This is a genomic window from Aequorivita sp. Q41 (genome assembly GCF_039831855.1).
Lineage (GTDB): Bacteria > Bacteroidota > Bacteroidia > Flavobacteriales > Flavobacteriaceae > Aequorivita.
On the sequence record NZ_JBDPMS010000001.1, the window covers coordinates 1266872 to 1497557 of the forward strand.

Below are 230686 nucleotides of genomic sequence, written 5' to 3' on the forward strand. Positions count from 1 at the left end.
AGCGTATGCTAATGAAGCAGAAAAAAATGGTTGGCTATTTTGTGGCAGATCAACAGAGTGCTTTTTACCAAAGCGCAACATTTACCAAAGTGTTACAATATGTACAAAGCAATCCTCAGAAAATTAAGATGAAAGAAAAGCAAACGCGTAACGGATTGCGTTTATTACTAACTTTCGAAGGCATAACTACAGTCGAAAACGCACTTCTGGCTTTAGAGCGATTTTCGGGAGAAAGCCTTTAAAATTAGCAAATGTCGTGTAAATGTCGGGTGAAATTCCCACGAAATTATTGCAGTATATTTACCACCATCGTACTATTGTTTTATGAAATTTAAAACAATGAAACATCCACTAGCTTTTCCTAAAAACAGCAACATGACTAACAGGATGTTTCTAGGCTTTTTATAAAATAATAGTAGAGACAGATGAAACAACCCGAACTCGGCCGTAAAATTTTAGCACTCAGAAAAGAAAAAGGCCTTACACAAGAAGAACTTGTGGACCAATGCAATATAAATGTACGAACCATTCAGCGTATAGAAGCTGGAGAGGTTACCCCACGAAGCTTTACTTTGAAAACCATTTTAAATGTTTTGGGCGAGGATTTAGAGCATCTGCAAAAATCTGAAGCTTCCCATTTTGAAAATTTCAATTTAAAGGAAATTAATTTTTCATCCTATTATCTAAAATTTGCATGGATTTGTGGGTTGATTTATTTTCTCTCGGGCTTTGTAGAATTCGCCGTTGACTATGCGCGGTTTTATGAAGATAAATTGATACTTTCCAAAAGCGCCTATATAAGCATGAAATTTATTGTGATGGTAGCTTTCATTTATTTTTTATGGGGCTTTGTTTTAAGCGGTAAAATCTTCAATAATTATTTGCTAAAAATCGGAGCTTTCTTTTTAATTGGCACTACCATTTTATTTTATGGGTATGATATGGTATCGCTTTATTTTGAACCATTTTACATTGAATATGTAATACTTATTCAATCCATTTTCTGTGGTATTGGCAGTGTTATTTTTGGTTTAGCAGTGATGCGATTAAAAAAACCTATGGGAAAACTTCCAGAAATAGCAGGTGGATTAGAAGTAGTAAGCGGAATTTTGTTTTCACTTGTTTTTATGGCGTGGTTGGGACTTTTCTTTTTAATTCCAACTATAATTTTACAAATTATTCTACTCTATAAAATTGAAGAATTTGTAAAAAAGGAAAGAGATTCACGGCATCATGAAAATTAAAAATGATAAAATGCATTCTCAAAATGTTCTAATTTTTCGATTTTTTCATTTTTCAAAATTGCGATGATATCGAAACGCACTTCAGCGTCAAGTTCGTTTGAAACAATATATTCATTCGCTGCTTTTACTAAATGCTTAATTTTTGAAGCTGTAACAAAACTTTGTGGATCGCCAAAAAAAGCACTGTTACGCGTTTTTACTTCAACCATCACAATTGTTTTTTCTTCTTTTTGAGCAATAATGTCAATCTCAGCTTTGTCGAAAAAAAAGTTACGCCGTAGAATTTTATAGCCTTTTTTCAATAGATATTGTGCAGCAATTTCTTCGCCTAATTCTCCAAGTTCGTTGTGTGAGGCCATTTTGATTACCGATTTAAGATTTTTTTGAAGTTTAAAATTGAACATTGATTGTTGAAGAGTGAACATTTATTTCAATCTTTCTTCCCATAATTAACGCTCGATTATCAACAATATGCCCAGCTGGAAAATTTAAAATTACAGGATAATTGTATTCTTTTACCAAATCGATTATTATTTCTTCAGCCGTTTTTCCGAAGGACACTTTATTGTCCTTCATTTGCGTCATACCCCCAATTATAAGTGCTTTCAAGTTTTTTAAATACCCGCTTCGCTTCAAATTTACCATCATTCGGTCAATATGATATAACATTTCATCAAGATCTTCAATAAAAAGAATTTTTCCATCAGTTTTCATCTCTGAAGTACTTCCAATAAGGGAATACAATACCGAAAGATTTCCGCCGATAATTTCACCAGAAATTACAACCTCAGCATTCTTTTTTTCGGTGGAATTATAGGTGATTGAATGGTTAGTTCCGAACAAAATACTTTTTAGAGAACTTGCGGTTTCAGGGGTTTTATTTTCAATTTCCAAACACATTTGCGCGTGTAAAGTTTCAATGCCGAAATTGTGAATGTGTGAATGCAAAACCGTTACATCACTATAACCGATAATCCATTTTGGAGCTTTTTTGAAGGTCGAAAAATCAAGTTTATCAATAATCCGAACGGTTCCGTAGCCGCCGCGAGCACACCAAATTGCTTTTACACCTTGGTCGTTCATCATGTGTTGAAAATCTGCCGCACGTAATGCATCGCTTCCCGCAAATTGGCTTTCTTCAGCGCCAATCGTTTTCCCTAAAATTGCTTTTAAATCCCAACTTTCGAGTAATTGGAGTGCAGGTTTTAATTCTTCTCTAGAAATTTTCCGCGCGGTAGAAACGATGGCAACCGTATCGCCTTTTTGAAGTCTTTTTGGAGTAATCATGAATCTATTTAAAACCACAAATTACTACATTTATGTGTACTTTTGTGTTTTCAAAAAAAATTATGGACCAGAACCCAAACAGATATACAATTACAGCTGCCTTGCCTTATACAAATGGCCCCGTTCACATCGGGCATTTGGCGGGTGTTTACGTGCCAGCAGATATTTATGCGCGCTACCAAAGACTTCAAAATAAAGATGTTGCTTTTATTTGCGGAAGTGATGAGCACGGAGTTGCCATTACTTTAAAAGCGAAGAAAGAAGGTATTACACCACAGGAAGTAGTAGATAAATACCATGCTATTATTAAAAAAAGTTTTGAAGATTTCGGAATTTCTTTTGATAATTATTCACGCACATCGGCGGAAATTCATCACAATACAGCTTCAGAGTTTTTTAAGAAAATGTATGAAGACGGAAAATTTATTGAAGAAGTAACCGAGCAATTGTATGATGCGGAAGCCAACCAGTTTTTGGCAGACCGCTTTGTTCTTGGAACTTGCCCAAAATGTGGCTTCGAAGATAGTTATGGAGATCAATGTGAACAGTGTGGCACCAGCCACAACGCAACCGATTTAATAAATCCACGTAGCGCCATTTCTGGGAGTAAACCTGTTTTGAAAGAAACAAAACACTGGTTTTTACCTTTGAACGATTATGAAAATTTCTTAAAAGATTGGATTCTTGTAGCCCATAAAAAAGACTGGAAAACCAATGTGCTTGGCCAATGTAAAAGCTGGATTGATGACGGGTTGCGCCCACGTGCGGTAACCCGCGATTTGGATTGGGGGATTCCTGTGCCGGTAAAAGGTGCCGAGGGCAAAGTGCTTTACGTTTGGTTTGATGCGCCAGTTGGGTATATTTCTTCCACAAAAGAATGGGCAGCCCGTGAAGGTAAAAATTGGGAAGATTATTGGAAAGACGAAAACACCAAACTTCTTCATTTTATTGGGAAAGACAACATTGTATTTCACTGCATTATTTTCCCAGCAATGTTAAAAGCCGAAGGGAGTTATATTTTGCCAAACAACGTGCCTGCAAATGAATTTTTAAACTTGGAAGGCAATAAAATTTCAACCAGTAAAAACTGGGCGGTTTGGCTGCATGAGTATTTGGAAGATTTTCCAAACCAGCAAGATGTTTTGCGTTACGCATTAACGGCAAACGCTCCAGAAACAAAGGATAACGATTTTACGTGGGCAGATTTTCAAGCACGTAACAATAATGAATTAGTTGCTATTTTCGGAAATTTTATAAACCGCGTACTCGTTTTAACTAATAAGTATTACGATGGCGTTGTGCCACAGCCAGCCGCTTTTTTAGAAATTGACGAGCAAACATTAACTGAATTAAAAGCCTATCCCGCGGTAATTGCAAGTTCGTTAGAGCGGTACCGTTTCCGTGAAGCACAATCAGAATTAATGAATGTTGCCCGCCTCGGAAACAAATATTTGGCAGACGAAGAGCCATGGAAAACCATAAAAACTGATGAAGAACGCACAAAAACCGTACTATATATTGCGTTGCAAATTGCTTCCGCTTTGGCAGTTTTAAGCGAACCATTTTTGCCGTTTACTTCAAACAAATTAAAAAACATGCTGAGTGTCACCCTGAGCGCTGTCGAAGGGTCTCTTCAATGGAACGACATTTCCACAAAAACAGAATTCCTAAAACCCGGCCATAAAATTGGTACAGCCGAACTTCTCTTTAGCAAGATAGAAGATGAACAAATTCAAATACAGTTAGATAAATTACAAGCCAGTAAAAGGATGAATGAGATTGCAAATAAAAAAGTAGAACCCCAGAAAGAAACCATTCAATTTGATGATTTTACAAAGCTAGACATGCGTGTTGGAACCATTATTGAAGCCGAAAAAATGCCAAAGGCAAATAAACTTTTGGTTTTAAAGGTTGATACGGGTATTGATGTACGTACCATAGTTTCAGGTATTGCAGAAAGTTTTAAACCCGAAGATATTGTTGGTAAAAAAGTAACCGTTTTAGTAAACCTTGCACCACGTGCGCTTCGTGGTGTGGAAAGCCAAGGAATGATTTTAATGACCGAAAATGCGGAAGGAAAACTGGTGTTTGTAAATCCAGGTGAAGATGGGGTTGAAAATGGGGCAATGATTAGTTAATTTTTTTAAATAAATAATGAATCCTTCGAATAGGCGACAGTTTATGCCCGCTCGAAGGATTTAATTTTTCTGGCAATGATAAAGCTTCTAAATTTTATTACCTCCCAAACCCAACTACCACAAAAGAGTGTAGAAAACACAGTAACACTTTTAAATGAAGATTGCACAATCCCATTTATTTCTCGCTATCGTAAAGAATTAACAGGCAATCTGGATGAGGTTCAAGTTGGCGATATTGTAAAATATAAAGAGCAATTTGAAGCTTTGGAAAAACGCAAAGCGACCATCATAAAAGCGTTGGAAGAGCAAGAAGTTTTAACAACTGAGCTTCAAAAGAAAATTGAAGAAACTACAGATCTTATCGCTTTAGAAGATTTGTATTTACCCTACAAAAAGAAACGAAAAACCAAAGCAGATACCGCAAGAGAAAACGGTTTGGAGCCCTTGGCGAAAATTATAATGAGCCAATCGCGTGGGATGAACGCTACTGAAATTTCATCCATAGCGAAAAAATATATAAAAGGGGAAGTGCATTCAGAAGAAGAAGCCTTGGAAAGCGCGCGCCACATTATTGCGGAATGGATTAATGAACGTACCGATATTCGGAATATGTTGCGAAACCAATTGGAACGCTTTGCAACAATTTCAACCAAAGTAGTTAAGAAATTTGAGGCTGATGAAAAAGCACAGAAATTCCGTGATTATTTTGACTGGAACGAATCGTTAAATAGGATTCCTTCCCATAGATTACTGGCAATTCTTCGTGCTACTTCCGAAGGGTTTATTCGTAATAAAATAGAAATTGACGATGAAAAAGCCCTGTGGAAAATTGAAGACCGCATCGTAAAATCGAACGATGCTGCTTCAAAGCAAATAAAACTTGCTATTGAAGATAGTTACAAACGGTTGTTGCTTCCGACGCTTTCTAATGAAGCACTTTCTGCAGCAAAGGAAAAAGCAGATGAAACTGCGATTGCTGTTTTTGTAAAAAATTTAAAACAATTGTTGCTCGGTTCTCCCTTGGGTGAAAAGCGCGTTTTAGCAATAGATCCAGGATTTAGAACAGGTTGCAAAGTAGTTTGCCTTGATGCTCAAGGCGGTTTGCAACACAATGAAACCATCTATCCGCATGCTCCAAAAAATGACACAAAAGGAGCAATGAAAAAAATAAGTTCGCTGGCAGATGCTCATAAAATTGAAGCCATTGCAATTGGAAACGGAACCGCTTCTCGTGAAACGGAGCAATTTATAAAGCGAATTCAGTTTAAAAACGAGGTTCAGGTTTTTGTGGTTAGCGAGGCTGGAGCGTCTATTTATTCGGCTTCAAAAATTGCACGAGATGAATTCCCAAATTATGATGTAACCGTGCGTGGCGCAGTTTCTATCGGTCGCCGTTTGCAAGATCCATTGGCAGAATTGGTGAAAATTGATGCTAAATCTATTGGTGTTGGGCAATATCAACACGATGTGGACCAAAGCAAGCTTAAAAATTCGTTAGATACTTCGGTGGAATTGTGTGTGAATTCCGTTGGTGTAAATATAAATACCGCCAGTGTTCCACTCTTGAGTTATGTTTCTGGAATTGGTCCGAAATTAGCAGAAAATGTAGTGAATTATCGCAATGGAAATGGTGCTTTTTCTTCAAGAGAAGAAATAAAAAAAGTGCCGCGTTTGGGCGGAAAAGCCTTTGAGCAGGCAGCAGGATTTTTAAGAATTAAAAATGGTAAAAACCCCTTAGACGATTCTTCTGTGCATCCAGAAAGTTATACGGTTGTTTCAAAAATGGCAAAAGATGCAGGTGTAAAAGTTATAGAATTGATTGGCAATAAAGCACTTCTTCAGAAAATAAATCTGGAAAAATACATTTCTGAAAAAATTGGGCTTCCAACTTTAAAAGATATTTTAAGCGAACTCGAAAAACCTGGTTTAGACATTCGCGAAGCTGCAAAAGTGTTTACTTTCAACCAGAACATAAAAACGATTACCGATTTACAAGCAGGGCAATTATTGCCAGGAATTGTAAATAATATTACCAATTTCGGCTGTTTTGTAGATATTGGGATAAAAGAAAGTGGGTTGATACACGTTTCAAACCTTGCGGATGCCTTTGTTTCAGATGTGAGTGAATATGTGCATTTGCATCAACAAATCATCGTAAAAGTGCTGGATGTAGACGTGGAGCGGAAACGGATTCAGTTGAAACTTCATACCAAGCATGATTAACTACCGAGATATAACCCAAGCCTTATCTTCCAATATGGTAGTTTCTCTTCGAAATATTCAAAATAGGGTTTTAGCGCATCGGGGTTTTCTAGTGTTTCTTTTGCCACTTTTATTTGCTGAATTTCTTCTGTAGAAATAAATTGTTTTATATCAAAATCAGTTCCTAATTCATACATTTTTAAAAAGTGCCCGTAAACGGAATCCACAGTAAGCCCACGTACTTTTGCAATTTTTTGAGGCGAAAGATTTTCTTCAGTAAACATTTTATAGCTACGCTCGTGGGAAGGTAATTTGGTTTCCAAACCATCTAAATGCCGGTTGATGACTTTTATAAAATCGGCCCCATATTTTTCAAGCTTAGCTTTTCCAACTCCAGAGATCTCCGCAAATTCTTCTAGGTTTTGTGGTTTTTTATGTTCCATATCTTCCAAAGCCGCATCGCTAAAAACTATGTATGCAGGCATATTTGCGGCTTGGGCTAATTTTGAACGAAGGGTTTTTAGTTTTTCAAATAAATCGGCTCGTTTGTGTGAAATTTTTTCAACTTTTAGTTTTTCAGTTTCCTGAACAATGTTGGCTAATCTTACTTTTTTACCTTCAAAAAGTACTTTTTTTGCCAAATTTGTGAGCAATAAGCGCCCGTTTTCGTGAAAATGGATTTGTAAAATTCCTTGATTTAAAAGTTGAATGGCATATTGTTGTAGATCGCGCCAAGCAATATCTTTTGCGGCTCCAAAAGTTTTAATATTTTGATAGCCTTTATCAAAAACCTGTGTGTTTTGCGCACCACGAAGTACGTCTAATACCATTCCTAAGGCTTCTTGTTCTTTTAATCGTGCTACTACAGAACATACTTTTTGGGCAATGAGTGTGCCATCAAAATAGGTAGGGGGCGATTTGCAGATATCACAGTTGCCACAATCTTCAAGAAGGTGCTCGCCAAAATAGCCGAGTAATACTTTTCTTCTACAGCTTAATGCTTCCGAAAATTGCTGCATACGTTCCAATTTTGCTAATTGAAATTCTTTTGTTTCAGAATCTTCAGCAAATTTTCGAAGCATTATTACATCGGCAAAACTGTAAAAAAGTAGGGTGTTTGCAGCTAAACGATCCCTTCCGCTACGGCCTATTTCCTGATAATATCCTTCAATATTTTTGGGCATATTGTAGTGGATAACCCAGCGTACATTACTTTTATCTATCCCCATACCAAAGGCAATGGTTGCAACGATAATTGGGGTGGTATCATTCACAAAATCATCTTGAATAGCACTTCTCTTTTCAGCGCTAAGTCCTGCGTGATAGGCTTCGGCTTTATACCCTTTTGAGGAAAGTGTAGCCGCGAGTTTTTCAGTACTTTTTCGACTTAAACAATAAATGATACCACTTTCTTTGGAATGTTTTTTAAGAAAATCAAGAATCTGTTTGTTTCGATTTTGCCCTGGACGCACATCCAAATACAAATTGGGTCTGTCAAAAGAGGCAATAAAGGTTTTTGCGTTTGGAATTGCAAGTTGCGTAGCAATATCTTCACGTGTAGCACGATCTGCAGTGGCAGTTAGTGCGATTAATGGAATATCAGGAAATTGCTCTCTTACACTTTTAAGTTGGGTATATGCTGGTCGGAAATCGTGGCCCCAACTAGAAATGCAGTGAGCTTCATCTATTGCAAAAAGACTGATTTTAATTGTGTTTAAAATAAAATGTAATTGCGGAAGGCTTTCTGGTGCCACGTAAAGCAATTTTAAATTCCCATTTTGTAAATCTTGTAAAACCTGTTGTTGTATTTCTTGTGGCTGGGAGCTATTATAAAAATTTGCTGAAATTCCATTTGCTTGTAGGGCATCCACTTGATCTTTCATTAAAGCAATAAGCGGCGATAGTACGATAGCAGTGCCTTCCATAGCCAATGCTGGTAATTGGAAACACAATGATTTTCCTCCACCAGTTGGCATAATAGCGATTGTATCATTTTTATTTAAGAGGTTCTGGATTATTTCTTCTTGATTTGGAAGAAATTTTTCATAACCGAAATGCGTTTTGAGTAGGGTTAATAGGTGTTGCTGGGGGTTTGTTTCCATTTCGGTAAAAATAACGATTCAAACTTTAAAAAATAGGTCCCCACAGAAGTAAGGACCTATTTTACTAGTTTTTTTTATTTGCTCCCCAGCATGACTAGTTCATTGCAAACAACCTCCGTAATATATTTTTTATTTCCTTCTTTATCGTCATAGGATCTTGAGGTAAGTTTTCCTTCAATAGCAATCTCCTTGCCTTTCGTAACATAGTTTTCAACTATTTCTGCTGTTTTCCCCCAGGCTATAATATTATGCCATTGTGTGTCTGTAACCTTTTCTCCTTTTTGGTTTTTATAGGTTTCGTTCGTAGCAAGATTAAATTTTGCTAGTTTTTTTCCCCCGTCAAGGGTGATGATTTCTGGGTCGTTTCCCAAGTTTCCAATCAACTGTACTTTGTTTCTAAGCGTGCTCATGTTTTCTAATTTTTTTATGTTAAACAATTGATACTATCGCATTTCATTTAATCCGACAGGGCAAACTTATGGCCACTCTAAAGCTTTAGGCGGTAGTTACTTGTTTACTTTCGTTTATAGTCGTTTGTAAACGTTTGCAAATGATTATTAAAATACAAATGGCATCTATATACAAAGTGGGACAACACTAAATATATGGGCTACGATAATCCAGCAAGATTTTTTTTGGAAAGTAAAGTTTTTTCAGCTTCAAAGGAGTTAGTATCCTTTATCCCTTATCGGGAAACGTTGGTTAAAGCCTATTAACCTTTTGGCGGATTGCCTATTTATTAAAGAACTGCTTTACATCTTGTAGAAATGCGAACTACAATTAAGGGCTTTCCCAAATGCAATACTATTTAGGTTTCTTATCCTTTGGTTTGGGAACGGAAACTTTTAAAACATCGTCAAGAGAAGTATTAATGTGAAGCTTGTCTTCGTACTTCTCGGAGCGTTCCTTTTCAGGTTTTTTGTCTTTATTCATTGCTGTAAAGATAATTCATTTTTACCAAATTAGTTTTTTGTTAAAAATTTATTAAATTCGCATTTCTCCATGTAATTTAATGTTTAAATATGAAAGACTTATTGTTTGCTTACATAGGTAGTATTATTGCAGGGGTGGCTTCATCGGCACTGTTTTTGTTTGCATTAAGCAGATTAAAGCCAAAAATAAAGATATGTGAAAAAATTTCTATTGAAGAAAGGGAGAATGAGGATGACGAAATGGAAACTCATTTTGGTTTTAAAGTAGTTAACAAATCTTGGTTTTTTAAGGTTTATGATATAAAAGTAAGGTTATATTCTATAGAGTTAGTGCCTTCTGAAAATAATGAAGATTTTCATTGTGAAGAAATAACGCTAAGAAAGAACGAAACATGGATATTAAACAGATTCAATATCAGACATTGCTTCCAAGATTTAATATTTAATGAAAGACGATTGAAGAAAAGAACTGACTATGCCGTACAGTTTTTTTCAAAAGAAAAGCTAAATGATTTGGTTGGATCAAATAAAAGACTTAGGTTTGAAGTACTCGCAAAGCATTCATTAAGCGGTTTTTCAGTGGTAAAAATATACACTTTTAGACATAAAAACGATTTAATTAATGGTTCTTTTTTAAGTGGAAACACAAGTAAAATTAAAGAATAAAAACGAAATCTTATGAAAACAAACGATATTATAGCAATTTAGCTACAGAAAAAAACCTCTTATAAAGAGGTTTTTTATTTTGTTAACTCTTTATAAGATAAATAACTCTCACTTTGTAAAAGGAAGCTTTCAAAACGCTCCTGTGAACTAAGGTTTCGAGTATTAAAACGACCTGCATACTCGTCCAAATAACGTTCCAAATGCTTGTCGCTTACTTGGTGGTAAATTCCATTCAAACCACGCTTTAAAACACTCCAAAAGTTTTCAATAGTATTCGTGTGAACGTTACCCACTACATACTGACGAGCAGAATGTACTACCGTTTCGTGTGTGTAGGATAAATTCAGATTACGATAAATATGGCTTTCGTCCGTGTGGATTTCCGCACCGTGTTTTACGTGAACATCAATAATAGGTTGAATCTCATAATTAACCGCTCTTTGTACGTGTCTTAATACAACTTTACCATCACGCTCGATAAGCCCTACTACCATATTTTTAGGCTTGTAAGGTGTGCCATCATTGTTCAAGTGCGGGTAAATATCAGAACGTCTTTTACCTGTGTGCTTGTTTCCTTGTTTACCACCAATATAAGATTCGTCAATTTCTACCATATTTTTTTCTCCCAACATTTGCGGTGCTTTATCTTTCAGCATTTCACGGATGCGGTGCAATACAAACCAAGCGGTTTTTTGAGTTATACCTAAGTCCAAAGCAAGTTGAACACTACTAATACCTTTCTTGTGTGATGTAGCCAAATAAATTGCGCCGAACCAAATACGGAAAGATATTTTAGAGTTTTCAAAGATCGTACCCACTTTAACTGTGAATTTTTTATAACAATCTTTATCCGAACACTTATAACCTCTTGTGGTTTTATATGGATTCAAGCTACCACAATGAGGACACGCAGGGTTATTTCCCCAACGAAGTTGCTCGTAATATGCAATACAAGTTTTTTCGTCCTTAAAGTAGTCTAAAAGCTGTTGTAGAGATTTGAAATTCATAGTCTTATTGTTTTATTGTATAAATATAATCGAATATATTGACATAAAGCAAATAATAATACAGTTATTTTCGATTATAATTGTATTTAATTATATATTTGCCCTATGACTACATACAAGGAACAACAAAAAGACCGCACAAACTTTGTGCTACTAGAGGACGGTAATGTTTTGGGAACTTTTGGAAATCTGAAAAAGGTTTGTGATTATCTGCAAAATAAAGACTTTTATTCTTACAATACTATAATTCGGAAAAAAGAATATCCCGTGATATATAAAGATTATTCTGTTTGGAAGGTTAAGCATTTTTAGACTTTCTTTTTTGTGGTTTATATGATGGATTAGTATACAAGTATATTTCATAAACCTTTCCTTTAGGACTTACAAAACAATAAAACCCATAGTCGTCTAATTTTACGGTTAAGGTTTGTCTCGTGATAAAATTTGGCTCTAAACCCTTCATTCCATCAACGAACCTAGCGACTGTTTTTTCAGCAAAAACAACCTCATGATTTTGAATTGCGACAATTAAATGTTGGGTTCTTGCGTCCATATATGCGCACAAATGTATGAATAGTTAACAGATGTGCGCACATTGTTGATAAGTTAATATGGCATTTGCCTTGTTTTTACTAAATTCACAACGTATATTTACCCAATAAAAAAACGCCTTTACCGTTAAGTATAGACGTTTTAAGTTCTAAGAAGTAAAATTTTGGAGTGCTAAAGGAAAACCTTATGAGGGAAATCTTTACATAACTTTCAGGCAATTATATGTTTGATTGTTCTTTCTTTTACTAATTTAATGTTCTAGGCTCACTAAGCTGAGCGACACTTATAGGATACTGAGGTCGTACCCTCAATACCGATTACCTACGCACAATGCGTCGAGTAATGCGAATTGTCCGAGTGATCCTTACCGTCCTTGACGGAATAGTGATCGTTGTTCTGACTACTTTCATTAGGTCTGATCGATTTAATTAAACAATGTCGGAAATGGACTTTCCAAATCCCAAGGAACACTACTAAGGATAGTGCTCCAGAAAAAATAGTTTTAGTTTGGAGTAGACCTGTAATGAGGTCCTACTTTTTTACCATTCCTTGTATGTGGGGCTACATACACTTTTTTCTTGCCCCCGCCTGTTTTGGCCATAATCTTGGAATTTAAAAAATTAATACTATTTTCTTAACACAAAGCCGTAAGAAATTCGGCTTATTAAAAAGCGACACTCGGCAAAGTGTCGCTTTTATTTTTAGCAATATTTTCTAGTCTCATTTATCAATATGGTTTCAACCATATTGTTCCAAGTTCTGTTCTGTTCTTCTGCCATTTTTTCTACTTTTTGTATCAAATCAGGCTTTAGCCTAACTGACTTCTGTTTAGTTTCGTGAGTGTTTTCCATAATGACTGAGTTATCTGATTAATAAAAGGTTATTCAAATTTAAAATAAAAACAACCTGTTACCATTTAAATAACAAAAGTGTTTTCAACATACTTTTCAACAATTAATTGATTTAGTAGTAATTAGCTTATCTTAGTATTAGCTGAAATTTGTCCCTTGTTGTATATAGATGCCATACAAATCATTAATTATCAATATATTGTGTTTTTTAATTTTTGTCTAATTTTGCGTAATTTAATCTGTCAGAAATAAACGTTTTGTCATTCACTTAAAAATAAATAGATGAACAGTAGTAGATTGGAAGCTTTTAGTGATGGCGTACTTGCCATTATAATTACAATAATGGTTTTAGAAATGAAAGTTCCTCACGGAACCGATATGGAAGCATTAATGCCTTTAGTACCTGTGTTTTTAAGTTATATATTAAGTTTTATATATATAGGTATTTACTGGAATAACCACCACCACATGATGCATACCGTTCAAAAAGTGAATGGAGGCATTTTATGGGCAAATCTTCATTTGTTATTTTGGCTTTCCATGATTCCTTTTGCAACGGGATGGATGGGTGAAAATAATTTTGCAGAACTACCAATGGCACTTTATGGCGGTGTTCTCTTAATGGCAGCCATTGCCTATTTTATTTTACAAAATAGAATTTTAGCTGAACAAGGGAAAGACTCTCTATTGTCCAAAGCCGTAGGAAAAGATTATAAAGGCAAGGCGTCTCCCATCTTGTATATTTTAGGAATTATTTTAGCCTTTTTTATACCCTGGGTAGCTGCTGTTTTATATGTCTTGGTTGCCTTTATGTGGTTGATTCCTGATAAAAGAATTGAAATTATTTTTAACGAAAAAGAATAATTACCAAGTTTGCCCTTTTAATTCCATTGCAGCGCGCAATACATCACTCTGGCTTATTTGCCCTACGAGCTTTCCATTTTCCAATATGGGAAAACGTCTGTGTTTTGATTCCAAAAACTTAGTGGTTGCATCAAGCACATTCATGTTGCCATCAATAGTATCCACATTCTTTATCATGTGTTCTTCTACTTTTATGTCTTCCATTGGGTGATTGTGATACCGAGAATCGCTTAGCTGTTTCATACAATCTCCTTCAGAAATAATCCCCACTAATTCATTATTTTCATTAACTACTGGCCCACCAGAAATCCGTTTTTTTAAAAGCACCTCCATTACTTCCAAAATGGATTGTTCCGGTCGGAATGTAACTAGATTTCGCGTCATATAATCTGACACTTTAATTTTTTCAGAAACCCCTTTTTTAGGCTTTACCCTTCTGCCAATAAAACTTTTAATTCCCATAGTTTTAGTTTTTTGCGAACTTCTAAGATAATCAATTTTATGATATGGTTGAAATACCTCGTTCAAGAACAAATTATACTTACGATTAATATTGTATTTTTAACATTCTAAACTTCTCATCCATGAAAAAAATTGGCACCATTTTATCCCTGCTCATTATCGTTGCTTTGGTTTTTTATAGTTTTTATGGATTAATGCCGCATTATGAAGAAGGAGAAGCAGTTGCCAACACTGAATTTTCAGTTGCTAAAGCACTACAGCCGCTACAGGAAATTTCGAAAAAACCGCATTATTTAGGCTCTAAAGGACATACAGAGGTTCGTGATTATTTAATTTCAGAATTAAATAAATTAGGTCTTGAATCGCAAACACAAGAGGGGTTTAGTCTTAATAAAGAATCCAAAACGCTTAATAAACCCGTAAATATTATAGCGCGTATTAAAGGTTCAGAAAGGGGAAAAGCATTGTTGTTACTTTCACATTATGACAGCGCACTTGTGCCATCATTTGGAGCCAGTGACGCAGGGAGTGGTTTGGTTACTATTTTGGAAAGTGTACGTGCATATTTGGCATCAGGAGAAAAACCTAAAAACGATATCATCATTTTATTTTCTGATGCTGAAGAAATTGGACTAGACGGAGCAAAGCTTTTTGTAAAGAAGCATCCGTGGGCAAAAGACGTGGGTTTGGTGCTCAATTTTGAGGCGCGTGGAAGCAGTGGTCCAAGCAATATGATCTTAGAAACCAACGGTGGAAATACCAAGCTAGTAAAAGAATTTATTAAAGCAAACCCAGAATTTCCAGTTGCTTCCTCACTGATGTATAGTGTTTATAAAATGCTTCCAAACGATACCGATTCTACTATTTTTAGAACTGATGGCGATATCGATAGCTTCTTCTTTGCTTTTATTGATAGTCATTTTAATTACCATACCGCGAATGATACTTTTGAAAATTTAAATAGAAATAGCCTTGCGCACCAAGGAAGTTATCTACTTCCACTTATCCATTATTTTGCAGATGCCGATCTTTCAAAATTAAAAGCAGAAACGGACGATGTTTATGTAAACCTACCAGTAGTAAAAATGTTAAGTTATCCCTTTTCATGGATTCTACCAATGCTTATTCTTGCAACTATCCTTTTATTAATTTTACTTTTTTACGGTTATAACAAGCAGAAACTTAAACGAAAGGCACTGATTATGGGCTTCGTTCCGTTTCTACTTTCCCTTCTTATTTGTGGAATAATTGGGTTGTTCGGGTGGAAATTGATTTTAGTTTTATACCCACAATATGCTGAAATTCAACAAGGATTTACCTATAATGGGCATTGGTATATTGTGTTTTTTGTCTTCATTTCGTTGGCAATTACCTTTGCGATTTATAAAAGATTTACCAAAAAAGATTGCGAAGCTTCATTTTATGTTGCGCCATTACTCTTTTGGATTTTAATAAACGTAGGTGTTTATATCGTTTTAAAAGGCGCGGCATTTTTTATTATTCCAGTGTTTTTCGGGCTTTTATCTTTTTGGATTATGCTGCGGCAAGAACGACCAAATTTGCTAGCAATGTCATTTTTGGCAGCTCCGGCAATATTTATATTTGCACCCCTTATTCAATTTTTCCCTGTTGGTTTGGGCTTGAAAATGCTCGTAATAAGTTGTGTGTTTACCGTGTTACTTTTTGGGTTGTTTTGGCCTATTTTCGCTTTTTATAAAATGAAAAAATTCCTTTCAGTAGGGTTTTTATTAGGAGCTATTTTCTTTTTTATAAAAGCACATTCTAAAAGCGATTTTTCCGAAGAACGTAAAAAGCCAAATAGCTTGGTTTATTATAAAGATGCTGATACAAACAAAACATATTGGTTAACCTACGACAAAGAAATTGATGAATGGACGCAGCTTTATTTAGGTGACACCCCTAAAAATGCCTCCGAAGTTTTAAGCGACGCCTCCTATAATAAATACGGAACTCCTTATAGTTTTGCAGCTGAAGCTCCTGAAAAAAACATTCCTAATTTTGAAGTTGTTTTAGAAAAAGACACTCTTATTGAGAATTTGAGAAACGTTAACTTTAGTATAGTCCCAAAACGAAACGTAAATAAAATAGACTTGTATAGCAGTGAGTTTTATTTGTTTAAAGCATTGGCATTCAATGGTCAAGAAGCTTCGCTTTATAAAAAAGGAAAAATGTATCGAGGCACTAAAAATGATGCAATTATCAATTATTATGTATCTGGAAATGATTCCTTAAAGGTGAGTTTTTCAATTGAAAAAGACATTCCTGTTTCTTTTAAAGTAATGGAATACACATTCAATTTAATGACAGATACTCAATTTAATGTTGAAGAACGTCCTGACTTTACTATGCCGAAGCCCTTTGTAATTACTGATGCCGTTGCAGTAAAACGAACTTTTTCAATAGATAGTTTAAAAATTAAAGCGGTTGATTCACTAAAAAACAATTCTTTTATAAATTTAAATAATGAATAAAACCGTAGCTATTGCTGGTCTTGGATGGCTAGGACAGCCTTTGGCATACCATTTGGCAACTTTAGGATATATTGTAAAAGGCTCCGTTACAAGTGTAGAAAAGGCAACTTTATTGCAAAAAAATGGCTTTGAAGCATATCGTGTTGAATTTTCAGAAATGGGAATTGATGGCGAAATAAATGCGCTACTGGATAATTTAGAGTATTTAATTATAATGATTCCTCCGGGTTTACGGAAAAACACAGGAGCCGATTATGTACTAAAAATGACTCATTTTCTTGAAGCGATAAAAAAAGCTTCAGTAACTAAAATTATTTTGGTAAGCAGCACTTCGGTTTATGATGATGCCCAAGGTAAAGTAACCGAAAAAGATACGCCAGCACCAAACACGATTGCCGGAAAACAGCTGCGACAAGTAGAACAACTTTTTAGTAATTCGGATGCGTTTCAAACCACGATTGTCCGCTTTGGGGGGTTGCTTGGCGGGAGTCGTCAACCTGTAAAATATTTGGCAGGACGTAAGGATTTGGCAGATGGCAATGCCCCAGTTAATTTAATAGATAGGAAAGATTGTATCAATATTCTTGTTGCGGTTTTAAAAAAAGATGCCTTCGGAACTATTTTTAATGCCGTAAACCCAAGCCACCCTAAAAAGGCGGATTATTATATTGAGAAAGCGAAAGCACTTGGTTTAGACCCCCCCACTTTTGCAGTAACTTCCGAAGAAGAATTCAAACAAGTAGATTCAGAAAATTTACCGGCTATTTTGAATTATACTTTTCAGTATTCTATATAAAAAAAGGAGCTTTTTACAGCTCCTTTTTTTATATAAATATTTTAAAATTACCAGATACGAACTCTGTCTTCAGGAGCAACGTACATTGGGTCTCCTTCTTTAATATCGAAAGCCTCAAAGAAAGCATCAACATTTACTAAAGGTTGAGTAGCACGAACTTTACCTGGAGAGTGTGGATCAGTTTTTACTTGGTTCGTAATGTATTCATCGCGAGATTTAGTACGCCAAACTGTTGCCCAGCTCATAAAGAAACGCTGTTCTGGTGTAAACCCATCAATATTATCTGGTCTTCCGTTTTCTTTATAGAACCGCTGTAAACCATCATAAGCACCAAGAACACCACCAAGATCACCAATATTTTCCCCTAAAGTGAATTTTCCATTTATAAAAACACTGTCTAAAACTTCAACACTGCTGTATTGTTCAGCAAGTTTATTACCGCGTTCTGTGAAGTTTGCTAAGTCTGTTTCTGTCCACCAGTTTACTAGGTTTCCATTAGCATCAAAACGAGAGCCACTATCGTCAAAAGCATGCGAAATTTCATGACCGATTACTGCACCCATTCCACCATAATTAACAGCCTCATCCGCCTTATAATCATAAAATGGGGGTTGTAGAATTGCCGCTGGAAAAACGATTTCATTATTAAAAGGATTGAAATATGCATTTACAGTTTGTGGGCTCATTCCCCATTCTGTACGGTCTACCGGCTCATCAATTTTAGCAAGATTATCAATAAAATTGTATGTTTGAACGGCAATCATATTGTCATAAAAAGTATTCCCTGGTTTTACATCCATTGAAGAATAGTCTTTCCATTTGTCTGGGTAACCAACTTTTACGGTGAATTTATTTAGTTTTTCAATAGCTTTTATTTTAGTGCTATCACTCATCCAATCTAATGCGTTGATACGGTCTTTGTATGCTGCAATTACGTTAGCAATCATTGCTTCAGCCTTTGTTTTTGCTTCTGGAGGGAACATTTCATCAACATAAAGTTTACCCAAAGCTTCACCTACGCTTCCGTTTACCGTTGCAAGCGCACGTTCATTAGCTGGTTTTTGCTTTTTAGAACCTTTAAGTGTGTTTTCATAAAAATCCCAGTTTGCTTTATCAATAGCGGTAGTTAACATTCCTGTTGCGTTGTTTAATGTAGACCAACGCATTACGGTTTTCCATGTTTCTAAGTCAGGATTAGCAAACATTTGGTTTAATGTTTCCATGTAAGCAGGTTGCATAACGATAACGGTATCCATTTTTTTGGTTACTCCCATATCTTTAAAAACCTGTTCCCACTTAATCTGTGGTAGCATATTTTGAAGTTCTGCAACCGAACGTGGATTGTTGAAGTTTCTAAAATCACGGCTTGCAACTTTATCTAATCTAGGTGTAGCAAGTTTTGTTTCGAACGCTAAAATAGTAGTAGCTTGTTCGCGTGCAGCTTCTTCAGTATCTCCTAAAAACTGAAGCATTCTAGTGATATGAGCCACATATTGCTGGCGAATTTTTACAGAAGCAGGGTCTGTATTTGTGTAAAAATCACGATCAGGAAGCCCTAAACCACCTGGCGTAATATATGCCGAGTTCATCGAACTGTTGCTTGGGTTTGAAAATGCAGCAAGCCCTAAAAAAGGTTGCGAAACTGCAACTGCTTCTTGAGCCATTAATTTTTGAAAATCTGCAATACTATTAATAGCAGCAATTTTATCAAGAATTGGTTTTATGGGTTCAATGCCGGCTTTATCACGAGCAATGGTATCCAATTTAGATTCAAAAATCATCAATGCTTTTGCCTGGTCTGTTTCTGGAGCATATTTTCCTCCTTCTTTTGCTTTAGCTAAAATGTTTAATACGTCTGCATCTGTTTTTTTTCTTAAAATAGTAAACCCACCCCAATTAGTTTGGTCGTCTGGAATTTCATTGTTTTTCATCCAATTTCCATTCACATAATTGTAGAAATCAACTTTTGGGCTTACGGTTGTATCCATATTCTCCAAAATAATTCCATGAGGTTCATTATCTGTTTGGGCCACGTCCGTTTTCTCTTTACAAGCGGTAACAGCAGCTGCTACGAATGCAAAAGCCAAAACAGGTTTTAAAAATCTAGTTTTCATTTTATAATTTGTTTTTAAGGTGATTAAAATTTGGTATAGTATAAGGTATAAGTTGCTTGTTGTATGTGTTTGTTACACTTTTTTATTTTGTTGATCCTGTAACTCTAAATTTAATATAGAGTCTTTAAAGCGCTTTTGCTTTTTTAATTCATTTTCTTCATCTTCTTTTCTTTGGAAATCAATAAAATCTTTTTGAAATTTTTCATTCAAATGAATTATCAAATTTGTGAATGCACTATTTAATTCTTCAACTGAATTTTGAATACGTGTTGAATCTATATATGATTGATGCGATGCTTGAAACAATAATTCGGTGCGAGTTTTTAACACTAACAATCTACTATAAATGGGTTTGGTGTTTAAGGTATCAGGAATATTTTTAAAGAGAGAGTCAGTGTATCCCTTTAAAAGTTCAGATTCATTTCGGATACTTTGATAATTACTCCCATTTATTTTTTTGGCAGTTGATAAAAAATCTTCTAATACGCCCCAATGTAATGCTTGCTCTTTTGCAGGTGCAGAAAGTTGTGGAAAAGTAAACGCTGGAGTGCCAAAAACAATCGAAGTATCGTTAGTAGGAGTTTGACTTTGATGCGCTTCGGAATTTCCACAAGAAATAACGAAGCAGATACAGATAAAAACAGGAATTAAAAACTTCATAAAAAACTTAAGTAGGACAAATATACTGGTAATTAACCAAATGGCGAATAAATATTTTACGTGTTCAAAAATGCGAATATCCGTATCTTTACCGTTCATTTTTTAAAATCAAAACATGAAAAAGCGAATACTGATTATTGGAGCTTGTGGACAAATAGGAACAGAGTTAACAATGTATCTTCGAGATAAATTTGGAAACCATAAAGTAATAGCAAGCGATATTCGAGAAGGCGATGATGAACTTATGGAAAGTGGTCCTTTTGAAATTTTAGATGCAATGGACTACAATGCAATTGAAGAAATAGTAATTCGCCATGAAATTTCAGATGTTTATTTAATGGCGGCGATGCTTTCTGCTACTGCTGAAAAATTTCCAATGAAAGGTTGGAACCTTAATATGGACTCTCTTTTTCATGTTTTGAACTTAGCAAAGGAAAAAAAGATTAAAAAAATATTTTGGCCCTCTAGCATTGCGGTATTTGGACCTTCTACACCCAAGCAAAACACTCCACAACATACTATTATGGAGCCAAGCACGGTTTATGGTATTAGCAAACAAACCGGTGAACGCTGGTGTGAATATTATTTTAACCGCTACGGGGTAGATGTTCGTAGCATTCGTTATCCAGGTTTAATTAGCTATAAAACCTTACCTGGAGGAGGAACAACAGATTATGCTATCGACATTTATCATAAAGCGATAAAACATAAAAAGTATACTTGCTTTTTAAATGCTGAAACCACTTTACCGATGATGTTTATGGACGATGCCATTAAGGCAACAGTAAATATTATGGAAGCTGATAGTGAAAAAATTAAAATACGAAGTGCGTATAATTTGGCCGCAATGAGCTTTAATCCTGAAGAAATGACGGCGAGTATTCAAAAACATATTCCAAAATTCAAGATTAATTATGAGCCAGATTTTAGACAAAAAATTGCGGATAGCTGGCCACAAAGTATTGATGACACTCATGCAAGAAAGGATTGGGGTTGGGAAAGCAAAATTGCTTTAGATGAAATGACTGAAATTATGCTTCGTAATTTAATAGAAAAATACTAGCTAGCTTTTTATAAAAACGATTCTTATTCAAATTCGACCTCAAGAATATTGGCAGTTCCTTTTTTTCCCTCGTTGGAAATATAAATAGTCCCGTCTGGTGCAAATGTGATTCCTTCGGGTTGGGAAAAAGACTTTTTATGCAATTTGTGTAGTTTTATTGGCTTGCCAATGCTATCTAAAATAAGTAATTGTGGGTTTTTTGCTTCCAAAACGTAATAAGTTCCATTTTTAGGATTTATACCAAGCTCTGAAGGATAAAAATTACTGGATGTATCTGCATCGTCATCTGGATCTTTTGATTGAAACACCCCTTCATTCAAGGAAATTTTAATAATCGGTAAGGCTTTTGTGGTTTTAGTTTCAATATTAAAAGCATAAATCCCTTTAAATGAATTACTATTTGGGTCTTTGTCTTTTACAGTAAATAAAAGTCTTTGGTTAAGTGAATCGACCACTAAAGATTCCATATTATTTTTACCTGAAAAAGGCGTTTGGTACGCTGTAGTCTTAAAATTAGGACTTAAATAATTACTTACTTCAAAGATTTTTCCGCTACTTTCCATTAGATATGCAGTACTATCAAGGACTGTAAGGCCTTCGTAATCACCGGATTCCCCGAAATTTATTTTTTTCTCAACGAGTTCAGTATCTAAATTATAGATAAAAATAATGCCTTCTTCATCTTGGACGCAAGCAATTTTGTTATTAGAAATCCAGCTAATTCCAGAGATTTCATTTAATTCAACAGGCATATCCCACTTCCGAATAATGGTGTAAGATTCTGCATCAAGCCTTGGATTAATGGCAGGATTTTCAAAAGCGTACCACAAAATTCCTACAAATGCTAGGACTCCAGTTATTATAAAAAAGGCGATTCTATTCTCGTTCATAAAATTGGTAATAAATGAATCCATAATTTAAGGGAATTAATAGTTCTTCCTACTTAAAAAAAACATAAAATATCGTGTTGTCGTACTATGTATTTAGAAGATTAAACTAGAAGGCGAAAAAATTTTCATAAAAACACGAAAGCCACTCAATTTCTTGAATGGCTTTGTCTAACTGTGCTCCTCCTCTTGGGCTCGAACCAATCCCGATAGCTATCGGGACTCTGCTTAACAGAATTTTTGAAGTAGTTTTATTGAGATTTCAGGATATTTTTTGAGGTTTTGGATGTATGTTTTGCTTTTCATTTTTTTGATGTGACTTTCAATTGCAATTGCTTGTTTTTGGGATTGACACTTAATTTTATAAAATATTTCCCAGTCATCGGCTCTATAGGTAAATTTTCGGGATTCTGGATTTTGATGAAATGTGAATCTTACATCCAAATTGGATGTATATCCTGTATAAAACTTAGAAAGTTTTTTAGAATGTAATATGTAAACCCAATAAGCCATCAAATGCCACATAAAAACACGAAAGCCACTCAATTTCTTGAATGGCTTTGTCTAACTGTGCTCCTCCTCTTGGGCTCGAACCAAGGACCCTCTGATTAACAGTCAGATGCTCTAACCAACTGAGCTAAGGAGGAATTTTGCGTTAGCGGTTGCAAATATACCTATTTTTTGATTCCGTCAAAATAAAAAATTAAACTTTATTTGTTTTGTTTTCATTTTAACTAAAAATAGTGAAACCTTTAAGTGTTTTAAGGGGCTTATTTTGTTGCTTAATGAATTCTAAATTAGAAGGATATCCTTGTAAAAGCAAGTGTGAGTATGGTTTCCTTAAGTTTTATATTCTTTCAAAAGAAATTTACCTTTTAAAACACCTCAAAAAAAATACTCCAGAAATTACCTGGAGTATTTTTAATAATCATTCTTTTAGAAAGTGTTTTATTCAAACAACCAGCGGTAAATATCGTTTCCGTTGGCAAATAATACTAAAGCTATTAATATAAAAAAGCCTACCATTTGGGCGTATTCCATAAATTTATCGTTTGGTTTTCTACCAGTTACCATTTCATATAATAGAAACATAACGTGACCACCATCAAGTGCTGGTATAGGTAGGATATTCATAAATGCTAAAATAATAGAGATTAAAGCAGTAGTAGCCCAAAAGCTTTGCCAGTCCCATGCGTCAGGGAAAAGATTTCCAATGGCTCCAAAGCCCCCAACTTTAGTTGCTCCTTCTTTTGTAAATACGTATTTAAACTGTGAAATATAATCGCTCAAAGTCCAATAGGTATAGCTAAAACCAGATGTTATGCTTTCACCTATTGAATATTTTTTCGTCTTAATAGTAACGTTAGATTCTGGAGAAACGCCAATAATTCCATTTTCATCTGGAACAACAGTAACTTGTTTAAGGATTCCATTATTCTCAATTTCAATAATTAATTGATCGGTGTCACCATCGACCATATAATTTTTAAAATCTTGCCAAGAATTTATCTCACTATTGTTTACCGATAAAAATTTATCACCTTTTACAATGCCAGCTGTAGCGGCAGGTGTATTTGGTGCAACGGTATCGATTACTGCTTTGCTTCGAAATGAAAAAGGGCGCATTATACCTTCTTTAAACAACTGTGTGCCTATTCCATCAGGAATAGTAAGGGTCTCCGTAGTTTTGTCTTGATGTTGAACTGTAACTGTTTTTACACCTCGAAGCATCAAACTTGTATTTATTTTTAAGTGATTGTTATAAGAAAGAATGTTGTCTATTTGCTCGCCATCAATCTTAATTATATGGTCGCCTTCTTTAAAGCCGTACTGCTCCATGGTTTTTGATACCGAAAGCCCTTCTGGAATATCCGTATTAGTGATTTCCGGACTGCCCCAAACAAATAAAACCATCATATATATTGCGAACCCTACAATAATATTTACGGTTACACCTCCAAGCATAATAATTAGCCGTTGCCAAGCGGGCTTGCTTCGGAATTCCCACGGTTGTGGTGGTTGTGCCATTTGCTCTTTGTCCATACTTTCGTCTATCATTCCAGAAATTTTCACATAACCACCCAAGGGCAACCAGCCAATTCCGTAAACGGTTTCACCAATTTTCTTTTTGAAAAGTGAAAATTTTACATCAAAGAATAAGTAGAACTTTTCAACTCTAGTTTTAAAAAGTTTTGCGGGAATAAAATGTCCCAATTCGTGAAGAACAATTAGTAAGGATAAACTTAAAAGAAGCTGAATAGCTTTAACAATAAATGGACTCATAGTGTGTCTTAAATATATTTTTTAAATAGTCTCAATTTTTAATCACTCGTTACTAAAATCGAGCCTAAAAAGATTGTTTGCCATAGTGTCTGTTTAGGCAAAAAAATCGCACAAAAGTAACCTTTTAGAACGTGCAAAAAAAATAAGGCGCTATGGATAGCATATATTATTTTTTTTAATAATTGAATTATAGGAATAATGACGACTTTACTCTTTATTTTTGTACGTTGAATATAGTATAATAAAATCCCAAAAAATGATTTCCTTTTTTAGAAAGTATAAATTTTTCGCCATTGTCCTATTCATTCTTTCGGTGCTCATAATTTCTATCATCTATCAAATAATGAAACCAAAAGTTGTGTTGAAAATATACCAACCTGCAGATGTAGCAACAGAACTGGTAGATACCACACTCCAATACGTAAAGAAATATCACACCATTGCAGATTTTAGTTTAACCAATCAAAACGGAAAAACAATTACGCAACGAGATTATAGTGGAAAAATTTATGTTGCAGATTTTTTCTTTACAACTTGCCAAACTATTTGCCCTATTATGACTGATAATATGGTAAAAATTCAAGAAAAATTGAAGAATGATGATGCCGTAATGTTGCTTTCCCATAGCGTAACGCCCAAAATAGATAGTGTTGCACAGCTAAAGAAATATGCGTTGGAAAAAGGCGTAAATGATGCCAAGTGGAATTTGCTAACGGGCGATAAAAAAGAGATTTATGACCTTGCTCGAAAATCATATCTTGTTGCCAAAGACGTTCCTTTTCAGGAATACGATTTGGTGCACACAGAGAATTTTGTACTTGTAGACAAGAAAAAGCGTATACGCGGGTTTTATGACGGTACCGATTCTGAATCTATGGAAAAATTATTGGCAGACATTGCTATTTTAAAAGCAGAAGATTGATTTCGCTTTACTATACTTATTTCCTGGTCAAAAAAGTTTAAAAGGTCTTTCCCCAAGTCCTTTTTTTCCGTTACTTTTGCCTTGTTTAAAATCAATCTAAATAAAAATGCGCTTAACAATAGCTTCATTAAAAAAAGGACAACGTGGCATTATCAAGGATTTTTCTGTAGATATTGTTCCTCTAAAACTTTTAGAGATGGGCTGTCTACCCGGAAATGAAGTTACTTTGGTTCAAATAGCTCCATTCAATGACCCTTTATACCTCAACATTAATGGCAGTCATCTTGCTATTAGAAAGGAAACAGCGAGTAAGATTGAAATTGAACTTATATAATTTTAATAAAAAATTCGCTGGTAGTTAGGCGCAGCCGAATTGCGGTTATTGAGCGAAGTGGAACTATGGCAAAACACATAAACGTCTCCCTTATTGGAAATCCAAACACTGGAAAAACATCTGTTTTTAATCGGTTAACCGGATTGAACCAAAAAGTAGGCAACTATCCTGGAATTACTGTAGAAAAAAAGCAAGGCACCAGTAAATTTGGTCGTGCTTGCAAAGTTCACATACTAGATTTACCCGGAACATACAGTTTAAATGCTTCTTCGGTTGATGAAAATGTGGTTATTGAATTACTTTTGAATAAAAAAGATAAAGATTTTCCTGATGTTGCTGTGGTGGTTGCTGATGTGGAAAATTTAAAGAGAAACCTACTTCTTTTCACGCAAATAAAAGATTTAGGCATTCCTGCTATTCTTGCCATAAATATGACGGATAGGATGAAACGTAAGGCAATTACGCTGGATGTTGCATTGCTTGAAGAAAAATTAAATACTAAAATTGCCTTAATCAGTTCTCGGAAAAATTTAGGGTTTGATTATTTAAAAGAATTAATTCAAAATTACAACCAACTTTCAGTAAAACCGAGTTTAAATGCTTCCAGTATTGCCCCAGCGTATTTTGATCGATTACGAAAAGCTTTCCCAAATCAAGATCTTTACAAACTTTGGCTCGTTATAACGCAGGATGTAAATTTTGGAACCTTAAATAGAAATGAATTAAAAGGTGTAGCTACCTTTCAAACGGAATCTATTAGCAATCTAAAGCGGCTACAGCAAAAAGAAACCGTGGCGCGCTACCAATTTATTAATGAAACTTTAAAGGAAACACTGCATATAGATACTGCAAATGCAAAAGATTTAAGAAGCCGTTTAGACCGAGTTTTAACACATAAAGTTTGGGGTTATGTAATTTTCTTTTCCATTCTCTTGCTTATTTTTCAGGCTATATTCGATTGGAGTTCCTACCCTATGGATTTTATAGATAGTACGTTTGCTTCTTTTAGCGAATGGGCGAAAACCACTTTGCCTGCTGGAGATTTTACTAATTTAATTGCTGAAGGAATTATTCCTGGCTTGGGTGGAATTGTAATTTTTATACCGCAAATTGCCTTTCTTTTTCTCTTTATTTCAATTCTAGAAGAAACGGGTTATATGAGTCGCGTTGTTTTTTTAATGGACAAATTAATGCGTCGTTTTGGTCTAAGCGGAAAAAGCGTTGTGCCGCTCGTTGCAGGTACTGCTTGTGCTATTCCAGCAATTATGGCAACCCGAAATATTGAAAACTGGAAGGAACGATTGATTACTATTTTAGTTACTCCTTTTACAACTTGTTCGGCACGTTTGCCTGTTTATCTTATTATAATTTCTTTAGTTATACCCGATGATAGGGTTTTAGGAATCTTTAGCTTACAAGGACTTACCTTGATGTTTATGTATATTTTAGGCTTTGGAGCAGCAATTTTTTCGGCCTATATTTTAGATAAAATTTTAAAAATTCGCACTAAAAGTTTTTTTGTAGTCGAAATGCCAAACTACAAACTTCCGCTTCCAAAGAATGTGATAATTACCGTAATTGAAAAAACCAAAGCGTTTGTATTTGGTGCGGGTAAAATTATTCTTGCAATTTCAGTTATTCTATGGGTTTTGGCTTCTTATGGCCCTGGAGATTTCAATAATGCGGAAGAAATAATTCAGGAACAATACGCATCAGAAAATTTGTCAGAAGAAGATTTTGCAATGCATGTAGATTCTTATAAATTAGAAAACTCATACATTGGGCATGTGGGGCATGCCATAGAGCCGGCAGTGAGGCCATTGGGTTACGATTGGAAAATAGGAATTGCTATTGTGAGTTCTTTTGCCGCACGTGAGGTATTTGTAGGAACACTAGCAACTATTTATAGTGTAGGAAGTGAACAAGAAGAAACCATAAAAAATAGAATGGCTGCCGAAATAAATCCAGTTTTAGGCGGACCATTGTTTAATTTTGCAAGCGGGGTTTCGTTGCTTTTATTTTATGCATTTGCAATGCAATGCATGAGTACGTTGGCCATCGTAAAAAGAGAAACAAATAGTTGGAAATGGCCGATGTGGCAATTGGTTGTGATGACTGTTATTGCCTATGTAGTAGCCTTAGCAGCGTATCAAACTTTGAAATAAAATAAGTATCTTTGTAAGATGCAGCAAATATTAGTATTAATAACGTTTTCAATTGCAGCAGGCTTTTTGCTTAAAAAGTTTGTGTGGAATCCTATTTTTGAAGCACGCCAAAACTCCGGTGGAACACTGGATGGCGGAAAAACGAAATGTGGCAAGAAAGATTGTGGCTGTAACTAATTAGCTATTCTTTTCTTTACAAATCAATAAAACATAATTTTTATCCTTGCCAATGCTTTCTGAAGTAGCGGGGTAGGGATTTAATTTTAATCCGTTGATTGCAAACTCTGGAGAACTAAAGAGATTTGTGTTTTTTTCTTCTTCAGGTCTAACTTCACCGAATATCAAGATTTTCTCTTCAGTTTTTCCATTTGAAGTCACTTCAACTTTTACCTTTGCCCGTCCCGCCCAAATACAGTTAACATTAGTAGGACAACGAGAATCTTCTAAAACTTCTGCAAATTTTATTTTTATACCGTCCAGATTAATCGTTTCGCCTTTTGTTACTTTTATAGCAATTTTAGGCGCTTGCGTAGGATTATCTTGCCCGAATGCAATTGTTGAAAAAAGGATAAGTATAGCTAAAAGTGAATTTTTCATTTGTAATATTTAGTTGTTAATACTGAATATGAAATGTCTTATATTGCCAGCTTCAATTAATTTTGAAACTTGTTTGAAGCATTTTAGTGTAATAATAATTGATTTCAACTTTAAAGATACTATAAAAAATAATGCCAAAAAATTGACTTGCTATAAATGCTAGCTGTTATTGCTTTTTAGTGAGAGTTCTTCAGCTTTTATACTTACCCTCTAAAGAGAAAGAAATCTTCTTTCATAGGCTCAATTTTTTCGTCTTTGTTATTAATGATGTATTCCAAAGACTTTTCAGTAAAAGTAAGCCCTTTTTTAGTGAGACAAACCACATCGTTTTTTATTTCAATAAGGTTGTTTTTTTCGGCTAAATCTAAAACTGTTCGCGCCCTTACTTTATGCCAGTTTATATGTTCTTGTAAATGGTTTACATGTCTTTCACTTTCTTCTTCATGTCGGTTTAAATGTAAGAGAAAAGTAATTAATGAAACCTCTATTTTTTGTTGCTTTTGGCGGTACATCACAGAGATAAGTCCTTTTTTTGGAGCAAAGAGATACACTGTTAAAAACAGCACACCCAAAGTAGTAGCTATAGAACCAGAGATAGAAGCATCAAGTAAATTTGCTACCCAATAGCCAGAAATTGCCGAAAAAACACCGAAAAACATAGCTAAGCCTATCATTTTTTTAAGGTTGGTAGTTAGCAAATAGGCCGTTGCAGCAGGAGCAATCATTAAGGCCACTACTAGTATTGCACCTACAGCATCAAAAGCGCCAACAACGGTTATAGATGAAATAGACATTAAGCCATAATGCATAATTACGGGCGAAATACCCATAGCTGAAGCAATTCCAGCATCAAAAGTGCTTACTTTTAATTCTTTATAAAACAAGATTAATAAGCATATAGTAAGTGCTAAAATACTGCCCATAACCCAAAGCGATTTTGGACCCCAATCTGCCCCGCCTAACATAAACCTATTAAAAGGAGCAAAGGCAAGCTCTCCTAGTAATACAGCATCTACATCTAAGTGAACATCATTTGCGTTTTTCGAAATTAATATCACTCCTATACTAAACAAAGCTGGAAACACTAAGCCAATAGCCGTGTCTTCTTTTACCAAGCCCGTTTTTTGAATGAATTCAACCATAACAACGGTAATAACCCCCATTAAAGCGGCTAAAAGAATAAGTAAAGGCGAGTTTAAATCCTGTGTGATAAAAAAACCAATGACCACTCCTGGAAGAATAGAATGACTTATAGCATCGCTTATTAATGCCATTTTACGAAGCACCAAAAACACTCCCGGTATAGCACAAGCAACTGCCACTACTGCGGCAATAAGTTGAATTTCTATTTGTGGATTACTCATATCGCTTTTTGATTATACATTTGCTGTGCTTGGGTATACCCCTTTGGTGTCATTGCCCACTGTTGTCCGTTAATTTCTATCCAGCCTTCGTTTTCTAATTTTTTAAGTGAATTCTTTGTAAACCCTTGGAAGTTGTTTAATATACGAATAGCGTGCGGATGCGAAATGTTTTCGTGCTCTTGGGCTATATTATACATAAACTGAAGGGTTTTCATCAGCTGCAAATCTGAACGGTTTTTATGAAAGCGTATCTCCCGAAACAACAAGCCTCTTTTGGGTGAAAAAATAAAGGAGAAAAGCACAAATACTCCAGCTACAAGAACGATAACAGGACCTGTAGAAAGGTTATTCTGACTAGCGCTAATGGCAGTACCGAAAACACCGGAAAAAGCACCAAATAAAGCTGCAAGAATAACCATAGTGCCAAGGCTATTAGTCCATTGCCTTGCCGCGGCTGCAGGCGCTAATAAAATAGCGCTCATCAATACAACACCCACGGTTTGAAGCCCCAATACAATTGCTAATACTATTAAAAAGGTTATTAGAACATCTATAAACTTAGTGTTAAAGCCAATGGTTTTAGTGTAATCTGCATCAAAGAGTAGAATCTTAAATTCTTTCCAAAAAAGCAACATAACAAAAAGTGAAATTCCAGTTACGATAACCATTAACCGCACATCGCTTTCCATGAGTGTTGCTGCTTGCCCAAAGAGGTATTTGTCTAAGCCCGCTTGATTGGCATTGGGTTGTTTTTGAATAAAAGTTAATAGCAACATGCCAAACCCAAAAAATATGGAGAGTATCAACCCTAGGGCGGTATCGCTTTTTAAATGTGTTTTTGTGGTAATTCCACGTATCCAAAAGGTGCCTATTAATCCACTTACCAAAGCACCCAACAAGAGTGTTCCAGAATCCTTAGCACCTGTAATTAAGAACGCCAAAGCAATACCCGGTAAGGCGGCATGCGAAATGGCATCGCCCAACAAACTCTGCTTCCTAAGTACAGCAAAGCTTCCCAACATGCCACATATAGCACCTAGCACCGCAGTTCCTAATGTAATGGTACGCAGGGTGTAATCTGTCCAGAGTAAATTAAAATATTCGGTTATTGACATAGTTTAAGACGGTAGGTAGTCTTTAGTTTGTTGCCTGTGATTTAATGTTTTGTTTTTCTTTCAATATATTTAAAATGAACTTATTAACTTCGTTGAAAACCTACTTATTGACCGCAACCTTATAATTAATTCCATAGGTTTCAGTTAAGTTGTCATCATTAAAAATTTCTTTTACTGGACCAGTTGCTATTTTCTTCACATTTAAAAAGGTAACCCAATCAAAGTATTCTGGGACGGTTTGTAAGTCGTGATGTACTACTACAACCGTTTTTCCAGCTTTGCGCAATTCCTTTAAAATATTAATAATAGCAATTTCGGTAGTAGCGTCAACTCCTTGAAAAGGTTCGTCCATAAAGTAAATAGACGCGTCTTGTGCGAGTGCTCTCGCTAAAAATACACGCTGTTGCTGTCCACCACTCAATTGGCTTATTTGTCTGTTTTTATAGGTGAGCATACCTACTTTTTCCATTGCCTCTAGTGCCATTTTCTTTTCCTTTTGTCCGGGTCGTTTTATCCAACCCAAGCTACCGTAAGTACCCATCATAACCACATCTAAAGCGGTAGTAGGAAAATCCCAATCTACGCTTCCTTTTTGAGGTACATAGGCTACCATTTTTCGTTGTTTAGAATAAGGTTTTCCGTAAATGCTCACACTACCAGCTATGGGTTTTATGATACCCAAGATTGTTTTTATAAGTGTAGATTTACCAGCGCCGTTTGGCCCCACGATAGCCATTAAAACGCCTTCGGGTATAGCGAGGTCTATATCCCATAACACGGGTTTGTAATTGTAAGCAACGGTAAGGTCGTCTATTTGTACTGCCAATTTCTGATTGTCCATTTGCTTTTGGTTTGCGCCTTATTTAAGGGCATTAATAATGGTATTTACGTTGTATTTAAACATGCCAATATAAGTGCCTTCATCGGTGCCAGGATTGCCTAGCGCATCGCTGTATAAAGAACCTCCAATCGCTACATTGTGGTGTTTAGAGAGTACCGCTTGTTGTAATGCTTCTATGGTTCGCCTTGGAACTGAGCTTTCAACGAATACAGCTTTAATATTATTCTGAATTATAAATTCTGAAAGATTCTGTACGTCTTTTACGCCTGCTTCTGTAGCGGTAGAAATTCCCTGTAGTCCTACAACTTGAAACCCATATGCCTTTCCAAAATAATTAAAAGCATCGTGAGCAGTAACTAAAATACGCTTTTCTTCAGGAAGGCTTGCAATAACAGCTTTTATTTCAGCTTCAAGAGCGTCGAGTTTTTTTTGATAGACACTGTTGTTTTCAGAATAAAATTCGGCGTTCTTAGCATCAGCCTTAGAAAGTTCGTCGGTTACTATTTGAGCAAACTGCTTAAAAAATTGAATGTTAAACCAAACATGAGGATCGTAATTTGAAGCAAAGTATTCAGAAGGAATCAATTCATTTTTAGGCAATCTATCCCCTAGAGAAACGGTGTTTTTTTTGCCTTCCATTTTTTCAAATATATCTACCAGTTTTCCCTCTAAATGAAGTCCGCCATAAATAATGATATCGGCTTCATAGAGTTTAGTAACATCGCCTTCACTAGCTTTGTACAAATGCGGATCTACGCCTGCACCCATAAGCCCTTGTAGTGAAACCTTGTCGCCACCAATTTCCGAAACTAAATCGGTTAGCATAGTTGTTGTGGTTACAACCCTAATCTTTCCCGAAGTATCTGTAGTGTTTTTACACCCTAAAAAGAACGTTATTACACTTAATAGTATAAGTTTTTTCATTGTTTTATATGAAGTAAAAAAGGTGTTTAATCTTTTTAAATACTTAAGTTGTTTGAACATATAGGTTTTCAGAGATTTTATGTGAAATGAAAAAACGATCTTCTTCCACTTGAATTATCATTGAACCATCAAAAAATTCCTTTCCTATAACTGAAATTTTGGTGCCTATACTTATGTTTTTCTTGTCTAAATATTGAAGAAATTCTGCGCTGGATTCTTTAACGCCCACACAAATCCCTTGTTGATTTTTTTCAAGCTCTGCAAGAAGTTTTTTCTCAGTAGCTTTTAAAACTCCATGTTTATCTGGAATTGGATCGCCATGTGGGTCAAAATCAGGACTGCCTAAAAATATGTCGAGACGCGTTATTAGTTCTTCTGACTGTATATGCTCTAATTGCTCTGCAATTTCATGAACCTCATCCCAATGAAAATTTAATTTTTCTACTAAAAACACTTCCCAAAGACGGTGTTTTCTAATAACATTAGCAGCGACTTTTCTACCTGTTGCAGTAAGCTGTGCGCCTTTGTATCTTTTGTAGATCAACATCTTTTTTTCGGCGAGCTTTTGCACCATATCTGTTACAGAAGACGGCTTGGTGTCCATGCTCTCTGCTATTGCATTCGTGCTTATTTCACCTTCGGTTTCAAGCTCTAAATGAAATATGGCTTTTAAATAATTTTCTTCGGCTAGGGTCATAGTAACTTTTTAATCTATGCAAATATATATTTTTTTATTCAAAAATATAATTTTAGTTTTGTCTAAAATAATAATTACTTTAAACTAATATATTATGAAAATCGTATGTTTTTTTTTATTAATGGCCTCTTTTGTTTCGGCACAGCAGCAAAAAACAACTATTACAGGGACAGTTTTATCAAATAATAAGGCTGTTGCTTTTGCCAGTGTATATGTTAAAGATAATTCCATGGGGACTAGTACCGATATCGATGGAGATTATACGCTTACAGTTACTCCAGGCACCCTAACTTTAGCGGTACAAATGCAAGGATATCAAACTAAAGAGCTCACTTTAAATATAACTGAAGGCCAAACAAAGCTTGTGAATTTTACTATTGTGGAGCGCGATGAAGAGTTAGATCAAGTTGTAGTAACAGCTACAAGAACCGAAAAGCGACGCACCGATTCGCCAGTAATTGTAAACCTCATAAACAGTAAAACGCTGGAACAAGTAGTAGCAACAGATCTTTCTGAAGGGCTGAGATTTCAACCAGGCCTTAGAGTAGAAACAGATTGTCAAACCTGTAATTACACTCAAATACGAATGAATGGATTGCAGGGGGGGTATTCACAAATCTTGATTAATGGGCGTTCTGTTTTTAGTCCGTTGACGGGTCTTTATGGCCTTCAACAAATTCCTGTAAATATGATTGAGCGAATTGAAGTAGTTCGCGGGGGCGTTTCAGCCTTATACGGCTCTAGTGCTATTGGTGGAACTGTGAATGTAATTACTAAAATTCCGAAACAAAACAATTACAGTTTAAGTTATACCTACGAAAATATTGGCGGTAGTTCCGATCAAAATTTGATTAATGGTAATGCCACAGTTGTAAGTAAGGATTATAATGCTGGCGCAAATTTTTTCGTCAGCAATAGACGAAAGTCTGCGCATGATGAAAATGGCGATAATTACTCTGAATTACCTGAATTAAAGGGGAATTCTTTTGGGGTAAATGCTTTTTACCTTCCTACAGAAAACTCAAAACTAGAAATGAGTATTAGTAGTTTATACGAATATCGTTATGGTGGCGAAATAGTTGATAAACCTGCACATTTAGCAAAACAATCTGAAGAACGAACCCATAATGTTTTAATGGGAAGCTTGGATTATCAGCTTAATTTTAATGAAGATAAAAGTTCGCTAATAATGTATTACGGCGGTCAAATTACAGATCGCGATCATTATACAGGTATAATTCCAGATGATGCGCAAGAAATGCAAAGCTTCTTTGCTGCACCGCCTTATGGGGTTTCAGAAGTTATAACACATCAAGGGGGTTCACAATTTAACCATAAATTTAATGCATTTTTGGGAGGGTCAACCGTATTTACTGGAGGGGTAGAATTTATTTATGACGATGTCTTCGACGAAATTAAATCGTATAATTATCTAACCGATCAGACAACGCAAAACATAGGTGTTTTTGTTCAGAATGATTGGGATATCACCCCAAGTTTAAATTTTCTTTCTGGTTTTCGTATCGATAAGCACAACTTGGTAGATAAGGCTATTTTTAGTCCACGTCTTTCACTTCTATACAAACTAAAAGAAACTACACAATTCCGTTTAGGATGGGGAACAGGATTTAGAGCTCCACAAGCTTTTGATACCGATTTGCATATTGCATTTGCAGGAGGCGGAATTTCTAGAATATCACTTGCTGAAGATCTATTTGAAGAAAAATCTAACAGTTTTACAGCCTCTGTAAATCACGATAAAGCTACCGAGCATTTTATTGCTGGTTTTACTGTTGAAGGCTTTTACACACATTTAAACGATGCCTTTTATCTATTCCCATTAGGCGAAGATGATTTTGGCGAACGCTTTGAAAAACGAAACGGTAGCGGAGCATCAGTAAAAGGGGTTACGGTAGAAGCACGTGCAAATTTTGATTATGTGGTAGAAATTGATGCCGGTTTTACCTTCCAATCTAGCAAGTTTGATGATGCCGTAGAAAATATTGAAGGATTGCCTGCAACGCGTGAGTTTCTGCGCACACCCAATAATTATGGATACGCCACCTTAACCTATACCCCTACTAAAAATTTAAGTGCGAGTGCAAACTTAGTTTATACAGGAAAAATGAATATAACCCACTTTGCTGGTGAAGGTACGGGACAAGATGTAGATGAGTATTTTAAAACTTCACCGTTCACAGAGTTAAGCTTTCGCCTTGGGTATACCTTGAATATCCCAAAAGTGAGTACTGCGCTGGAAATTTACGGCGGAGTAAAAAACCTAACAAATAGCTATCAAGACGATTTTGACACTGGTAAAAATCGCGATAGTAATTACATATTTGGTCCTAGCGCCCCAAGGTCTGTATTTGTAGGTTTAAAAATTAATTCACTTTAAAATGTTGAAGAATTATTTTGTCTTTCATATTTGTTTGGTAGTATTAGTCAGTCCCACTTTTTCTCAGGAAAAGGCGGTTCACTGGCTTAGTTTTGAGCAATTGGAAGATTCGCTTCAAAAAAATCCAAAGAAAGTATTTATACACTTTTATGCAGATTGGTGTACTCCCTGCTTAAAAATGCAACGCGAGGTTTTTACAGACGATAGAATAATTGAAATGTTAAACAACAATTATTACGCGCTAAAGATGAATGTAGAAAGTAAAGACACGATTTACTTCGGAAATGAGGTGTTTATTAATAAAAGAGCTAGGCGAAGAAATCCTGTACATCAAATTCCGTTGTTGATGGCGAGCCAGAAAGGGAAGCCGTTTACACTACCAGCTTTGATTTTTCTAGATGAAAAGTTTCAAGCTAAGGCGCGCTATTTTCAATATTTGAATGTAGCGCAACTAACAAAAATTTTAAATTAAAATCCGCGTTCTTTCTGAAGCTGTTCGTAAGCTTCTTGTACTTTTTTAAACTTTTCTTCACCTCCTTTTTGGTGGGCTTCATCCATATGTTGCAGTTTATCTGGATGGTATTTTTTAACCATAGTACGGTAAGCAGTTTTTATTTCGGCATTGGTTGCCGTTTTTTCTATTTCTAAAATTTTATAGGCACTGTCCGGGTTTTTAAAGAACATCGCTTTTATACTTTCAAAATCGCGGGCGTAAATTCCTAAAAAACCAGAAATTCGATTAATTTCATTTACTTCAGAAGTTGAAACATTTCCATCGGCATTTGCTATGCTAAAGAGAAAATGAAGTATTTGTAATCTGCTTTCATAGCGCGTTCTTTGGCGTAAAAGGGTACAGATGTTTTGTGCCGAAATTTCTTGCTTTTTAATAACTTCATTAAAAACCTTAAACGTGGCATTTGCGCGCGCTCTACCATAGGCTTGCACAAAATATTGACGTACATAATCTAATTCTGTTTGGCTTACATTTCCGTCAGCTTTTATAACCAAAGAAGCCAGTGATAATAAATTTAATTCAAAATCTGCAGGAGTAACTTGTTGCTGTGACGTGCCAAATGAAGTTTGAAAAACTTTGCCCTTTACACTAAAATTATCAATAAGGCTTCCTACTAAAAACCCAACAATGGCTCCAGGAAAACGATACAAAGCATATCCAAGAACGGCTAATAACCAACGAAGCATAAAAGTGTAATTTTTCTTTTTTTGAGCCGACAAAGATAACCATTAAAAGAAACAATCAACAAACCTCAAAATACCTAAAAAGAATAATTGCGAATTTGTTCTTTCTATAGCGTTTGAAACTTGTTAATTGGAACTTTAATAGTAACGAAATGCTTAACTTTGCACTTTAATTATAATGCACAATAAATTTAAATGATATGTACCCACCTGAATTAGTAAAACCAATGCGTGAAGACCTGACAAGAGTAGGTTTTTCTGAATTACATACCGCAAATGATGTGGAAGATGCTTTAAAAAAAGAAGGAACAACTTTAGTAGTTGTAAATTCTGTTTGTGGTTGTGCTGCAGCAAATGCACGCCCAGGAGCTACTATGTCTCTTGAAAACGACAAAAGACCAGACCATTTGGTAACTGTTTTTGCTGGCGTTGACAGAGAAGCTGTTGATGCTGCAAGAGCGAATATGGTGCCATTTCCTCCAAGTTCGCCTTCTATGGCGTTGTTTAAAAACGGCGAATTAGTGCATATGCTTGAACGTCATCATATAGAAGGGCGTCCAGCAGCGATGATTGCCGAAAATTTAAAAGGCGCTTATAACGAATTTTGCTAATATTTAGGGCTTTTTTATGAAGTTGAGCAAGCCTTTAGTGATAGTTGTGGGCATCTTAGCATTAGGAGCTTTGGGGTATAATTTCTATGAAAACCCAAGCGTTTCTTATCTTTTTGGAAAAGAAATAAATGACTGGCTTTACAGAGCCTTCTGGTTATTAATTGTTGGACTTTGTGTTTACAATTACATACAAATAGACAGAAATACCTTGAAAAATAAATCGAAATCTAAGCGTTGATTTTTTAAGAATGAATTTTTAAACAAGGATAAAGGAAAACCGTTTTTTTAAAGCGGTTTTCTTATTTTTGAACGCAAATGAAAGTACTAGCAAAATTTATTAGTTATCCTTTTTCAGTCTTGTTCTACCTGTTTTTTGGGATTACAATTCTTGTTTTTCATCCCCTACAATGGATTTGTTTCAATTGGTTTGGGTATAAAGCACATAAAAAATGTGTCGATTATTTTAACTGGACACTATTGCGGTGTTTGCATGTTTTAGGCACTACTTTTAAGGTGAAAATTGATGCAAATATCCCCACAGATGTGCCGCTTATTATGGTTTCTAACCACCAGAGTATGTGGGATATTTCACCTATAAGCTGGTATTTGCGTAAATATCACCCTAAATTTATTTCGAAAGTAGAACTAGGGAAAGGTATTCCGTCTGTTTCCTATAATTTACGACACGGAGGTTCTATTTTAATAGATCGGAAAAACCCGCGTCAGGCTTTGGTTGAAATGGTGAAATTCTCCAAATACCTTCAGAAAAACAACAGAAGCGGAGTGATTTTCCCCGAAGGTACACGTAGTAAAACAGGGGTTCCAAAACCCTTTAGAAGAACAGGGCTGCAAACACTCTTTAAAAAAGTACCCGAAGGCTATGTGGTACCCGTTTCTATTAATAATTCATGGAAACTGCAACGCTGGGGGATGTTTCCCGTGCAAATGGGTGTTTGTTTAGAACTTACTGCACATCCTGCTATTAAAATTTCAGACTTTGAAGTGGAAGCCTTAATAGATAAAGTAGAAGCCACAATCACTTCAAATATCCATAAATAATGAGCGATTTATCCTCACGTGGCAATACTCAAGTTTCAGAAGTAATAGAGAACACTATTGCTTTTGTAAAAGAAGAATTGCATAATGCCGAAGGCGGTCACGATTGGTTTCATATAGAGCGGGTTTATAAAAATGCCTTGCTAATAGCTAAGAATGAAAAAGTAAATACTACCGTTGTTGCCCTTGGCGCATTGCTTCACGATATAGCCGATTCAAAATTTCACGATGGCGACGAAACTGTTGGCCCAACAAAGGCGAGAGCGTTTTTAGAAACTCAAAACATTTCAGAAGAACACATAGTTCATATTGTAAAAATTATAGAAAACATTTCGTTTAAGGGCGGCAACAAAACACAAGACTTTAGTTCGCACGAGCTAGACGTTGTACAAGATGCCGACAGGTTAGACGCCTTGGGAGCCATTGGCATTGCTCGCACCTTTAATTACGGGGGTTTTAAAAACAGAAAACTCTACGATCCAGCAATAAAACCTGTGTTGCACATGACGCCTTCAGAATACAAGGCTTCTACTGCACCAACGATTAATCATTTTTACGAAAAATTACTGCTTTTAAAAGACAAAATGAATACCCAAACTGGACGGAGTATCGCTGAAGAAAGACATGTTTTTATGGAGAATTTTCTGCAACAGTTTTATGCAGAATGGGAAGGAAAAAAATAAAAAACCTATCAAGTTTAAATTCTTGATAGGTTTTATAGTTAAAGGATTTTTTTAAGTCTTAGCTCTTAGGTCCTTTAATGTATTTGTTTTATGACTATTTAAGGTGTTCTGCAAAAAAGCCCATCATCGCTTTATATAAAGTCAATCTGTTTTCTTCTTTACCAAAACCATGACCTTCGTCGTATTTTACCATATAAGGCACCTCAACGCCTCTTTTGCGTAAGCTCTCAACAATTTGGTCTGCTTCATCAATATTCACTCTTGGATCGTTAGCGCCTTGTACCACAAATAAAGGTTTTGCGATTTTAGCTACATGCAATGCAGGAGAAACTTCATCCATAATGGCTTTTTCTTCAGGAATTGATGGGTTGTACCAAATTTTGTACAACAACTCACGGTATTTTTCCCAATATGGAGGAATAGTTCCCATAAAGGTATGCAAGTTACTTACTCCCACATAATCTACACCACAGGCATATTTTTCTGGAGTTTTTGTCATTCCGCGTAAAACGGCATAACCCCCGTGACTTCCGCCGTAAATAGCAACCTTGTCTTTATCTGCCCAGCCTTGTGCTATTGCGTAATCTACTCCGTCTTCAACATCGTCCATTGCTTTTCGGCCTATTTGCCCAAAGCCAGCTTTTAAAAATGCTTTACCATAACCGCCCGAAATTCGGAAGTTAACGTGTAGTGTAGCATAGCCACGGCTTGCGAACAACTGTGCTTCTGGGTTAAAACCCCAATTATCTCGTACACCTTGCGGGCCGCCGTGTGGATTTACAATCATTGCAACGCGATCTCCTTCTTTATAGTTATTTGGTAATGTAATGTAACCGTATAGCATAAGGCCGTCGCGACTCTTAAATTTAATAGGCTTCATAGTAGCCATGTCTTCAGCTTTTAAATGAGGTAAAAGCTTGTAAAGTAGTGTTACTGTATCTTTTTTAACATCGTATAAATAGTATTCTCCTACTATCTTATCGCTGGTAACAACTACCATATACTGAGACTCATCGTCTGTTTTTCCAACTGTAAAAAATTGCTTTTCGCCAAATTCCTTCTCTAAACGAGAATAAATTTTCTTGTAAGTTTCACTAACAGGAACAACAACGGTTTTCTCGCCAGTATAGCTGAAATAGTCTATTTCGTAATCTCTTTTTCTAGAAAGCGACACGCCAGAAACATCAAAAGTATCATTGCTAAAAAGTGTTTTTATCTTTTTATTTTCTTTTAAATCAAACAGTTGAATTTCAATTTTATCGCCTTCTAAATTTGAAATAACATAGGCGTCATCTGGGTTTTTTGTCGCTGGATTAAAAGATGAAATAGAAAATGTATCTCCAAACTCGGTAAGTTTTACACGGGTAAACTCGCCATCAATTTTATACAGCAATTCCATGTTTATACCATCTACAATTCTGTCTATAGCACGTAGGTTACCTTTTCTATCAAAATGGTAGCCACTTATTGGTGGATCACCCGCTTTAACTGTGTATAATTTTGTAGCCTCACCCGTATTAATATTAAGACGGTATGGTTCTTCTTGTTGCAGATCGTCTTTATTCATCTGTATAATTACATTGTTAGTATCTTCTTTTAAAGATTCAATAATGTTTACACGAACACCATCATAAGGCGTTAAATCTTTCTTGTTCTGCCCCGTAATATCTACCCCGTACACGTGATAGTTTTCGTCTCCTCCTTTGTCTTGCATATAGAGAATTCGGGTGTCATTAGCCCAATAAAAACCACGTATTAAATCTTCTTCTTGTTTAATAAGCAAGGTTTCTTTTTGGGTTGCCGTTTCCTTTAAGTATAAGTCGCGTTCGCCACTTTCTCTACGTTTTAAATAGCTTATATACTTACCGTCTGGTGAAAGCTGGAAAGAATAAGCATCTGGAGTTTTAAAATAATCTTCAACAGAATATTTATAGCTGCCAGATTCCATTGCAGCTAGTTTTTCTAGTGCTGCATCGGTAGATGGAAGTGCGGTATTTCCTGGTTTTGTTTTTACTGTTTTTTTCAATGTAAGTGGATATTTTTGCCCCATTTGTTCGTAGGTTCCTTCAATGCTATCACCCGATAATGAACCGGTATAGGTCATTTTCATTTTAGCAGAAGTGATAGTTACTTGATCGTCCTGCAATATTACAGAATCGAGTTCAATTCCAGTAGCGCCTTGGGCAGGAACATCAAGGGTTGCTTTTAATCCGTCTTCAGAAGTAGAAATATTATAGATTAACTCCATTTGCATGCCCTGAACATCGAGCGTTCCACTATAGGAACCCTTAAGCTCTTGAGCATTTACTGACCCTGCTAAAAGCAGGAGTGTTATTGCGATTGAATATTTTATAAGTGTTACCATGGCTTGAGTTTAAAAAATTAGTTTTACGATTAGATAGATTACAACTCCTATAACAAGGCCAATTGCAAATTTTATAAGTTGAATTCGAGTGGATTTAGCACTCTTTTTGTTTTTTTCTTTTGAAGTGATTTCTTGTGTTTCCATATTTTAGGTTTTTAATTTTAGTGATGTTGTAGGTGTATATATTGGGTTACAAATACGTAAGCTATAAGTGCGAATGATATAAACCATAATATTGTTTGTTTTTTTGAAGTTTTCATAAAAGTTAGTTTTAGTTATAATAAAATGTTGCATTTATTTCTGAAACAAACTTCTTAAACAAAACACTATAATAAAAAAGAAGCATCCCCATATTTAGGAAATTCGGGAGATAAAAAAATCACGCTACACACTTAAAACAGTAGGCTTACAAAATATTTACGCGCTTTTAAGATGAAGAGAAAACAGCAACCCTATATTTATAAATTTAGGGTGTAAAGTGAGTTTTTAGGTGATATTCTTGATTTCCTTGATGTAAAAAGACGGATTTAAACCCGTGTCTTTTTTGAAGTATTTGGTAAAGGAATCTGCCGATTTATACCCCACTTCTTCGGCAATAGATTGTATGGAATACGACCTGAAAAGCACATCGTTTTTAAGACGCATTATGGTGTAGTTTATTCGAAGATCGTTAATATAGGTATTGAAATTTTTACCGTAATGCGAGTTGATTACTTTTGATAGATAGGAAGTATTTGTATTTATCTTTTTGGCAACATTGTATGAGTTGCATTCTAGTTTTAAAAAATACTCTTGTTTTTCTAGCTTTTTAAGTCCGTCTAAAATTTGTGACTTTACTTCTTCAGAAACATCGCTGGTATTTGTTTCTTCTAAAATTTCGTCTTTAGTATTTATAATATCTGTGGGAGATTTAGCCGTTTCAATTTTTGAAAGTAATTCCTGGAACTTTACTTCATTCTTCTTTTTAATTTGATAAAATCGAAGGAGTAAAAATAGAAGCGCCAAAATTATTAAGGTTGCGCCTAATAATATATAATTGAGGTAGTTTTGCTTTTCATCTTTTTCAGCTTCAAGAATTTTGAGTTCGTTTTTAAACGTTTCAATTTCTTGTGCTTTGGTTGATGCTTTTACCTCACTTTTAATTTTATCAAATTCAGAAGTTGTATTTATAAACTTCTCAAAGTAATAATTTGCTTTTTCAAAATCGCCCGTTTCCTTATAACTATCTGCTAAAAGTTTATAAAAATCAGACATAAAGCCTTCTTCGCTAGGCTTTACATTGTATTCGTCTAAGGCTTGTTGTAAGGTTGTTTTTGCAGCTTCAAATTTGCCCGCACCGTGTTCAGATTTCCCGATGGCATATTTATTTCGCAATTTTAATACTGGAATACCTTGATCACAAAGTTTTGATGCTGTTTTAAAATTTTCTTTGGCTTGGGTATATTTTTTTTCGAAGTAATCAATCTCGCCAAGGGTTTCATGTAAAGTACGCTTATTGCAGCTGTCTGTAGGAGTTATTAATTCTGAAATAAATTTAGCGTACTGCTTAGCCGAATCTGCTTGCTTCAATTTTAAAAATGAATTTGCTTGACTAGCATAGATATTGGTTAAATATGCTGTTTTCATCTCAGCATTAAAAACAGAATCTATTGATTTGTTCTTATAAATTAATATACTTTTTTTACGAATATCTATCGCTTTTTGATGATCTCCAGATATTTGTAATATATATGAAGTTAACTGTAAAACATTTTCCTTTAAGAGATTGTCGCCTATTTCTTCAGCTAGCAAAAGCGCTTTGTCTGCAAGATCAAGTGCTTTTGAAGCATTCGAAAGCCCTAATTGAATACTTGCCCCTAAAACATAAGTTTTAGTAAGCTCTACTTTTAGATTGTTTTTCGTGGCAAAGTTTAAAGCCTTTTCATAGTGTGTTTGCGCTTTATCGTATTCTATATACGAAGTATAAATATATGCTATATTGAAAATTCCCTGCCACTCTTCTTTTTTGTTCTGTTCATTTTGTGCTTTTAAAATATAGGCTTCAGATGCCTCTATAGCTATAGGAAGATTACTGTAAATATATTTATTAATAGAGTCGTTAATTGATTGATACGTCAATTGTGAAAGCGCTTCTTTCTGCTGCCCAAAAAAGAAGGTGCAGTTTAAGATGAAGCTGTAAAGAAGCACTTTTTTAATAAATCCCATAGATTTAATCAGTCGAATTTTCGAACAACATAAGGGCGGTAAAGTTACTAATTAAAATAATTTTAGCTGCGGGTTTTTAAGCTGAAGAAAATGTGAAGTATTCAACGGTTCAATTTTCAAACCCTTTAAATATTTCTTTTTCGCAATTGCCATAGTGTTTTTTACTTGCTCACTTATCGTTCCTTCGCCTTTTATGCGTCTTCCCCAGTTGCTGTCGTTGAGGTTTCCACCGTGACATTCTGCTATTTGATTTAAAATGCGATCTGCTTTATCTGGGATCGTTTTATACGCCCAGTCTTTAAAAATTTCTGCAACCTGCCCGTTTAGCCTCACAATAGTGTAACTTACATCTACCGCTCCAAGCGCTGCTACCTTTTTTACTAAGGGAAGAATTTCGTGACTGTTTAAAGATGGGATTATTGGCGCCATCATTACGCGCACGGGAATACCGTGTTTTGAAAGTTCCTCAACTGTTTTTAATCGTTGTTTAATACTCGCTGTCCTTGGCTCTAGTAGCCTTCGTGTATCTTCAGAAAGTGAAGTGATAGAGATATTTACCGAAATGGTGTTTAATAGTGCCATTTCTTTTAATATATCGAGGTCGCGAAGTATTAATGAGTTCTTGGTGATGATGCCTGTTGGGTGTTTCCACTTTAGCATTACTTCTAGACATTTTCTTGTTAGCTCTAGCTTGCGTTCTAAGGGTTGGTAACAATCTGTATTTCCTGAAAAAACAATAGTGTTTCCCTGCCAGTTTTTTGAACTTATCTTTTCTTCTAAGAGTTGCGGTGCATTTTTTTTAAAAAGTATGTTTCGTTCAAAGTCTAAACCTGCGCCATAACCCCAGTATTCGTGCGAATTCCTTGCATAGCAATACACACAACCGTGCTCGCAACCCTGATACGGATTTGCCGAAAAACCCATTCCAACATCTGGACTATTCACTTTGTTTACAAAGGTCTTTGGGAAAACTTCTATGTATTTGGTTTTATTTTTGTCGGCTTCCTCTCCTTCCGCTTCACAGAAATTAAGGTATTCATCCAATACTTCATGACTGTTTTCAAAGAAACGGTTGTGTACATTTTTCTGGGCGCCACGGCCTTTTAGAAAATCAGCGGACATAAAAAAACTTTGAAGATTGGGTTTCTTCAAAGTTAATTATAATTTGGAATAAATCCTTTATTATTCGGAAATAATCCTATTTGCTTATTGCCTTATTAAATGCTTCCTTACCGCCAACGATTGGAATTTCAATACTAGTTCCATCAAGATCAATAGTGAGTGTCGTTCCCGGTGCTGGCAAAAGTGTGAATTTGTTATCGCTAGAAAAAATCATCAACCCAATTTGCTGTCCAGCTGGAATTATTTGATCGTCTGGAATAAGGTCAAAAGACATTTCATAAAACTTACCTGGAATTAAAGGTTCACTTTCTGTAATTGACTTGTAATTTTGTGGGTCTGCCCAACCTCTCGTTATAATATTGTCGGTTATTTTTGTGTTTTTGCCTTTATTCCAAGGCAAGGAAACCATCCAAACAGAAAGATTTGCCGCTGGTTTGCTGCTTGCCAACTTTATATTCAACTTAGAAAGCCCTGAAAGATGAAGGTCTTCTTTTAAAATAGGGGTTACAAATAATAATCTGTGAATAGAATTTTCAAGTTGCGCGAGTGAGTCTCCCGAAAAATGATAATCATCAACCAAAGTTAGTGTGCCTTGTTTTTTAATTTTTTCAACCGTCAGCATTCCTTCATTTTCTGAATTCGCTTTAAGCTTAAATGTAACCATTTCAGCATCCGGATTTGGATAATTGGCATAGGAGGTAGGATTGTTATTGTCATCATTTTCGCGAACTATCCACGCTTTTGGCCCATTTTCTCCCGAAGTTTCGGGACCGTTTTCTATTCCGAAAAGATATTTTGTAAACCATTTATTCATCATTGCTAGTGGTGGAGGGCCACCGTGTCCCTTTTGATGGTAATAGATTTTTACGGGCAGTCCCATATCTTCCGCAGCCTTGTAAATTCTATAACTGTGCTCTGGCATTACGTTCCAATCATTAAAGCCGTGAGCCATAAATAATGCGGCTTTCATTGGTTTCATATCATTCAAATAATCTCTGCCAGCCCAAAATTCGTTGTAATCGCCTGTTTTACGGTCTATTCCGTTTGCAATTTCAGTATCGCGATACACTTTATTGTTGTGGGCGCGTTTAGACTCGTCGCCACTGTGAATAAAATCGTAGAGTACATCTACATCTTCACCTAAATAACCGCCAGGTGAACGCACTAGACCATTACTTCTGTAATAATGGTAATAGGAAGTATTTGGCGCAATAGGAATAATAGCTTCAAGACCTTCAACACCTGTAGTTGCAGCTGCTAACGGAATGGTACCGTTATACGATGTTCCCGTCATCCCCACTTTTCCGGTGGCCCAATATGCTTTTACTTCTTCGTTTCCATCTGGACTTGTATAGCCTTTTGCACGACCGTTTAACCAATCTATAACCGCTTTTGGCGCTAAGGATTCATTATCGCCACCAACGGTTGGAGACCCTTGTGAAAGCCCCGTTCCAGGCGATGAAGAATGAACAACTATATAGCCTCGCGGCACCCAAGTTTTAATTTGTGTATTCGATATTATGGGCCGCTCGCCACGTCTGGTTACAGAGGGATGCACTATTTCTTTGCTTTCTTCGCCTAATTCCTGATACACATCGTAAAATGCACCTTCAGTTTCTGGGGCGACACCTGCAAAATAAGGGCTTGACTCATAAATTACCGGAAGTTTTAAGCCGTCGGTTTCGGTTTGTTTGGGTCTTGTAACGTCTACGTGCATTCTATCTGGTTTGCCGTCGCCGTCAGTATCGAAAGTGGTTTCTACCCATAAATCTGTTCTAATCCAATCGTTTGAATTTTCAAAAGCTGGAACTATTTGTGCCTCGCCGTCTTTAAACCACGGTTCGGCTTTTTCTTGGGCGGTAAAAGAGAATGTCAATAAAAAGACAGCAAATAATAGGATGTATTGTTTCATAATTTTTTAAAATAGAATTTCTAAAGTTAAGAATCTTATAAAAAGTTTAAGTTTTAAACGAAACAATTTGAAAATTAAAAAGCCAATTTCACCAGCATTGGTTTTTTGTTGCTTTCTGCTTGCACCAAAATATCCGATTCGTTTAATAGCACCCCAAATCGCAGCCCGAGATGTGCGTTGTAAATATCGGGAAACAAAATCTTATCGTACCTAAATGCACCTGTTTCGTATATTTTTAAAAGGTATAACCGCGGCCCTTCCTTAAACTCAACTTCATTGTTTTTCAAAACTTTTAAATCTGAAGCCGCGTTTACAAAATAATAGGAAATATTGTTTTTAGTGGTAGAAGCATACGATAGAAAAGGAATATTATGCAGCGACCAAGCGTTTTGCTTTTTGTTGATGTTTTTCGCCCAAACTAATTCGCCATTGCTATTTATCCTGCAACTAATAATGTCTTTATAAATTCGATTTGCGCCTGCATTTTTATCTGCAATATATATTTCAAATTCTTCAGCATTAATAATTACATCGTCATTTTCTAGCATAAAAGTGCTTCTGTATGAAAGGAAAGTTTTTAATTTTTCTTTCACCTTTCCATATTTTTCTATCATAAATTTTTCGGAAAAGGGTTGAAAGGATTCTGAGAATGTTGTTAGAGATTTTGAATCTAAATTCAATCGCATAACCCCACTATACCCCATAAAGTTGCTAAAAAAACCTGTGGTTGAAGGGTTGGTATAAAGTCCTACTGCGGCGAGTTTTTCTGCATTATTCACCAATTGAAGCGAACGAATAATATTGTTGCTTTCTATTGAAATTAGTTGTTGTTTTTTTGAGACTGGATCTGCTGAAAAAAGAATAAAATAATAATTTGGAGCATCTTTCTTTTCTAAAACTATATCGCCGTTATTAAAAACTCTCCCCAAAAAATAGACCCTGCCTTCGTTGTCCATTATCATATTTAGGTATTCTAACTGCAGATTTTTATTAGCAGATTCTTTTAGAGATATTATGCTTTCGAATTCGTATTCGTAAATTTTTTCAAATTTTTTATTGAACGCAATAACTAGCAGCGCCATACCTTCTTTTGTTTTGGTGAAAAGATTTAACGCAAGAAAGTCCCCGTTTTCAGATTCTACAATATCACCCATAGTATTGTTATGGTGAAGATTGTATTCTGGCTCGCTGCGAATCCCAAAATGATCGTATTTGTTAAGGCGGGTTCTGTCTAAGGCGTAGATTTCTTTTTCATTAAAATTGAAATCTTCTTTTGAAGAAGTTAAGGTAGCAAAGGCGTATTTTTTCGCTTTATAATTATATTGAAACTGTAACAAAATCACCGAATCTTCTGTTAAAAACAAACCTTTAATTTCGTTGCGGTTTACTTCGACGGTTGTTCTTTTTAGCAATTTTAAATCTTTGTTGTAATGCTCAATATAATAGCCCTTTGGGTTTGAAAGGCTGGAGTAGTAATTTCTAACTGTGAAAATGTCTCCGTTCGTATCTTCTTTCGCAAATAGAAGTGTGGTCTTGTATTTTTCATCTTTAAAAATTTCACTTGCCGAAATTTTCAGCGAGTCTAGTTGCGCATAACTCATTGCGCCAAATAAAACGAAAAACAAAAAAATAATATTCCTCATAACTTTTAAATCATTTATAAACTGAATTTAGCTCTCCAAAAAAAATAGCCTTTCGTCTTAGGGAAAGGCTATTTTTAATAAAGTTGAAATATGTAAAGTATTTTTCAAATTTTAGAAAAACGAAATACATTGTTTTAGCCTACATAATATTTAATTTCAGAAATTGTTTTTTAGTTTTTTTTCTTCCTATAAAAACCATTTCCGTTCCATCGTTTGAGGTATGAATTCCTTGACTTACAAAATAAGGAACCTCCGTATCTTTATCATCTACGATGCTTTTGAAAGTGTAGTTTCCTTCTTTATCAATTTTAATGGCATAAAGATTTGATTTTTTAAGGTTTCCTTGTTTAAATTCTATTCGGTCGTTGCTGATTTTTCTAATCTTGTCTGAGCAATTAATAAAAATGTAGGTGTCATCACCCACTAAGGTAGATGAGAATGATAGATATTCGTTGAAAGTTCCTGCTGTGGCTTGTTTCTTATTTATATTTCTAGCCCACAAAAGCTTTCCATCTTTGTTTATTTTAACCGATACAACATCGTTATAATGGTATATAGGAGTGGAATTCAACCCTCCATTCATACTTGTGCGGGTGGAATGGGTAATATAAAATTCCTCTGCGTTAAGAACAATCTCTTCTTCTTGGTTTATAAAAGCACTTCTGAAACTTAAGTTTTTAAGTTCTTTATCTTTTACTTTTCCATATTTATCGTTGATAAATTCTTCTGAAAAAGGCATGTAACTCTCCTTGGTAATCGCAAGGGTTTCCGGATCTAAATTAAAACGGCAAACCCCTTTGTAACGGTAATCATTTTTTTCAGAATAAAAACCTGCACAGCTAATGCTGTTTTTGCCACGGACGGTAAATAGCGAGCCAATAAAGTTTTCATCGGGTGAAAAACTTACGCTTTTTTCAGTTGTAGCCGTAATTTTGTGAAGCTCGTAATTGTAGTTTGCTTTGCCTTTCTTTTTAGTTCGGGTAGAATTATTCTCAAAGACTTTTCCGAGCAAATAAATTTTTCCTGTTTCATCGTCAACATCAATGTTTTCGTACTGAAACAGTCTGTCTTTTATATCTCTTTTAAACTCTCTTTCAAAAACAGGTTTGAAATCTTTGTCGAAAACATACAGTCGCTGAGTTTGCGATTCTTTGTCTTTTATGTCAAAATTCACACAAAAGAAATTCTTTTTAGCTGAAAAAGTAACTTCCCCAAAAGGATTTGAATCCATTTGGTCGAAACCATTAGTCATAAAAAACGGCCCAAAGCCTATTCCGAAATATTTTTTCACTTCATCTTCATTAAGTGAAAAAAGTGTTCTTTTTTTAAAATCTAAACTGCTCAGCGAACTTTCAAGAATGTTGAAATTAAAAGTATCTGCTTTTTTATCGAGCGCAGTTTCTAAAATAAATACGGTCCCATTATTAATCATGAGACCTTTTACTTGGCTTTTGTCTATGTCAATTTCGGCTTCATTAACTTGTTTTAGATTCGCGTCATAATGGTCAATGTAGTACCCTTTTGGCATTTGGATCATTCCGCCTCTATATTCGCGAACGGTAATAAAACCGCCATTTCCATCGCTTTCGGAAAATAGCAGGGTGGTGTTTTTCTTGTTGTCTTTAAATACTTCGCTGGTTTTAGATTTTACTGAAATATCTTGGGCATAGGTACTATATGAACCTATAAAAAATAATAAAATTAGTAACTTTCTCATTGGTTAGGATTAAGGTTTTTACGTTATGCAAAATACAAAATCAAAACTATTAAAAAGAATATTTTATTTTCCTGGAAATACCGCTTTTCGCTTTTGTAGAAATGCTTGCGTCCCTTCTTTAAAGTCTTCAGTGCCAAAACAATTGCCAAATTCTTCTATCTCTACTTCGAAACCATTTTCACCATCTTGGTAGTTCGCATTTATAGCATTTATTGCAGAAGCAATTGCGACTGAGGAGTTTCGCATAATTTTTCCGGCAATTTTTTCGGTAAATTCTAATAACTCTTCGGGAGTTGTTACGTGGTTTACCAAGCCGTACTCAAGTGCCTGGGTAGCATCAATCATTCCGGCGGTCATAATCATTTCCATCGCGCGACCTTTGCCTACTAATTGTGGCAATCGCTGGGTGCCGCCATAACCGGGAATTACGCCAAGGGAAACTTCCGGCAGTCCCATTTTTGCATTATTTGAAGCAACACGAAAATGCGCTGCCATTGCTAATTCCAGTCCGCCACCCAAGGCAAAACCATTAACGGCAGCAATAACAGGTTTAGAAAGATTTGCTACAAAGTCAAAAAGTAATTCTTGACCTTTTGCAGCTAGTTTTCCTCCTTCTTCAACAGAAAAATCTGCAAACTCACTAATATCTGCCCCAGCTACAAAAGCTTTTTCACCACTTCCGGTAATAATAATCACCTTGGTTTTGGATGAATTTTCAGCTGCTTCAAAAGCCTTATGCAGTTCTTGAATTGTATCACGATTAAGGGCATTTAGCTTTGAAGGGCGGTTAATTGTAATCGTAGTAATACCATTATTAGTTTCTGAAAGTATGTTTTGAAATTTCATGTTTTGTGTATTCTGGGTTGTTTTCACAAAGCTACTAAAAAGCTTAAAGCATTGCAGGAAACGAAACTTTAAAAGTTGTTTTTTCTTCGGAAGAATTCAAAGTTATTGACCCGCCATAGGTTTCAATAATGTTTTTCACCATTCCCAAACCAAGGCCCATACCACTAGTTTTGGTGGTAAATTGAGGCTCAAAAATACACGCTTTATTTTCTTCAGGAACGCCAATACCGTTGTCGGTGACCATAATGATAACATAGGTTTCTTCTGTTTTAACTGCTACTTCAATTCTAGGTTCTAACGGATTTTTTTGTGCAACAGATTGAATGCTGTTTTTCACCAAATTTGTAACCACGCGGATTAGTTGGGTTCTATCAAAACGTGCACGAACTTCTTTTTCTTCTGAAAAGAAATAGATATAATCCTCATTAAAAATATCGAGCGCTAACTTACTTATTTTTACAACATTTAGTGTTTCATCTTGCTGGGCAGGCATTTTAGCATAGGTTGAAAAGGCAGACGAAATAGAGCTTAATGTGTCTATTTGCTGAAGTAAAGTGTTAGTATACTCTGCCATTTTTTTATCAATATCGGGCTCATTACAATCAAATTTACGCTGAAAACTTTGTACGGTAAGCCGCATAGGTGTCAATGGGTTTTTAATTTCATGAGCTACTTGTTTTGCCATTTCGCGCCATGCCGTTTCGCGTTCGCTTGCAGCTAGTTGGGCGGCACTGTTTTCAAGCTCATCAATCATACCGTTGTAGGCATTTACAAGTGTTGATATTTCTTGAGGGGTATCGCTTATATGAATTTTCTGGTTTCGAGTATCGAAGCGAGTTTCGGAAAGTTTTTCACTAATTTCTTTTAAAGAACGCGTTATATATTTTGATAAGAAATAAGCCATGATAATGGCAACAATTAGCATAAAGAAATAGGCAACACTCAGCCTGTACAGATAATCTGTAAGTTGTTTTGTTATAAAACCATCGTCTTCAATGTATGGTAAATTTAGAATTGCGAGGGGCTTAAAATAATTGTCAGTAATGTAGGTATAGGAAGATTGATATTTTTGCCCGTCTTCCTCAAATTCTTTTATATAACTTTTTATGGGTGAATTTTGAAGCGCCTCCAACTCATGATTTGGCATTTTTGGAGAAGCAGTAACTTTAAAAAATGACGGTTTTGAAGATTTTAAAAGGTTTCCTTGAAGATCATAAAGATAAATTTCTAATCCGTGTATGTCTTTGATTTCGTATATTTTATCTTTAAATATTAAAGGAATCTGGTCAGTTTCAACAGGGTAGGTTGTGGTTTTTAAAATGTAATTAATATTTTCCCGAATGGCAGCTTCTTTTCGTAAAAGACGATCGCGATGATAATCCTGGGCTTCATTTTTATATTGAAAAACAGTTACAATAGCAATAAGCACGGAAGCCCCTAAAACTAGGAGAAGCATTGAAAGAAAGATGCGTGTGCGTAGCGATTTTTTGTAAAAGTACATTTACATTTTTTTGAGAAAGAAAGATAACAATAATTAAACCAATATTTCAGCTTCAATTCAACGACCAGTTGTTAAGCATTGCTAAAGCGAGTTTAATTTTCCCTAATTCGTTTATAAATTTTATACCCCATCATTAATAAAATTGCAAAAACGATGATGCCAACGGTGCCATAAACCCAGTTAGTGCCATCTTTTAGAATTACCAAAAAAACCACCGAAAACAGAATAATTGTAGGTGCTTCATTAAAAAGACGCATAAAATTGGAGCTGTGTTTTACTATGCCGTTTTGCAATTGTTTAAAAATTTGATGGCACTTAAAGTGATAAATAACTAAAAGCACCACGAAAGCTAATTTTACTTGCATCCATGCATCCCCTAAAAAAAACATACGCATGGATATGAGCCAAATTCCAAAGAAAAGGGCTAAAATCATGGAGGGCCAGGTAATAATATTCCAAAGGCGTGAAGCCATAATTTTAAGCTGTTCGCCTAAAATTTCTTTGTCTGGAGAAGGTTTTTGCGAAGCTTCAATTTGGTATACAAACAAGCGAACAATATAAAAAAGCCCTGCAAACCAAGTGATAATAAAGATGAGGTGTAGCGATTTTATGTAAGGGTAATATTGTTCCATTAATGCTTTAGAATTTTTTATAAAATTATGGTTTTATAATTTATTTTTCAGTGTTTTACGAATTTCTCGATTTAAAAAATAGCCCGTAACTATGGTTGAAAGTATATCTGCCGCCGGAAAAGAAATCCAAACGCCCAATTCCCCAAAATAATAAGGCAAGATAAAAATCAAGGGGATAAAGAAAAACCCTTGCCGTGTTAATGTTAGAAGCAAGGCAGGAACAGCTTTTCCAATAGCTTGAAAATACGCCGAACCAATAAGTTGAATTGCAATAATTGGGGTTGCTGCAAAAACCCATCGCATATAGTGTGGGGTTTCTGAAAGTATGGCTTCATCTGTAGTAAAAACCGAAACGATGGCTTCTGGGAAAATCATAATTACCACAAATATTAATAAGCCCAAGCCACCCGCATAGAGTATTGCTTTGTTAATACTTTCACGAACCCTTGCAAATTTATGCGCACCATAATTGAAGCCTGCAATAGGTAAAAACCCTTGTGTAACACCCAAAACTGGAAAGAGTGCAAACATTAGCATACGCGCAATAATACCATATGCTGCTACGGAAGCTTCACCGCCAATATTGTAAAGTATGTTGTTCATTAAAAGATAGGTAACACTTACCACGGCTTGTCTTGCAAGAGTAACAAAACCCAATGCCGACATTTCTTTAATAATAGAAGCGCTTAGCCCAAAATGCGACAAACTAATTTTAAGTTCAGACTTTCCACTTAAAAAGAACCAAAGCACATATAGAAAACACAATCCATACGAAATAGTGGTTGCCCAAGCAGCTCCCGCCATTCCCATATCCAATAAGTTGATAAGCATATAATCTAAAACAAGGTTTCCTACGGAAGGAATAATCATTGCAACCATTGCAAATTTTGGCTTTCCTTCGGCACGAATTACATTGTTTCCCATCATACAAAGCGCCAGTAATGGAATTCCATACAGCACAATGCGGTAATAAATTTTTGCAGGTTCAAAGATGGCACCCTTTCCCCCAAAAGCAGGAATAATCTCGTTAATATATGCTAAACCAAAAACCACCATTAAGGTGGATAGTAATAGGGTAAGTGTTATTTGGTTTCCAAAAGTTTTTAGTGCTCGCTCTTTATTTTCTGCTCCCAAAGCACGCGAAATTATTGAAGATCCGCCAATCCCGATAGCCATCCCAAGGGCAGCGATAAAAAAAGAAACAGGTAAGACTACATTAATTGCAGCAATAGCAATGGAGCCAATCCAGTTTCCTACAAAAATGGTGTCTACCAATATATTTAAAGACATAACCAAAATCCCGATAGATGCCGGTACAGCTTGCTTTATCAATAATCTACCAATGGATTCGGTGCCTAGCGCAGCGGATTTATTGTTCATTATTTAGTGTTGTTTTAAACTTTTAGGAATATTAAGCGATTGCAGTTTTTACATCCACAATGCGCCACGTATCAATCCAGCCTGTTAAAACTTCTACCCAATCATCACGATCATTCAAACAAGGAATTACGGTTAATTCTTTTCCGCCTGCTTCATGAAAAATTTCTTCACCTTCCATGGCTATTTCTTCAAGAGTTTCAAGACAATCACTTACAAATGCTGGAGTGACTATAGCCATCTTTTTAACACCCTTTAGCCCCATTCTCTCAATAGTCCTATCGGTATAGGGTTGTAACCAAGGGTCAAAACCTAGACGCGATTGGAAGGATGTTGAAAATGTACCGGGAGCAAGTTTGAGTTTTGCCGCTACCAGAGCCGTTGTTTTTAAACACTGATGGCGGTAGCAAAATTGATGCGCTTTGGAGTCTGTTACACAACAACTACCGTCTATTTTACAATGGCTTTTTGTGATATCGCTTTTGCGAATATGTCGCTCAGGAACACCGTGATAACTAAATAAAAGGTGTTCGTAATCTAAGTTTTCTAATTTTTCTGAAATGCTTTTTGAAAGTACTTCAATGTATTCTGGTTTGTTATAAAATGCTTCAAACGAAGTAATCTTTAAATGTGGAAAAAATTCGCTTTTCAGCTCCTCTACCTTTACGTCAATTGTTTCTGTGGTTGCCATGGCAAATTGTGGGTAGAGGGGAATGGTTAAAATTTCATCAACCCCTAGATCTACTAATTCCTGAAGCCCTTTTTTTAAAGTCATACTGCCGTAGCGCATTGCCAAAGCAATAGGAACAGTGGTTTTTTGTTGAACTTTTTTCTGAAGGCGTTCGGAAATTACAATTAAGGGTGAGCCTTCATCCCACCAAATACGTTGGTAGGCTTCCGCAGATTTTTTGGGACGAGTATTCAAAATAATGCCTCGCACCAAAAAGGAACGAAACCAAAAAGGGACATCAATAACCCGCGGATCCATTAAAAATTCGTCGAGATATCTTTTTACATCTTTAGGGTCGGTACTGTCCGGCGAACCGAGGTTTACGAGGAGAACTCCTTTCATTTGAAGAAAATTTAAGCAAAATTAGTCTTTTAAAAGGGAAAGCTCAAAGGAAGAAGAGATAATTAAATTATGAGCTTATAAAGCTTCTCGATGACAGTAGTTTTCTTTACTGAAATTTATCTGGCTGCTTGTTTTAAAATTGGCTTTGAGATTTTTTTACTTTGCAACTTTAAGTAATGGTTAAGTCTACTTAATGATATCCACATGCTTTGCGCTTCACTAAAAAACATAACTATCTTCGCCCAAAAAAAATAATCTATTAATTATTTATAAGAAATGAAACAATTCAACTCTTTACTTATTTTTTTAATGTTTTGCATTTTTTCGAATGTAATGATTGCACAAACTGCAATTGGCCTTGAAGATTTTGATGGAAATGAAATTAATTTAACTAGCACGGCAAATGTTGCTGATTACGGTATGGCTGGCGGTACTGGCGGGGATGTTTTTGGTCGAGTAGATGGGCAGCTTGGAGGAGTAGGTATGCCATTTGATGTTGCAGACGACACTCAGTTTGATGTTGGTGGCGGTGGTGCTGGGGCTAGTTTTCCAGGAGATCAATTAGGAATTGCTGGAAAAAACTCCACAGCTTTTTTTGCCTTAAACGACATGGATGGTGTTGGGGTTAATAATGCTGTTTGGACGTTTTCTGGTTGGGGCTCCGCAGTTATTAGTTCTATAACAGTAGATATTGCTGCAATGGGCGATTTTGAAGCTGCTTCTAGCGACGGCTTTATTATTGAAGCAGCAATAGATGGAGGAACATTTCAAGAAATATTTAAAGCTTCAACAAATGAGGCTGCTTTAAAAACATATCGCCCCTTAGACGGTGGTTTTGTTTTTATAGACGATGATCCATTAGAATTATTTATTGATGGAAGCACTACTGCTGTTGGTTTTCTTGATAAATCTGATGTAGCAACAGGTAATTTTGACACCTATACGTCTTCACTTTTAAACGGGCAAACGGCTACAGAAGTTCAGATTAGAATACGATGGGAAGGTACTCCTAGTGGTTCAGAACCTATGGGAATCGATAATATTACCGTTAATGGTAGCCTAAGTGGTGGAACACCACAATTAGTAATTTCAGAAATTATGTATAATCCAGCAAGTTCTGAAGATAATTGGGAATGGATAGAAGTTTATAACGCTGGGGCTGCCGCTGTAGACCTTACAGGCTTTGTAATAGACGATAACAATGGCGTAGCTCATAGTGTAGCAAATATTGCTGGCGGAACAATTGCCGCTGGATCTTCTGCTGTTTTATATAATGTAGATGATGTAACTGCTACAGATTTTACAGACGCTTGGGGAGATGTTGTTCTTATTCCTGTTACTAATTGGGGAGCAATGTCACTAAATAATGGTGGCGATACTATTGGGATATGGGAAGACTTCACAGCTTATTCTGGCGATAATGTTGCTCAACTTAATACAATTGAAAACGTAACTTACGACGATGCTAATGGCTGGCCAAGTGATGACAACTCGGGGTCAATATTTTTAAATGACCTAACGGCCGATAATAATCTAGGTGCTAATTGGACTCTTAGTACAGATGGAGCTACAACGCCTCTTTTTAACGCATATACAAGTAATGCTGAAGCTGGAAATTCGGGTTCAGATATTGGCTCACCGGGTGTGAATGCAGCTGGTGTTCAACAATTACTAATTAGTGAAATAGTAGTGACTCCAACCGCAGCAGAGTTTATAGAAATCTTTAATCCAAATGCAACTGCAATGGATTTAAGTGATGTGTATATTACAGACGCTACTTTTGCTGGAAGCTCAACCTACTACTACAATATTGTTACTGGCGCTAATGCAGGTGGTGGTAGTTTTGGCGATTTTTTTGCCCGTTTTCCTGATGGGGCAACTATTGCAGCTGGTGCATACCAAACAATAGCAATTGCTGGTTCAGATGGGTATTTTGCTGCCTATGGGTCTAATCCAGATTACGAGCTTTTTGAAGATAATGCTACTGCAGATGGCATAGCCGATATGCGTGAGGCCCTTCCAGGTTCTATAAATAATCAAGGTGGTTTTACAAACAGCGGTGAAGTTGCAATTCTTTTTTATTGGGATGGAACTACAGATTTAGTTACAGACTTAGATTATGTAGTTTGGGGAGATACTGCCGAAGCTGTAGATAAAACAGGAGTTGCTATCGATGGTCCAGATACAGATACTACAACATCTACTTACAACAATGATACAGCATTAAGTTCACAACAAATTGTAAGTGCTTCTGCTCATGCGAGTGAGCAATCTTTCCAAAGACAAGATTTTTCTGAAGGCAGTGAGCTTGCTACTGGCGGGAACGGCGCAAATGGTCACGATGAGACTTCAGAAGATTTAATGAATACTTGGTGTTCTTCAGCAGTTACTCCAGGGGCTGAGAACTCTTGCGGTGTTGTTCCTCCAACGGTTGTGTTTGTTCACGAAGTACAAGGGAATGGACCAACAACTCCATTGGCAGGGCAAACGGTGAAAGTGTCTGCTATTGTTACTGCAAATTATCAGAATAGCGATCAGTTAAGCGGCTTCTTTATTCAAGAAGAAGACACTCAAGTAGATGCCGATCCAAATACTTCAGAAGGTGTTTTTGTGTATTGCAACAGCTGTCCCGATGCAGTAAACGTTGGTGATTTAGTTGAAGTTACTGGTTTGGCGGTAGAATTCTTCGGAATGACCCAAATTGATGTTACAGTGACTGGAGGTTTAGTTTCAATATTAAGCAGTGGAAACACACTTCCTACAGAAGCTTCAATAACATTACCTGCAACATCAAGCACAGAAGCAGAAACTACTTTCGAAAACGTGGAAGGAATGCTTGTAAATATAACGACCAATCTTGTGGTAAGTGAGTATTTTGAATTGGCGCGTTACGGAACATTAATGCTTTCAGCAAATGAAAGAGCACATCAGTTTACACACGATAATGAACCAGATGCTGCAGCCTATTCACTTTTCTTAGACGAGTTAAATAAAACTAGAATTATATTAGACGACGATACTAATATTCAAAATGCTCCAACAGCGGGAGCTTCAGATAAAGCTTATTTTTGGCCAAGACCTGGTTTAAGTAATTCAAGCTTAATTCGTGGTGGCGATCAAATTAGCAATCTGAAAGGAATTATGCATTGGTCTTTTTCTGGGCAAAGTGGTACAGATGCTTGGAGAATACGTCCAGTATTAGATGTTTATAATTACGATTTTACTGCTGTAAACCCAAGAGTAAACACGCCACCTGTTGTGGGAGGAAACTTTAAAGTAGCAAGTTTTAATGTGCTTAATTACTTTACCACTATTGATGCTCGTGGAGCAGATTCGCCAGCCGAATTAGGTCGTCAACGTGAAAAAATAGCTTCTGCTATTTGTGCGTTAAACGCAGATGTTGTTGGGCTTATAGAAATTGAAAATAATGGTGCGGCAGCAATAAATGATCTTTTAAACGGAACAGGAGGTATAAACGAAAGTTGTGGCGCTACGTATGCCGCAGTAAACGCAGGTATTATTGGAAGTGATGAAATTGCAGTCGCTTTTATTTACAATACGGCTACAGTTACTTTAGAAGGAGCGCATGCTATTTTGGATAGCTCGGTAGATCCACGTTTCTTAGACGATAAAAACCGTCCAGCTTTAGCACAGACCTTTAAAGAAACTGCTTCAGGAGCAAAATTAACGGTTGTTGTAAACCACTTTAAATCGAAAGGTTCTTCTTGTGACGATGTGGGGGATCCAGATTTAAATGACGGTTCAGGAAACTGTAATCTTACACGTACTAATGCAGCCGCTGCTCTTGTAGATTGGCTTGCAACAGATCCTACAAATAGTAACGATCCAGATTTCTTGATTATTGGTGATTTAAATTCGTATAAAAATGAAACTCCAATTGATGCAATTAAAGCAGGAGCAGATGATACTGAAGGTACTTCAGACGATTTTACCGATTTATTAGAGAGTTTAGTAGGGCCAGACGCCTATAGTTATGTGTTTGATGGCCAGTTGGGTTATTTAGATTACGGGATGGCAAGTGCTAATCTTGTAAGTCAGCTTACTGGTACTTCTGCTTGGAATATTAATGCCGATGAGGTTAATGTTTTTGATTATAACGATGCTATCCAAGATGCTGGTGAATCTTCTTTTGAACGCGAATCGGGTGTGCTTCCTGTGTATGAACCTAATATGTTTAGAGCTTCAGACCACGATCCTATTTTAGTGGGAATGAATCTTGATCCTGCAAATAACGCACCTGTAATTCAATGTCCATCAAATATAACTACTCCCGTAGACGCTGGTGTTTGTGGTGCTGTAGTTACTTTCTTAGATGCTACTGCAACAGATGTTGATGGCGATTTAGATACCGTTATTCAAACTGGAGGTCTTAGCTCTGGTAGCGAGTTTCCGGTAGGTGTTTCAACCATTGAATACACTGCTACAGACCTAAATGGAAATGCTGTTATTTGTGCCTTTACAATTACTGTTGAAGATACAGTAGCTCCAGCATTAGTATGTGAAAATATTACTGTTGAATTAGGCGCAGATGGTACTGCTGCTATTCTACCTGAAGATGTTCTTTCTAGCAGTTTTGACGCTTGCGGAATAGCTGCTTTAGCAGTAGACGTTACTGAAGTTTCTTGTACAGATATAGGAACACCAGTTAATGTAGTGGTTTTTGCTGAAGATGTAAACGGAAATATTTCACAGTGCTCTGCAACCGTTACTGTTGTAGATACTTTAGCTCCTGTTGTAAACTGCCCAAGTGATATAACTGTTGATCCAGGTGCTGGTAATTTATATTTTGAAGTGCCAGATTACTTCGCTAATGGCGAAGCTTCTGCAACAGATAATTGTACAGATCCGCTTACAATTTTTACTCAAGCTCCCGCTGTAGGCTCATTGCTTGCAGATGGTGTTTATGAAGTTACACTTACTGCTGAAGATGAATATGGAAATATAGGCGAATGTACTTTTAATATAACTGTAGAAAGTGTTTTAGGAGCTCAAGACAATACTTTTGATACCTCAGTAAGCATTTTCCCAAACCCAGCTTCAAATAAAGTTACTATCCTAAAAAATCAGGCAATTACTTTAAATAGTGTAGTTGTTTATGATGTAACAGGAAGATTGGTAAACTCATTCGATTTAAGTAAAATGGGTCAAGAAGAAACCCTAGACATTTCTTCATTAGAAGCTGGAATTTACCTTTTCCAGATTAAAGGAGATGAAAGTGCAATTGTAAAACAATTGATTATTGAATAGTGTTAGTTTAAAGTTGATTGAGACCGTCTACTTTTTAGTAGACGGTTTTATTATTTAAACACCTTTTGAAATTTAAAAAAATAAAAACCCCCAACATTTCCGTTAGTATGGAAAAGTGGGGGTTTTTCAAAGGAACAATTTAATAACTCTAAATATTCTATTTTATTTCTGTGATAAATTCCTCTTTTGGGGTACGTACTTTTTTCATATTTACGAGCCAATCTCCAGCCTCATCACGGTATCCTAAGGTTAATATCAAGTTGCTTTTTAAGCCTTGTTCTTTTAATCCTAAAAGTTCATCTACAGCTTCAGGAATAAATCCTTCCATTGGAGTAGCATCTACTTTTTGCTCGGCTGCAGCTGCTATTGCCATACCAAATGAAATATATGCTTGTTTTGCTGCGTGGTTTGCATGCCATTCTGTGCTAAGAGGCTCATACATCCCCCAAAGCTTTTCTTTATAGGCATCCATAGTTTCAGGAGGTAATCCACGTTCCTGTACTGTATAGTTGAAAACAGACTCTATTCTATCTAAACTATACCCATCCCAAGCCGCAAAAACCAATACATGCGAAGCATCTGTAATCTGGCTTTGATCCCAAGCTACAGGCTTTATTTTTTGCAACAATACTTCATTTGTAATCACAAATATTTTATAAGGTTGCAAACCCGAAGAAGATGGAGCCAAACGTGCCGCTTCTAATATATAATCCAGTTTTTCCTGCGGAATGGTCTTCCCATTCATTTTTTTAGTGGCATAACGCCATTGTAAGTTTTCTACTAAATTCATCTTTTATGCTATTTATTTTTCATACTTCCAAAGTACATTTATAACCTACTATTAAATAGTTGGTTTAATAAAATGAAATAAAATTTATGGAAGGTTTCCCAATAAGCGGGAAAATTTTTGACAAAATTACTTCTTTAAAATAAAGCTTTCAAAAAGGAGTGACTTTAAAAAACAATACAACTATTAGGATTATTTATACATTCAACCCCATCAAAAACTTTTTTGGTGTTGTACCAAATTTCTTTTTAAAAGCAGCTATAAAATGGCTAGCGGTACTATAACCAACTTTTAAGCCCACTTCGTTTACATTATGCGAACCTGTTGCCAAAAGTTGACGCGCTACTTCCATTTTATAATCAAATAGAAAACTAAAAACAGAATCGCCATAAATTTGTTTAAAACCTTCTTTTAAGCGGTTTATAGGTAGGTTTATTTCGTCTGCCAATTCTTTTAAAGTGGGTGGTTCCGCCATGCGGGAAATCATTATTTGCTTGGCTTTTTTAATTTTTGAAACATTGTCTTCATCAGCCAAAAATGGACATTGCTCAATATCTGCGTCCGCGGGGCGATTAAAATAAAGACTAATCAGCTCGTAGGCTTTTCCTTTAAAATAAAGTGGCTTTATGGTTGGATGAAGGTTGTAATTCATCAATTGGTTTAGTACAATGGCCATAGAAGGCGAAATATGTGCGTCTTTATAGTATTTGCGGTCTTTATTTTCTTCACTTAAAAAGGTTATGTAATTCGCTTCTGTTGAAAAAAGACTGTGAAATTTATTTATAGGAAGCAATACCGAAAGCAGCCATGAATTTTTATTAAGGATTAGGTTTATAGGCAAGTCACGTTGTGGATTGTATAGCAATAATGAATTCTCTTCAGAAATGGGAAGAGTGTAACTCCCTTCATTAAAAATAAACGAAGCAGCGCCTTTTATACAAAAGTGAAACTGAATGAAATTAGCACTTACTTCACGTTTAAAAGTTTGGTTTTCACTGGTTTCATTGTTGAATTTTAAAATGAAGAAACCGGCTTCAATAGTTGTTTCTTCATAAAAACTTTGAGCGACATTTTTTTGAAAATCCATAGCGCTTTTGAAATGATTTTATTTAGAACTGTTCTAAATAATTTTATGGTTTAATTATCTTAATACCGCGAATTTAGGGCATTATAATATGAAAAATCACATATTTAGTCCAATTTTAACAGACAACGACACAAAAGATGCCGCTAGCGTTATTTTTTAAAAAACAATGCCCTTACATTTGCCTTGTTTTTATATGGAAAATAGTCCCAAAACATATCTTGAGAGTTCACCCGAAGGAAATTTTTACGCCATTGGGCTCAATTATAAAAAAGCAGATGCTGAGGTTCGTGGGCGTTTTAGCATTAACGAATCAGCAAAAGAACGTATCTTACTTCAGTCTAGTGAAGAGAAAATTCCAGCACTTAGCGTAATATCTACCTGCAATCGTACAGAGCTTTACGGTTTTGCTAAACACCCTTTTCAACTTATAAAATTACTTTGTGAACACACCAACGGCACCGTTGAAGACTTTGAAAAAGTAGCTTACATTTATAAAAATAGAGAAGCAGTTTCGCATCTTTTTAAAGTAGGTACCGGTTTGGACAGTCAAATTCTAGGAGATTTTGAAATAATAAGTCAGCTTAGAAAGAGCTTTCGCGAATCTAAAAAGCATGGTGTTATAAATCCATTTATGGAACGTCTTGTAAACGCTGTAATTCAAGCAAGCAAGCGGATTAAGAATGAAACTGGAATTTCCTCTGGCGCCACTTCGGTAAGTTTTGCAGCAGTTCAATATATTATGGCACGTGTGCCCTATGTTTCAGAAAAAAACCTGTTACTTTTCGGAACAGGTAAAATTGGGCGAAATACCTGTGAGAACCTCATAAAACACACTAAAAATAAACACATAACCCTTATAAACCGAACAAAAGATAAAGCTGAAAAGGTTGCTGGAAAGTTCAATTTAGTGGTAAAAGATTATGCCGATATACAAAGCGAAATCGCCCAGGCAGATGTGCTAATAGTTGCCACTGGCGCACAACAACCTACGATTTCAAAAGAACTTCTTTATTTAAAAAAGCCATTGCTTATCTTAGATCTTTCCATTCCAAAAAACGTTTCAGAAAATGTTTTGGAAAATGAAATGGTTACCCTTGTTCACTTAGATGATCTTTCTGCGGTAACCGATCAAACGCTTGAAAAACGTGCAAAACAAATTCCGCTTGCAGAGGAAATTAATTATGAAATTGAAGCTGAATTCAATAAATGGGCAGAAAACAGAAAGTTTGCGCCTACCATTAAAGCGTTAAAAGTTAAGCTTGCAGAAATAAAAGCTGGCGAAATAGATTTCCAAAGAAAAAAAATAAATGGCTTCAACGAAGAACAAGCTGAGATAATCAGCGACCGCTTGATTCATAAAATTACAACCCATTTTGCCAATCATTTAAAAGGCGAAGAAGGCTCACACGAAAGTATCGAACTCATAAAAAGAGTTTTTCAACTTGAAACTACTACAAATTGAAAACAATACGCATTGGAACCCGAGACAGCGAACTTGCACTCTGGCAAGCCAATACTGTAAAAAATCAGCTTGAAAATTTAGGTTATGCTACACAACTTGTACCCGTAAAATCTGAAGGGGATTTGGTTTTAGACAAACCACTTTATGAAATGGGCATCACCGGGATTTTTACAAAAACCTTGGACGTAGCAATGCTAAGCGGAAACGTAGATATTGCCGTACATAGCATGAAAGATGTGCCAACACAATTACCAAACGGGATTGTTCAGACTGCAGTTTTAGAACGCGCCTCTTCAGAGGATATTTTAGTAATCAACGAAGCGGTAGATTTTGATAAACCAAGCACAATTGCCACAGGAAGCTTGCGTAGAAAAGCACAGTGGCTTAATCGGTACCCTAATCATACCGTTGTAGATTTACGCGGCAATGTAAACACGCGGCTCCAAAAATTAAAGGATAATAATTGGGAAGGCGCCATTTTTGCAAAAGCTGGCTTGCAGCGAATTAACCTATTACCCAAAAAAATTATAGATTTAAATTGGATGCTTCCTGCGCCATCACAAGGAGCAATGGTTATTGTGGCTTTGCAAAATGATGCTTTTTCTGTTGAAGCAACTGCAAAATTAAACCATAGCGCTTCCGAGATTTGCACACATATTGAACGTGAATTTTTACGAACTTTAGAAGGCGGTTGTACCGCACCAATTGGTGCGTTTGCAGAAATTATTAAGGATGAAATTTTGTTTAAAGGCTGTCTTTTTTCATTAGATGGAAAAACAAAATTAGAGCTTGAAAAAACGATTTCTAAAAACGATTACCTCCATTTTGGAAATGAATGCGCCTCACAACTACTAAAAAACGGGGGACAGGAATTGATGCTAAAGATTAAAGAGCAGATCAATAACTAAATTTTTAAAAATTGTTTTAATGAAAAGCGTGCTTTCAACTAAAAAACTGAGTACTTCTCAAAGAGAGTTGCTGATAAATGCAAATACTTCGTTAGTTGATTACAATGCCATTACTATTAATTTTAAGGCTTTTAAAGCACCTACGTTTATTGAAAACGCAATTTTTACAAGTCAGAATGCTTTTTTAGCAATTCAAGATTCAAAATTTATTATTCAGAATTGTTTTTGTGTAGGCGAAAAAACAAAATTGCTTTTAGATAAAAATAATCAAAAAGTGGTTAAAAAGACTGAATATGCCTCCGAATTAGCCGATTATCTAGTGAAAAACCATAAAAACGATTCTTTTTACTTTTTTTGTGGAAACATTCGAAGCGATGAAATTCCTTCAAAATTAAAAGACAATACTATTGCTTTTGAAGAAATTCAGGTGTACACAACAAGTCTAAATCCAAAGCATTTTGAAAAGCAATTTGATGCTGTTTTATTTTTCAGTCCAAGTGGCGTGAGAAGCTTTTTTTTAGAAAATAATAGTATTCAAAATAATGCCATTTGTATTGGAAATACAACAGCTTCCGAAGCAAAAAAATATACCAAAAATGTAGTAATATCAAATACTACAACCGTGGAAAGTGTGCTTGCTAAAACGGTAGAAATATTCAAAAAACATGATTAAGAACGACCTATTTTTAAAAGCCCTTCGTGGGGAAACTGTGGAAAGACCACCGGTGTGGATGATGCGCCAAGCTGGACGCTATTTGCCTGAATTTCAAGAAATAAAAGCGAAATACGATTTTTTTACACGCTGCCAAACTCCTGAGTTGGCAAGTGAAATTACTGTACAACCCATACGCAGATACGGGATGGATGCTGCCATTCTGTTTAGCGATATTTTGGTTATTCCACAAGCAATGAACATTCATGTGGAAATGAAACCTGGAATTGGTCCCTGGTTGCCAACTCCAATTCGTTCGGCTAAAGATATTGAAAGTGTTATTGTTCCAGATATTCAGGAAACACTTGGCTATGTTATGGATGCCATAAAAATGACCAAGGAAAAACTAAATAACGAGATTCCATTAATTGGTTTTGCGGGTAGCCCGTGGACAATTTTATGTTATTGTGTGCAAGGGCAGGGCAGTAAAAACTTTGACCTTGCTAAAGAATTTTGCTTCACCCAACCTTTAGCAGCGCATCAATTACTTCAAAAAATAACAGATACCACCATACTATATCTAAAAGAAAAAGTAAAAGCGGGCGTAAATGCAGTACAAATTTTCGATAGTTGGGGTGGGATGCTTTCACCAACCGATTATCAAGAGTTTAGTTGGAACTATATACAACAAATTATTGATGCTTTAAAGGAGGAAACTCCTGTAATTGCTTTTGGAAAAGGGTGTTGGTTTGCACTAGATACCATGGCAAAAAGTGGTGCTTCGGCTTTGGGTGTAGATTGGACGTGTTCGCCAAAAAATGCACGTTATTTAACAGGAGGAAAAATTACCCTTCAAGGAAATTTTGATCCAACGCGCCTATTTAGCCCTCCTTCTGAAATTAAAAAGATGGTAAAGCAGATGATTGATGAATTTGGAAAAGACAGCTATATTGTAAATTTAGGCCATGGTATTTTACCAAATATTCCTTTGGAAAATGCAGCTGCTTTTATTGAAGCGGTTAAAGAATACAAGCAAAATTAAATGTTCTGGCGGATATTTAAAAAGTTAGATTTTAAACAATTATTTGGACTTTTTTGGATGTTTCTAAAAAATCCAATGGTTGCTTTTCCAACTGTTTTGGCAACAAAAAAGTGTATGAATATTGCATACAAAGAATACGGAAGCAAGCACCATTTAAGCAATAAAGCAAATGCGTTTCGGCATGCGCTCTGGGTGGTTTTAATAATTCAGAAGAGTTTAAAATGGCGTAAAAATGAAGAAAAAATAAAAGCATGGGCATTGAAATTTACCAGCTGGCATGAAGATTTTTCTCCAAACAAACCTTTAGAACGTGCAATGGATTTGCATAATAATAAAGTAGGAATTACTTTTTTTGATGAAGTAAAAGGTGAAAATGAAGCAGCTAGTATTACTTTTTTAAAAGAAAAAGCTTCCGAAGCAAAACAAATTAAAGCTGTTGAAGAAACAAACAATCATAAAAAATCACTTGTTTTTATAACTGAATAAATGATTAAAAACATCTTAAAAGGCATACATGCATACACTGGAACTTTCAAGCTCATCAATAAACTTGGGCTTTGGAAATATTTTGGGGTTCCTATGGCAATTAGTTTTTTTACAGCGGTTTTAATAGGCTTTACAGCGTGGGGATTGGGGGATAATCTAGGCGCATATATTTCAAAAATATGGTTTTGGGAATGGGGTTCAGAAACATTTAGAACCCTTGGCAACTTTATTGGCGCATTATTAATTATTGCTTTGGGCCTTATTTTATACCGTCATATTGTAATGGCATTGAGCGCGCCATTTATGAGTCCTGTTTCAGAAAAAATTGAAAAACATCTTTTTGCAACAACTCATTTGCATAGAAACACAACAAATGCCGAACAACTTTGGCGTGGAATACGCATTAATGTTCGGAATTTGTTGATGGAGCTTTTGCTTACGATTCCCATAATATTGATTGGTTTTATTCCTATAATTGGGATTGTTTCTCCAGTTTTATTATTCCTTGTTCAAAGCTATTACGCAGGTTTCGGGAATATGGATTACACGCTAGAAAGGCATTATAAATATTCAGAAAGCATTCAATTTGTAAAGAAAAATCGTGGTTTGGCCATTGGCAACGGCATGATTTTTATGCTTATGCTTTTAATTCCAGTTGTTGGGATAATTTTGGTATTACCACTTTCGGTAACTGCGGCGAGTACTGAAACCTTAAAGGTTTTGGAGACCGCGAAATCAATTCAGAAATAATGAAAGAACAATTTGTAGCATATATAAAAAACTTACAGAACCAAATTACTTCTGCTTTGGAAGAAATTGACGGGAAAGCAAAGTTTAAAGAAGATATTTGGGTGCGTCCGGAAGGGGGTGGTGGACAAACCCGTGTGATTGAAAACGGTTATGTTTTTGAAAAAGGTGGGGTGAATATTAGTGAAGTTCACGGTAAATTACCCGAAAGTATGCAGCAGTATTTTGGTGTAAAAGACGCTGATTTTTTTGCCTGCGGCCTTAGTTTGGTGCTGCATCCTAAAAACCCTTTTGTCCCTACAGTACATGCCAATTGGCGTTATTTTGAAATGTATGACCAAGCAGGTAATCTTGTAGATAGTTGGTTTGGTGGCGGCCAAGATTTAACGCCTTACTATCTCTTTGAAGAAGATGCCATTCATTTTCACCAAGTTTGTAAAAATGCCTGCGATAAACACTCCCAAAATTTTGAGACTGATTTTTACAAAACATACAAAAAACGTTGCGATGAGTACTTTTGGAATGCACATCGGGAGGAGGCTCGTGGAATTGGCGGTTTATTTTTCGATTATCTAAAAGAAAGCGCCACGATGAAGATGGAAGACTGGTATGATTTTGTAACTGAAGTAGGAAATAGTTTTTTAGATAGCTACCTTCCTATCGTTGCAAAAAGAAAAGATAGTTCTTATTCAGAAGCAAACCGAAATTGGCAAGAAATACGTCGTGGACGTTATGTAGAATTTAACTTAGTGCATGACAAAGGCACGCTTTTTGGCCTAAAAACCAATGGACGGATTGAAAGTATTTTGATGAGCCTTCCGCCAGCTGTGCAATGGAGATATGATTTCCATCCAGAGGCTGGAAGCGAGGAGGAGAATTTGGTTGAGGTTTTAAGAAACCCAAAAAGTTGGGTATAGCTAAATGTCTTCTCGAGCGCAGTCGAGAGGTTATTTAAAAATATAGAATGATAAGAAGGTCTCGACTGCGCTCGACCTGACAAATTTTAAAATTATGTACCCACTTAGAAGAAACCGAAGATTACGAACCACTGAAAGTATGCGCAGTTTGGTTCGTGAAACAATTATAAGTCCAAATGACTTTATCGTGCCACTTTTTGTGGTTGAAGGAAAAGGTATAAAAGAAGAAATTGCTTCGATGCCGAATTACTATCGATTGAGTTTAGATTTGCTTCAAAATGAAGTGAAAGAACTTTGGAAATTAGGCTTAAAATCGGTTTTACTATTTGTGAAAGTAGCTGATAAACTAAAAGATAATACTGGAAAAGAAGCTTTAAATGCTGATGGATTGATGCAACAAGCCATCAAAACAGTGAAAAATGCGGTCCCAGAGATGATTGTAATGACCGATGTAGCCCTAGATCCATTTTCAATTTTTGGCCACGACGGAATTATTTTCGAAGGAAAAGTTTTAAACGACGATACAAATTCTGTTTTAGCTGCAATGGCATTAAGTCACGCCCAAGCTGGAGCAGATGTTGTTGCGCCAAGCGATATGATGGATGGCCGCATTTTTGAAATCAGAAGCTTGTTAGAAGACGAAGGCTTTGTCGATACCGCAATAATGGCTTACAGTGCAAAATACGCTTCTGCTTTTTATGGCCCCTTTCGTGATGCCTTAGATTCTGCTCCTGTGGATGTAAAAGATATTCCGAAGGACAAAAAAACCTATCAAATGGATTTTGCAAATCGTGAAGAAGCCATTCGCGAAACCTTGATGGACATTGATGAAGGCGCCGATATCGTTATGGTAAAACCGGGACTTTGCTATTTGGATATTGTTCGGGAAATTAAAGAGGCTGTAAATGTGCCAGTTGCCGTTTATCAAGTAAGTGGTGAATATGCTATGCTAAAAGCTGCTGCTGAAAAAGGGTGGTTAGATCATGATGCGGTAATGCTAGAACAGATTACTGCCATAAAAAGAGCAGGTGCTTCAATGATTGCAAGCTATTTTGCGAAAGATGTAGTAAAACTTATTTCCTAATTTTAGATATGAAAAATTTAGTAATAATTTTATTTGGTCTTTTTTCTTCCTTAACTTTTTCACAACAAGATACCGCAAGAGATGCTTTTCTTGAAAAATGGGAAAATTCAAAAAACTACCTTTTAGCAATTGCTGAGTCTATGCCAGAAGCAGATTTTGACTATAAACCTACCGAACGAGAAATGAGTTTTAAAGCACAATTACTTCATATAGAAGATAATATGTTGTGGTTGAAAAATAGTTATTTGCTTAATAAAGAAGTAGAAAAAGTAAATCCAGACCTCGAAAATATTTCAAAAGAAGAAGTTATTAAAAGCTTAACGAATAGTTTCGATTCAGTTTTTAAAGCGGTTTCAGAATTACCTGATTCAGCGTTAAAAGAAACCGTTGCTTTCTTTGCAGGTCCAAAAAGCAAACTTCAAATTTTAAATCTTTTGCAAGATCATGTAAGTCATCATCGGGGTCAGTTAATTGTTTACTTAAATCTTAAAAATGTAAAACCTCCTAAATATGTGGGGTGGTAGTTTTAAGAGTTAAATAAATAGTAAAAATCAGTATTGCAAAAACAAATTTGACATACATTTGCAGGGTGAAACATGTTGAAAAACATATAAGTAGATTTTTGGTTTCAATTGCCATATTGTTGGCCTTTGGAAATGTTGCCTTTGCTGCCGAAAAAATAACTATTAATAAAGAAACTGCTAAAATTGCAGTTTTACAGGTGGATAAGCATGAAAAACCACCTGTTTTAAATGAAATTTCTGTTGGGGAATCTTCTCAAGTAATTTCACAAAATGAATATTTGGGGCTTGGATTTATTGGAATATTTAATTCCAGTCAGCACTTTTCATATTCTACCGAAGTTTCCAAATACAATGCTTCTTATTCTTTAAAAGACAAACGGAAACTCATTTTCCGTCATTTATTTCCTTTCCACTTTTTTTGGTGATTTTTTTGATGATTTTTTAGCGCGTCTGAATTGAGTTTTAGACCTATTTAGTATTCAAAAGTATTCATCTTAAAAATTATTCAATATGGAATTAAATGCAGCCCTAGTTGGGGCAATTATTATGTTATTAATATGTGTGCCAGTCGCTTTTTTAATATTAAGCGCTTCTAGCAAAGACAAAAAAGTACGAAAAACGATTGTTCAACTTTCAGAAAAAAATGGAATAACCCTCAATAACATAGATTTTATTGGCAATTGTGTTATTGCTGTAGACCCTGTTGCAAACAAACTTGTCTACACCTCTAAAAGAAATCCTACAGTCGATTTTAACATTGTGAATTTACAGGATGTAAAGGATTGCCGTGCAAAAAGCATCAAACAAACCGAAAAAACTTTGGATTGGGTTGGCTTAGAACTTGTTGAAAAAAATGGGCGTAAAGAAATTGTTTTCTATAACGAGCACGATGAGTTTGAACTCAGTAAAGACCCTTTTGTTTGCCTTCAAGATGCAAAGCGTTGGGAAGGAACAGTAAGGCCATTATTGAAAGCCTCTTAAAGTTAGTCTTTTAAAAAACCGCCTATTTTGGCGGTTTTTTTTATCTAATTAACAAAGCCTTACGGAAAATCAGTTTTTAAATATATATTTTTATACTAAATTATCAACACCTATCTATGACCTTACTGATTATTTATGCAGTTTTTTCCATTCTCTTCTCCTTTTTATGCTCTATTTTGGAAGCTGCACTATTAAGTTTTACGCCTACTTTTTTACGAATGAAAGCGCAAGCAGGAAAACAATACGCAATTACACTTACCAATTTTAAGAAAGATATTGATAAGCCACTTATTGCAATTTTAACTTTTAATACCATTGCGCACACTGTGGGAGCTATATTAGTTGGCGTTCAAGCAGAAAAATTACCCTATAAAGTAGAGCTCTGGGGAATGAATATTGTTGGAATTGTTTCCGCAATTATGACCATGCTAATTTTAGTAGTTTCTGAAATAATCCCAAAAACAATTGGCGCTACTTACTGGAAAAAATTAGGTTCATTTACCGCAATGTTTTTAAATATCATCATTTTCCCGCTGAAGTATACGGGCTTGCTTTGGCTCTTAATGCTCATTACGCGTTTGGTGGGCAAATCTGCACACGTAAGCACGATGAGTCGCGAAGAATTTATGGCGATAACTGATGCTGCTGAAGAAGAAGGTGTGTTTGAAGAAAGTGAAACTACGGTCATCAAGAATTTATTGGTTTTTAAAAGTGTACATGCAAAAGATGTTATGACGCCTTTTACGGTGGTTACTCTAGAAGATGAAACTAAAAGCCTTGATGAATTTCATCAAACTCATAAAAGTTTACGCTTTTCAAGAATTCCACTTTATAAAAATAAAACGCATAATATTACGGGCTTTGTACTTCGAGACGATGTTTTGGAAGAAATTGTAGAAGATCGAGGCGACAAATTGTTGAGCGATTTAAAACGTGAAATTTTTGTAGTTTCCGCCGAAAAACCGATTCCAGAATTATTCGAAATATTTATTAAAAACCGAATGCATATTGCTTCTGTGGTAGATGATTTTGGAAATACCATTGGTGTTGTAACTATGGAAGATATAATTGAAACATTGCTAGGTCTTGAAATTATGGATGAAAGCGATAGTATTGAAGACATGCAACTACAAGCAAGAAAAAATTGGGAAAGACGTGCAAAAAGAATGGGCATTCAGCTTAACGAAGCTATTGAAGCTAGAAAAAAAGAAGAATAATGCAAACCGCTTTTATAGACACTCCAACTGGAATTATAGAAATTAAAGGCTCTAAAAACGGTTTAGCATCTATTTATTTTTGTGATGCCGAAAATGTGAAGGTTTCTAAAGAAATTCCTGACGAATTGAAAGCTGCAGTTACTCAACTTCAAGAATATTTTGAAGGGAAACGAAAAGAATTTACTTTAAAACTGTTGCCTGAAGGCACCGATTTTCAGAAAAAAGTTTGGCGTCAATTAGAAACAATACCCTTTGGTAAAACAACTACCTACCAACAAATGGCAAACCAATTGGGCGATCCAAAAGTAATTCGTGCCGCAGCTTCAGCCAATGGAAAAAATCCTATTTCTATCATTATTCCTTGCCATCGTGTTATTGGTAGCGATGGTTCGTTAACAGGATATGCAGGCGGTTTGCATCGCAAAAAATGGTTGTTAGAGCACGAAAGTCCCTCCATGCAACAATCTCTTTTTTAAATAGTTGAAAGATATCAATATATTTTCCGTAGCTTTAAAGTGCTTCTCCCTAGTTGAAAATCTTTATATATGATTAAGCGAATAAATTTAGAACATATTTTGTTTTTAGATATTGAAACCGTTCCGCAACACGAAAATTTTGAAACTTTGGACGCTACTTCAAAAATGCTTTGGGAGTTGAAAAGTCAATACCAACGAAAAGAAACAGTTTCTGCGGAAGAATTTTACGATCGGGCTGGAATTTGGGCTGAGTTCGGGAAGATTATATGTATTTCCGTAGGGTATTTTATTTTGAAAGGGGATGTTCGAAATTTTCGTGTTACAAGTTTTCATGGAGATGAGGTTAAAATTCTTAAGGATTTTAAAAACCTTTTAGAAACTCATTTTAATAAACCACAACACCTGCTCTGTGGGCATAATGGTAAGGAATTTGACTTTCCCTACATTGCCAGGAGGATGATAATTAACAGCATTGACATCCCTTTTAAGTTGGATCTCTTCGGAAAAAAACCATGGGAAGTACCACATCTAGATACCCTAGAGCTCTGGAAATTTGGGGATTATAAAACCTTTACTTCCTTAAAATTAATGGCGCACGTTTTGGGCATACCCTCGCCAAAAGACGATATTGATGGCAGTCAAGTGCGAAGTGTCTTTTACGAAGAAAAAGACATCGATAGAATTATTATTTACTGTGAAAAAGATACTATAACTGTTGCCCAAATATTTTTAAGACTTCGGAATGAAGCGATTCTAAGTGAAGACGAAATACTTTCGGTATAACGTATTTTTCAGCTAAGAATACCAATGTGCATATTTACTTTAAATTTAGTAGCTTTATCAACTATAAATAAATAGCTATTTCTATGAAAATTTCACAATTGAGTTTAAAATTATTTTTAATAAGCCTACTGGTTTCAGCGACATTTTTTGTTTCCTGTAAGGACAATAAAGAAACAACAAGCGAAACAACACCTCAAACTACGCAAGAAGCCACTTTAGAACAAAAAAAGCAAGCACTTCAAAATGTAGCCCCTACGTCCAATAATACGAATGCTAGTGGCGCTGTAGCGTTGAATCCAGCACACGGTCAGCCTGGCCATAGATGTGATATTAAAGTGGGAGCGCCTTTGAATAATACATCTGGAAGCACTACAACAACACCAATTAATTTGAATAATTCAAACTCAACTCCTGCAGCTACTTCTGGCAGCGGCGGAATAAATCCACCACACGGTCAACCCGGCCATAGATGTGATGTTAAAGTAGGAGATCCTTTATAAAAACAATAGATTTTTAGGATAAGGAGCCCGTTTCAACTAATGAAACGGGCTTCTTTGAAAATAAAATACTTTTACACACAGCTTGCGTTTAAATTTAGTTTTATAAATTATTCTAACCTTAAAAATGAAAAATTCTCCTTTAATATCGATTAAAGAGCTTGCTGTTTCTTTTGGAAAAAAGAATCGAAAATTGGAGATTCTGCATACCCTTTCGTTTGATATTTTTAAAAATGAAATTGTAGGAATGGTAGGAGAATCTGGTTCTGGAAAATCGGTGACTTCATTAGCTATAATGGGGCTGTTGCCGCCAAAAGAAACAGCGTTTTCTGGAAGTATATTATTTGAAGAGAAAGATTTGCTTAAAACCGAAGAAAAGGCATTTCGAAAGATTCGTGGAAAAGAAATTGCAATGATTTTCCAAGAACCAATGAGCGCTTTAAATCCATCATTAAAGTGCGGGTTTCAGGTTTCTGAAATACTTCAGCTTCATTTAAATATGAATGCTTCTCAAGCGAAGAAAGAAACCATTTCCCTTTTTGAAAAAGTAAAATTACCACGTCCTAATGAAATTTATAATAGTTATCCGCACCAAATAAGTGGGGGACAGATGCAGCGCGTTATGATTGCAATGGCTATAGCCTGTAAACCTAAGTTATTAATTGCAGATGAACCCACAACTGCGCTAGATGTAACGGTTCAAAAAGAAATTATTACACTTTTGAAGGCAATTCAGCAGGAAACAAAAATGGCAATGCTGTTTATATCGCACGACTTAAGTTTAGTTTCTGAGATAGCAGACCGGGTTTTGGTAATGTATAAAGGCGATATCGTTGAAAACGCCCCTGCTATTGAAATATTTAAAAATCCAAAAGCTGAATACACCAAAGCGCTGTTGCAGTCGCGCCCTTCCCTAAAAGTTCGGTTGGCAAAACTACCTACAATTACTTCTATAGCCGATAGTAGTTTTTTGCCCAAGGAAGTTAAACCCGTAGAAAGGGTACAAAGACATAAAGCTATTTATACCCAAAAACCAATTTTGGAAATTTCCAATTTGGAAAAATATTATTTTAACAAGCTGGGAATATTTTCAAAAAAAGAGATAATAAAAGCGGTAAATAATGTAAGTTTTTCGGTTTTTGAAGGAGAAACATTAGGATTGGTGGGAGAATCTGGTTGTGGTAAATCTACGCTGGGGCGTACAATTCTTCAATTAGAAAAGGCTACGTTAGGAAGTATTAAATATCGTGGCAAAGAGCTCACTAAAATTTCAAAAAAGGAGCTTCGGAATCTTCGAAAAGAAATACAGATTATTTTTCAAGATCCGTATTCTTCATTAAATCCACGTTTAATGATTGGTGAAGCATTGATGGAGCCAATGGAAGTACATAACTTAGGGAAAAACAAAAACGATAGGAAGGCGCGTGTGCTTTCACTACTCGAAAAAGTAGGCCTAGATGAAAGCTATTTTTATCGGTATCCGCATGCGCTTTCTGGTGGTCAGCGGCAGCGTGTTGGTATTGCAAGAACCATAGCTGTAGCACCTAAATTGGTTATTTGCGATGAATCTGTTTCTGCATTAGATATTTCTGTACAGGCGCAAGTTTTAAATTTGCTCAATGAATTAAAGTATGACTTTGGCTTTACATATATTTTTATATCGCATGATTTGGCGGTGGTTAAATATATGGCAGACCAGCTAATGGTTATGAATCAAGGGAAAATTGAAGAATTGGGGGATGCAGATGAAATCTATGAAAACCCTAAAACTGAATACACTAGAAAACTTATTGAAGCTATTCCGAAAGGAATTTAAAAAAAATTAAAAACCCGTTCTAACCTCACGAAGGAACGGGTTTAATGATATCTGTGGTTTATGACAGATTCGGGGTAAATTCTTAATGTTGTTTAAGACAATAAAAACACTTTTTTAAAAATGAAAATTACATCTTGTAATAGTTCTCTAGTACTTTTAATAGATCTTATGGTTTTTTCCATATAAGGTTAAGTTGGTAAGATTTGGGATAGCTAATATGTGAAATATCCTTTAATAAAACGATAAAACACATTAAAATTCGTTGAACTGCATAAATATTTAACATTTCATCAGGTATTTAATAAAAAAAGCCATGAACTTCATGGCTTTATAGAGTGATAAGTTGGGTGTTTTTTAGAATTTCATTTCAGGAATAACTCCATTAATAATTAAATCTCCTTCAGTAGCTTTTTGTATGTCTTCCACAGAAACTCCCGGGGCACGTTCAAGTAGATGAAATTTTCCAGCTACTATTTCTAGAACGGCAAGATTGGTTACTATCTTTTTTACACACTTTACACCTGTTAAAGGCAGGCTACATTCTACTAATAATTTAGATTCCCCTTCACGGTTGGTATGCATCATTGCAACGATAATATTTTCAGCTGAAGCAACCAGGTCCATTGCTCCCCCCATACCTTTTACCATTTTCCCTGGAATTTTCCAATTGGCGATATCACCATTTTGTGAAACTTCCATGGCGCCCAGTATGGTAAGGTCTACATGTTGCCCACGAATCATCCCAAAACTCATTGCGGAATCAAAATAAGATGCGCCAGCTAAGGCTGTAATGGTTTGTTTTCCTGCATTAATTAGGTCTGGATCTTCTTCACCTTCAAATGGAAAAGGGCCCATACCGAGAATTCCATTTTCACTCTGAAACTCCACACTAATATCATCACGGACAAAGTTTGCGACCAAGGTTGGGATTCCTATTCCTAAATTAACGTAATATCCGTCTTTAACTTCTTTTGCTATACGTTGTGCTATTTGTTCTTTTGAAAGTGCCATTAGTTTCTTTTTCTAACCGTTAATTGCTCAATTCTCTTTTCATAATTTTTTCCTTGAAATATTCTTTGAATAAATATTCCTGGAATATGAATTTGGTTTGGGTCTAGTTCACCAGCAGGCACAAGTTCCTCTACTTCGGCCACAGTTATTTTTCCTGCGCCACACATAGCGGGGTTAAAATTTCTCGCAGTTCCTTTAAAAATTAAGTTGCCAGCTTCATCACCTTTCCAGGCTTTTACGAATGAAAAGTCTGCTTCAAAAGCTTTTTCCATTACATACATTTTTCCGTTGAATTCACGTGTTTCTTTTCCTGCTGCTACTTCGGTTCCATAGCCTGCAGGCGTATAAAAAGCTGGAATTCCGCTTCTAGCAGCTTCGCAACGTTGTGCTAAAGTACCTTGTGGGACTAATTCTACTTCCATTTCGCCGCTGAGCATTTGGCGTTCAAACTCTGCATTTTCCCCAACGTATGACGATATCATTTTCTTTATTTGATGCTTTTTTAGCAATAAACCAAGACCAAAATCATCAACCCCAGCATTGTTAGAAATACAGGTTACGTTTTGAATATTTTTTTGCACTAATTCAGCAATAATATTTTCGGGAATGCCACAGAGGCCAAAGCCGCCGAGCATAAATGTCATCCCATCCTTTATCCCTTCGCACGCTTCTTGGACGTTTGCAACTGTCTTTTTTATCATTTTTTAATTTTTCTGAAAATTACGAAATTCCAATCTATTAAAAAACCTCAAGTTTCTTTCTTTTCTTCGCATTGCACTAAGAATCACTATGAAAGAAACTTGAGGTTTTAAGTAATGTGTGTATTATTTTTAAAAATCAAATTCGTCAGGAATTTCCTCTACATCGGTATTTGCCTCACGCCATTTTGTGCAATCGGTTTCAATAGAGAGGTTTTCTGGACGTTTAAAGTTTTCTTTCGAAACATTTAAAGATTCATCTGCATAGCAACTTTTCATATACATACCCCAAATAGGTAATGCCATTGTAGCACCTTGCCCATAAGCGGTGGATCCAAAATGCGTTGCTCGGTCATCACCACCTACCCAAACACCGGTTACTAAATTTGGAACCATACCCATAAACCAACCATCGCTATTATTTTGTGTTGTGCCTGTTTTTCCAGCTATTGGGTTTTTAAAGTCGTATGGATATCCAGTTACTGCATTTTTATAAACGGGCGAATTTACAGCCCAGGTTCCTCTTAAACGCGCACCTGAACCAGACTGTGTTACGCCTTCCATTAAGCTAACAGTAACATAAGCTGTTTCGTTACTGATAACATCTTTCGTTTTCGGAACATTTTGGTAAAGCACAGTGCCGTTTTTATCTTCTATACGTTGTATTAAAATGGGTTCTACGTAAACCCCTTCATTTGCAAATGTGCTATAGGCTCCAACCATTTCATATACAGAAACATCTGGTGTTCCCAGTGCAATTGAAGGTACAGCGGGCATTTTTTCGGTATCAACCCCCATTTTTTTAACCAAATCTATTACGGGTTCTGGCCCTACACGGTCAATTAATCGGGCAGTTATAGTGTTAATGGAATTTGCCAAAGCATATTTTAGGGTTACCATACCGCCATAGCTATTGCCAGAATTTTTAGGAGACCAAGGTTTTAATAGGTGGTGTCTACCTTCAGGAATGGTGTACATAGTGTCTGGGAGTGTATCACACGGAGACATATGCATTTGGTCTATTGCGGTAGCATAAACGAAAGGTTTAAAAGTAGAACCAATTTGGCGTCTTCCTTTTTTAACCATATCGTATTTATAGTGTTTGTAATCGATGCCGCCAACCCATGCTTTTACTTCTCCAGTTTGTGGCACCATCGACATCATTGCAGCTTGTAAAAACGATTTGTGATAACGGATCGAATCTAAAGGGGTCATGATGGTATCGATGTCTCCTTTCCATGAAAAAACACGCATGGCAACTTTCTTTTTGAAGCTTGCTATAATTTCTTCTTCCGTTTTTTCCTGTCTTTTCATCTGGCGCCAGCGGTCACTTTTTCGCATTGCAGAATTTAAAATCCCTTCCGTTTCCTTTTCGGTAATATCGCGAAATGGAGCTGTTTTATTTTTCTTGTTCTGGTCGTCAAAAGCTTCTTGCAAATGCGCCATATGCTTTTTTACAGCGGTTTCTGCATATTCCTGCATTTTGCTATCTATGGTAACAAAAACTTTTAACCCATCTTGATAAATATTGTATTTAGTACCATCGGGTTTTTCGTTTTCTTTGATCCAATCTTCCATAAAGTTACGAGCATATTCTCGAAAATAGGTTGCGCTTCCTTCATCGTGACCTTGTGGTGTAAATTTTAGGTTTAATGGAAGTGCTTGTAGCGAATCCATTACTTTTTCAGAAATATAATCGTATTTCTCCATTTGCGATAAAACCACATTTCTTCTATCAAGAACCATTTCTGGTCTTCTATTCGGATTAAAAAGAGAAGAATTTTTAAACATTCCAACAAGCATTGCAGATTCTACAGTGGTTAATTGTGCAGGCGATTTATCGAAATAAATATTTGCAGCGCTTTCAATACCAACCGCTTGGTTTAGAAAATCATATTCATTAAAATACATGGTTATAATTTCTTCTTTGGTATAGCGTCTTTCCAAACGTGTGGCAATAATCCACTCTTTTACTTTTTGAAGTACTCTTTCTATTTTGCTTGAAGCCCTTTCGCCTGTAAAAAATAATTTTGATAATTGCTGGCTGATGGTACTAGCGCCTCCTCGTGAGCCTAAAAATGCAATGGCTCTTACCGTTCCTTTACCATCAATCCCTGAATGATCGTAAAAACGAGCATCTTCGGTAGCGATTAGCGCATTTACTAAATGGTCTGGAAGGGAATCGAAAGGAACCGGAGTTCGGTTTTCTTTGTAAAATTTTCCAATTGTTTTTCCGTCGGAAGAAATAATTTCAGTAGCAAGATTTTTTTCTGGATTTTCAAGACTGGTTTCATCAGGTAGGCTTCCAAAAACGCCCCAAGATGCCAAAAGAAAAATTAAGATAATTAGAAGAATAAAACTTGCGAAAATTTTCCAAAAAGTTTTGATATGACGCCTTACATCATTCGCTTTTTTCTTATTCGGTGTTGTCTTTTTAGTAGCCATATTATGTTTTACTGTTTGGTGGCCTCTTCAATGCTGAAACCAACATCTGTAATGCCTTCGAGTTTTGTAACGCCTTCCACAGCGCCATTATTGCGCATTAGCTGTGCAATGTCTACGGTGTATTCTCCTTCTTCAAAAAACTGAACGTGTTCTTTAAACCAGAGTTTATTTTCTTTCACATTTCCAATACCCTGCCCTAACCAAGAACCGTCTGGATTTGCCATTCGGTATTCAAGCGTATCCGTTATTGTCTTGCCATGTGGAAAATTTACAGAAACACTTAAAAACAGGTTGTTAAATTTGTATTCGTTTGTATTTCTGATGTTTAAAAATAGGTTGTATTTTTTAAGTGAATCCAATTGGGGTAATTTAAATTCAACTACTTCATCAGCACCCCAATGGCCGTCCATTGCCTTAGATTCGCTAAAAACCGTATCGGAATCACAGGCTATGAACATTGTAGCAAACAAAAAAAGTACTGCTAATTTATTCATTCTTTTTAGGCTTGGGATTTCTGTTTTTGTGTGCAGGATTGTTTCCACCCTTTTTTGCAGGTTTTCTTGCAGGTTTGTTTTTAGCGGGATTATTGGGGGTGCTTTCAAGCTTATTTCTGTTTTTATTGCGGCTCTTATTCCTGCGTTTTTTGTCTTTTTGCTTAGGCTTATCAAAACGTGTTAAACTATCTTGCCCCACAACATTGCTAAACGGTTCCTTTTCTGCTTTTGGTATATCAACAATAAATTCTTCTAGAGCCATTGGTTTTTGCCCTTTTTTATTCATTGCAATAATCTCGTTGGCTTTTTCCGCAGTTAATTCATGCCAATTCATAAACTCCTTTTCATAGGCATACCAAAGCAAGCCTTTAAAAATATCTATTTTTTGACAGGTTGCGTTGCCTTTTTCTGTTTGAAGCTTTACCTCTGTGCTTGGAAAAGAATCTAAGGCTTCTAAATAGGTGTCCAATTCATAATTTAAGCAACATTTAAGTTTTCCGCATTGCCCTGCCAGCTTTTGTGGATTTAATGAAAGCTGCTGGTAGCGCGCTGCGGAAGTATTAACCGATCTAAAATCTGTTAACCACGTAGAACAACAAAGCTCGCGACCACAACTACCAATACCTCCTAAACGAGCGGCTTCTTGGCGGAAACCAATTTGTTTCATTTCAATACGGGTATTGAATGTTCGTGCAAATTCCTTTATCAATTCACGGAAATCTACCCGCTCTTCAGCTGTATAATAAAAAATTACTTTGGAAGCATCACCTTGAAATTCAACATCGCTAATTTTCATCTGCAACCCGAGGCGAATGGCTATTTCACGAGATCTTTTTTGAACATCGGCTTCTTTATCACGAACACCTTGCCAAATATCAATGTCTTTTTGGGTTGCTTTTCTGTAAATTTTTGGTAGTGCTTCAACCTTTAAAGGTTCTTTTTTCTTTTTCATCTGTACCCGAACCAATTCACCAGTAAGAGTAACAATACCAATATCATGACCAGGAGCGGCTTCAGTGGCAATTACATCGCCAATGCTAAGAGTAATTTTTTCGGGATTTTGAAAGAATTCTTTCCTTCCATTTTTAAAGCGCACTTCCACGGCATTGAAAGGTTCCATGTTGGCAGGAAGTTGCATATTTGAAAGCCAATCGAACACCGTCAGTTTGTTACAGCCATCGGTTCCGCAAGTACCATTGTTCTTGCATCCCTTTGGCTGTCCATTGGCGCCTGTGGCACAGCTGGTACAGCCCATATTTTTTTATATAAAGCCCTTTTCTACTTGAAGAGGGACGAAAATTAAACAACTAATTTAATCAGTAAAGATACCAATAAAATTTACGATTTTGGATTTACGTTTTCGGATTTTTGAAGTCTCCTCTCTAACCCTTCCTAAGGGGGCGGCAACTAGGAAGATATTCCTCCCTTTCATTAATGGGGATCGAGGGAGGGCTATTTTTTAAATTTCAACTTTTCGGATCTTCCTTTTTTAAATATTTTATTGCTATTTGGAATACCTTGGCGCAATCTTTTTTGTTCCTCATAAGGCAATTGGATTATGGCAACGCATTCATCAGAGCAACAATTTTCCATTGTTTTAGCACAATTTTCACATTGAATAAAAAGCAGATGGCAAGCTTCGTTTGCACAATTGGTATGTGTGTCACAGGCTGCACCGCATTGGTGGCAATGGCTAATAACATCATCTGAAATTCGTTCCCCACGGCGATGATCAAAAACGAAATTTTTCCCGATGAATTTATTTTCCAAACCTTGATTGTCAACTTGTCGTGCATATTCAATAATGCCGCCTTCAAGCTGAAATACATTTTTAAAACCTTTGTGTTTGTAGTAAGCACTGGCTTTTTCGCAGCGGATACCACCTGTACAATACATCACTAATTTTTTATCTTCTTTGTGATCTTTTAAATTAGCTTCAATAATATCTAATGAGTCACGAAAGGTGTCCACATCTGGAGTAATAGCGTTTTTGAAATGCCCAATCTCACTTTCATAATGGTTGCGCATATCTACCAAAACAACGTTTGGATCTTCAATAAGTTCATTGAATTTTGAGGCATCCACATGAATTCCCTTGTTGGTAACATCAAAAGATTCGTCGTTCAATCCATCTGCAACAATTTTGTCGCGCACTTTTACTTTTAGCTTTAAAAAAGATTTTAAATCTTGTTCAATAGCAATGTTCAAGCGAACATCTTTCAGAAAATTAATTCCGTCCAAAAACTCCTTGAATTCGTTAAAACGTTTTGCAGGCACAGAAAGCTGTGCGTTGATGCCTTCATGGGCAACATAAATTCGTCCAAGCACATCTTGTTCATGCCAAGTAATAAATAAATGATTGCGGAAAAGCTGGGGATTGCCAATTTTGGCATATTGATAAAAAGAAAGGGTAAGCCGTTCTTCTCCGGCTTGTTCCAAAAGTGTTTCCCTTTCTTTGGCACTTAGTTTATTGTACAGTTGCATGCTATACTTTTTTTAGGTGAAAAAGAATTGATTTTAATAGATTCAGCAAAATTAATCATTATATTTATTGTTGACAAAAATCCTTTCTCCCCTTGTTTTACTTTTGTCCTAAGTACAAAGAAATAGTATCTTAGCTAATTAAAATTCCATCATAAAATAGACTGAAAATGAGCACTGAAAAAGACGCAAAATTAAAAGCTTTAAAGCTAACTCTCGATAAATTAGATAAGACTTACGGGAAAGGAACTGTAATGAAAATGGGCGATAGAGCCGTAGAAGACGTGGAAGTAATCCCAACAGGATCTTTGGGTCTTGATGTTGCCCTTGGCGTGGGTGGATATCCACGAGGCAGAGTTATTGAAATATATGGGCCAGAATCTTCAGGTAAAACAACCCTTACACTTCATGCAATGGCTGAAGCACAGAAAAAAGGAGGAATAGCAGCTTTTATTGATGCGGAACACGCCTTTGACCGTGGTTATGCAGAAAAACTTGGGGTTGATGTTGAAAATCTTATTATTTCACAACCAGATAATGGGGAGCAAGCATTAGAAATTGCAGACAACCTAATACGAAGTGGCGCTATAGATATTGTAGTGATTGATTCGGTTGCAGCTTTAACGCCAAAAAGTGAAATTGAAGGCGAAATGGGCGACAGTAAAATGGGGCTTCACGCACGATTAATGAGTCAAGCATTGCGAAAACTTACGGGATCAATCAGCAAAACAAAATGTACGGTAATCTTTATAAACCAGTTGCGTGAAAAGATTGGGGTAATGTTTGGAAACCCAGAGACTACAACAGGTGGAAACGCTTTAAAATTTTACGCCTCTGTTCGTTTAGACATTCGTCGTTCTACACAAATTAAAGATACGGATAGCAATGCCATGGGGAATAAAACCCGTGTGAAAGTTGTAAAAAATAAAGTAGCACCGCCTTTCAAACAAGTAGAGTTTGATATTATGTATGGCGAAGGGATTTCAAAAGTTGGTGAGATAATAGATCTAGGGGTTGATTTTGAGATCGTTAAGAAAGCAGGCTCCTGGTTTAGCTATGATGACACCAAGCTTGGGCAAGGTCGCGACGCTGTAAAAACACTCCTTTTGGACAATCCAGATTTAATGGAAGAGCTAGAAAAGAAAATAAAAGACGCTATTGCTACTCTAAATCAATAATTTTTTTCAGAGCACAACGCAACCCTTTTAGGATAATGGTATCTACAAGTTGTAGGAACCTTGATTATTACGGTTGCCCTCTACAATAAGGAGGTATTTACACTGAACAATAATTCACGGTACCGCATTTGATTTTAAACGAGCTCATAATACAATGCAAAAAGCAGGATGCAAAAGCACAGGGCGAATTGTACAACAGGTACAATGGGGTTCTTTTTGCAATATGTCTCCGCTATTCGCCAAATTATACCGAAGCAGAGGATAATTTGCAGGATGCATTTATTACTATTTTTAAAAAAATAGAGCAGTATAAAGGCAAAGGTTCTTTTGAAGGTTGGATTAAACGGATTACTGTAAATACAGTGCTTCAAAAGTACAGAAAGCAACGCACCTTTGAAATTGTTGACGAAAGCCAGATTGAAGATGAAGTGGAAGTTGAAATTGAAAGCGAAGAAATACCGCTGGATTTTTTACTTAAAATAGTACAGGAACTTCCAGATAGATATAGATTGGTGTTTAGTATGTATGTAATGGACGGCTATCAGCATAAAGAGATAGCAGAAATGTTAGGAATCAGCGATGGAACGTCTAAATCAAATCTAGCACGTGCTAGAGTAATTTTGAAAAATAAAATTGAAGAGTATAATGCTAAAATACATAACACTTAAAGCATTATGAATTGTTTAGATTAAATAGAAAAACCCCCTGTTTTGAGGGCAGGGGTTTTTTAAAAGAGTGTCGCTCAATTTAAAAAAGAGCGAAGCCCAAAAGGCATAAATTACGAATGAAAGAAAAGAAAAACATAGACAACATTTTTAACGAAGGTTTCAAGAATCTTGAAGCCACTCCTTCGCCGCGTGTTTGGAAAAAGATCCAAACAGAGTTTGCTAATGAGAAGAAAAACCGAAAAGTTATCCCGCTGTGGATAAAACTTGGCGGTGTTGCTGCGTTGGTTGCTTTGTTGGTAACAGTAGGAAATACATATTACAATCCACTAAATAATGACTCTCCTTCTATTACAGACGAAAACATCATTAATTTAGAAAAAAAGTTACAAAATAATGATTTTGAGGTATTAAAAACCACAACAGAATCTACTGTAGCTTCAGAGGAGAAAACACGTCACATACCAACCGATGAAAATAATGAGGATTCTGACGCTTCTTTAACAAAGAGCAAAGTTAAACCAAAAGCTTCGAATAAAATACGTAAGAATACTTCCGAAAAAACTTCAAATGCTATAATTGCTTCAAGTGATTCTAAAAAGAGGGAGTCCAAACATAAAGAAAACCCTCAGCAAGATTTATTTGAAAAAAACATTTCAAAAGATAAATTGAAAGAAAACATTGCATTTGCTAAAAATTCTTCCGAAAACACCACCACAGTGAAAAGTGGAAAAGAAACGAATGAAACTATAATTAATAAGGATAAAAACCCTTTTGAAGCTAACAAAGAACATATTCTTGCTGTTGAAAATTCTAAAAAAAATACTTTAGTAAAAACGGAAGCTGAACAAGCAGAAGATTCCAAAAACACAAAATCAATTTTTGATGCCATTGCTGAAACAAACCAGGATGTGCTTATTGAAAAGAAAAAGAAAGAAAAGCTGGAAAATCGTTGGAATGTAGCGCCAAGCGTAGCTCCAGTATATTATAGTAGCCTAGAAAACGGATCGTCAATAGATCCAAGTTTTTCAGACAATCCTCAAAAAGGAGAGGTGAATATGAGTTATGGTGTGCAAGTGAGCTATGCGTTAAGCAAACGCTTAAGTGTACGTACAGGGGTTAATAACTTAGACTTGAGTTATAGTACTTCAGGGATTGAGGTAGGCACAGGCCCAGTTTCAGTTGCTTTGCGTTCCGTAGACTATGGCGGTAGTAGTGTTGTTTTAACAGCGGTTGACAGGGGTTCATTTGCAGCTGCAAGTCCTTCTGGTGAATATGGAGCTATAAGACCAAAATCTACACAAGGTAATGCAAGTCTTATTCAAAATATAAATTATTACGAAGTTCCAGTAGAGCTAAAATATGCGGTTATAGATAGTAAGTTTGGCGTGAATATTATTGGAGGTTTAAGTACTTTGTTTTTGGGAAATAATGAAATTTCGGTTAAAGCAGATAATTTTAATACCGTGCTTGGAGATGCTAATAACCTTTCAACGGTAAGCTTTTCAACTAACATAGGGCTGGGATTGGACTATAAATTGTCCAAAAAATTTACGTTTAATATTGAGCCAATGTTTAAATACCAGCTCAACCCTTATACCGATTCGTCTGTAAATTTTAAACCCTACTATATGGGTGTTTACAGTGGGTTAAGTTTTAGGTTTTAGGTTAGTTTTTAGTTGAACTTGTTTGACATACTTCAAACAAATGATTGAGGGAAAACCGTTCTTCGCCATAGGACGGTTTTTTTATTTAGTTTATTTTTTAAACAGTAGGTTGTAGTAATTCATCCAAAATGACTACTCTTGTTTTCGCTTTAAGCGCTTTGCGATTTTCTAAAGTCAAAGCTTCAGTTGGAATAAGCTTATGTACTCTAACCCTCATTTTGCCTGGTTTTCCAAGAAAAAAGGAATATGGAAATCGTTTTTTGTTGTCGTGAAAAGTCATTGGTGCAATTGGTATTTGATGTTCAATTGCGAGTCTAAAAGCACCATCTTTAAATTCGTCAAGTAAAATAGAAAGATCATCAGGCACCCCCCCTTCAGGGAAAATACAAACACTTAAACCTTCCTTCAAGCGCATTTCCGCTCTTTTAAAGACTTCCGCACGACTTTTGTTGTTTCCACGATCTACTAAAATACAGGTGCGTTTATAAATGTATCCAAAAAGAGGAATTTTTGCCAATTCTTTTTTTCCCACAAAAACAAAAGGATTTTTTGTTGCGTAAAACATCAACATGATATCTGTCATCGAAGTATGGTTGGCAACAAATAGATAGCTTTCACCTTTTTTGTAATGTATATCACGCTTAATGCTAGGATAGCAGCCCATTCCATAGATTATAATTACAGACCATAGGCGTGCAACTTTAAAGAAAAACGGGTACCAGGAATGTTTAAGAATGCTTATTAGTAAAAAAGGAAAAAGTATAATAGTGGCAAGAGCGACTATTAAATAGAACCAAATTCGGTATACTGTTGCAAAAATATATTTAAATAGTTTCATCGAATGTCAAAAGTAACAATTTGAACGATGCCAATTAATCAAAAAAAGTACCTTTGCTGAAAATTTTTTATAACAATGTCCAGAATACTCACAGGAATACAAAGCACCGGTACACCACACCTCGGAAATCTTTTAGGAGCACTTGTTCCGGCAATTGAAATGGCCAACGATCCAAAAAATGAATCTTTCCTTTTTATTGCAGATATGCATTCATTAACACAGATTAAAGATGCCAAAACATTGCGCGCAAACACCTATAGCGTTGCTGCAACCTGGTTAGCGTTTGGGTTAGATATTAATCGGGTGGTATTTTATCGCCAAAGTGATGTGCCTCAAACTACAGAGCTTTCTTGGTATTTAAGTTGTTTCTTCCCATTTCAAAGATTGACACTGGCGCATTCTTTTAAGGACAAAGCAGGCCGTTTGGAAGATGTAAATGCTGGGCTTTTTACATACCCAATGCTGATGGCGGCAGACATACTTTTGTATGATGCCGAAATTGTTCCTGTAGGAAAAGATCAGATGCAACATATTGAAATTACTAGAGATGTTGCTTCTCGTTTTCATACTCAAATGGGCGAAACCTTTGTTTTACCAGTTGGAAAAGTGCAAGAAGAAACTATGTATATTCCTGGAACAGATGGCTCAAAAATGAGTAAATCTAAAGGAAATATTATCAATATATTTTTGGAAGACAAACCGCTTCGAAAGCAGATAATGAGCATTGAAACGGATAGCACACCTATGGAAGAACCTAAAAATCCGGATACTTGTAATGTTTTTGGGCTATATAAATTATTGGGTTCTAAAGAAGAAGTATTGCAAATGCGTCAAAATTATGAAGCTGGAAATTATGGTTATGGACACGCCAAACAAGCTTTATTTGAATTGATAGTAGAAAAATTTTCAGAAGAACGGGCACGTTACACCTATTTTATGGAAAATTTACCAGAAATTGACGCAGCTCTAGCAGCTGGAGCAGAAAAGGCGAGAAAAGTAGCAGATGAAGTTCTAAAAAGAGTGCGGGCAAAAGTGGGGTATTAAACCAGCTGAAATAATTTGCCCGGCAACGGCCGTACCACACCTTTAAGCTCCATATTCATTAAAATACTGGCGGTTTTATAGGCAGGAATATTACAGGCTAAAGCAATGGCGTCTAAAAGTTCTTTTTCTTTGTCCTTTAAAAAAAGATAAATAACTTCCTCTTCCTCATCTAATGCAACGAAAAGCTGTGTTTGTTGTGGTTTTGAGGATTCTTTTAGTTTCCAGCCTAACATATATATTAAGTCTGCAGCGCTCGTAAGCATTTGTGCTTTTTGTTGTTTTATTAAATTGTTACAGCCTCTACTTTGATTATCTGTAGCTCTGCCAGGGACCGCAAAAACTTCACGATCGTAAGAGTTTGCTATATCTGCGGTGACTAAACTACCCCCTTTTTCAGCAGATTCTATAACAATAGTTGCTTCGGAAAGCCCTGCAATTATTCTATTTCGTTTTAAGAAGTTGTTTCTGTCAAATGAATCACTGCTCCAAAATTCAGAAATAAAACCCCCATTTTCTTCAATCTTTTGAGCATACCTTTTATGATCTTTTGGATACATTTGATTGAATCCATGTGCCAAACACGCCACATTCTGTAAATTGTTTTCTATTGCTGCTTTATGAGCACATATATCTACACCATACGCTAAACCAGATATAATTACAGGGTTTAGAGGCGCAAGCTCTTCTATTAAATTTTGACAAAAAGCATTGCCGTAGCTTGTAATTTTTCGTGTGCCAACGATGCTTATTATTTTTTTATTCACCAAATCAATATTTCCGCGTTGAAAAAAAAGGATGGGGCCATCTAAGCATTGTTTTAATCTTTCTGGATAAGTTTTGTCTTTAAAATAGCTGCATTCTATGGCATTGGCATTAATAAACTTTATTTCGGCATCTGCTTCTTCCAATTGTTGTGTTAAATTGAATTCTTTTAAACGAAAAACTCCGATGCCATTAATTTTTGCGAGATTACTTTTTTTCTCTTTAAAGATTGCTTCCGCAGAACCAAACTTTCGCAGTAATTTTTTAGCCGAAATATCTCCCAAGTTTGGAACACGCTGCAAAGCAAGCGTATAGCGCAATTCGTTTTTAGAAAGCATAAGCAGAGTGTTAGAAGCGGGGAGCTTTTTTAAAAATACAACTTTTTAAGTTGTTGATAAATTACCAAAACAAAAATTGGATTGCTTTCAAAAAAGGGTAATTTTGTTAGTATGCAACTTACAACTTATATCTCTGACTTACTATACCGCTACGAATGCGTAATAATTCCAGGTTTTGGTGCATTTTTGACTCGCTATAAATCTGCTTTTATTGATGAGACTTCAAATACATTTAACCCGCCAGCTAAAATTGTTTCATTCAACAAACAATTGCAGGCGAATGATGGTTTGTTTGCCAATTATATTGCTTCGGTTGAAAAATGTAGTTATGAAACTGCATTGCAAAAAATAAGAAATTTTACTGCTAAAATTTCCGAAGAGCTTTCAGAAGGAAAAATAGTTTCTTTTAAAAATATTGGTACATTTTCGCTAAATGAAGAAGAATCACTTCAGTTTGAACCCCTGCAGCAACAAAACTATAGCACCGCTTCATTTGGACTTTCCACTTTTGTTTCTCCTAAAATAAAACGTGAAGTTTATAAAGAGACCGTGGAGGCTTTAGAAGAAAAAACGCCCATTCTTTTTACACCCGAAAAAAGAGCTGCAAATTCATATTTAAAATATGCTGCTATAGCTGTTATAGCAATTTCGGCAATAGGTTTTGGAAGCTTGAAGTTTTATGAGAATCAAGTTCAAGAGTTTAATTATGCTGAAAGACAAAAAGCAAACTCATTGGTTGAGAATCAAATACAAGAAGCAACTTTTGTAATTGAAAACCCACTCCCAGCACTTAGTTTACAGCTTCCGAAACATACTGGCTTGTATCATATTGTAGCTGGAGCGTACCGAATGGAAGAAAATGCCGCAAAAAAAGTTGAACAACTACGTGAAAAAGGTTTTTCGCCATTAAAAATGGAAGTTTCACGCTATGGTTTACATCAGGTTTTGTATGCAAGTTTTGAAAATAGAAATGAAGCAGAGCGAAAGCTTCAAGACATTAAGCAAACCGAAAATCCAGATGCATGGCTTTTAGTGCAGGATATTAAATAATCAACTTTACCACAGTAATTAGTAAGGTAATTTTTTTGTTTTTAAGCTATTGCCTAGTGAAACTCATATTGTTTTAATAGATTAGACCTGTTGGTTTAATTCTATTTTCTTTATTCAATTTCCCTTCTCATATTTCTTTTGTTAGGTATCTTTGTAAAAAAAATACCTCATGCAACCAAAAACCCCTAACGACTCAAAAACCATTTATACAGATATGGTTTTACCCAGTGAAACAAATCCAATTGGAAATATGTTTGGAGGCGAATTATTGGCAAGAATGGATCGTGCTGCGAGTATTGCCGCACGTCGCCATAGTAGAAGGATTGTTGTAACCGCTTCTGTAAACCACGTAGCATTTAACAAGATGATTCCACTAGGAAGTGTAGTTACTGTTGAAGCAAAAGTAAGCCGTGCATTTACTAGCTCTATGGAAGTATATATGGATGTTTTTATTGAGGATCGTGAAAGCGGAGAAAAAAGCCTCTCCAATGAAGCTATTTATACTTTTGTTGCGGTTGATGAATCTGGGAACCCTGTTCGTGTTCCCGAATTGGTGCCAGAAACCGAATTGGAAAAAAAACGTTATGAAGCTGCGCTTAGAAGAAAACAATTAAGTTTAGTTCTTGCAGGCAAAATGAAGCCAAGTCAAGCTAGTGAGCTGAAGGCTTTATTTGAATAAGCTTGTTAAAGTGTTTTCGTAACCTGTTGATAGTCTGTTTTTTCTGGTTTTATTTTTTATGTTAAATTTTTTGTTTTTTTATTTGGGATTGCTTGATTATTGATTCAAATGAATATATTTGATAGCGAATCGGCAATTTTTGCCGTTTTTTTTAATTTAATCCCTATAAAATATGGCGAAATTTATTTACTCAAAACTTAAGTGTTTTACTTTTTTCTTGCTATTATTAGTTTTTACGACTGGTATTGCACAGAATTCAAATGAAATTCATTTTCAAGGAGACACCTTTGAAATGCCCGAAAACATTGCGAGCTTCCAATGGGACCAAATGCCAGATTCTGCTAAAATGGATAATGGTTATGTGGGGTGGGTTCAATTTTACGAAACTCCTTCACAACAAGTTCAAGATTTATTCAAACAGAATAATCTACAATTATTAGAATACATTCCTCACAGAACGTATCTTTTCTTTTTTCCATCTAATACTTCAATTTCACTATTAAAAAATAATGGTGTTAGAACAATTGTGCCTGTTGATGGGAGAGCAAAACTTTCTTCAAAACTTAAAAGTGGAGAATACGATTATTGGGCGATGGAGAATGACAATATATTGGTTACGCTTCATTACCACAAAAATGTAACTGACTCGTACGTGATTAATGAATTAGGGCGTCAACAAATAGCTGTAAAAGAAAATTATAAAAACCATAATATACTTGATCTTTCTATTCCAAATAATTGCTTGGAAACATTATCGAATCTTCCTTTCGTTAAGTGGGTAGATCTTGTTGTTGCGCCATCTGTACCGGATGACAAAAGAGGGAGGAGCCTTCATAGAGCAAACTCATTAGATACTCAAACGGGAGCTGGTAGAAACTATAATGGCGAAGGGATTGGTGTAATGGTTCGTGATGATGGTCGTGTTGGTCCTCATATTGATTTTCAGGGAAGATTGACTAACTTGACTAATGTGGCCAATCAATCACATGGAGATGGAGTTGGGGGGATTATGGCAGGTGCTGGCAATTTGCTTCCTTCCAATCGAGGTATGGCTGCAGCGAGTGATGTCTATGTTGTAAATTATGCCTCTAGTTTTTTGGACACCCCAACATTAAACTTAATTAATGATGGAAGTGTACAAATAACAAATTCTTCCTATAGCAATGGTTGTAATGATGGTTATACAAGTATTACTAGAACTGTAGATCAGCAAATGCTAGATATACCAACATTACTGCATGTTTTTTCTGCAGGAAATTCAAATAATACTAATTGTGGTTATGGAGCAGGAGACCAATGGGGAAATATTACAGGAGGTCATAAACAAGGAAAAAATGTAATCGCTACAGCAAATGTATACTTTGATGGTTCATTGGTAAGTTCAAGTAGCCGAGGACCAGCTCATGATGGAAGAATAAAGCCAGATATAACTGCAAACGGTCAAAATCAAGTTTCTACTAATGAAAACAATACCTATCAAACATTTGGGGGTACTTCTGGTGCTGCACCAGGAATTGCTGGAATTGCCGCACAACTTTATCAAGCTTATGGAAATATGAATGGCGGCGATTTTCCACCTTCAGCATTAATAAAAGCTGCAATGTTAAATACGTGTAATGAAGCAGGAAATATAGGACCCGACTATAAATTTGGATGGGGAATAGTGAATGCACTACAAGCGGTAAAACTTCTTGAAGACGAACGTCACCTTTCTGATGAAGTTTCTCAAGGAAACACAAATACACATACCATAAGTGTTCCTGCCGGTACTACACAAGTTCGTTTTATGGTTTATTGGAGTGATGTTGCTGCTACTAATGGCGCTGATCCTGCCTTGGTAAATGACTTAGATTTGATAGTTACCGATCCTTCAAGTACCGATTTGGAACCTTGGATTCTTGATCCAACACCAAATGCTGTAACACTTGACAACCCTGCAACTACCGGTCCTGACCACCTAAATAACGTAGAGCAAGTTTTAATAAATAATCCTGCAGCGGGTAACTATGATGTTAAAATTACAGGATTCAATGTGCCAATGGGACCGCAAGAATACTATGTTGTTTACGAAATAATTTCAGACAATGTCGTGATGACTTATCCTAATGGAGGAGAACATTTTAACCCAAATACGAGTGAGACTATTCATTGGGATGAAACTAACACTACCGATGATTTCGTGTTAGAATATTCTACGGATAATGGTGGCTCTTGGAATAACATAGCTACCGTACCAAACGATACGCATTTTTATAACTGGGTAGTAGCAAATGAAATTGGTGGGGAAGCACTTATTCGAGTAACTAGTGGAGCTTTTCAAGATGTAAGTGATGAAACATTTAATATTGCCAGAACTCCAACAGTATTTAATGTTGTTAAGGTTTGTGATGATACTGCTACTTTTGAATGGAGTGCAATTGACGGTGCAGAATCTTACGACTTCTACGTATTAGGAGAAAAGTATATGGATGTTGTAGCTACTTCAAACACTACTTCTGTAACGATCCCTATTACAGACCCTGATGCAGAAATGTGGTATGCAATTAGTGCCAAAAACACTACAGATGGATGGGAGAGTGAAAGAGCAAGAGCCAAAATTTATGCTGGCGGTTTACTAGATTGTGATACTGCTGGACTTTCTGACAACCAGTTAAGCAATGCAGTGTTATTATATCCAAATCCAACTAATAACGAGGTTTATATCAGTATTTCTGATAAATCTTTTACTAATTTTGATGTTTCAGTAGCAAATAGTTTAGGTCAAGTTTTAGATCGCCAAACAAATATTGATGCTAAGGCAACAGTAAATGTTTCGGGTTATGCTTCAGGAATATACTTTGTAACAATTAAAGCGGGTGAAAGTGTTTCTACTAAAAAATTGGTAGTACAGTAATTCACTTTCAAATATGTTTTTTAAAAAGGGAGCCAATTAGGTTCCCTTTTTTTACATTCTATAAATCCAATCTGCAGGATTAATTTTGGTTTTATTTTGGTAGATGTAGAACTTTAATAGGGTTTTGCCTTCCGTCGGGCTCATAGCTACAGTGCCAATGGTTTGTTTGGTAGAAACCTTATCGCCCTTTTTAACGGAAACAGTAGCTAAATTACTGTATACAGAAATATAATCTCCATGCTGAATAAAAACAACTTTATTGGCCCCTTTAATAACCTGAATAGACAATACCTGCCCTTCAAAAATAGAACGTACAGTCGCATTATCACTGGTTGCTATTTCCACACCACTATTGTTGGTAGTAACATTTGGAAATTGTGGATGCTGGTGTGTCCCAAAACTTTTTACAACCATACCTTTTTCTACTGGCCAAGGAAGTTTTCCTTTATTGTTTGTAAAACTAGCCGCAAGGGCTCTGTCTTCCGCCGTAAGTGCAAATTCTTCCGTTTTAGCTGGAGTGGTTATCACATTTTTAGTAGATGCTGTTGTACTTGTGTTATTTGCTTTGGCTTCAGCAGCTGCTTTTTCTCTTGCTAATCGATTTGCTTCTTCAATAGCAGCTTTTATCAAGGCATCTATTTGCCTGTCTATTGCGTCCGCTTCTTTTTGTTTGCTTCTTATCTGCGATGCAAATTTGCCTTCATCTTTCTTTAAAGTAGCTACCAATGCCTCTTGGTCTTTACGCTCCTGAGTTAATTTGCTTTTCGCTAACTCATTTTCCGTAATTAATTTTTGTTTTGTTTTTTTCTGACTTATTAAATCTAAATTTAGCTGTTGAAGTTCTTCTGTTTTTATTTTTATACCCTCTCCTTGCTTTTTGCGAAATTTGGCATACTGTTTCATATATTGAACACGTTTATATGCTTGCAAAAAATTTTCTGAAGAGAGTAAAAACATAATTCTGCTCTGTTGATTTTTACTTTTATAGGATTTTTGAATCATAGCTCCGTAATCTGCCTTCATTACTTTCAGTTCTTCCCGGAGTTTAGTGATTTTAGAAATATTATCATTAATATTTCGAGAAAGCAAATTTGCTTGTTGGTTGGTAATGCGAATCAAGTTTTCGCTAGCAGCAATACGCTGATTTAGATCTTCAACTTGAGAAAGCACAGATTTTTCTTCTTTTTTAGTCTTGAAAAGAAGCGAATTTATCTGTTTAATTTCTTCCAAAATAGCCTGTCTTTTTTCTTCAAGCTCTTTTTGTTTGTCAACTTGAGCGAAAACAGATGAACCCGCCATCAAGCAGATTATAAAAAAAACAAATCTTCGGATTTTTTTCATTTAGTTAAGTTCAATTTTTTCATAACCCTGTGGAATATCAAAAGGAAAACTCACAGCTACGTTTAAATCTATTTTTTTATAATTGATTTCTATTTTTGTTTTTGAGCTTTTATCAGTAGTATCAATTAATATGGAAGTTGGAAAAAACTGACCGTCCACGTTTTGATACGCACCATACCGAATGCTTAGCAAACGGTCGTCTTTAGGCTGGGAAAGAGTTTCAGAAGCTATTTTGAAATTTTCTGGATGTAAAAAAAGCGAATGTATAAAGTTTTGTGGTTGCTGTTTCGGTTGAATTTTAAATTTATTTTGAAAAACAGCTGATGTATACTCTGAAGCATTAAGTGTAAAAATGGATTGTCCTAAAAGCATGTTCTGTGCTTGTTGAAAGTTGATTGGGGTGCCTATCCATTCTCCCAAAATTGCAAAATCCCCTTCAAAATAGGTATTCCCTATTGTTTCATAATAACTTACACTTGTGGGAGTAATTAAAACTTTTGCAATGGTAATCCCTAAAATAGATGCTTTTACCCAAATGTTTTTATCTTTTTCCATCCGAAGACTCACAGTTATACTCTGTAACTTTTCATCAGTTTCATATACCAATTGAACGCGACCAGCTAGGGTATTAAAATTCGGGTTGGCGGCTTGGTGTGCAGCAACCACTTCTTTTGCAGAAGTATTTTCAATGTTTGTAATATTTTTTGTGCCACCACAAGAAGCAAGGACTAATAAAACTAGAAAATAAAGTGGGTTAAATTTCATAAAATCCTCAATTCGTAATTTTTGTTTTACTTGCTTTATCAGCGTATAATTTTGCCTTTTTAGAATCTCCTTTTGTAGAAAAAGCAAGACTTAATTGGGTGTAAAAATCGCTTTCCATTTTTGGGTCTTCAAAAATAAAATCCAATCCAGTCTCTAAACTTTCAATTGCGGCATCGCTTTTTTGAAGTCCGTTGTTTGCAACACCATTCAATAAATATAAAAGTGCTTGCGCAGGAAAAACCTCCAACCCTTGTGAGCTTAATTTTTCTGCAGCATCATATTTTTGAAAACCAATTTGAAGCAACAATGTGTTTTTTAAAAGATTGTAATTATCAGGGTCTTGTGAAATTCCTTTTTCGTAAAACCTAAGGGCATCTTCTTTCCTATTTTTGGCAACATAATACTCCCCAAGTTTCTCATAAACGCGTCCGTTTTCTACCGAAAACTGAGTTACTATTTCGGCCAATTCACTTTCATATTCAGGGTTTTCATTAACAAATTGAATAAAATCTCCTAATACTTTATATTTGGTTTCTTTATCAAAGGCTTCCGAAGAAAACACAATTTTCATAGATTTTATTGCCTCTGCTGAATTGTCTTCATCCAAATAAAACTTATAAAGTGCCAAATGTACCAATTGCGATTTTGGTTTTTGTTTTAAAAGTTCTTTGGCAGCTTCAAAAGCTTTTTCTTTATTGCCTTGATCGCTGTATAGAAAAATTAAGTTTAGATATTCTTTTTCGTTTTTTGGGTTTTCTTCAATTTTTTGCTCTAAATTTTCAATTGCTCCTTTTGTGTTTCCAGTAACACGATAAATTTGGGCTCTAAGCGCATTGCGGATATCGCTTTCGCCCCAAAGCTCCTCTAGCTCATCTAATGCTGTCAATGCTTTGTCATACTGCTTTGTGAGTGTATAAAGATTAGCGAGGTCTTCTTTGTAATCGTCATCAAAAACAATTAATTTTTGCACTAAAGGAATCGATTTTTCGTACTCTTTTTGTTGATAGAAGAGTTCGTATAGCTGTTCCAAAACATCAGGTTTATCGCCTTCACTTTTTAAAACCTTATTGAAACTTTCCTCAGCGAGCGCATAGTGCTTTAAGTAACTGTGATTCTTACCCATTTCAAAAAAAACTACGGCCTTATTTTCTTGAGATTTAGCTGCTTTTTCGGCTTTGTTTAGCGCTGTTAATGCCAATTCATAATTTTCAATTGCTTTTTGTTTTAGTGCTTCAAAAAAGTTTTCCTGAAAATCATCAGTTACTTCACCCAATAAATCCATAGGATTTTCAATAGAATCATTTTTAATTTTTTGGGCATAGAATTGCTTCGGAAGCAAAATTCCGATGCAAATAAGTGCTATGTAACCAAATTTTAACCTCAAATTATACGGGTTCCCACCTATAGGAATTAATTATTTTAATTCGGAATAATCGCCAATACTTACATTGGTAAACTTCCCATCAAAAGTAGCATAATTGCCAATCATGGCATTGTCCAAATTCGCGTTTTTGATTGTTGAATTTGTTTGAATAATGCTATTTTTCACAATGCTATCTTCAACTATCGTGCCTTCGCCAATAGATGCAAATGGTCCTACAGTGCTATTTTTTAAATGTACGTTTTCACCAATAAAACAAGGTTCAATTATTTTTGAATTTGTATTTGTAATACTTTCTGCCAACAACGGTTTTTTTGCTTCTGAAAGAAAACCAAGCATTCTCAGGTTCGTTTCAACGGTTACCTCTTTATTTCCGCAATCCATCCATTCGTCAACAGTGCCGGTTTTAAATATTTTTCCGCTTGCCATCATTCTTTTTATTCCATCATTAATTTGGTATTCACCCCCGTTAATAATGTTATTGTCTAATACATATTGCAATTCGTTTTTAAGTTGCGCAACGTCTTTAAAATAATAAATACCTATAACGGCTTGGTCGCTTACATATTCTTCAGGCTTCTCAACGAGTTCAATAATTTCATTTTTTTCGTTGAGATTTACCACGCCATAAGCTTCAGGGTTTTTTACTTTTTTGGTCCAAATTACAGCATCTGCTTCTTTGTCTAAATCAAAATCTGCACGAATTAGCGTATCTGCATAGGCGATAACCGCAGGGCCAGAAAGTGATTCTTGCGCACACATAATGGCGTGGCCGGTTCCTTTTGGGTCTAATTGTCTGTAAATGGTTGGTTTGGCACCCAAACTTATTGCGAGGTCTTTTAGACTTTTTATAACGTCGTCTCCAAAAAATGCAGGATCGCCAAGGATAAAAGCAATTTCATCTATTTCTTCATTGAGAACTTCCGCAATATCTGCAACTAAGCGATGCACAATTGGTTTTCCGGCAACGGGAATTAAAGGTTTTGGGATTGTTAAGGTATGTGGGCGAAGGCGACTGCCACGGCCAGCCATTGGGACTATAATTTTCATATACAATTGTTGATTTATAAATATTTATTAAAGCGCTTTTTTTCTTTGTAAGAATATTTTATAGCGCAATTTAATCATCTGTGCTACGGTTTCTGTAATTATAATTTTATTTCACTCCTGTACTTCCAAAACCACCTGCTCCACGAGAAGTTTCTCCAAGTGCTTCCACTTCTTCCCAAACGGCACGTTCGTGTTTGGCAATTACTAATTGTGCAATACGCTCGCCGTGCTCGATAGTAAAATCTTCATTTGATAGATTTATTAAGATCACCCCAATTTCACCGCGATAATCTGCATCGATGGTTCCAGGAGAATTTAATACTGTTATTCCTTTTTTTGCTGCTAACCCACTTCGTGGGCGTACCTGTGCTTCATAACCGATTGGCAATTCAATAAAAAGTCCGGTTTTTACAATTGCACGTTGCAAAGGTTTTAGAGTTGAAGGACCATCAACACACGCACGAAGATCCATGCCTGCGGAAGCAATGGTTTCGTAGGATGGTACTGGATGATTGGATTTGTTGATTATTTTTATTTTCAAAGCAGAGGTCTTATTTTAATTCGTGTTAATTAGATTCGTTACATTTAGTGAAATGAGATGTTAATTTTCAGTAGTAAAATCGACGCCATAAATGGTTTTTGGTATTTCGAAGAGTTTTAAATCATTGGCAGTAAACGATCGGATTTCTCCTTTTTCAATTTTGTATTTAACAAGCAATTTATTGTCTTTTAATAGTGTTTCCGTAATAATTATTTCTTGTTTTACGTCGCTTGGCTCTGTAATAATTGCTACAACTTTATTTTTTTCAAAGTCTATAGGAGTTACTTTATTATACATTGTTTGTGCAATTCCGAAATACGAATCAAATTTTTCTCTATTCGAAATTACCATTGCTTTTACCGGAGTGGTAAACTCAATGTCGTTTCTTGGAAAATAATTTTCAAGATACACAACTGAAAAATCTGAATTTGTATTCGTTGTTTCTTTTTGAGTACTCTCTTTATTATTACAAGAGATCATGGAAAATACTAATAGAAAGGATATTATAGTTTTCATATTTATTTAAATATTATTAAATGATACTAGTTTATTTTTTTAAAATTTTTAAAAATTCATTTTTTTCGAAATAAATCATAAGACCTGCAAATACTACTAAAAATGTAGTTCCTATCCACATATTTCCGTTAAAAACATAAAAGGAAACCGCCGAAAAGCCGATGGCTAACAACAAATACCCGCTTATTTTATTTACCTCATAAGGCACCTTGTAATACTTGCGTCCGTAAAGGTACGAAAGCACCACCATACTGCCATACGCAGCAAGTGTAGCAATAGCGGAACCAAGATAACCGATAATTGGGATTAAAACAAAGTTAAGCACCAGCGTTATAATTGCAGCAAAAACTGAAATATAAGCCCCGTACTTTGTGCGATCCGTAACCTTATACCAAACAGAAAGATTGTGATATATTCCTAAAAAAAGATTTGCCAAAAGTATTAGTGGGACAATTTTTAGAGCTTCCCAATATTGACTGTTTGGAATTAATATTTGTTTAAAAATATCAATATATACCACTACTCCCAAAAGAATTAAGCATCCAAAAAGTGTAAAATATTTGGTAATAGTCGCATATGTTTTTTTTGCGTTGCTATGGCCTGCATGGTTAAAAAAGAACGGTTCAATTCCCAAACGGAAAGCCATTACAAACAGCGTCATAAACATCCCTAGTTTGTAGCAGGCAGAATAGAGTCCTACTTCTATTTCAGCACTATTTTCTGGTAAAAGATATTTTAACAAAATACGATCAAAAGCTTCATTTATACTAAATGCGATACCTGCAATAAGCACAGGAAAAGCATATTTAATCATCTGTTTCCAGATTGTTTTATTGAAACCAAAACCAATTTTTATATAAAGTGGAAGTAAAATTAAAAGGGTAACTCCACTTGCAATTAAATTTGCAATAAAAACATAGGCAACTTTATTTTCTGGAAACCAAAGAGAACTCCAAAAACTACTGTTTTCAGCCAGTTTTGGAAGTAATAAAAGAAAAAATAAATTGAAAGCCAGGTTTATTACTACATTAAAAATTTTAACGAAAGCATATTTTATAGGCCTTTCGTTTGCCCGAAACCACACAAAAGGCAAAACCACTAAGGCGTCTAAAGCAAGAATTAGCAATCCATAGCTGACATATTCGGGTTTGAAATCTAAAACTTCAGCAATGGTGTTTTTAAAAAAAAGTGTTATTCCCAAGAAAAAAAGTGTTGAAACAGTAAGCGAAGTAAGCGTGGTAGCTTGGACCATTTTTTGGTTTGAAGCATCTTTGGTTACAAATCTAAAAAACGCTGTTTCCATTCCGTAGGAAAGCAGAACATTCCCCAAAATAAGGTACGCCATCAAGCTGGCGTAAATTCCGTACTCCTCTGGCAGCATAACCGTGGTATAAAGCGGCACTAATATTACGGCCATAATACGAGGTAAAACCGTTGCCAGTCCGTAAATAAAAGTCTGTTTAAAAAGTTTTTTGAATATACTCACGTCAACAATTTATCTAAAAAAGGTACAAGTTTTTTAAAACTTGTAGGGCAACAAAAGTATTGAAAATATCGGGGATTGAATTGATTATCCCACGGGAAGTCATTGAAAAAGTTCGCCAATTTCTTTAGGTATTTTTGCTGGGCGAAATGTTTTTCCGTCTAAAAAACACCATAGTGTTTTGGCCTCAACAATCGTTTTTCCATCAACTGGGCGGACTATTTTATAGTGTCGTTCACTTTTTACGCCTTCATGGCTATCAATCCAAGTTTGTACTTCAAGCTCTTCACCTAAAAATGAAGGGTTTTTATACAAAATAAAATGGTTTAAAACCACCCAAACAAATTCTGAACGCTGCTTTTCAGTAGTTTTTGAAATCCAATGTGTTTCTGCTACTTCAAGACACCATTGCAAATAGGTTACATTATTTACATGGTTTAATCCATCGATTGCCGAAGGTGGAACGATAATACGTTTCTTAAAAATTGAAGGCTTCAAAATCCGAGAATAATTTTAGCAATTGTAAAATAAATTAGAATTCCGAAAATATCATTGCTTGTGGTAATAAATGGCCCCGTTGCCATTGCGGGATCAATTCCTTTTTTATCTAAAATGATAGGAATAAAAGTTCCTAAAAGAGAAGCGGTTATGATTACGGAAATAAGTGATATTGCAATGGTTAGTCCAAAAAGAAAGTCGAGACCCAAAACAAACATACCACCTACAACCAGGATGGTAGCAAGAATGAAACCATTTAGTAAGCTGAGTAAAATTTCTTTAATTAATCTTTTCCAAACGGATCCTTTTAGGCTATTATTTGCAAGACCTTGAAGCACAATTGCAGACGATTGTACGCCTACATTCCCTGCCATTGCTGCAATCAGGGGTACAAAAAAGAATAATTTAGCATGTTCAGCCATTGCGCCAGAAAAGGTTCCTAAAACAGAAACACTTACAAACCCACCAATCAGTGCCAAAATTAACCAAGGAAGCCGTGCGCGGGTAAGTTGCCAAATGCTATCATCCGCCTCCACGTCTTCAGAAATACCAGCTGCCATCTGGTAATCTTTTTCGGCTTCTTCTTTTATAAAATCTACAATATCATCAATCGTTACACGCCCTACTAAAATACCGTTATCATCAACCACAGGAATGGCTTCCAAGTCGTATTTCTGCATGATTCGAGCTACCTCTTCCCCTTCGGTGTGCACTGTTACATAATCTACTTTAGGGATATAAATATCACTAATCTTAGATTTTTCCGGAGCGGTTAATAAGTCTTTTAAGGAAAGTCGTCCTTTTAATTTTCCATGCTTATCGGTAACGTAGATGGAGTGTACGCGGGTTACGTTTTCAGCTTGTCTGCGCATTTCGCGAACACAACCTGCAACAGTCCAAGTTTCTTTTACACGCACCAATTCCTTCGCCATTAATCCACCAGCGGTGTCTTCATCATACCGTAAAAGATCAACAATATCTGCGGCGTGGCCAATATCTTCAATATGCCCAATTACTTCTTTTTGAATATCATCGTCGAGTTCTGCAATAATATCGGCAGCATCATCGGTATCCATTTCATCCAGCTCATCGGCAATTTCAGAGGGGGAAAGATTATCGAGAATGCGTTCTCGAAAATCATCATCTAGCTCCATTAATGCTTCGCTGGTAACTTCGCTGTCAAGAAGTTTAACAAGATAGGTGGCTTCTTCGTGGTTTAGTTCTTCGAGAAGTTCGGCAACATCTGCAAAGTGAAAATCATGCAGCAATCCCTTTAGTGCATCGCCGTCATTGTTGGCGATGTACTGTTCAACCTGTTCAATAAACTCTTCAGTGAGCTGAAATTGCATCGTTTTGCAGTTTTTGCGTGAGCGCTATAAATTGTGAAACCGAAAGTTGCTCCGGGCGTAGGTCAAAGATAGTGTCTTCTTTTATTTTATCAGAAAGATTGAAGGATTTTAAACTATTTCGAAGTGTTTTTCTTCGTTGCTGAAAAGCAGTTTTTACTACTCTATACAGCATTTTTTCGCTGCATGGAATTGAAAAATCTTCTTTTCGTTTCAATCGAAGCACCCCACTGTCCACTTTTGGCGGGGGATTAAAAACAGATGGTGGAACTGTAAAAAGATACTCCGCATCGTAAAATGCTTGCGCCAAAACGGACAATATTCCATACGCTTTACTTCCTTCTTTTTCACAAATGCGTTGAGCTACTTCTTTTTGAAACATTCCCGTAAATTCTGGCACTTGTTCTTTCCACTCCAGCATTTTAAAAACTATTTGTGTGGAAATATTATAGGGAAAGTTACCCGTTATGGCAAATTGTTCTTTTCCAAAAAGCATTGATAAATCATACTTTAAAAAATCTGCTTCAAGGATTTTAAGATTTTTATTAGGATACTTTTCTTTTAAATAGGCAATGGATTCTGTGTCTAAATCCATTGCAATTATTGCGGCGTCTTTTTCTATTAGATACTTAGTGAGTACGCCCATTCCAGGTCCTATTTCCAAAACATTTTTATAGGTTTCCATTGTTAGAGTGTCACCTATTTTTTCGGCTATGGTTTCGTCTTTTAGAAAATGCTGCCCTAAGTGTTTTTTTGCACGTACTTCTTTTCCCATTAGTGTTCGCTTACTATTTCAAGTTCGGTGCGGAAGGCTACAAAACTACCTTCAAAAGGTTTGCTTTGTGCGCGTAATTGCGGCGCATCTTCTGCGTAATATTTCTGAAGTGTTTCTTTGCTGTCTGTTGTATACTGAACCGAATACGTAATTCCGCCCATTTCCTCTTCAACCAAAACACGCGCCATTAAAGCTTTGCTGAATTTTCCCGTTGCGAGCATTGCAGGAATGTGTTCGGTTTGCATCCAATCTAACCAACGGTCATGGATGGTTTCTTCTATGTTTATGGTAACGTTATAGATGTACATTTTTCTGAAATTTTCAGTTGAAAAAATTAAAGTTGCAAGGTTGTGAAAATCTTGCAGAATACGAATTAATTTATGGCATCTCCTCTTAAAGTTCTGTATTTTTTTCGAGCTTCTACGAAAAAAATACTATCGGCAAAGTGAAAAATTATTTCTTCGTATTGCTTTTTGGCTTTTTCAGGTTGATTGAGCTTTTCTTCGTATAGTTTTGCCAAGCGATAGTGTGCGTCATCGGCCAAAATATCTTCATTATAAAACTCGATGATTTTTAGGTAATTGGCTTCAGCTTTTAAGTATTTTTCTAATTTCTCGTAGATCTCACCCTGTTTTAAGAGTGCTTCATCTTCTATTCTCTCTCCTTTATTGTTTGTTAGAAGGTCTTCCAAGACAGCAATTGATTCCAGATTTTTATCTTGAAATTCTAAAAGGTCTGCGCGGGCATATTTTTTGAGTGCGGTTTGCGTAGAATCTTCCAAGGAATTATCGCGAATTAATAAACTGAGTTGCATGGCATCATTTGCAATAAGTTGGGAGGTGGATTTTTTTAATACATCTAATTGAACTTGTGCCCATTCAAAATCACCTTTAAAATAGCTTGTGCGTGCCACTTTAAAGCGAGCTTCTTGTGCTAAAACATCACTTTGCACTTTTTTTTGAATTTGAGAATAATAGATTAAAGCTTCATTGAATTTTTCATTTAAAACCAAAATATCAGCAAGTTCCATTTTTACTCTTGCTTCTTGGTAGGCTGTTAATTTTTCTTGAAGTAGTTTTTTTAAATTTTGAATGGCAGGTTCTTTTTTGTTGTATTGAAACGCCAAAAAATGGTTGTAGTCTATTTGTAACATATAGGTTTCACGACTATTTCCAAATTCCTCTAGTAGTGTTTCAAATTGTTTTTCTACTTCAGCAAATTGTTTTGGAGTGGCAGTTTTAACCTCCATTTTCATTAAAATTTGATTGCCTTGAAGTCGGTTTTGTGGGGTAAATGAATTAGCAATAATGTAATTTACAATTGCTCTACCACTTTCATAATCTTCATCAGCAATGGCAATGTATGCCAAATCAGTAATTCCGCTTAGGTCTTCGCCAATTCTTTTATAAATAGCTTTTTCTTGTATAAAGGCTTTTTTGTATTCTTTTTGCTGAATAAATAGCCAGCTAAGCAGCTCATTATAAAGTATGTCTGGGTTTTGTTGGGAGCGTTGTAGCAGTATTTTTTTTAGCAATAGATTTGCTTCATTCGTTGGGTCTTCGGTAGTAAAAAGGCTAAAATAACGTTGTGCAGTACTCTTAAAACTCAAATTTTTCTCGATAATATTAAGGTAGCTTTCAAACATTTTTTCAAGCTTGCCTTGCTCTCCATAAATTTGTGCGAGTTGTGAATTAAAGTCCATTTTATCACTTATAGACATGGCTTTTTCATACGCTAATATGGCTTCATCCAGCAAACTGTATTTTATAAAAGTATTGCCAATATTGTATGCGAAACTTGGACTAGCTGCAATAACTTCAATTGCTTTATTGTAATTTGAAGTTGCAAGTTCGGGCTTGTTTTTAAGAGAATAATTAAAGCCTAATTCTACAAAAAGCTGTGGAAACCTTCTGCCATCTTCAAGTTTTGATAGCAGTAGTTTTTCGGCTGCGTCAAAATTTTCAAGTTGTTGCTGGCTGGTAACCATCCCCATAAAATAATCCAGGCGGTAGGGATTTTCTGCGCTTAGTTTTTCATAAATGCGTAATGATTTTTCAAATTGCCCTTGTTCAAAATAATTTTTAGCCAAAGCATCGCTCTGCGAAAAACTTGCAGTAGCAGTGAAGAAGAATAAAATAATAAGAAAATTCCGCATGTTGTAAATATAATGAAATGACCCGATAGGTATTGGGTTCTCGAAATATTTATTAAATGAGGGTTAAAATTTTTATGACGAAATTTTACGTGCTATTTTATTAGCCTAGCTTTTTCATATTTATTTCCTCAATTGCATCCCAAGTTTCATCAACATCCATGTTTTTACCATTTGCTTCTAGGTAAAAACGATTGCGTTCCATTAGCTGAATTTTAGTATTATTATTTCTGGAACGATATTCTTCAATTGCTTTTGTGCCATTTTTTGTTAGGGTTCTTCGCGTGCCGTTTTCATCTTCTTCTTCAAAATCTTGAGACATTAACATTCTAATTCCAGCAGTTGCAGTTGCTCCAACTTGCCCAGCGCCATCTAAGATACTGATAGCGAATTTTTTTGTTTTGTCATCATTAGCATAAACAGCTTCGATGGAAGAAATATTCATCATCCCAGCTTGTCCCGCTTTGAAACTAATACGCTTCATGCCATTTACAGTTTCTGGAAGCCAGGATTTTAGCTCGGCATTTGTTAAAGGAGTTAATTCTTGTAGTTCTTTTATATCGTCTTGCATTTTTGTCATTTCCTGTACAGCATTGGTGGTATTTGAAACTGCTTCTTTAGTTTCTTTGATTTTTTTGCTAACAGGATTGTCTTTACAGCCTATAATTGCTGAAGAAAGAAAAAGGACTAGTATAAGTTTTTTCATAATTGAAAATATTAAGGGGTTATTAATTGTGTTGAAATAAAACACTAATATAGTCAATATCAGAATAATAAATTAATAAATTGTGAGGTTGTAGGTTACATTTTGGCGGCTATCTTTTCCAATTCTGAATACCAATTTTCACCAAATTTGCGGATTAGGGCGACTTTTACAAATTTATAGACAGGGACTTTTAATTCTTTTCCAAGGGTACAGGCATCATCGCAAATAGGCCAGCGGTGATAGTTAACGGCAGCAAACTCACTGTAATCTTGAACCCGAACAGGATATAAATGACACGAAATAGGTTTTCTAAAATCAATTTCTCCAGCGTTATACGCGTCTTCAATACCACAGCTAGCGATGCCTGTATCTGTAAAAGTTACGTAGGCACATTCTTTACCATCAACCAAAGGGGTTTCAAGTTCGTCAAGGTCCGTTTTAATATAGGTACCTTGTTTCTCAATTGAAGCAATACCTTCTGGACGAAGAAAAGGCTTTACTTTAGGGTATATAGCATTCAATATTTGGATTTCCTCTTCAGTTACGGGTGCTCCCGCCTCACCTTCAATACAACAGGCGCCTTTGCAGGCATTGAGGTTGCACACAAAATCCTTTTCAATTAAATCTTCAGATACTATTGTTTTACCAAGTTGAAACATCCGGCAAATATAAATTGTTTCCTTATTTTATTATGATTTTTTTACAATTATTAAACCGTGTTTCATTTAGTACAACGAATATTATTGTCTAATTTTGCGGACCTAAATTAAAAAGTATGGTTTTAAATTTTAAGGAAATAATCACTGCAACGATGGTGCTTTTTGCTGTAATTGATATCATTGGGAATATTCCAATTGTTATTGGTCTTCGTGAAAAAACAGGGCATATTAATTCTGGGAAAGCATCTATAATTGCGGCCGTAGTTATGATTGTTTTTCTTTTTTTAGGAGAAAGTATTTTGAAGCTTATTGGGGTTAATGTCAATGAATTTGCGGTTGCTGGAGCTTTAATACTTTTCTTTATCGCTTTGGAAATGATTCTGGGGGTAACTTTATTTAAAGAACAGGATACCAGTCCAGATTTAGCTTCTATATTTCCTTTGGCGTTTCCTTTGCTCGCCGGACCAGGAAGCTTAACAACCTTACTTTCCCTTCGTGCGGAATATGAAATTCAGAATATTATTATCGCAATAATTGTAAACATAATAATAATTTATGTTGTTTTGAGAACTTCAGGTAGGTTGCAACGCTTTTTGGGAAAAAACGGAATTGCTGTTATCCAAAAAATATTTGGTGTAATTTTGTTAGCAATTGCCGTGAAGCTTTTTACCTCAAACATCCAAGAACTTTTTAATTAAGGAACAATGAAAACTTTTATCTACATATTAATAGCAATTGCAGCAGGGTTGGTTATATATAATTTTACCCAATTGGATTTCAATAATCTTTTTGAAGGAGACAGCTCTATTGCTGCAGTAAGTGTTCTTGCAGGATTGTGTGCTATTTTGGCACTAAGCATCTTGTTGGTTTCGAAGAAAATAGCCGCTAAAGCAAAAAAATAATTTTTACTGTTTATCCAAGTGATTTTCTGCTTCCAGTTCCAAAACTTTTAAGAGCATAGGGTCGCTTTCGTTAAGGATTATCTCGTATTCGTTTGGACCAAACAATTGCTGGGCGATGTTTGCTTTTAAGGTTCTTTTTAGTTCTTCCGTGTATTTTGATAGATCTATTTGTGCCTCGTTGAATTTGGCGTATTCAATAAAATCTTTTGAAAGTTTTTCGTCCGCTTGAAAGTTTTTTCTAAAATCGTCAAACTTCATACCTTTAAAGAAGGTTCTGTTTTTTTCGAGATATTCAAAAATAAAATAGCTCATAAAACCGCTTCGCGAAACATATTGAAGGGTTTCATTTTCTACACTTGTATCTTTTGGCACAAAAACATCGGGAATAATGCCGCCGCCGCCATAAACTACTTTTCCTTTTGGGGTAACATATTTTAAGGAATCGGCAACTTTAATACTATCTGCATGGATTAACTCTCCGTTTCGGTACCGTTTTTCATAATCGCTATAATAAGTGTCATTTCCATTGCCGTAGGGACGTTGAATAGAGCGACCGGTTGGGGTGTAATAGCGCGCAATAGTCAACCGAACAGCACTGCCGTCCCCTAAAGACATTTCGCGTTGCACGAGTCCTTTTCCGAACGAACGACGACCAATTATGGTTCCTTTATCGTTATCTTGAAGTGCGCCAGCAACAATTTCACTTGCAGATGCTGAGTTTTCATTAATTAAAACATAGAGTTTTCCATGTTCAAAATCGCCACGGCGTGAAGCATAGGTTTTATTGATTTCGCCGCTCTTATTTTTAGTGATAAGTACTAATTTTTCGTCTTCCAAAAATTCATCAACCACTCTTTCAGCAGTCGAAATATACCCACCAGGGTTGTTGCGAAGGTCTAAAATTAATTTTTTAACCCCTTGATTTTTTAGCTTATCCAGCGCGCTTTCAAATTCTTTATAAGTGGTTTCAGAAAAGCGATTTAGCTTTATATAGCCTAAATCGTCTGTTAATTTATACGAAGCATCAACACTTACCAAAGGCACTTGCTTTCTTCTAACTTTTATTTCTAATGTTTTGTTTTCACTTGGGCGATACACATCTAAGGCTACTTTACTATTTATTTCGCCTTTTAAATAATTTGAAATACTATCGCGTTGAACCAGTTCGCCGAAAAGTTTTTTTCCATCGGCATATAGAATTCGGTCGCCGCCTTTAATTCCAGCTTTTTCTGCAGGACCGCCTTCAATAGCACGGATAACGGCAATGGAATCTTTGTAAACATAAAAACTAACGCCAATTCCTATAAAAGCACCGCGCATATCGTCTGCATTGTGTGCGTATTCACTTTTTGGAATATAAACCGAATGTGGGTCAAGGTTTTCGAGAATTCCGTTTACGGTAACGTCTACAATACTGTCAGTATTTACGTTGTCCACATATTCGTAATCGATATAATCTATAAGCCTGTTTAGCTTGTCTTTTTTTGAATTTGTCGCGAATATTTTTTCGGTAGTATCGTTAAAATTGAGTTTAGACCCAATAAAAACACCTGCGGCCAGCGCTAATCCTATCCAAAGTGGCAAGTATTTTTTATAGTTTCCCATTATTCTATATCCAAATCTGAAATGTGTTGTATGCTTACTCCCGCTTTTTCTAAAAAGGTGATGCCAGAGCTATCTTTATATTCGTTGTGATAAACGATTCGTTTAATTCCTGCTTGATGAATTAGCTTACTACATTCTTTACATGGCGACATGGTGATGTAGAGTGTTGCACCTTTGCAGGCTTGCGTAGTTGATGCTACTTTTAAAATTGCATTTGCCTCTGCATGAAGCACATACCATTTTGTATACCCATCGTCATCTTCGCAAATATTTTCAAAACCAGTGGGCGTGCCGTTGTAGCCATCACTAATAATCATTTTATCTTTTACAATAAGTGCGCCAACCTGTCTTCTTTCGCAATAAGAGAGTTTGCTCCACTCTTTTGCCATCCTTAGGTAGGCGATGTCATACTTACGTTGTTTACTGTCTTTCATTTGTATAAAATATTCAAGAAAATAGAAGATGGAATGCCCAATTTAATTATTTCGATTGGATTGCAACTAGTTAGCAGCCATTTCATGCTTTTTAATATGACAACGAAATTACTGGGAAGTTACGCCACTGCCAAAAAAAATGTTGTTAAGTTATTGCCAAAGTGGACGGAAGCTCTTTTGTGAAAAGGAAATACCCGATTAGTTTCAAACGAATTTAAAAAATCCAATTGCTGATGAGCATCGGAATAATCATTCCAATTACCAGTGAAGAAACGACCAACACCCAATCTTTTTTATTGAAACGAAAAATGGATTGAAAAATAAAGGCAGCGATTAGAATAAATAGTACGACAATAATTTGAGCAGCTTCAATACCAAGGGCAAATTCTAATAATGGGAGTACACCAGCATCGCTTTCTATTGCATTGTAAAATGAAGCAAAGCCCAAACCATGAATTAATCCGAAGAAAATAGTAACAATATAAAAAATGCCCATTTTTTCAACTTTTTTCTCTTTGCCAGCGGTAAAAAGATTAAAAAGTGCCGCTGCCAAAATAGTAACCGGAATTAAAAACTCGATAACTTTACTAGAAACACTTACTATATGATAATGCGCCAAAAGCAATGAAAGCGTATGGCCAACAGTAAACATAGTTACCAGTAGCAGTAATTTTTTCCAAGATGCAAAAGTGTAGGCAGCACAAAGAACAATTAAAAATAGAATGTGATCGTAGGCCGTCCAGTCTAAGACGTGACTGAGGCCAAGATTAAAATACAACCAGAAATCAGACATTGGGGGTAGTGGTTTTCAGGATTCGCTCAAATATAATAATTGTGCGCTATATTTCAATATAAAACGCTCGTAGTTTTCAGTAAATTACATTAATATAAAAGGGTCTTAATATTCTAGTTAAGGCTTTAGTACTCAGGGAGGGGAGTTAATTCACTTTCTGGAAAGTATCGGGTTTAAACTTCAGTGTTTTTATCACAAACAATCATCTTTTGGGTGTAATTAATTGTTTTGCAGCTGGTTAATGTTGTGATGTTTAAATGATAAGACATTGCTGTAGTTTGACTAATTGCAGAGACAAAAACAGGGATGAATTTTAAAAAATATACAGAATATATATCTGATTGTTTAGAATAAATAAGTGTTGCGTTTAAGATGTTATCCGATAAATTTTCTTTTGTTTTTTCAACAAAAACGCCTCGCAAAACAGTTCTAATTTACTTCAAAAGAGATAGAATCATTTTTTTATTAGTAAACTTGTTCAATGATTTTGGTATTTAACTTTATAAATATACCCAGTATTTAATAAAGTGATACTCTCTTTAAACAGCAACCTACCTCTATGAGATTCACCCTGAAAGTCTTCATTTCTATTTTTTGTGCGCTGTTTTTTCTACCCCACCTTCAGGCGCAGCAAGCCGTTATAGATAGTTTAAAACTTGAGCTTAAGCTTCATCCAGAAAGAGATACAACTAGAGTAAGGATGCTAAACAACTTGATTTACGATTTACAAGAAATAGATTTAAAAACGGCCGAGGCTTATATTGAAGAGTCTGAATATTTAATTGATTCCTTAAGCTTTACAGCTGGTAAAGCACAACTTCTTTATTACAAGGGATATATAGATATGTTGAAATCAGATTTCTTAAAAGCTATAGAACACAATAATGAAGCTATTGCCCTCTACAAAACCCAAAATAATAAAAGAGGAATTTCTTATAGTCTCAATACTATTGGAAATGCGTATTACGGTCTAGGGAATTTTCCAAAAGCAATTGAGAGTTATGAGAAATGTATAGCGATAGATGAAGTAAGAGGTGATCAAAGATCTGTTGCATACAATATAGAAAACATAGGGAGTATTTATGCAGACCAAGGTTATTACGACAAGGCGATTATTAACTATAACAAATCTAGAATACAAAAAGAAAAAATAAAAGATTCTGCAGGGCTAGTCAAATTGTACGCTAATATAGGCAGTATTTATGCAGAAAAGGACGATTCGCCTAACGCTATAGAAAATTTTAATAAAGCGCTATGGATACACAGTAAGATGGAGTCTAAGATGGAATCTGCAACTATTATTACATATTCTAATCTTGCCAGTGTTTATCAAGTTCAGGAGCGTTATGATAAAGCTATTGAGTATTACAATAAAGCTTTATCCATCAGTGAAAAAGTAAACCAAAAACAGGGTGTTGCAATCTCTTTAAATGGAATAGGGACTATTAAAATTCTACAATCTAAAAATCAAGAAGCCCTAGTTCTCTTTAAAAAAACATTAGAAATATATAAAATCATTAATGATCAAAAAGGGATAGCGGTAAGCTTAAATAATATAGGGGACATTCAATATATTTTTAATAATTACGATACAGCATTAGACTATTATAAACAAGCACTGAAAATAAGTGAAGACCTAGACCTGCCAATAGATATAGGCAGGTCTAATTTGGGAATTGCAAAAGTTTACACTCAAAAAAAACAATACAATAAAGCCTTAGAGGTAGCTTTAAAAGTAGATGAAATAGGTGTTACTCACCAATTTATAGATACTCAAAGAGGGGCAAAAGAACTGCTTACAATTATTTATGAAAACTTAGGCGATACTAAAAAGGCACTTAATAGTTATCGACATTTTAAAGCCTTAAACGACAGTCTTTTCAATAAAAAAAATATAAAAAAGATAACCCAGTTAGAATACGAGTATAAATATAAACAGACCTTAGATTCTGCAAATATTAGAGAACTTTCGCTAACCAAAATAGTAGATTCTACCTCTCAAGATTTAGAAAAATCGCAGCGGAATTCCTTTATTGGGATTATCGTTATTTTATTAATTTCTATACTTTCTGGTGGGTTTATTTTTGCGCTAAAACTAAGGAATGCCAATGCGGTAAACCAAAATATAATAGTGGAGCAAAAATTACTGCGCACACAAATGACACCCCATTTTATTTTCAATTCCTTATCGGTATTACAAGGAATGATACTAAATAAAGAAGAGAAAAAATCTATTTCGTACCTGTCTGAATTTTCAAAACTATTGCGAAATAACTTGGAAAACTCCAGGCATAAAATGGTGGCACTCTCTGACGAATTAGCTACTATAGATAGCTATATGGCGCTTCAAAACTTAGATGTAGACCCTCCATTTAATTACAGCCTCACTATAGACCACCAAATAGATCCAGCTTCATTTAAAATCCCCCCAATGATTATTCAACCTTTCGTTGAAAATGCAATAGAACACGCTTTTGTTACAAAAAAAGACAATAAAGAGATTAAGGTTGCAATTGCTTTAAAAGGAAAGGGTTTAGTCTGTACCATAGCCGATAATGGAATAGGTGCTTCATTGGAAAAACCAACAAAAAAGAGGAATAAAAAATCGTTGGCAACCACTATTACAGAAGAGCGTCTAAAATTGATGTCGAAGAATTATAAAGTAGAGGGGTCTATTAGTGTTCAGAATAGAAAAGAAGTTGGTGAGCAAGGCACATTGGTCACTTTGGTAATTCCTTATAAAATTGATACCGCCGTATGATGAAAACATTAATCGTAGAAGATAAAGAAAACACAAGAAAAGGGCTCTTAAGGCTATTAGAGCTTATAGACGCCAATATAAACGTGGTAGGCGAATGTGCAACTATAAAAGAGGCCGTGGTTGTTGCCAATGCCTGTAAACCCGATTTAATATTTTTAGATATCAACCTTATTGATGGTACGGGTTTCGATTTCTTAGAGCAAACAGAAAACCTGAATTTTCGAGTTATATTTATTACAGCTTATGAAGAATATGCTTTGCAAGCCTTAAAAATAGGCGCTGTAGATTACCTGCTAAAACCTGTTGCCATTGAAGAGCTTAAGACTGCCTTAAATAGAGTGATGGAGTTGCCTACACAAGTGCAAAAACAACAATTAAAAACGGCAAAACAAGCTTATAACAACGACGGCGAAACAATAATACTATCGCTTCAAGATTCTTTTCAGATTATAGATTTAAAGGAGTTGCTGTATTGTGAGTCTGATAAAGGCTATACCACTTTTTACCTAAATAACGGTAAGAAATACTTGGCTTCAAAATCGTTAAAAGAGTTTGAAGAGCAGCTTACCAAAAACAGCTTTACAAGACCACATCAATCTTTTCTGGTGAATCTAAAATACATAGATAAGTATGATAAATCGGGGACTATTTATTTAAAGAACGGTAAAAAAATACCCGTTTCATCACGTAAAAAAGAGACTTTTATTACCAAACTTTTTAGTTGGAATAAAAATTTATAAGCACTTTTTCAATTTGGTGCAAAAACGTTTATTTGTTAAAACACCTCACTTATTTGTTTGTCCTGTCCAGAAATAGATTCTCTATTTTTTACAAAGTCAGTATCTCCTAGTTTTATCTAAAATTTAATAGAATAATATGGAAGACATCACAGCAAAATTAGGTAAGGCAGGACTGCTTCTAGCAGCAATGGGTATCATCTCTATGATACTCTCAATTTTCAATTATAACTTTAGGCTACTCGCATGGATAGATATTTGGGGTACTACTATGGGGTGGATTATAAGAGTAATTCTCATATTAGGCGGTGGCGCTTTATTTTACTTCTTCGGAAGAGAGGAGGAGGAACAACAACAATAAATTTTTAAACCATTAAAACAAAACAAATGAAAAAAGCAACACTATCAATAGTACTACTAGTATTTATCACCACCTTGGTTTCCTGTGGTGGAGGCTCTGGAAACCAAGAAGCAACTGCTAAAGGTTTTTCAGAAATTGAAAAAGAAATAAAGAGTGAATTTGGCGAAGATGCCTATTTTACCGACGTCAATATTGTTTACAACGAAAGTATTGGCAACATAGTGGGGGTAACAGTGACCAAAGACCCAGAATCATTAAAAATGGGACAGTGGAACCAAACACAGGGCAAATGGACTCAAAATTCTGAAATAACCTTGGAAGTGCCAGAAGGTACCAAAGCAGCAGATTATATGTATCAATTAGGGGATGAAATTAGCCTTTCTAAATTGGGCGAATTGGTAGAGAAATCAAAGAAACAACTCGAGGGTGAAAAAAACCTTGACAATCCTACTTTAGCAATAGCTTCTATCATTTTCCCTAAGAATGGAGATATAACTAAAACGGAGTATCTTGTAGACCTTAAACCAGAAACCGGAGGAACTAGCTTTCAGTTTTCGTATAAATTAAATGGTGAGCTAATAAAAATGGACTACTAAAAGCTCAAATCCTTTGTATGTTTTTGAAACGATTTCTCTAATTACCCCATTTATGAAATGGTTGAAAATTGGAGAAATCGTTTCAAGTTTACAAATAACACTGTCCTCTTTAACAAGAACTAGCGTATGAAAAGAATTTTACCCTTCTTTGTATTTTTTATCTCTCTAGCTAACTACGGGCAAGAGTACTATTATATAAATGTAGAAAGCGGCCTAAATGTACGTTCAGAGGCTAATTTGTCATCAAAAAAGATAGCAAAAATTAAGGATGGGGCACTAGTAGAAAAAATAGCAGATACAGATACTGCCTTAACCATAACCGATAATAGCAAAGAGATTACAGGAAAGTTTGTTAAAATAAAATACATAACAACAAACTTAGCTAACGATACGATTGAAGGCTATGTTTTTGATGCCTATTAAAAAAAACAAGAAACACCCTACAGTAGCGATATAAGACCCAATACGTTAATTGCAGTACATAAAGTGTATACAGATACTATCGAGTTTTCGGCTTACAACGATGATTACGATTACTTTATATTAAGCGGTAAAAAGGATACAGCTGATGTGTCATTAATTTATAATTGGGACACAAAAAACAGCAAATACAACTTTATACCAGGTGAACGTATTAAAATTACGTGGAAGATGGACGGCATCCCTATGGCAGGAGATGAAGATGTTATAAACCATACCGAAAGACTTATTGATGCCGAAAGGTTTAAAACGAACGACAATCAAGTTAAATTTTTATGGAGGGCAGCTAAGTTTGACGAAGAATTAAACCAAGCTTGTTAATTCAATTTTTATAAATGAAGCCTACAGTAATTCTATAAGCGATCAGGAAAAGGCGGCATTAGGCTATGTAGCTACTTTTATAGGTAATGAATGTTGGTGGGATGGAAAACCCAATGAAAATAGAAGTAATTTAAAATGTAAAATTTTAACCGCATTAAACTTGGGTTACCAATGTTCTGACCAACATTTTGGCTTTTTAAAAAATTGGTTTTCAAAAGATGCTAAGGCCTTAAAAGAATTAGAAAAATGCCGGACTATGCCTTATACAGCAACAGTACAGACTACATTCAACGAAATTACAATACGTACAGACCAAGAGAATAAAACAATTTCAATACACTTTAATGCCTACGGACTTAATCTTAGAGAGTCTAAAAACGGAGCTGGACGTAAATAGACAATTTTAAATACGATTTAGAGAATATCACTTTACTAAACTCTGAAAAGTCTGAACTCACTTATGAGACGATCGAGTTAAGTGAAGATTAATGTGTTTTGAAGGCTGAGGTGGTTAAAGATTGAATAAAAGGTATGATGTCAATAAAAAGAATTACAATGAGTGTTTTTATAGGAATGACATCTGTTTTACTCATTTTTATTTCTGCTTGTAAAGAAAAACAAGCTATTGCTTCAGACCCCCCCCCCCCCCCCCAGTCTACTAAAATTAGCACGGATAGTCTGCCTACTAAAGCATCAACAAAAGAGCTCTTAGTTACTGTGAATAAAGCTAAAATAGACAGCCTAAGTATTGGTGAGATGAAACGTTTTAACAATTCGGCATATCCCGATATTTATGCGTACTACAATGAAGAAAAAACAGGAGATTACAGTAGTTGGTCTGAAAAACTGTTTGGCAGATGTTGCTCAAATACCGATTTGTCTTTTAACGAAAACCTATATTTTAAAATCACTGCTACTATAGAAAATGAAGAGCACCCAAGTTCAAATCTTTCAGACACGGGTTACTTAACGGCTTATGCTTTTAAAGAGAAGTCTAATGTAAAGATAAGTGTGCAACTGGATTTAGAAAACTCTTTTCTTCAAGGTGAATATGCAAACCAGAATCTATTAGAAGCCGATGAAATTATTATGAACCCTATTAAATTGAGTTTGATAAATGGCTATGTTAAATCTGAAGCAACTTTTAAGCAAAATGGAAGAGTTAAAGAGCTAGATTTTTACATAAACAACCAATTAACACAAACCTTTATTTTACTAGATACTCCATTAGTGCAAGAGATAAGCGTAAACGCAATTTTTAAAACCAATGATAGTATTACGCTAGTGCCCAAGTCGTATTATTATGGCAGCAAATACGATGATATTTGTATAACCGAAATACAAACTAATCTAGGGAAAACGGCACTTCCTCGTTTAAATAAAAAGTTTAATTTGATGGAATTAATAAATAAAGCCAACTAAAGCCAATTTAACTATGCGTGTTCTTAAAAAAGTTGTCATCTACTGTTTATGGACACTAGTAGCGATATTGTTGGCTTATACTTATATGCGGATTATTCTAGGAGCAAGCCCAGAATACGCTACAGATTATACCATTTTTTATTATTTAATATACGAATTTGCGTTCTTTTATATAGGTGTATTTATAGGGGGATGTATCGCTTTGTTGTTTGTGCTTTTCGATGTTTTTTATTTGAACAAAAGGCTCAAAACAGAGGCGAAAGCAATCTTTATTCGGCTATTGATTATTATAGGGATTGCTGTTATTGTTTGTTCAATACATTATATATTAGAAAAAGTTATAGATGTTATTTAAGAATACCCTTAGCTAAGTTTAAAACAAATGAAATTCAATTTTATACTAATCCTTTTGTTCTGTCTGCTTGTAACTTAAATCCAAAAGAAAAAATTACAACCGAAACAACGGTACTGAAATATACTAATGAAGAATATAAATAGAAATATCTCCAGGGGAACACCTATTGCGATTTTCACTTTTCTGTGTTTTATCCTAAGCTTAGGATGTACATCAAAACTGGATGACAAGACCTTTAAAATTATTCACCTAAGTCCAGATGAGCTTATTACAAGAGACACCCCTATAATTAATGGTGGTTACGCTCTGCAACGTCAAGATTTTTTTGCTGTAAAGAATTTCGATTTAAAAAATGAAAAACACAAAATAGCCATAGATAGTTTTGTAGTAAACCGCATAAAAAAGGATCGTTTTTTATACACTCATAAAAAAGTTTCTTGGACGCTTACTTTTTTTAAGTATGGCGATGGGATAGACGAAAACACGGTACATGAGTACAATACAGATTATACTATACATACTTTGTTTGCCCAAAATAAGGAAATCTGCAATTACTACTTTAACAACAAAATAGGCTATAGTGCCTCAAATTATTGGGAAAGCTACGAACCCAAATCATTAAATAAGGATAAAAGAAAAATTGTAGTAGATTACTTTAAAGATAGCACCCACACTAACTTTATAAAGATGGATTCTTTAGTTAAATAGCTTATAATATGGGGGAGTGGTGTCGTAAAAAAACGATTTCTCAAGAGCTAACCCCAGAGGAATCGAAACAATAAACCGAATTTAATTTTTAGAGTCGAAGCTGTTTTAATTCAGTTTTAATTCATCAGAAATAGCTAAAGCTGTGCTGATGTTGTGAGCTAATTCTGCTACCATTTTTATATTGTCTATTTTCCCCGAAGGAAAGGAAAATAAACCGTGTTCACTTTTTACGGCCAGATACATTTCTTTATTCTGAAATGATAAAAGTATAGGCTGGTTAAAGGTTTCTTTCAGCTTGACAATACGCTCCATAAGTGCTGTAGACAATACATAACGCGCTTCAACTTGATCTGTGCTATACACTATAAACTCGTTTGTAAAACGGGGGTCTTCTAAAACTACTTTTTGTTCTTCTTTAAAACTGGCGCTAAAAAACCTGTTTAATTTAGAGCTTTGGTTATTTGTTAAAATAACGGTATGTCCTTGGAGTGATTTTTTAAAGCTCAGCCAGCAGAACATCCCTCTGTAGGTAAAATATGCGTTATCTGCAGTTTTGTTTGTTAGTGTGTTTTTCAACACATATTGGTATAGAATAACAAACATATTTAATAACGGAATCTGCATTAATGTATTTATTAAATTATTAGATACATTTTCCTCTACAATACCTATATCGGCAATATTTACAGTTTTGTCATTGCTTTGACCTCTAATTTGCCCATAGCTATAGGTAGCGGTCCCTTTGTTTACCCAGGCAAAGAGTTTGCTCTTTGTAATTTCTTTTTTGGGCGCAGCTAGCTGTTGTGTAAATTCTACTTTTGGAAATAGCCTTTTTACCATTTTTGAAATGGTTGCAGCCTCCTTTTCTTTAAATTTTTGAAAGCTATTAGCAAATAAATATGTTGTTGGATAAAGCAAAACAACCAGGCCAATTATAGGGTATATAGTTGCATATGGGTTGTCTGGCGTAGCTTGAAACTGTTTAAAGAAACTTACAATACTATTATTAGAATTTGGAAGGTAACCAAAAGCTATATTTATTAATATGAGCACAAAAAAAAGACCTGTAATACTCCACATTACTTTCTGTAAAAACAAGGCCTTTTTTCTTCCTTTATAAATAGCGTTTAACGCTTCCTTAGTTTCTTTATAGACTCGTTCTAGTAGTATACTATCCATACTTTTTTTACCAATTGATAGTATTCCAAGGACTTTCTAGGTTTTCTAACATTTGCATATTTTAGGGGGTTAAAAGTTGATTAATATGTACTTCTTTTTGCGCTGCTTTTGGGATCTCTAAAAGTGCAGCTGTTTCATCTTTTCTAAGGCTTGCAATTACACTCGCAGGAAACATTTGTATTTTATTGTTGAATGCCGTAACAGCGGCATTGTAAGCCCTACGTGCCGCAGAAATTTGGTCTTCGATATCGGTTAGCTGAAACTGAAGATTTAAAAACTGTTGGTCGGCTTTTAAATTGGGGTAGTTTTCTACATTAATGTTTAAGCCCCTCATTACCTTAGTTAGCTCGTTTGAAGCTTCAATCTTTTCCTTTGGCGCTTCAGCTTTTTCTATTTGTGAGCGTAGCTCGGTTACTTTTAATAAAATCTCTTTTTCGTGAGCTAAGTATTTGTTGAGCATCGCCACGAGATTCGGAATTAAATCGAAACGCTTTTTTAAATAAACTTCAATGCTTCCATACGCCTGCGCTACTTGGTTCTTTTTCGCAATTATTTGGTTGTTAATAACAATGCTGCTAAGAATCAATAATGCTAGAATAACGATAACTATAAATTGTGTTGCCATTTAAAGTTGTTTTTTAATTTATTTCGATTGATTTAATATAAAAGAGACTTTTTGCAAAGCCTTTTTTTGTTATTTGCTGTAATTCGTCATTTTTGCGCCAAAATCATTTACAAATAGATTGTCTAGATCATCTGCCTTAGCGGCTAGTTGGGCAATATTCTCAAGTATTTCTTCTTTGTTTTCTGAATAGAGGTCGCTTATATGCACGCGATAGGAAAGGTATATCTGATTGCCAGAAATAGATAGGCGGTGCACACCAGTATCGGCAGTTAATATATACTCGTAGATATCTATTAAGTTTTTACGAGGTAAATCGTTTAAAGGAGAAGTGGCAAATAAGTAATTGTTGTCGTAAACAAACATTCGTATTGCTGCACTTCCCTGGTGGAAATACCAACGTTCGTTACCAGAGCGAGCGAGCACAGGATCTATATTCAATTTGCTTATTGCTTCTTCAACCTTTAAGCTGAAATCTGAAAGTGGATTTTCCTCAAATAGCTTTTCATCAATATCGTTTCCGCAATTGGGGCAATAGCTCACTTTCTCTTCTATCAAGCCATTACAACTATGGCAGCCTATAGTGTAAATGCCTGTTAACTCGGTTACAATTTCCAGCTCATCGCGAAGTGTTTCCATAGGAATTGCGAAACCCATATTGTCTGCATCAGAAAATTTTGAGGTAACAACACCTATTAATTCACCTTTTTCATTAATTACTGGTCCACCGCTATTTCCGGGGTTAATGGCAGCATCTGTTTGTATAAAATTACTGTCGTTTACAAGCTGTCTAGGGTTAGAGACAATCCCTTCAGTTACTGTAAAAGGCATTCCATAAGGATACCCCAAAACCATTATTTTATCTCTTGAAGCTACTTCTGTATTGTGCTTTGTAACAATAGTTTTAATAGGCTTAGGTAAGTCAGCAGCTTTTAAAAATGCAATATCCTTGCCTTGATTCGCATAAATTACTTTTGCGATATATCTGTTTTTGTCCTGCCCTTCTACACTCACTACAAGACTACCCGCTATAACGTGATAATTGGTGATAATTATATCGTCCTCTAGGCTGTAAAAACCCGTTCCGGAGCCACTGGAAGTATTAATTCTATAAACTGAATTTTCTATATTTTTTATATCGCTCATTTTTAGTTAGTTTTATAGTTAGCCATCATTTGCTGCATTAGCTCCATTGATTGTTGCATTTGCTCCCCCATTATTTTAGATAAATCCATTCCAAATTCGTTCCCCATAAACGAATCTTCCATAATGGCTTCCATACCTTTTAACAAAATAGGAGCCGCCTGGTTCCAAGCCAAACCATTGGCCTGAGCCAAAGCATCTGTTATTGGTTTTTTTATGGTTTCATCAACTAGATTGTAATAGAATAAACCGTAGAAACAGGATTGTAATAAATTTGAAGCATCTTCAAACCTGGCATTTGCTATCATATCCTGAGCTTCAGTGTAGTTATCGCCCCAGTTTTCTCTAATATTGTCCTTTTTACTACTGTATTTATGAGGTATAAATGTCTCAATTTGATATAGATCTTCAGAGAATTTATCTTCTGTGTATTCCTTTAATTTCTCTAAGCTATTTTTTCCGTTTAGCAATCTGTTTTGAAAAGGTGTATTCTTGTCAAAAATGCCATCTATGGCTCTCTCTAACAATGTGCGTAAATACCCTTGAGGTTCGCAGTAAAATTCTATTCGCTTTAAAGTAATGTTTAGGGTGTACCAAGCATTATGGGTGTGCCTATTCTCCATATAAATAGCAAACCGCTCTAAGCCTTCAGCTAATATTTTTTGATAATTGGCGTATGCTTCTTGCTTTAATTCATTTGAAAAAGGAGTTGTTTTAGGCTCTTGGAGGTTTGTCGCTCCAAATTTTTCGATAAACTCATCGTCATAACTATCTGCATAGAAGCAAATTTCTCGAAGTACGGAATATATTTTATAAGGTTCACATAAATTGATAGGACAAGAGAATGAAAAGTAAACCAACTCTTTTTCTAACACTACATTGGTTAAATTAAGCGGGTGCATTCGTATCTCTGCTAGCTTCCGCATTAAGGGTACTTTTTGAGCGTTTTCAATATTTAAAAACGGACATTTAATATGTAAGTGGGTGTCTGTTTGTGTAATGCCTACAAGCACAGAACCGTGCGCAATTAAATAAGTGTCACCGCTTTTTTTACTCTGAAAATGACTGCCTACATAATCTAATAGCGTTGGCAATACCTTAGGGTATTGTTTGCTGTTAAACAGTGCTACGGCTTCGTCCCATTTTTCATCTTGTCTTGTAGATGTTTGTTTTTCTTGTATGGGCGGAAAATAGGTTAGGTTTTTATTCATTTGTTGCTTTTTTATCCATTTGTTAGGATAAAATTAGAGCCTGAGAGTGAACAAAAAAACAGCAAACCTATTTCCGATGCCTTTTAATAAATAAGCGTACTACTTGATTAGGTATTCGTTGAAAACAAGTATTGTCTTAGGTAAAGGAAAAGAATGTGTGCTATGCCTAGGTTTATTGATGAGTGTGGAGAGGGGAATACTAATAGAAGTGGTAGACAATGTTGAGGTTTTGTTATTAAAATGACTAAACACTGACTAGTTTAAATCAAAAAACCCTGTCAATTAATAGATTAACAGGGTTTTCTAGTACTCGAGGCGGGAATCGAACCCGCACGTCCTAAAACACTGGATTTTGAATCCAGCGCGTCTACCAATTCCGCCACTCGAGCAAACGGGAGGCAAAAATAAACAATTATTTGTAATTAACTGAAAATTTATAAAAGGTATTTTTTTTAAAATGGGCTCACTTAAATTTTTACCTTTGTAGCTTAATCAAACTTAATATTATGTCGATCATTGGACCAGACCCCAAGATTTTTGCCTGTAAACAAAGCGAGTCGCTCGCAATAGATATTGCGAAAGCGTATGGCATCCCCTTGGGAAATGTAATAACATCTCACTATAGCGATGGCGAATTTCAGCCTTCTTTCGAAGAATCTGTACGGGGTAGTCGCGTATTTTTAATTGGCTCTACCTTTCCAAACAGCGACCATTTAATGGAGCTTTTACTAATGATTGACGCTGCAAAACGTGCATCTGCACGTCATATAACGGCTGTATTACCTTATTTTGGATGGGCACGTCAAGACAGAAAAGACAAGCCGCGTGTTCCTATTGCGGCAAAACTAGTAGCTAAAATGCTTGAAACTGCCGGGGCAACACGTATAATAACAATGGACTTACACGCAGATCAAATTCAAGGATTTTTTGAAAAACCTGTGGATCATCTTTTTGCTTCAACCATCTTTTTACCATATTTAAGAAGCTTAAATCTTGAAAACCTTACAATCGCTTCTCCAGACATGGGGGGGTCCAAAAGAGCGTATGCATATTCTAAATTTTTAGAAAGTGATGTGGTAATCTGCTACAAACAACGTGAAAAAGCGAATGTAATTTCATATATGGAATTGATAGGGGATGTAAAAGGTAAAAACGTAGTGCTTGTTGATGATATGGTTGATACCGCCGGAACACTTACTACAGCTGCAGATTTAATGATGGAGCGCGGCGCTCTTAGTGTTCGTGCTGTTTGTACGCATCCACTTCTTTCCGGAAATGCGTACGAGCGTATTGAAAAATCACAAATGCTTGAGTTAATTGTATCTGATTCAATTCCTACAAAACCACATAATAAAATTCGTGTAATAAGCTGTGCTAAGCTTTTTGCTGAAGTTATGTTGAGTGTTAATGCGAATAAGTCTATAAGTTCCAAGTTTTTAATGTAAACATCAAGATACTAAAGAAGGGTTTCTGTTAATCTCAAAAAAAACCTAAAACGCAAAACATTAATCCAAAATAAAATTTATCTTTGCACTCCCTAAAAAACAGCTTTTTAGGGAGTTTTTTATTCATAAAACAAAATAAACAAAAATGAAATCTATTACAATTAAAGGATCACAAAGAGAAAGCGTGGGCAAAAAGGCAACGAAAGCCCTACGTAATGCTGGAATGGTTCCTTGCGTAGTTTACGGAGGGGATGAGCCAATTAGTTTTTCAGCAGAAGAAATTGCATTCAAAAACTTGGTTTATACTCCAGATGTACACACTGTTGTAATTGACTTAGGCGGCAATAAAATTAATGCTATACTTCAAGATATCCAATTTCATCCAGTTACAGACCGTATTCTTCACATCGATTTTTACCAAATCTTCGATGATAAAGAAGTGAGTATGGAAATCCCAGTTCGTATCACAGGAAACTCTCGTGGTGTTCGTAACGGTGGGGTTTTACGTATCGTATCTCGTAAACTTCGTGTGAAAGCTATCCCAGAAAATCTTCCAGATTTTATTGAAGCAGACATTACTGAAATGCGTATTGGTAACAAAATGTACGTTACTGCCGTTCAAAACGATGCATATAAAATATTACACACAGACAATACTGTAATTTGTCAAGTTAGAACTTCTCGTACTGCCATTGCAGATGTTGACGACGAAGAAGGAGAAGAAGGAGAAGCTGCCGAAGGCGGAGCAGAAGCTGCAGAAGCTACTGCAGAAGCATAAAAACTTCTTTTTAAATATAAGTAAAAAGCACCCTATTAATTCGGGGTGCTTTTTTTATTTTTACAGAATATTGAGAGTACTATGGTATCATTATTTAAAAAAATATTTAAGGTAAATGCTGCCAACCCCATTTCAGAAGAAGATGCAATGAAAAAATTTCTTATCGTAGGCTTAGGAAACATTGGCCCAAAGTATGAAAATACGCGCCATAATATTGGCTTTAAGGTGTTAGACTTTTATGCGGAAAAAAATTCCCTTTCATGGGAAACAGCCAAGTTAGGCGATGTTACTACGCATAAATTGAAAGGAAGAACCTTTATTTTTCTTAAACCAAGCACTTTTATGAATTTAAGTGGAAAAGCTGTAAAATATTGGTTGGAGAAAGAGAAAATCCCTCTTGAAAACCTGCTTGTAATCACGGACGATTTAAACTTAGCTTTCGGTACCATTCGTATAAAAACCAAAGGAAGTGATGGTGGCCACAATGGGTTGAAAGATATACAAAATACACTACAAACCACAGGCTACAATCGTTTTCGCTATGGCATTAGCGATGCTTTTGCAAAGGGACGACAAGTAGATTACGTTTTGGGAGAATGGGATGCTGAAGAAGATAAACAACTGCCCGAACGTTTAGAATTAAGTTGTAATATTATAGAGTCTTTTGCATTGGCAGGAATGAACATTACTATGAATTCATTTAATGGGAACTGATTTTGAAGAAATATTTGGCAGCCTCAACATATAAAAATGATCGTCGAAGTGTGGTAACTATTGGCACTTTTGATGGGGTTCACATGGGCCATAAAGCCATTTTAAAACGTTTGGTTGAAACAGCTAAAAAGGAAGATTTAGATGCCGTGGTGCTTACTTTTTTTCCACATCCACGCATGGTGCTTCAGCAAAAATTGGATATAAAACTCATAAATACCATTGACGAACGCACGGAGCTTCTTGAAAAAACAGGACTCAATCATTTAGTTATTCACCCATTTACACACGCTTTTTCACGTTTAACAGCTTTAGAATATGTGCGTGATATTTTGGTAAACAGCCTAAAAGCCAAAAAAGTAATTATAGGCTACGACCATCGTTTTGGAAGAAATAGGGTCGCCAATATTGAAGATTTAAAGGAGTTTGGAAGAACGTATAATTTTGAAGTAGAAGAAATTTCTGCCAAAGAAATTGATGATGTTGCAATAAGCTCTACGAAAATCCGAAAAGCCCTAAATGAAGGCGATGTTGAAACGGCAAACAATTATTTAGGGTATAATTTTATGATTTCTGGTGAAATTGTTAAAGGAAAAGCAATTGGCCGCACCATTAATTACCCTACGGCAAATTTAAAGCTAAAAGAGGACTACAAATCAATTCCGAAAAATGGAGTTTATGTGGTTCAAGCTATAATTGATGGCGAAAAAATCTATGGAATTACAAGCATTGGCACAAACCCAACTGTTGGTGGAAAAGAAAAAACAATAGAAACCTTTTTTTTAGATTTCAATAAGGATTTATATAATACAGAGGTTACTATTGAGTTTTTGAAACATATCCGCGACGAGAAAAACTTCGAATCTATTGAAGTGTTAAGACAAGAAATTTTAAAAGACGAGCATTTTGCGAAGCTATATCTAAAACAACGTGAATAATTTTTTATTCAAACAAATAGATAATACGGGTCTTATCCTTTTTAGGGTGGTTTTTGGGCTGCTAATTGCAACTGAAGCAATTGGTGCTATTTTTACAGGATGGGTACGCCGTACATTGGTTGACACCCCTTTTACTTTCAATTTTATTGGCTTCGATTTCCTACAGTATTTTCAAGGCCCAGGCATGTATTATTATTTTGTGATAATGGGCTTCTTTGGCATTTTTGTGATGCTGGGATATAAGTATCGGTTTAGTATGATTGCTTACGCAATTATGTGGACTGGCGTTTACTTAATGCAAAAATCGAGCTATAACAACCACTATTACTTAATGATGTTGCTTTGCTGGATTATGGCTTTTTTGCCTGCAAATCGATGGTTTTCATTAGATGTTAAAACTAATCCAGCTTTAAAAACACCAGCAATGCCCCGTTGGGTATTGTTAGTGCTGATACTTCAAGTTTGGATTGTGTATACCTTTGCTTCCGTAGCAAAATTTTATCCAGATTGGCTCAATGCGTCTATGCCGGCACTGTTAATGAGAGCTAAGAGTGATTATTGGGTTATTGGCGAGCTCCTACAAAAAAATTGGGTGCATTGGACCATTGCTTACACCGGTATTTTTTTCGATCTACTCATTGTACCGTTAATGCTTTGGAGGCGAACACGGCTTCTAGGGTTTGTGATTTCGGTGTTTTTTCATCTTTTCAATTCTATCGTGTTTCAAATTGGTATTTTCCCGTATATGTCCATTGCTTTTGCATTGTTTTTCTTTACGCCACAAATATTACAAAAACGATTTCTGCCAAAGAAAAAAATATACCTAGGAAATGATGTTGTCATTCCAAATTATAAAAAATTCTTGGTCATGGTAGTTGGAATTTATTTCGCCTTTCAGATAGGTTTGCCATTGCGTCACTGGTTTTTTAAAGACGATGTACTTTGGACCGAAGAAGGCCACCGCTTAAGCTGGCGGATGATGCTTCGTTCTAAAAGTGGCAGCCTTGCAGTTTGGATAAAAGAAAGTGATTCAGAATACAGACAACGGTACAATTACAATAATCTTATAGGAACTAAACAGCAATCTGCGGTTGCTACAAAACCTGATTTAATGTGGCAGCTAGCACAGAAAATTAAGCAGGTAGAAGCTGAAAAAGGTAAAGAGGTTGCTGTTTATATGGACTCTAAAGTTCGTGTTAACGGTGGCGAATACCATCAATTTACAAATCCTGAAGTTAATATTGCACTAGAAAAATGGCATCCTTTTAAGCATACGGAATGGATTTTACCTTCTCCGAAGGATTATAATGAAAAGCCTATTAAAGAATAGCGTGATTTTCCTAACTTTGCGATTCAAAATATTACAGGAAAATGCTACAAGTAACCGACATTCGCGAAAACAAAGAAAAATATATAAAAGCACTTGCCAAAAGGGGTATTGATGCTGCTTCCGTTTTGGAAGAAATATTAAATGTTGATGAAGAACGTCGTGGTTCGCAAGCACGCTTAGATGAGGTTTTGGCACAGAGCAATTCATATTCTAAAGAAATAGGAAAGCTTTTTCAAAGTGGTGAAATTCAGAAGGCCAACGAATTAAAAGAAAAAACAGTTGAATTGAAAGAAGCTTCAAAACAACTAAATGAACAGATGATAACTGCTGCTGAAAAATTGCAACAGTTGCTTTATACACTTCCAAACATCCCGAATGAATTGGTGCCAGCTGGAACTGATGAAAATGATAATGAAGAGGTGTATAAAGAAGGAGAAGTTCCAAAGCTTGTTGAAGGCGCGCTTCCGCATTGGGAGCTTGCAAAGAAATATGATTTAATAGATTTTGAGCTTGGTGTAAAAATTACGGGCGCAGGTTTTCCAGTTTATAAAGGTAAAGGGGCGCGTTTGCAACGCGCTTTAATTTCTTATTTTTTAGATAAAAATACTGCCGCTGGGTATACGGAATATCAAGTTCCATTATTGGTAAACGAAGCTTCAGGCTATGGCACAGGGCAGTTGCCAGACAAAGAAGGGCAGATGTATCATGTGGGTGTTGATGACCTTTATTTAATTCCTACTGCAGAAGTTCCTGTAACAAATATGTTTCGGGGCAATTTGATGAATCATATAGATTTACCAGTTACTTGCACGGGTTATACGCCTTGTTTCCGTCGTGAGGCTGGAAGTTATGGGGCCCATGTTCGTGGCTTAAACCGTTTGCACCAATTTGATAAAGTAGAAATAGTTCGTATAGAGCATCCTGATAATTCATACGCTGCATTAGATGGGATGGTAGAGCATGTAAAAGAAATGCTTCGCGAATTAAAATTACCCTATAGAATTCTTCGTCTTTGTGGTGGGGATCTTGGTTTTACAGCTGCACTAACGTACGATTTTGAAGTGTTTTCTACAGCACAAGATCGTTGGTTGGAGATTTCTTCAGTTTCAAATTTTGAAACTTTTCAAGCAAATAGATTAAAACTTCGTTTTAAGGATACCGATGGAAAAAACAAGCTTGCACATACATTAAATGGCAGTGCTTTGGCATTGCCAAGAGTTTTGGCAGGAATTCTTGAAAACTACCAAACTGAAGATGGAATTAAAATTCCAGAAGTATTGGTTCCATACTGTGGGTTTGATTTTATAAAGTAATTTTTTTGCTGCGAATGCGTAAAATATGTTAGCGATATTCTTTCTGTATTTGCGGTTTCTTTCTTCCTAAACCTTAGGTTTTTCAGTACTTTCTAAAGCATTAAAAAGTGTAAAAATTGTTTTCATTTTTTGTAAACTTTTCTGCTTCGTCAGCCTACTAAAAATTTTTCAAATAACAGATAATCAGTGTATTGAAAATTTTTTTTTTTAAAAATTTGTAAACAATTGAAAATCACGTGTTGAAAACTTTGTTAAAAACCTCCCTCGAAAACGTCTTAAAATTCCCTTAAATTTTCACATATTTGTTAGTCCCGAGTAGCGACAGAAAATTAATCTAAAAACAAAGGACATATGAGTGCAGTAGAACCAATTTTACAGGAAAACAAAAACAGATTCGTAATATTCCCAATCCAACATCATGATATTTGGGAGTGGTATAAAAAAAGTGAAGCGAGTTTTTGGACAGCCGAAGAAATTGACCTGCACCAAGATCTTACCGATTGGACATCAAAATTAAACGACGATGAGCGTTATTTTATTAAGCACATCCTTGCTTTTTTCGCAGCTTCTGATGGAATTGTAAATGAAAATCTTGCTGAAAACTTTGTTAACGAAGTTCAGTACAGTGAGGCAAAGTTTTTCTACGGCTTCCAGATTATGATGGAAAACATCCATAGTGAAACCTATTCGTTGTTGATTGATACCTATGTAAAAGACGAAAAAGAAAAAGACCAACTTTTTAATGCAATTGATACGTTTCCTGCAATTAAAAAGAAAGCAGATTGGGCGTTAAAATGGATTGAGAGCGATTCATTTGCTGAGCGTTTAATTGCCTTTGCTGCGGTGGAAGGTATTTTCTTTTCTGGTGCCTTTTGCTCTATATTTTGGTTGAAAAAACGCGGATTGATGCCTGGACTTACTTTTTCAAACGAATTAATCTCAAGAGATGAAGGCGTTCACTGCGATTTTGCTGTTCATCTTCACAATCATCACTTAAAAAACAAAGTTCCAAAAGAACGCATCCGCGAAATTATTGTGGACGCCTTGAATATTGAACGCGAATTTATTACTGAATCACTCCCTGCTAGTTTGATTGGAATGAATTCAAAATTAATGACGCAGTACCTGGAGTTTGTAACCGATAGACTGTTGGTAGAATTAGAATGTGAAAAGGAATACAACGTTACCAATCCATTCGATTTTATGGACATGATTTCGCTTCAAGGGAAAACAAATTTCTTCGAAAAACGCGTTGGAGAATATCAAAAAGCAGGGGTTACCAATAAAGACAAGGAATCTAATAAAATTAGTTTCGACGCAGATTTTTAGAAAGCACAGCTTTCAACCAATAATATTTTTTAATAACAACTGATTGATATTGTGCAGTTTGCAAATTGCGCCTTGAATTTTCAGCTTAAATTTCTAACCTAAAAAGAACAAAATTATGAATGTAGTAAAAAGAGACGGCCGGAAAGAGCCTATGATGTTCGATAAGATCACTGCGCGTGTACGTAAATTATGCTACGGCCTAAACGAGTTAGTTGATCCAGTAAAAGTTGCAATGCGCGTTATTGAAGGGCTTTACGATGGTGTTACAACCAGTGAACTCGATAATTTGGCTGCGGAAATTGCTGCTACTCTTACTACCTCACACCCTGATTATGCACGTTTGGCGGCGCGAATCTCTGTTTCTAACCTTCATAAAAATACAAAAAAATCCTTTTCTGAAGTAATGACGGATCTTTATGAATATGTAAATCCGCGTACGGGAAAAAAAGCACCTTTATTGAGCGACGAAGTGTATGAAGTGATTAAAAAAAATGCGGAAGAGTTAGATTCAACTATCATTTATAATCGTGATTTTGGCTATGATTATTTCGGCTTTAAAACCTTGGAACGCTCGTATTTGTTGAAATTAAACGGAAAAATTGCAGAACGCCCACAGCATATGTTGATGCGTGTTTCGGTAGGAATTCATATGGACGATTTGGCTTCTGTGAAGGAAACTTACGAACTGATGTCGAAAAAATATTTCACACATGCAACGCCAACACTTTTTAATAGTGGAACGCCAAAACCACAAATGTCGTCTTGCTTTTTGCTTGCAATGAAAGACGATAGTATTGACGGTATTTACGACACATTGAAGCAAACGGCAAAAATATCGCAGTCTGCAGGAGGAATAGGGTTGTCAATTCACAATGTGCGAGCAACGGGTTCTTATATTTCTGGAACGAATGGAACATCAAATGGGGTTGTGCCTATGCTTCGTGTTTTTAATGATACTGCAAGATATGTGGATCAAGGAGGTGGAAAACGAAAAGGCTCATTCGCAATTTATGTGGAGCCATGGCATGCGGATATTTTCGACTTTTTAGATTTAAAAAAGAACCACGGAAAAGAAGAAATGCGCGCGCGCGATTTATTTTATGCCATGTGGATTCCAGATTTGTTTATGGAACGTGTGCAGTCTGATGCAGAGTGGACGTTAATGTGCCCGAACGAATGCCCAGATTTATACAACTGTCATAGTGAAGAATTTGAAGCACTTTACCATAAATACGAAGCTGAAAATAAAGGTAGAAAAACTGTAAAAGCCCGTGAACTATGGGAAAAAATCTTAGAATCACAAATTGAAACGGGAACACCGTATATGCTTTATAAGGATGCCGCAAACCGTAAGAGTAACCAGAAAAACTTGGGCACCATTCGTTCTTCAAATTTATGTACGGAAATTATGGAGTACACCTCGCCAGATGAGGTTGCTGTTTGTAATTTGGCTTCTATAGCCCTGCCTATGTTTGTGAAGAATGGCGAATTTGACCATAAAGAGCTTTATAGAGTAACAAAACGTGTTACAAAGAACCTAAACCGCGTAATTGATAGAAATTATTACCCCGTAATTGAAGCGCAAAATTCGAATTTCCGTCACCGTCCTGTTGGTTTAGGAATTCAAGGTTTGGCAGATGCTTTTATTATGCTTCGTTTGCCTTTTACGAGTGATGAAGCTAAAAAATTAAACCAAGAAATTTTCGAAACCCTTTATTTTGCAGCAGTTACCGCTTCTATGGAAGAATCGAAAGTAGATGGAACTTATGAAAGCTATAAAGGTTCGCCTATTTCTGAAGGGCTTTTTCAACATAATTTATGGGGAATAAAAGACGAAGAATTAAGTGGTCGTTGGGATTGGAAAAAACTTAGAAAAGATGTTAAGAAACACGGGGTGCGTAATTCCCTTTTAGTGGCGCCGATGCCAACTGCTTCCACTTCACAAATACTTGGCAACAACGAAGCTTTTGAACCCTATACTTCAAATATTTATACACGACGTGTGCTTTCAGGTGAGTTTATTGTAGTAAACCAACACCTTCTGAAAGATTTGGTTGAATTAGGACTTTGGAACGAAGACCTAAAAGAAGAAATCATGCGTGCCAACGGCTCTGTTCAAGATGTGGATGTTATTCCTCAGGAATTGAAAGAACTTTATAAAACGGTATGGGAACTTTCTATGAAGGATATTATTGATATGTCTCGCCACAGAGGGTATTTCATTGACCAAAGTCAGTCGTTAAACCTATTTATGGAGAATGCGAATATGGCAAAACTTACTTCAATGCACTTTTATGCATGGAAAAGTGGACTTAAAACAGGAATGTACTACTTAAGAACGAAAAGTGCAGTTGATGCTATTAAATTTACACTTAAGAAAGAAGATAAAAAAGAGCCTGTTGCTGCTGAAGAAATAACTGTGGCTGAAGTGCAAGGTGCATCAACAAAGCCAATGACACCACAAGAACTTCGCGAAATGCTTGCGCAATCTAAAAATGCACCAGATGACGATTGTTTAATGTGTGGCTCTTAAAACAAGTTTATTTGCGTCCCTAATTAGGAATAAAAAAGCCCCAACTTAGATAAGTTGGGGCTTTTTGTTTTAGGTTGTTTTAACCCTTTTATGATTTCTTATAACTGGTATAATACTCTTCCATCAAATTCATTAGCGCCGTTATAAGGTCTTTGGTTTCTAGAAGCATACTGAAATACAATGTAGTATTCTTTGGGCTTGATTCCTCAGTACGCGTGCGGGCTATTTGTTTTTCAATTTTATTAGAAAGACTTGCAAAAATTTCTTCTTTCTTATCGAGTACATTCTTGATACGTTCAAATTCTTTCTTATGGAAAATATCATCTATATCATTTAAAAGCGCTTCCAGATACAAGTCAATTTCTTGTAGATCTTTTATTTGGTTAAAACGAAGTGCTTTGTGGTTGTTGTTAACGTGCTTGTAACTTGCTTTCGAAATAAATTCTAGCGACTGCACCACATCCGTTAAATAACCTAAAATTACAATATAGAAATTACTTCCGCTTACGCTTGTTTCATCTAGGTTTTTAATGAAATAGAAAATGTTGTCACGTAATTCTTCAACCTCATCATTCAATTTTTTGACACCTTTTTTACTCTTCTTTAGTTTTTTGACGTCCTGTTTTGCAAGACCGCGAAGCATATCGGTGTATATTTTGTTGGAACGGGAAACGACATTGCTAATGTTTTCAGCACTTTCTTGAATAATCCCTTGTACTGTTTTACTTTCGGTTTTCTTTAATCCGCTTTTTTCTAACTTTAGCTTCACTTTATTTTTATGTGAAAGGTAATTTCGAACTAAAAGTAGAATAGCTAACAATAAAAGAACAGCGATCATTGCGCCTTTTCCGATGAAAATCAAATAGGTTAAGGTTCCTGCTGCGGTAAATGCCACAAATGCGGTAAAGAACCAGCCGCCAATTACGTTTAGCACCCCAGCAACGCGGTATACGGCGCTTTCGCGGCCCCAAGCTCTATCTGCCAATGAAGTACCCATCGCCACCATAAAAGTTACATAAGTGGTTGATAGGGGGAGTTTCATAGAAGTAGCGGTAGCAATCAAAACCCCTGCTACAACAAGGTTTATGGAAGCACGAATCATATCAAAAGCAGGTACTTCATAGCTTTTGTGTTTTGGTAAATCTATAACTGGCTTTTCAAAACGCTTGTCTATTTTTTGTTGAAGTGATTGCGGAACAATAAATTCTAGATACGTAGCTATTTGCGTAGAACCTCTCACTAAAAACCTTGAAAGCATGTTCGGGTTAAACTTTTCATGACCATCTCCTTGACGCGCTAAATCGATCTCTGTATCTGAAACAGTACGTGCTTTTTTAGAAAACCATAGTGTAAGGACCATAACACCTCCTGCTATAAAGAGTAATAAAGGTTCTGCAGGAACTTGTTTTGCAAGGCTGCTCATTCGGAATTCAGAGGCAACTACTCCTGAAGCAGACCAATCTAAAAAGCTATGATATGCAGCCATTGGTACACCGATAAAGTTTACCAAATCGTTTCCTGCAAAAGCCAATGCAAGGCTAAAAGTACCCACGGCAATTACAATAATAAGGATGTTCTTTTTGAAAATTACCATAAACAGTTGTGAGAAAACTGTCCAAAAAACAAGGCTTGACCCAATCATTAACAGCGAATAGCTTTCCATGATACTGCTAAATTCTCCGTAAAAAGGGGTGCTTTTAAGACCTTTCATAAAAATGAAATAACTTATGGCTGTAAGTGCAATACCGCCAAAAATAGCGCCGAAGTATTTCATTTTCTTTTCAGATTGAAAAGTAAAAATAAGTCGGGAAAGGTATTGAACGACGGCACCAATCGTAAAGGCGATGATAACCGATGCTACGATGCCTATTATAATTTCAACAGCTTTGTCTGTATTAATATATTTTGAAAGTGCTGAAAACGTTTCTGCATCATTATGACCGATTTTTATAAGCGCCATTATTACTGCTGCTCCCAAAAGTTCAAATACGATTGAAACCGTTGTAGATGTTGGCAGACCAATGGTATTAAAAAAGTCGAGGAGTAAGATGTCCGTAATCATTACTGCCATGAAAATAATCATGATCTCATCGAAATAAAATTCGCCAGGAACAAAAATTCCTTTTCGGGCTACTTCCATCATTCCGCTAGAAAAAACGGCGCCAATGAAAATTCCTAAGCTGGCAATTATTAGGATGGTTTTAAATGAAATTGCCTTCGAGCCAATTGCTGAATTAAGAAAATTTACAGCATCATTACTTACTCCAACTACCAAATCTGCAATGGCTAAAGCTGCAAGGGCAACGATCATTAATAAATAAATATTATCCATTTTTTTGTCTTATTAAACTGGTGCAAATTTCCCATATAAAATAGGAATGATTGTTACCAAATTGTTAACTGTAATTACACTAAAAATGTAGGTCGAAACCTATTCTAAATTCAATAGAATCACTTTCGCCACCATTTGTTGCATATGATAAATCTGATTGTACTTTTAGTTTATGCCCCACAATATATTTAGAGCCTCCTAGCGTATATTGGGTACGCGTATCGTTGGCTAAAAATCTAGTTTCAGGTAAAATACTGCTAAACCTTGCTGCAATTTCCCAATTGGTTTTAAACATATATCCTCCTTGAAAATTGAAGCCCTGACCTGTATAAACCTCTTCTCCAGTAGTAGAACCATCACTATTTTTAGCAATAGGATCTGTGGCATCGCGATAGCTATATTCACCCATAAATGAAAAACCATTGTATTTAAACATAGCATCTACAAAGACGGTGCTTATAGTGGTTTCATGAAAGCCTATGTCATTTTCCATGTAATTACCCATATTACTTCGGGTTTTAACGGCGTCTTGATTTAGGTCGAAGGTTGCACCAATTGCCAGCTTAGGGCTTTTTTCTCGATAAATATCACCACCAATATAATCTCCTTTTTTTGTGAATTCACCTAAAGGCAAAATTTCCACACGGCTTGTATATTGATTGCCACCAAGGTTTCCAGTAATTATGTTTCTACCTTCACCTTGTGAAAAAGCGAGCATTTCTCGTATTATAATTTTTTCTGATATATTAAAATGATGACGAAGCTGAATTCCAAGATCTCTGTCTATATTAAAAGTGCTGTTAAGAATGGAACGGTCTATTAGTTGAAGGTTTGCAGATGAAATTACGCGTTCTCTATTTCCTGGCAATTTTGCTTGACCAGCCCAAAGCTCGAAATTTTCATAAAAATTCCACATTATAACTGCGTCAAAAATTATATTGGGCGCATTCCCTGTAAAATCTGAAGCTCTTGAAATATCTTGGTTGGAAAGGCCTAATTCTATTTTATACCGAAGCTTCGGAGAATAAGCAAAACCATCAAATTTAAGGCGTGCACGGCGTATTAAAAAACTGTGTTCTGGTTTTCCAAATTTATCATTTTCGTAATCCCAATTAGAAAGGGCTCGAAACTGAATTCGTGGCGCAAAGCGTACGCTCCAAGAACTATCTTTACTCACAAGGCGAAGCATTCCTTCTCCGAATTTAGGTGTAATGTCCTGAGAATGTGCTACGGTAATGAATAAAAGTGTAATACCTATAAGAAAATACTTAAAGGGCATTTGTAAATCGATTTTAGTTTTTGTCACTGCAAAGGACTATTTTTATCGGCAGCCCAATGTTATTTTAATGTTAAGTTACAACAAATACTTTAGCTATAAAAACAAAAAAAGGGCCGCTCGGAAAAGAACAGCCCAGTTTAAAATCTAGTCGACAAAAACTAAACGATTTTAAATTTCGCCTTTTTTAAGGCAGTTACAAAGAAAATACCTGAATGTATTATTAGAGTAAAATTAGCTTTATTAAATCATTAAGTTATTTTTTAATAAACTTCACAACTATTAAATAATTGAAAATCAATAGATTAAAAGTTTAATGTTATCATAACGTTACGAAATAGTTTCGTAAAAGTTAATTTCGTAACTTTGAATATTCCAATAAAACAAATTCTTATAAAATGCCCACTAAGAATTTTTAATAATCGAAGATGTACACTTAGGGCATTTCATCTTCCAAAAAATACGCTATAAAAATGAAAAATATAATCACACTTCTAGCTGTCGTTTTAATAACTAATGTTGCATTAGCACAAGACAATAAAAAGAACACCTACTTTTTAGATGGGGATGTAATTGAAGCTACCATTTATCATGAAAATGGGATGATAGCTCAAACAGGGTATTATACTCAAGAAAATAAATTAACGGGCGAATGGGTTAGTTTTGATGAAAATGGAAACAAAACTGCCGTTGCACAATACGATAACGGAAAAAAAGTAGGCACTTGGTTGTTTTATCAAGGGAATACACAGCGGGAAGTATCGTATAACGACTCTCAAATAGCAAAAGTAACCACTTGGAAACTTACGGATACCTATGTTGTTTCTAACAATCCATAATTTTAATCTTTAATTATAATGAAAAGAGCCTCTTGATATCAAGAGGCTCTTTTTGTAATGTAGAATTTTAAAAAATAAAATTATTTGCTAATCCAATTCCATCCAGAAATATCTACTGCTGTACCATTAAATACATCATCTTGAGGGGTTGTTAATGGAGTGCCATCAACAATTACGTTAGCCAATGGACCGTTGTCTTTCATGTCAACATTGGTTGCATAATCTGTCAATAATATATTTGTAAAGGTTGCGCCAGATTGTTTTTTAAACTGAAGTGCAGTACCGCCAACAGTTGAAACTGCAGTAAAGTTTACAATTTTAGGATTGTTATTATCTCCATCGGCTTCAATAGCAGTTGAAAATGCTGCGGAATGGCTTACGTAGGTATTTGTAATTGTACCATTCCATCCTTCTGTCCAGTCTACAGAATCATCTTCGTTGTTTTCGAAGTAAAGGTTTGTTGCAGAAACAGCTCCTCCAAAAAATTCAATTCCGTCGTCAGCGCCATCAATTACAGCAACATTCGCAATATGAGTTCCCGAACCTACTGAGTAAAGTGTAAGGCCATTGTATTGTGAATCTGTATTAATTTGTGCCCCAGCACCGCGAATCACAAGATAATCGATGCTACCAGAGCTGTCGCTGTTGTTGTTTCCACCGTAAACAAGGCCACCAACTTCAGCAATTGCATCAATTCCTTCAGTAGTTATACCTTCACCACATAGTAAAAGGCCACCCCAATCTCCAGGATTACCACCAGCAGACTTCATAACTACAGGATTGTCGTTAGTACCTTTTATTTCAATTTCTCCTCCTTGCTCTACAGCAATGTATTTATCAGTTCCTGTTTCAGAAATAATAATAGTTCCTGCAGGAATTACTAATTTTCCACCAGATTTTACAAGTGTAGTTCCTTGAAGAAGGTAAACAACACTAGCGTCAAGTTCCGTTGTTCCAGTTATAGCATTTGGAAGTACTGAAGTATCTGAATTGTTTGATGTAGCCCATGCAAACATTGCTAAATCTACCGTTGCAGGTGCATTATAACCTTTTGAAGGATCAGCAGCTTCACCGTCAATAATTACATTTGCCAACGGCCCGTTATCTTTCATGTCTATACGGGTATTGTATCCTAACAATGATAGACCATCGATTGTAGCTCCAGATTGTTTTTTGAATTGAAGTGCAGTACCACCAACAGTTGAAACTGCTGTAAAGTTTACAACTTTTGGGTTGTTATTGTCACCATCAGCTTCAATGGCAGTTGAAAATGGTGCTGAATGACTTACATAGGTATTTGTGATGGTGCCATTCCAGCCTTCAGTCCAGTCTACAGAATCATCTTCGTTGTTTTCAAAATATAGATTTGTTGCAGAAACTGTTCCTCCGAAAAACTCTACACCATCATCTGCACCATCCAATACAGCTATGTTTGAAATATGCGTTCCAGAACCTACAGAATACAACGTAAGACCGTTGTATTGAGAATCTGTATTAATTTGAGCTCCAGCATTTTTAATTATTAAATACTCAATACTTCCAGAGTTATCTGCATCGTCAGTTCCGCCATAAATAAGGCCTCCAACTTCAGCAATTACATTAACACCTTCAGTAGTTTTTGCTTTTCCACAAAGTAATAAACCACCCCAATCTCCTGGATTGTTGCTTTCTGAACGCATTACTACAGGGCTTGATGAAGTACCTTGAATATCAATTTTTCCACCTTGCTCTACAGCAATGTATTTATCTGTCCCTACTTGTGAAACGATTACGGTTCCTGCAGGGATTGTTAATTTAGCACCAGATTTTACTAGGTATGCTCCAGAAACTGTGTACTGTACGGAAGGGTCTAAAATTCTGTCTGACTCTAATGCGCCAGTAAGTTGCGTGTTTTCTATTGGATCGTCTTCTCCTGATGTAAAGTCATCATCACTACCACATCCTACTAGAAAAAGTGTGCTTACTGCGGCAATTGAGATTGCAAATTTTTTAAATTTTTTCATTTTCATTTTTAATTGAAGTTAAACATTCTTGGTTAAAAGGTATAGTTAAGATTTAGGCCTAAGCTTGCTCCACGCGTATATGAAAGAACCGTTTCTTCCGTTTCAATATTTGTGGTGCTTGGCTTAATATTTTGAGTTCTTTTTATTTCTGGGTTTAGTATGTTTTTTGCTGTAAGGCCTATTTTGAAATTTTTGGTTATTTTCTTACTAAGAATTACATCTAACGAGACAAACCCTTTTTCAACAATAGCATCGTTATAATTGATGTCTCCTGAAGTTTGAAATTCTGGAGCGCCCAAGGCATAGATTTTATCTGAAGCATAGTTTCCAGAAACTGTAGCCTGAAAAGGATTTTCGGTATTTGTGCTAAAATTTAATGCCCCATTTACAATCCATTCGGAGGCACCTTGAAGCGCAGTTTCAGTTAGGCCTTTGTATCTAAAAGTTCTTACAAAGCTTCCCGTTTCATCATAAATTTCTTTTAAGTCTTGTTTGTGCCACATTCTTGAAGCATTCACATTCAATTTTAAATTTGGTCTTTCGTCTCCTGAAATTAAATTTATACGTCCTTCTACTTCAAGACCATAAACTTCTGCTTCATCTCCAGCATTAAAGTAAGAGTAAACCCCTGCAGAGCCTCTATCTTGAACTTTATTGATTGGGTCTTCAATTAGTTTATAAAAACCAGTAAGGGATATAAGTTGCTCTCGGGAAGGAAAAAATTCCCATTTCACATCAAAGTTTCTGTTTAAGGATGCTTCAATGTTAGGATTACCTCGTGTAACCTGCCCAACAGGAGAAACATACTCAAATGGGGCTATTTCTTTAAATTCTGGAAGCGTAGTCGTGTAGCTATTTGCAAAACGAATGCTATGTTTATCGTTTAACGCGTATTTTATATTGAATGAAGGGAAAATTCTACGGTAATCTTTGTTTGCATTTCCTTCTCTACCAGGGTAGTTGTTTACATCCCAGTTTACATCAATATAATCTCTTTGGTATCTTAAGCCAGCTTGTACAGTTATTTTGCCTCTAACTCCCGTTACATTTGCATATCCCGCAACAGATTGTAAATCGCCCGTATAAAAATCTGGTAAAAGTGAATTTGTTTTTAATAAACCATTATTGAAATTTTGTTGAGTGAAGATTTCTGAAATCTCATCAATAGACGCTGGATTTATTGCGTTTGTTACGGTTTCTTCAGCTCCATAAAATTGCGATCCAAAATCACGAGTTTTGTTTCGGTAGGTTCCTCCAATATTTATATGGAAAAGATTTTCTTCTTCATCAACAATTTTAATCAAATCGTTTAGGCGCCCATTGTATTCTGTGTCTTCAATTTTTTGAACACTTTTTCGTTGTTGAAAACCACCAGTGCGACCTAATTGCACACTGTTTTCATTAAAGTTAACTTCGTTACGAATCCGGTTTGGCTCGTCTGCACTTAAAAAGTTATAACCACCAGCCCATTCTAATTCGTTTTTCTCACCTAAATTATGTTCACCGCTAAGTTGAGTAACGGATAACAATGTTTTTTTAAGGTTTTGGTCACGTACAAATTGTGATAAGCCTTCATCTGCATCTGTTTCTTCAAAAATAACAGCTTCACCAGAGCGGCCACCTTCAAATACTTCGTCTTCAATTTTATTAATTACTAAAGTGTTGAATTTAATGTCGTTGTTATCATCTGCTCTAAGCCTTATGTGAAACAAACCAGAAGTGGCAACCTCTTTGTTCCATGTTATTGCATCAGGAATTATATCGTCTAAAAAGTTAGAACGATATTGTTTAAAAGAACCTTCTCTATATTCAAATTCTTCAGACTGACCAACGGTAAAAAGTACGCTCAATTTGCTTCCAAATCTTTTACCAGCACTTATTGAATACGATCTGTTTATTGGTAAATCGACAAGCTCGGGGCTCCAGCTTTGGTCTGTAATTGCAAGATTGGTAGGCACGCTTTTTTGGTAAAACCCAAAGGATACATCTTGATAGTTTGGCGAAACTTTAAAATTGCTTGAAACACCATCGCTCATAACATTAGAGTTTACCGAACTACTCGCACTTACGGAAAATAAACTGCTTCCTGATAACTCTTTGGTGCTGATGTTTATATTTCCAGACGCCTGATCTGCTGAAATTTCTGGTGATGTCGTTTTGCTAACATCAATGCTTTCTATCAAACGCGTTGAAAAAAGATTTAGGTTTATGTTTTTCTTATCTATGTTATCTGAAGGTATCGGAAGCCCATTTAGGGTTGTGTATAGGTATCGATCCCCAAGACCACGAACAAATACATCGCCGCTTCCGTCTGTTTTTGATATTCCTGAAATTTTTGTAGTTGCACCAGCTGCATCAGAAACACCAAGTTTTGTTAACTGTTCTGAGCCAATACTTTCTCTAATTGCAACTGCTTTTTTCTGTTCTAGTAATAATACCGCTTCACTTTCTCTACGCGTAGTGGTTTTTATTACAACTTCATCTAAAGCAGCGGCACTAGCGCCCATCGGTACATCAATATTAGTTACTTTGTCTCCTACTACTATAACATTTGGTATTTCAACAGTTTCATAACCTACAAAACTATATACAATCGTATAGGTTCCTGGCTCAATATTGTCTAGCGAATAAAGCCCATCAAAATCTGAAGTTACCCCTTTTGTTGTGCCTTTTATAAATACGTTTGCAAAAGGTAATGGTTCATTGTTGTAATCTTTGTCTGTCAGTTTTCCTGCAACAGAACCGCTTTGTTGTGCCACGGTTACTGCGGTAATAAAGAAGAAAAATAATTTTGAAAATAGTTTCATTTTTGTCGTTTGATTTTATTTGTGCAAAGAAACTGGGCTTATGTAAAGTCGAGGTTAATTGACTGTTACCAATTCGTGATATTAGAGTTAGCTAAAAGTTAACCAACAACTTAAAAATTATCATTGGTTTGCCTTTTGAAAATAGTATCTTGCCTACAAAATTCTTACAGTTATGATGCAATGGGAACAGTTGCTGTCGCTACGAAAGCACGGAGATAAAAACAAAAGACTTAGAATAGAAGAAAACGAAACGCGTTTGGGCTTTGAGGTAGATTACGACCGCGTAATTTTTTCGTCTGCCTTTAGAAGCCTACAAGATAAAACGCAAGTTATCCCCTTGTCTAAAACCTCTTTTGTGCACACAAGGCTCACCCATAGTCTGGAAGTTTCTGTTGTAGGGCGTTCTTTAGGGCGTAGTGTTGGGAAAGCAATTCTTAATAAGCACCCTCAATTACAGCGTGTGCACGGGTATCACTTTAATGATTTTGGAGCTATTGTAGCCGCCGCAGCTTTGGCACACGATATTGGTAATCCGCCCTTTGGTCATAGTGGCGAAAAAGCTATAGGCGACTATTTTTTAAATGGAAATGGAAAGCGTTTTAAAGAGCAACTTACCGATAATGAGTACCAAGACTTAGTGGATTTTGAAGGAAATGCAAATGGTTTTAAGATTTTAACAGAATCTAAAAACGGTGTTGAGGGTGGCTTGCGATTAACCTATGCAACCCTTGGCGCATTTATGAAATATCCAAAACAGTCGCTTCCAAAAAAACCAACTTCACATGTTTCCGATAAAAAATTTGGTGTTTTTCAGAGTGAAACCGCATTTTTTAAGGAAGTGGTTACAGATTTGGGGCTTTTAAATAGAACCAATACAGCTTATGCGCGCCATCCGCTAGCATTCCTAGTGGAAGCTGCTGATGATATTTGTTATACAATAATTGACTTTGAAGATGGAATCAATCTAGGATTGATTGAAGAAGAGATGGCGTTGGAATATTTAATCAACTTGGTGCGAAATAATCTAAAAACGGAGGTCTATTCCAAACTAAAAACCCTAAAAAATAGATTGGCATATTTACGATCACTAGCAATTAGTACATTAATAGGAGAAGCAGCAACAATTTTTATTGAAAATGAGGCAGCAATTTTAAATGGAACTTTTTCCGAGGCCTTGTTAGCTAAAAGTCAATACAAAGCACAAATAGCAGATATTATTAAAATTAGTATTCAAAAAGTATATCAAAGCAACGAAGTAATGGAGAAGGAGATTGCTGGCTATACTATATTAACTACATTATTAGACGCTTTTACAACGGCCTCTGAAAACTATAGCAACGGAGAAACAAGGCATTACGATAAATTATTATTGCAAATGTTTGATGTTGATTTTAATAAATCTCAATCTGTCTATGAATACCTAATGGAAAGTTGCAGTTACATTTCAAGACTAACAGATGGGAATGCCTTGCAAATATTTCAAAAAATAAAAGGAAATTTATAAAAAAAACAAGTCCGAGTTGCGTCAAAAAGTGTTAAAACTTAAGTTAAAAGCAATTAATCTTTAATTTTATGATATTTTTATCACTTATTTTTTTTGAAATATTATAAAATCAAACTTTTTTGAAGTAGTATTTCGCACCTATTTATTCATTTTTTAACCAATTTAAAGCCCTATGAAAAAAATTTTTTACTTACTTATCTTTTTTGCTGTAAATACTGCCTTTGCGCAGGATTATAGCAATGTGATAAAATCGTATTTACAACAAAACAAATCGCAGTTCTCATTGCAACAGCAAGATGTGGCAGATATTTCGATTGCCTCTCAAACTGCTTCAAAAAGTATGGGAGTACATAACGTTTATGTTGAACAACGTTACCAAGGCATTAAAATATTCAACTCATCTTCTCCCTTCGTAATAAAAGACGGCGCAGTACTAAACGCAAAAGTTTCATTTACTGAAAACACTGCGGCAAAGGTAAATAGTACTTCACCTTCTATATCTGCTGTAAACGCAATAGCTAAAGCAGCAAATTTTCTTGGATTACAGAGCCCATCAGGTCTTAATTTAATTGAAACAGTATCTGATAATAGCTATGTTTTTTCTAATGGGAATATTTCACAAGAAAACATTCCTGTTGAATTAGTATACCAAAAAATGGAAGATTCAAATGCTCTAAAATTAGCATGGGATTTAAGCATCTACCTTTTAGATTCTTCTCATTATTATAGTGTGCGTATAGATGCGCTTACAGGGGAATTATTAAGCACTCATGATTGGGTAGTAAGCTGTAACTTCGGTGATGGTTCACACTCTCATGACACAGAAAGTGTACTTTTCGCTAAGTATCACAGTAGCAGTAATGCTACAATACTTGGTGATGGATCATCATACCGTGTGTTCCCATTGCCTTTAATTGGGCCTAACGAAGGGCCAGACCAATTGGTTTCTGACCCATCAGACCCAGTTGCTTCTCCTTTCGGATGGCATGATTATGATGGTGTTGCCGGGGCAGAGTTTACTATATCTCGTGGTAATAATGTATGGGCAGTAGAAGATCAAAACGGAAATAATGGGGTTGGTGCACCTGCAGAAGGTGGCGCAACACTTACTTTCGATTTTCCTTTTAACCTTCCTTCAAACCCAGCAACTTTCATAGATGGTTCAATTACCAACTTGTTTTATATGAACAATATGATACACGATATTATGTATCACTATGGTTTTGATGAACAAAGTGGAAACTTTCAAAGAAACAATTATGGTAATGGTGGTAACGGAAATGACTTCGTTTTAGCGGAAGCTCAAGATGGAAGTGGTTTAGATAACGCTAACTTTGCTACACCTGCTGATGGTGGAGCTGGAAAAATGCAAATGTATTTATGGTCTCCTCCTGGAAATGTTTTAGGTACTTATCTCACATTAAATACTGGAGCTTTGGCTGGTCAATACTACGGGATGGACTCTAATTTTGCACCACCAGTACCTACTACTGCAATTACGGCAGACCTTGTAGTTATTGAAGATGATAACTCAGGACCTTCTACAGATGCTAACGATGGTTGTGATACTATTACAAACGCGGGCGACTTAAGTGGAAAAATTGTAGTAATTAGAAATGGTGTTTGTAGCTATAACGTTAAAGTTGCAGCTGCACAAGATGCTGGGGCATTAGCAGTAGTAATTGTGAATAATATTTCTGCAGATCCCCTTGTAATGGGAGGAAACGGATCATCAATTACCATTCCTGCTATTATGATTTACGAATCTGACGGAAATGATATTATAGCTTCTCTTCTTAATGGAGATTCTATTAATGCTACTTTACGTGATGATGGTTCAGGAACTGATAACTTCCGAAGAGATGGTGATCTTGATAACGTAGTTATAGCACACGAATATGGTCATGGTATTTCTAACCGCTTAACTGGTGGAGCTTCTCAAGCAGGATGTCTTCAAAACCAAGAACAAATGGGTGAGGGCTGGAGTGATTACTTCGGTTTAATGCTAACTATGAAAGCTGGTGACGCAAGAGATGATTACCGTGGAATAGCAACGTACGATAAAGGACAAGGGCCAGGTGGAAAAGGTATTAGAACTAAATACTACCACACTGATTTTGCAGTAAATAACTTTACATATAACAGTATCAAATCTCAAGTTGCGCCACACGGTGTAGGGTCTGTTTGGACAACAATGCTTTGGGATTTAACTTGGGATTTAATAGACCAATATGGTTTTGATCCAGATATTAAAGGTGGAAACGGTGGAAATAACATCGCTTTACAACTTGTAATGGACGGACTTAAATTACAAGCGTGTAGCCCTGGATTTGTAGATGGCCGTGATGCTATTCTTGAAGCCGATGAACTTGCTAATGGCGGTGCTAACAGATGTCTTATCTGGAGAGCTTTCGCTAAGCGTGGTCTTGGTGTAAGTGCTAATCAAGGAAGCACTGCAAGCAAAGCTGATGGTACTGAAGCTTTTGATATTCCTGTAGGTTGTGAATTAGGTGTTTCTGATAATGAAGGACTTAAAAATAACTTCATTGTGTATCCTAACCCTTCAAATGGAGAGCTTAACATTAAAGCTAGAGTTGATGTTGGTGAAGCTACAATTTCTATTTTTGATATGAATGGTAGAAAAGTTTTCAATCAAACATTAGAACTTAGCCAAAATGCAACAATTAATGCCTCTGGTTTAAACTCGGGTATTTACTTGATGCAGATTGATGGCGCTAGTACTTCTCAAACTACAAAGTTGATCATCAACTAAAGTAGTTTAGATTAATATAATTTAAAAGAGGCTCCATATGAGCCTCTTTTTTTTATAAATACTTTTGAATAGTTTCTTTTATTCTTTCGGAAGAAATACCTGCAGCTTCCTGCAATTCTTTGATGGTACCTTGTTCGCAAAAAACATCTGGGATGCCTAAAATTTCAATTGCATTTTTATACGCATGCTCAGTAGCAAATGCAGCAACAGTGGTTCCTAACCCACCAATAATAGTGCCTTCTTCAACCGTGAGAATCGTATTGTATTTTTTAAAAACCTGGTGAAGCATAACTTCATCTATAGGTTTTAAAAAGCGAATATCAATCAGGCCAATTTTGTGCTGTTCTGAAAGTGGAAGTTTTTCAATCGCTTTAAGCGAATTTTCTGCCATGGTTCCTAGAGTTAAAACCGCAATTTCTACACCTTCTTTTAGGGTCTTCGCTTTTCCGATTTCAATATTACTAAATGGCTTTTGCCAATCTATAATTGTTCCTCTACCGCGTGGATAGCGTATAAAGATGGGTAAGTCCAATCCCTGTTGCGCTGTAAATAATATATTTCGTAATTCAACTTCGTTTCGTGGTGCAAAAATGATGAGGTTTGGAATACAGTTTAAATATGCCAAATCAAAAATACCATGATGTGTAGGACCGTCTTCACCTACTATTCCAGCGCGATCCAAACAAAATATTACAGGTATTTTTTGTAAGCAAACATCGTGAATTACCTGATCGTAAGCTCGCTGCAAAAAAGTTGAGTAGATATTACAAAAAACCGTAAATCCTTGTGTGGCTAAGCCTGCAGAAAAGGTTACTGCATGTTGTTCCGCAATTCCAACATCAAAAGCACGTTCTGGAAAAGCCTCCATCATAAATTTTAAGGAGCTTCCAGTTGGCATTGCGGGAGTGATGCCGATAATTTTTTCATTTTTTAAAGCAAGTTCAACTAAGGTTTTCCCAAAAACATCTTGAAATTTTGGGGCTTGCACAGCAGTACTTTTTGGTGCAAGATTTCCAGTAAGTGCATCAAATTTTCCGGGAGCGTGATAAACAACTTGGTTTTCTTCTGCCTGCCGCAACCCTTTTCCTTTTTTCGTAATTATATGAAGCAATTTCGGTCCAGAAATGTTTTTTAATCGCTCTAATTCTGAAGTTAACAAATTCAAATCGTGCCCGTCAATGGGACCTGAATACTTAAAATTTAAAGCTTCAAATATATTGTCCGATTCTTTGGCGCCGTCCAATTTAACTTTTGTAAAATAATTTTTTAATGCACCAACACTTGGGTCAATTCCAATAGCATTATCGTTTAGAATAACCAATAGGTTGGTGTCAGTGACACCAGCATGGTTTAGAGCTTCAAACGCCATGCCGCTGGCAATAGAGGCATCTCCTACTATTGCTATATGTTGTTTGTTAATTTCGCCTTTTAATTTTGAAGCAAAAGCCATTCCGAGTGCTGCTGAAATAGCGGTACTACTGTGCCCTACACCAAAAGTATCATAGCTACTTTCACTTCGCTTTGGAAAACCACTAATACCGCCCAACTGCCTGTTGGTGTGAAAAATTTCTTTTCTCCCGGTTATTATTTTATGCCCATACGCTTGGTGGCCAACATCCCAAACTAAAATGTCTTCTGGGGTATTAAAAATGTAGTGTAATGCAATTGTAAGTTCCACAACCCCAAGACTAGCGCCTAAATGTCCTTCTTTTGTAGCGACAATAGTTATAATAAATTCACGAAGCTCCTGTGCCAATTGCGGCAATTTTTCCTTTGGAATTTTCCGAAGGTCTTCTGGGAATTTGATGGTATTTAAAATATTTTCTGGCACCAGGCAAAGATAGGTTATCAAAATTGTATATTTGGGTTGAGGAGGTTGAGAAGTTTGTATGTTTAGTTTAAATATAGAAAACCATGAGAATAGTTGGATTTGAAACATTACAGGTTTGGCAAAAGACAAGAGAACTTTCTGTGTTTGTATATAAAGAAACAAAAAGTTTTTCTTCGGAAGAAAAATTTGGGTTAATTAGTCAAATGAGACGGGCGGTGATATCCATTTCTTCATATATTGCTGAAGGAAGGAGTCGACATTCTTATAATGATAAAGCAAGGTTTCCTGAAATTGCATACAGTTCAGCTTTAGAATCACTCAATCAAGCGATGCTTTCAAATAATTTGGGATTTCTTTCTAAAGAAAAATATTTGCTTATTCGAAAATCAATTTCTAAAATCACTTTGATGCTTGATGGTCTTTTTAAATTTCAAATAAAAATGTCTAGGTTTAATTTCTAAATTTTCAACCTCTAAACTTTCTAAACATTATCTCTTGATAAATCCTTACGACGATACCTACTTTATGAAACGCGCCTTCCAAGAGGCGGAAGCGGCTTATGAAAAAGGCGAAATCCCAATTGGGGCAATTATAACCATAAACAATCAAATTATTGCACGGGCCCACAATCTTACCGAAACGCTAAACGATGTTACTGCTCATGCTGAAATGCAGGCGATAACTGCCGCTGCAAATTATTTGGGTGGAAAATATTTAATAGATTGTACACTTTATGTAACGATTGAACCTTGCCAAATGTGTGCAGGAGCATTGTTTTGGAGTCAGATTTCAAAAATTGTATATGGGGCGAGAGATGAACAGCGAGGTTGTATTGCAATGGATACAAAGTTGCACCCTAAAACGGTTATGACTGGTGGGATAATGGAAGAAGAAGCTTCTCAATTGCTAAAGCGTTTTTTTATTGAAAAAAGAAATTTAAACTAAAAAGCCCTTCGTAAAACGAAAGGCTTTGGTGTCTGTTTGTAAGTATATATTTTTAGTCGTGAATAACGCGAACTTGAGCCGCAACACGTCCTTTTCTTCCTTCTTCTTCAACATATTCTACTTTATCGCCTTCGTTTAGCGCTTCCCCGTTTAAACCGGTTACGTGTACAAAAATGTCTTTTCCGGTTTCGTCATTGGTGATAAAGCCAAAACCTTTAGATTCGTTAAAAAATTTTACAGTTCCTTCCATTTTAAATAAAAATAAATTAATAATAAGCTACAAATGTATAATAATTCTGAAACTCAGTATTAACGAATTTTAAAATTTTTGGATGCTAACCGCTGCTTAGGTCTTTTTATCTCTTTGATACTCTTGCATTTTCTGAATATTTTCTTTCGTAAGCATATAGTCTTTTACGCTTTTATTTTTCCATCGATGGTAGATAAAACTTGGCATTAACACAAAAAAACCAGCCATTAGGCTAAGGCCGATAATTAAATTTCCAGTGGTTTCATCTATAGGTTTTAGGTAAAAACCACATCCCAAGCTTAGGAGTACAACAATGAATAATATGATGATAAAGTATTTCATTTTAAGGTGTAATTTTTAGATTATTTGCCTGAAAAATCAATCAGTTTTCTTCTATAGGCGGTTAGTAATTTCGACTTTGAAACAAACCCATAATACGCACCATTGTTTATTACTGGGAGATTCCAAGCACCAGTATTTTGAAATTTTTTCATTACATCGGTCATTTTATCATCGGCAAGATTAATTACATCTGGAGGGCTATTCATTAGTTCGCTGGCTTTTAGTTCGTCATAAAGTGTTTGATCGAACATTACAGGGCGTAAATCATCTAATAGGATGATTCCTTTAAGGGAATTGGTTTCTTTATCGAGCACAGGAAACAAGTTTCGTTTTGATTTTACTACGGCTTGATGTACTATTTCGCCCAAATTCATGTCTGGATAAATAGCTACAAAATCACGTTCTATTACCGTTTGGATATCCATTAAAGTAAGTACCGCATGATCTTTATTATGCGTAATTAAATCCCCTTTTTTGCCCAATTCCATTGCGTACACGGAATGGGGAATAAAATATTTGGTGATAGAAAAAGCGATTGCAGCCGTAATCATTAAAGGGATAAAAAGTTCATAGCCACCCGTAACTTCCGCAATTAAGAATATTGCAGTTAAGGGAGCGTAAAGTACTCCAGCCATTAAGCCTGTCATTCCTACAAGTGTAAAATTACTTTCTGAAACCCCATTAGGAAAAAGCCCGCAATTATTTAAAATCTTTGCAACGACATTCCCCATAATACTTCCCATAAAAAGGACAGGGGCAAAAATACCACCTACACCACCCGCGCCAAAAGTAAGTGCGCTTGCAATAATTTTGAAGAGAACTAGGCCTGATAATAAGGCTATAACAATCCAAATATTAGTGAGTTCTAAATTAAAAATATTGTTCTGTAGTGCAATTTCTGGATTTCCCTTTACCAAATTATTTATCACATCGAAACCTTCCCCGTAAAGAGGCGGAATAAAATAGACAAGCACTCCGAGGCCAATACCGCCAATAAGCAATCGTTTTGCGGGGGAATTTATTTTTTCGAAAAACGCTTGAAAAAAAGCATAGACTTTAGTAAAGTAAACAGAAGTAAAGCCTGCAACGACTCCCAAAATCATAAAAAAGGGGACGTCGCTAAGCAAGAAAGCATCTGTATTTTTAAAAGGTAATAGAACATCATTTCCAAAGAAAAAATAAGACGTTAAAATTCCTGAAATGGAAGCCAATAAAAGTGGAAGCATGGAAGCTAGGGTAAGGTCTAAGCTAAAGACTTCAATCGCAAAAATTAGCGCTGCGATGGGTGCTTTAAAAATGGAGGCCATTGCCCCTGCGGCGGCACAACCAATTAATAGGGTTCTATTTGCTTGATTTAAATGAAGTAATCTTGATAGATTAGAACTTAATGCGGCGCCAGTAGCCACGGTTGGACCTTCCAGTCCTACGGAACCACCAAAGCCGACAGTTAGTGGGGCTGTTAAAATGCTTCCTAGCATTTGGTAGCGTTTTATAAAGCCTTTCTTTTTAGAAATAGCAAACAAAGTAGAAGGGATGCCATGGCTTACTTTATTCCTAATTATATATTTAATTACGAAGTAAACAATGGTCAGCCCCAGTATTGGAAACACAAAATAGAAAGCTGCGTGATAAATTTTAATTAAATTACCTTCCAGCATATGTTGGATAAAGTGGGTGAGGTTTTTAAGAATTACAGCGCCAACTCCAGCCAAAAACCCAACAACAATACTGATTAAATACACAAACTGAGTTTGGGAGATGTGTTTAATCCTCCAAATGAGAAACCGAGTGAGTAATGTTCTTTTTTGTGTAGGCATCCTTAAAGCTAATAAAAAATCCTGCTTATGCAGGATTTTTATCTTAAGATTTTATTTCAACTTTTAAATGAAGTTCTTCCAATTGTTTTTGGTCGATGGCGGCAGGCGCATCAATCATAACATCGCGCCCCGAATTGTTTTTTGGGAACGCAATAAAATCACGAATGGTTTCTTGCCCGCCTAGAATGGCTACCAATCTATCCAAGCCAAAGGCAATCCCACCATGAGGAGGCGCACCGTATTGAAAAGCATCCATTAAAAAGCCAAACTGCGCTTTTGCTTCTTCAGGAGTAAAACCTAAATAATCAAACATTAAGGCTTGTGTTTTTTTATCGTGAATACGGATGGAGCCGCCACCAATTTCATTTCCGTTTAAAACCAAATCATATGCGTTTGCTTTTACTTCGCCAGGATTGGTAGCTAAAAGTTCCAATTGTCCAGGTTTTGGAGAGGTAAATGGATGGTGCATGGCGTGGTAACGCTCGGTTTCCTCATCCCATTCTAAGAGCGGGAAATCGATTACCCAAAGTGGGGCAAATTCCGTATTTTTTCTAAGTCCGAGTTGTTCTGCCAAATGCATACGCAATGCACTAAGTTGTGTTCTTACTTTATTTTTTGCTCCAGAAAGCACACAAATTAAATCGCCAGGTTTTGCGCCTGTAGTTGCTGCCCACTTTGCTAAATCTTCTTGGTCGTAAAACTTGTCTACGGAAGATTTGTAAGTGCCATCTTCATTACAACGAACATAAACCATTCCTAAGGCACCTATTTGTGGACGTTTAAGCCAATCGATTAAAGTGTCAATTTCTTTTCTGGTGAAGTTATTTCCGCCAGGAACAGCGATTCCTACAACCAATTCAGCTTGGTTAAAAACGTTGAATTCTTTGTGTTGTGAAACGTCATTTAATTCGCCAAACTCCATTCCGAAGCGAATGTCAGGCTTGTCGTTTCCGTATGTTGCCATAGCCTCGTCGTAGGTCATTCTTGGAAATTCAGCTACGGCTACGCCATTAATTTCTTTTAATAAATGTCTTGTTAAGCCTTCAAATGCATTTAGAATATCTTCCTGTTCTACGAAAGCCATTTCACAATCTATCTGTGTAAACTCAGGCTGACGGTCTGCGCGCAAATCTTCATCGCGGAAACATTTTACAATTTGAAAATATTTATCGAGCCCTCCTACCATCAATAATTGTTTAAATGTTTGCGGACTCTGCGGCAGGGCGTAAAATTGCCCTTCATTCATTCTAGAAGGCACCACAAAATCGCGTGCACCTTCGGGCGTAGACTTAATTAAATATGGTGTTTCAACTTCTACAAAACCATCGTTAGACAAATAATTTCTAACAGCAATTGCAACTTTATGGCGGAAAATAAGGTTGTCGCGAACTGGTTTTCTACGAATATCGAGGTATCGATATTTCATACGTAAATCTTCGCCACCATCGGTTTCATCTTCTATAGTGAAAGGTGGGGTCTGCGATTCATTTAAAATAGTTAATTCAGAAACCAAAATTTCCACATCGCCAGTAGGCATGTTTGGGTTTTTGGATTCACGCTCAATTACAGTTCCTTTCACTTGTATTACGAACTCGCGCCCCAGTTTAGAGGCTTTATCCATAACTTCTTTAGGTGTTCTTTCCTCGTCAAATATAAGTTGGGTAATGCCGTAGCGATCACGAAGATCTAGCCAAACCATAAAACCTTTATCTCGTGTTTTTTGGACCCATCCTGAAAGGGTTACCTCCTTATTTATATCTGCGGTGCGGAGTTGACCGTTGTTGTGTGTTCTATACATTTTATTCTGAAAAAAAATTGAGAGGGCAAATTTAATAAGTATTAAGTGAATGCGAGTGATTTTGAGCGGATTATTATTCGCTTTTTTGTGTCAGAATGTTTAAAAGCAAATCACGTTCACGGACCACTATTTTTACATCTTTCTCAAGTTGTGCTATGTGGTCGTTTTTGCGGGTCTTTACGGGGGCATTCATGACAACTGATGCAGGTGCGCTGCGACAAGGTTCTTAAATGCTGTATTGAATGGCGACCAAAGGCGCTCATAGATGTGCGGCACTGCAGGCTATTTCTTTTTTGGTAACGCAAATCTCTTGGTGTTTTTATGTAGTACGTGTGCACGGGTGGTTTTTGAAATACACTTGCCCTTAATACGAGACTTTAATTTTTCACCTACAGGCGGCAGAATAGTTATATACTATTAAGTTAGAATTCTTACATATAAAAATGCTGCTTAAAACACCTTTTTTTAGATAGTTTAATTGGTGTGAATACTAAGAATAGTTTCATAAATATACTTACTGTTTCATTTTTTTAACTTCAAATCACATCGTATTTATTTTTTAAATTTCCTACAAAATTTAAGAGGTTTTTGTAAAAATAATTATCATAAAATTGACAAACAATACATTATCATTAATAAATTAACATTATTTTAGGGCAATAACTAAAACTTCAAACCTATGAAACAAAACAAACCTGATATTAGGAAGCTTTTATTATTAGTTTTCCTTTTTCCTTGTTTTATGGTTGCGCAAGCACCATTATCTGGAAAAGTGATAGACGAAAATAATGCGACAGTTCCTTTTGTAAACGTTATTGAAAAAGGAACAGCAAATGGAACCACAACAGATGTCGATGGAAATTTTACTATTAAGGTGGCTGAATTACCAGCAACTTTAGTGTTTTCATCTATTGGTTTTGAAACGCAGGAATTTACTGCATCAACACCAAATGCAATTGCCATTACCCTTGCAGAATCTGCTCAGACATTAGATGAGGTAGTGGTTACTGGTTTGGCAACATCCGTAAAACGATCTAACTCTGCCAATGCAGTGGCGTCTATTTCTGCAGATGAGCTTACAGGGCGAACGCCTCCTTCTACACTTGATGGAGCGCTTTATGGAAAATTTGCCGGGGCAATTATTAATGCAAATTCAGGAGCCCCAGGTGGAGGACTTTCTGTAAAGTTGCGAGGTGCTACTTCTATTCAAGGAAATACACAACCACTTTATATTATTGATGGGGTTTATGTAGATAACTCCTCTATTGCAGCTGGTTTGAACACCGTTTCTGCAGCGGCACAAGGCGGTAGTGCTTCCAATCAAGACAACCCCACCAATCGTATTGCAGATCTTAACCCAGACGATATTGCAAATATAGAGATATTAAAAGGGGCTTCTGCGGCGGCAATTTATGGTTCGCGAGCGGCGGCTGGAGTTGTTCTTATTACAACAAAACGTGGAAAAGCTGGGAAAACACAATTTAGATTTTCGCAATCTACAGGTTGGAACCAAGCTATAAACCTCCTGGGAATGCGCGATTATACTGAAGAACGTGTGTTAGATAGTTTTGGGGAAGCCGATTTAGCAGCTTTCATTGCCGCTAGAAATGCTGGCACCCTTGTAGATTATGAAAAAGAAATTTATGGCGAACACGGAATTATAACCATTACCAATTTTAGTATGAGTGGCGGTAGTGAAAAGTCTAAATTTTTTGCTGGTGTAACCCATAATGATGAAGATGGAATTGTAAGAAATACAGGGTATAAAAAAACATCGTTGCGTTTAAACTTAGACCATCAGCCGGAAGATTTTTTAAAGTTCTCTTTAAGTTCAAATTATATACATTCCTCTTCAGATAGGGGGTTCTTTAATAATGATAATAGTGGGACGACCATAGGAATTGCATTAACAACGACCCGACCATGGGATCAACTTTTCCCTGATGAAAACGGGATTTATCCAGACCATCCTAATAACAGCTCAAACCCATTACAGACACGGGATATGGTTAAAAACAATGAAAGAGTAGATCGGATTATTATGGGGGGATCTGCAAATCTTGATATTTATAGGGCTGAAAGTTCAAACCTTGAATTGATTTTACGTGGCGGACTCGATTTTTACGGACAGAAATCACGCGCGTTTTTTCCAAAGGAATTACAATTTCAGAAAATAGCTAACGGGGGGCTAAATGGTGTTTCTGTTCAAGGAGAAACTCAAAATAAAAACTACAACCTTTCAGCGTTTTTAGTACATAATTTTTACACAGGAAGTACTATTAACTTTAGAACCCAAGCTGGTTTAACGCGGGAATATTTTGATCAAAATACAGAGTTGCTTACTGCTACAGGATTGGTTGCTTCAGGCACCAATGTAGACCAAGCAAGTAATACGGGTGTAAACCAAACAAGGCTTAAACAAGAAGACGCGGGTTTCTTTGTACAGGAAGAGATTAACTTTAAGGACATGCTAATAGCTACTATTGGTGTGCGTGGCGATAAATCTTCAAATAATGGAGATGCTAATAAGTTGTTTTACTACCCGAAAGCTTCATTAGCGGTAAACCTTACTGAATTTGGTTTTTGGAAAGAAACTGCTGCTTGGAGTCAATTTAAACTTCGGGCGGCGTACGGGGAGGCTGGAAATTTCCCGCCTTTCGGGGCTTTGTTTACTTCCTATAACGCATTTTCAACAGATGGTATCTTAGGAATTAGTTTAATAGGGGTTCGTGGTGATGCAAATTTAAAGTCTGAACGTCAAAAAGAACTAGAATTTGGTGCGGATATTGGCTTTTTTAATGGCAGAATAAGTCTTTCAGCAACCTATTATATAAAAACAATAGACGATTTAATACTTCAAGCTAATTTAGAACCATCAACAGGATATACTACCCAATATGTAAATGCAGGAAGCCTAGAGAATAGAGGTATTGAGCTAGGATTAAATACAACACCTATTGCTACACGTAATTTTCAGTGGGATCTTGGAATCAATTTCTTTAAGAATACTTCAGAAATTACCGAACTTAGAGTTCCAGCTTTCAATTTAGGAGCTTTTGGCGCAGGTTTGGGGACTTTTAGAATTGAAGAAGGTCAAAGCGCCACGCAAATTGTTGGAAGTTTTGATGGCGAATTGCAAGTGGTGGGCGATGCCGAACCAGATTTTCAGATGGCATTTAATAACAGCTTAAAATATAAAAACCTAGAGCTGTCTATGTTGTGGCAATGGAAAAACGGAGGCCAAAATATTAACCTCACTACCTTACTTACAGACCTTAACCAGACAAGCCATGATTTTGACGATTTAACCGTAGACCCAGAGGGGCTTATTGTAAACGGAAAATACAGACCAGCTGGTAATGCAGATGTACATACAGAAGATGCTTCCTATGTGCGTTTACGAGAAATTGGCTTGTATTATACCATACAAAAGAAAAACTTAACAGGCTTGCTGGGCGGTAGAATAGAGACTATTAAACTTGGGTTTTCCGGAACAAATGTCATTAACATATTTGACTACAACAGTTACGATCCCGAAGTGTCTAATTTTGGTGGAGGCTCCATTTTTACAGGTGTAGATGTACTACCATTCCCTTCGTCCAAAAGGTTTTTATTTAATGTGGCAGTTAATTTTTAAAAAAAGAATTATGAAAAAATATAGCTATAAAATACTACTAATTGCTTTTCTCATTGGAACAGCAATTTCATGTGAAGTACAAGAGTTTTCAGACTTAAACAATGCTGAAATAGGCAATTTTGAAGAAAACCTTACCCGGGAAGATATGCAGGATCTTATTGGGGGAGTTCTCTATAGTTCAAGGGTGCGTTTGGACAATTATTTTGATGATAACGGAGTAATTGGTCGTGAATATTACCGCTTTTCTAGTGCAGATCCACGCTTTACAGGCGACTTGTTAGGAAGAGATGGGTTGGTGTTAGACAATAATACCTTTTACCTTACAGGACCTTGGGGGTCACGTTATAGAACCGTGAAAAATGCAAATTTAATTCTTGGGTTTATGGATGGGCAAGATTTGTCTGTTCAATTTACACCGCAAGAAATAAACGCTACCAAGGGGTTTCTTAAAACATTTATTGCCTATGAACTTTTATTGAACCTAAATTTGACAGATGAAAATGGAATCCGATTGGATGTGGCAGATGAAAATAATCTAGGTCCTTTTGTGTCAAAAACAGAAGCGTTATCTGGCATAAGAAATATGTTGGTAGAAGCTGCAACAGATTTAAGCAATGGCAGTGTTGAATTTCCATTTATTTTACCTTCAGGATTTGAGGATTTTAAAACCCCTTTAGGGTTCTTACAAGTTAATAATGCGATTGCTGCGCGTGTAGCAGCCTATCAAGCAGATTATCCAGCTGTTTTATCCTTTTTGAATAACTCATTTTTTACCTTGGATGCTGCTCAATTAGATTTAGGAATCAACTACACCTTTTCTCTAAACCAAACAGACATTTCAAACCCTTTATTTAAGTCTATTAAAGGGCTTACTTCTGCAGATGCAAGAATTGTACAACCGCTATTTGTTACTGAAGCTGAAGCAGGAGATGAACGATTAGTAAAAGCATTTAAACTTGATGCGCCACTAAGCCAAGATGGGTTGTCTGGGGAATATGCTTTGTACAGGTATACTTCAAATATAGCCTCCATACCAATAATTAGAAATGAGGAACTTATTTTGTTATATGCTGAAGCAAACATCACATTAAATACACCAGAAGCAGTCAATGCAATTAATTTAATAAGAAACAGTGCAGGATTGCTTGATTATAGTGGGGCAGCAGATGCACCCGCCTTAATTAATGAAATGCTTAAGCAAAGAAGGTACTCTCTTTTTGCGGAAGGACATCGATGGATTGATATGAGAAGGTTTGGGAAACTTGATGCGCTTCCTATAGACCGCCCCGATGATGATGTTTGGACAATGTTTCCAATTCCATTAACAGAAAATCAATAGTCAATACCTAAATAACCAACTAAAAAACCCTTTCCGCATTATAGTGGAAAGGGTTTTTAAAGTTATACTATTTTCACTCCTTTATTATTAATTAAGGAAATAGTTTGTGTCTGAATATTATTCAGTAGCTTCTATAAACTCAACATTTTCTTGAGGTGGTACAGAATTATCAGAATTTCTTTTTGAAGCAACCCACATTTTAATTCGTGTAGCGATATAAAATAAAATCGGTACAATGATTAGGGTTAAGAAAGTTGCGATTATTAGACCGTAAATTACTGTCCATGCTAATGGCCCCCAGAATATTACGTTGTCACCGCCAAGGTATATATTTGGATTAAACGATGCAAAAAGTCCGAAGAAATCTATGTTTAAACCAATTGCTAAGGGTATTAAACCGAGAACCGTAGTGATTGCCGTAAGCAATACAGGGCGCAAACGTGCTTTCCCGGCAATAATAATGCTTTTTAGCAATTCATCTTTTTCAAGGAATTCAGTTTCATCTAGGTCTAATTCATTTTTTCGTCTGTCTATTACCAGCTGCGCATAATCGAGGAGTACCACGCCGTTATTCACTACAATTCCAGCGAGCGAAATAATCCCCATCATCGTCATCATAATTACGAAAGGTGATCCTGAGATTACGATTCCACCAAAAACCCCAATTAAACTTAGGAAGATAGAAATCATAATAATAACAGGTTTCGAAATAGAATTAAATTGAAAAATTAAAATCAAGAAAATCAATCCAAGCCCAGTAAAAAACGCACCCATTAAGAAGGCTTGCTGCTTATTTTGCTCTTCAATTTGACCTGTATAATCAATTTTAATGTTTTCTGGTAAACCTTCAAAGCTTCGCATTTCATTTTGCACTTGGTTTACTACTGCGCCCGCATCTGTATACCCAGGTGAAAGTGCAGAATAAACGGTAACCACACGGCGGGTATCGCGGTGTTTTATGGCGCTAAAGCTAGAGCTGTTTTTTAAAGAAGCTACTGCTGAAACAGGAATTTCACGAAGCTGCCCTGTATTGGTTCTAAACGTCATCGATTGATTAAACAATGCGCTTGTATTATACCTGCTATTTTCATTGAAACGTATATAAATGTCGTAATCCTCTCCATCTTCCTTATAAACACCCGCTTTTGTGCCAAATATAGAATTTCGAAGCTGTTGTCCAACTTGACCTGCGCTTACACCTAATTCTCCAGCTTTTGCACGGTCTACCGATACTTGCATTGCTGGCTTATCTTTGTTAACGTCTATTTTTAGCTCGTCTATTGCAGGAATATTTCTACTGTTTATAAAATTCCGCATACGTTCAGCCGTGGCAATTAACTCATTGTAATCATCGCCTTCAAGTTCGATGTTTACAGGTGCGCCAGCTGGTGGGCCATTGGCATCTTTTTCTACAGAAATTAAAACACCAGGGTAGATTCCAACTAAAGCTTCTTGCACCTTTTGTCTTAATAGCTCACTGTCTTCCCCTTTACGAAATTTATATTCTCGCATGGAAGCGGTTATTTTTGCTTTATGAGGCATTTCAGCAGCACTACCTCCGTCAGTTTGTGGGTTTCCAGCTCCTTCTCCAACTTGTGATACTGCACTTTCAACCAAGAAGTTGGTGCCCTCATCCATATATTGCTCACTATCTAAAACAGCATACACCTTTTTCTCAATCTCTTTTGTGATTGTGTTGGTTTTTTCTATGTCTGTACCTTGTGGGTATTCTATATAAACAATAATCTGGTTTGGTTTGTTGTCTGGAAAAAACTCAACTTTTGTACGTTGTGCACCTAAAGAAGCCCCAAAAGCCATAAAAGCGACGATTAAAAGTGAAAATGTAATTCCTACAATCCAATACGGTCTTTTGTTTTTAAAAGAACTAGTTAGTTTGCCTTCATACCAGTTTTCAAGTTTAACAAGCGATCTATCTTGAAATCTATTTGCAGCTTTTCTGATGAATAAACGATACGCCCATAGCATAATTGAGGTAAAAATCATTACGCTACCTAAGGCGCGATAATCACCACCAAATATGAAAATCAATAAACCAATTCCTGCAATAATAGCTGAAACCTTAATGATTTGTTTTCGAGGCATATCTTTATCTTCGGTAGTCATAAATTGAGATACCAGAACCGAATTAAAGAAGATTGCCACAATGAGCGATGATCCTAATACTACAGAAAGTGTTATTGGGAAATAAATCATAAACTGTCCCATTAATCCTGGCCATAGCCCTAATGGAATAAATGCCGCCACCGTAGTTGCTGTTGAAATAATAATAGGAAGGGCAATTTCACCAATTCCTTTTTTGGCGGCTTCCACACGACTCATGCCTTCATCTTCCATCAATCGATATACGTTTTCAACAACCACAATACCATTATCTACAAGCATTCCCAGCCCCATAATAAGTCCGAAGAGAATCATGGTGTTCATGGTATAGCCCAATTCGTTCAAAATCATCAGGGACATAAACATGGACATTGGTATTGCAAACCCAACGAATAATGCGTTTTTAAAACCTAAGAAGAACATTAAAACGGTTACAACCAGTATAATTCCGAAGATAATATTGTTTACTAAATCGTCTACTTGCCCAATAGTTTTTGATGATTGGTCGTTAGAAATACTTATGTCGAGATTTGGAGGAAACTCATTTTTCTGAGAATCTGCAACAATAAGTTTGATTTTATCTGCAGCTTCCACCATGTTTTTACCGGCACGTTTTTTTACGTCGAGCATTACCACTTGATGGCCATATTCGCGTGCAAATGTGGTGCGGTCTTTTTCTTTAAAACTTACATTGGCAATATCTTTTAAGTAAACAATGTCGCCATTTTCACTTTTCACAACAAAGTTTTCTAGTTGCAGGGGGCTGTCAATTTCACCAATAATACGAATGGTTCTACGCTGGCCGCTGGCAATAAAATTACCCGCAGACATCGTCATATTACCATTGTTTATAGCATTTGTAATATCTTGAAAGCTTACTGAAGAAGCCATCATTTTATAAATATCGACAGCAACTTCAACTTCTTTTTCTTGTGCTCCACGAATGTCTACCTTTTTAATTTCAGGTAAATCTTCTATTTCATCCTGAAGGTATTCACCAAACTCCTTTAGCTGCGCAACAGTATAATCGCCAGAAATGTTGATGTTTAGTATTGGCATTTCCTCCGAAAGGTTAAGCTCAAATATATTGGGTTCAACTTTGGCGCCATTAAAAGTTGGCCAATCTTCACCCGAAGTTTCACTGTCTACTTCATCTTTCACCTTCTGTTTTGCAAGTTCAACATCTATATTCTCGTCAAATTCAACAATTATCATTGAATAATCTTCTTGTGATGTTGAGGTAATTTCTACCACATTGCTTACCGTCTTTAGTTTATCTTCAAGCGGATCTGTTATTAGTTTCTCAATGTCTTCCGCAGTATTTCCGGGATATACAGAGCTAATGTAGATTTTTGTTTCTCTAATTTCTGGGAAACTTTCTCTAGGCATGCTAAAATATGCGCCAATCCCTAGAAACAAAATCAGAATCATTATCACATAGATCGTGGTCTTGTTATTAATTGCCCAAGAAGATAATTTAAATTCTTTATCGGTTATTTTTTTCTGTTTTACCATTATCTAAAGCAATTAGTATTTTATGATTTTTACGGTCTGGCCGTCTTTTACACTACGAGCGCCTTCGTTTATAATTTCATCACCATCTTTTAAGCCTTCGGTTACTTCAATTACATCTCCTTGGTTTTTGCCGGTTTTAATAATTACTTGCTTTGCAACTGCTTTCTCACCTTCTTTTTCTTGAAGCACATAGATATATTGTTCGCCTTCAGCATTTTCTGAAATAATACTCTGCGGAATTAAAATCGCTTTGTCGTTCGAGTAATCATTAATCTTTAAACGCGCAGTTAGGTTTGGCTTAATTGATTTATCGTTATTTGGAACTGCAATTTCTGCACTAAAAGTTCTGTTGTTGGGATTAATGAAATCGCCTGTTTGTCTAATTTTTGAATCTAAAGTTTTTCCTAACACTGGAAAAGAAACTTTTACATCTTTTCCTTTTACAATAGCGCCAACATAATTTTCTGGAATGTCTGTAGTAATATACATATCACTAAGATTTACAATTCTTAAAATTGGTGTTTGCCCAGGAGAAACAACGGTTCCTTGATCTGTAATAACGTCGTCTATAGTTCCAGCAAATGGAGCGCGAATACTCGATTTTCCTAGCTGGCTTTGCATTTGTGCAACCGCTTTTTGGTTGGCTTCATAGTTAGATTTTGCTTGAAGGTATTGTATTTCACTCCCTATTTTTTGTTCCCATAAACGTTGTTGACGTTCAAAAGTGGTTTTAGCTAAATCTGCCTGTATTTGCATTTGTGCAACTTGCTGGCTCAATCCGCCATCGTCAATTTTTGCTAGCAGTTGCCCTTTACTTACTTTGTCACCTTCTTTTACATAAACTCTTTGAAGGATACCACCAACTTCAGCATTTATAACCAAGTTTTGCTTGGTTTTTACGCTCCCTTGAAGCTCAAGATAATGCTCATACGGTTTAGATGTTGCAGTAAATGTGGTAATTAAAGGAACATTGCGCTCAGGGTTTAGCTCCTTTAGCTTTTCGTCAAGCAACTTTACCTCTTGGTGTATTTGCTCTTGTTGTTCCGAAAGTGCATCTCTTTTTTTCTGAATAGCTGCTACATCCCCTGAAGCAAGTATTGCTTCGGTAGATTGTTTTTTGTCGCCACCACAGGATGCAAGTGTAGCTATAGTTAGTAGTAATAGGATTATTTTTTTCATTATGATTGATTTTCGCTTTACGCGGTTATGGCTTTGTTGTTTAGTATTGATTTTTGATTGTTTGTGCGTCTATTCGCAACTGAGGAATATTTAAAATAGTTTCCAAATTTGCTTTTTCGTTTATGATAGTCAGCATCGACTGAAAATACTGCTGTTGCGCAGTATACAATTGTGTTTGCGATTGGCGCAGGTCAAAACTTGAGGAAAGTCCTTCCGTAAATTTTACTTGGTTTTTATTTTCAATCCGCTCGGCTAATGCTAAATTTTTCTTAGAATTCTCAAAATTATCTATCGCAAATTGATAATTACTCTGTGCTGTTGTAAGGTCAAGTTTTAGCTGTTGTTTGGTTTGTTCGAAATCTGTTTTGGCTTGGTCTAAAGCGATGCGAGTACGTTGTGTAGCTGCACTTCTTTTCCCACTGCTGAAAATAGGGATGTTTAAGCTAACCCCTAAAACAGAGGATTGATACCAAACTTGATCGCCATTTAGAAAACTAAAATCATCGCTATTTGCTGAAGTACCATAGTTTACATAGGCTGAAAGCCTTGGAAGCGCCATGCTTTTTTCTAATTGATTTTCAAAATAACGTTGCTCGATAAGATTGTTTGCAATTTTATAATCAACATTCTCTTCCATAGCTGGCGTAGTCCCTAATAATGAAAGACTAATATTTGCTTCCGCCAATTTAGTAAGGTCGTCTGTTAACGTAATTGGTGTTTCCACATCAATACCAAGTGCTAAATTGAACATTTGTTTAGCAATTGCTTGGCTTCTAAGGGCATTGTTAAGTTGTGTGTCTATGTCTAAAAGTGTGATTTCAAGTTGTTCTACGCTTTCTTCTTCCGTTAAACCATTCTCGAAAATTTTTCGAGTTTCGTAAAGATTCTTCTCTAGATTGGCTTTGTTCTTGGAAAAAATAGCAATCAATTCTTGCGATAATAAAACACTTCCGTAGGCATTTATTACGCCTTTTCTAACCTCCAATCGCGTCTTTTCATTGTAGTTTTCAGAATAACTTAAAAAAACCTTGGCGGCTTTTAGACCAACAAGATAACTACCATCAAAAATTAATTGATTTAGTGTTGCCACAGCATTTGCACTTTGCTTTGTGCCAAAAGTAACTGGTGTAAAAGTGCCTGGCGCGCCACCCCCAAATTCCCCAGGAATAAGGGTTACGGGTTGTTTTAAATTGTTGTTATATGAAATGTTTCCATCAATTTGCGGCAAACCACTTGCGGTAGTTTCCCACTTTTGTTTAATAGCCTTTGCAATGTCACGACGGGCATTAATAGAGGTGTAATTGCTGTCTAAAGCAAAAGTTATGGCTTCTTCTAAACTAAAACGCTGTGCTTTTTGTTCTTGTGAAAACCCTAAGGAAGACAAGAGTGTGAAACAAAAAACTAATAAATACTTACTCATTTGATTGATTGTCTTTAATGAAATTATTAAGTGTTTGAAAACCTTCGATTGTTACAATTCCTCGAAGATGATATTCAAGATATTCTTGGGTTATAAATTTTGATGAGAATTCTTCAATGGGAAATAAATTCTGGTCCTTAATACCATGAACACCCACAAAATAGAAGCGGGCAACTAGATCTACATTCATGTTTTTTCTGTAAAGCCCCATTTCTATCCCTTTTTGTAGATTTTTTCGGGTGCATTCCATCATTTTGTCGAATTGCGTCTCTTTTAGGCTTTCATATACTTCTGGATAATACTTTTGAAGCTGATAATGCGTTGTTGAATTATCATTTTCGAGTTTATGACTCACAAACTTTTTAATCTCGAAAAGCTCTTCAATTGGGTTGTGTTCCAAAAAGCAGATTTCATCGATTCCAGTAGTGATTGAAGTTAGTATGCTTGAGGTACATTCTTTTACCAAGCTTGTTTTATTTTCAAAATGTGTGTAAATAGTTTTTTTTGAAATGGCCATTTCATTGGCAATATCGTCCATTGTAACACTTTTAAAACCAAGCTTTAAAAAGAGGTCTGTAGCTTTTTGAATAATTTTTTCTTTCATAATTGGGGGCAAATGTACAACATGGAAACTCTTAAAACAAAATAAGTTTCCAAAGTTTTGTTTAAATTAACATTTATTTAATCTATTGCCTATTTTTTGCTTCAAATCGTGTTCAATTGTTTTGCTTGTTTTACTTTAGCCAAAAATTTTTTTTTGATGGAATTTTTAAAAAAATACAATCTTGTTCTTCAAGAATATCTAGACAATGCGGTTGTTCATAACGAGCCAACACAGCTTTATGATCCAATAAAATATATTCTTTCTTTAGGGGGAAAAAGACTGCGTCCGGTGCTTACTTTAATGGTGTCTGATTTTTTTGGAAATGATTTTAAAAAAGCTATTCATGCCGCACTTGCTGTAGAGTTGTTTCATAACTTCTCTTTGATTCATGACGATATTATGGATAATGCGCCTTTGCGTAGAGGCAAAAAAACGGTTCATGAAAAGTGGGATACCAATACCGCAATTCTTTCTGGAGATGCTATGTTAATTTTAGCATATCGGTTTTTTGAAAATTATGAGCCAAGCATGTTTCAAGAATTAGCAAAGGTGTTTAGCGAAACTGCTTTGCAGGTTTGTGAAGGCCAGCAACACGACATGAATTTTGAAACCCGATACGATGTTACGCTCGAAGAATACATAGCCATGATAAATCACAAAACAGCAGTTTTGTTGGGCGCAGCAATGAAAATGGGAGCTATTGTAGGGGAGGCTTCAGAAGGTGATAAAGAAAAAATATATCAATTTGGTAGAAATTTAGGCATTGCTTTTCAATTGCAAGATGATTATTTAGATGTTTTTGGCGATCCAGAAACATTTGGGAAGCAAGTAGGGGGCGACATTATTTCGAACAAAAAAACCATCCTTTATTTATTGGCAATCGATGCAAGTACCCAAGCACAAGCCGATGAACTTGAGCATCTTTTTAGCATTAATCCGAACGATCCAACTGATAAAATTTCGACAGTAAAAGAAATTTTTGTTGTTTCTGGAGCTGCTGCTAAAACACAAGATGAAATAAAAAACTACAGTAATTTAGCGTATTCAATATTAGATGAAATAGCTATTTCAGATGAAAAAAAAGAATTATTCCGGAAGTTTGGAGACAATTTAATGCAGCGAAATGTTTAAAAATACACCCTAACAAAAGGGGCAAACGGACTTGCGTAAATACTTTCCTCCTCATCATAAAGCACATCATAACGAAGGCCAATAGTAAAATTATTACTCCGAAATCCCGCTCCTAAAAATAAGGCAGGATACCAATAGTTTGTAGTAATATCTGGAGCTCCCAACAAAGTGTATTTTCTATTTACATTCAATTCTTCAAACTCTGCAGAAAGTTGAATTTCAGGAATTACATTATAGAGGGCTAACACACTTCCACCTAAAATGGTTGCGTTAGTATCGTTTTTTAGGCTTGCATAAGTTCCATTTAATGCGATTCCTGCTGAAAACTGTTCGTTAAATTCATAGATGGCACTAGGCGCGAGCGTGCCGCTAAAAAATCCATCTCCAAAGCTTAAGCCAATGCCGCCGCCAAAACGAACCTGTTGCCAAAACTCATTTTGTTTCTGTTGGCTATAGCTATTATTTGAACAAATAAATAGTATTGCTATTAAGAAAATGCCAAAATGTCTAAATTCAGTCTTTTTCATTGTGAATACTTTAAGAGATTCGTGCTATAAATATATACAATCGAGTCAGCTTTTTTGTGTAATTATTGTATTTTTGTAGCGTTTTATTATAAAAGGCCTTTTGCATATTTATCATGGATAAATTTTCATTCTTAAATGCGGTTCATCCTTCGGACGTCGCAGCACTTTACGAAAAATATTTACAATACCCAGATAGCGTTGAACCAAGTTGGCGCGCTTTTTTCCAAGGTTTCGATTTTGGATCAGAAAATAGCGCCGAAGATTTTTTTGGGGTTTCAAAAGATGTTCCTACGGAACAGTACGATGTTGGGGCAATTTGTGCAGATGTTGTAAAGGAATTTCAAGTTGTAAAACTAATTGATGGCTATAGAACCCGAGGGCATCTTTTTACAAAAACAAACCCCGTTCGCGAACGAAGAAAATATAGCCCAACCTTGGCGTTGGAAAATTTTGGACTTTCACAAGAGGACCTAAAAGCTACTTTTAGAGCAGGGGAAATTATAGGGATTGGAGAAGCAACCTTAGCAGAAATAATAAAACATCTAGAAAGCATTTACTGTGATTCTATTGGGATTGAATATATGTATATCCGTAGGCCGGACGAAATTCAATGGATTCAACAAAAGTTGAACATTAATGATAACCAGCCAAATTTTTCAGCAGAACACAAAAAACACATTCTTCAAAAACTTAATGAAGCTGTTTCTTTTGAAAGTTTTCTTCATACAAAATATGTTGGTCAGAAGCGTTTTTCATTGGAAGGTGGCGAAAGCTTAATTCCTGCGCTAGATACGCTTATTGAAAATGCCGCAGAAAAGGGCGTGAAGGAATTTGTAATGGGGATGGCACACCGTGGACGTTTAAGTACGTTGACAAATATTTTCGGAAAAAGCGCAAAAGATATCTTTAGTGAGTTTGATGGAAAAGATTATGCGCAAGACATTTTTGATGGAGATGTTAAATACCATTTGGGTTGGACGTCTAAGCGAAATACTAAATCGGGTAAGGAAATAAACTTAAATATTGCTCCAAACCCATCGCATTTAGAAACGGTAGGTGCTGTTGTTCAAGGAATTGCTCGTGCCAAACAAGACGATCACTATAAAGAAGCACCAAGCAGTGTTTTGCCAATAATTGTACACGGAGATGCTGCAATTGCGGGGCAGGGTTTGGTGTATGAAATTGTGCAAATGGCGCAACTAGAAGGTTATAAAACGGGTGGAACCATACATATAGTAGTGAATAATCAAATTGGTTTTACAACCAATTACTTAGATGCTCGTTCTTCTATTTATTGTACAGATGTTGGTAAGGTGACCCTTTCACCAATCCTTCACGTAAATGCGGATGATGTTGAAGCTGTTGTACACGCCATGTTGTTTGCTTTAGATTTTAGAATGGAATTTGGCCGCGATGTTTTTATAGATCTTCTTGGGTACAGAAAATATGGACATAACGAAGGTGATGAGCCGCGTTTTACCCAGCCAAAACTTTATAAAGCAATTGCAAAGCATGAAAATCCACGCGATATTTATGCGAATGAACTCATTGCACAAGGTGTTATAGATGCGGATTACACCGCTAAATTAGAACAGGAATACAAAGACAAACTGGAAGAAAATTTAGAAAACTCCAGAAAAGAAGATAAAACGACCATCACTCCATTTATGCAAGATGAATGGGAAGGCTATGAGTATGCCGAAGAGGATAAAATGATGGAGAACGTTGATACCAAGGTTGCTATTAAAGAACTTGATGAGATTGCTGAAGTAATTACTAAACTTCCAGCAAGCAAAAATTTTCTAAGAAAAATAGCTAGACTCGTTGAATCAAGGCACACCATGTACTTTGAAGATAACAAACTAGATTGGGCAATGGGCGAATTGCTTGCATACGGAAGCTTGTTAAAAGAAGGACACGATGTAAGAATGAGTGGGCAAGATGTAGAACGCGGAACTTTTTCGCACCGTCATGCCGTTATAAAAGTTGAAGACAGTGAAGAAGAGGTGGTGCTTTTAAATAATTTAAAAGGCAACCAAGGAGATTTTTACATCTATAATTCGTTGCTTTCTGAATATGGTGTTGTAGGTTTTGATTATGGGTATGCCATGGCAAGCCCTAATACTCTTACCATTTGGGAAGCGCAATTTGGCGATTTCAGTAATGGGGCGCAGATAATGATTGATCAATACATTTCAGCTGCCGAAGATAAATGGAAGCTTCAAAATGGATTGATTATGCTTTTGCCTCACGGTTATGAAGGGCAGGGTGCAGAACACTCTTCAGCGAGAATGGAGCGCTACCTTCAGTTGTGTGCAACAGATAATATGTTTGTTGCAGATGTTACTACTCCTGCAAACCTATTTCATCTTTTTAGAAGACAATTAAAAGTGAATTACCGCAAACCTTTAATTGTTTTTACTCCAAAGAGCTTGCTTCGTCACCCAAAAGTGGTTTCAACGAAAGAAGAATTTGCAAACGGTAGTTTTCAAATGCTAATTGATGATGCTGAAGCAAAAGCAGCAAAGGTGAAAACATTAGTTTTTGTAACTGGAAAATTTTATTACGATCTGCTGGAGAAAAAAGAAGAACTTAATAGAGATGATGTAGCTTTAGTGCGTGTAGAGCAGTTGTTCCCTTTGCCTACTGATGCAATGAAGCAAGTAATAAAGAAATATAAAAATGCTGACGATGTTGTTTGGGCACAAGAAGAACCTAAAAACATGGGTGCGTATTCACATGTATTGATGCATTTTGAAGAAGCTAGAAACTTTAGAGTTTGTAGTAGAAAAATGTATGCAGCACCAGCGGCTGGTAGTTCAGTACGATCAAAAGCACGACACGCTAAAGTGATTGAAAACGTTTTTGATAAAAATATGAATTAGTTTTTCTAATTTTTTTTAAGAAAGACAAAAAGAAATTAAATTTAAAAAAAGAGTAAACATAGGTTTATATTAAATAACAATAGTATGGCATTAGAAATGAAAGTCCCATCTCCGGGAGAATCCATCACCGAAGTTGAAATAGCATCCTGGTTAGTTGAGGATGGCGATTATGTTGAAAAAGATCAGGCAATTGCTGAAGTAGATAGCGATAAAGCTACCTTAGAACTTCCAGCAGAGGCAAGTGGTATCATCACTTTAAAAGCTGAAGAAGGAGACCTTGTTGCAGTAGGCGATGTAGTTTGTATTATAGATACTGATGCTAAAAAACCTAGTGGAAGTGATGCTTCTTCTAAAAAAGAAGAGAAAAAAGAAGCCCCTAAAAAAGAAGCTGCTTCAAAACCTTCTGCTCCAAAACAAGAAGACACTAAAACGTATGCAACAGGAACAGCATCTCCAGCTGCTAAGAAAATCCTTGATGAAAAAGGAGTTGCTTCAAAAGATGTAAAGGGCAGCGGCCGCGATGGTCGTATTACCAAAGATGATGCTGTAAAGGCAACACCTTCTATGGGCACACCAGGATCTGGAAGTCGAGGAAGTGAACGAAAAAAATTATCAATGCTTCGCCGTAAAGTGGCTGAGCGTTTGGTTTCTGCAAAAAATGAAACGGCAATGTTAACTACTTTCAATGAAGTGGATATGACTGCAATTTTTGATTTAAGAAACCAATATAAAGAACAATTTAAACAAAAACACGGGGTAGGACTTGGCTTTATGTCGTTTTTCACTTTGGCGGTTGTACGTGCGTTAGATCTTTATCCAGATGTAAACTCAATGATTGATGGTGATTACATGATTACCTACGATTTTAAAGATATTTCAATCGCAGTTTCTGGGCCAAAAGGATTGATGGTTCCAGTTATTAGAAATGCTGAAAATTTAAGTTTTAGAGGGGTTGAAGATGAAGTAAAAAGACTGGCCATTAGAGCACGTGACGGACAAATTACCGTAGATGAGATGACTGGAGGTACTTTTACAATTTCTAATGGAGGTGTTTTTGGAAGTATGTTGTCTACTCCAATTATAAACCCTCCGCAATCAGCGATTTTAGGAATGCACAATATTGTTGAGCGTGCTATTGTTAAAGATGGTGGAATTGTTGTTGCGCCTGTGATGTACTTAGCACTGTCTTACGATCATAGAATTATTGATGGTAGAGAATCTGTTGGGTTCTTAGTTGCTATTAAAGAAGCGCTAGAAAATCCAGAAGAACTTTTAATGGATTCGAATGTAAAACGAGCCTTAGAATTATAAAATAAAATCCTATAATTTGAAAAACCCGGCCATTAGGTCGGGTTTTTTTTGGTTAGTTAGAATACTTTCTCTAGTAATAAAAAACGTAATTAATCAATCTTAATATAGGAAGCTTTATATACCAGTTTTATAACATTCTAATTGCTATAAAATTTTCTTCATAAGGTAAAAGTCTATTATTTGATTGAAATACGAAATACGTGTTAACACGTAAATTTCAATTTTATAGGAGATTATAGTAGTTTTTTATGATTTTCTTTTGCCCAAATAAGGAGGCTATTTGTTTTGGGTTCAATATTAAGTTTGGTAATAATATTGCTCCGGTGTTTTTCAACAGTTCTGTATGAAATGAAAAGCTGTGAAGCTATTTCCTTGTTTGTTTTATCTTTGGCGATAAGCTTTAAAATTTTCTTTTCTGAAGGTGTGAGTAAGTCTAATTCGTTGTCATCAACAATGCTTACTCCAATAAGTTCTTTTATTCGATTGCTAAAAAAAGGAGCGCCTGATGTAACTGTTTTTATACAGTTTTCAATTTCTTCTAATGCAAACTCTTTCAATATATACCCAAAAATATTTAATTCTTGCGCTTTCTGATAAAGCTCTTTTTCTTTGTGAAGTGTTATTAATACTATCTTTGTTTCAATAGCATTGTCTTTACATTTTTGCGCAATTTCCAGCCCAGACATAAAAGGCATTTGTATGTCTAATATTGCAATGTCTGGTTTTTTCTGAGTAATTAGGTTATAAGCTTCTCTTCCATCGTTTCCACTCCCCAAGATATTGTAATTTTTTTCCACCAAAAAATCGTTCAAGCCTTTCAATAATAAAGGGTGGTCGTCTGCAATAATAATAGATGGTGTTGTGTTTGTCATAGTGGAAATTGAAATTCAAGAACAGTGCCTGTATCTTTTTTTGAAGTTACTTTCATTTGACCTTTTAAAAACTTGGTGCGCTCCAATAGTGTTTTAAGTCCGAGCGATTTAACATCTTGATACTTCTCTGAAAAATCGAAACCAACCCCATTATCACGAATGGAAATAAGGATGTTGTTAGAGAATTTTTTTACAGAAACCTTTCCTGCTTCAGCGTTAGCGTGTTTTATGATGTTGCTCAAACTTTCTTGAACGATTCTATAAATATTTATTTCGTCTTCTTTCGAAAACATATTGTCAATGTTATCAATCTCTGCAGAAATAAAAAGCGTCGTGTTTTCATCAATTAAGTTGAGCGTATTTTCAATGGCTTTTGTGATGCCTAACTCTTGTAATTGAAATGGGTGTAAGTCTCTAGAAATGGTGCGAACCTCTTCTATGGTGTGATCTACCATTTTTTTGGTGTCTGCATCTCCAGTGGCAATAAGTTTATTTTTTATAACTAATAACTGCTGCCCAATCCCGTCGTGTAGATCTTTTGAAATCCTTCTTCGCTCGCTTTCTTGAGAAATAAGTAGCTCTTGGCTGAACTTTTCTTGTAGAATTTTATTGTTTTTTAAATGCCGTTGGTTTCGGTATAATATTATTAACCCAAAACCTAAAAGAATTGCAATCCCTCCAAAGAGTATTGCTTTTTTAAAACTGTCATTGTCCTTTTCGAGTAAGGTTATGCTGGTGGTTTTTTCAACCAATTCCTTTTCTTTTTTTTCCGTTTCGTAAAGTGTTTGGTAATAAGCTAATGCGTATGCGGTACTTCGGTTATATAAGGAATCTTTTATTGCATTGGAAGCTTTTTTATTTTCAATACTATTTTTATAATCTCCCAAATCATAATAGAGGTCGGAAAGAAATGAGTAGGAGCTCATTATTTCGTCTTCCAAGCCAAGCTTTTTGGCAACACTTAATTTCTTTTGAATAATCTCTAGTGCTTCTTCATATTCTCCAGTAGTTTGAAGGTATTTTCCTTTTCCACTTAAAAAATTTAATTCAGCTAAAGGGTTTTTAGTTAAATCGATAGCTAGGTTATTTAAAAGATCAAGATGCGTTTTGGCTTCAGCGAGTTGGTTGTGTTCGCAATAATATTCAATCAATCTAGCATGAATCCCTATAAATGTAGCTTGCCCAGAACCTTTTTCGTCAAAAGCTTCTTCAGCCATAAGTAAATACTTAAGTTCTAAATTGCTTGCTCCAGTTTTTTTATAGTCTAAAGCTTGATTGTAATATTCGTTTGACAGAAAAGAATTTAATTCTAAAAACTTCATTTTTTCAATTAGCGCATCACGTTCAGTTTTGGCTTTATCATAAAACCCATTCATACTAAACATACTAATGACGCCCTGTTGCGCAAACACCATATAATTGTACTTTTGCTTGTCTTCATATAAGGTGTATGCCCTTGAAAAATCTTCACTTGCCTTTACAAATCTTCCTAAGTTAGAATATGCTTGCCCTCTAAAAAGATAGGTGTCTGCAATATTTAGGCAGTCGTTTATGGAAAAATTTTCAAGTGCTTTATTATAGTCTTTTATCGCTTCTTTGAGGTCTACCTTGGTATTGGCTTTTCCTCTTTTTATATAAAGCCCTCCAAGCAAAAGGCTGTCTTTTATTTTGTATTTTCTAGCAAGGACGCTATTTATTACGGTTATTGCTTTAAGTGGATCGTTTGCGGTATTGGTAAGGGGGTACTGCAAGTTCATAGCTTTTTTAGCAGCCCATTCAATGCTATCAACTTCTTTAGCTAAGCTTATGTATTCAAGGCTGTAACTAATAAACGATTTTGGATTTGTAGTGAACGTTCGAATTAAGATGCTGTCTATAGCCTCTAGTTTTACCGAAGTGTCACTGGTTGTAGCGGCAATATTTTCATAATGTGAAATATCCTGACCATAGCCCGAAATGGAATACAGCGCAAGAAAGAAAAGCAATGAAAGTAATTTTTTCAATGGATGTTAATTTGGGGGGAGAACATAAAAGTACTAAAAATCTTATTAATAAGCAGCCATGTAACTACTTTCTATCGGATATAGAAGCAATTTCTACCATAGTCAATTACCGCCCTGCGTTCTTTTAAGAAATCGGCGCCAATAATACCATGTATTGGGTTTTCATGTACTTGGGCGAGCGCTTCATTAACGTGTGAAAGATCAAAAAGCACAAAATCCATATTAGGTATACCCCATTTATTTATTGTGAATTTATTTTTTCGCGAAAGCATAGTCTCCATATTTGTAGCACCGGCTCCCGAAGCTTTAATCTTACTTTCTTCGCTAATAAGTAAAAAATGAGCGCCTTCAGTAAAACCCACACAACTAGTGGAAGCGCCTGTGTCTAGTATAAAATCACCAGAAATTCCATTTATTTTAGCTGAAAATAGGTAGTGGCCCGTGGCAAGTTTTTTAAGAGGTATCCGATTAAAGCCTTGGGCTTCGAGAAATTTGCGTAATTGCATTAACTTTTTTGTGTAAAGATAGCAAACAAAATAAGTAGCTTTGTAGCTATGTTGACAGACACACACACCCATTTATATAGTGAAGCTTTTGATGCAGACAGATCGCAGATGATGCAACGCGCTTTCGATCTTGGTATAAAACGTTTTTTTATTCCCGCCATAGATTCGGCATCTACCGAAGCGATGTATGCTTTAGAAAAGGAGTATCCCGCTACTGTTTTTTTAATGATGGGTTTGCATCCAACATCGGTAAAGGAAAATTTTGAAGAAGAACTAGCACATGTTGAGGCACAATTCAAAAAAAGAAATTTTTATGCCGTGGGCGAAATAGGAATCGATCTTTATTGGGATAAAGCTACCTTAGAGATGCAGCAAATAGCTTTTAAAAGGCAGATTCAGTTGGCTAAAAAATATAAATTACCAATTGTCATTCATTGCCGCGATGCGTTTGATGAAATTTTTGAAGTCTTAGAGCGTGAAAAAAGTGATGCTCTCTTCGGAATTTTTCACTGTTTTACTGGGACCCTAGAGCAAGCAGAGAAAGCCATATCATACAATATGAAGCTTGGTATTGGTGGGGTGGTTACTTTTAAAAATGGAAAGATAGATACTTTTTTAAATCAAATTCCGCTAAAACACATTGTATTGGAAACCGATTCGCCTTATCTTTCTCCAGTGCCTTTCCGAGGAAAGCGTAATGAAAGCAGTTATTTGGCATTGGTTTGTAAAAAGCTGTCTGAAGTTTATAAAGTTTCAGAAGAAGAAATAGCGAAGGTTACTACAGAAAATTCAAAAGTGATTTTTGGAATATAAAAATATAGGTATACTAATATGACAAAAAAACCAACTATACTCCTTATATATACAGGCGGAACTATCGGGATGATAAAAGACTTTGAAACCGGGGCATTGCGTAATTTTAATTTTGACGAATTACTAAACCATATTCCCGAGCTTAAGCTTCTAGATTGTGTTATAACTACTACCTCGTTCCCAGAGCCTATTGATAGTTCAAATATGAATCCAAAATATTGGGTGGATATTGCTACTATTATTGAGGCTAATTATGAAAGTATGGATGGTTTTGTGGTGCTCCACGGAAGTGATACTATGAGTTACACCGCCTCTGCATTAAGCTTTATGTTAGAAAACCTGGGCAAACCTGTAATTTTTACAGGATCACAATTGCCAATTGGGGATTTGCGTACAGATGCAAAAGAAAATTTAATTACTTCAATACAGATTGCGGCACTTCAGGAAAAAGGTGTTTCAAAAATAGCTGAAGTAGGTCTTTATTTTGAGTATAAATTGTACCGGGCTAATAGAACCACAAAGATAAATGCAGAACATTTTGAAGCTTTTGCATCTTTAAACTACCCAGAATTGGTTCAGAGTGGGGTGCATTTGGTTGTAAATAATGAAGCGTTATACCGCCCAAACCGAAGAAAAAAACTTAAAGTTCATAAAAAACTGGAAAGCAACATCCTTTTAGTAAAAATGTTTCCAGCAATTGATGAGGCTACCATAAAGTATCTTTTTGAGTATCCAGATATTAAAGGCTTGGTTCTTGAAACCTACGGAAGTGGTAATGTAACTACTGCCGATTGGTTTTTAAACCCACTTAAAAAGGTTATTAAAAAAGGAATTCCAGTTATAAATGTAACCCAATGCTCTGGTGGAAGTGTAAGTATGGGGCTTTATGAAACGAGCACCGAGCTAAAAAAACTGGGGGTTATTAGCGCAAAAGACTGTACGACAGAAACTGCATTGGCAAAATTAATGTATTTATTAGGACAAAATATTTCGCCTAACAGCTTCAAAACCATATTTGAAACCTCCTTGCGAGGAGAAATGCAATAAATTAACCACTTAATTTATTTTATAGCGTTGTTTTTTTTTTGATATTTGGCACATCATTCAAAAATGGCTGATAATTAATAGAGAGGTGGCCGAGTGGTCGAAGGCGCACGCCTGGAAAGTGTGTATACGCCACAAGCGTATCGAGGGTTCGAATCCCTTCCTCTCTGCAACAAAATTTTGAATTATTAAAACATACATTTTAGAGTGTGAATTAATATTCTTGCAGATTAACTAAATTATTTTATATCTTTAAACCTTTAACTAAAAACAAACTTTAAGTCGATAGCAATGAAAAAATTATTTTCTATTATGGCGGTTGCCGCAATGGTTTTTGTAGGCACGTTAAACGCAAACGCTTCAACAGCGCAAACAATGCCAACCAGCTCACAGGCACTGGTAAAAGCAGCAACAGTTTCTTTTATTCAAGATGAAACAGCCACAACAACAGAACCTGAAAAAGGATTTCACCAAGAATTGAAAGAACGTTTCGTTGAGGGTGGTCCAGCATTTATGGGAATTGTATTACTGTGTTTAATTCTTGGATTGGCAATTGCTATTGAAAGAATTATCTTCCTTAATCTTTCTACAACCAATACTCAAAAATTGGCTCAAGATGTAGAAGATGCATTAAACAGCGGTGGTGTAGAAGCTGCTAAGGAAGTATGTAGAAATACGAAAGGCCCCGTTGCCTCCATTTATTACCAAGGTTTAGACCGCGCACACGAAGGTGTAGATGTGGCTGAAAAAGCTGTGGTAGCATACGGGGGTGTTCAAATGGGACAACTAGAAAAGAACGTATCTTGGATTTCTTTATTTATTGCATTGGCTCCGATGCTTGGTTTCATGGGAACCGTAATAGGGATGATTCAGGCTTTTGATAAAATTCAAGCAGCTGGAGATATGAACCCATCACTGGTAGCTGGAGGTATTAAAGTAGCACTTTTAACAACCGTATTTGGTTTGATCGTAGCGATTATACTTCAAATTTTTTACAATTATATTGTAGCTAAAATTGATAGCATTGTAAACAGTATGGAAGATGCTTCTATTACTTTAATTGACATGTTATTTGACTACAAAACAAAATCTAAATAAACCACAAGATGGCATTACATAAAATATTAAAAATAGTAGCGTTGCTTCTAAGCATTGCAGGAGTTATTTTTCTTGCTATGATCATTGCCAAAGGTGATGAGGCTGTAGTTGCAACTGGCGAAGGAGTTGATGGTTTCTTGTACATTGCTTATATTACATTAGCTATTGTAATTGTTTTTGTACTCTTTTTTGTGCTAAAAGGAATCTTTTCAGGAAACATCAAGAATACCCTAATGTCCGTAGGAGCTTTTTTACTTATTGTAGTAATCTCTTATGTGTTAGCAGATGCAAACCCAATGACAATGCAAGATGGCGAAATGCTTTCTGCTAGTGGATCTAAATGGGTTGGCGCAGGATTGTACGCTTTTTATATACTAGCAGTACTAGCTATAGGTTCTATGGTTTTTAGCGGAATTAAAAAAGTAACAAAATAATGGCAAGAAGAGCAACTCCCGAAGTAAATGCAGGGTCGATGGCTGACATCGCATTCCTATTGCTTATCTTTTTCTTGGTAACAACTACCATTGAGAAAGATAAAGGAATTGCGCGACAGTTACCTCCAAAAGAACCGCCAACAGATGAGCAAGTTAAGATTAAAGAGAAAAACCTGTTTATTGTAAACGTAAACAGAAGCGATCAATTATTAGTTGAAGAAAAACTAATGGAGCTTAAAGACATTCGTCAGGCAGCAATCGCATTTCTTGATAATGGTGGCGCGCCATCTGGGACCGCTGAATATTGCAATTATTGCAAAGGAAAAAGAAATCCAGAGTCTTCTGATAACCCGGATAAAGCAGTAATTTCTGTGCAGAATGATAGGCTTACTTCTTATAAAATGTATATTGCCGTTCAAAACGAATTGGTAGCAGCATACAATTTTTTAAGAGATAGAGAGTCTGAGAGGCTTTATGGATGGAAGTTTACTGAAGTAACTAAAGCTATAGACGAAGGAAGTTTTAAAGGAAATTTGGAGGATACTCAAGAAAAACTTGAGAATATCCAAAAACTATTCCCTCAAAAACTTTCTGAAGCAGAACCTAAAAAATCTGGACAATAACCCTAAGATTATGTCAAAATTTAAAAAGAAAAAAGATGGCGGATTGCCAGCGGTAAATACAGCATCCCTTCCGGATATTGTATTTATGTTACTGTTCTTCTTTATGGTTGTAACAGTACTCCGTGATGACAATTTGCTTGTTCAGAACAAATTGCCAAAGGCAGATCAGGTTGAGAAATTGAAAAAAGACCGCTCTGTATATATCTATGCTGGAAAGCCTAGCTCACGATATACAGACAAATTCGGTTCTGAGCCTAAAATCCAAATTGGTGATAAGTACACCGATATATCCAATATTAAATTTGCTTTAACAGAAGCGCGTATCAAGCTTATGCCTGAACTTCAGGACAGAGTAATGGTTGCACTTAAGGTTGATGAAAAAACAAATACTGGAATGGTTACTGATATAAAACAGGAACTACGTGATCTTAATATGTTAAAAATTATCTATATCACTACGCCTGGAAATGAAGTAGACCAATAGAAATTAATATATAGTATTTTAAAACGCCTTGATTTATTTCAAGGCGTTTTTAGTTTCTCATATTCTGAAAATACTTTTATCTTTATCAATATGCAAAAGCTGATTAAAAATTTTATCTTTTTACTGTGTACGTGTGTATCTTGTTCCGTGCTTGCACAAGATACTATTCGCCATGCAACAGAAGATTCTTTATATAGAGAAGATCAGTTTTATATAGGTGTTACCTATAACATTCCTCTAAATATCCCTAGTGATGTCAATACTAAAGGACTTACCGGGGGAATTCAGTTTGGGTTTGTTAGAGATATGCCTATTAATAAACAACGAAATATTGCCATAGCAGTTGGGGCGGGCCTTGCTATAGATCAATTTGGACAAAATCTCTTTATAGGTGAAACTCCAGGCGATAAAACAATTTTTAGAGTTTTGGATGAAAATGTAGATTTTACCCGCAACCGCTTTAACATGGCAGTTGTTGAAGCACCAATAGAATTTAGATGGCGAACGTCTTCGCCTTCAACCTATAAATTTTGGCGTGTATATGCAGGTTTTAGAGTGGGATATACATATTGGTATAAAGCAACTTTTAAACAACCTGGTAAAACTGTAAATCAGACTAAAATTCCTGAATTCGACCCCTTACGACTGTCTGCCACCTTAAGTTTTGGGTATAATACATTTAATTTTTTTGCCTCATATAGCATAAATCCTTTCTTTAAAGATGCTGTAACTGTGGCTGGTGAGGAGGTTGATTTTAGAACTTTAAAAGTAGGCTTAATGTTTTACGTGCTATAACCACATATTGAAGAGAATTAGCTGTGGTAGTGTTCCTAATAAAAAGCCAGCTGCAAGTTCAGGATAAGTATGAGCATCGTTATTTAAACGAGAAGAAGCTACCCAGCCATTCACAAATAAAAAGAAACTGATACTTATTAAAAGGTTTATTTTAAAATGAGCACTCAATCCCACTAACAGCATTAAAACTCCGGCTACCCCCATTTGATGTAAACTTACTTTTAGTTTAAAAAAGACCATTAAAAGGGCGCTAAAGGTGGAAAAAAGAATGCCTACAAAGAAATAGTACATTTCTGGATCATCATAGGGATTAAAAATCATTTTGATGATTAGTAATAAAAGAATGCACTGTATCATTAATGGAAACTTGCGCTCCCTCACTTCTTTTAAATAAATGGTTTCTACGATACCTAAATTTTTTAGTAGGAAAAATACCACAATCGGTAATAAAAGTGTAATGATTGCAATTGCAAAAAGCTTTGTTCGAACCAATTCGGGTTCAATATATCTTGGGGTAACGGCAAAATAAATTACAGTGCCTAAAACCGGCATTAATAACGGATGAAAAAGATAGGAAGCTATTTTTAAAAATATCTTCATTATATTTCTTTTCTAAGTCTAGCAACCGGCAAATCGAGTTGTTCCCTATATTTTGCAATGGTTCGTCGTGCAATTGGGTAGCCTTTTTCTAATAAAATCTTGGCGAGTTTATCGTCAGTAAGGGGTTTTCTTTTGTCTTCTTCCGAAATAGTAATCTCTAGGATCTTCTTAATTTCTTTTGTAGAAACATCTTCACCTTGATCATTTTTCATTGATTCGCTAAAAAACTCTTTAATCAATTTTGTGCCGTAAGGTGTGTCAACATATTTGCTGTTTGCCACTCTAGAAACTGTTGAAACATCCATGTTTATTTTATCGGCAATATCTTTTAAAATCATTGGTTTTAGCTTGCGCTCATCACCCGTTAAAAAATATTCTTCTTGATGATGCATAATAGAGTTCATTGTTACAAATAGTGTTTGTTGTCTTTGTTTAATGGCATCTATAAACCACTTTGCAGCATCCAATTTTTGTTTAATAAACATTACAGCATCTTTCTGCGCTTTTGATTTGTCTTTAGATTCTTTGTAACCCTTCAACATATTGGTGTAATCATGGCTTACATGAAGTTCGGGAGCATTTCGTCCGTTAAGCGTTAAATCTAGTTCGCCGTCAATAATTTTTATTGCAAAGTCAGGCACTACATGCTCGGCCATTCGAGTGTTACCAGAATAGGTGCCGCCAGGTTTTGGATTCAATCCTTCAATTTCATGGATAGCATCACGCAATTGGTCTTCTGTGATATCAAATTTCTGAATTAGTTTTTTGTAGTGTTTCTTACTAAAATAATCAAAAGATTCGTCAATAATAGCTATTGCTAAGGTAACAGAAGGGGTTTGCTCTTTGCGTTCTAATTGAATTAATAAACATTCTTGAAGGTCTCGCGCTGCAACACCTGCAGGGTCTAAATCTTGTACAATTTTTAGAACTTTTTCTACCTTTTCTTCTGAGGTATATACATTTTGTGTAAACGCTAAATCGTCAACAATATCTTGTATTTCACGACGTATATAGCCGCTTTCATCGACACTGCCCACTAAAAACTGCGCAATTTCTTCTTCTTCTTCAGTAAGGCGGTAGGTGCTTAATTGCTGCATTAAATACTGCGTAAATGATGTTCCGGCTGCATAAGGCATTTGTCGTTCTTCATCATCTGCGCTATAATTATTTGCGGAAAGTTTGTAGCTAGGTACTTCGTCATCACTCAAATAATCATCAACATTTATATCTGTTTCAATTACTTCATTGCCTTCATCAAATTCTTCATTGCTAAATTCATCATCAAAGTTTTCACTTTCTTCTTTTCCGCCTTCCAAAGCTGGGTTTTCCTCCAATTCCTGAGAGATACGTTGTTCAAAAGCTTGCGTAGGCAATTGAATCATCTTCATCAACTGGATTTGTTGAGGCGATAATTTCTGGGAAAGTTTAAAGCTTAATTGTTGTTTTAACATACTTCTATTTACTACATCATAAAGTTAAAAAAAACCAGCTACTAAAATAATGAAGTAGCCAGTTTTAATACAATCTTATGTTATTTTCCTTAGAATTCGGCGTTGCCAGGGGTTCTAGGATACGGAATTACGTCGCGAATGTTTCCCATTCCCGTAGTAAACTGTACCAAACGCTCAAAACCAAGCCCAAAACCGCTATGAACAGCAGTTCCGAATTTACGAAGATCTAAATACCAATACAATTCTTCTGGGTCAATATTCATAACCTTCATTTTTTCCAACAAAACATCATAACGTTCCTCACGTTGCGAGCCGCCTACAATTTCTCCTATACCCGGGAAAAGTACATCCATAGCACGAACTGTTTTTCCATCGTCATTTAAACGCATGTAAAACGATTTAATATTTGCGGGATAATCAAAAAGAATTACTGGGCATTTAAAGTGTTTTTCAACCAAAAAGCGTTCGTGTTCACTTTGAAGATCTGCGCCCCACTCTTCAATTATATATTTAAATTTTTTCTTCTGGTTTGGCTTAGAACGCTTTAGTATATCGATAGCTTCGGTATAGCTTACACGTTTAAAGTTATTTTCAAGAATAAAATGAAGCTTTTCGCGAAGTTTCATTTCGCTGCGCTCAGTTTGTGGTTTGTTTTTTTCTTCTTCTAACAATCTGTTTTCAAGAAACTCAAGATCATCAGCACAATTCTCTAAAGCAAAATTTATAACATATTTTATAAAATCTTCCGCAAGATCCATATTTGCGTCCAAATCATTGAAGGCAACTTCTGGCTCAATCATCCAAAACTCTGCTAAATGGCGACTTGTATTTGAGTTTTCAGCTCTAAAAGTTGGGCCGAAAGTATATACTTTACCAAGTGCCATTGCGTAGGTTTCTGCTTCCAATTGACCGCTAACGGTAAGATTTGTTTCTTTTTCGAAGAAATCTTCTTTATAATTTACATTTCCGTTTTCATCTAGTGGTGGATTTTTTGCATCTAATGATGAAACACGAAACATTTCGCCAGCACCTTCGGCATCGCTCCCTGTAATGATAGGTGTATGCATATAATTGAATCCGTTTTTCTGAAAATATTCATGTACGGCAAAAGAAAGTTTGGAGCGTGTACGCATTACAGCGCCAAAAGTATTGGTGCGAATTCTTAAATGTGCCTGTTCACGAAGGGTTTCAAGGGAATGTCTTTTCGGTGAAAGAATGGTACGCTTAACATCTTCTGGGTTTGCTTCGCCCAAAATAGTAATTTTTGAAACTTGAATTTCAACCGTTTGCCCTTGTCCTTGACTTTCTACAAGAATACCAGAAACTTCTATGGCAGCACCCACAGTGACCTTCTTAAGAATTTCTTCTTCAAAATTTTCAAAATCCACCACACATTGTAGGGTGTTTATTGTTGATCCATCGTTTAAGGCGATGAAACGGTTGCTTCTAAAAGAGCGTACCCAACCGCGTACCGCAATTTCGTGGTGTGTTGGTTCGCTTTTCAACAATTCGTGTATTGTTTTCTGTTGCATGGTCTGTATTTAAGAGGGGCAAAGATACTTTTAAAAAAAATTCAAAAAAAGAAAAATACCAAATTCCAAAGCGTTGTTTGGTTAAAAAAAGGACTTAAAGCCTTAAAGGAATTCTATTTAATCGATTTCATCTTTAGTATCGGGTAAAATTTCTATCGCAGGTTCTTTCATCGTTTTCTTATTCGCAATACTACGTTCCAACGAAAGTAATAGGGTTGGGAGTAATAAAAGATTGGACAACATGGCAAAAAGTAATGTAATGGAAACCAATGCGCCTAAAGCAACGGTGCCACCAAAACTTGAAATGGTGAAAACTGAGAACCCAAAAAACAAGACGATGGAAGTATAAAACATACTTACCGCAGTTTCACGAAGGGCTGCATAAACAGATTTTTTAATTCTCCAGTTATTTGCAATTAGCTCTTGCCTATATTTTGCAAGGAAGTGAATGGTATCGTCTACCGAAATTCCAAAAGCAATACTAAATACCAAAATAGTAGAAGGTTTTATAGGAACCCCAACAAAGCCCATTACTCCGGCGGTAATAATTAGCGGTAAAAGGTTTGGAATAAGTGAGATTAAAATCATTTTAAAACTTCGAAACATCCATGCCATAAACAAGGCAATCAAGAAGATGGCTAGGGAAAGGGAAAGAATTAAATTGTTAACCAAATAATGCGTTCCTTTTTGAAAAACCAAGGCCTTTCCAGTTACCGAAACATTATACCTTTCTGGTGGGAAAATTTTATTGATTTCTTTATTTAAATCTTCTTCAATACGTACAAACCTATCGGGTTCGGTATCTTTCATAAACGTGGTAATACGGGCAAATTGACCAGTACTGTCTACGTAACTGTTTAATAAATTTGTATCTGTAGTGCTACTTTTAGCGTATGAAAGTATAAAATTCTTCTCTTGGCTATTCGGAAGTTGATAATATTCTGGGTTTCCGTTGTAGTATGCTTGCTTGGAATATTTTACTAATTCGACCACAGAAAGTGGTTTCGCAAATTCTGGAATTTCTTTGATATGGTCTTGTAGCTCGTCAATACGTTTTAAAGTTGAAAGGCTCATAACGCCTTTTTTCTTTTTGGTATCTACCATTATTTCTAAGGGCATAATACCTTCATATTCTTTTTCAAAGAAGCGAATATCTTCAAAAAATGCTGTGTTTTTTGGCATATCTTCTATGATACTCCCGGAAATTTTAATATTGAAAATACCAATTATACTAGCGCAAAGCAAAAGAACAGCTACAATGTATATGGTAATGCCGCGTTCACGAACCATACGTTCCGTCCAATCTACAAATTTATTTATCCAAGTTTTACTTAAATGCTTTAGGTGCTTATCTTTTGGTACAGACATATAGCTGTAAACAATAGGGATGATGAGCAAGCTCAATAAAAATATAGCAACAATATTTATAGAGGCAACGATACCAAATTCACTTAAAAGTTCGCTTTTTACCAAGATAAAAGTCGCAAAGCCAGATGCGGTAGTAAGGTTGGTCATTAATGTTGCGTTCCCCACTTTAGTAATTACACGTTGTAGCGATTTTGCTTGATTACCGTGCAGTTTAATTTCCTGTTGGTATTTATTGATGAGGAAAATACAATTTGGAATTCCAATTACAATAATCAGAGGTGGAATTAAAGCTGTAAGCACTGTAATTTCATAATGCATTAGCCCTAAAAACCCAAAGGCCCACATTACTCCAATAATTACGGTACACATAGAAATAAATGTAGCACGCCAAGAGCGGAAAAAGAAGAAAAATATAAGAGAAGTAATCAGTAAAGCCGCGCCAATAAACAACCCAATCTCGTCGATAATACTTTGAGAATTTAAAGTGCGGATGTATGGCATTCCTGAAGTATGCACTTTAACTCCAGTGTCTTCTTCAAATTTTTTGATAAGTGGAATTAAATCGTCTACTACAAAATCGCGTCTTGCAGGAGTATTTACAATATCTTTTTTAAGGTAAATTGCCGAGCGAATAGATTTTTTATCAGGGCTATAAATAAGTCCGTCATAAAATTGAAGCTTGTTAAAGAGTTCATCTTTATAGTTTGCAAGCTTTGCATGTGTAAAAACCGAATCTTTTATAAAGGGAACAAGCTCAAAACCTGTGGTGTCTTTTTTCTTCTCAAGTTCTTTTAGATTTCCAACGGAAAGTGTAAGGTCTACTTCGTCGTACTTTCCAATATGTTGGGAAAGCTGATTCCATGCTTTAAATTTTTCAGGAGTAAAAATCGAGGAATCCTTAACGCCTATTACAATTAGATTGCCTTCTTCGCCAAAATGCTTTAGAAACTCTTCATATTGAAGATTTATAGGGTGGTCGTCTGGTAAAAGATTGGCTTCCGTATAGGTGAAGCGCATGTTTTTCCATTGTAAAGCGAGTAGCACCGTAATAACAGCGATTACGATTAAAATTCCTGTGCGGTTTCTTAATATAAAACGGGCTACAACACCCCAAAACCCAATGCTGAAAAGTTTGTTCAAAGCAATTTTTTAAAATCGTTGCAAAGGTATGAATTCCGAATAAGTAGGGAATCTATTTTAGTGTGTATTTTATAAACCCTAAAGATTAAAAAAACGTTTTGTAGCTTTTTAATAGTTAGGTGTAGTGCTAAAAATTAAAACTTCAGGTAGAAGGTAAACTTAAATGAAATATTGTCTGAGAATTTTGGAAGGTTGTAATAGCCATAGCGATAGGCGCCGCTAAGACCAAAACCATAGAGTATTTTGTTAATTTCGAAACCACTTTCATTAAAAAGCTGTTCTAAAGTATTAAAAGGAATTCCAATATGCTCCTCTCTGTTTTGCATAGCTCCTAAGGCATGGCGTGTAATTAGAACGAGTTCAGGCTTCCATTTGTTTGAAAGCTGAAACCTACGCAAACTATGCTTCACTTGAAGTGTCGTTAATTTATCTGAAAAGAATTCTCCAAAATACATGGTTTCAAAACTCTGCACGCCTGCGACAGAAAACCGTTGCAAAACTTCATCTTTAGTGGGTTGGTTTGGATATGAATGAAACAAATGCGTTAAAGGCACATCGCCAGTAGCGAGGGAACCTTCCAGCAGAATATTGGTAGACGAAAGATTGGTTCGTTTAACGTAATAGTCCAGCTTCAGTCCAAACTTGGTGTAGTTAAAATCACTTCCAGCAATACCTTTAAAACCCTGAGTAACTTGAGCGCTTATTTTTGGAAAACCGTCAAAATACTCTTTGGTACCGTCTTCATTGGTAAAAAAATTAGTTTTAGGGCTTAGTCTTAAAGAAAGTGTAGCTTCTGCCAATTGATACTCGGAATAGGTTATGCCGTCGTCAATAAAAGAGTAATGTTCAATATTAGCTACGTTGCTATGCGCAATTCTAAACTCTGAAAGTATTTTTGGTGAAAGTTCACTGGCTATATTAGCGTACCATTTTCGATATTTATAAAACTGTGTAATATTGACTAGTCGAGGTTCGAAAATAGAATATACACGTGCATCGGTAAGATAATCGTAGGTGCCAATTTCTTTAATGTCGTCTGCATAAAAAACACTTATCCATGCCTTTTTTTCTTTGTTAACGCGTGCGCTTGCACCCAAGCTGTATTTAAAAGCATCATCTTTAAAGCCATGCGCTATGTAGCCTCCAATTTTATATTTTTCAAAAAGTTTGTCGTTTGTCAGTCCGCCAATTCCTATACGAAGCCCTTCATAATTGTTGTATTTTATAAGTGTTTTAAGGTCAACATTAAAAAAACCAATAGGGTAGTAGCCAGAGGAAAGAGGGTGCGTTTTTTTTACTTCTCTGGGGGAAACGGAATCTGTTTTGGTTTGGATTGCTGGTTTTTGTGCCATTGCGAAAAACCCAATGCCCAAAAAGAAAAGTAGCAAGAAATTTCGCATATAATTAGAAGAGTGGGTTTTGAGTTGTTTTAAAAATACAATAAAGCGGCAATATTGCCGCTTTATTGTATTTAGTTTAACGAATGTTTTAAATTAAACAGTCATTATTTCCTTTTCCTTTTTCTGAAAGATTTCATCAATTTTTTTGATGTGTTGGTCGGTCATTTCTTGAATATCGTCTTCCAAGCTTTTTTTAAGATCTTCAGAAATTTCGATGCCTTTTAAATCGTTATTTGCATTTTTTCGATCGTTTCTAACACCAATTTTTGCTTCTTCGGCGGCAGCTTTAGCTTGTTTAGCCAATTCTCTTCTTCGTTCTTCAGTGAGTGGTGGCACAGAAATAATAACACTTTCACCATTGTTCATAGGGTTAAAACCAATGTTTGCAAGGTGTATGCCACGTTCTATTTCTTGAATCATTCCTTTTTCCCATGGTTGGATGCTTATTGTCATTCCATCTGGGGTGCTTACGTTTGCTACTTGACTAAGTGGTGTTTGACTTCCGTAATAATCTACCATTACGCCTCCAACCATTGCTGGTGAAGCTTTTCCAGCGCGAATGTTTACCAATTCTTTTTCAAGATGCCTTAGGGCGTTGCCCATAGCTTCTTTAGCGCCATCTATTATAAAATCTATTTCGTCTTCCATTTTAAAACTATTTATCTGTGGAATTTTTGCAGCGAATACACCAATAAAAATATTTAATATTTATGTATTTGTCGCAAATTTTTTACAAATTTACTTTTGTTCCAATTTTTTCACCAGAAACCACTTTTAGAAGATTTCCTTTGGTGTTCATATCAAAAACGATAATTGGCAATTCGTTTTCCTGGCTTAATGTAAAGGCAGTTGTATCCATTACTTTTAGCCCTTTCTGCAATACATCTTCAAAACTTATAAAATCGAATTTTGTTGCCATTTTATCCTTTTCAGGGTCGCTGGTATAAATTCCGTCTACGCGTGTTCCTTTTAGAATTACGTCGGCGCTTATTTCGATAGCTCTTAAAACTGCTGCAGAATCTGTTGTAAAATACGGATTTCCTGTGCCGCCACCAAAAATCACTACGCGCCCTTTTTCTAAATGGCGAATTGCTTTTCTGCGGATGAATGGTTCTGCAACTTCATTAATGTTTATTGCACTTTGCAAACGTGTAGGCACCTCTTCATTTTCTAAAGCACTTTGTAGGGCTAGTCCATTAATTACGGTTGCAAGCATCCCCATATGGTCGCCTTGTACGCGATCCATCCCGCTGCTTGCGCCAGACAAACCTCTAAAAATGTTTCCGCCGCCAATAACGATGGCAACTTCTACTCCTTTACTTGTAATTTGTTTTATTTCTTGGGCGTATTCTTTAAGGCGAATTGGGTCTATACCGTATTGTTGGTCGCCCATTAAAGCTTCACCAGAAAGTTTTAAAAGAATTCTTTTGTATTGCATAGCGGATTTTTACTGCGCAAAAATAAAGAAAAATATTGATGCGATGGAAAGATTTAAAAAAGTAGTTTTAGAGATAGTTTAAAGTGACAGGCTCACTTATACTGATATAGATAACAAACAATGGCTGTAGGAAAAGTACTTCAATAAAAACAGGGAAAACCCTGAAATAAAACAGGGTTTTCCCTGTTTTATTTCTTAAATTTTTAGTATATCTTTAAGGAATTAACTAACTTTAATCATCTAATTATGAAACCACACGGCCACACGGCCACACGGCCACACGACCACACCTTGCTAAGGTTTTATTTACCATCCTGAGTCTACTTTTTTCAATTTTGCTTTTAGCACAAAATACTCAAGATTATTATTTAGAAATAAAAGAGGGTTTTGAACTTGGAGAAATTCAAAAGACAATTAATCCGAATCAAACTGTAAATTTAACAATGGCAAATATGGCTTTGGCCAATGAATTAAATACAAAACAAATATTTTCTTTTAAGAAAGCGTTTTCAAACTCTCAAAACTCAAGACTTCAGAGGGTTTATATTTTAAGAGCAAGTGAAGATATTGATTTTTCTAATATTATAGAACGCATTGAGATTCAAAAAATTACTCCAATAATTAATGAAATAATATTAACTTCCGATATAAATATTGGAATGATTCCAAATGACTATGAAGATATTATTACTGGCGGCAGAAATACTGCTTTAGATTTAATTAAGACTCCTTTGGCGTGGTCTATTACCACTGGTGATCCAAATGTTGTTATTGGAGTAGTAGATGCTGAAGTTGATTTATACCATGAAGATCTTCAGGGCTCGATTATTGAGACCGTTATTATTGACGATTATAATGGCCATCACGGTGCTGGAGTTACTGGAATGATTAATGCTCAAACAAATAACGGTAAAGGAATTGCAAGTATTGCTCCTGAAACAAAAGTAGTTTTTGTCCAAACAAATGGTGGTCTACATTCATTAACACAAGGGTTGGTAGAAATTATTCATTTGAAAAATACTAGTTATCCATCTTTAAAAATTGTCAATTGTAGTTGGGCATCATCTATTAATTATGAATACTTACAAGAAGTTATATATGGTCAAAATGGGATACTTGATAACGATATTCTTATCATCGCTGCGGCGGGAAACCAAGGGGATACAACATATAGATACCCCGCAGCATATAATGGAACCATGTCGGTAACAACTGTTGGTCATCGATTTCCAATCGGTTATATTCACAATTTGCAAGATCCTAATGGAATACTCTATTGGCATCGGTCTTGGAAAGATTGTTTTGCTGGAAAACCTGATTATGGCGAAGGAGGAAATACTCGTAATGATAAAGTAAGTGTTACTTCTCCAGGACAGATATTATTGGGGCTTACGACAAATTATAGTGATTATCCTGAAGGATATAGGCTTATGACAGCTACATCGCCTGCAACTCCAATTGTATCAGGACTGGCAGGGCTAATTCTTTCTATTAATCCAAACTTAAGTGCGCCACAAATCAAACAAATAATAGAAATGACCGCAGATGATATATACCATATCTCATACAACCAACCCTATATTGGACAATTGGGCACAGGAAGGATAAATGCGTTTCGAGCGGTAAAAACGGCCCAATGTATGCTGAATCCAACAGGGGATTTGGATCTTGCAATGCAAAACTCAAACATCGATTTGTTCGTAGAACCTGATACAGAAACAGAAATTTTTTGGGAAAGCGATGATATCTGGGTACGTAACCAAGATGATGGCAATTTAATAGATGTGCATCAAAATCCAGAATACGACGCCAATAACCCCAATTATGTGTATGTTCGGGTAACAAACAACAGCTGTGTTACATCTTTGGGCAATGATAATATAAAACTCTATTGGGCAAAGGCCAACACCTCGCTTTCATGGCCTACACATTGGGATGGCAGTCTGTATATAGAAGACCCTGTAACTCAAGAAGATGTTTTAATGGGCAATGAGATTGGGACACTGAATATACCTGTATTAGGCCCTGGTGAGAGCAAGCTTTTAGAATTTGAGTGGAGCGTCCCAAATCCAGATAATTATACAAATATTAATCCCAATCCTTGGCACTTTTGTTTGTTGGCTAGGATCGAATCGTTGGGTGATCCTATGACTTTTTCTGAAGGAAATCTTATATATTCAAACGTCAAGAATAACAATAATATTGTTTGGAAAAATACTACTGTGGTTGATATTTATCCAAACACTCGTTCTCAAATTGGAGGTGTGGTAGCTATAGGCAATCCAACCTCGTCCATAAAGGCATACAACCTTCAGTTCATAAAGGAGAATAGTGAAGCTGGAAAGGCCATTTATGAAGAAGCTGAAGTAACTGTTCAAATGGATAACACCCTTTATAATGCTTGGGTAAAGGGAGGGGAACAGGGTCAAAACTTTGATTCCACAAGAGAAGCGGATAAAAAAATTGCAATAGCAAATAACATGACAATTAGTAATTTACAATTAAATCCAAACGAAATTGGCACCTTATACCTAAAGTTCAATTTTTTAACTTCGGAAATATCAACTAAAAGAGATTATACTTATCATGTAATACAGAGAGATGCTTCTACCAACGAAATTATTGGAGGTGAGACTTATAAGGTACACAAATATCCAAGACCTATTTTTTATGCTTACGCAGGGAACGATGAAGAAATAGATAAAAATGAATCAATAACCATTACCGCTGCCCAGATAAACGAGGCAGCGGTCTATAATTGGTATGACCCGGAAGGGACTCTAATATATACTGGTACAGATCTTACAGTATCCCCTGCAGTTACAAAAACTTATAGGCTTGAAATAATTACAGATAATGATGGTTATAAGGATTATGACGATGTGAAGATTATGGTAAATCCCTATAAATTGGGCGGTCTAGTTCCTAACCCAGCCACAAATATAGTGACTACAAACTATATTGCCGATGAGGCTAGTTCAGCATATTTGATGGTGGTAAGTAATGTTACAGGTATTTCCAACAATTACATTTTGGACACAGTAGAAACAAGTATAAATCTAAATATTTCAAATTATCCTAATGGCCTGTATTCCGTAGCACTGGTATGCGATGGCAAAATTGTAGATTCAAAAAATCTTGTAAAACAATAATTTAAAAAATTAATCAGTATGAAAGCATTAGTATATACATTATTATTCAATATTAGTGCGCTAAGTTTTGCGCAAGACCCACAGTTATTTGAGAGTACTTGGTATTTATATTCTGTACAAACTACCGATTTAGGCACTAAGTACACTGTTTCAGAAATAGACCCGCCCATTAACCCATATATTAAAATAAATGAAAATCTAGAATTTAATGGGGAAGGAGCTTGTAATTCCTTTAATGGAATCTATGAATATATTTCTGCTACTGGAGAAATGAATAGTATGAATTTTGTTGAAACGGGGGAGGATTGTGCTGTACAAATCCATAATTTATTTGAGAACAGCTATTTTGAATTTATTTCAGGCGGATTTAATTACGCTATTACTCAAGATGGAACTGGAAAAGTTCTTTCGATGCAAACCCCTCTCTTTGGACTTGCGGTTTTTAAGAATTACCCACTTTCTATCGAAGATTTTAAGCCCAATGCATTTTATTTATATCCCAATCCTGTTTTAGATAAAGTTTTTATTGAGGCAAATTCAAAAATTGAAACTATTAAAGTTTTCGATTTTTTTGGGAGAATGATTCTGGAAATACATCCTTTAACCGAAAAAACCGAATTGAATTTCAATAATTTAAAAGCAGGAGTTTATTTTGCCATTATTTCTTCCGAAGGAAAAAAAACTGTCAAGAAAATTGTGAAGGAGTAATTATTTTAAAAGATTTTTAATGAATTATAGACACCAATAAAAAGTAGGCGCACGATTAATCGCGCGCCTACTTTTTATAAAATAAATGTTTCTTAAAGCTTATACCAAAGAAACTCTTTTAAATTCAACTACGGCAACATCGCCATAAGAAGCTACATAAGCTGCAACACTCTTTTTGTCGTCTTTAATGAAGTTTTGGTCAAGTAACGCTTTTTCATGATCCAATGTAGTGTTGTCACTAATAAAACGCTCAATTTTTCCTGGAAGAATTTTATCCCAGATTTGCTCTGGCTTGCCTTCTGCTTTCAATTCTGCTTTTGCATCTTCTTCAGCTTGTGCAATAACTTCTGGAGTTAATTGTGCTCTTGAAATAAATTTTGGTACATTTTTAAGTGTTTTACCTAAACGCCCTAATTCAATATTGTCTTTTTCAATAACAGCGATTCTTGCTTCTGTTTCTGAAGCTATAAATTCTGGATCAAAATCTTTGTAAGAAAGTGTAGTAGCACCCATTGAAGCTACTTGCATTGATACGTCTTTTGTTAATTCTTCAGCCTTGTCAACTTTTTTAGAAAGACCTGTTAAGGCAGCAATTTTGTTAACGTGAACGTAAGAACCCACGTATGGCGCTTCCAAAATTTCGAAACCACCAATCTCAATTTTCTCACCAATTACACCGGTTTGTTCAGTCAATTTTTCTGCAACGGTCATTCCTTCAAAGTCTGCAGCTAAAAACTCTTCTTTTGAAGCTGTGTTTAATGCAACTTCAGCCAATTTGTTTGCCATTTCAACGTATGAGTCGTTTTTAGCAACAAAGTCTGTTTCACAGTTTAAAGAAATGATAACACCTTTTGTGTTATCGCTGTTTACTTTTGCAGTTGCAACACCTTCACTAGAGTCGCGATCTGCTCTTTTTTCAGCAATTTTTTGTCCTTTTTTTCTAAGAATAGCAATTGCTTCCTCCATGTTTCCTTCTGCCTCAACTAATGCCTTTTTACAGTCCATCATTCCAGCGCCGGTGGCTTGTCTTAGTTTATTTACTTCTGCGGCTGTTATTTTTGCCATTTGTATAAATTTTTAAGTTTAGTGTTAAAAAAAGTCGCTTAATTTATTTTCAACAAAGAAAAGAACCAAACGACTTTTAAATTTTAAGATACTGTTATTATTCTTCTTCGTTAAGAACTTCTTTTTTCGATTTTTGAAGAACAGGCTTTTTAGCTTCTTCCATAGCTGCTACATCTTCCTTGTCAGTTGAAGGTACTTCAGCTACTGCTTTTTTCACTTCTTTTTTAGGAGCTTTTGCTTTTTTAGCCATTCCTTCTTCATCATTATCATCTTCTTTTCCAGATTTTCTCTCAGAAAGTCCTTCAATTACAGCTTCTGAAACAAAGCTCATAATGCTTTCGATAGATTTAGAAGCATCGTCATTACTAGGTATTACGTAGTCGATAACACGTGGGTCACTATTGGTATCAACCATAGCGAAAATAGGAATGTTTAATTTCATAGCTTCAGCAACCGCAATGTGCTCGCGTGTTGTATCTACGATGAAAAGTGCTGCTGGAAGACGGCTCATGTCAGAAATAGAACCTAAGTTCTTTTCTAGTTTTGCACGAAGACGATCTACTGCTAAACGCTCTTTTTTAGAAAGAGTCATAAAAGTACCATCTTGCTTCATTCTATCAATAGAAGCCATTTTTTTAACGGCTTTACGAATAGTAACAAAGTTGGTAAGCATACCCCCAGGCCATCTTTCTGTGATGTAAGGCATGTTCGCATTCTTTGCTTTTTCAGCAACAATGTCTTTTGCTTGTTTTTTTGTAGCTACAAAAAGAATTTTGCGTCCACTAGCTGCTATTTTTTTAAGCGCTTCGTTAGCTTCTTCAATTTTTGCAGCGGTTTTGTAAAGGTTGATAATGTGGATCCCGTTGCGTTCCATATAGATATACGGCGCCATGTTTGGGTTCCATTTTCGGGTAAGGTGGCCAAAGTGCACACCAGCTTCAAGTAAGTCTTTTACTTCTACTTTTTTTGCCATTTTTGTTTTAGTTTACGTTCTGTGAAAGGATAGCAACCACTTCTATAAAGAATTTGGTTTAGATGCTAAACTAACCCCCGAATTTTTCGGGATAACAGCTTTTTTAATTAATAATAAATATGAACTTGTCAACTGCAATTGGGTATCCCAAGGGAGATACCCAATGAAGTTGAATACGATATTAACGTTTAGAGAACTGGAATTTCTTACGCGCTTTCTTCTGACCGAATTTCTTACGTTCAACCATTCTTGGATCTCTTGTAAGTAAACCTTCTGGTTTTAAGATGCCTCTGTTTTCGTCATTAAGCGTACACATAGCACGAGAAATTGCAAGACGAATTGCTTCTGCCTGTCCTGTAATTCCACCACCGAATACATTTACTGTAATGTCGAAAGTAGTTTCGTTATCTGTAAGTGTTAAAGGTTGTTTTACTTTATACTGAAGTGTTCCAGTTGGAAAGTAGTTTTCCAACTCACGCTTGTTGATTGTAATGTTCCCTTTTCCTTCTTTAAGGTACACACGTGCAACAGCGGTTTTTCTTCTGCCTATTTTGTGAATTGTTTCCATTACTTGTTGTCGTTAAAGTTAATTGCTCTAGGTTTTTGTGCTTCTTGACCGTGGTTTTCATCAACATAAACTTTTAGGTTTCTGAAGATTTCCGCGCCCAATTTGTTTTTAGGAAGCATTCCTTTCACAGCTTTTTCAACAAGCCTTGCAGGGTCTTTTTTGTACATTTCTGTAGCGGTAAGGCTACGTTGTCCACCAGGGTAGCCTGTGTGACGGATGTACGTTTTGTCTGTCCATTTGTTACCAGTAAGGTTAATTTTACTAGCATTTGTAATAATTACGTTATCACCGCAATCTACATGAGGGGTGAAACTTGGTTTGTGCTTACCACGAAGTAATTTAGCAACTTCGCTTGCAAGACGACCCAATGTTTGCCCGTCCGCATCTACTATCAACCATTCTTTTACAACGGTATTTTTGTTAGCAGATACTGTTTTGTAACTTAATGTATCCATTTAGTCTTTGTCAATTGTTAATAATTCATTGTTTTCTCACCATTAAACAAAACGGATTTTGTCTAAGAGGGGTGCAAATGTAGTGTTATTTATTTGAAAAGCAACATCGAAGAATGAAATTTTCTTTCTAAAAATCATTAACACAATCTATTAAATGGAGACTGACAAAAAATAAATATTCAATTAATGGTTTTTATGAAGCTACGACTCAATTGTTAAAATTAAATCGTCCTTTAAAACCATGTTGCCTGGTTTTAGTGCAATAGATTTTACTTTTCCAGCGTGTGTAGCTGTAATAGTAGTTTCCATTTTCATGGCTTCAATAATAAATAGGTGGTCATTCTTTTTAACTTCCTGCCCTTTTTTAACTAATACCTTATAAAGACTCCCTTGTAATGGAGCTCCATATTCACCAGAATCATCTGGGTTAGCTTTTACATTGGTTTCTTTATTAACAAGAATTGACTTGTCTTTAATTTCAATAAAGCGGTTTTCACCATTAACCGAAAAGAAAACAATGCGTACTCCATCTTCATTAGGAATTCCGACGGAAAGTAGTTTTACAATAATCGATTTTCCAGGCTCTAGTTCAATGATAGCTTCTTCTTGAAGTTTCATGCCATAAAAGAAATTTTCAGTAGCAAGTATGGCAACATTTCCATATTGCTTATATTTTTCATGGGCATTTTCAAACACACGAGGGTATAAACTATAGGATAAGAAATCTTCAAATTCAATAGGGCGTGTAAAGCCCTGTTGGAATTTTTTTCTAAATATAGCATATTCTGTATCAAAATCTATAGGCGCCAAGTGTGCGTTTGGCCTATCGGTATATGCTTTGTTGTTTTTTAGTATTATTTTTTGAAGCTCTTTTGGGAACCCCCCTAGTGGTTGTCCTAAGTCGCCTTTAAAGAAATTTAGTACTGATTCTGGGAAAGAAATATCTTGCCCACGCTTAAGCACATCTTCTGGATAGAGGTTGTTTGTTACCATAAAAATAGCCATATCGCCCACAACTTTTGAGCTTGGGGTTACTTTTACCAAATTTCCAAACATTTCATTTACCCTCGCATACATTTTTTTAACCTCATCAAAACGATCTTCTAGTCCTAAAGCTTCTGCTTGAGGGCGTAGGTTTGAATACTGCCCCCCTGGAATTTCATGTTGATATACTTCCGCAGTTCCTGCTTTTAAGCCAGATTCAAACGGATAATACATTTCACGTACATCTTCCCAATAATTAGAAAATTCATTCAGTTTATGAATGTTAAACTTATTTTCACGTGGCTGATTGCGCATCATTTCTACAATAGAATTGAAGTTAGGCTGAGAGGTAAGTCCCGAAAGGCCTCCTAATGCTACATCTACCACGTCTACCCCAGCTTCAATAGCCTTTAAATAGGTTGCAGATTGAATGGATGATGTATCATGCGTATGTAAATGCAACGGAATATTTACGGTATCTTTCAGGGCTAATATCAATTCTGTAGCGGCATAAGGCTTTAATAATCCTGCCATATCCTTAATGGCAATCATATGTGCACCGGCGTTTTCAAGGTCTTTTGCAAGTTGAGTATAGTATTTTAAAGTGTATTTGGTTTCTTTAGGGTCTAAAATATCACCAGTATAACTCATGGCTGCTTGAGCAATTCCACCTGTTTTGTTACGAACATAATTTATGCTAGGTTCCATTGCTTTCACCCAGTTTAAGGAGTCAAAGATTCTAAAAATATCAATTCCGTTTTCCCAAGAAGTTTCAAGGAATTTTTCAATAAGATTATCAGGATAAGCTTTATAGCCAACCCCATTTGATCCGCGAACTAACATTTGGAAGAGGATATTCGGCATTAATTTTCGAAGCTCACGTAAGCGTGTCCAAGGGCTTTCATTTAAAAAACGAAGGCAAACATCAAAAGTAGCGCCGCCCCACATTTCAATACTAAAGGTATTGGGGTGGTTTTTGGCAAAACTATCTGCCACCTTAAGCATATCGTGAGTTCTCATTCGTGTTGCCAATAGTGATTGATGTGCATCGCGAATGGTAGTGTCTGTATAATGAATCTTTTTTTCACTTTTAAGCCACGCACAAAATTTTTCAGCGCCCATTGCTGTAAGCATATCTTTGGTTCCCCTTGGAAAGTTTTCCATAGGCTCCATTTTTGGGATTTTTGGTGTTCTGAAAATTTTATTCTTATCAAATGTTTTTACATCAGGGTTTCCGTTTACAATTACTTCTCCCAAATAATTTACAATTTTTGAGGTTCTATCCTGAGGCAGTTTTATTTGAAATAAGGTAGGGGTGTTTGCTATAAAATTGACAGATGCTTTTCCGTCTTTAAAAACCTCGTGCTGAATTACATTTTGAAGAAAGTGGATGTTTGTCTTTACCCCTCGAATACGAAATTCTTTTAGTGCGCGCGTCATTTTTCGAACAGCACCATCTAAAGTTCGTCCGTGGGCTGAAACTTTTACAAGCATCGAATCAAAAAACGGACTTACACTATAGGATTGATAAATACTCCCTTCGTCCAGGCGGATGCCCATGCCTGAAGCACTTCTATAGGTGGTGATTGTGCCGTAGTCTGGTGTAAAATTGTTTTCAGGATCTTCTGTGGTTAATCGACATTGAAGTGCAAACCCATAGGTGGCAAGTGAATCCTGACCATAAATTTTTATTTGCTGATCAGAAAGTTTATACCCGCCAGCAACAAATATTTGTGTTTTTATTAAATCGATACCGGTAACCATTTCAGTTACGGTGTGTTCTACTTGAATTCTAGGGTTTACTTCAATAAAGTAAACATTATCATTTTCATCAACTAAAAACTCTACGGTTCCAACGTTGTTATAGTTTACTTCTGTGGCAATGTTGATGGCATATTTGTAAAGGGATTGCTTTACCTTTTCGGAAATATTATAGGAGGGGGCAATTTCTACAACTTTTTGATGCCTTCTTTGTACTGAACAATCGCGCTCAAAAAGATGACGTATGTTTCCGTGATTATCAGCTACTATCTGAACTTCTAGGTGTTTGGGATTTTCAACATATTTTTCAAGAAACATGGTGTCATCTCCAAAGGCATTTAAAGATTCACTTTTTGCAGACGCGAAGTTGTTTTTTAAATCAGCATCATTTCTAATAATACGCATTCCTCTTCCGCCACCGCCTGAGGCAGCTTTTAGCATTACGGGATAACCAATTAAATTGGCTTCTGAGAGTGCGATGTTTAAAGAGGTTAGTTTCTTGGTATTACTTTTTATAACTGGAACATTGCATTTTAGCGCAATTTTTTTAGCAGTAATTTTATCGCCCAGTGCATCCATAACTCTAGGATCTGGACCTATAAAAATAATTCCATTTTTGGCACATTTACGTGCAAATTCGGAGTTTTCAGACAAAAATCCGTATCCCGGGTGAATGGCATCTACATGTTTAGCTTTTGCTAAAGCAATTATTGCATCCCCATCTAAATAAGGTTTTAAAGGCTGGTCGTTTTCACCAATTTGGTACGATTCATCTGCTTTATAGCGGTGTTGTGAATAACGGTCTTCATAGGTAAAAATGGCTACTGTTTTTAAATTTATTTCTGTACAAGCACGTAAAACTCTAACGGCGATTTCACTGCGATTGGCAACCAATACTTTTTTAATTTCCATGGAAGAAGACTTTTATTTTTTATAATTAGTGAATATAACTTATGCCCTAAAGGTAGAAACACGATGCGTGCATAACAAACAAAAAAAGTAATTTAGCTGCTTTTTATCTATCTGAAATAATATAAGGATTTTCATTCTTATAATTTCTAATAATAAAATCTAAAGCACTTTTTAAAATTTGCCCCATATTGCGGGATTTTTTGAAATTTACATCGCCTGTTAGTTCAAATAAATCCATTTTTAATTCTTTTATTTTTTTTGGTGTTGAAATACGATCCTTTAGCATGCAATCCATAAGTTCTTTAAGACGATTTTTTTCACTGGTAGCTCGTTTTGCTAAAAGAGAACGCTCCTCGTTTTTGTATTGTTGTATGGAGGCTTCCTGGAGTAATTCGGAAGTCATTTTTACCAATTTATTGTTTTCTTTTAAAAACTGAGGAAGATAAACTCTCGCATTGCCTTCATAACTTTGTTGGTCAAAATCAATCCCGCGAATTCTATATTGAATCCGGTCAAAATCATGGGTTAGCACCATTACATAGTTATAGGAGCGCATATCGCCCAGGAGTCGCACAAAGCAGCGCTCGTTAAATTTCACAAACTCTTTTGCAATTTCTTTTTTATCTCTTTCCGAACATTTATCTAGGTTGTTTTCAATAAAATCGTCCCCCGGAATTCCAGAAATATGTTCTTCAATTAACGTATTGCCGTGTACCAAAAAGTTGATGTGGTTTGGAGAAAGAAGGTGCTCCAATTCCAATCCATAAATGCGGGAAGCGTCTGCTTTTTTTATATAAAGAAATAGGTAGTTGTCGTTTAGTATGTTTCGAACCTTTACACGGAATGGTTTTGAATTACCAAAGGTGCAAAAATCTATTTGGTCAATGTTTAAATAAGGTAAAAGGGTGTCGCTTCCGTCAGAGTGTAGAATAGAATACATTCTTTTAAGACTGAGGTTTATTTCTTCAGTTTCAAATTCAGAATAATACACACTCACCCAAAGCGTATCATCTCCGTTTTTATCATAAATTTTAATAGCACCCTGAAAACGCATCAGATCGTCATAATAGATTGGAATTTTTATATTCCGACCATGATGGTTTAGGTATTTTGAAAGCGCCTCCGTTATTGGATAAGTGGGTTTTTTCTTTGAAATCAGTTTGCTCATCTCTTCAGTAAATATTTACTAAAGATATGGATTTATACTGCAGTATAAAGACTAATTAGTTGAAAGCACCAAGAACACAGATTAAAAACGTGGCTTCAAAAATTATTCTTTTATAAATTTGTTCAAGGCAATGTTTTTTCCAGAATACACCTGTACATAATAAACGCCAGAGGCCAAGCTGGAAACATCTACGGTTGGGGAAACGGTATTTATATCAAGTTGTAAAACCTTACTGCCCATCATTGTGTAAATGTTTACTTGGTTTATGGTATTGTCTTGAGTGTTTAGTTGTAAAGTGTTCTTTGCTGGGTTGGGGTAGAGGGTTATTGCTTTATTAAAAGTGTTTTTTTCTAAGCCTAAGGTTGAGGCATGTTTTATGATCCAATAATCTTGGTCACCACGGGAATTTTCGGTTTTGTCTCCTGAGATATTACTACTTGAATTTCCCCCTAAAATATAACTTCCATCGGATGATTGAATAACTGAAGTTATCCCATCAATCTCACTTCCGCCGATTGTGTTTTGCCACTCAATGATGCCAACGTTATTTATTTTAACTAACCAACAATCAAAATTGCCCTGTCCATTTTCAGATTTATCACCAGAGATATCTGATCTGGAGAATCCTCCTAAAATATATCCTCCATCGGTGGTTTGGTTTGCAGAATAGGCTTGATCAATATCATTACCTCCAATAGTATTTTGCCATTCTATTGTTCCAGAAGAATTTAATTTAATAATCCAATAATCTGAACCGCCTAATGAATTTTCTGTTTTATCACCTGAAATATCAGATGAGGATCTGCCTGATAATAAGAAACCGTTATCTGATGTTTGAATTATAGAATTCAAAACATCTGTTTGGCTTCCACCAATTGTTTTGTCCCACTCAATGGTTCCAGAAGAATTTAATTTTACAATCCAATAATCATATTCACCTTTTGAATTTTCAGTTTTATCACCGGAAATGTTGGATTCTGAATATCCTCCAAGAATAAAACCACCATCTGAAGTTAATGTCATTGAGGCAAATGAATCAAAGGATGAACCACCAATTGTTTTCTGCCAAACAATATTTCCTGAGACGTCTAATTTTAATAACCAATAATCATCTTCTCCAATTGCATTTTCTGTCTTGTCGCCAGAAATATTAGACCAGGAATCACCACATATGTAGTACCCATCGTTAATAACCTTGATTTGGGGAAAACTATCAGAATCACTTCCACCAATCGTTTTATCCCACTCCACATTTCCTGCAGCATCAAGTTTTACAATCCAGAAATCATCCAATCCTCTTGAATTTTCAGTTTTATCGCCTGAAATATTTGAAGACGATTCGCCTGCCAAAATATATCCTCCATCAGGAGTTAATTCAAGTGAATGTATATCATCGAATCCAATTCCGCCAATGGAATTCTGCCATTCAATTTCACCATTTACATCAATTTTGATTATCCACATGTCAATATATCCGTTGGAAGCTTCAGTTTTATCACCAGTAATGTCTGAGAGGGACGCCCCTCCCAAAATATAACCTCCATCTGGGGTCTGTTTTAAATCATTAAAGTATTCTACTAGACTCCCTCCAATAGTACGCTGCCAAAGAATATTTGGGTCCTGAGCATAAATGGAAAATACTGAAAACAATAACGCTATAAGGACAGCCGTCTTTTTCATAATAAATTTAATTTGGGTTTTCCTGACGCAATATATATAATTGAAATCAAAAATAAAATATGCTATTTTGTAATTTGTAATTTGTTATTTGGGATTTTCGCCCCAAGGCGATTAATGTGCCTCCAACCAATTTTCCCCCACGCCCATATCTACATCTAAGGGAACGGAAAGTTTGTAGGCATTTTCCATTTCGTGCTTTACCATGGTTTTTAGTTTTTCCAATTCTGGTTTATAAGCATCAAAAACAAGTTCATCATGCACCTGCAGCAACATCTTGCTTTGGTAATTTTCAGTTTCTAGTTTTTTGTGAATGTGTATCATTGCAATTTTAATGATATCTGCGGCACTTCCCTGAATTGGTGCGTTTACAGCGTTTCGTTCTGCAGCGCCACGTACAACGGCATTGCTTCCGTTGATGTCTTTTAAGTAGCGTCTTCTTCCTAAAACGGTTTGTACATAGCTATTTTCACGGGCAAAATCAATTTGTTCGCTTATATAATTCCGAAGTTTTGGGTACGATTTATAATAAGTTTCTATCAAATCTTTTGCTTCACTTCTGGAAAGATCTGTTTGGTTGCTTAAGCCAAAAGCGGAAGCACCGTAAATTATTCCAAAATTCACTGTTTTGGCATTGCTTCGTTGTTCGCGGGTTACTTCACTTAAAGGAACATTAAATACTTTTGAAGCCGTGGAAGCGTGAATATCCTCACCATTTTTAAATGCTTCAATCATCGTATCTTCTTCGCTTAAAGCAGCAATAATACGCAGTTCTATCTGACTGTAATCTGCAGCCATCAAAACGTAATCTTCGTTTCTTGGAATGAATGCTTTCCGAACTTCACGTCCACGTTCGGTTCTAATTGGAATGTTTTGTAGGTTAGGGTTATTACTACTTAAACGCCCCGTGGCTGCAACGGTCTGCATATAATCTGTGTGTACGCGGCCTGTTGATTTTTCTACCTGTTCTGGTAACGCATCAACATAGGTGCTTTTTAGTTTTGCAAGTCCGCGGTATTCCAAAACATCGCGAATTATTTTATGATCTTTTGCCAAATACGAAAGCACATCTTCAGCGGTGGAAAATTGCCCTGTTTTGGTTTTTTTCGGTTTTTCAATGAGTTTTAATTTTCCGAAAAGAATCTCACCCAATTGTTTTGGGGAAGCAATATTAAAGGTTTCACCAGCTTCCTCATAAATACTCTTTTCCAATTGAAGAATATCTGTGTCGAGTTTTTTAGAAAGGTTTTTTAGAAATTCCTCATCCAAATTGATGCCTTCCAGCTCCATGGCTGCGAGAACCCGAAGCAAGGGCACTTCAATTTCATCAAAAAGTTTTTGGGTGTTTGCTTCCCCCAATTCATTTTCAAAATGTTTTTTTAATTGATAGGTTACGTCTGCATCTTCAACGGCATATTCGGTTTGCTTTTCAACAGGCACATCACGCATGCTCAGTTGGTTTTTGCCTTTTTTTCCTATCAATTCGGTAATGGAAACGGGGGTGTAATTTAAATACGTCTCGCTCAAAACATCCATATTATGGCGCATATCTGGATTTATAAGATAATGCGCAAGCATGGTATCAAACAGATTTCCTTTTACTGAAATGTTGTATTTCGCCAGTACTTTTATGTCGTATTTTAAATTTTGACCAATTTTCTGAATGGATTCAGCTTCAAAAAACGGACGAATTTGTTCTAAAAGTTGTTGCGTTTCTTCACGGTTTTCTGGAAACGGAATGTAAAAACCTTTGCCCTTTTCCCAAGAAAAAGCAATGCCAACCAATTCAGCTTCCAAAGGATTTAGCCCAGTGGTTTCGGTGTCAAAACATACACTTTTTTGCTTCATTAAATTCTGAAGAAATAATTTAGTGCCCATTCCAGCTTGAACAGTTTGATAAAAATGTTCCGTATTTTCAATAGTTGCTCGCGCGTTAAAGCTTTTAATCGTTTCAGTTGCTTCGCCGTCATTGCCGAAAAGCGAAAACTGCCCTTCCCCCGCAGTGTTAATTTTAGGGGTCTTAGGTTTTACATCTGAAGTAGTGTCGAGTTCTTGATTTTCACGGCTTGTACCAACAGACGCCATTCCTTCAATAGAAAAGGCATTTAAAAAATTAGCTTTAAGTCTTCTAAACTCTAAATCTTCAAAAATAGCCAAGACTTTTTCGGTGTCTGGCGGACACATTTCAAAATCATCTTCGTTAAATTCAACAGGAACATCCAGCATAATAGTAGCTAGCTTTTTGCTGAGTAACCCCAATTCGCCATTTGCCTCCACTTTTTCTTTCATCTTACCTTTTAGCTGGGCGGTATTTGCAAGCAGTCCTTCCATAGAGCCAAATTCTGCCAAAAATTTCTTTGCAGTTTTTTCGCCTACGCCTGGAAGCCCAGGAATGTTATCGCTGCTATCACCCATCATCCCAAGAAAATCAATTACTTGTAGTGGGTCTTTTACTTCAAATTTTTTCTGCACTTCTGGGATGCCCCAAGTTTCATAACCCCCGCCAAAAACGGGGCGGTACATAAAAATATTTTCGGAAACTAATTGTGCAAAATCCTTGTCTGGCGTAACCATAAAGGTGGTATACCCTTCCTTTTCAGCCTTTTTTGCTAAGGTTCCTATTACGTCATCTGCTTCAAAACCTTCTTTTACCATGATTGGTATTTTCATGGCTTCAAGAATATTGTAAATGTATGGGATGGCAAACCTGATAGCGTCTGGAGTTTCGTCTCTATTTGCTTTGTATTCAGGAAACATTTCGTTTCGGGCTTCGCTGCCACCTTTATCAAAGCAAACCGCTAAATGGTCTGGACGTTCTCGTTTTACTACGTCTATAAGTGAGTTCATAAACCCCATGATTGCTGAGGTATTCTGACCTTTACTGTTTATCTGAGGGTTTTTTATAAAGGCAAAATACCCACGAAAAATAAGGGCATAGGCATCAACAAGGAAGAGGCGTTTTTTTTCTGACATAATTTTGGATAAGCGTATCCTTCAAAAGTAAAAAGAACCCTTTAGAAATAAAGCGTTTTCTATGAAAAAGAAATTTATTTGTAAAATGGGTATTATAAAAGGCAATTCGTATTTTTCGCCCTTCATAAATACTAAGAATCATGAATAAAAAATACGCCTTAGCAATTCACGGCGGTGCTGGAACACTTGTAAAAGGACTGATGACGCCTAAAAAAGAAGCGCAATATAAAGCAGCTTTAAACAATGCACTTGAAAAAGGGTATGCAATTCTTGAAAACAAAGGAAGTGCCATGGATGCTGTTGAAGCTGCTGTAAAAGCATTGGAAGATTCGCCGCTTTTTAATGCCGGAAAAGGAAGTGTTTTTACTAATGAGGGGACGCATGAAATGGATGCCTCAATTATGGATGGAAAAACATTGGCTGCAGGCGCAGTTTCATTAATTACAGGAATAAAAAACCCAGTTTCACTGGCGCGCGATATCATGGAAAAATCCGATCATGTTTTCTTGGCGGGTGAAGGGGCAATGCGTTTTGCAAAAAGTTTGGATTACAGTATAGAGTCGCCTGAATATTTTTACGATGCACTTCGGTATCAACAATGGCAAGAAATAAAGGACAGTGATTCTTTTCAGCTAGATCACAGTGTAAAAAAGGACAGTAAATTTGGTACAGTTGGCGCTGTTGCTTGCGATAAAAACGGAACTATTGCAGCTGCAACCTCAACTGGCGGGATGACCAACAAACGTTGGGGTCGTGTAGGTGATAGCCCGATGATTGGTGCTGGTAACTACGCTAATAATAAAACTTGTGCCGTAAGTTGTACAGGAAGTGGCGAATTTTTTATCCGCGGTGTGGTGGCTTACGATGTTTCCTGTTTGATGGAATATAAAGGGTTGTCATTAAAGAAAGCAGCTTCAGAAGTAATAAACAAAAGGGTTTTAGACATTGGTGGAGATGGCGGATTAATCGCGGTAGACACCAATGGAAATATAGCAATGCCTTTTAATACAGAAGGCATGTACCGCGCTTATAAAACTTCGGAAGGGGAAATTGAGGTTAAAATTTATAAAGAATAATGCGATTGGTTTTGAAGCATTTTTACCGCTTACAAAGTCTGCGCATCCGTCATTTCAATATGAACAGGTGATATCTTTATTTTCTTTTTCTTAATATCTAGTTTGTCTCCATTTGCTAATATGTGCGTTTTTAAATTGGTAAGCGACATTGGGGAGCCTTCTGTCACAACTTTTTGATTGTTGTGTTTCAGTTTTCTTGGATCAAAAACAATTACCATTCCTGAGCCAATTACTTCGGCTACATTGCCATTTTTAATTATCAAACCGGTGTCTTCAGCCAGCCCAATTCCAATTAATTTTGGATGTCGAGCTACTGCTTCCGCCAAACGCCCAAAACGTCCACGACGAATAAAATGTGAATCGATAATAAGGTTTGGAATAAAACTCATTCCAGCTCCCATCCCTACGGCACCTTTAGTAAAAGCTTCTTTTATGCCACCACCAGTAATCATTTCTTGGCTCATACACATTGCTCCAGCACTGGTGCCAGCAATAACAAAATTGTCTTTTTGATAGCGTTCTAAAATAATTTTATGCAAGAGGGTACCGCCAATGAATTGGACAATTTTTGACTGATCACCCCCAGAAAACATAACACAGTCTGCTTTTTTCATCAATTCTAAATGAAGTGGGTCTTCAGCTTCTTGTCTGTTGCGAATATCCATAATATGAATATTGTTGCAGCCTAATTTTCCAAAGGCTTGCAGGTAATTTTCACTTACTTCAACTGGAATGCTGGAGGCGGTTGGAACCACAACAATCAAGGCGTCTTTACCGCCACTTTCTCGAACTACACGTGATAGAATTCCTTCTTGAATATATTCTAAAGTATATATTTCACTTTCTTCAATTCCTTTGTCTTCGTTTCCGCCAACAGGGATGAGTGTTCCTTTTACGCTCATGAATTTATTTGGTTTGCGGGCAAAAATACGCTAATTGTTATAAAAATTAATTATATATTTATCAAATTCATACTAAACTAATAAATTAACCAACTTATGCGAATTAGGGAAATCAACGCCATGCGAGGACCAAACTACTGGTCTGTTCGTCGTCATAAATTAATTGTAATGGTCTTAGATCTAGAGGAAATGGAAGCATTTCCTTCAAATAAAATAGAAGGGTTTAGTGACCGATTGAAAATGATGTTCCCCAGTATGTATAGTCATCGTTGTAGTGTTGGTGAGCCTGGTGGTTTTTTTAAAAGAGTGGAAGATGGCACCTGGATGGGGCATATTATTGAACACATTGCGCTCGAAATACAAACGCTGGCAGATATGGATACGGGTTTCGGAAGAACGCGTGATTATGGTGAAAAAGGAGTTTATAATGTTGTATTTAGTTATGTAGAAGAGAATGTAGGACGTTATGCCGCTAAAGCAGCCGTTGCTATTTGTGAAGCACTTATTTCTGGTGATAGCTATAATCTGGAGGCTGATATTCAAAAAATGAGAGAGATTCGTGAAGATGAACGCCTTGGGCCAAGTACAGGTTCTATTGTTGAGGAAGCTGAAGCAAGAGGAATTCCATGGATTCGGTTAAATAAATATTCCCTTTGCCAATTGGGCTATGGTGCAAATCAAAAAAGAATTCAAGCAACAGTAACCTCTGAAACTAGTAGTATTGGTGTGGAATTGGCCTGCGATAAAGAGGATACAAAATACCTTTTAGAACAAGCCGAAGTTGAAGTGCCGCGTGGCGATATTATTTCACGGGAAAGCAGTTTAGAAGAAGCGTGTCGTTATGTCGGTTTTCCGTTGGTGGTAAAACCAATTGATGGCAATCACGGACGTGGGATTACTGTAAATATTAAAACTTATGAGGATGCGCTGGTCGCTTTCAAAGAAGCAAAAGAAGTTTCAAATAAAGTAATTATTGAAAAATATATTACAGGCGAAGATTATAGATTGCTTGTAATAAACAATGTGTTGGTAGCCGCTGCAAAACGTACACCCGCAAAAGTTGTTGGCGATGGAAAATCTACCATCAAAGAACTTATAGATGAGGTTAACAGCGACCCGCGTCGTGGTTACGGGCATGAAAATGTGCTTACCAAAATAACATTAAATAATCTTACAAAAACTATCATTGCAGCTAAAGGTTATACCGAAGATTCGGTGCCTAAAAAAGATGAAGTAGTAATATTAAAAGACACTGCAAACCTAAGTACTGGTGGTACGGCAGAGGATGTAACAGATATTGTGCACCCTTCAAACGTTTCTATGGCAGAGCGTATTTCAAAAATTATAGATCTTGATATTTGTGGAATAGATATAATGACTACAGATATTAGCCAACCCTTGGAGGAAACTGGAGGTGCCGTTTTAGAAGTAAATGCTGGTCCCGGATTTAGAATGCATTTAGCCCCAACCACTGGCTTGCCACGAAATGTTGCAGCTCCTGTTGTAGATAAATTATTTCCAAATCATGGCGACACGGGACGGATTCCTATTATTTCAGTATCTGGAACCAACGGAAAAACGACTACAACTCGGTTAATTGCACATATTGCAAAAATGAAAGGATATCGTGTGGGGTATACCACTAGTGATGGAGTGTATATTCAAAATAGACTGTTAATGAAGGGCGATTGCACCGGTCCTGCAAGTGCAGAATTTGTGCTAAAAGACCCAACGGTAAATTTCGCTGTTTTAGAATGTGCTCGTGGCGGATTGTTACGTGCAGGTCTTGGCTTTAAAAAATGTGATGTTGGTATCGTTACAAATGTTGCAGCAGACCATTTAGGGCTAAAAGGAATTCATACAATTGAACAACTTGCAAAGGTAAAAGGGGTGATTCCAGAAACTGTTTTGCCTGAAGGCTATGCAATTCTAAATGCAGATGACGATTTGGTCTATGAAATGCGTAGAAACATTAGCTGTAAGCTTGCGCTTTTTTCAATGGATGAAGAAAATCCACGTATTAAAGCACTTCAAAAACTTGGCGGCATTACAGCAATTTATGAAAATGGATATGTTACCCTTTGCCGTGGCACATGGAAAATGCGTATTATGAAAGCTGAAAATATTCCATTAACTTATGGTGGAAAAGCTGCGTTTATGATTCAAAACATTCTTCCAGCAGTTATTGCAGCAAATGTGCGCGGAATTAGTATTGAAGATACCAAAATGGCTTTGGAAACTTTTATTCCTTCAGCTTCGCAAACCCCGGGAAGGTTGAATTTCTTCCAATTTGAAAATTTTAGCATTTTGCTTGATTATGCTCACAATCCAGCCGGCATGAGAGCCCTTCAAAAGTTTACAGACTCACTTGAAGCAACTGAAAAAATTGGAATTATTGCTGGAGTAGGCGATCGAAGAGAAGAAGACACCAATGAATTAGGTAGCATTGCCGCTGAAATGTTTGATGAAATAATAATCCGCCAGGACAAACACCTTCGTGGAAAATCTGAAGAACAGCTTATTAAAATGCTGAATGATGGAATTAAAATGAAGGATCCCAATAAAAAGACAACCATCATTCCTTCAGAAAAAGAAGCGATTACCCATGCTGTAAAAAATGCAAAAAAGGGGACGTTGATTATTTGTTGTAGCGATGTAATTCCAGATGCACTAGAACTTGTTATGAAGTTTAAAGAACAAGAAAGTAAGGGAGAGGTAATTTTTGCCCAATAAAAATAAGTAGGACCTCAATAAAAAGATAGTTTGCATTTTTAAACGTTAGCGATATATATACTGTTTATAACAAACGAGTCCTAAAAAGCTTTAATGGCTTTTTAGGACTCGTTATTTTATTTAAAAACGTGTTTTAAACTATAAAACCGTTAAAATAAAGTGAAGTTTTGTTTCATTTTTTTGAAACTAACTACCTTTAAAAAATCTTTCTATTCTATGCGTTGGTTCCTCTTTATTGTTTTTTATATTCTTGTTGATATTTATGCCTTTCAGGCTATAAAAACTATTACAAAAAATCCGTGGTTACATGGAGTTTATGTATTTGTTTCTCTTGCCGTTTTGGCGGGCTTGATTTATGAACTTTCGTTTTTGGGCTCTGCCAAAGCGATAGCACCTCCAAAAATGTATTCCTTCGGGATTTTCCTTGCAGTTTTTGCACCTAAATTACTACTGGTTATCTTTATGTTTGGAGAAGATATAGTTCGTTTTTTTGTTGCTATTTTTATGAAAATAGGTGGCAGCGACCAATCTTTTTATATGCCCTCCCGCAGAAAATTTGTTAGTACAATTGCCCTTGGTATTGCAGCAATTCCCTTTGCTTCTTTAATCTATGGGATGGTGCAAGGAAAATACAACTATAAAGTTTTAAAGTATGCTTTAGAATTTGACGATTTACCGGATGAATTTGACGGTTTCACTTTAACACAAATTAGCGACGTTCATAGCGGTAGTTTTGACAATCACAACAAAGTGTTATATGCTATAGATCTTATAAACGAGCAGCAGAGCGATGTGATACTTTTTACGGGAGATTTAGTGAATAATGTTGCTGATGAAATGAACGAGTGGAAACAACTTTTTTCTACCTTAAAAGCTCCACAAGGCGTTTTTTCGGTTTTAGGAAACCATGATTATGGAGATTATGTAAAGTGGGAAAGTGCATCGGAAAAAGCAGAAAATCTGGAGAGGCTAAAAAAACTTCAAAAGGAAATGGGGTGGAATCTGTTATTAAATGAAAACCGTTATCTTGAAAGAAACGGTCAAAAAATTGCGTTGATTGGTGTTGAAAACTGGGGAGAAAATGGTTTTAAACAAGCTGGTGACCTCAACAAAGCTTGTGAAGGGATTTTAGAAACTGATTTTAAAATTTTGATGAGTCATGATCCATCACATTGGCAATCGAAAGTAAAGCAAGATCCACGTCATTTTCATTTAACTTTAAGTGGCCATACACATGGAATGCAATTTGGTATTGAGATTCCCGGGATTATAAAATGGAGCCCCATAAAGTATCGTTATAAAAATTGGGCTGGAATTTACGAGGAATTTGGAAGGTATATTAACGTAAACCGTGGCTTTGGGTTTTTAGGATATCCTGGACGCGTTGGTATTTGGCCAGAAATTACTGTAATCCAACTTAAAAAAAGAGACAATACGGTATAATATTCGGGAAATGTTATATTTGTATTGTAATTGTTCAAGTAACACTATAGATAGATGTCAAAGTTTGGAGAATTAATTGAAGCACGTACCCCAGTTCTGTTAGATTTTTTTGCAGAATGGGATGAGGCATGTAAAGATATGCACCCAGTATTACGCGATGTTGCCGCCGCGCTTGGGGATAAAGCGCGTGTAATAAAAATAGATGTAGATAAAAATAAAGAACTTGCTGAAGCCCTTAGAGTTAAAGGCTTGCCTACGCTAATGATCTACAAAAATGGCGAAATGAAATGGCGCCAAAGTGGGGAACAAGATGCCAATACGCTTATTGGTCTTGTAACCGAATACATTTAATAGATAATTGAACTGGTTTTCCAGCCTTTTTCTAAAATAAACTCTAAGACTTTCGGCAGTACATACCGAAGGTTTTTTTCTGCTTTTAAGCTATCATGAAATACAATTACGCTTCCTGGTTTTATATGTTTTAAAACATTTTGAAGGCATTTTTCACCGGAAATACTTGCGTCATAATCATAGCTTATTATATTCCACATAACGATTTTGAAACCCTTTTTCTGAAGCATTTTTGCTTGCTTTGGAAATATACGACCATAGGGAGGACGAAATAATTTTGAATTGATTAACGCTGATGCCTGTATTGTGTTTTCAATATAGTTTGAAGGAGTTGTTTTCACGCCATTCAAATGATTGAAGGTGTGGTTGCCAACCGCATGCCCTTCCGAAGAAATCCTTTTATAAATTTCTGGGTGTTTTTTTACATTCTCACCAATGCAGAAAAAAGTTGCTTTAGCATCGTATTTCTTTAATTCGTCCAAAACCCAAGGGGTAACCTCAGGAATAGGTCCATCATCAAAAGTTAGGTAAACGGAATTTTTTGAACGTGAAAAAGCCCAAATTCGTTCAGGATATAACCACTGAATAAACTTGGGCATTTTTACCACATCAAACTTCAAAATAGTTTAGTTTACGGGAGTTTCATTTTCTATTTCTTGACTTGGATCACGTTCCATTCTTTTCAATAAGTTTGAATCTAATGGAATTTCAATCGAAGCATCTTTTTCTACATCTCTATCCAAATCCATAGCTTCATCAGGAGAGTAAAAATGACGGAATAACTTCAAATAATCATTGAATTTTTTTGCTTCTGCACGTGCGTAGGCTTCATCATCGTCATAAACAACAAGTTGTACTAAGCTTCGGTAGCGCTCCATATCGCTAATAATGTCTTCGGCTATTGCGCGTTGTTTGCTAAATTTTAAGCCGTTGTAATACAGAAGGTGTTCTTGGTATTTTGCAGTTACATCTTTATAAACCTTTCTGGCTTTTTCAATATTTTCCAATTCATAATAACCAATTACATAAGGCTCTAAAAGGGAATAATATTCAAAATATTTCACAGGCATTTTTTCCATTGCCAAATCCAAGATTTTTTCTGCCTTTTCTTTTTCATCTTGGTTTATCAGCGCTTCTGCGAGTCTTGCAAGGTTGCTTCTATAAGTTATACCGTTTCTGCGAGTTTCAGTATCGTGATAAATGTCTGGGCTGCCACTATTGCCCCAATCCCAGCTCATAACAATATCATACATTTTATCGGCGTCAATTCTACCCATATCAAAAGGGTTTCTTTTGTCTATGGCGCTTTTAATTGGCACCAATTTATAGACAACGCCATCCAATTGAAGGTAGTCTTTCATCCATAAATAATCATCATCACCAAAACTGCCTCCGCTGAAATAAATAGGACGTTCCCAATTATTATTAGCAACTATATCAAGCATCATCATTCGGTTTTTGTAGATAATATCGCCTTTTAGGTTTATGTCTATATACGGTACAATCTTATCTGCATCTTTAGCATCTACTATTCCATTGCGGAGCACGGCATCTTTATCAACCGGAATTCGTAACACTTTTGAAGGAAACGTATTTACTTGTTGGCCACTTGGAAGCTCCATTTGTGTTGCTGGGCTGTCGTTTGCAACAAAATTCATCCAGGTTTTAATGTCTATAGTATCTTGAGTAGTTTTTTGGTGAATTAAAAAATCTCGCGAACCCCACTTATATTTATCGTGCGTTAGCTGCGAAGGAATTGGGTCGCTTGTAAACGCTTTCTTTTTCATATCGTCAATGTACCAATCTGTTTGAAATAAGCTGGTATTAACAATCCGAACATCTTGGCGGTAGCCTTCAACATTTTGGGCATACCAAAGCGCAAAAGTGTCATTATCTCCAATGGTGAAAAGTATTGCGTTTTCATCACAGGAATCCAGATACATCTTCCCCATAGATTGTGCTGTATAACGGTTGCTGCGATCGTGGTCGTCCCAGTTTTGTGAAGCCAGCAATACGGGTGCTGCCAAAACGGTTACAATAAGCACTACGGGAAGCGCTATTTTTGGCTTCAAATAATTTTTCATAAGGTCAAAAAGCGCATAAACACCATACCCTATCCACATTGCAAACACATAGAAACTCCCTACCAATGCATAATCACGCTCTCGGGGTTCAAAAGGTCTTTCGTTGAGGTATATTTTTAATGCTAATCCTGTGAAAAGGAATAAAACCAACAGTATCCAAAAGCTTTTTTGATCGTTTTTAAAGTGAAAAACCAAGCCGATGATTCCTAAAATAAGAGGAAGGAAAAAGTAAGTGTTCCGTGCTTTGTTGTTTTTCATATCGCTGGGCAGATTATCCTGACTCCCCAAACGGAGCTGATCTATAAAATCGATGCCACTTAGCCAATTACCATGTAGATCTGTGTATTGTCCTTGCACATCGTCTTGTCTTCCGGTGAAATTCCACATAAAATAACGCCAATACATATACCCAAACTGGAATTCGAGCATAAATTTCATATTCTGAAAGAAGGAAGGTTTTTTGATGTCGAGAAATTGCCCAAAATTCTTTAAAAATTTGTCGTAGTCACTTTTGTCAACCAACTCTTGGTTGTAGGCTTGTTTAAATTTATTTACTTCTTCAACCAATCTGGGTTCGCTTAAATATTCACTTTTAATTGAAAATTCGAGTCCGCCAGTAAACTCCATATAATTGGCGCTGTGCTCGGTGCTCCACATTCTCGGCATGATTCCTTTTTGCGAATCTTCGGTGTTTTGGCTGGCATTCTTATAGTTGTTTACAATAATGTATTTGCCAGTTTCTTCGTCCTTTTCGTACTTTGGTTTGTCGTCTTTATAAGGGTTGTCTTCATCAAGACCTACATAACTTTCGGTGAAATGGGGTCCGTAAAATAAATGTGTTTCTGGGTATTGTTCGCGATTGTAATAGGCTAACAACTCACGGGCGTTGTTTGGGTTGTTTTCATTGATTACAGTACCTGCATTTGCGCGAATAGGAAGCATCAACCAGCTAGAAAAGCCAATGAAGATAAAAAGGATGCAAAGAAGCAGGGTATTAAGTTGTGTAAAATTCTTTTTTCTGGTGAAACGCAATCCGTATATAAAAAGAACTATGAACAGTAATGCTGCGAAGATGGTTCCAGAGTTAAATGGAAGCCCGATGCTATTGACGAAAAATAATTCTGAAGCACTAAAAAACTTCATCGTCATTGGCAATAAAAGCTTAAAGATAAAAAGCAAAATAGCCACAGTAACTATGTTTGCGATTATAAAATTTCTGGTTGTAATGCTTTTGTAGTGCTTGAAAAAATAAAGGAAACCAATAGCAGGAATAGTTAATAATGCCATAAAATGAATTCCAAAAGAAAGTCCGATAATAAAAGCGATAAGTATTGCCCAGCGATTTCCACGAGGTTCAAGCATTTCACGTTCCCAGCGTAATGCGGTATAAAACAAGACAGCCATTAAAAATGCGGCACTTGCATAAACTTCCGCTTCCACAGCATTGTACCAAAAACTATCTGTAAAGGCAAAGGCTAATGACCCAACGGCAGCGCTTCCCAAAATAGCGATTGCACTTGTTTTTTCAATTGCTTGATGTTTGGAGATTACATTTGTAAGTAAAATGGTTAACGACCAAAACATAAAAAGAATCGTAAATGCACTTGCAAAAACAGACATTAAGTTGATGGTAAGCGCAATATAGGAGGCGTCTGGCGCAAAAATAGAGAAGAATGCTCCTAAAAGTTGAAAGAGTGGAGCCCCTGGTGGGTGACCAACTTCAAGGTTGCTTGATGTGGCAATATATTCCCCGGCATCCCAAAAACTTACAGTTGGTTCTACTGTTAGCCAGTAGGTTGTAAGAGCAATAGCGAACACAAGCCAGCCTGTAATTTTGTTCCATTTTATAAAGTTGAAAGAACCCATAGTACATAAAATTTTAATGGGACGAATTTACTAATAATATAGATAGCCCCAAGTATGTAATTGGAGTAACGTACAATCTATTCTGATATTTTTTTGGAGTCTTGAAACATTTTAAAAATGAAACTGAATTTTTCTAAAAAAATATTTGGAGATGACAAACTTTGTATTAAATTTGCACCTCCAAAGTTAAAAATATTCTTAACTTCGGTAAGCGAAAGCTTAATTTTATTGGAATTGGCCCATGGTGTAACTGGCAACACGTCTGTTTTTGGTACAGAAGAGTCTAGGTTCGAGCCCTAGTGGGCCAACAAAAATTAAATCCCGATCTTGAAAAAGCTTGGGATTTTTTTATTTGCAAGATTTTAAAAATAGAGCTTAAGTGGACTCGCGTGGCCGTGCGTAACAAAGTCTAGTGGTTAATACACTTGAGTTTTCTGCATTTTTACTACCATTCAAGCTATAAAAACTTGGAGGTTTTTTTAAAATATTTTAAAAAAAAATAAAAACAGTATTGTTTGTTAATAACAAAGCTTAAAACTCAATAGGAACGCTTTCTTGTAATAAAATCCAGCTATACTTTTTTACCCCAGATTTGTCTAAATCAAATACAGAATAATACCGTAGTAACTGTGTGCTATCTTTTGGGTTGTCGAAAATAGGTGTCAGTGTATCATTCATATTGCTTTTATGAATGTTAAAGCGATTAACAGCTTGTTTCCATATAGAATCGTTCCAAAAATATAAGTAGTACTCATTAAAATTAGTGTCTTTCAGTTTAGCATTTACCAATAAAAGATTTCTGTCAAAATTTTTCATTTTTAACGCTTGAAGGGTTGCGCCTATACTTTCTGGAATAGAAAGTTGTGGTAATTTTTCATTTTCAAAGTGTATGTATGTGGTTTGTGTATTTAAGTTTACATTTTTTACATAGGCATAAAACATATCTTCTTTTCCCGTAAAATTGGCGTCTACCGCCCCTTCGGGTACTACAACAAGATTTTCTTTTTCTTCAATTACTGCTGCTGCTTCGATTGCCTCTGTTGCTTCGATTGCCTCTGTTGCTTCGATGCTGTTTAGGTCTGTTTCTACAATTTGTTTGTTGTTCGTCTCTTTGCAGCCAAGCACTAATAAAAGTATGATTACGGAAATAGCCTTCATTTATATTTTAAAAGTTATTACAGGCATATTGGCGTGGTTAACCATGTCTTCACTAATGCTGCCATTAAAGAAGTGTGAAATTCCTTTACGGCCATGCGTTCCCATCCCAATTAATTGTGCGTTTATTTGTTTTGCAAAATTAAGGATGCCTTTTTCTACTGAAGTATCGTTGTAAATATTAATCGTATAATTTTCGACTCCCATGCCTTTTACAAAGTCCTGCATCATAATTGTTGCTTGAGCTGAGGTTTTAAAATTTGCGGGAGTATTTACAAAAAGCAAATGCATTTTAGCTTCAACTTTTCTAGCAAATTTTTGTGCTTTATCCATTGCTCCAAGACCTTCTTTAGAAAAATCTGTGGCAAATACAAAGTCTGTTATATTGAAGTCAGCGTGATAATTTTTAATTACAAGAACAGGTGTCTTGGAGGTGCGTACAACTTTTTCAGTATTACTACCTACAAACATTTCTTTAAAACCACTCGCGCCATTAGAGCCCATTACAATGAGATCTATATCGTTTTTAGCGCAGGCTTCTTCAATATCTTCATAGATCTCGTTGTGCCCAATGGCTTCGTTTGTGGTTATTCCTTTAAGGTATTCTTTTTCTCTAAGGTCGCTAAAGCGTTTTTCAGCAAGTTTTATAAAAAATAAACTTTCAGGAAGACTGCCGGAATCATTAGAAGAGGTAAGGTGGAGTGGCATTTCCATGGAGTGTAGAACATAAATTTCACTATTGTGTTTTTTAGAAAGCTGGATGGCTACTTTTAGTGCGTTTTCAGCTTGTTCAGAGAAATCTGTAGGGACGAGGATTCGTTTCATATCTATAAGTTATTTAGAAGGTTTTTTGTTAGCAGTAATTTACGAAAATAAATCGTTTGGCCTTGGTTTTTATAATATTAAAAAATATAGTATATTTGCACCGAATTTGATATGAAACTATCTGAGGGGACTAAAAGTCCCCTCTTTTTATAGCTTAAAATGATGCGTGAAAAAGTAGCACAACTGCTGGAAAGTGCGCTAGAGAAAAACAAATCACTGTTTTTGATCGACCTCAATATTTCTGAAGAAAACCAAATACGGGTCATCCTGGACGGCGATAAAGGCGTTACGGTAGAGGACTGTATTGACGTTAGCCGCGAAATTGAACACAATCTGGACAGAGAAGAATATGATTTTTCTTTAGAAGTGATGTCTTCGGGTGTTTCGGAACCATTAACTTTACCACGGCAGTACAAAAAAAATATTGGGAGAATCTTAAAAGTGAGAACCAAAAACGATGAAAAAATTGAGGGTGAGCTAATTTCTTCAACCGAAGAAAGTTGTACCTTAACATGGTCTGCGCGCGAGCCCAAACCAATTGGTAAAGGGAAAGTGACCGTTCAAAAAGAGGCGACACTGCCCTACAAAGATATTATGGAAGCAAAAGTGATGATAACATTTTAATTGGATTGACATGGAAAATTTAGCACTGATCGATTCTTTTTCAGAATTTAAAGACGACAAACAAATAGATAGAGTAACGCTAATGGCGATACTTGAAGACGTTTTCAGAAACGCACTAAAGAAAAAATACGGAAGTGACGACAACTTTGATATTATTGTAAACCCTGATAAGGGCGATCTTGAAATATGGAGAAATCGGATAGTGGTTGCTGATGGGGAAGTGGAAGATCCAAACGAGGAAATTTCTTTAACTGAAGCACAAAAAATTGAGCCAGATTTTGAAATTGGAGAAGATGTTTCGGAAGAAGTAAAATTAATCGATCTTGGTCGCCGTTCTATTTTGGCATTGCGCCAAAACCTTATTTCGAAAATTCACGAACACGATAACACTATTATATACAAGCAGTTTAAGGATCTGGAAGGGGAAATTTACACTGCAGAAGTACATCACATTCGTCACAGAGCTGTCATTCTTTTAGATGATGAAGGAAATGAAATAATCCTTCCAAAGGAAAAACAAATTCCTTCAGATTTCTTTAGAAAAGGTGATAACGTACGTGGAATCATTGAAAGTGTAGATTTGAAAGGAAACAAACCTACTATTATAATGAGTCGCGCAAATCCAATTTTCCTAGAAAAATTGTTTGAGCAAGAAATTCCAGAAGTTTTTGATGGCTTAATAACCGTTAAAAAAGTTGTTCGTATTCCAGGTGAAAAAGCAAAGGTAGCCGTAGATTCATACGATGATCGTATTGATCCTGTTGGTGCTTGTGTGGGGATGAAAGGATCTAGAATTCATGGAATTGTTCGCGAATTAGGGAATGAAAACATAGATGTTATAAATTATACAACCAACCTCAACCTTTATATTACCCGAGCCTTGAGCCCTGCAAAAGTAACTTCAATCAAAATTGATGAAGTTAAAAAACGCGCTGAGGTTATTCTTCGTCCAGAAGAAGTAAGTAAAGCAATTGGTCGTGGCGGGCATAACATTCGTCTGGCAGGACAATTAACTGGCTATGAGATAGATGTGCTTCGCGAAGGGGCAGAAGAAGATGTAGAATTAAGTGAATTCTCAGATGAAATTGAAGGCTGGGTAATCCAGGAATTCCATAAAATTGGACTTGACACTGCAAAAAGTGTATTAGAGCATGACATCAACGATTTGGTTAAAAGAACCGACCTTGAAGAGGAAACCATCCTTGATGTAATAAATATATTAAAAGAAGAATTTGAAGAGTAGTTGAAACTTTAATTACTTTTATACAAATTTTTTAAATTGAAAATTAGGAAAAGCATTTATGGCTGAAGAAAAATCGATAAGGCTAAACAAAGTATTGCGTGAATTCAACATTTCGCTGGATCGTGCTGTGGAATTTTTAAAAGATCACGGTCACGAGATAGACGCGCGCCCTACTACAAAAATTTCTAATAAGGAGTACGAGATACTTTTTGAAGAATTTGAAACCGACAAAAGTAAAAAAGTAGCTTCTAAAGAAGTAGGGGAAGAAAAGCGAAAGGAAAAAGAAGAACTCCGCTTAGAGCGCGAACGCGAGATCGAAGAAAAGCAAAAGAAAGAAGAGTCTTCTAGAGTCATTAAGGCTGAAGCTAAACTAGAAGGTCCAAAACAAGTGGGCAAAATCGATCTTGAAGCAGGAAAAGCCAAAAAGGAAGCCCCAAAAGCTGAAGAAAAACCAGTTGAGGTTGTTGCTGAAAAGAAAGAAAATAAGGAGGAGCAGAAAGAAGAAAAAGTTGAAACTCCTGAAGTTGTAGCCGAAAGCCCTAAAGTAGCCATAAAAGAAGAGTCAAAACCGGAAGCTGTGGCTCCTGTAGAAGAAGTAAAAGCTGAGAAAGAAGAAAAAGTTACTGAAAAACCTAAAGAAATTCCAGTAGAAAAAAAGGAAACTGAAAAGGTTGTAGCTGAAAAAACTTCAGAAGAAACAAAAGAAGAGGCGCTTAAACAGTCAGATACAGTTACTACTCAATACAGAAAACTTGAAGGCCCAAACTTTACGGGACAAAAAATTGATCTTACTCAATTTAAAAAACCAGAGAAGAAAAAAGACCCTAAAGCGGACGATAAAAAAGATAAAAAAGGAAAACGTCGTAGAATAAGTAAGGAAGCACCTAAAAACGGAGCTTCTGGCGGCGGAAATAACTTTAAAGATAATCGCGGCGGTGGCGGTGCGAGAAAAGGACGTACAAATACACCTAAAGAAGAGCCTAGCGAAGAAGAAGTACAAAAACAAGTACGTGAAACCTTGGAGAAACTTCAAGGGAAATCTTCTAAAGGAAAAGGAGCTAAATACCGACGTGAAAAACGTGATACGCACCGTCAAAAATCGGACGAGCTTGCACAGCAAGAAGCAGATAGCAAGCTTATAAAAGTTACAGAGTTTGTTACTGCAAATGAAATGGCAACCATGATGGATGTACCAGTTACCAAAATTATCTCAGCCTGTATGAGCTTAGGTATGATGGTAACGATGAACCAACGTCTAGATGCTGAAACATTAAGTATTGTAGCAGAAGAATTTGGTTACGAATTAGAATTTGTAACCGCAGATATTGAAGAATCAATTGATCGTGAAATAGATGCGCCAGAAGATCTTGAGCCACGTGCGCCAATTGTTACTGTAATGGGGCATGTTGACCACGGTAAAACGTCGCTTTTAGATTACATCCGTAAGGAAAATGTAATTGCTGGAGAATCTGGTGGTATCACTCAGCACATTGGTGCTTATGGTGTAGAGCTAGATAATGGGCAGAAAATAGCATTCCTTGATACTCCTGGTCACGAAGCGTTTACCGCAATGCGTGCCCGTGGAGCACAGGTTACTGACCTTGCAATTATTGTGGTTGCAGCAGATGATGCTATTATGCCACAAACTAAAGAAGCTATTAGCCACGCACAAGCTGCTGGGGTTCCAATAGTGTTTGCAATTAATAAAATTGATAAACCCAATGCAAATCCTGATAAGATAAAAGAAGGTCTTGCAAGCATGAATCTCTTAGTTGAAGATTGGGGTGGAAAAATACAATCACACGATATTTCAGCAAAAACTGGAGATGGTGTAAAAGAATTACTTGAAAAAGTATTGCTTGAAGCTGAATTACTAGAGTTAACAGCAAACCCAAACCGTCAAGCAAATGGAACTGTTGTAGAAGCATTCCTAGATAAAGGTCGTGGATATGTTTCAACAGTATTGGTTCAAGGGGGAACGCTTAAAGTTGGAGATTACGTTCTTGCTGGTCAACACAGCGGAAAAGTGAAGGCAATGCAAGATGAACGTGGTAACAGTATTAAAGCAGCTGGCCCATCAACGCCAGTATCTGTTCTTGGTTTAGACGGCGCACCACAAGCGGGGGATAAATTCAACGTATTTGAAGACGAACGTGAAGCAAAAGCAATTGCTACAAAACGTACGCAACTTCAGCGTGAGCAGTCTGTTAGAACACAACGCCATATTACACTTGATGAAATTGGTAGACGTATTGCACTAGGTGATTTCAAAGAATTAAACATAATCCTAAAAGGAGATGTGGATGGTTCTGTGGAAGCCTTGACAGACTCATTATTAAAACTTTCAACTGAAGAAATTCAGGTTAATATAATCCACAAAGCAGTTGGTCCAATTACCGAAAGCGATGTATTGTTAGCTTCTGCTTCAGATGCAATTATAATTGGTTTCAACGTTCGCCCAATGGGGAATGCGCGCCAGATTGCAGATAAGGAAGAAATTGACATCCGTACCTATTCTATCATTTATGACGCCATAAATGATGTGAAAGATGCAATGGAAGGAATGCTTTCTCCAGAAATGAAGGAAGAAATTACGGGTACTGCAGAAATACGTGAAACATTCAAGATTTCGAAAGTTGGTACTATTGCAGGGTGTATGGTATTAACTGGTAAAATATTTAGAAACTCAGGCATTCGTCTTATCCGTGAAGGTGTAGTGGTTTACACTGGAGAGCTTGCTTCATTAAAACGTTTTAAAGACGATGTGAAGGAAGTAGCAAAAGGATACGATTGTGGTATTCAAGTTAAAAACTATAACGATATCTACGAGAACGACATCATTGAAGCGTTCCAAGAAGTAGAAATTAAGAAAAAGTTGAAATAATTCAACTAAGAATTAAATTCTTAAAACGGCTTGAAAATCTAGTTTTCAAGCCGTTTTTTTATTTTTTAGCACTTTAACTTTCTAAAAGCTGTAACATCAAGAAATTTTAAGTGTCTATTAAGAAACTTTTCAAATGAATATTTCGCTAAAAAAGTTATTTTTTTTTTCAATGGTAAGCTTTGGGTTTTCTTTGAATGCGCAAACATTAGACAGCATTCCCAGAAAAAAAATATCCATCCCAAGAATCACTGTTGCACCAAAAATTGATGGTGTTTTAAACGATGCTGCATGGCAAGATGCGCCAATTGCCACAAATTTTGTAGAACGGGTGCCTACTAATGGCAAACCCATTCCCGATAGTTTAAAAACCGATGTCAAAATAGTGTATGACGACTTAGGAATCTATTTTGGAGCAACAATGAAAGACCCAGAACCCGATAAAATTTTAAAAGAACTTACCGAAAGAGACGGAATTGGCAATGATGATTTTTTCTTTGTGCTTCTGAATGGCTATAACGACAGGCAACAAAGTTTGCAGTTTATTGTTACAGCTGCAGGAGTGCAGTATGATGCCAAAATGACCAATGAAAACGAAGATGCTTCTTGGAACGGAATCTGGTATAGCGCAGTTCAAATAAATGATGATAGCTGGGTAGCAGAAATATTTATTCCCTATTCAGAAGTGCGTTTTCCACACAAAAATGTACAATTGTGGGGCTTAAATATGGAACGTGAAATGCGACGAACCAGAACAAGATATAGTTGGAGCCATATAGACAATACAAAAGGTGCTTTTTCAATTTATGATGGCGAAATTTATGGAATTGAAAACATACAATCGCCCACCAGACTTTCTTTTCAACCATATGTTTCTACCTATGTAAACGATTTTGACGGCAATACCGAAACAATTTTTAACGGAGGAATGGATTTAAAATATGGTATCAACGATGCGTTTACCATAGATATGGTTTTGATTCCAGACTTTGGACAGTCAAAATTTGATGCTGAAGTTTTAAACCTCTCCGCTTTTGAAGTACAGTATGAAGAAAACCGTCCGTTTTTTACCGAAGGAACAGAGCTTTTCACCAAAGGAGGGCTTTTTTATTCACGTAGAATAGGAGGGCGTCCCTCAGGAGATGTTGTGCTTTCCGAAAACGAAGAAACAGAAATTTTTCCTAGTTCCGTAGATTTAATAAATGCCTTTAAAATTTCTGGAAGAACCGATGGAAACCTTGGAATTGGTGTTTTTAACGCCATTACAGAAAAAACCTACGCTACCATAAAAGATACTTTAACCAATGAAACTCGAAAAAGTTTGGTAGAACCATTGTCAAACTACAATATTTTGGTTTTAGACCAGCGTTTTGGGGATAATTCATCAGCGTCTTTTGTAAATACAAACGTTAGTCGTGAAGGCGATTTTCGTAATGCCAATGCTACGGGTTTGTATCTTGATGTTACTAATAAAAAGAATACCCTTAACTATTTCGCAAATGTGGAAGGTAGTTGGGTAAACGAGGAAGACATTAAATTTGGAATGGAAGCGAGTGCTGGAATGGGGAAAATTAGTGGAAAACACCGTGTTTCTGGTCAAATAAATTTTAGAACGAAAGACTATGACATTAATGATATGGGGTATTCTAGTGAAACAAACTATATAAATTATTCTGGCTACTATGGTTACCGATACTTGCAGCCGAAGGGATTTTTGAATACTATGTATCTAAATTTTAATTTGAATTATACCCGAAGATTAGAAACGGATCTTTACAGTAATTTTCTTTTCAATTTTAATTCAAGCTTTACAACGAAAGAGTTTTTAGGTTTTGGTGGTGGCTTTGAAATGACTCCCTTCGGAAAAAATGATATTTATGAAGCTCGTGCAGAAAACAGCTACGTAAAAGTGCCTGATTACTATGATGTTTGGGGATGGATTTCTACAGATTATAGAAAAAAATTAGCGACAGATTTAACAATAGATTGGTATAAATACAACGAAGCAGGACGTGGTGAATTAATTTTAGAATTAAAACCCCAATACCGTTTTTCAGATAAATGGAAGCTTTTTTTAAGCTCAAGAGCTATTCTTTCAGATAAAGAAGAAGGCTATGTAGACAAGGTTGATGAAGCTATTGTTTTTGGAAAGCGTGACAGAAATACCTTAATTAACTCTTTGGAGTCGCAATATATTTTTAACAATAAAATGGCGTTAAACTTGGCTTTTCGTCATTATTATTCCGAAGTAGAATACAGTCAATTTTACAATTTGCAAAACGATGGCAGCTTGTTAGAAAATTCAATTTTCAACGAAAATCAGGATGCTACCTATAATAATTGGAACATAGACCTTCGTTTTTCTTGGTGGTTTGCGCCTGGAAGTCAGTTAACATTGCTTTATAGAAATGCGATGGAGAATTATATGACGCATTCCCGTGTTAATTTTTCAAACAACTTTAATAATTTATTTGATGAGCCGCAGCTTAATAGTATTTCTCTGCGCGTTAGTTACTATTTAGACTACAACAGGATGAAATCTTGGTTTGGTCCAAAGGACAACAGCGCTAAAGTTGGGAATACTTCTAGGAATGGTAAAATGTATGCATCTGGCATGTTGCATAATGCAGGTTTTAAAATATAGACCGCTATTTTCTACGTTCAGGTTTTAAAATAAATGCGGAAGAAAAGTTTTTCTGTATTTCAAGAAGTGCTCTATCAGCTTCAATACGAGAGGCAAAATTCCCCGCCCAAACTTTGTAGTTTGGGGTTTCATATTCAATCGAAGCGGGCCAATTGCTATAACTCCCTTTGTATTTTCTTAATATTTGGTTTGCTTTATCCAATTCGCCATAATATAACTGTATGGTATAGCCATCTGATAATTCACGTGTTTTTTCAAGTTCTTTTTTCAAATCGAGCAATTGTGTGATTTTTGCATCTTGATTTACCGTTAAAGTGGCACTTTGCGCAAAACTTTTGCTAGAAATAAAAATTAATAATGTGCTGGCAATAAAAAGCTTGGAAAAAATAAGTGGATTCATGTATATTTATATTTACTGCAAATGTAAAACTTAATAACTTCGTGAAGTGCGAAAATATTATTTAGAACTAATATAAATTAATAGTTAACACTTTGTTTGCATTTTCAAAATCGACTTTATAATGTACTTTTGTGGCTTTAATTGTGGCACAGAGTAAGCTTTGAAATTACAATTATTCGTAACTAATTCTGTTCCAAACTATCGACCATAATTTAACCATTAGTATGAAAAAGGTGAATTTTATACATCTACGCTCAAAATTGCCACTTCTTTTGTTAGTGTTTTTACTAACTTTTTCAACTACCCTATATTCTCAGGATACAGCTGCGCCGTCAGCTGAAGTTTCTGCTGATGCTGGTGGAGATGTTGCTGCGGGAGAAGCATTGTTTAAATCAAACTGTGCTGCGTGTCATAAACTCGACAAAAAAGCTGTTGGCCCAGCATTGCGCGGTATAGGTGCAATGCATGACAGAGATTGGATGTACAAGTGGATTAAAAACAGTTCTGCGTTAATTGCGTCTGGCGATCCTGTTGCTGTAAAACTTTTTGAAGACAATAATAGGTCAGTGATGACTGCGTTTCCTGCGCTTTCTAATACTGATATCGATAATATTCTTGCTTATACAGATCAGCCAAAAGCTGAGCCTACGCAAACGGTGGCTACTACAACTACAACTGAGTCAACTGGTGGTGGGGTTTCAAACGGATTAGTGCTTGGAGCTTTAGCGGTTATTTTCTTGTTATTGGTTATTATGCTTTTCTTGGTAACAAACACGCTAAAGAAAATTGCTGAAGCCAATGGCGTTGTTTATGAAGAAAAAGAAAAGCGCACTCCTATATGGAAAGCGTTTGTTCAAAACCAGTTTTTAGTTTTGGTTTTTTCACTTTTCTTAATTCTTTCTGCGGGGTATTTTGCATACGGTTATATGATGCAAGTAGGTGTTGATCAGGGATACGCTCCGGTTCAGCCAATTCATTTTTCACATAAAATACATGCTGGTGATAACCAGATAGATTGTAATTTCTGCCACAGTTCTGCTAGAAAAAGTAAAACTTCGGGCATACCTTCATTAAATGTTTGTATGAATTGTCATAAAAATATTTCAGAAGTAGCTCCAGAAACTGCAACGGAAGATCATTCAAAAGATTTTTATGATGGCGAAATCGCCAAATTATACAAAGCGGTTGGCTGGGATGCTGCCGAACAAAAATACACTGGAAAAACGGAGCCTGTAAAGTGGGTTCGTATTCATAACTTACCTGACTTTGCGTACTTTAACCACTCACAGCACGTTAGCGTTGCTGGTGTTTCTTGTGAAACTTGTCACGGAGAAGTTAAGGAAATGGAAATTGTTGGTCAGTTTGCGCCACTTACCATGGGATGGTGTATCGAATGTCACAAAGAAACCAATGTTAACTTGGGAGGTAATGAATATTACGCCAAAATACACGAAGAACTTTCTAAAAAGTACGGAGTTGAAAAATTAACAATCGCCGAATTAGGTGGATTGGAATGTGGCAAATGTCATTATTAATAAAATTTTAAAGGAAAATTACAGATAGCAATATGGCATCAAACAAGAAATACTGGAAAAGTGTTGAGGAGCTGAACGAAGACAGCGCAATTGTTAAGACGCTACAAGAAAATGAGTTTGTAACAGAAATACCTACAGACGAATTTCTTGGCAATAAAGAAGCGTTGGAATCATCTTCAACCACACGTCGTGATTTCTTAAAGTACGTGGGCTTTACTACTGCAGCAGCAACTTTGGCTGCTTGTGAGGGTCCCGTAGTTAAGTCAATTCCTTACGTTGTTTTACCAGACGAAATAGTTCCTGGGGTAGCAAATTACTATGCTTCAACAATGGCCGATGGTTTTGATTTCGCCAATATTTTGGTGAAAACACGCGAAGGTCGCCCAATTAAAATTGAAAGAAATGACTTAGCCGAAAACGGTGGAAGTGTAAATGCACGTGTGCATGCTTCGGTTCTTTCTTTATATGATAAAAACAGATTGACCAATCCAATGTTGGATGGTGCTGAGGCTACATGGCTAGAATTTGACACGGCTGTAGCTCAAAAGATGAATGAAATGGCTGGGAAGGACATAGTTCTTTTAACCCAGACGTTTGCAAGTCCATCTACTTCAAAATTAATTTCTGAATTTACTGCTAAGTATCCAAACATACGTCATGTTGTTTATGATACTGTGTCGTGTTCAGGTGCTTTAGATGCATTTCAAAATAAATACGGAACCCGTGCACTGCCAGATTACGATTTTTCAAAAGCTGAAGTAATTGTTTCTGTTGGGGCAGATTTCTTAGGTGATTGGCAAGGTGGAAGCTATAGCAAAGGCTATGCACAAGGTAGAATTCCGAAGAATGGAAAAATATCACGTCATGTTCAGTTTGAAGCGAATATGACTTTATCTGGAGGTAAGGCAGACAAACGTGTTCCTGCTACACCTTCACAACAAATACAAGTTTTAAAAGCATTAACTGGAGGAAGTACCTCTGGTTTGCCAGAACATATTGCTGATGCTGCTACTAAAGCAAAAGCACAACTTCAAAAAGCTGGAAGCAAAGGGTTGTTAATAACTGGTTTGTCTGATGTTGAGTCTCAAACATTAGCTTTAAACTTTAACGCTAGTAATAATAGTGCTGCAATGGATGTTAACAAGCCGTTGCTAACTAGACAAAGTAGTGCCACTGAAGTAATGAGCGTTGTTAATGGTGTTATCTCTGGCAGCATCAAGGGGTTGATTACAGTTGGTGTTAACCCAGTTTATTCATTGCCGAACGCTAAAGAGTTTGCGGAAGCATACAAGAATCTTGAAATGACGCTTGCTTTCGCAATGAAACAAGACGAAACTGCTTCAATGGCAAAAATGGTTGCTGCAACTCCTCATTATTTAGAATCTTGGGGCGATGCGCAAATTAAAAAAGGCACTTATAGCCTTACGCAGCCTACAATCCGTCCGTTATTCAATACACGACAATTTCAAGACAGTTTATTGCAGTGGACAGGAAACACACAAAACTATTACGATTATATAAAAGAAAACTGGACGAACTCAATGTTGTCTGGTGGTTCTTGGAATCAAGCACTTCATGATGGTTTTATCAGCAGTGATGTTGAGATGACTATGGAAGAAGTAAAACCAGCTGCAGGAGTATTGGAAGATGCTACATCGCACGGTGCGCTTTCTTCATTTTTACAAGAAGGAGGTTATGAGCTTACACTTTATACTTCAACAGGATTGGGAGATGGGCAACAAGCCAACAACCCATGGTTGCAAGAATTTCCAGATCCATTAACGAGAGCATCTTGGGATAACTATCTAACAATTTCGGCTGCAGATGCTGAAGCTTTAGGTCTAGAAAATACACATGTTTCAAACGGAGCTTTAAACGGAAGTTATGTTACCATCAAAATGGGGAATGTAGCGGTAGAAAAAGTTCCAGTAATTATACAGCCAGGACAGGCAAAAGGTTCTGTTGGTTTGGCATTAGGGTATGGTAAAACCGCTGCAATTCAAAAAGAAATGCAAACCGGTGTTAATGCGTATCCATTATACCAAAACTTCTCATCTATTCAAAAAGTGAATATTGAGAAAACTAGCGGAGAACATGAATTCGCTTGTGTTCAGTTGCAAAGTACAATGGCTGGGCGTAGTAATGATATTATTAAAGAAACTACGCTTGAAGTTTTTAATACAAGAAACAAAGAACACTTTAATGCTGTTCCTGTAACCGATTACGATCACAGTCCGCTTTCGGTACGTGATGAAAAGGCTGATATTTGGAGTCCTTTTGATACTACCGTTGGGCCACACTTTAACCTTTCAATAGATTTAAATTCTTGTACAGGTTGTGGAGCTTGTGTTATAGCGTGTCACGCTGAAAATAACGTTCCAGTTGTTGGGAAAGAAGAAGTAAGAAAGTTCCGTGATATGCACTGGTTGCGTATTGATAGATATTATTCTGCAGGAGAAACCTTCAAAGAAGAAATAGATACGCTCGAAAATCTTCCTGCTTTTGATAGTTATAAAGCAGTTGAAGTACCAGCCTATGAAAATCCTGAGGTTGCATTTCAACCCGTAATGTGTCAGCACTGTAACCACGCACCATGTGAAACTGTTTGTCCTGTTGCGGCAACATCACACGGACGTCAAGGTCAAA

Annotated in this window: 193 protein-coding genes and 4 tRNA genes (2 of these 197 cut by a window edge); 94 read left to right on the forward strand and 103 right to left on the reverse strand. The window is 36.0% G+C overall.

Translation table 11 applies throughout. From position 1 onward, the window contains the following. Both mfd and ABJ955_RS05915 read left to right on the forward strand, forming a co-directional pair. Positions 1-242, forward strand: the final stretch of a protein-coding gene (gene mfd, locus ABJ955_RS05910; protein WP_347373672.1) for a transcription-repair coupling factor. The gene continues 3133 nt to the left of window position 1, outside the view; 242 of the gene's 3375 nt are visible here — the last part of the coding sequence; its start codon lies beyond the left edge, outside the window; its stop codon occupies positions 240-242. Between the two features lie 183 nt (positions 243-425). Then, complete coding sequence (locus tag ABJ955_RS05915) at positions 426-1244, forward strand: helix-turn-helix transcriptional regulator (protein WP_347373673.1); 819 nt, start codon at positions 426-428, stop codon at positions 1242-1244. Here the strand turns inward: ABJ955_RS05915 and ABJ955_RS05920 are convergent. Beyond that, positions 1241-1603, reverse strand: coding sequence for a YraN family protein (locus tag ABJ955_RS05920; protein WP_347373674.1), 363 nt, complete (start codon positions 1601-1603; stop codon positions 1241-1243). The genes ABJ955_RS05915 and ABJ955_RS05920 overlap by 4 nt on opposite strands. Positions 1604-1634: 31 nt before the next feature. Continuing rightward, a complete protein-coding gene (locus ABJ955_RS05925) occupies positions 1635-2531 on the reverse strand; it encodes an LD-carboxypeptidase (protein ID WP_347373675.1) in 897 nt (298 codons plus the stop codon). Positions 2532-2593: 62 nt separating this feature from the next. Between ABJ955_RS05925 and metG the strand changes: the two genes are divergently transcribed. Next, on the forward strand, positions 2594-4669 hold the full coding sequence (gene metG, locus ABJ955_RS05930) for a methionine--tRNA ligase (protein ID WP_347373676.1): 2076 nt from the start codon (positions 2594-2596) through the stop codon (positions 4667-4669). Between the two features lie 75 nt (positions 4670-4744). Further along, a complete protein-coding gene (locus ABJ955_RS05935; RefSeq protein WP_347373677.1) occupies positions 4745-6892 on the forward strand; it encodes a Tex family protein in 2148 nt (715 codons plus the stop codon). Here ABJ955_RS05935 and recQ read toward each other — a convergent pair. The 3 genes from recQ to ABJ955_RS05950 form a co-directional block, all read right to left on the reverse strand. Further along, the gene (recQ, locus tag ABJ955_RS05940) at positions 6889-8973 is read right to left on the reverse strand and encodes a DNA helicase RecQ (RefSeq protein WP_347373678.1); all 2085 of its coding nucleotides are present in this window, start codon (positions 8971-8973) and stop codon (positions 6889-6891) included. The two genes, ABJ955_RS05935 and recQ, sit on opposite strands and share 4 nt — an antisense overlap. A 74-nt stretch (positions 8974-9047) precedes the next feature. After that, on the reverse strand, positions 9048-9383 hold the full coding sequence (gene ssb / locus ABJ955_RS05945; protein ID WP_347373679.1) for a single-stranded DNA-binding protein: 336 nt from the start codon (positions 9381-9383) through the stop codon (positions 9048-9050). A gap of 394 nt (positions 9384-9777) precedes the next feature. After that, positions 9778-9906: a hypothetical protein gene (locus tag ABJ955_RS05950; RefSeq protein ID WP_347373680.1), complete on the reverse strand. Its 129-nt coding sequence runs from the start codon at positions 9904-9906 to the stop codon at positions 9778-9780. Positions 9907-9995: 89 nt separating this feature from the next. On the opposite strand from ABJ955_RS05950, the gene ABJ955_RS05955 reads away from it, so the two are divergent. Then, a complete protein-coding gene (locus ABJ955_RS05955; protein ID WP_347373681.1) occupies positions 9996-10571 on the forward strand; it encodes a hypothetical protein in 576 nt (191 codons plus the stop codon). Between the two features lie 74 nt (positions 10572-10645). On the opposite strand, the gene ABJ955_RS05960 is transcribed toward ABJ955_RS05955, so the two are convergent. Then, positions 10646-11578: an IS1595 family transposase gene (locus tag ABJ955_RS05960; RefSeq protein WP_347373682.1), complete on the reverse strand. Its 933-nt coding sequence runs from the start codon at positions 11576-11578 to the stop codon at positions 10646-10648. 298 nt (positions 11579-11876) lie between these two features. Beyond that, positions 11877-12131, reverse strand: coding sequence for a hypothetical protein (locus tag ABJ955_RS05965; RefSeq protein ID WP_347373683.1), 255 nt, complete (start codon positions 12129-12131; stop codon positions 11877-11879). A 1132-nt stretch (positions 12132-13263) separates the two neighbouring features. On the opposite strand from ABJ955_RS05965, the gene ABJ955_RS05970 reads away from it, so the two are divergent. Further along, the gene (locus ABJ955_RS05970) at positions 13264-13845 is read left to right on the forward strand and encodes a TMEM175 family protein (RefSeq protein WP_347373684.1); all 582 of its coding nucleotides are present in this window, start codon (positions 13264-13266) and stop codon (positions 13843-13845) included. On the opposite strand, the gene ABJ955_RS05975 is transcribed toward ABJ955_RS05970, so the two are convergent. Beyond that, positions 13846-14307, reverse strand: coding sequence for a CBS domain-containing protein (locus ABJ955_RS05975; protein WP_347373685.1), 462 nt, complete (start codon positions 14305-14307; stop codon positions 13846-13848). It abuts the gene before it with no gap. A gap of 122 nt (positions 14308-14429) precedes the next feature. Here ABJ955_RS05975 and ABJ955_RS05980 point away from each other — a divergent pair, with 122 nt between their 5' ends. Beyond that, entirely contained in the window at positions 14430-16799 is a 2370-nt protein-coding gene (locus ABJ955_RS05980; protein WP_347373686.1) for a M20/M25/M40 family metallo-hydrolase, read from the forward strand. Then, a complete protein-coding gene (locus ABJ955_RS05985) occupies positions 16792-17595 on the forward strand; it encodes an NAD(P)H-binding protein (RefSeq protein WP_347373687.1) in 804 nt (267 codons plus the stop codon). Before ABJ955_RS05980 ends, ABJ955_RS05985 begins: the two co-directional genes overlap by 8 nt. A gap of 47 nt (positions 17596-17642) precedes the next feature. On the opposite strand, the gene ABJ955_RS05990 is transcribed toward ABJ955_RS05985, so the two are convergent. After that, positions 17643-19709, reverse strand: a complete 2067-nt coding sequence (locus ABJ955_RS05990; protein WP_347373688.1) for a M13 family metallopeptidase — start codon at positions 19707-19709, stop codon at positions 17643-17645. Positions 19710-19781: 72 nt separating this feature from the next. Beyond that, entirely contained in the window at positions 19782-20468 is a 687-nt protein-coding gene (locus ABJ955_RS05995; protein ID WP_347373689.1) for a hypothetical protein, read from the reverse strand. A gap of 16 nt (positions 20469-20484) precedes the next feature. Between ABJ955_RS05995 and ABJ955_RS06000 the strand changes: the two genes are divergently transcribed. After that, positions 20485-21432: an NAD-dependent epimerase/dehydratase family protein gene (locus ABJ955_RS06000; protein ID WP_347373690.1), complete on the forward strand. Its 948-nt coding sequence runs from the start codon at positions 20485-20487 to the stop codon at positions 21430-21432. 23 nt (positions 21433-21455) lie between these two features. Here the strand turns inward: ABJ955_RS06000 and ABJ955_RS06005 are convergent, their stop codons facing one another. From ABJ955_RS06005 to rseP, 4 genes are all read right to left on the reverse strand, one after another. Further along, entirely contained in the window at positions 21456-22346 is an 891-nt protein-coding gene (locus tag ABJ955_RS06005; RefSeq protein WP_347373691.1) for an SdiA-regulated domain-containing protein, read from the reverse strand. A gap of 201 nt (positions 22347-22547) precedes the next feature. Next, the gene (locus ABJ955_RS06010; RefSeq protein WP_347374370.1) at positions 22548-22844 is read right to left on the reverse strand and encodes a GIY-YIG nuclease family protein; all 297 of its coding nucleotides are present in this window, start codon (positions 22842-22844) and stop codon (positions 22548-22550) included. A gap of 48 nt (positions 22845-22892) precedes the next feature. Next, positions 22893-22966: transfer RNA gene (locus ABJ955_RS06015), tRNA-Asn, on the reverse strand. A 301-nt stretch (positions 22967-23267) separates the two neighbouring features. Beyond that, positions 23268-24602, reverse strand: coding sequence for an RIP metalloprotease RseP (gene rseP, locus ABJ955_RS06020; protein ID WP_347373692.1), 1335 nt, complete (start codon positions 24600-24602; stop codon positions 23268-23270). Between the two features lie 256 nt (positions 24603-24858). Here rseP and ABJ955_RS06025 point away from each other — a divergent pair, with 256 nt between their 5' ends. The 4 genes from ABJ955_RS06025 to ABJ955_RS06040 all read left to right on the forward strand — a co-directional run bounded on the left by ABJ955_RS06025 (position 24859) and on the right by ABJ955_RS06040 (position 28200). Then, positions 24859-25524, forward strand: coding sequence for an SCO family protein (locus tag ABJ955_RS06025; protein WP_347373693.1), 666 nt, complete (start codon positions 24859-24861; stop codon positions 25522-25524). A gap of 106 nt (positions 25525-25630) precedes the next feature. Next, positions 25631-25858 (forward strand): FeoA family protein, encoded by a 228-nt coding sequence (locus tag ABJ955_RS06030; RefSeq protein WP_347373694.1) that lies wholly within the window; start codon positions 25631-25633, stop codon positions 25856-25858. 65 nt (positions 25859-25923) lie between these two features. Next, on the forward strand, positions 25924-28023 hold the full coding sequence (gene feoB / locus ABJ955_RS06035) for a ferrous iron transport protein B (protein ID WP_347373695.1): 2100 nt from the start codon (positions 25924-25926) through the stop codon (positions 28021-28023). Positions 28024-28041: 18 nt separating this feature from the next. Then, entirely contained in the window at positions 28042-28200 is a 159-nt protein-coding gene (locus ABJ955_RS06040; protein WP_347373696.1) for a hypothetical protein, read from the forward strand. On the opposite strand, the gene ABJ955_RS06045 is transcribed toward ABJ955_RS06040, so the two are convergent. From ABJ955_RS06045 to ABJ955_RS06070, 6 genes are all read right to left on the reverse strand, one after another. Then, positions 28201-28620 carry a hypothetical protein gene (locus ABJ955_RS06045; RefSeq protein ID WP_347373697.1) on the reverse strand — a complete coding sequence of 140 codons (420 nt, stop codon included), beginning with the start codon at positions 28618-28620 and terminating at the stop codon, positions 28201-28203. A 203-nt stretch (positions 28621-28823) separates the two neighbouring features. Then, a complete protein-coding gene (locus tag ABJ955_RS06050) occupies positions 28824-29984 on the reverse strand; it encodes a metal ABC transporter permease (RefSeq protein WP_347373698.1) in 1161 nt (386 codons plus the stop codon). Beyond that, on the reverse strand, positions 29981-31099 hold the full coding sequence (locus tag ABJ955_RS06055; protein WP_347373699.1) for a metal ABC transporter permease: 1119 nt from the start codon (positions 31097-31099) through the stop codon (positions 29981-29983). Before ABJ955_RS06055 ends, ABJ955_RS06050 begins: the two co-directional genes overlap by 4 nt. Before the next feature lie 100 nt (positions 31100-31199). Next, a complete protein-coding gene (locus ABJ955_RS06060) occupies positions 31200-31940 on the reverse strand; it encodes a metal ABC transporter ATP-binding protein (RefSeq protein WP_347373700.1) in 741 nt (246 codons plus the stop codon). An 18-nt stretch (positions 31941-31958) separates the two neighbouring features. Then, on the reverse strand, positions 31959-32864 hold the full coding sequence (locus tag ABJ955_RS06065; protein WP_347373701.1) for a zinc ABC transporter substrate-binding protein: 906 nt from the start codon (positions 32862-32864) through the stop codon (positions 31959-31961). Between the two features lie 43 nt (positions 32865-32907). After that, on the reverse strand, positions 32908-33561 hold the full coding sequence (locus tag ABJ955_RS06070; RefSeq protein ID WP_347373702.1) for a metal-dependent transcriptional regulator: 654 nt from the start codon (positions 33559-33561) through the stop codon (positions 32908-32910). 94 nt (positions 33562-33655) lie between these two features. Between ABJ955_RS06070 and ABJ955_RS06075 the strand changes: the two genes are divergently transcribed. After that, complete coding sequence (locus ABJ955_RS06075) at positions 33656-35959, forward strand: TonB-dependent receptor (protein WP_347373703.1); 2304 nt, start codon at positions 33656-33658, stop codon at positions 35957-35959. 1 nt (position 35960) lies between these two features. After that, a complete protein-coding gene (locus tag ABJ955_RS06080; protein ID WP_347373704.1) occupies positions 35961-36431 on the forward strand; it encodes a thioredoxin family protein in 471 nt (156 codons plus the stop codon). On the opposite strand, the gene ABJ955_RS06085 is transcribed toward ABJ955_RS06080, so the two are convergent. Further along, positions 36428-37159, reverse strand: a complete 732-nt coding sequence (locus ABJ955_RS06085) for a TerB family tellurite resistance protein (RefSeq protein WP_347373705.1) — start codon at positions 37157-37159, stop codon at positions 36428-36430. The genes ABJ955_RS06080 and ABJ955_RS06085 overlap by 4 nt on opposite strands. A gap of 197 nt (positions 37160-37356) precedes the next feature. Here ABJ955_RS06085 and ABJ955_RS06090 point away from each other — a divergent pair, with 197 nt between their 5' ends. The 4 genes from ABJ955_RS06090 to ABJ955_RS06105 all read left to right on the forward strand — a co-directional run bounded on the left by ABJ955_RS06090 (position 37357) and on the right by ABJ955_RS06105 (position 39506). Further along, a complete protein-coding gene (locus ABJ955_RS06090) occupies positions 37357-37767 on the forward strand; it encodes a BrxA/BrxB family bacilliredoxin (protein ID WP_347373706.1) in 411 nt (136 codons plus the stop codon). 16 nt (positions 37768-37783) lie between these two features. Beyond that, positions 37784-38005 (forward strand): hypothetical protein, encoded by a 222-nt coding sequence (locus ABJ955_RS06095; protein ID WP_347373707.1) that lies wholly within the window; start codon positions 37784-37786, stop codon positions 38003-38005. Positions 38006-38082: 77 nt separating this feature from the next. Beyond that, the gene (locus tag ABJ955_RS06100; RefSeq protein WP_347373708.1) at positions 38083-38826 is read left to right on the forward strand and encodes a lysophospholipid acyltransferase family protein; all 744 of its coding nucleotides are present in this window, start codon (positions 38083-38085) and stop codon (positions 38824-38826) included. Beyond that, positions 38826-39506, forward strand: coding sequence for an HD domain-containing protein (locus ABJ955_RS06105; protein ID WP_347373709.1), 681 nt, complete (start codon positions 38826-38828; stop codon positions 39504-39506). The genes ABJ955_RS06100 and ABJ955_RS06105 overlap by 1 nt, the downstream gene beginning before the upstream one ends. Positions 39507-39600: 94 nt before the next feature. Here ABJ955_RS06105 and ABJ955_RS06110 read toward each other — a convergent pair whose 3' ends face one another. From ABJ955_RS06110 to hemH, 12 genes are all read right to left on the reverse strand, one after another. After that, complete coding sequence (locus tag ABJ955_RS06110) at positions 39601-41871, reverse strand: S9 family peptidase (RefSeq protein ID WP_347373710.1); 2271 nt, start codon at positions 41869-41871, stop codon at positions 39601-39603. Between the two features lie 9 nt (positions 41872-41880). After that, positions 41881-42015, reverse strand: a complete 135-nt coding sequence (locus tag ABJ955_RS06115; protein ID WP_347373711.1) for a hypothetical protein — start codon at positions 42013-42015, stop codon at positions 41881-41883. 342 nt (positions 42016-42357) lie between these two features. After that, complete coding sequence (locus ABJ955_RS06120) at positions 42358-44076, reverse strand: helix-turn-helix domain-containing protein (protein WP_347373712.1); 1719 nt, start codon at positions 44074-44076, stop codon at positions 42358-42360. Between the two features lie 51 nt (positions 44077-44127). After that, the gene (locus ABJ955_RS06125; protein ID WP_347373713.1) at positions 44128-45198 is read right to left on the reverse strand and encodes a PA0069 family radical SAM protein; all 1071 of its coding nucleotides are present in this window, start codon (positions 45196-45198) and stop codon (positions 44128-44130) included. 76 nt (positions 45199-45274) lie between these two features. Next, entirely contained in the window at positions 45275-47110 is a 1836-nt protein-coding gene (locus ABJ955_RS06130) for a Xaa-Pro dipeptidyl-peptidase (RefSeq protein WP_347373714.1), read from the reverse strand. 74 nt (positions 47111-47184) lie between these two features. Then, entirely contained in the window at positions 47185-48753 is a 1569-nt protein-coding gene (locus ABJ955_RS06135) for a hypothetical protein (protein ID WP_347373715.1), read from the reverse strand. 139 nt (positions 48754-48892) lie between these two features. Continuing rightward, a complete protein-coding gene (locus ABJ955_RS06140) occupies positions 48893-50470 on the reverse strand; it encodes a hypothetical protein (protein WP_347373716.1) in 1578 nt (525 codons plus the stop codon). A gap of 63 nt (positions 50471-50533) precedes the next feature. Continuing rightward, a complete protein-coding gene (locus ABJ955_RS06145; RefSeq protein WP_347373717.1) occupies positions 50534-51316 on the reverse strand; it encodes an enoyl-CoA hydratase-related protein in 783 nt (260 codons plus the stop codon). Between the two features lie 43 nt (positions 51317-51359). Further along, entirely contained in the window at positions 51360-52817 is a 1458-nt protein-coding gene (locus ABJ955_RS06150; protein WP_347373718.1) for an ATP-binding protein, read from the reverse strand. A gap of 92 nt (positions 52818-52909) precedes the next feature. Continuing rightward, the gene (gene hemJ / locus ABJ955_RS06155; protein WP_347373719.1) at positions 52910-53449 is read right to left on the reverse strand and encodes a protoporphyrinogen oxidase HemJ; all 540 of its coding nucleotides are present in this window, start codon (positions 53447-53449) and stop codon (positions 52910-52912) included. A gap of 33 nt (positions 53450-53482) precedes the next feature. Then, entirely contained in the window at positions 53483-54829 is a 1347-nt protein-coding gene (locus ABJ955_RS06160; protein ID WP_347373720.1) for an MATE family efflux transporter, read from the reverse strand. A gap of 31 nt (positions 54830-54860) precedes the next feature. Further along, complete coding sequence (gene hemH / locus ABJ955_RS06165; protein WP_347373721.1) at positions 54861-55898, reverse strand: ferrochelatase; 1038 nt, start codon at positions 55896-55898, stop codon at positions 54861-54863. Positions 55899-56174: 276 nt separating this feature from the next. On the opposite strand from hemH, the gene ABJ955_RS06170 reads away from it, so the two are divergent. After that, entirely contained in the window at positions 56175-61166 is a 4992-nt protein-coding gene (locus ABJ955_RS06170; protein WP_347373722.1) for an ExeM/NucH family extracellular endonuclease, read from the forward strand. Between the two features lie 157 nt (positions 61167-61323). On the opposite strand, the gene ABJ955_RS06175 is transcribed toward ABJ955_RS06170, so the two are convergent. Both ABJ955_RS06175 and ABJ955_RS06180 read right to left on the reverse strand, forming a co-directional pair. Then, positions 61324-61956, reverse strand: a complete 633-nt coding sequence (locus tag ABJ955_RS06175) for an NAD(P)H-dependent oxidoreductase (protein WP_347373723.1) — start codon at positions 61954-61956, stop codon at positions 61324-61326. Between the two features lie 193 nt (positions 61957-62149). After that, positions 62150-63040, reverse strand: a complete 891-nt coding sequence (locus tag ABJ955_RS06180) for an AraC family transcriptional regulator (RefSeq protein ID WP_347373724.1) — start codon at positions 63038-63040, stop codon at positions 62150-62152. Positions 63041-63233: 193 nt separating this feature from the next. On the opposite strand from ABJ955_RS06180, the gene hemA reads away from it, so the two are divergent. The 16 genes from hemA (at position 63234) to ABJ955_RS06260 (ending at position 76632) form a co-directional block, all read left to right on the forward strand. Continuing rightward, a complete protein-coding gene (gene hemA, locus ABJ955_RS06185; protein WP_347373725.1) occupies positions 63234-64502 on the forward strand; it encodes a glutamyl-tRNA reductase in 1269 nt (422 codons plus the stop codon). Continuing rightward, complete coding sequence (gene hemC / locus ABJ955_RS06190; protein WP_347373726.1) at positions 64499-65410, forward strand: hydroxymethylbilane synthase; 912 nt, start codon at positions 64499-64501, stop codon at positions 65408-65410. Before hemA ends, hemC begins: the two co-directional genes overlap by 4 nt. 19 nt (positions 65411-65429) lie before the next feature. Beyond that, positions 65430-66083, forward strand: a complete 654-nt coding sequence (locus ABJ955_RS06195) for a uroporphyrinogen-III synthase (protein WP_347373727.1) — start codon at positions 65430-65432, stop codon at positions 66081-66083. Then, on the forward strand, positions 66076-67104 hold the full coding sequence (gene hemE, locus ABJ955_RS06200) for a uroporphyrinogen decarboxylase (protein WP_347373728.1): 1029 nt from the start codon (positions 66076-66078) through the stop codon (positions 67102-67104). Before ABJ955_RS06195 ends, hemE begins: the two co-directional genes overlap by 8 nt. After that, positions 67105-67590, forward strand: coding sequence for a hypothetical protein (locus tag ABJ955_RS06205; protein ID WP_347373729.1), 486 nt, complete (start codon positions 67105-67107; stop codon positions 67588-67590). After that, complete coding sequence (locus ABJ955_RS06210) at positions 67591-68340, forward strand: EI24 domain-containing protein (protein ID WP_347373730.1); 750 nt, start codon at positions 67591-67593, stop codon at positions 68338-68340. Further along, positions 68340-69254 (forward strand): oxygen-dependent coproporphyrinogen oxidase, encoded by a 915-nt coding sequence (gene hemF / locus ABJ955_RS06215; protein ID WP_347373731.1) that lies wholly within the window; start codon positions 68340-68342, stop codon positions 69252-69254. Before ABJ955_RS06210 ends, hemF begins: the two co-directional genes overlap by 1 nt. A 94-nt stretch (positions 69255-69348) precedes the next feature. Beyond that, positions 69349-70338 carry a porphobilinogen synthase gene (gene hemB / locus ABJ955_RS06220; protein ID WP_347373732.1) on the forward strand — a complete coding sequence of 330 codons (990 nt, stop codon included), beginning with the start codon at positions 69349-69351 and terminating at the stop codon, positions 70336-70338. A gap of 8 nt (positions 70339-70346) precedes the next feature. Next, the gene (locus ABJ955_RS06225) at positions 70347-70862 is read left to right on the forward strand and encodes a DinB family protein (RefSeq protein ID WP_347373733.1); all 516 of its coding nucleotides are present in this window, start codon (positions 70347-70349) and stop codon (positions 70860-70862) included. A 98-nt stretch (positions 70863-70960) separates the two neighbouring features. Further along, positions 70961-71287: a hypothetical protein gene (locus tag ABJ955_RS06230; protein ID WP_347373734.1), complete on the forward strand. Its 327-nt coding sequence runs from the start codon at positions 70961-70963 to the stop codon at positions 71285-71287. 85 nt (positions 71288-71372) lie between these two features. Then, positions 71373-71843, forward strand: coding sequence for a hypothetical protein (locus ABJ955_RS06235; protein ID WP_347373735.1), 471 nt, complete (start codon positions 71373-71375; stop codon positions 71841-71843). 116 nt (positions 71844-71959) lie between these two features. Next, positions 71960-73060 (forward strand): CNNM domain-containing protein, encoded by a 1101-nt coding sequence (locus ABJ955_RS06240; RefSeq protein WP_347373736.1) that lies wholly within the window; start codon positions 71960-71962, stop codon positions 73058-73060. Next, a complete protein-coding gene (locus tag ABJ955_RS06245; RefSeq protein WP_347373737.1) occupies positions 73060-73536 on the forward strand; it encodes a methylated-DNA--[protein]-cysteine S-methyltransferase in 477 nt (158 codons plus the stop codon). The genes ABJ955_RS06240 and ABJ955_RS06245 overlap by 1 nt, the downstream gene beginning before the upstream one ends. Before the next feature lie 69 nt (positions 73537-73605). Further along, positions 73606-74319: a 3'-5' exonuclease gene (locus ABJ955_RS06250; protein WP_347373738.1), complete on the forward strand. Its 714-nt coding sequence runs from the start codon at positions 73606-73608 to the stop codon at positions 74317-74319. 83 nt (positions 74320-74402) lie between these two features. Beyond that, positions 74403-74819, forward strand: coding sequence for a hypothetical protein (locus ABJ955_RS06255; protein ID WP_347373739.1), 417 nt, complete (start codon positions 74403-74405; stop codon positions 74817-74819). Positions 74820-74943: 124 nt separating this feature from the next. After that, positions 74944-76632 carry an ABC transporter ATP-binding protein gene (locus ABJ955_RS06260; RefSeq protein WP_347373740.1) on the forward strand — a complete coding sequence of 563 codons (1689 nt, stop codon included), beginning with the start codon at positions 74944-74946 and terminating at the stop codon, positions 76630-76632. 354 nt (positions 76633-76986) lie between these two features. Here the strand turns inward: ABJ955_RS06260 and ABJ955_RS06265 are convergent, their stop codons facing one another. The 6 genes from ABJ955_RS06265 to ABJ955_RS06290 form a co-directional block, all read right to left on the reverse strand. Further along, a complete protein-coding gene (locus tag ABJ955_RS06265; protein ID WP_347373741.1) occupies positions 76987-77643 on the reverse strand; it encodes a CoA transferase subunit B in 657 nt (218 codons plus the stop codon). Then, complete coding sequence (locus tag ABJ955_RS06270) at positions 77643-78344, reverse strand: CoA transferase subunit A (RefSeq protein ID WP_347373742.1); 702 nt, start codon at positions 78342-78344, stop codon at positions 77643-77645. The genes ABJ955_RS06265 and ABJ955_RS06270 overlap by 1 nt, the downstream gene beginning before the upstream one ends. A gap of 129 nt (positions 78345-78473) precedes the next feature. After that, entirely contained in the window at positions 78474-80786 is a 2313-nt protein-coding gene (locus ABJ955_RS06275; RefSeq protein ID WP_347373743.1) for a transglycosylase domain-containing protein, read from the reverse strand. Positions 80787-80794: 8 nt separating this feature from the next. Then, entirely contained in the window at positions 80795-81280 is a 486-nt protein-coding gene (locus ABJ955_RS06280; protein WP_347373744.1) for a gliding motility lipoprotein GldH, read from the reverse strand. Then, complete coding sequence (gene ricT, locus ABJ955_RS06285; RefSeq protein ID WP_347373745.1) at positions 81273-82535, reverse strand: regulatory iron-sulfur-containing complex subunit RicT; 1263 nt, start codon at positions 82533-82535, stop codon at positions 81273-81275. Before ricT ends, ABJ955_RS06280 begins: the two co-directional genes overlap by 8 nt. Positions 82536-82732: 197 nt before the next feature. Next, positions 82733-83764 (reverse strand): rhodanese-related sulfurtransferase, encoded by a 1032-nt coding sequence (locus ABJ955_RS06290; RefSeq protein WP_347373746.1) that lies wholly within the window; start codon positions 83762-83764, stop codon positions 82733-82735. A gap of 167 nt (positions 83765-83931) precedes the next feature. On the opposite strand from ABJ955_RS06290, the gene recA reads away from it, so the two are divergent. From recA to ABJ955_RS06305, 3 genes are all read left to right on the forward strand, one after another. Then, complete coding sequence (gene recA / locus ABJ955_RS06295) at positions 83932-84939, forward strand: recombinase RecA (protein WP_347373747.1); 1008 nt, start codon at positions 83932-83934, stop codon at positions 84937-84939. Between the two features lie 128 nt (positions 84940-85067). Beyond that, on the forward strand, positions 85068-85607 hold the full coding sequence (locus ABJ955_RS06300; protein ID WP_347373748.1) for a sigma-70 family RNA polymerase sigma factor: 540 nt from the start codon (positions 85068-85070) through the stop codon (positions 85605-85607). A 116-nt stretch (positions 85608-85723) separates the two neighbouring features. Then, complete coding sequence (locus ABJ955_RS06305; protein WP_347373749.1) at positions 85724-87271, forward strand: outer membrane beta-barrel protein; 1548 nt, start codon at positions 85724-85726, stop codon at positions 87269-87271. A gap of 97 nt (positions 87272-87368) precedes the next feature. Here the strand turns inward: ABJ955_RS06305 and ABJ955_RS06310 are convergent, their stop codons facing one another. Further along, the gene (locus ABJ955_RS06310; RefSeq protein WP_347373750.1) at positions 87369-88109 is read right to left on the reverse strand and encodes a lysophospholipid acyltransferase family protein; all 741 of its coding nucleotides are present in this window, start codon (positions 88107-88109) and stop codon (positions 87369-87371) included. Between the two features lie 75 nt (positions 88110-88184). On the opposite strand from ABJ955_RS06310, the gene trpS reads away from it, so the two are divergent. After that, positions 88185-89153, forward strand: coding sequence for a tryptophan--tRNA ligase (trpS, locus tag ABJ955_RS06315; protein WP_347373751.1), 969 nt, complete (start codon positions 88185-88187; stop codon positions 89151-89153). Here trpS and dprA read toward each other — a convergent pair. Beyond that, the gene (gene dprA / locus ABJ955_RS06320) at positions 89150-90253 is read right to left on the reverse strand and encodes a DNA-processing protein DprA (RefSeq protein WP_347373752.1); all 1104 of its coding nucleotides are present in this window, start codon (positions 90251-90253) and stop codon (positions 89150-89152) included. The genes trpS and dprA overlap by 4 nt on opposite strands. 111 nt (positions 90254-90364) lie before the next feature. Here dprA and ABJ955_RS06325 point away from each other — a divergent pair, with 111 nt between their 5' ends. From ABJ955_RS06325 to ABJ955_RS06335, 3 genes are all read left to right on the forward strand, one after another. Beyond that, complete coding sequence (locus tag ABJ955_RS06325) at positions 90365-91303, forward strand: SPOR domain-containing protein (RefSeq protein ID WP_347373753.1); 939 nt, start codon at positions 90365-90367, stop codon at positions 91301-91303. A gap of 169 nt (positions 91304-91472) precedes the next feature. Next, entirely contained in the window at positions 91473-91982 is a 510-nt protein-coding gene (locus ABJ955_RS06330) for an acyl-CoA thioesterase (RefSeq protein WP_347373754.1), read from the forward strand. 172 nt (positions 91983-92154) lie between these two features. Continuing rightward, complete coding sequence (locus ABJ955_RS06335) at positions 92155-94875, forward strand: S8/S53 family peptidase (protein WP_347373755.1); 2721 nt, start codon at positions 92155-92157, stop codon at positions 94873-94875. Between the two features lie 51 nt (positions 94876-94926). Here ABJ955_RS06335 and ABJ955_RS06340 read toward each other — a convergent pair whose 3' ends face one another. The 14 genes from ABJ955_RS06340 to ABJ955_RS06405 form a co-directional block, all read right to left on the reverse strand. Continuing rightward, on the reverse strand, positions 94927-96216 hold the full coding sequence (locus ABJ955_RS06340) for a peptidoglycan DD-metalloendopeptidase family protein (RefSeq protein WP_347373756.1): 1290 nt from the start codon (positions 96214-96216) through the stop codon (positions 94927-94929). After that, a complete protein-coding gene (locus tag ABJ955_RS06345; RefSeq protein WP_347373757.1) occupies positions 96217-96981 on the reverse strand; it encodes a DUF4292 domain-containing protein in 765 nt (254 codons plus the stop codon). Positions 96982-96988: 7 nt separating this feature from the next. Next, positions 96989-98365: a hypothetical protein gene (locus tag ABJ955_RS06350; RefSeq protein ID WP_347373758.1), complete on the reverse strand. Its 1377-nt coding sequence runs from the start codon at positions 98363-98365 to the stop codon at positions 96989-96991. Positions 98366-98395: 30 nt separating this feature from the next. Then, on the reverse strand, positions 98396-99412 hold the full coding sequence (locus tag ABJ955_RS06355; protein ID WP_347373759.1) for a sugar phosphate nucleotidyltransferase: 1017 nt from the start codon (positions 99410-99412) through the stop codon (positions 98396-98398). Between the two features lie 106 nt (positions 99413-99518). Further along, a complete protein-coding gene (gene dut / locus ABJ955_RS06360; protein ID WP_347373760.1) occupies positions 99519-99953 on the reverse strand; it encodes a dUTP diphosphatase in 435 nt (144 codons plus the stop codon). 60 nt (positions 99954-100013) lie between these two features. Next, positions 100014-100469, reverse strand: a complete 456-nt coding sequence (locus tag ABJ955_RS06365) for a hypothetical protein (protein WP_347373761.1) — start codon at positions 100467-100469, stop codon at positions 100014-100016. A 31-nt stretch (positions 100470-100500) separates the two neighbouring features. Continuing rightward, a complete protein-coding gene (locus ABJ955_RS06370; RefSeq protein WP_347373762.1) occupies positions 100501-101955 on the reverse strand; it encodes an oligosaccharide flippase family protein in 1455 nt (484 codons plus the stop codon). 99 nt (positions 101956-102054) lie between these two features. Then, the gene (locus ABJ955_RS06375; RefSeq protein ID WP_347373763.1) at positions 102055-102450 is read right to left on the reverse strand and encodes an acyl-CoA thioesterase; all 396 of its coding nucleotides are present in this window, start codon (positions 102448-102450) and stop codon (positions 102055-102057) included. Beyond that, positions 102447-103799 carry a magnesium transporter gene (mgtE, locus tag ABJ955_RS06380; RefSeq protein ID WP_347373764.1) on the reverse strand — a complete coding sequence of 451 codons (1353 nt, stop codon included), beginning with the start codon at positions 103797-103799 and terminating at the stop codon, positions 102447-102449. The genes ABJ955_RS06375 and mgtE overlap by 4 nt, the downstream gene beginning before the upstream one ends. Next, positions 103780-104571 (reverse strand): 16S rRNA (adenine(1518)-N(6)/adenine(1519)-N(6))-dimethyltransferase RsmA, encoded by a 792-nt coding sequence (gene rsmA / locus ABJ955_RS06385; RefSeq protein ID WP_347373765.1) that lies wholly within the window; start codon positions 104569-104571, stop codon positions 103780-103782. The genes mgtE and rsmA overlap by 20 nt, the downstream gene beginning before the upstream one ends. Further along, positions 104571-104879 (reverse strand): DUF4286 family protein, encoded by a 309-nt coding sequence (locus ABJ955_RS06390; protein WP_347373766.1) that lies wholly within the window; start codon positions 104877-104879, stop codon positions 104571-104573. Before ABJ955_RS06390 ends, rsmA begins: the two co-directional genes overlap by 1 nt. Before the next feature lie 65 nt (positions 104880-104944). After that, positions 104945-106726 (reverse strand): tetratricopeptide repeat protein, encoded by a 1782-nt coding sequence (locus ABJ955_RS06395; RefSeq protein ID WP_347373767.1) that lies wholly within the window; start codon positions 106724-106726, stop codon positions 104945-104947. A 100-nt stretch (positions 106727-106826) separates the two neighbouring features. Beyond that, a complete protein-coding gene (locus ABJ955_RS06400) occupies positions 106827-107429 on the reverse strand; it encodes a hypothetical protein (RefSeq protein ID WP_347373768.1) in 603 nt (200 codons plus the stop codon). A gap of 95 nt (positions 107430-107524) precedes the next feature. Then, a complete protein-coding gene (locus tag ABJ955_RS06405) occupies positions 107525-108088 on the reverse strand; it encodes a DUF3109 family protein (RefSeq protein ID WP_347373769.1) in 564 nt (187 codons plus the stop codon). A 116-nt stretch (positions 108089-108204) separates the two neighbouring features. On the opposite strand from ABJ955_RS06405, the gene ABJ955_RS06410 reads away from it, so the two are divergent. After that, the gene (locus ABJ955_RS06410; RefSeq protein ID WP_347373770.1) at positions 108205-108786 is read left to right on the forward strand and encodes a MarC family protein; all 582 of its coding nucleotides are present in this window, start codon (positions 108205-108207) and stop codon (positions 108784-108786) included. 6 nt (positions 108787-108792) lie between these two features. Further along, positions 108793-108990 carry a hypothetical protein gene (locus ABJ955_RS06415; protein ID WP_347373771.1) on the forward strand — a complete coding sequence of 66 codons (198 nt, stop codon included), beginning with the start codon at positions 108793-108795 and terminating at the stop codon, positions 108988-108990. A 3-nt stretch (positions 108991-108993) separates the two neighbouring features. Here ABJ955_RS06415 and ABJ955_RS06420 read toward each other — a convergent pair whose 3' ends face one another. The 3 genes from ABJ955_RS06420 to ABJ955_RS06430 all read right to left on the reverse strand — a co-directional run bounded on the left by ABJ955_RS06420 (position 108994) and on the right by ABJ955_RS06430 (position 111822). Beyond that, the gene (locus tag ABJ955_RS06420) at positions 108994-110595 is read right to left on the reverse strand and encodes a S41 family peptidase (protein ID WP_347373772.1); all 1602 of its coding nucleotides are present in this window, start codon (positions 110593-110595) and stop codon (positions 108994-108996) included. Continuing rightward, positions 110595-111029: a dCMP deaminase family protein gene (locus ABJ955_RS06425; protein ID WP_347373773.1), complete on the reverse strand. Its 435-nt coding sequence runs from the start codon at positions 111027-111029 to the stop codon at positions 110595-110597. The genes ABJ955_RS06420 and ABJ955_RS06425 overlap by 1 nt, the downstream gene beginning before the upstream one ends. 214 nt (positions 111030-111243) lie before the next feature. Next, complete coding sequence (locus ABJ955_RS06430; RefSeq protein ID WP_347373774.1) at positions 111244-111822, reverse strand: HupE/UreJ family protein; 579 nt, start codon at positions 111820-111822, stop codon at positions 111244-111246. Positions 111823-112381: 559 nt separating this feature from the next. Between ABJ955_RS06430 and ABJ955_RS06435 the strand changes: the two genes are divergently transcribed. From ABJ955_RS06435 to ABJ955_RS06480, 10 genes are all read left to right on the forward strand, one after another. Continuing rightward, entirely contained in the window at positions 112382-114583 is a 2202-nt protein-coding gene (locus tag ABJ955_RS06435) for a tetratricopeptide repeat protein (protein ID WP_347373775.1), read from the forward strand. Next, positions 114580-115323: a LytTR family DNA-binding domain-containing protein gene (locus ABJ955_RS06440; protein ID WP_347373776.1), complete on the forward strand. Its 744-nt coding sequence runs from the start codon at positions 114580-114582 to the stop codon at positions 115321-115323. The genes ABJ955_RS06435 and ABJ955_RS06440 overlap by 4 nt, the downstream gene beginning before the upstream one ends. A gap of 136 nt (positions 115324-115459) precedes the next feature. Then, complete coding sequence (locus ABJ955_RS06445) at positions 115460-115681, forward strand: hypothetical protein (RefSeq protein WP_347373777.1); 222 nt, start codon at positions 115460-115462, stop codon at positions 115679-115681. Positions 115682-115707: 26 nt separating this feature from the next. After that, positions 115708-116277, forward strand: coding sequence for a hypothetical protein (locus tag ABJ955_RS06450; protein WP_347373778.1), 570 nt, complete (start codon positions 115708-115710; stop codon positions 116275-116277). Positions 116278-116403: 126 nt separating this feature from the next. Next, entirely contained in the window at positions 116404-116700 is a 297-nt protein-coding gene (locus ABJ955_RS06455) for an SH3 domain-containing protein (RefSeq protein WP_347373779.1), read from the forward strand. 63 nt (positions 116701-116763) lie between these two features. Further along, positions 116764-117078, forward strand: a complete 315-nt coding sequence (locus tag ABJ955_RS06460; protein ID WP_347373780.1) for a hypothetical protein — start codon at positions 116764-116766, stop codon at positions 117076-117078. Positions 117079-117334: 256 nt separating this feature from the next. Continuing rightward, positions 117335-117475, forward strand: coding sequence for a hypothetical protein (locus ABJ955_RS06465; RefSeq protein WP_347373781.1), 141 nt, complete (start codon positions 117335-117337; stop codon positions 117473-117475). A gap of 158 nt (positions 117476-117633) precedes the next feature. Beyond that, positions 117634-118500, forward strand: coding sequence for a hypothetical protein (locus ABJ955_RS06470; protein WP_347373782.1), 867 nt, complete (start codon positions 117634-117636; stop codon positions 118498-118500). Between the two features lie 13 nt (positions 118501-118513). After that, entirely contained in the window at positions 118514-118855 is a 342-nt protein-coding gene (locus ABJ955_RS06475; RefSeq protein WP_347373783.1) for a hypothetical protein, read from the forward strand. 126 nt (positions 118856-118981) lie between these two features. Further along, entirely contained in the window at positions 118982-119563 is a 582-nt protein-coding gene (locus ABJ955_RS06480) for a hypothetical protein (protein ID WP_347373784.1), read from the forward strand. Positions 119564-119668: 105 nt separating this feature from the next. Here ABJ955_RS06480 and ABJ955_RS06485 read toward each other — a convergent pair whose 3' ends face one another. From ABJ955_RS06485 to ABJ955_RS06505, 5 genes are all read right to left on the reverse strand, one after another. Then, positions 119669-120742, reverse strand: a complete 1074-nt coding sequence (locus ABJ955_RS06485) for a DUF3137 domain-containing protein (RefSeq protein ID WP_347373785.1) — start codon at positions 120740-120742, stop codon at positions 119669-119671. A 61-nt stretch (positions 120743-120803) separates the two neighbouring features. Further along, positions 120804-121367 (reverse strand): LemA family protein, encoded by a 564-nt coding sequence (locus ABJ955_RS06490; RefSeq protein WP_347373786.1) that lies wholly within the window; start codon positions 121365-121367, stop codon positions 120804-120806. A 69-nt stretch (positions 121368-121436) separates the two neighbouring features. Then, entirely contained in the window at positions 121437-122510 is a 1074-nt protein-coding gene (locus tag ABJ955_RS06495) for a trypsin-like peptidase domain-containing protein (RefSeq protein WP_347373787.1), read from the reverse strand. Between the two features lie 2 nt (positions 122511-122512). Next, on the reverse strand, positions 122513-123718 hold the full coding sequence (locus tag ABJ955_RS06500) for a hypothetical protein (RefSeq protein ID WP_347373788.1): 1206 nt from the start codon (positions 123716-123718) through the stop codon (positions 122513-122515). Positions 123719-124025: 307 nt separating this feature from the next. Further along, a tRNA-Leu gene (locus ABJ955_RS06505) sits at positions 124026-124107 on the reverse strand. Between the two features lie 117 nt (positions 124108-124224). Here ABJ955_RS06505 and ABJ955_RS06510 point away from each other — a divergent pair. The 8 genes from ABJ955_RS06510 to ABJ955_RS06545 all read left to right on the forward strand — a co-directional run bounded on the left by ABJ955_RS06510 (position 124225) and on the right by ABJ955_RS06545 (position 134095). Continuing rightward, positions 124225-125163 carry a ribose-phosphate pyrophosphokinase gene (locus ABJ955_RS06510; RefSeq protein ID WP_347373789.1) on the forward strand — a complete coding sequence of 313 codons (939 nt, stop codon included), beginning with the start codon at positions 124225-124227 and terminating at the stop codon, positions 125161-125163. Positions 125164-125308: 145 nt separating this feature from the next. Then, a complete protein-coding gene (locus ABJ955_RS06515) occupies positions 125309-125941 on the forward strand; it encodes a 50S ribosomal protein L25/general stress protein Ctc (protein ID WP_347373790.1) in 633 nt (210 codons plus the stop codon). Between the two features lie 81 nt (positions 125942-126022). Next, positions 126023-126655 (forward strand): aminoacyl-tRNA hydrolase, encoded by a 633-nt coding sequence (pth, locus tag ABJ955_RS06520; protein WP_347373791.1) that lies wholly within the window; start codon positions 126023-126025, stop codon positions 126653-126655. 2 nt (positions 126656-126657) lie between these two features. Then, positions 126658-127590, forward strand: coding sequence for a bifunctional riboflavin kinase/FAD synthetase (locus ABJ955_RS06525; protein WP_347373792.1), 933 nt, complete (start codon positions 126658-126660; stop codon positions 127588-127590). Next, positions 127583-128920 carry an HTTM domain-containing protein gene (locus ABJ955_RS06530; protein ID WP_347373793.1) on the forward strand — a complete coding sequence of 446 codons (1338 nt, stop codon included), beginning with the start codon at positions 127583-127585 and terminating at the stop codon, positions 128918-128920. Before ABJ955_RS06525 ends, ABJ955_RS06530 begins: the two co-directional genes overlap by 8 nt. A gap of 41 nt (positions 128921-128961) precedes the next feature. Beyond that, positions 128962-130233 (forward strand): serine--tRNA ligase, encoded by a 1272-nt coding sequence (gene serS, locus ABJ955_RS06535; protein WP_347373794.1) that lies wholly within the window; start codon positions 128962-128964, stop codon positions 130231-130233. Between the two features lie 351 nt (positions 130234-130584). Beyond that, positions 130585-131562 carry a ribonucleotide-diphosphate reductase subunit beta gene (locus tag ABJ955_RS06540; RefSeq protein WP_347373795.1) on the forward strand — a complete coding sequence of 326 codons (978 nt, stop codon included), beginning with the start codon at positions 130585-130587 and terminating at the stop codon, positions 131560-131562. Positions 131563-131677: 115 nt separating this feature from the next. Further along, on the forward strand, positions 131678-134095 hold the full coding sequence (locus ABJ955_RS06545) for a ribonucleoside-diphosphate reductase subunit alpha (protein WP_347373796.1): 2418 nt from the start codon (positions 131678-131680) through the stop codon (positions 134093-134095). A gap of 88 nt (positions 134096-134183) precedes the next feature. On the opposite strand, the gene ABJ955_RS06550 is transcribed toward ABJ955_RS06545, so the two are convergent. Together ABJ955_RS06550 and ABJ955_RS06555 are read right to left on the reverse strand one after the other, a co-directional pair. Then, the gene (locus tag ABJ955_RS06550) at positions 134184-136427 is read right to left on the reverse strand and encodes an inorganic phosphate transporter (protein WP_347373797.1); all 2244 of its coding nucleotides are present in this window, start codon (positions 136425-136427) and stop codon (positions 134184-134186) included. A gap of 79 nt (positions 136428-136506) precedes the next feature. Beyond that, entirely contained in the window at positions 136507-137733 is a 1227-nt protein-coding gene (locus tag ABJ955_RS06555) for a porin (RefSeq protein ID WP_347373798.1), read from the reverse strand. Positions 137734-138176: 443 nt separating this feature from the next. On the opposite strand from ABJ955_RS06555, the gene ABJ955_RS06560 reads away from it, so the two are divergent. Further along, the gene (locus tag ABJ955_RS06560; protein WP_347373799.1) at positions 138177-138542 is read left to right on the forward strand and encodes a nicotinic acid mononucleotide adenyltransferase; all 366 of its coding nucleotides are present in this window, start codon (positions 138177-138179) and stop codon (positions 138540-138542) included. 80 nt (positions 138543-138622) lie between these two features. Here ABJ955_RS06560 and ABJ955_RS06565 read toward each other — a convergent pair whose 3' ends face one another. Both ABJ955_RS06565 and ABJ955_RS06570 read right to left on the reverse strand, forming a co-directional pair. Beyond that, entirely contained in the window at positions 138623-140545 is a 1923-nt protein-coding gene (locus ABJ955_RS06565) for a hypothetical protein (RefSeq protein ID WP_347373800.1), read from the reverse strand. 32 nt (positions 140546-140577) lie between these two features. Continuing rightward, on the reverse strand, positions 140578-143352 hold the full coding sequence (locus ABJ955_RS06570) for an outer membrane beta-barrel protein (RefSeq protein ID WP_347373801.1): 2775 nt from the start codon (positions 143350-143352) through the stop codon (positions 140578-140580). A 175-nt stretch (positions 143353-143527) separates the two neighbouring features. Here ABJ955_RS06570 and ABJ955_RS06575 point away from each other — a divergent pair, with 175 nt between their 5' ends. Next, positions 143528-144856, forward strand: a complete 1329-nt coding sequence (locus ABJ955_RS06575) for a deoxyguanosinetriphosphate triphosphohydrolase (protein ID WP_347374371.1) — start codon at positions 143528-143530, stop codon at positions 144854-144856. Positions 144857-145028: 172 nt separating this feature from the next. Next, positions 145029-147629 carry a T9SS-dependent M36 family metallopeptidase gene (locus tag ABJ955_RS06580; RefSeq protein ID WP_347373802.1) on the forward strand — a complete coding sequence of 867 codons (2601 nt, stop codon included), beginning with the start codon at positions 145029-145031 and terminating at the stop codon, positions 147627-147629. Positions 147630-147681: 52 nt separating this feature from the next. On the opposite strand, the gene ABJ955_RS06585 is transcribed toward ABJ955_RS06580, so the two are convergent. Beyond that, positions 147682-149460, reverse strand: a complete 1779-nt coding sequence (locus ABJ955_RS06585) for a 1-deoxy-D-xylulose-5-phosphate synthase (RefSeq protein WP_347374372.1) — start codon at positions 149458-149460, stop codon at positions 147682-147684. 83 nt (positions 149461-149543) lie between these two features. Between ABJ955_RS06585 and ABJ955_RS06590 the strand changes: the two genes are divergently transcribed. Continuing rightward, positions 149544-149921, forward strand: a complete 378-nt coding sequence (locus tag ABJ955_RS06590; protein WP_347373803.1) for a four helix bundle protein — start codon at positions 149544-149546, stop codon at positions 149919-149921. A 34-nt stretch (positions 149922-149955) separates the two neighbouring features. Beyond that, positions 149956-150405 carry a nucleoside deaminase gene (locus ABJ955_RS06595; RefSeq protein ID WP_347373804.1) on the forward strand — a complete coding sequence of 150 codons (450 nt, stop codon included), beginning with the start codon at positions 149956-149958 and terminating at the stop codon, positions 150403-150405. A 52-nt stretch (positions 150406-150457) separates the two neighbouring features. On the opposite strand, the gene ABJ955_RS06600 is transcribed toward ABJ955_RS06595, so the two are convergent. The 4 genes from ABJ955_RS06600 to aspS form a co-directional block, all read right to left on the reverse strand. Then, positions 150458-150655, reverse strand: a complete 198-nt coding sequence (locus ABJ955_RS06600) for a cold-shock protein (protein WP_068761380.1) — start codon at positions 150653-150655, stop codon at positions 150458-150460. A 96-nt stretch (positions 150656-150751) separates the two neighbouring features. Then, complete coding sequence (locus ABJ955_RS06605; protein ID WP_347373805.1) at positions 150752-150997, reverse strand: hypothetical protein; 246 nt, start codon at positions 150995-150997, stop codon at positions 150752-150754. Positions 150998-151017: 20 nt separating this feature from the next. Beyond that, on the reverse strand, positions 151018-152814 hold the full coding sequence (locus tag ABJ955_RS06610; RefSeq protein ID WP_347373806.1) for a chloride channel protein: 1797 nt from the start codon (positions 152812-152814) through the stop codon (positions 151018-151020). A 43-nt stretch (positions 152815-152857) separates the two neighbouring features. After that, positions 152858-154612, reverse strand: a complete 1755-nt coding sequence (aspS, locus tag ABJ955_RS06615) for an aspartate--tRNA ligase (protein ID WP_347373807.1) — start codon at positions 154610-154612, stop codon at positions 152858-152860. Between the two features lie 679 nt (positions 154613-155291). On the opposite strand from aspS, the gene ABJ955_RS06620 reads away from it, so the two are divergent. Further along, the gene (locus ABJ955_RS06620) at positions 155292-158249 is read left to right on the forward strand and encodes a SusC/RagA family TonB-linked outer membrane protein (protein ID WP_347373808.1); all 2958 of its coding nucleotides are present in this window, start codon (positions 155292-155294) and stop codon (positions 158247-158249) included. A 10-nt stretch (positions 158250-158259) separates the two neighbouring features. Next, positions 158260-159588 (forward strand): RagB/SusD family nutrient uptake outer membrane protein, encoded by a 1329-nt coding sequence (locus ABJ955_RS06625; protein WP_347373809.1) that lies wholly within the window; start codon positions 158260-158262, stop codon positions 159586-159588. Between the two features lie 117 nt (positions 159589-159705). Here the strand turns inward: ABJ955_RS06625 and ABJ955_RS06630 are convergent, their stop codons facing one another. The 4 genes from ABJ955_RS06630 to ABJ955_RS06645 are packed head-to-tail and all read right to left on the reverse strand — an operon-like array spanning position 159706 to position 166427. Next, a complete protein-coding gene (locus tag ABJ955_RS06630) occupies positions 159706-163224 on the reverse strand; it encodes an efflux RND transporter permease subunit (RefSeq protein WP_347373810.1) in 3519 nt (1172 codons plus the stop codon). Between the two features lie 12 nt (positions 163225-163236). Further along, the gene (locus ABJ955_RS06635; protein ID WP_347373811.1) at positions 163237-164403 is read right to left on the reverse strand and encodes an efflux RND transporter periplasmic adaptor subunit; all 1167 of its coding nucleotides are present in this window, start codon (positions 164401-164403) and stop codon (positions 163237-163239) included. 40 nt (positions 164404-164443) lie between these two features. After that, entirely contained in the window at positions 164444-165823 is a 1380-nt protein-coding gene (locus ABJ955_RS06640) for a TolC family protein (RefSeq protein WP_347373812.1), read from the reverse strand. Then, on the reverse strand, positions 165816-166427 hold the full coding sequence (locus ABJ955_RS06645; RefSeq protein ID WP_347373813.1) for a TetR/AcrR family transcriptional regulator: 612 nt from the start codon (positions 166425-166427) through the stop codon (positions 165816-165818). Before ABJ955_RS06645 ends, ABJ955_RS06640 begins: the two co-directional genes overlap by 8 nt. Positions 166428-166583: 156 nt before the next feature. On the opposite strand from ABJ955_RS06645, the gene ABJ955_RS06650 reads away from it, so the two are divergent. After that, on the forward strand, positions 166584-167558 hold the full coding sequence (locus ABJ955_RS06650) for a polyprenyl synthetase family protein (RefSeq protein WP_347373814.1): 975 nt from the start codon (positions 166584-166586) through the stop codon (positions 167556-167558). Here ABJ955_RS06650 and ABJ955_RS06655 read toward each other — a convergent pair. After that, complete coding sequence (locus ABJ955_RS06655) at positions 167555-168085, reverse strand: alpha-ketoglutarate decarboxylase (RefSeq protein WP_347373815.1); 531 nt, start codon at positions 168083-168085, stop codon at positions 167555-167557. The two genes, ABJ955_RS06650 and ABJ955_RS06655, sit on opposite strands and share 4 nt — an antisense overlap. Before the next feature lie 113 nt (positions 168086-168198). Between ABJ955_RS06655 and ABJ955_RS06660 the strand changes: the two genes are divergently transcribed. Both ABJ955_RS06660 and odhB read left to right on the forward strand, forming a co-directional pair. Then, positions 168199-170970: a 2-oxoglutarate dehydrogenase E1 component gene (locus tag ABJ955_RS06660; protein WP_347373816.1), complete on the forward strand. Its 2772-nt coding sequence runs from the start codon at positions 168199-168201 to the stop codon at positions 170968-170970. Between the two features lie 84 nt (positions 170971-171054). After that, complete coding sequence (odhB, locus tag ABJ955_RS06665; protein WP_347373817.1) at positions 171055-172281, forward strand: 2-oxoglutarate dehydrogenase complex dihydrolipoyllysine-residue succinyltransferase; 1227 nt, start codon at positions 171055-171057, stop codon at positions 172279-172281. Positions 172282-172514: 233 nt separating this feature from the next. Here odhB and ABJ955_RS06670 read toward each other — a convergent pair whose 3' ends face one another. The 3 genes from ABJ955_RS06670 to ABJ955_RS06680 form a co-directional block, all read right to left on the reverse strand. After that, positions 172515-173153 (reverse strand): response regulator transcription factor, encoded by a 639-nt coding sequence (locus ABJ955_RS06670; RefSeq protein ID WP_347373818.1) that lies wholly within the window; start codon positions 173151-173153, stop codon positions 172515-172517. Beyond that, positions 173150-175156: a sensor histidine kinase gene (locus ABJ955_RS06675; RefSeq protein ID WP_347373819.1), complete on the reverse strand. Its 2007-nt coding sequence runs from the start codon at positions 175154-175156 to the stop codon at positions 173150-173152. The genes ABJ955_RS06670 and ABJ955_RS06675 overlap by 4 nt, the downstream gene beginning before the upstream one ends. A 71-nt stretch (positions 175157-175227) precedes the next feature. Beyond that, positions 175228-175662: a retropepsin-like aspartic protease gene (locus ABJ955_RS06680; RefSeq protein WP_347373821.1), complete on the reverse strand. Its 435-nt coding sequence runs from the start codon at positions 175660-175662 to the stop codon at positions 175228-175230. A gap of 48 nt (positions 175663-175710) precedes the next feature. On the opposite strand from ABJ955_RS06680, the gene ABJ955_RS06685 reads away from it, so the two are divergent. From ABJ955_RS06685 to ABJ955_RS06720, 8 genes are all read left to right on the forward strand, one after another. After that, positions 175711-176475, forward strand: a complete 765-nt coding sequence (locus tag ABJ955_RS06685) for a TatD family hydrolase (RefSeq protein ID WP_347373822.1) — start codon at positions 175711-175713, stop codon at positions 176473-176475. A gap of 18 nt (positions 176476-176493) precedes the next feature. Next, entirely contained in the window at positions 176494-177522 is a 1029-nt protein-coding gene (locus tag ABJ955_RS06690) for an asparaginase (protein ID WP_347373823.1), read from the forward strand. A 79-nt stretch (positions 177523-177601) separates the two neighbouring features. Further along, positions 177602-177689: transfer RNA gene (locus tag ABJ955_RS06695), tRNA-Ser, on the forward strand. 121 nt (positions 177690-177810) lie between these two features. Then, a complete protein-coding gene (locus ABJ955_RS06700) occupies positions 177811-178617 on the forward strand; it encodes a MotA/TolQ/ExbB proton channel family protein (RefSeq protein ID WP_347373824.1) in 807 nt (268 codons plus the stop codon). A gap of 8 nt (positions 178618-178625) precedes the next feature. Beyond that, positions 178626-179051: a hypothetical protein gene (locus ABJ955_RS06705; RefSeq protein ID WP_347373825.1), complete on the forward strand. Its 426-nt coding sequence runs from the start codon at positions 178626-178628 to the stop codon at positions 179049-179051. Then, the gene (locus tag ABJ955_RS06710) at positions 179051-179674 is read left to right on the forward strand and encodes a biopolymer transporter ExbD (RefSeq protein ID WP_347373826.1); all 624 of its coding nucleotides are present in this window, start codon (positions 179051-179053) and stop codon (positions 179672-179674) included. The genes ABJ955_RS06705 and ABJ955_RS06710 overlap by 1 nt, the downstream gene beginning before the upstream one ends. Positions 179675-179684: 10 nt before the next feature. Beyond that, the gene (locus tag ABJ955_RS06715) at positions 179685-180158 is read left to right on the forward strand and encodes a biopolymer transporter ExbD (RefSeq protein ID WP_347373827.1); all 474 of its coding nucleotides are present in this window, start codon (positions 179685-179687) and stop codon (positions 180156-180158) included. A gap of 90 nt (positions 180159-180248) precedes the next feature. After that, positions 180249-180953 carry a porin family protein gene (locus tag ABJ955_RS06720; RefSeq protein WP_347373828.1) on the forward strand — a complete coding sequence of 235 codons (705 nt, stop codon included), beginning with the start codon at positions 180249-180251 and terminating at the stop codon, positions 180951-180953. Here ABJ955_RS06720 and ABJ955_RS06725 read toward each other — a convergent pair. The 7 genes from ABJ955_RS06725 to pyrH all read right to left on the reverse strand — a co-directional run bounded on the left by ABJ955_RS06725 (position 180948) and on the right by pyrH (position 189882). Beyond that, positions 180948-181553, reverse strand: coding sequence for a hypothetical protein (locus tag ABJ955_RS06725; protein WP_347373829.1), 606 nt, complete (start codon positions 181551-181553; stop codon positions 180948-180950). The two genes, ABJ955_RS06720 and ABJ955_RS06725, sit on opposite strands and share 6 nt — an antisense overlap. Beyond that, positions 181553-183004 (reverse strand): RNA polymerase factor sigma-54, encoded by a 1452-nt coding sequence (gene rpoN, locus ABJ955_RS06730; RefSeq protein ID WP_347373830.1) that lies wholly within the window; start codon positions 183002-183004, stop codon positions 181553-181555. Before rpoN ends, ABJ955_RS06725 begins: the two co-directional genes overlap by 1 nt. Positions 183005-183093: 89 nt before the next feature. Next, positions 183094-184536 (reverse strand): asparagine--tRNA ligase, encoded by a 1443-nt coding sequence (asnS, locus tag ABJ955_RS06735; protein ID WP_347373831.1) that lies wholly within the window; start codon positions 184534-184536, stop codon positions 183094-183096. Between the two features lie 117 nt (positions 184537-184653). Next, positions 184654-187044 (reverse strand): efflux RND transporter permease subunit, encoded by a 2391-nt coding sequence (locus ABJ955_RS06740; RefSeq protein ID WP_347373832.1) that lies wholly within the window; start codon positions 187042-187044, stop codon positions 184654-184656. A 134-nt stretch (positions 187045-187178) separates the two neighbouring features. Then, on the reverse strand, positions 187179-188444 hold the full coding sequence (locus tag ABJ955_RS06745) for a DUF5686 family protein (RefSeq protein ID WP_347373833.1): 1266 nt from the start codon (positions 188442-188444) through the stop codon (positions 187179-187181). 93 nt (positions 188445-188537) lie between these two features. Next, entirely contained in the window at positions 188538-189092 is a 555-nt protein-coding gene (gene frr, locus ABJ955_RS06750) for a ribosome recycling factor (protein ID WP_347373834.1), read from the reverse strand. Positions 189093-189174: 82 nt separating this feature from the next. Next, a complete protein-coding gene (pyrH, locus tag ABJ955_RS06755) occupies positions 189175-189882 on the reverse strand; it encodes a UMP kinase (RefSeq protein WP_347373835.1) in 708 nt (235 codons plus the stop codon). A gap of 335 nt (positions 189883-190217) precedes the next feature. Here pyrH and ABJ955_RS06760 point away from each other — a divergent pair, with 335 nt between their 5' ends. Then, the gene (locus ABJ955_RS06760) at positions 190218-193034 is read left to right on the forward strand and encodes a S8 family serine peptidase (protein ID WP_347373836.1); all 2817 of its coding nucleotides are present in this window, start codon (positions 190218-190220) and stop codon (positions 193032-193034) included. 18 nt (positions 193035-193052) lie between these two features. After that, the gene (locus tag ABJ955_RS06765; protein ID WP_347373837.1) at positions 193053-193742 is read left to right on the forward strand and encodes a T9SS type A sorting domain-containing protein; all 690 of its coding nucleotides are present in this window, start codon (positions 193053-193055) and stop codon (positions 193740-193742) included. 99 nt (positions 193743-193841) lie between these two features. Here ABJ955_RS06765 and tsf read toward each other — a convergent pair whose 3' ends face one another. The 8 genes from tsf to polA form a co-directional block, all read right to left on the reverse strand. Beyond that, positions 193842-194807 carry a translation elongation factor Ts gene (tsf, locus tag ABJ955_RS06770; protein ID WP_347373838.1) on the reverse strand — a complete coding sequence of 322 codons (966 nt, stop codon included), beginning with the start codon at positions 194805-194807 and terminating at the stop codon, positions 193842-193844. Between the two features lie 97 nt (positions 194808-194904). Further along, positions 194905-195780 carry a 30S ribosomal protein S2 gene (rpsB, locus tag ABJ955_RS06775; protein ID WP_347373839.1) on the reverse strand — a complete coding sequence of 292 codons (876 nt, stop codon included), beginning with the start codon at positions 195778-195780 and terminating at the stop codon, positions 194905-194907. Between the two features lie 181 nt (positions 195781-195961). Beyond that, complete coding sequence (gene rpsI, locus ABJ955_RS06780; RefSeq protein ID WP_347373840.1) at positions 195962-196348, reverse strand: 30S ribosomal protein S9; 387 nt, start codon at positions 196346-196348, stop codon at positions 195962-195964. Further along, a complete protein-coding gene (rplM, locus tag ABJ955_RS06785; protein WP_347373841.1) occupies positions 196348-196803 on the reverse strand; it encodes a 50S ribosomal protein L13 in 456 nt (151 codons plus the stop codon). The genes rpsI and rplM overlap by 1 nt, the downstream gene beginning before the upstream one ends. Before the next feature lie 201 nt (positions 196804-197004). Next, entirely contained in the window at positions 197005-200460 is a 3456-nt protein-coding gene (locus ABJ955_RS06790; protein ID WP_347373842.1) for a pyruvate carboxylase, read from the reverse strand. 103 nt (positions 200461-200563) lie between these two features. Continuing rightward, a complete protein-coding gene (locus ABJ955_RS06795) occupies positions 200564-201628 on the reverse strand; it encodes a hypothetical protein (RefSeq protein ID WP_347373843.1) in 1065 nt (354 codons plus the stop codon). 102 nt (positions 201629-201730) lie between these two features. Then, positions 201731-203308: a T9SS type A sorting domain-containing protein gene (locus ABJ955_RS06800; RefSeq protein ID WP_347373844.1), complete on the reverse strand. Its 1578-nt coding sequence runs from the start codon at positions 203306-203308 to the stop codon at positions 201731-201733. Positions 203309-203419: 111 nt separating this feature from the next. Continuing rightward, the gene (polA, locus tag ABJ955_RS06805; RefSeq protein WP_347373845.1) at positions 203420-206278 is read right to left on the reverse strand and encodes a DNA polymerase I; all 2859 of its coding nucleotides are present in this window, start codon (positions 206276-206278) and stop codon (positions 203420-203422) included. 140 nt (positions 206279-206418) lie between these two features. Between polA and ABJ955_RS06810 the strand changes: the two genes are divergently transcribed. Then, entirely contained in the window at positions 206419-207354 is a 936-nt protein-coding gene (locus ABJ955_RS06810; protein ID WP_347373846.1) for an isoaspartyl peptidase/L-asparaginase, read from the forward strand. 29 nt (positions 207355-207383) lie between these two features. On the opposite strand, the gene ABJ955_RS06815 is transcribed toward ABJ955_RS06810, so the two are convergent. Then, a complete protein-coding gene (locus ABJ955_RS06815; RefSeq protein ID WP_347373847.1) occupies positions 207384-208256 on the reverse strand; it encodes a cyanophycinase in 873 nt (290 codons plus the stop codon). Between the two features lie 96 nt (positions 208257-208352). Between ABJ955_RS06815 and cphA the strand changes: the two genes are divergently transcribed. The 3 genes from cphA (at position 208353) to ABJ955_RS06830 (ending at position 212783) form a co-directional block, all read left to right on the forward strand. Next, positions 208353-210989, forward strand: coding sequence for a cyanophycin synthetase (gene cphA / locus ABJ955_RS06820; RefSeq protein ID WP_347373848.1), 2637 nt, complete (start codon positions 208353-208355; stop codon positions 210987-210989). Positions 210990-211205: 216 nt separating this feature from the next. Next, positions 211206-212432: a metallophosphoesterase gene (locus ABJ955_RS06825; protein WP_347373849.1), complete on the forward strand. Its 1227-nt coding sequence runs from the start codon at positions 211206-211208 to the stop codon at positions 212430-212432. A 54-nt stretch (positions 212433-212486) separates the two neighbouring features. Then, positions 212487-212783, forward strand: coding sequence for a thioredoxin family protein (locus ABJ955_RS06830; protein ID WP_347373850.1), 297 nt, complete (start codon positions 212487-212489; stop codon positions 212781-212783). On the opposite strand, the gene ABJ955_RS06835 is transcribed toward ABJ955_RS06830, so the two are convergent. Further along, the gene (locus ABJ955_RS06835) at positions 212780-213382 is read right to left on the reverse strand and encodes a polysaccharide deacetylase family protein (RefSeq protein ID WP_347373851.1); all 603 of its coding nucleotides are present in this window, start codon (positions 213380-213382) and stop codon (positions 212780-212782) included. The genes ABJ955_RS06830 and ABJ955_RS06835 overlap by 4 nt on opposite strands. Before the next feature lie 27 nt (positions 213383-213409). After that, entirely contained in the window at positions 213410-216733 is a 3324-nt protein-coding gene (locus tag ABJ955_RS06840; RefSeq protein ID WP_347373852.1) for a DUF2723 domain-containing protein, read from the reverse strand. A 235-nt stretch (positions 216734-216968) separates the two neighbouring features. Here ABJ955_RS06840 and ABJ955_RS06845 point away from each other — a divergent pair. Beyond that, positions 216969-217041, forward strand: a tRNA-Gln gene (locus ABJ955_RS06845). 223 nt (positions 217042-217264) lie between these two features. Here the strand turns inward: ABJ955_RS06845 and ABJ955_RS06850 are convergent. Continuing rightward, positions 217265-217891, reverse strand: coding sequence for a hypothetical protein (locus tag ABJ955_RS06850; protein ID WP_347373853.1), 627 nt, complete (start codon positions 217889-217891; stop codon positions 217265-217267). Beyond that, on the reverse strand, positions 217892-218713 hold the full coding sequence (locus ABJ955_RS06855; protein WP_347373854.1) for a universal stress protein: 822 nt from the start codon (positions 218711-218713) through the stop codon (positions 217892-217894). A gap of 159 nt (positions 218714-218872) precedes the next feature. On the opposite strand from ABJ955_RS06855, the gene rimP reads away from it, so the two are divergent. The 4 genes from rimP (at position 218873) to ABJ955_RS06875 (ending at position 226105) form a co-directional block, all read left to right on the forward strand. Beyond that, positions 218873-219337, forward strand: a complete 465-nt coding sequence (gene rimP, locus ABJ955_RS06860; protein WP_347373855.1) for a ribosome assembly cofactor RimP — start codon at positions 218873-218875, stop codon at positions 219335-219337. A 10-nt stretch (positions 219338-219347) separates the two neighbouring features. Further along, on the forward strand, positions 219348-220580 hold the full coding sequence (nusA, locus tag ABJ955_RS06865; RefSeq protein WP_347373856.1) for a transcription termination factor NusA: 1233 nt from the start codon (positions 219348-219350) through the stop codon (positions 220578-220580). Between the two features lie 58 nt (positions 220581-220638). Beyond that, a complete protein-coding gene (infB, locus tag ABJ955_RS06870) occupies positions 220639-223464 on the forward strand; it encodes a translation initiation factor IF-2 (RefSeq protein ID WP_347373857.1) in 2826 nt (941 codons plus the stop codon). Positions 223465-223597: 133 nt separating this feature from the next. Beyond that, complete coding sequence (locus ABJ955_RS06875; RefSeq protein WP_347373858.1) at positions 223598-226105, forward strand: DUF5916 domain-containing protein; 2508 nt, start codon at positions 223598-223600, stop codon at positions 226103-226105. Positions 226106-226109: 4 nt separating this feature from the next. Here ABJ955_RS06875 and ABJ955_RS06880 read toward each other — a convergent pair whose 3' ends face one another. Next, a complete protein-coding gene (locus tag ABJ955_RS06880; RefSeq protein ID WP_347373859.1) occupies positions 226110-226505 on the reverse strand; it encodes an SPOR domain-containing protein in 396 nt (131 codons plus the stop codon). A 224-nt stretch (positions 226506-226729) separates the two neighbouring features. Here ABJ955_RS06880 and ABJ955_RS06885 point away from each other — a divergent pair, with 224 nt between their 5' ends. Together ABJ955_RS06885 and ABJ955_RS06890 are read left to right on the forward strand one after the other, a co-directional pair. Beyond that, entirely contained in the window at positions 226730-228040 is a 1311-nt protein-coding gene (locus ABJ955_RS06885) for a c-type cytochrome (protein ID WP_347373860.1), read from the forward strand. Positions 228041-228072: 32 nt separating this feature from the next. Next, positions 228073-230686: the 5' portion of a TAT-variant-translocated molybdopterin oxidoreductase gene (locus tag ABJ955_RS06890; RefSeq protein WP_347373861.1), read on the forward strand. It continues 449 nt past the right edge of the window; 2614 of the gene's 3063 nt are visible here — the first part of the coding sequence; the start codon lies at positions 228073-228075; its stop codon lies beyond the right edge, outside the window.

Coding starts and splice junctions, on each gene's coding strand:
- ABJ955_RS06250 (WP_347373738.1), top strand. CDS start 73,606: ATGATTAAGCGAATAAATTTAGAACATATTTTGTTTTTAGATATTGAA.
- ABJ955_RS06540 (WP_347373795.1), top strand. CDS start 130,585: ATGAGTGCAGTAGAACCAATTTTACAGGAAAACAAAAACAGATTCGTA.
- ABJ955_RS06640 (WP_347373812.1), bottom strand. CDS start 165,823: ATGAGTAAGTATTTATTAGTTTTTTGTTTCACACTCTTGTCTTCCTTA.
- ABJ955_RS06195 (WP_347373727.1), top strand. CDS start 65,430: ATGAAAAGCGTGCTTTCAACTAAAAAACTGAGTACTTCTCAAAGAGAG.
- asnS (WP_347373831.1), bottom strand. CDS start 184,536: ATGCAACAGAAAACAATACACGAATTGTTGAAAAGCGAACCAACACAC.
- ABJ955_RS06835 (WP_347373851.1), bottom strand. CDS start 213,382: ATGCCCAAGTTTATTCAGTGGTTATATCCTGAACGAATTTGGGCTTTT.
- ABJ955_RS05975 (WP_347373685.1), bottom strand. CDS start 14,307: ATGGGAATTAAAAGTTTTATTGGCAGAAGGGTAAAGCCTAAAAAAGGG.
- ABJ955_RS06280 (WP_347373744.1), bottom strand. CDS start 81,280: ATGAATAAATTAGCAGTACTTTTTTTGTTTGCTACAATGTTCATAGCC.
- ABJ955_RS06125 (WP_347373713.1), bottom strand. CDS start 45,198: ATGTCCGCTGATTTTCTAAAAGGCCGTGGCGCCCAGAAAAATGTACAC.
- ABJ955_RS06515 (WP_347373790.1), top strand. CDS start 125,309: ATGAAATCTATTACAATTAAAGGATCACAAAGAGAAAGCGTGGGCAAA.
- ABJ955_RS06050 (WP_347373698.1), bottom strand. CDS start 29,984: ATGAGTAATCCACAAATAGAAATTCAACTTATTGCCGCAGTAGTGGCA.
- ABJ955_RS06725 (WP_347373829.1), bottom strand. CDS start 181,553: ATGAAGATATTTTTAAAAATAGCTTCCTATCTTTTTCATCCGTTATTA.
- ABJ955_RS06340 (WP_347373756.1), bottom strand. CDS start 96,216: ATGAAAAAAATCCGAAGATTTGTTTTTTTTATAATCTGCTTGATGGCG.
- hemA (WP_347373725.1), top strand. CDS start 63,234: ATGGAAAATAGTCCCAAAACATATCTTGAGAGTTCACCCGAAGGAAAT.
- hemF (WP_347373731.1), top strand. CDS start 68,340: ATGAAAGAACAATTTGTAGCATATATAAAAAACTTACAGAACCAAATT.
- ABJ955_RS06080 (WP_347373704.1), top strand. CDS start 35,961: ATGTTGAAGAATTATTTTGTCTTTCATATTTGTTTGGTAGTATTAGTC.
- ABJ955_RS06105 (WP_347373709.1), top strand. CDS start 38,826: ATGAGCGATTTATCCTCACGTGGCAATACTCAAGTTTCAGAAGTAATA.
- ABJ955_RS06065 (WP_347373701.1), bottom strand. CDS start 32,864: ATGAAAAAACTTATACTATTAAGTGTAATAACGTTCTTTTTAGGGTGT.
- ABJ955_RS05915 (WP_347373673.1), top strand. CDS start 426: ATGAAACAACCCGAACTCGGCCGTAAAATTTTAGCACTCAGAAAAGAA.
- ABJ955_RS06720 (WP_347373828.1), top strand. CDS start 180,249: ATGCAAAAGCTGATTAAAAATTTTATCTTTTTACTGTGTACGTGTGTA.
- ABJ955_RS06120 (WP_347373712.1), bottom strand. CDS start 44,076: ATGGGATTTATTAAAAAAGTGCTTCTTTACAGCTTCATCTTAAACTGC.
- rimP (WP_347373855.1), top strand. CDS start 218,873: ATGATGCGTGAAAAAGTAGCACAACTGCTGGAAAGTGCGCTAGAGAAA.
- ABJ955_RS06715 (WP_347373827.1), top strand. CDS start 179,685: ATGTCAAAATTTAAAAAGAAAAAAGATGGCGGATTGCCAGCGGTAAAT.
- ABJ955_RS06310 (WP_347373750.1), bottom strand. CDS start 88,109: ATGAAACTATTTAAATATATTTTTGCAACAGTATACCGAATTTGGTTC.
- ABJ955_RS06445 (WP_347373777.1), top strand. CDS start 115,460: ATGGAAGACATCACAGCAAAATTAGGTAAGGCAGGACTGCTTCTAGCA.
- ABJ955_RS06635 (WP_347373811.1), bottom strand. CDS start 164,403: ATGAAAAAAATAATCCTATTACTACTAACTATAGCTACACTTGCATCC.
- mgtE (WP_347373764.1), bottom strand. CDS start 103,799: ATGCAATTTCAGCTCACTGAAGAGTTTATTGAACAGGTTGAACAGTAC.
- ABJ955_RS06705 (WP_347373825.1), top strand. CDS start 178,626: ATGGCATTACATAAAATATTAAAAATAGTAGCGTTGCTTCTAAGCATT.
- ABJ955_RS06175 (WP_347373723.1), bottom strand. CDS start 61,956: ATGAATTTAGTAGAAAACTTACAATGGCGTTATGCCACTAAAAAAATG.
- ABJ955_RS06490 (WP_347373786.1), bottom strand. CDS start 121,367: ATGGCAACACAATTTATAGTTATCGTTATTCTAGCATTATTGATTCTT.
- ABJ955_RS06630 (WP_347373810.1), bottom strand. CDS start 163,224: ATGGTAAAACAGAAAAAAATAACCGATAAAGAATTTAAATTATCTTCT.
- ABJ955_RS06405 (WP_347373769.1), bottom strand. CDS start 108,088: ATGTTTCAACTTGGTAAAACAATAGTATCTGAAGATTTAATTGAAAAG.
- ricT (WP_347373745.1), bottom strand. CDS start 82,535: ATGGGCTGTACCAGCTGTGCCACAGGCGCCAATGGACAGCCAAAGGGA.
- ABJ955_RS06240 (WP_347373736.1), top strand. CDS start 71,960: ATGACCTTACTGATTATTTATGCAGTTTTTTCCATTCTCTTCTCCTTT.
- ABJ955_RS05990 (WP_347373688.1), bottom strand. CDS start 19,709: ATGAAAACTAGATTTTTAAAACCTGTTTTGGCTTTTGCATTCGTAGCA.
- frr (WP_347373834.1), bottom strand. CDS start 189,092: ATGGAAGACGAAATAGATTTTATAATAGATGGCGCTAAAGAAGCTATG.
- ABJ955_RS06745 (WP_347373833.1), bottom strand. CDS start 188,444: ATGCGAAATTTCTTGCTACTTTTCTTTTTGGGCATTGGGTTTTTCGCA.
- ABJ955_RS06095 (WP_347373707.1), top strand. CDS start 37,784: ATGAAGTTGAGCAAGCCTTTAGTGATAGTTGTGGGCATCTTAGCATTA.
- ABJ955_RS06415 (WP_347373771.1), top strand. CDS start 108,793: ATGAAAACTTTTATCTACATATTAATAGCAATTGCAGCAGGGTTGGTT.
- ABJ955_RS06435 (WP_347373775.1), top strand. CDS start 112,382: ATGAGATTCACCCTGAAAGTCTTCATTTCTATTTTTTGTGCGCTGTTT.
- ABJ955_RS06005 (WP_347373691.1), bottom strand. CDS start 22,346: ATGGATTCATTTATTACCAATTTTATGAACGAGAATAGAATCGCCTTT.
- ABJ955_RS06550 (WP_347373797.1), bottom strand. CDS start 136,427: ATGGATAATATTTATTTATTAATGATCGTTGCCCTTGCAGCTTTAGCC.
- ABJ955_RS06465 (WP_347373781.1), top strand. CDS start 117,335: ATGCCTTATACAGCAACAGTACAGACTACATTCAACGAAATTACAATA.
- ABJ955_RS06850 (WP_347373853.1), bottom strand. CDS start 217,891: ATGAAGGCTATTTCCGTAATCATACTTTTATTAGTGCTTGGCTGCAAA.
- ABJ955_RS06810 (WP_347373846.1), top strand. CDS start 206,419: ATGAATAAAAAATACGCCTTAGCAATTCACGGCGGTGCTGGAACACTT.
- ABJ955_RS06800 (WP_347373844.1), bottom strand. CDS start 203,308: ATGAAAAAGACGGCTGTCCTTATAGCGTTATTGTTTTCAGTATTTTCC.
- ABJ955_RS06000 (WP_347373690.1), top strand. CDS start 20,485: ATGAAAAAGCGAATACTGATTATTGGAGCTTGTGGACAAATAGGAACA.
- serS (WP_347373794.1), top strand. CDS start 128,962: ATGCTACAAGTAACCGACATTCGCGAAAACAAAGAAAAATATATAAAA.
- recA (WP_347373747.1), top strand. CDS start 83,932: ATGAGCACTGAAAAAGACGCAAAATTAAAAGCTTTAAAGCTAACTCTC.
- ABJ955_RS06410 (WP_347373770.1), top strand. CDS start 108,205: ATGGTTTTAAATTTTAAGGAAATAATCACTGCAACGATGGTGCTTTTT.
- ABJ955_RS06070 (WP_347373702.1), bottom strand. CDS start 33,561: ATGACCCTAGCCGAAGAAAATTATTTAAAAGCCATATTTCATTTAGAG.
- ABJ955_RS06270 (WP_347373742.1), bottom strand. CDS start 78,344: ATGATAAAAAAGACAGTTGCAAACGTCCAAGAAGCGTGCGAAGGGATA.
- ABJ955_RS06825 (WP_347373849.1), top strand. CDS start 211,206: ATGCGTTGGTTCCTCTTTATTGTTTTTTATATTCTTGTTGATATTTAT.
- tsf (WP_347373838.1), bottom strand. CDS start 194,807: ATGGCAAAAATAACAGCCGCAGAAGTAAATAAACTAAGACAAGCCACC.
- ABJ955_RS06345 (WP_347373757.1), bottom strand. CDS start 96,981: ATGAAATTTAACCCACTTTATTTTCTAGTTTTATTAGTCCTTGCTTCT.
- ABJ955_RS06680 (WP_347373821.1), bottom strand. CDS start 175,662: ATGCAATTACGCAAATTTCTCGAAGCCCAAGGCTTTAATCGGATACCT.
- ABJ955_RS06450 (WP_347373778.1), top strand. CDS start 115,708: ATGAAAAAAGCAACACTATCAATAGTACTACTAGTATTTATCACCACC.
- ABJ955_RS06110 (WP_347373710.1), bottom strand. CDS start 41,871: ATGGTAACACTTATAAAATATTCAATCGCAATAACACTCCTGCTTTTA.
- cphA (WP_347373848.1), top strand. CDS start 208,353: ATGCGAATTAGGGAAATCAACGCCATGCGAGGACCAAACTACTGGTCT.
- ABJ955_RS06140 (WP_347373716.1), bottom strand. CDS start 50,470: ATGAGAAAGTTACTAATTTTATTATTTTTTATAGGTTCATATAGTACC.
- ABJ955_RS05980 (WP_347373686.1), top strand. CDS start 14,430: ATGAAAAAAATTGGCACCATTTTATCCCTGCTCATTATCGTTGCTTTG.
- ABJ955_RS06330 (WP_347373754.1), top strand. CDS start 91,473: ATGCAACCAAAAACCCCTAACGACTCAAAAACCATTTATACAGATATG.
- ABJ955_RS06060 (WP_347373700.1), bottom strand. CDS start 31,940: ATGGACAATCAGAAATTGGCAGTACAAATAGACGACCTTACCGTTGCT.
- ABJ955_RS06420 (WP_347373772.1), bottom strand. CDS start 110,595: ATGGGAAACTATAAAAAATACTTGCCACTTTGGATAGGATTAGCGCTG.
- ABJ955_RS06795 (WP_347373843.1), bottom strand. CDS start 201,628: ATGAGCAAACTGATTTCAAAGAAAAAACCCACTTATCCAATAACGGAG.
- feoB (WP_347373695.1), top strand. CDS start 25,924: ATGGCAAAACACATAAACGTCTCCCTTATTGGAAATCCAAACACTGGA.
- rpsB (WP_347373839.1), bottom strand. CDS start 195,780: ATGGCAAAAAAAGTAGAAGTAAAAGACTTACTTGAAGCTGGTGTGCAC.
- ABJ955_RS06210 (WP_347373730.1), top strand. CDS start 67,591: ATGATTAAAAACATCTTAAAAGGCATACATGCATACACTGGAACTTTC.
- ABJ955_RS06010 (WP_347374370.1), bottom strand. CDS start 22,844: ATGTGGCATTTGATGGCTTATTGGGTTTACATATTACATTCTAAAAAA.
- ABJ955_RS06440 (WP_347373776.1), top strand. CDS start 114,580: ATGATGAAAACATTAATCGTAGAAGATAAAGAAAACACAAGAAAAGGG.
- ssb (WP_347373679.1), bottom strand. CDS start 9,383: ATGAGCACGCTTAGAAACAAAGTACAGTTGATTGGAAACTTGGGAAAC.
- ABJ955_RS06260 (WP_347373740.1), top strand. CDS start 74,944: ATGAAAAATTCTCCTTTAATATCGATTAAAGAGCTTGCTGTTTCTTTT.
- ABJ955_RS06570 (WP_347373801.1), bottom strand. CDS start 143,352: ATGAAACTATTTTCAAAATTATTTTTCTTCTTTATTACCGCAGTAACC.
- ABJ955_RS06395 (WP_347373767.1), bottom strand. CDS start 106,726: ATGCGGAATTTTCTTATTATTTTATTCTTCTTCACTGCTACTGCAAGT.
- ABJ955_RS06115 (WP_347373711.1), bottom strand. CDS start 42,015: ATGGAAACACAAGAAATCACTTCAAAAGAAAAAAACAAAAAGAGTGCT.
- ABJ955_RS06790 (WP_347373842.1), bottom strand. CDS start 200,460: ATGGAAATTAAAAAAGTATTGGTTGCCAATCGCAGTGAAATCGCCGTT.
- ABJ955_RS05920 (WP_347373674.1), bottom strand. CDS start 1,603: ATGGCCTCACACAACGAACTTGGAGAATTAGGCGAAGAAATTGCTGCA.
- ABJ955_RS06620 (WP_347373808.1), top strand. CDS start 155,292: ATGAAACAAAACAAACCTGATATTAGGAAGCTTTTATTATTAGTTTTC.
- rplM (WP_347373841.1), bottom strand. CDS start 196,803: ATGGATACATTAAGTTACAAAACAGTATCTGCTAACAAAAATACCGTT.
- metG (WP_347373676.1), top strand. CDS start 2,594: ATGGACCAGAACCCAAACAGATATACAATTACAGCTGCCTTGCCTTAT.
- ABJ955_RS05955 (WP_347373681.1), top strand. CDS start 9,996: ATGAAAGACTTATTGTTTGCTTACATAGGTAGTATTATTGCAGGGGTG.
- ABJ955_RS06565 (WP_347373800.1), bottom strand. CDS start 140,545: ATGAAAAAATTTAAAAAATTTGCAATCTCAATTGCCGCAGTAAGCACA.
- ABJ955_RS06670 (WP_347373818.1), bottom strand. CDS start 173,153: ATGACAAACACAACACCATCTATTATTATTGCAGACGACCACCCTTTA.
- ABJ955_RS06815 (WP_347373847.1), bottom strand. CDS start 208,256: ATGAGCGTAAAAGGAACACTCATCCCTGTTGGCGGAAACGAAGACAAA.
- ABJ955_RS05985 (WP_347373687.1), top strand. CDS start 16,792: ATGAATAAAACCGTAGCTATTGCTGGTCTTGGATGGCTAGGACAGCCT.
- ABJ955_RS06610 (WP_347373806.1), bottom strand. CDS start 152,814: ATGCCTACACAAAAAAGAACATTACTCACTCGGTTTCTCATTTGGAGG.
- nusA (WP_347373856.1), top strand. CDS start 219,348: ATGGAAAATTTAGCACTGATCGATTCTTTTTCAGAATTTAAAGACGAC.
- ABJ955_RS06660 (WP_347373816.1), top strand. CDS start 168,199: ATGGATAAATTTTCATTCTTAAATGCGGTTCATCCTTCGGACGTCGCA.
- ABJ955_RS06100 (WP_347373708.1), top strand. CDS start 38,083: ATGAAAGTACTAGCAAAATTTATTAGTTATCCTTTTTCAGTCTTGTTC.
- ABJ955_RS05965 (WP_347373683.1), bottom strand. CDS start 12,131: ATGGACGCAAGAACCCAACATTTAATTGTCGCAATTCAAAATCATGAG.
- ABJ955_RS06160 (WP_347373720.1), bottom strand. CDS start 54,829: ATGAACAATAAATCCGCTGCGCTAGGCACCGAATCCATTGGTAGATTA.
- ABJ955_RS06135 (WP_347373715.1), bottom strand. CDS start 48,753: ATGAGGAATATTATTTTTTTGTTTTTCGTTTTATTTGGCGCAATGAGT.
- ABJ955_RS06055 (WP_347373699.1), bottom strand. CDS start 31,099: ATGTCAATAACCGAATATTTTAATTTACTCTGGACAGATTACACCCTG.
- ABJ955_RS06130 (WP_347373714.1), bottom strand. CDS start 47,110: ATGAAACAATACATCCTATTATTTGCTGTCTTTTTATTGACATTCTCT.
- ABJ955_RS06480 (WP_347373784.1), top strand. CDS start 118,982: ATGAAGAATATAAATAGAAATATCTCCAGGGGAACACCTATTGCGATT.
- aspS (WP_347373807.1), bottom strand. CDS start 154,612: ATGTATAGAACACACAACAACGGTCAACTCCGCACCGCAGATATAAAT.
- ABJ955_RS06030 (WP_347373694.1), top strand. CDS start 25,631: ATGCGCTTAACAATAGCTTCATTAAAAAAAGGACAACGTGGCATTATC.
- ABJ955_RS06765 (WP_347373837.1), top strand. CDS start 193,053: ATGAAAGCATTAGTATATACATTATTATTCAATATTAGTGCGCTAAGT.
- ABJ955_RS06700 (WP_347373824.1), top strand. CDS start 177,811: ATGAAAAAATTATTTTCTATTATGGCGGTTGCCGCAATGGTTTTTGTA.
- polA (WP_347373845.1), bottom strand. CDS start 206,278: ATGTCAGAAAAAAAACGCCTCTTCCTTGTTGATGCCTATGCCCTTATT.
- ABJ955_RS06390 (WP_347373766.1), bottom strand. CDS start 104,879: ATGTACATCTATAACGTTACCATAAACATAGAAGAAACCATCCATGAC.
- ABJ955_RS06400 (WP_347373768.1), bottom strand. CDS start 107,429: ATGAAAAAACTTATACTAGTCCTTTTTCTTTCTTCAGCAATTATAGGC.
- ABJ955_RS06855 (WP_347373854.1), bottom strand. CDS start 218,713: ATGAAACGAATCCTCGTCCCTACAGATTTCTCTGAACAAGCTGAAAAC.
- ABJ955_RS06255 (WP_347373739.1), top strand. CDS start 74,403: ATGAAAATTTCACAATTGAGTTTAAAATTATTTTTAATAAGCCTACTG.
- ABJ955_RS06875 (WP_347373858.1), top strand. CDS start 223,598: ATGAATATTTCGCTAAAAAAGTTATTTTTTTTTTCAATGGTAAGCTTT.
- ABJ955_RS06205 (WP_347373729.1), top strand. CDS start 67,105: ATGTTCTGGCGGATATTTAAAAAGTTAGATTTTAAACAATTATTTGGA.
- ABJ955_RS06470 (WP_347373782.1), top strand. CDS start 117,634: ATGAGTGTTTTTATAGGAATGACATCTGTTTTACTCATTTTTATTTCT.
- ABJ955_RS06455 (WP_347373779.1), top strand. CDS start 116,404: ATGAAAAGAATTTTACCCTTCTTTGTATTTTTTATCTCTCTAGCTAAC.
- ABJ955_RS06425 (WP_347373773.1), bottom strand. CDS start 111,029: ATGAAAGACAGTAAACAACGTAAGTATGACATCGCCTACCTAAGGATG.
- pth (WP_347373791.1), top strand. CDS start 126,023: ATGGTATCATTATTTAAAAAAATATTTAAGGTAAATGCTGCCAACCCC.
- ABJ955_RS06275 (WP_347373743.1), bottom strand. CDS start 80,786: ATGGCTACTAAAAAGACAACACCGAATAAGAAAAAAGCGAATGATGTA.
- rpoN (WP_347373830.1), bottom strand. CDS start 183,004: ATGTTAAAACAACAATTAAGCTTTAAACTTTCCCAGAAATTATCGCCT.
- ABJ955_RS06025 (WP_347373693.1), top strand. CDS start 24,859: ATGATTTCCTTTTTTAGAAAGTATAAATTTTTCGCCATTGTCCTATTC.
- ABJ955_RS06040 (WP_347373696.1), top strand. CDS start 28,042: ATGCAGCAAATATTAGTATTAATAACGTTTTCAATTGCAGCAGGCTTT.
- ABJ955_RS06625 (WP_347373809.1), top strand. CDS start 158,260: ATGAAAAAATATAGCTATAAAATACTACTAATTGCTTTTCTCATTGGA.
- ABJ955_RS06510 (WP_347373789.1), top strand. CDS start 124,225: ATGTCGATCATTGGACCAGACCCCAAGATTTTTGCCTGTAAACAAAGC.
- ABJ955_RS06605 (WP_347373805.1), bottom strand. CDS start 150,997: ATGAAATACTTTATCATCATATTATTCATTGTTGTACTCCTAAGCTTG.
- ABJ955_RS06245 (WP_347373737.1), top strand. CDS start 73,060: ATGCAAACCGCTTTTATAGACACTCCAACTGGAATTATAGAAATTAAA.
- ABJ955_RS06265 (WP_347373741.1), bottom strand. CDS start 77,643: ATGGCACTTTCAAAAGAACAAATAGCACAACGTATAGCAAAAGAAGTT.
- ABJ955_RS06305 (WP_347373749.1), top strand. CDS start 85,724: ATGAAAGAAAAGAAAAACATAGACAACATTTTTAACGAAGGTTTCAAG.
- rpsI (WP_347373840.1), bottom strand. CDS start 196,348: ATGGAAACAATTCACAAAATAGGCAGAAGAAAAACCGCTGTTGCACGT.
- ABJ955_RS06090 (WP_347373706.1), top strand. CDS start 37,357: ATGTACCCACCTGAATTAGTAAAACCAATGCGTGAAGACCTGACAAGA.
- ABJ955_RS06430 (WP_347373774.1), bottom strand. CDS start 111,822: ATGTCTGATTTCTGGTTGTATTTTAATCTTGGCCTCAGTCACGTCTTA.
- ABJ955_RS06885 (WP_347373860.1), top strand. CDS start 226,730: ATGAAAAAGGTGAATTTTATACATCTACGCTCAAAATTGCCACTTCTT.
- ABJ955_RS06690 (WP_347373823.1), top strand. CDS start 176,494: ATGACAAAAAAACCAACTATACTCCTTATATATACAGGCGGAACTATC.
- ABJ955_RS06580 (WP_347373802.1), top strand. CDS start 145,029: ATGAAAAAAATTTTTTACTTACTTATCTTTTTTGCTGTAAATACTGCC.
- trpS (WP_347373751.1), top strand. CDS start 88,185: ATGTCCAGAATACTCACAGGAATACAAAGCACCGGTACACCACACCTC.
- ABJ955_RS06685 (WP_347373822.1), top strand. CDS start 175,711: ATGTTGACAGACACACACACCCATTTATATAGTGAAGCTTTTGATGCA.
- ABJ955_RS06830 (WP_347373850.1), top strand. CDS start 212,487: ATGTCAAAGTTTGGAGAATTAATTGAAGCACGTACCCCAGTTCTGTTA.
- ABJ955_RS06710 (WP_347373826.1), top strand. CDS start 179,051: ATGGCAAGAAGAGCAACTCCCGAAGTAAATGCAGGGTCGATGGCTGAC.
- ABJ955_RS06650 (WP_347373814.1), top strand. CDS start 166,584: ATGGAATTTTTAAAAAAATACAATCTTGTTCTTCAAGAATATCTAGAC.
- ABJ955_RS06600 (WP_068761380.1), bottom strand. CDS start 150,655: ATGGAAGGAACTGTAAAATTTTTTAACGAATCTAAAGGTTTTGGCTTT.
- ABJ955_RS05950 (WP_347373680.1), bottom strand. CDS start 9,906: ATGAATAAAGACAAAAAACCTGAAAAGGAACGCTCCGAGAAGTACGAA.
- dprA (WP_347373752.1), bottom strand. CDS start 90,253: ATGCTTTCTAAAAACGAATTGCGCTATACGCTTGCTTTGCAGCGTGTT.
- hemB (WP_347373732.1), top strand. CDS start 69,349: ATGTACCCACTTAGAAGAAACCGAAGATTACGAACCACTGAAAGTATG.
- pyrH (WP_347373835.1), bottom strand. CDS start 189,882: ATGCAATACAAAAGAATTCTTTTAAAACTTTCTGGTGAAGCTTTAATG.
- ABJ955_RS06645 (WP_347373813.1), bottom strand. CDS start 166,427: ATGAAAGAAAAAATTATTCAAAAAGCTACAGACCTCTTTTTAAAGCTT.
- ABJ955_RS06500 (WP_347373788.1), bottom strand. CDS start 123,718: ATGAATAAAAACCTAACCTATTTTCCGCCCATACAAGAAAAACAAACA.
- ABJ955_RS06075 (WP_347373703.1), top strand. CDS start 33,656: ATGAAAATCGTATGTTTTTTTTTATTAATGGCCTCTTTTGTTTCGGCA.
- ABJ955_RS06575 (WP_347374371.1), top strand. CDS start 143,528: ATGCAATGGGAACAGTTGCTGTCGCTACGAAAGCACGGAGATAAAAAC.
- ABJ955_RS06355 (WP_347373759.1), bottom strand. CDS start 99,412: ATGAAAATTATAGTCCCAATGGCTGGCCGTGGCAGTCGCCTTCGCCCA.
- ABJ955_RS06485 (WP_347373785.1), bottom strand. CDS start 120,742: ATGGATAGTATACTACTAGAACGAGTCTATAAAGAAACTAAGGAAGCG.
- infB (WP_347373857.1), top strand. CDS start 220,639: ATGGCTGAAGAAAAATCGATAAGGCTAAACAAAGTATTGCGTGAATTC.
- ABJ955_RS05925 (WP_347373675.1), bottom strand. CDS start 2,531: ATGATTACTCCAAAAAGACTTCAAAAAGGCGATACGGTTGCCATCGTT.
- ABJ955_RS05995 (WP_347373689.1), bottom strand. CDS start 20,468: ATGAACGGTAAAGATACGGATATTCGCATTTTTGAACACGTAAAATAT.
- ABJ955_RS06880 (WP_347373859.1), bottom strand. CDS start 226,505: ATGAATCCACTTATTTTTTCCAAGCTTTTTATTGCCAGCACATTATTA.
- ABJ955_RS06145 (WP_347373717.1), bottom strand. CDS start 51,316: ATGAAATTTCAAAACATACTTTCAGAAACTAATAATGGTATTACTACG.
- ABJ955_RS05960 (WP_347373682.1), bottom strand. CDS start 11,578: ATGAATTTCAAATCTCTACAACAGCTTTTAGACTACTTTAAGGACGAA.
- ABJ955_RS05935 (WP_347373677.1), top strand. CDS start 4,745: ATGATAAAGCTTCTAAATTTTATTACCTCCCAAACCCAACTACCACAA.
- ABJ955_RS06560 (WP_347373799.1), top strand. CDS start 138,177: ATGAAAAATATAATCACACTTCTAGCTGTCGTTTTAATAACTAATGTT.
- ABJ955_RS06170 (WP_347373722.1), top strand. CDS start 56,175: ATGAAACAATTCAACTCTTTACTTATTTTTTTAATGTTTTGCATTTTT.
- ABJ955_RS06180 (WP_347373724.1), bottom strand. CDS start 63,040: ATGGATTTTCAAAAAAATGTCGCTCAAAGTTTTTATGAAGAAACAACT.
- ABJ955_RS06335 (WP_347373755.1), top strand. CDS start 92,155: ATGGCGAAATTTATTTACTCAAAACTTAAGTGTTTTACTTTTTTCTTG.
- ABJ955_RS06475 (WP_347373783.1), top strand. CDS start 118,514: ATGCGTGTTCTTAAAAAAGTTGTCATCTACTGTTTATGGACACTAGTA.
- ABJ955_RS06045 (WP_347373697.1), bottom strand. CDS start 28,620: ATGAAAAATTCACTTTTAGCTATACTTATCCTTTTTTCAACAATTGCA.
- ABJ955_RS05970 (WP_347373684.1), top strand. CDS start 13,264: ATGAACAGTAGTAGATTGGAAGCTTTTAGTGATGGCGTACTTGCCATT.
- ABJ955_RS06235 (WP_347373735.1), top strand. CDS start 71,373: ATGGAATTAAATGCAGCCCTAGTTGGGGCAATTATTATGTTATTAATA.
- ABJ955_RS06495 (WP_347373787.1), bottom strand. CDS start 122,510: ATGAGCGATATAAAAAATATAGAAAATTCAGTTTATAGAATTAATACT.
- ABJ955_RS06290 (WP_347373746.1), bottom strand. CDS start 83,764: ATGCAACTGTACAATAAACTAAGTGCCAAAGAAAGGGAAACACTTTTG.
- ABJ955_RS06150 (WP_347373718.1), bottom strand. CDS start 52,817: ATGTACTTTTACAAAAAATCGCTACGCACACGCATCTTTCTTTCAATG.
- recQ (WP_347373678.1), bottom strand. CDS start 8,973: ATGGAAACAAACCCCCAGCAACACCTATTAACCCTACTCAAAACGCAT.
- ABJ955_RS06545 (WP_347373796.1), top strand. CDS start 131,678: ATGAATGTAGTAAAAAGAGACGGCCGGAAAGAGCCTATGATGTTCGAT.
- ABJ955_RS06225 (WP_347373733.1), top strand. CDS start 70,347: ATGAAAAATTTAGTAATAATTTTATTTGGTCTTTTTTCTTCCTTAACT.
- rseP (WP_347373692.1), bottom strand. CDS start 24,602: ATGAGTCCATTTATTGTTAAAGCTATTCAGCTTCTTTTAAGTTTATCC.
- odhB (WP_347373817.1), top strand. CDS start 171,055: ATGGCATTAGAAATGAAAGTCCCATCTCCGGGAGAATCCATCACCGAA.
- ABJ955_RS06325 (WP_347373753.1), top strand. CDS start 90,365: ATGCAACTTACAACTTATATCTCTGACTTACTATACCGCTACGAATGC.
- ABJ955_RS06590 (WP_347373803.1), top strand. CDS start 149,544: ATGAGAATAGTTGGATTTGAAACATTACAGGTTTGGCAAAAGACAAGA.
- rsmA (WP_347373765.1), bottom strand. CDS start 104,571: ATGGGAAAAGAAGTACGTGCAAAAAAACACTTAGGGCAGCATTTTCTA.
- ABJ955_RS06840 (WP_347373852.1), bottom strand. CDS start 216,733: ATGGGTTCTTTCAACTTTATAAAATGGAACAAAATTACAGGCTGGCTT.
- hemE (WP_347373728.1), top strand. CDS start 66,076: ATGATTAAGAACGACCTATTTTTAAAAGCCCTTCGTGGGGAAACTGTG.
- hemJ (WP_347373719.1), bottom strand. CDS start 53,449: ATGGAACAATATTACCCTTACATAAAATCGCTACACCTCATCTTTATT.
- ABJ955_RS06365 (WP_347373761.1), bottom strand. CDS start 100,469: ATGAAAACTATAATATCCTTTCTATTAGTATTTTCCATGATCTCTTGT.
- ABJ955_RS06085 (WP_347373705.1), bottom strand. CDS start 37,159: ATGCTTCGTTGGTTATTAGCCGTTCTTGGATATGCTTTGTATCGTTTT.
- hemH (WP_347373721.1), bottom strand. CDS start 55,898: ATGAAAGGAGTTCTCCTCGTAAACCTCGGTTCGCCGGACAGTACCGAC.
- ABJ955_RS06655 (WP_347373815.1), bottom strand. CDS start 168,085: ATGAAAAAGACTGAATTTAGACATTTTGGCATTTTCTTAATAGCAATA.